Raw genomic sequence first — 230,686 nt, forward strand, 5'->3', positions numbered from 1 at the left:
GTTTACATTTTTAAAATTCGGCATCAGCCGCCTGTGCCGTGTTTTGTCGATCAGCCTCACGGTGCACAGCGTAAGCGCGGGCAGGAAGACCATCGTCGTCACAAAGCTCAAGACGATCCCTTTGGCAAGATTCCAGCCAAGGTCCGCCCCGATCTGGAAGTCCATAAACGTCAACGCCAGAAAGCCGAATAAAGTAGTCGCTGCACTGGCTGCAATGGTCGACGCCGACTCCTTTACGGCGTGGCGCATCGCCTCGTTCACATCACCGTATTTTTTCCGGTTGTCGGCAAAGCTGTGCAGCAGAAAAATAGCATAATCCAGCGAAACCGCAAGCTGCAGGATCGGGCTTACGGAGTTGGTCATGAAGGAGACTTCTCCGAAAAAAATATTGGTTCCCATATTGATTAGAATGGAAATGCCAATGGTCAGGATAAAGAGCAGCGGCTCGATCCATGAAGAAGAAGATAAAATCAGGATAGCAATGATGATGGGCAACAGGATCGCCATTGCGTTCCCAACCTCCGCGCCTGTCGCCTGCTGCATGGTTGCAAGGTCGGGCGATTCGCCGGCAAGCGCGCCGTCCTCCCCGATCAGCTCCCGGATCGCATCCGAGGCCTCCTGCTCCATCCCGTCCGCGATCGTGACGGTATAAAGGGCGTTTCCGTTCTTGTAATAGCCCTGAACCGTATCTGCGTCCGCTGTCTCGAGCGGTTGTTTGAGGTCTGCCACATCGTCGAGCCACAGTACGCTGTCGACCCCGGAAACCTCCGCAAGCTTCTGTTTATACGCAAGCGCTTCCTCGATGGAAACGTCTTTTACCATAACGCTGGCGTTCGGCATATCGGCGTCGAATTCTTCCTGCATAATCTCCAGCGCTTTTGTCGACTGTGCTTCCGGCGGCAGATAGTCCACCATATTGTAATTTACAGCCACAAACGACTGCAATACCGCGCATATCGCCGCTGCTGCAATAAACAGCGCAAGAATCGCCTTTTTGTGCTTCACTACCAAGTTTGCCAATCCGCTCATGATGTCCTCCACAACGCCCTGTTGCAATATCGTATGTTCTGTATTATAATCAACACAATGTTGGATTACAACCGACAATCCGCGGGGAAATGTCGATTGCGCAACACAAAATATAAAAACGTTGGATTTTTACAATAAATTCAAAATCAGGGTAGGCAATGGAAACTAAAAAAGTAGACAGAAGGGTAAAATATACGATTGAAATGCTCAAGGGCGCTTTGGTGGAGGCAATGCAAAAAGAGCATATCTCCAAAATATCTGTAAAATCATTGTGCGAGCTTGCCGATATCAACCGCAGCACTTTTTACGCGCATTTCCGCGACCAGTACGACCTGCTTCACCATATTGAACAGGAAGTGCTCGACAATATTACAAGGCAGCTTGAACGGCAAGATTTTGATGGGAAGGGGCCCATTTCTTTCCAGGTCCTGAATCTTATCCTCAAATATGTGCGCCAGAACGCTTCCCTGTTCAAGGCCCTTCTGAGCGACAACTGTGAGCCGGACATCCAGCGGGAGATTATGAAGCTTCCCGATATCATTTCCGTCCAGATTTACGAAGGCCTTGACGAGCGCGCCAAGGACTACCTTTCCGTTTTCGGCATCACCGGCTGCGTAAGCGTCCTGCAAAAATGGCTGCAGGACGGCATGCCGGAGTCTACCGGGCAGATATCCGAACTTATTTTACAGGTCTTATACCACGGCATCGCAGATTTTTCATGGACGGCCCGGCGGTAAACGGGTCCCTTCCGGGTGGAAATCCCCGAAATATTTACACTTCGCAATAAATCCGTTATAATGATCGGTAGAATGAATATATTACCCCCTATGTATTATTAAGATCGGAAAAGGGCATCTATGCGAAAGCCGAAAAAAATATTTGTCGTTTCACTTATCATTATCGTCGTTATCGCCATTGTAGCGGTCTCTTTGATGTTCTTTTACGCCAGTACCGTGCGCCGGATTCTGGATGAGGAAAACACCTCTTATTTACAGGAGGTTACCCAGCAGGAAGCGGCGATCATCGATACGCAGGTACAGGGCGACATTTCTACCCTTGAGGCGGTCGCCACCATATTTGGAAACGATTATACGCCCAGCCTGTCTTCCGGCCGGTCGATGGATATCCTGCAGGACCTTCAGGTTCAGAACGGTTTCAAGAGGATGGGGATCATCTATCCCGACGGAACGGCGTTGACCACGGACGGCGGAACGTATAACTTTTCCGACCGTGGATACTTCAAGAAAGCGCTGGCGGAAATTTCAAATATCTCCGATACGTTCGCCGATATTGTAGACGGAGAGAATATCAACGTATATGCGGTTCCCGTTTACAGCGGCAACGGGGCGCAGGTGGAATGCGTGCTGTTTGCCACTATTTCGACTGCTGTATTTGAAGATAAAATTTCCGTCTCGACGTTCGGCGGACGCGGTTATTCTTATGTTGTCGACCAAGCAGGCAACAAGATTGCCGCTTCCCACCACGAGGACAGCATTACATTCGATAATATTTTTAATCTTCACGGCAGCACCGTGGAAGACCCGAACGGCGAGTTCCCCGCTATGCAGAAAAACATGGCCAAAGGCAAAAGCGGAGTTGTAAGCTACCTCAAACACGGCGAACCCTATTATATCAGTTATGCTCCGATCGGCGTAAATTCCTGGTATGTCGTTTCCGCCGTGCCGGCGTCCGTCGCCACGGCAAAAAGCTCTTACCTAATTACCCTCACAGGCTGGATGACCGGCGCCATCGTATGCACGGTTATCATTTTTCTGGTATATATTGTTTTATCACAGAACAAATCCCGGCGAAATCTCGAGCGGATCGCCTATGAGGATGAGCTGACAGGCTCTTTGAGCTGGATGAAATTCCGTGAAGAAGTAAAAAATATCCTGCGCGAGTATCCCGGCCGTTCCTTCGCAATGATTAATTTCGACATCAATAAATTCAAGATATTCAACCAGCTGTACGATTACCAGAACGGCAATATGCTGCTCCAGCATATCGCCGCGGTGCTGAAAAAGGATATGCGGGAGAACGAGCTTTTTACGCACACAGGCGCGGACGACTTCGATGTTTTGATCGAATATTCTTCCGACGAGGACATCATCGGCCGCATCCTGAAGTGGAACCAGAGAATCCGGGATTACGGCTTCGCCCGAAAACGGAAATATAACCTGCTCCTTTCCTACGGAATTTACAAAATCCAGAAGGACGATACCTATGTAACGCGGATGAACGACCGCAGCAAGATTGCCAAAAACAGCGTGAAGAGCAACGCCCATACCTTTTACGCATTCTACGATAATGTGATGAACCACGAAATGCTGCGCGAAAAAGAACTCGAAAACACGATGGACGCCGCGCTTGCAAATCATGAATTTGAAGTTTATTATCAGCCTAAATTTGATCTTAAAACGCAAAAACCAATTGCAGCGGAGGCGCTTGTGCGCTGGAAATCTCCGCAAAAAGGCTTTATGAGTCCGGGCTCGTTCATACCCGTATTTGAACGCAACGGGTTTATCACCAAGCTCGACCTGTATGTATTTGAGGAAGCCTGCGCGGCCCTCCACCGCTGGATCGAACGCGGATATCCGGCGATCCCGGTTTCGGTCAATTTCTCGCGCCTCAATATGTACGATGATAATTTTATCCAAAACCTGAAGGGCATCGTCCGGAAATACGGCATCTCCACCGATTTATTGGAGATCGAGCTCACCGAGAGCGCTCTCGTGTACAACGACGAACTGGTCGTCCGGCGAATGAACGAACTGCGGGAAGCCGGCTTCTGTATCTCGATCGACGATTTCGGCACCGGATATTCCTCGCTCAATCTCTTGCGCACCCTGCCGGTCAATGTAATCAAGCTCGATAAGCGTTTCTTCACGCTGAAATTTGATTCCGAACGCGAGCGCGTCATCATCACGAGCATCGTCAGTATGGCGCAGCAGCTTGGAATCACCGTTGTTGCGGAGGGCGTCGAAACAAAGGCACAGGCCGATTTTCTCAAAGACGTTGGAAGGAGTATTATTGTACAGGGTTTCCTGTACGCGCGGCCCATGCCGGAGGAGGACCTCCTGCGGCTGCTTACCGGCGGCAAATAATTTTCCAGCGGAACAAAGGGCAGCTCCGTTTTCCGGAGCTGCCCTTTGTTGACTGTTCGTCTTTTTCTACTGCAAATCCTCATAAAAAACGGTCTCGCCGAGCGGCTTGCGTACTTTCCCATGCCGTTCCGGGCTCTGCGGCTCGCCGTCCGCATAACCAACCGCAAGCAGGTTCACAATCTCAAGATGCCCGGGAATATCAAATTCCGCACGCAGTACGCCGGGATCAAACCAGCAGATCCAGAGCGTCCCCAGACCGAGCTCCGTTGCCTGCATCATCATATGGTCTGTCACAATACTCGCGTCGATATCGGTCAGTTTCTTTCCGTCATACGGGCGTTTCCAGGTTTCCCCCGTATCGCTGCATACGATGATGACACACGGCGCGCCATAAAAACGTGCGGCTTTGCCCACCTTTTCAAGCCCCTCTTTGCTCTGCACTACGATCAGGCGCTGGGGCTGTTTATTGGCCCCCGTGGGCGCAACCCGCCCCACCCCGAGTATTTGATCTAGCTTTTCACGTTCTACCGGCGCTTCCTTGTAGCTGCGCACCGAATATCTCTTTTTGGCAAGTTCCAGAAAACTCATAATATGATATGCCTCCTCACCGCCTGCTGTTTTCCCGGCGGCCTTATCTTACCACGACGCTTTTCCTTCCTTTCAGGACCGTATTATCCGCGCCTGGTTTCTTCCAACACCTCGTTCGCAAACACTGCGGCATGCCGTGCCGCTTCCCCGCTTTTCGCCTGCCCGCCCGTACAGTGGAATTCATGCTCCAGCACGCGCAACCCCTGCTTATCCAGCGCTTTTTTGATCTTCGCATACGCGCCGTTCGGATTTGCCGTGGTGCTGAATACCGCCACGCATCCGACATGCTCCGGGGAAAGCGTTTTAATAAACTTTTTCAGCTTGCCTGCAATGCCTCCCGCATACAGCGCACCGCCGAGAAACAGAATGTCCGCGCGCACCGCATCCGCGCCTTCCACGCTTCCGGCCTTTACGCCGGCTTCGGCGGCAATTACATCTGCAACCGCCTTTGTGTTTCCCGATTTTGAAAAGTACCGTACCTCTACCATATCCGCCACCTCCTGTTTCTTCTATTATACCATGCTTCGCGCTGTTCCAAGCTGAATTATATGTGAATTTTACTGCGTTTTCCGGCAGACGGCAAAAAGGCCGGCCGGAGAATCCTCCGGTCCGGCCCTATCATAGCTTTCCCTGCCGCGTCAGCAGGTGTTAATAAGATTTCGCGAAATACATCATTTTCTTTGCGGGTTTTCCGCAATGCACGCATACATTGCCAAGGTCTTTCTGCTCAAACGGCGCGCAGCGCGTCGTTACGCCGGTTTTCTCCTTGATCGCTTCCTCGCACTCCGTCTCGCCGCACCACATTGCGCGCACGAAGCCGCGTCCTTCCTCGATGCCCTGCATAAATTCTTCCCAATTATGCGCGTCGAAGGTACGCTCTTCCCGGTGCCTAAACGCGCTCTCGAACATGTTGTCGTGAATTTTACCGAGCAGCTGCCGCACGGTTTCTTCAATGTTTTCGAGCGGATAAGATTCCTTTTCACAGGTGTCCCTGCGCGCGAGCATGCACGCGCCCTTCTCGATATCGCGCGGACCGATCTCCAGCCGCACCGGAACGCCTTTCAGTTCCCATTCGTTAAACTTCCAGCCCGGACTCTGGTCGCGGTCGTCAAGCTCTGTGCGGATTCCCGCGCCTTTGAGCGCGTCGAAAAGCTCCTGCGCTTTTTCAAGGACGCCCTCTTTGTGCGCCGCTACGGGAACGATCACGCACTGAATGGGCGCAACACGCGGCGGCAGCTTCAGGCCGCGCTCGTCTCCGTGCACCATAATAATCCCGCCGATCATGCGGGTGGAAACGCCCCACGACGTCTGCCACGCATATTTCAGCTGCCCGTCCCGGTCGAGGAACTGGATATCAAACCCCTTTGCAAAATTCTGCCCGAGGTTATGGGACGTACCCATCTGGAGCGCTTTGCCGTCAAGCATCATCGCTTCCACGGTATAGGTGTGATCCGCGCCCGCAAACTTCTCCTTTTCACTCTTCTGTCCGGCAATCACCGGGATCGCAAGCACATTTTCCATAAACTCCCTGTATACGCCGAGCATCCGCACAGTCTCTTCCTCCGCCTCTTCCCGGGTTGCATGTACGGTATGTCCTTCCTGCCACAGGAATTCCGACGTGCGCAGGAAAGGACGCGTGCTCTTTTCCCACCGCAGAACATTGCACCACTGGTTCAGCAGCACAGGCAAATCCCGGTAGCTCTGCACCCATTTGGAATACATGGAACAAATGATCGTCTCGGACGTGGGACGGATGCACAGCGGCTCCGCCAGCTTTTCCGTTCCGCCCTGCGTGACCCATGCCACCTCGGGGGCAAATCCTTCCACATGCTCCGCTTCTTTTTCCAGCAGGTGCTTGGGAATCAGCAGCGGAAAATAGGCATTTTTATGCCCCGTTTCCTTGAAACGCGCATCGAGCTGGTTCTGGATCAGCTCCCATATCCCATAGCCGTACTGCTTGATGACCATACAGCCCTTGACCTCGGAATAATCGATCATATCCGCCATTTTGATGACGTCCGTATACCACCGCGAAAAATCTTCGTTCTGCGGCGTAATGTGTTCCACAAATCCGCCTGTTTGCTTTGCCATAATAGTCTCCTTCAAATATGTACTGAAACTCTATTAGTTTATCATCATGGCGCGTCTTTTTCAAGCGTACGCGCGCCTGCAGGCGACCTGTGCCGCTTTTATTTTCCAGCCCTGCGCCGCAGCAGCAGGATCACCGCCGCGGCGGCGGCCGCGCCCGCGATGACGGCAATGACGATCCACGGCGTCATATCCTTCGTATCCCCGGTCTGCGGCCCGTCTTCCTGCTTCGCTCCGTCATCCGCAGGAACGCTGCTTTCGGCCTGCTTCCTGTTCGCAAGCACATATTCGGAGCAATGTCTGAGGGTAAACGCCGCGTATCCGGCGCTGTCCACGTTTTGCGTACTGATATCGTCATAGCCCGTTCCGTTGAAATAATACAGGTACGTCTCTTCGCCCGCTCCAAACGGCGGCACGGCAAGCACGGATACCGTCGCTTTGCCGGGAAGCGCCCCGCTGTGCCCGAAGTTCAAAAACAACAGCTTCGTCCCCTGCGGAAATACCGCCGCGTTCTTCGCCGCCTCGCCGGGCGTATTGGAAAACGCAAGGCTCATATCCATTGCAGCCGCAATATCCGTACCGTGGAATACGAACCGTGCGACCACCTTCCCCGCATCATCCAGAACCGCAAAAATAATCGTCTTATCCTGTCCCTTGATCTGTTCAAAGATTTCTTGGGGAACGGCCGTTCCTTCCCCCACCGGGATCAGCAGCGCCTGCTGCGGACTGAGGGCGGACAAGGCTTCCTTTATTTTCCCGAGGTCGAGACCCCCCTCCCTCTTCGGCAATGAAACGATTTCCTTGCCCTCCGCGCCCGGTATCTGCGCTTCCTGCACGATGGTGACCGTTTTGCTCACCGACCTGGTATCGTCCGCTGTACTTGTCGCCGTGACCACAACCGTTCCCGTAGCTTTTGCGGTGAACAGCACCGCCGTTTCCCCGCTGCGTCCGGCCTCCGTCCGGATATCGATGCTGTCGAGATCGCCCGCATAGCTCCACCGGATCCCGGAAAATTCTTCTTCGTTTGGGGTGACCGCCGCCGCCGCGGAGAAATCCGCCGTCTGCCCGACCTCCAGGCAGACCGTATCCACACTGTCGATGCTGACGCTTTCCACGCCCATTTGTTCGGCAATATTATTCTGCCGCAGCAGGATGCTTTCCGCACTGCTCATTGTCGCAAACGTCCAGCAGGAAGGAATCCATCCCTGGTTTTTCACCGGGGTAACCGCGCCAATATCCCGCAGGTCGAATTTTTCCGGCAACTTTGTAACCGGATCGGCCGTCCTGCCCTGCGGCAGGATGCTGGTCTTGTTCTGGCCGCTATTGGATGCGCTGTCCGCCGCTGCCGCCGGAGCGGAAAGCTCTCCCGCACTCTCGAGCTGCGCCGCGCTGAATGCCCGGCCCGCTCCCCCCTGCGAGGAATCGTCCGTTCCGCCGCCTGCGCCGTCTGTAAACGCCTTGATACAGTTGTTTGCGGAATATTTCGCGGAAATATCGGTCCAGTCCCGTCCGTCGGTGCTAGTAAAACTCTGTCCGGCCTGCGCCCGCGCCCTGTCGGAACGGCCGGTGATCGGCATCTCAACCGCCGCGACGACGTCGCTTCCGTCCCGGTTTTGCAGCCGCACGGTCACGCTGAACTCTTCTCCTGCGCCGACGGGGAGCCCTTCGCCAAGCTCCACCGTATAATATCCCTTATATTTATGGGTTCCGCTCGCCACATGGCGCGTCTCCCCGTTCACCTCGAGATAAACGTCATAATCCTGATCCTCGTGCATGGAGTAAAACGACACAGCCTTCACGTCCTGCCTGTCCGCTGCCGTAAACACGTTTTTCGTATAAAGCACCTTGCCCCGCGAATATTGGCTGGGCTCGTAGAGGTTCGTATAGCCAAGCGGGTCGTACTGGTAAATATTATCGTAATCGTTCGCCGGATCGTCCACAAATACGGCGGCAGCGGGATTGGCGGACAAGTCCGCGCTATAATAGGAAATATAGAAAAAACCGTTCTGCCCCTTTTCCGTTCCATAATTATTTTTGGCGATGAACGCGCCGTCGCCCGCGGGCGTATACGGTTTTCCGTCCACGGTCACCGTGAATTGCTCCGCCGGGACTGTGTCGTCCCATCCGACCAGCGAGATCGCGTGTCCGCCCCCGGCCATATCCGCTTCCGGCTTGAAATAATACGAACCGGTCGCGTCGTAATACCCGCCTTCACCCTCTTGGTGGCGGATTCCGCAATAGATCGCCCCATAAGTATAGATCGCGTTTTTATAATGGAGCGTATCTTCCGCCGTCTTTTCCCGGTCTGGCAGCAGGATCGCCTGCCGCAGGTGGTAGCGCGCAGGAAGCTGATGGTAGGTAAACTCGCTCACATCGCCGCCAAATTCGTCCAGCATATACGGGTCGTCCTCTTCCAGCACCGGGCCGCTCCACCGCGCAAGATAGGCGAGCGCCATATAAATATCTCCGCCGGAAAGCACCCCGCCGCGTCCTTCGGCCGGCGTATAGCAATCCTCGGAGGAATCCGCGTTGAGCATTGCGTTTAGCATATTGTATTCGGAAAAGTCAAGGCCCTCTGCCGCCTGTTTGGAAACCGCCAGCGTATATTCTTTCGCGGAAAAATGCCCGCCCGGGCTTTTTACCACGGCATAATAATCCCCTTCGGCAAGCTCCGCCGTGATACGCTGGTCCCCCGCAAGCGCGCTTGCGGCGACCTCCGCGCCGCCGCTGCCGAGAAGCGTAAGCGAATAGGCCGCGCCTTCTTCGTCCGGCTGGAACAGCAAAAGTTCTATGGGCGTCGCATAGCTGTAATGGAATTTGTAATAATCCACATCCTCAGCGCTGTGGATCGTGGCCCGGATTTTGGAAGGGAAGGAAACGCTCGCCGCCGTCTCCTGCGTGTCGTTGGGCTCGTACGCGTCGCCCGCGCCTCCTGCCGTATAGGAAAAGCGCTGCACATCGCCCGGGGCAGTGCCGTCTTTATAGGTGCGGGCGTTGATGACCGTATCCCTGTCGATCATAACCGCTGCCGTAGCGCTCCCGGAATCCACCGTGCCCGCCGCGCCCTGCGCTGGAACGGTTCCATCCGTGGTATACAAAATCTTCTCGTCCTCCGCCGAGGCACGCAGGGTCACCTGCGTTCCCGCCGCGACCGTGCCCGGCGCGGGATCCGCCGTTACCGTTCCGCTCTTCTGCACGGTATAGGCCGCCGAAGCAGGCTCACTGCTTTTGAGGCCCGCCTTCCGCGCGCTTGCCAAAATCCTGCTGTCCTCCGCCAGCGTCAGTTTGTCCGCCGGATTATACAGCGAAGCGCCGGGGAGCTTCGGCGACGTTCCGTCCAGCGTATAGTAGATCTCCGCGTCCGCCGTTTCGCTCGAAAGCCCAAGCCGCGTGCCCGCCGGATATTCCCCGGCCGCGGGGCCGAAGGCAACCGGCTTGCATGCTGCCGGCATAAACCGCGCGTTACCGGACGCAACCGGATCATATTCTTCACCCGCCGTCACGTCGATAAACGCGACGCCCACGCCGTCGAACTCCTCCTGCGTAAGCACTCCGTCCGCCACCGCCTGCGCAATCGCTTCCCGAAGCGACACCGTTCCCGTATACGGGATGCGTTCCGTCATCCTTGCTTCCTTGTTTTTCAGGGTGAACATCAGCATATAATAAATCGTTTCCCCGCCCGCAGGCGCAGTATCGGCTATCCGGACCGTAGTATCCTCTTCTGCCGCGTAAAGGTCCCCCTCTTCCGGCGGATCACAATTTTCAAAAACCAGGGAAAGCTTCGCAGGACCCTCCTCCGCAAATGCGAACGACGCGCAGGAAAATACCGCGCTCACCGCTAAAACCACTGTCAATAACAGACATACCGTTCTTTTCATTTTATCTGCTCCGCCTCCATAGCCGTGCCTGTAGTGCACACCGTCAATTTTTATCCGGTATTATTATATCATGCCTGCAGTAAGCCCGCATTACCGGATGGGTAAAATTTAAAATATTTCACGGAATCCCATCCACGCATTTTTGTGTCGCAGCGCGCCGCCGTTATGAACCGGCAAATCCTGCGGACGCCTTTCGCCGTATTTTTTCAAGCGGCCCTCAAACGCTCTTGCTTTCGGCCCGGCGGCATCAGTTCTTCACTTGGCCGGACAGGGCGGCGGCGACTTCCCGCGTTGAAATTCCACTTCCGGTCCGGTATAATATTAACGATAAAAGATGAAGGGAGAAATGTGGATGTACCGGGCCGCGATCTGTGAAGACGATCCAACTGTATCAAAGGACCTGCATGGCCTTTGCCGCCAAATTTTATCAGAGAGTGGTATCTCTTTCGATATTACGGTTTTTTCCGGCCCTGAGGCCCTGCTCCGCATGCTGGAGAAAGACCCGGCGGCCTTCCATGTCCTGCTCCTTGATATCAAAATGGAGCCCATGAGCGGCCTCGAACTCGCACGCCGCCTGCGGGAGGCAGGCAACCGCGTCAGTATTATTTTTGCAACAGGATATGAGGAATACCTGCGGGAAGGCTATGACGTCCAGCCCGTGCATTTCCTTTTAAAACCAGTCACAAAGGCGGCGCTGCAAAAGGCGTTCGACACCGATCTCAAGCTTAACCATATCTCCAAAACGGTTTCGCTGGAATATGGAAGCAGACGTTTCTCTTTTGACGCAGACCATATTTTATATTTGGAGAGTCAGGACCACAATCTGCATGTCTGGCTGGAAAACGATATGCGTTCTTTTCGCATTCCGCTGCACCGAATGCAGGAGGCGCTCCCCGCAGGCCGGTTTTGCCGCTGCCATAACAGCTTTATTGTAAATCTATCATATATCCGGGAAATCACGCGCACGGAGGTTCGCCTTAATAACGGCAAAACGCTTCCGATCGGCCGCAATTATTCCCGCAGCCTGCAAAGCGCGTTCACCCGTTTTTTAAACCTCGGATAACTTTTCTTTTTCTGTCAGCCGCAGGGCGGTCTGCAGGCGAAACACGCCTCCGGAGCTGCTGATATCCAGAACTCCACCGTATTTTTTCGCGGTCTCTTCCATCAGGCGCATCCCATATCCGTGGGCGGCCGCATCCGCTTTGTCCGTCAGCGGCTTGCCCCTTCTGTCGCTTTTGACCTCTCCCGCGTATGGATTTTCGCAACGTATTGCAAGATAGTTTCCCTTTTTACTGATATTCAGGCAGATATACCGCTTCGCTGGATCGATAACCGTTTCGCATCCCCGCACCGCATTATCGAGCATATTCATCAGCAGACTGCTTAGATCGCTGTCGGCGATCCCGAGTTTTTGGGGCACGGCAGCGACCGCTTCAAACCGAATGCTTCCTTCCGCCGCCCGTGCCGCATAGCTTTGCAAAATGGCGTTGAGTAAAAAATTCCCCGTAAACCGCGTACGCATCATACCCGCTTCCTGTCCGTTCAAATCTTTCAGGTAGTTTCCAAGCCCTTCCACGTCCCCTTCCCGGTACAGAAAGTTCATTGCCGCCAGATGATTTTTTATCTCGTGCCGCATCGCGGCGTTCTCCCGCGCACTGCGCTCGATAGCGCGGTAGCTTCTGGAAATCAATTCGTTTTTCATGGCAAGCGCCTGCCGTCCGGCTTGCTCCCGGGCCGCCGCGCGCACCGCGCAAAAGACGGAAACGGCAATGCTTACGACCAGCAGGTAGGCCGTGAGCCAATAGATCAGTCCGCTATAATACCCGGCCGCCAGGTCCTCAAATTTCATATTGATATAAAAGGCAAAATAACTCCCGCAGGCAAGCGAAATGACGAAGGCGGCTGCGAGTACGGCTGCCGCACATAAGCTGAGTCTGCCAAAATACCGCCACATTCCGTATTTTCGGTTGAGCCATAGATAAACGACAATTAATATTGCCGGAAGAAATTCAAAAAAAGGATGATGGAAAACAGAGACCATTCCCTCTGGCAGGAAAATGATTCCCATCCCTTCCGTCATGCGGCAAAACAGCATGGCCAGCGCGGCAGCCGCGAGCAGGAGGAGGCTGAAATCCTTTTTTCGCATAAACAGGCTAAACAGAAACAAGCCGCACGCGGCCACAAAAACGCATCCGTAAATGCCCGCGCGTATCCCATAGTAGTTGGCATATGCATACGCCTGGCCGTCCTCGATCCATACGGAGGTTATAAAGGGGACCGGCGTCATATATTCTTCGTCCGTTCCCAAAAAGCGGTACCGCATAGCGAGCGGCTTACCTGCATAATCTTCGGGCAGATCGATCTCTACGGAAGCCGCCGGGCTTCCCGGCGCAATCCGCTCGGAATAAAGTTCCCGCCCGTCCAGTTCAAATGCAACTTCGCCCGCTGAAGACAGAAAAACCAGCTTTCCGTCCGCGGGCCCCTGCGGAAGCCGTGCGGAAAGCACGTAGGTATCTCCGCTGTCCAGGCCTTCGACGCTTCCGTAGGCATCGACGGGGCACGGCGTTTTTACGCCGTCTTCGCCAATCCGGTACGCTTCGTTCCACACGATATAGGACTGTGTTTGCCGGAAGTAGGTAAATGTAAATAAAAAGCCTGCTATCCCGGCACAAATCAAAACGAAGGCGAGTATCCCCATCCACAATGAGATATTTTTCCGTTTCATCGCTTTTTCCCTTTGTCCGTTCCATACATTGGCAAACATTCTGCCGCCGCCCGTTTCAAGCATCTCACATTTTATTCTTTCCGTCAAATCTTTTGCCGCTCCGTGCCGTTTACGGCCTGGAACCGGTTGTTTACGGCTTCGCTGTTGAATGCGCCGGAGCTTTCACAGTAAAATACAGGTAAGAGAAATTTTTCATTTTAAACGGAATAACACATATATCCATTGGGAAAGGCAATACCCGCGCAGTGCTGAGAAACAGCGGCACCGCGGATTTTGCAAGCCGCAAATGCAAAAGCCGCGGAAACTCCCGGCCGGATGAATGAAAGTCCGGCCGGTCTCTGAAACACAAAAAAACAGCAGGAGGAAAAAACATGAAAAAAAAGATCGTATGCGTTTTGTTATCGTTTGTGCTGGTATTGGCGCTTATACCGACAGCATTTGCGGTCGCGGATGTTTGTACGATTACCGTGACGGTAAAGGACGCAGATGAGACGGAGACCTTGATTGCGGGAGCCGAGGTAAACCTGGGCAATTTCAGCGAAACGACCGCTCCTACCGGATCATGCACGCTCGTCGTCCCACAGGGAACAAGCGGGAACCTAACCGTATATAAAGACGGATGGGTGATTTTTTCCACGGAAATCACGGCGCAGGACACAGCGGGCGAAATCCTCTCCCGCGAGGTTTTCCTTACCAAGAACATCTGGACGCTTACCGGCACCGTAACGAACGAAGACGGCGTCCCTGTTCCCGACGCAGAGGTGAGCTGGGGCAGATATGAAACAACGTCCGGCCCTGACGGTAAATATGCCCTGGACGACCTTCCGGCGGGGACGGCTAACTTCACGGTATATGCGGAAGGCTATGTCGTCTATTCCGAGGCAAATATGGAAGTGCGGCACGGCATGCCGGAGAAAAACGTCGCGCTGAACTTCCACACGCTTTCCGGGGAAATCACGGATGAAGACGGCAACCCCGTTTCCGGAGCGGAGGTAAATTGGGGCAACTATGCCGCGTTCACGGATGATAACGGCTATTACAGCATGAAAGTCCTTGCGGGAACCGCAAACCTTATCGCATATAAGGAAGGCTACGTTATCTATTCTTATCCTGCCTTCACCGTAAGCGGCGCTGCGGCGGAAGAGGATATTGTCCTTTCGCTCCCGCCCCACACGCTGGAAGGAACCATAACAGACGCAGCCGGCAACCCTGTTCCCGGCGCTGAGGTGAATTGGGGCAACTATGCCGCGTTTACGGACGATAACGGCCATTACAGCATGCAGGTTCCGGCGGGGACGAACAGTCTTACCGTATATGCGGACGGATTCCTGATTTTTGCGGAACCCGGCTTCGCCGTAGCGAACGGCACAATTGAGAAAAACATCGTCCTGGAAGCCAACCTTTGTACGCTTGCGGGGACGGTAACGGACGCAAACGGCAAACCTGTTTCCGGAGCGGAAGTGAACTGGGGCAACTATGCCGCGTTCACGGACGATAACGGCTATTACAGCATGGAGGTCACAGGCGGGATCGCAAACCTGACGGTATGCATAGACGGCTCCGCCGTATACAGCGAGAAAGATTTTGCCGTAGGAAACGGCATTCTGAACGAAAAGAATATCGTCCTCAACACGGCGGCAAACCCTGCCGCGCCCAAGACCGGAGACGGCACGACAGCGCTTCCCTATGTTTTCCTCGCGGGAGCAAGCCTTGCTGTCCTGTACCTTACGCTGAGAAAACGTCATGCCTATAAATAATTCGCTTGCCTCCGGCAAGGATTGCAACGCGAATGCAGCGTTAGGCTAAACAAAAAGGAGCGAAACAATTCGCTCCTTTTTGTTCCGGCGAAAAAAGCGGGCAAAGGCTGCCCGGCTGCACTTCCCGCAGCCCGACCGGTTCCGGAAAAAAGACCGCGCCGCTCGGCACAGCCATTTTAATTTATTTCTTCGTTACGGCATCTCCGGCAAAATGTAGGCGGAGCCATCTTCCGCCCGCAACATACAAATCTTCGTACCGTATACCTCCTCAAGGATATCTTTTTTCAGGATATCCCCCGTAGGGCCATATTCGATCACGCGCCCCTTTTTCATCAGTACGACCTGGTCGCAGTAATGACTCGCAAGGTTTAAATCGTGCAGCACGCATACGCACAGCATCCCCCTGCTGCGTACAAGCGAGCGCACCAGCGAAAGGATGCCCACCTGGTGCTTGATATCAAGGCTTGCGACCGGCTCGTCCAGAAGCAGGATGCTTGACTCCTGGCACAGCGCGCGCGCAATAATCATGCGCTGCCATTCCCCGCCTGAAAGCCCTGTGACAGACCTGTTCTCAAGGTGGCCGATGCCCGTTTTCCGGATACATTCGCGCGCCAATTCCACATCTTCCGGCGTGTCGCTTTCAAAGGTTTTCTTGTGCGGGTTGCGCCCCATCAGTACAGTCTCAAGCACGGTAAAATCATATTCCAGAGCGTAATTCTGCGGTACGAGCGCCATTTTTTTGGCAAGCGCTTTCGCGCCCAGCGCGCCTACGTCCCCGCCATCCAGCCTGACAGTGCCCTGCCGGGGCCTCAAATAGCCTGAGATCACGCGCAGCAGGGTCGTCTTGCCTGCGCCGTTCGGCCCCAGCACGCCCACCATACCGCCGCTAAGCGTCAGGGAAATATTATGCAGGATGGGCGTATCGTCTATTGTAAGGCATACGTCTTTGATTTCGATACTCATAGCCTATACCCCCTTCCGTCCGCGCCGCAGTAAAAAAATAAAGAACGGCACGCCCAGTATTGACGTCACGATGCCCACCGGCATCTCCTGTCCGGAAAGTATGACGCGCGCAATGATATCGCACACGAGTAAATAAGCGCCTCCGCCCACAAAGCATAAGGGCATCAGCTTTTTGTTATCCGGCCCTGCGGCCATGCGCAAAAGGTGCGGCACCATCAACCCCACGAATCCGATAATTCCGCTGACCGAAACCGCCACAGCGGACAGCAGCGAGGTCAGTATAAGCATATTCCTGCGCGTCTTATGCGTATCGACGCCCAAGCTGCGCGACACCTCGTCCCCGTTGAGCATGATATTTAAGGGCTTTGCATAGAGCATCAGCAATGCCGAGCAAACGAGGACCGCCGGCAGCGCAATAGCTACCTTTTCCCACGACATACTTGCGAGGCTGCCCATATTCCACATGACAACATTTTCCATCTTATCGCGGTTTAAAAGCATAATCAGGTAGATAATGGCCGAGAACATAGCGCTCATGGAAAAGCCGGACAGCAGCAGCGAAAAGGTCGATACCTTGCCGCGTATGCGCGAAATGTTGTACACCACAAGCACGGCAATCAGCGCGCCCAAAAAGCTGAATACAGCGACCGTTCCCGCGCCGAACACCGTGGCCGTCGTAAAAAACGTCATGGCAACCGTCGCTCCCAGCGCCGCGCCCGAGGAAACGCCCAGCACAAATGAATCCGCCATCGGGTTTTTGAACACCCCCTGCAGACAGCAGCCTGAAACAGCAAGTGCCGCTCCCACCAAAAAGGCGCCGATTGCACGGGGGAGGCGGATATTCAAAAAGATATTATACATTGCCTGCGAAGCCGTGCCGTCGAGCACACGCGCAAATTCCGCAAACGAAAAACCCGAACTCCCCACAAAAAAGGCGCACACAAAGGCGGCAATGCCCCCTAAAATGAGCGCCAGTAAGATCATCTGGAATTTTGCAGGTTTTTTGGCCATCGGTATCCCCGTTACTTGTTCAGTATCTCGCTGATCTCGAGGACAGCCTCGCCGATACGCGGACCGGGACGCGTAAACACATCCGCGTCAATCGCGTATACATTGCCGTTCCTGACAGCGGTCAGGTCCTTATAGCCCGCTACCTCCGCAAGGGCCTCCGTGCTGCCCATGCTGCTGTCCAAAAGGATGATATCCGGGTCCGCCGCTGCAAGATCCTCCAGTGAATATTCGATCCACGGCGCGGCTTGGTCGGCTGTGATACACTTGCCGCCGGCAAGCTCGATCATGGTATTGATAAAGCTGCCGGGGCCGCTCGTCCAGTTACCCATGTCGCCATAGCTCATCGCATAATAAACCGTCTTTTCTTCGGACGGCTGATTGTCCTGTGCGCTTTTCACAGCCGCGTCGATATCCGCCGTAACCTGCTCAGCCACGTCCTCCATACCCACGATCTTGCCCACCAGTTCGATGGATTTAGGGATATCGTCAAAGGCCGTCGCCTCCACGACCACCACTGTGATGCCCATTTCACCTAATTTGTCGACCGCATCCTGCTGCAAACCCGTGCCCGCCAGCACGACATCCGGTTCCAATGCCGTTACTTTCTCCACATCCGGGCCGTTGAAGTCCCCGACGATCTCGATGCTCTGCGTAATCTCCGGGTAATTGGAATACGCATCGATGCCCACCAACTGCTTGGCCGCGCCCAGCGCGCACACGATCTCCGTGCCTGCTGGCGTCAGGGAAACGATCCTGTCTGCTTTTTCAACGGTTACCTCGTCTCCCGCCATATCCGTTACGCTGACGCCCGCCGCGGGCGCGGACCCGGAAGGCTGTGCCGCCAGCTCGGACGGGGAAACTGATGCTTCCTGTGCCGCCTCCGCGCTCACGGAAGCGGCCGGTTCACTCTGCGCACATCCCGCGAACACGGAAATACAGAGTATGACACAGGCAAATAATGCAATCCATTTTCTATTCATTTGAAAACTTCCTTTCATAGGCCGCCCCTGTAAACGGGGCGCCAATATTTTATTGAAAATAAAAAACACCCCTTCGGCATTCGCAAAAAAGGCGTTACGCACTTTTTTCTTCCCGCCGAAGAAAAAACGTTTCCAAACCGGCAGGTTTTCCGACTTGACCTCATCACGTCCTGCGCGCCTTCCCGGTTTTCACCAGTGGCATTTACGTGGTTTTCCACAAATTCCGGACAAATTTCCCGTCCGGCGCAGGCGCTCCGTCACACGGCAGCGGTGGGCTGTAGCGGCATACGCTTTCCCTATTATCCGGTTCCCCGGCACCAATTTGGTTCAATTACGGATATAAATATACCACAAGACGCCCCGTAACTCAATGAGCTTTTACCGCATCCGTCATTATTTCCAACTTTTTGCAGCCGCAGCCGCAGAATCTGTGCGTTTTCGCGCAAACAACTATTGCATAATTATTCATTTCAATGTATAATTATTAATGTCAATTGAAAATCCGGGGCGTTTTGCCGCGCTCCGTACAAAAAGGAGCTGTTTGGAACATGATTAATGTCAGTGTAATTGGCGCAACGGGCTATGTCGGGGCCGAGCTGCTGCGGCTGCTCAGCGCCCACCCCGGCGTACAGATCAATAAGGCCGTATCAAAGAGCTTTGCAGGAAAGAAGCTGCATGATATTTATGCAAACTTCCTGCCGGAAAGGGAGCTGGAGCTGCAGGAAAGCGGCGGTAAATTCGGCGCGGACGATTTTGTATTCCTATGCCTGCCCCACGGCCAATCCCTTGTGGCGGCGCCTCCTCTCTTGAAAAAGGGGCATAAGGTGATCGACCTTTCGGGTGATTTCCGTTATGACAACACGGATATTTATGAGAAATGGTACGGAATTTCACATTCCGCAAAAAAAGAAAACCGCGAAGCTGTTTACGGTCTCCCCGAATTTTTCGGAGCGGAGGTAAAGAAAGCGAATTTCACTTCTAATCCGGGGTGCTATACCACAACGAGTATCCTTGCGCTGGCGCCGCTCCTCAAGGAAGGACTGATCTGCGAAAAAGGGATCGTGATCGACGCGAAATCAGGTGTTACGGGGGCTGGCCGGAAGGAGAAGCTTGCTTTTTCCTATTGCGAGACTGCCGGCAATTTCAAAGCTTATTCCGTGCCCCTGCACAGGCATACTTCCGAAATCGAGGAACAGCTGTCGAAGCTTTCCAGGAAGGATGTCTGCCTGCTCTTCACGCCGCACCTGCTGCCCGTAAAACGGGGCATCCTGGCAACGGTTTATGCCGATCTTATGGAGGGCGTTACCCCGGAAACGGTCACCGCGGCATACGAAAAATATTATGCGGACGCCCCGTTCACGCATGTGCTGCCCCACGGCAAGCTCCCCGAGCTGAAATATGTAGTGGGTTCCAATAATTGTATGATCGGTTTTGAAGTTTCGCCGCGCACCGGCAAAATCATCGTTGTCTCCTGCACCGACAACCTTATCAAGGGTGCGGCCGGCCAGGCGGTGCAGAATTTCAACCTGATGAACGGCTTCGACGAAACGTTGGGCCTTCCCCGCACCGCATGGTACCTGTGATGGAAGCAAATTAAATTTCAAATAAATAAAGGTGAAAATTATGGAAGATCAAAAAATGGAACAATATCTGGAACGCGCACACATGCTGGTAGAGGCTCTTCCTTACATCCAGCGGCTGTTCGGCAAAACCATCGTTATCAAATACGGCGGGGCCGCCATGATGCATGACGACCTCACGCAGAAGATCATGGAGGATATCACGCTGCTGAAATTCGTCGGGATGAACCCGATCCTCGTGCACGGCGGTGGACCGGACATCAATCATATGCTCGATTCCCTCGATATCAAGCCGAATTTTGTGGACGGCCTGCGCGTGACCGACGACGCCACCATGGAAGTGGTGCAGATGGTGCTGACGGGTAAGATCAATAAAGAGATCGTCGCCAAGCTGAACGGCATGGGCGCGTCGGCAATCGGCCTGTGTGGGATCGACGGAAATATCATCAAGGCAGTAAAAGCGCCGCCCAAAAACGGCGTGGACCTTGGCAACGTCGGGCAGATCACATCCATTAACACCACGCTTCTGAATACCCTCGCGCACGACCAGTATATCCCGGTCATTGCGCCTGTCGGCACGGGCGACCATGGAGAAAGCTATAATATCAACGCGGATACGGTCGCGGGGGCGATTGCGACGGCGCTCAAGGCGGAAAAACTGATCTTCCTCACCGATACGGACGGCATCCGTACGAAGGAAGATGATCCCGAATCCCTCTTGTATGTAGCTTCCAAAACGGATATACTAAATATGATTGAAGAGGGTAAAATTACAGGAGGGATGCTCCCCAAGGTGCAAAGCTGCCTTTCCGCCATTGAAAAAGGCGTAGGGCGCACCCATATCCTGAACGGCACGATCCCGCACCCGATCATCCTCGAAATTTTTACGGATTCCGGTATCGGGACGATGGTAACGGGCTGAGGTTCCCGGCAGCCGGTTATTTTGGAGAAAAATATGACATACGATGAACTGAAGAAACTGGATTCTGAATACTATATGAAAACCTTCGGCACCCGCCTGCCCGCCGTGTTTACAGGCGGCAGCGGCGCAGTCCTCACGGACGCGGAGGGCAAGGAATACATTGATTTCCTTGCGGGAATTGCGGTCAATTGCCTCGGCTATTCAGACGAAGGCTTCCAGGCGGTACTCAAAGGCCAGGTCGATTCCGGCGTGATCCACACCTGCAACTATTTTTATAATGAGCCGCAAGCACGCCTCGCGCAGCTTTTATGCGAAAAGACAGGCATGGACCGTGTGTTTTTCGGCAACAGCGGCGCGGAGGCAAACGAATGCGCCCTCAAACTGGCAAAGAAATATGCTTATAGCAAAGGGAAGGATTCGGACCGGTTCGTCGCGCTTAAGAAAAGCTTCCACGGCCGTACGCTTTTCACGCTCTCCGCAACCGGGCAGGAAAAGTTCCACGAACCTTTCCGCCCGACGGCCTATGATTTTACTTATATCGACGCAAACGATATGGAAGCCGCAAAATCCGCAGTCACAGCGGATAAATGTGGTGTAATAGTTGAAGTAATACAGGGTGAAAGCGGCGTGCTTCCCCTGCGCGAAGAATTCGTTTCACTCATCCGCGCGTTGTGTACGGAAGCCGATGTTCCCCTTATCATCGACGAAGTACAGACAGGTATGGGCCGCACGGGCCGCCTGCTTGCGCAGGAGCATTACGGCGTAAAAGCAGATATTACGACGCTTGCCAAAGCGCTTGGAAACGGCGTTCCGATCGGCGCTTGCCTGGCATCCGGACCTGTCGTCGATGCTTTTGGCCCGGGCGACCACGGCTCTACCTTCGGCGGGAACCCGCTCGCGTGTGCGGCAGGACTCTACGTAACGGAAAGGATCGACGACAGGATGCTCTCCCATATTGAGAATATGGGAGCTTATTTCAGGGAACAATTGGAGTTCCTGATGGCAAAATATCCTGAGTTCATTGTCGGCGTGCGCGGAAAGGGATTGCTCCTCGGCGCCGAATTATCCGGCAAAGCCGATGCGCATGCAGTGCAGGACGAGCTTCTCAAGAAGGGTTTTGTGATTGGAACGGCCGGAGGGAATACGCTCCGGTTCGCGCCGCCGTATATCATTATGCAAAAACAGATCGGCCTTTTGATCGAGACGCTCGACCGGCTATTCCAATGATGTTCAAAGCAGGCGCAAGCGTCTGCTTTTTTAAAAAGATTAGAGTTTGCAAGAGAAAGGGAATGCAAGATGCCAAAACTTACAGATATTGAAAAAATACTCGTGATCGGCTCCGGCCCTATTATTATTGGCCAGGCTGCGGAATTCGATTACAGCGGCACGCAGGCGTGTAAGGCCCTGAAGGAAGAGGGCTATGAGGTCGTGCTCATCAATTCCAATCCCGCCACGATCATGACAGACCTCAATATGGCGGATAAGGTATATATCGAGCCGATCACCCTCGATACGGTCATTCGTATCCTCAAAAAGGAAAAGCCCCAGGGGATTATTGCCACGCTGGGCGGGCAGACCGGCCTCAACATGGCCATTGAGCTTGATGACTGCGGCATCCTGCCCAAACTTGGCATCCGGCTTCTCGGTACGCAGCTCGATTCCATCCGGCTGGCGGAAGACCGCGAGCTGTTTAAAGACCTGATGGTAAAGACCGGTCAGAAGACCACCCATTCTACCATTGTCACCTCGCTTGAGGAAGCGGAAGCATTTTCACACGAATGCCCCTTCCCGCTGATCGTACGTCCCGCCTATACGCTGGGCGGTACGGGCGGCGGCGTTGCCCACGATATGGACGAGCTTAGGGATATCACCGCCCGCGGCCTTAAGATGAGCCTGATCCACCAGGTTTTGCTCGAACAAAGCGTTGCCGGCTGGAAGGAAATCGAATATGAAGTGATCCGCGACAATGCCGACAACTGTATCATCGTGTGTAATATGGAAAACATTGACCCCGTCGGCGTCCACACGGGCGACAGCATTGTTGTCGCGCCCTCGCAGACGCTTACGGACCGGGAATACCAGATGCTGCGCACCTCCGCGCTCAAGATCATCCGTGCGCTCGACATTAAGGGCGGCTGCAATATCCAGTATGCGCTCGACCCGAATTCCTACGACTATGTGGTCATCGAGGTGAATCCGCGCGTATCGCGTTCCTCCGCGCTCGCATCTAAGGCGACAGGTTATCCGATCGCCCGCGTTGCGGCGAAGATCGCGGTCGGCTATAACCTCGACGAGATTAAGAATTCCGTTACCGGGAAAACCTACGCCTGCTTTGAGCCTACGCTCGATTATGTGGTGACTAAGGTCCCCCGCTGGCCGTTCGACAAATTTACGGGAGCGGACCGGATCCTCGGCACGCAGATGAAAGCGACGGGCGAGGTCATGGCCATTGGCCGCAGCATTGAGGAATCGCTTTTAAAAGCGATCGACTGCCTCGACGTAAAGCTGAATTACAACCTCGGCATGAAAAATATCGACGACTGGACCCTGAACGAGCTTGACGAGTCGCTCCGCAATCCTGACGACGAACGTATCTTCGTGCTTTCAAAGGCGCTCGAACGCGGCTATACGGTCGAAAAGCTGCATGAGATCACCCAGATCGATGAATTCTTCATCAATAAGCTGAAAAACATCGTCGACCTTTCGAGCCGCCTTCGCAGCTATACCATCGAGGACCTGCCCGAGTGGGTGCTCCGCAAGTGCAAAAAAGCGGGGTTTGGCGACGGCTATATCGCGGACTGTATCGGTGCGCATGAATCGCAGATCACTTATATGCGCGGCGCTATGGGCATTCATCCGTCCTTTAAGAAAGTCGATACCTGTGCGGGCGAGTTCAAGGCCGTTACGCCCTACTATTACTCCACCTACGATAACGAAGACGAGGTGGAGCGGACCGACCGGAAAAAGGTCATTGTTCTCGGCTCCGGCCCGATCCGCATAGGCCAGGGCATTGAATTTGATTATTGCTCCGTTCATTCCGTAAACACCCTGAAAGAAATGGGCTATGAGTCCATTATCATCAATTCCAATCCTGAAACGGTATCCACGGACTTCGATACGTCGGATAAACTGTACTTCGAGCCGCTCACCAAGGAATGCGTGCTCGATATCATCGACAAGGAAAAACCGGAGGGCGTTATCGTCCAGTTCGGCGGGCAGACGGCGATTAACCTTGCCAAACCCATCGTGGATACCGGCAAAACCGTGCTCGGCACCACAGTCGAAGATATCGACCGTGCCGAGGACCGGGATAAATTCCTCCATGTGTTGCAGGAGCTCAGCATTCCCCTGCCGAAAGGCGACACCACCTTCTCCCTCGAGCATGCGCTCGAGGCGGCGGCGGAGATCGGCTATCCGGTTCTGGTACGCCCTTCCTACGTCCTCGGAGGACGCGCGATGGAGATCGTTTACAACGACGCCGAGCTGACGGAATACATGACCATGGCAGCCGAGGTCTCGCCGGATAAGCCGGTGCTGATCGACAAATATGTGGTTGGTAAGGAGATCGAACTTGATGCCGTATGCGACGGCGAGGATGTGCTCGTCGTAGGCATCATGGAACATTTGGAACGCGCGGGCGTGCACTCGGGCGACAGCTTTGCGGTCTATCCCACGCAGACGATCTCCAAGGAAGCGAAGAAAAAGGTGGCGGAATACGGCATCGCCCTCGGGCGGGCGCTTAACGTAAAGGGGCTTTTCAATATCCAGTTCGTTATGGACGAAAAGGAAAATGTGTATGTCATCGAGGTGAATCCGCGCGCAAGCCGTACGGTACCTATCCTTTCCAAGGTTACAGGGGTGCCGATGGTCGGTCTTGCGACGCGCATCATGCTTGGCGAAACGCTCAGGGGCATGGGCTACGCGACTGGCGTACATAAGGAGTCGCGGCTCGTAACCGTCAAAGCGCCTGTATTCTCCTTCTCCAAGCTTGCCACGGTAGACACCTTCCTCGGGCCTGAGATGAAGTCTACGGGCGAGGTCATGGGAACGGACCGCACTTTCATTAAAGCACTGAAGAAGGCGTTCCTCGCTTCTGGAAGCAGCATCCCCGACAAGGAAGGAACGATCCTTGTCAGTGTTGCCAACCGCGATAAGGAGGAGGCCCTCGGCATCGCGAAGCAAATGAAGGAATGTGGTTTCGCTCTCGCGGCTACGCCGGGCACGCATCAGTATTTCAGCGAGCATGGGTTTGAGACGGAGCTGGTGCCCAACGAGAAGGTGCTCGATCGCATCAAGGCCGGTGATTTTTCCCTCATCGTCAATACCCCTACGCGCGGCAAACAGAAGACGCGCAGCGGGTTCCGCCTGCGCCGCACGGCCGTTGGATTCAATGTTCCGTGCATCACGTCGATGGATACGGTAAATTCCATGCTCAAGGTCCTCCAGTCGGATGATAAGCTGAGCATCATTCCCCTCGGCGACTACAAATAAGGGGGACGGCGCCATGATGGATCAGATTTTACTGGTAAAAGCCACAGATGCCGACGCGCAGGAGGTCCTCGAGATCACCAAACGCGCTTTCGACCTCTATGCTAAAGAAATCCGCAAGCGTGAGAGCGTGGCGGCCCTGTATGAGACGCTGGACGATGTGCTCTCGGATATTCATCATAAGAACGTTTACCTTGCCAGGATCGACGGTGAGATCGTAGGCAGCGTCCGCTTTGAGCTTCTAACGGACGGCATCGCCTACCTGAGCCGCTTCTCCATCGATCCCGAGGCGCAGAACCTTGGCATCGGCGGCCTGCTCCTGGAAAAGGTGCGTATCGAATGTCTTTCCATGGGGGTGCGCGCGATCGCGCTGCATACCGCATCCAAGATGCGTTCCACAGTGGCTTTTTATTTGAAAAACGGTTATTATATCCATTCCATTTCCAAGGACAGCGATTATATCCGTGCCCTTATGGTGAATGAGATCTGCGAAATGGATGAAATGTTTGATTACGAAACGGTATGCGCCAAGGCGAAGCATTAGGTAATTTCCGCCGCAATATCGCGCCTTTGGGCAAACTTGATCCTTTGGGCGGTTCTGTTTTCCAGAAATCGCCATAAATGACGTTTGCTTTGCAGGATATTCGTTTATTTCAAATAAATAATATATTGGAGGAAGCTTATCATGGTATCATTGATTTTAGGCCTTTTGGCTCTTCTGTGCGATATCCTCGCATGGATCCCTACGCTGAACCTCGGTTATCTTTCGTTTATCGGCTTTGTACTCGCTATTGTCGCCGTTGCAACGGGCAGCAAGATCATTAAAGTGGATCCAAAGGACAAAAACGCGCGCGCAGGCAAGGCGATCGGCACGGTTTGTATCGTACTCGCGCTTCTGGCGGTTATTTTCTGGGTTATCCTGCTTCCGCTCGGCTGCATTGCGGCAATCTTCTAAACAGGGCTTTCAAACAAGGGATATACACAATATATCCCTTTTCTTCGATTTAAATTTATTGTTTTTCGATAAATTTTTATTGACATGTAATAAATCGCGCGCTATACTGATGCATGAAAGTGAATGGCTGGAGGTTTTTATGAAAAATTCCGGAAAAAAAACTGCGGGGGCGCTGAGCATCATACTGCTGATATGCATGGGCATCATCATTGCCCTGTTTGCTGCCACGCCGTTTTTGGCAAAATACATGTTCAGTTTGTATGTGGTGCAAAATCTTTTGTTCTGCTATACGGCGGGCGCGCTCTCTCTTTGGTTTTTGTATGAACTGCGCAAGTTAATTCTAAGCGTGCGTGACGGCAATCCATTCGTCCGCCGGAACGTAACGAGCCTGAAGCGGCTTTCACTGGCCCTGGCGCTGCTGATGGCGGATTTTATCTTCATCTTTTGTTTCGTGCCTTCTATTTCCAAGCTGCTGTGCATCGCGCTGCTGCTGCTCGGTACGTTGTGCGCCCGGGTGCTCGCCTTTCTGATTGAGCGGGCCGCGGAATACCGTGAAGAGATCGACCTGACTGTGTGAGGTGATACCGTGGCAATCCTTGTAAATCTTGACGTTATGATGGCAAAACGAAAAATCAGCTTAAACGAATTGTCTGCCATGGTAGATATATCGCTTGCAAATCTTTCTATCCTCAAAAACAACAAATGCCGGGCAATACGCTTTTCCACACTAAACGCGCTGTGCAGGGCGCTCGGCTGCCAGCCCTCCGATCTTCTGGAATACGTCCCGGACGAAGATATCTGATATAAGCCGCTCCATAATCCAGAAAAGATATTTCTGCCGCGCCACATCTCCCTGCGTACGCTGCGGTTGGTTCGTTTTACCCTGAAACAGATTTATCTCTCGGCCGATACGCTCGGGCACGTTTACTTTCCCAGCCAAAAGGAGGTTCTATGAATACCGAAACTATCCAAACGGCGCATTCTCCCGTTCCGAATAGCTGCACTGCCTGCGGCCCTGCGGTGCATGCACTAAAAAGGCAAACAAAAAACGGCGGAACATCTGTTCTGCCGTTTTATTTTGCTTGAGCCGTTTAGATAAACCGTACCGGGTTGCATTTCACACCCGGGCCCATCGTTGCGGAAAGGACCACGCTCTTCAAATACGTACCCTTTGCTGCCGACGGCTTTGCCTTCACGATCGCATCCATAATGGCTTTGAGGTTCTCGCGAAGCTGGTCCTCGCTGAAACTCTTCTTCCCGATCGGTACGTGGATGATCGCCGTTTTATCTACCCTGTATTCCACTTTACCGGCTTTGATATCATTGATCGCTTTCTCGATCTCCATCGTGACCGTACCGGATTTCGGGTTTGGCATGAGGCCCTTCGGCCCAAGGATTTTACCGATACGGCCGATCTGGCCCATCATATCGGGCGTCGCCACGATCACATCGAAATCGAACCAGTTTTCCTTTTGGATCTTCTCGATCATCTCTTCCGCGCCGACAAAATCCGCTCCTGCATCCTGCGCTTCCTTCGCTTTGTCGCCCTTCGTGATAACGAGCACACGTACTTTTTTACCGGTACCGTGCGGGAGGACAACAGCGCCTCTTACCTGCTGGTCTGCATGGCGGGGATCAACGCCCAGCTTCACGGAAAGCTCGATGGTTTCATCGAAATTCGCTTTCGCCGTTTCCTTGCAAACCTTCACCGCTTCTTCCGGGTCAAACAGGTTCATTTTGTCAAAGGACTTAACACTGTCCTGATACTTTTTTCCTCTTTTCATCGTTTAGCCCTCCACTTCTACGCCCATGCTTCTCGCCGTGCCGGCAATCATACTGACCGCCGCCTCGAGGCTTGCCGCATTCAGGTCGGGCATTTTTAAAGTTGCAATTTCTTCCAGCTGTGCGCGCGTAATCTTCGCAACCTTTTGCTTGTTCGGGACACCGGAAGCCTTCTCGATCTTGCATGCCTTTTTAATCAGCACTGCCGCCGGAGGCGTCTTGGTGATAAAGCTGAACGAACGGTCAGCATACACTGTAATCACAACAGGGATGATGAGGCCCGCCTGCTGCGCCGTCTTTTCATTAAACGCCTTAGTGAAGTCCATGATGTTGACGCCGTGCTGTCCAAGTGCCGGGCCTACCGGCGGTGCGGGCGTCGCTTTTCCTGCGGGTATCTGCAATTTGATATACCCTGCAATTTTCTTTGCCATTTTCTTTTCTCCTTCTTTTATATGATGTGGTGTGCGGCGTGAGGATTACGCCTCCCACTTTTAAACGTTTGCTTCGCTCACTTTCCTGAAAGGAACACATTGTTTCCTTTGGCGGTCTCCCATTCAAGTTATTTTGCCGCGCGCATTTTGGCGCTTGCAAGACAGAGCTATTTCTGACGACCACCAGCGGATAGGGCTTTTTTATTGCTAAATCCGTTTAACCTGCACGAAGTCGAGCTCCACAGAGGTGTCTCGGCCAAACATAGATACGAGCACGCGTACCTTCTGGCGCTCCGTATTCACTTCCTCAACCACCCCGACAAAGCTTTCAAGCGGCCCGGAGGTCACGATCACATTGTTGCCGACCTCCACGTCAAGGCTGATCCGTACATTCTCGATCCCCATCGAACGCACTTCCGCATCCGAAAGCGGAATCGGTTTGGAGGACGGCCCGACAAACCCGGTCACTCCACGCGTATTGCGCACAACATACCACGATTCATCCGTCAGAAACATTTTGACCATCACATAGCCGGGAAACATCTTCCTCGACACGTGACGCTTCTTTCCGTTTTTAACCTCAACGGACTCCTCCATCGGCACCTTAACGTCCATAATCGTGTCATGCAGGTTGTGATTTTCTACCGTCTTTAAAAGGTTGTCCATCACCTTGTTTTCATAACCCGAATAAGTATATACGACATACCAATAAGGTTTATCCGTTTTTTCCTGCTTTAAGAATTTTGGCTTTTCCTCTTTTTCTTCCGCAGGCTTTTCGATGTTCGTGTTTTCCTCAGGAATCTGAACATCTTCCGGTCCATTTTTATCCATACTCATATGAGAATAACTCCTAAGACAGCAGGAACGTCTGGAACAGTGAGCCAAAGCCCCAATCCATCAGTCCAACGATTACCGCGAAAATAATAATGAACACGATGACTGCAAAGGTCGTCTTGAACAGATCCTTACGCGTCGGCCATGTCACCTTTTTCACTTCGCCCCAAACGTCTTTAAAGAAACGGGCAGGGCTCCTTCTTTGCTTCTTGTTCTTCTTCTTGGCGAGCTTCTTTTGCTCCTTCAGGTGCTTTTCCCGTTCCTCGCCGAGTAGTTTGGTCTTAGCCATCGTAACGCCACCTCAAAAATTATTTGGTTTCCTTATGTACGGTATGCTTTTTGCAAAATTTGCAGTACTTAGACATTTCGATCCTGTCCGGGTCGTTCTTCTTATTTTTCATCGTATCATAGTTCCTCTGTTTGCATTCCGTGCAAGCAAGCGTAATCTTCGTGCGCATTTTCTTCCCTCCGGTCCATTGTTTTTGAGCAATCTAAAAAAAGGCACTCTCTGCCTTTTATCAAAGATGCTTTTATATGTTACCATTAAACCCCGTTGTTGTCAATGTTTTTGCGCGTTTTTTTCGCATTTTCCCAGTAAAAAAAGCGGCCTTTACGGCCGCACTGTTTATTTATCCCGAAGCACGGTCTCAATGATGTATTTCGGCCGCTTTTTCGTCTCCATATATGCCTTGCCCACATATTCGCCGATGACGCCAATCGCCATCAGCTGAAGGCCGCCCAAAAGCCAGATGGACATCATCATGCTGGTCCATCCCGCCTGCGTATGCCCCATTGCGTTGACCGCCAGCGAATAGATCAGCATGATAAGGCTGACCAGGAAAATCACCAGGCCTACCGTCGTAATCATGCGGATCGGCTTCACGGAAAACGAAGTGATCCCGTCAAAAGCAAAGCTGACCATCTTCTTCAGCGGATACTTGGATTCCCCCGCAAAGCGTTCGCCGCGCGAATATTCAACGGTAGCTGTCTTATAGCCAATTTGCGGCACGATCCCGCGCAGGAACAGATTCACTTCCCCGAATTTCGCAAGCCCCTCGAGCGCACGTTTTGACATCAGCCGGTAATCCGCATGGTTGTATACCGCATCCACTCCGAAAAACTTCAGCAGCTTATAAAAAGCCTGCGCGGTATTACGCTTAAAACCCGTGTCCGTATCACGGTTGTTCCGCACGCCGTATACGATATCGTAGCCTTCCCGGTACTTGCCGATAAACGCATCCAGCACTTCGATATCATCCTGCAGATCCGCATCCATCGAGACCGTTACGTCGCACATGTCCTTTGCCGTCATCAACCCCGCAAGGAGCGCGTTCTGGTGGCCCCGGTTTCGTGACAGCTTTACCCCCAGAACGCGCGGTTCCTGCCCGTGCAGTTCCTCGATGATCCGCCACGTTTTATCTTTCGAACCGTCGTCCACATATAGAATACGGCTGTCCGGCGAAATAAGCCCATCCGCTGTCATCCGGTTTAATTTATCAATCAACCGCTTGGTCGTTTCGTGCAGCACCTCTTCTTCGTTATAACACGGCACTACGATATATAAGGAATCCATTCTTTATTACCCGCTCCACCTTTAGTCCTTTCGGCTCTTTTCATGGTACTATATTTGCATAACCCAGTCAATCGGGGAAAGGATTCTCCTGCCAGAGTTCATACTTTTTTCAGGATTCGCTAAAAAAGAGGGCGCTTCCGCCCTCTTTTCAGCATCTGCTTTTTTATTTGCCTGCCCGGCGGCGTTTCCCCAGGGAGGCCGCGCCTCCCGTAACCGCCGCGCCCATGGCCGTGGCAAGCCACAGGTAAAGAAGGTCGTCGCTTTCATCGCCTGTTTTTGCTGCGGCTGTTTTTACATTGCCGGGTTCCGGGTTCCGCTTATGGTCCGCATCGTTCGTTCCGGCTCCGGTGTCCTCCGGAGTGCCTTGCTCCATTGCCCTCATTTTCCGGTCGGATACCGCATACGGCGAAGCATGTGATATCGTATAGATGATATAGCCGTTCTCGTCCACCACCAATTCCTGCTCTTCACTAAGGCCGCCCGAGGGACCGATCCAATAGAGGTATACCGTACTTCCCGGCCGGAAATTCCCGCCCACATAATCTACTCTGGTCACCGGGCATGGGAACGCGCCGGTATGCGCCAGGTGGATAAACATTATATTTGCGTCCTCCGGCACCGCCGCCTTTGCCAGCCGCGCTATTTCATCGCTCACCTCGTTGGTAAAGCCAAAGTTCACATCCAGTAATTTCTTCGGATCGACTTTGGCCAGGTCAAGCGCTGCGGATGCAAGTACAGTCCCATTCCCGTCTGTCACCGCCAGTACCAGCATCTTCGCTCCGCCGTCCGCTGCCGACCGTGCTGCCTCTTCGAGGACGCCCGCGCTGATCCTTGCGTCCGCAGAGTTCCTCACATCTACCTTTACCACTACCGCTTCTTCCGGTTTTGCATTTGAAACGGCTTCCTTGATCGTGTCGGGATCGAGCACGTTGTTTTTCACTTCCGGTTCCACAACAACCGCTTCCTTGTCATTTGTGCCGGGGACGGCAGGTTTCACCTTGGACGGCGCTACTACCGTAACCGTGCAGGACGCTGTTTTCCCGTTTGCCGATCTGGCGGTAACTGTTGCCGTTCCGGGCGCAACTGGCAGCAATCCGCCCGTTTGGTCGACCGTCAGGATATTTGTGTCGGAAGAACTCCACACAAGACTCTTGTCCGTCGCGTCTTCCGGCTGCGGGAACGCGACCAAAAGTCCTCTTGTCCCCATATCAAGCGAAATTGCCGAATTACTCATCCGGATGCTCGACAGGGGAACGCTCACCGTAACCCTGCAAGCCGCCGTCTTTCCGTTTGCAGCCGTTGCCGTAACGGTCGCGCTGCCGCCGCCCGCTGCCGTTATCTTGCCGCCGTTTACAGCTGCAACCGCTCCGTTCGATGTGCTCCATGTAACCGTCTTGTCCGTCGCGTCTTCCGGCGTTACCGTTGCAGCGAGCTGCACCTGTGCCCCTTTCTCGAGCATGAATTCCGTCTTGTCGAGGCTGATTCCGGAGACAGGTACTGTAACCGTCACGCTGCATGCCGCCGTTTTACCATCGGCTGCCGACGCGCTGACCGTCGCCGTGCCTCCGCCAACCGCAGTCAGCTTCCCGTTCTCGACCTTCACCACGGCTGCATCCGACGTGCTCCATGTAACTGTCTTGTCCGTCGCGTTTTCCGGCGTTACCGTTGCAGTGAGCTGCGCCTGTGCCCCTTTCTCGAGCATGAGTTCCGTCTTGTCGAGGCTGATTCCGGAAACAGCTACCTCCGCAATGATTTGATAGCGGTACGCATCACTGACGCTTGCGCCATAATAGCCGTTCGTATTTCCCTCGTAAATTGCCCGCACCCAATAAGTGCCTGCGCCCGCCGGCGCGTTTTCAAGACGCGCGCCCGGTACGCCGCTGTTGTCCGCATAATAAGCAAGGCTTGTCCCTGCGGCTGTTATAGGAACGCCGGCCGCCGTTCTGACGGCAAGCTCTTTCATCACGATCGCCGGGGGAGCGTCCGTGCCGATAAAGCTGTCGTGTTCAAGACCGGCCGCACTTACTTCCGTAGCAATCCCCGTCATCAGTTTATTCCCGATCCGCACGATCGACACGCCGGAAGCAAGCGCTTTGTCCGGAACGAATACGTCCGGATTAAGCCATGCCGGGTCCGCCGCCGTAACGATCGCCGATCCCTTCGAGGTGCTTGCCGGCGTAACGCCGATCCGTGCCCCAATGAGATCGTCTGTAATATTGACTGCCACAGAGCTGGAAACGATCAGGTTGCTTGCCGTGCCGCTCCTGTTTGTGTTTCCGGTAATCTGGGTATTCCCCGAAATGTTTACCACTGTGCCGGTGCCCGACATACGCACTCCGCCGTAGTTTGTTCCGACATTGTCTTTGATAACTGCATTATCCAGGTTTAAGGTACAGTTCGTACCGCTTACATAGATGCCTGCGCATCCGGCCTTCTCATTGCCGGAAATTTCCCCGCCGTTCATCGTAAAAGTGCTGCCCGTACCGCTCACATAAACGCCGCTGCAGTTTCCATTCCCGGTAAACTGGTTTCCTGTGATTAATCCGTCTTCCATGGTAAAGGTGCCGCCGCTTACGTAAACGCCGCCGCCATTTCCGCAGTAATTGCCGGAAATGGTACCGTGGTTCATTTGAAAGGTACCGCCCTTTACATAGACGCCATTTCCGCCCGCCGTCTTGTTCGAGAATCCGTTGCCTGAAATAATACCGCCGTTCATGACAAAGGTTCCTTCTTTTCCTACCGTCACTCCGCCGAACGGAAAATCCACAACGGAGGAACCCGCATTCATTACAAGCGTGCCGGGGCCGTCGCCCGGATAGCTGTCGTCCCCCGCGCGCACGCCGCCTATGGTCGAGCTATAATTGACGCGGGTCAATGTCGCCCCGCTGTTCAGCGTCAGGGTCGCCCCGTTGCGTATGCTGATGCCCCGTCCGGCGCCGCTTTCGCCGTCCACCGTGACATTTTCAAGGGTTAAGCTGGCCAGAATATGCATATAGCCTGTCATACGGATTGTGTAAGGGCCGCCCTCGCTGCGGATCGTAAGCGCCCTTTGCACTTTACCATAAAGTCCGTACCCAATCCCGTCCGGATCATAGCCTGTCTGTTCGGTCGTACCAAATGTACAGTCAGTTCCGAGGAGAAGCGTATCGCCATCCTCCGCCTTGCTCACGGCAGTTTGAAGGGCCGCATATTCCTCTCCGGTGCGCTCATTTTTTACTGCAAACTCTACCAGTTTCGTGCGCGCTTCATCCGAATAGTATGGCTTTGCATCAAAATATCCGGCTGTATTGAGGCATGCTCCAAAATCGGGAGCCGCTGAATTCCAGTAATTTTTAACCGCGTCGATCTTATTTGCGGCAGAGGTTACTTTGATAATTTCCGCGCCGTCTTCGCCCGCCGCAAGCGTCCGTACCATACTGTTTTCGTTGATGCTGACCTGTGCGTTCATATTTCCGAGGCGCATCGCTCTGCCGCCGCCGGCAACATCCGCATCCCAGTTTTTCAAATAATTATTCCGGATGCTTACGCTCCCCGCCGCATTGCTTGGCAGTTGGATGCAGTTGAGGCTCACGCCGTCAATGGTATTCCCTTCAATTACCGTCGTACCGGCAATATCCGAAAGGGTAATTCCCGATGCATTTGCGCCTGTTACATTTGTGATCGTATTATTTTGAATCACCAAATCACTGACGGGTTTTGCCGGATCCAGATTGAAATGGATCGCGGAATAGGCGCCGCAATTTGGGATCGTATAGGCGATCCCGTCAAACGTATTGTTTTCAATGGTTATATTGCTAAGGTTCGGCTGGCTTCCCCACGAATTCGCATAGATGCCGTTGGTATTAAATACGAGCCTTCTGATGGTCGTCCGCGAACCATCCGTAAACGGTCCGTCCAGAGAAACGCCCCCCGTCAGCACCGCTTCCCCCTCTTCCGGACCCGTAAGGGTAACGGCCCGGGTAAGCGCAACATTTTCCGTGTAAGTTCCCGCCTGCAGCGCAATGGTATCTCCGTCTGCCGCTGCGTCGACCGCTTCCTGTATCGTAAAATACGGGGTCTGCGTCCCGCCGCTGATAAGCATGACCTTGGCTGTCTCTTTGGCATACACGGTTCCCGCGGGGATCAGCCCGGTGTACATCCCCGCCGTTTCTCCCGCGGCCTTCCGGTATGCATAATCGTCTTTGCTGGTAAGCGTTCCGTCCGTGCCTGCCGTAAAATAGGCATTCACGCCATATCCCAGCTGCAAGGTAACAATCAGGCTTCCGTCGCTGCCCAGCGAAGAAAACGCCGCCACGCTGCTTTCCGCCTGCGCCCCATCCGCGCTTAATTCCCCGACGATCCTGCCGCCTACCGCATTCCCGCTTTGGTAAATTTCTATTGCCGGAGCATTCGGATTGCCGCTCTTGTAAAGCCCGATATAGTCTGTCAGTTCAACCGTCCTTCCCGGCTCCTCGGATGGCTGGAACACATCCTTCAAATATCCTTTATAGGTATAGGCTCCCTCCATCCGCTCCCAAATAAAAGCGTTGTCGACAAACCGTTCTACCCAGACTTCCGCATAAGGGACGGTAAACTGAAGCAAATCATAATCGCCATACGCCATGCTCCTGAAAAAGGCTGCGTCAAGCGCAAAAACTTCACCCAGTTTTATAACTGCGTCATAGCTGTCATTCCCTATTTGAAAGCTCACCTCTGCGCTGCCTTTGATATTCTCCGCGTACCCGTCTTTCGCCATGATCTTCAGGTAGACCTTATCCTGCCCGAGCGCCATAGGCTCATCCATTTTGAATCCATAAAAAATGTTCGCGCCTGTATTGCTGCTGAAAGAAGAAGCAGCCTGTACCAGGCGATCCGGATCCGTCCCGATCCAAACGGTCAGGATATCCGGATTCGTATGATCTTCCGCTATCGCGTTGATTTGTCCCGCTTCCCTGGACTCATCTTCCGCTTGCGCCTGCACCGGCTGCGGTTCCCGCTCCAGCGGCAATACATCGGAAGGGCCGGCAGCCTCTGAAACTTCCGGCTGCGGTTCAGTATTTGCGGCCGCGTCCGGTTGAAGCGTTGCACCGGCAACATTCTCCGCCGGCGAATTGCTTTCTTCCGGCATGCCGGATCCCGTCGGGCTGGCCGTTTGTACGGCTTCTTCTCCGGCGCTTGCCGCCGGTTGGTCCGGCTGGGCGCTCGATATTCCAAACAGACCGAATATCATTCCCACGGCCAACAGGGCCGCGATCCACCGTTTTTTTCCATTCCCCTGTTTTCTCGCTTGTTTTCTCATGATTGCTTCCTACCTGCTATCGGTTAATTTTACGTGCAGACACGGCTCTTCAACGGCAAATAAAAAATACCCTACTTTTCGGGTATTTGATTAGAGGGAAGATATCCAATCTGCAACCCGGCCATCCTGCTTACGTTTAGATCCGTTGGCTTTGCGTCCCTACCTTTCGGCAGGTTTGCCTTTATAGATGATTCTATTCCCATTGTACTCCTTTTTTCCCAAAGGTCAATAAAGAAAATCGTTAAAAAGCCTTTATAAAAAGGATCCCGGGCATTTCTGCAGCTATCTCCTTTTGCGCTTCGTGCCTTCCGTCAAAAACATCCATAGCAGTAAGCCGCAACAAAAAAAGGAATGGCAGGCGCCATTCCTTTTATCTGCGGTGCCGCTTATTCGATCACACCGGATACAACCCCAGAGCCTACCGTTCGGCCTCCCTCGCGGATTGCGAACCGAAGTCCTTCTTCAATCGCAATCGGCGTAATCAGCTTGATCTCCATCTCGATATTGTCCCCAGGCATTACCATTTCCGTTCCACCCGGAAGCTCGATCACTCCCGTTACGTCCGTCGTCCTGAAATAGAACTGCGGACGGTATCCGTTGAAGAACGGCGTGTGGCGGCCTCCTTCTTCCTTCTTCAGCACGTACACGCTGCTGTTGAAGTGCGTATGCGGATGGATCGATCCCGGCTTCGACAATACCTGCCCTCTTTCGATCTCGTCCCTCTGCACTCCCCTCAGAAGTACTCCGATGTTGTCTCCCGTGATCGCTTCGTCAAGCAGCTTCCGGAACATTTCTACGCCCGTTACCACTACGCTCCGCTTCTCGTCCGTCAGTCCGACGATCTCTACCGTGTCCTGTACCTTTACCGTCCCTCTCTCCACGCGCCCCGTTGCTACCGTCCCGCGCCCCGTGATCGAGAATACGTCCTCTACCGGCATCAGGAACGGCTTGTCGATGTCTCTTTCCGGTTCCGGGATATACGTGTCTACCGCTTCCATCAGCTCGAAGATGCTCTGGCAGTCCGGATTGTCCGCTATGTCGTCCGACGCCTGCGCTGCTTCCAGCGCCTTCAGCGCGCTTCCCTTTATGATCGGGGTGTCGTCTCCCGGAAAGTCGTACTCCGAAAGCAGCTCCCTGATCTCCATCTCTACCAGCTCCAAAAGCTCCGGATCGTCTACCTGGTCCGTCTTGTTCATGTAGACGATGATGTACGGTACCCCTACCTGCCTCGCAAGCAGGATGTGCTCCCGCGTCTGCGGCATCGGGCCGTCCGCCGCCGATACCACCAGGATCGCTCCGTCCATCTGCGCCGCTCCCGTTATCATGTTCTTTACATAGTCCGCGTGTCCCGGGCAGTCTACGTGCGCATAGTGCCTCGTTGCCGTTTCATATTCCACATGGGCCGTATTGATCGTGATCCCACGCTCTTTTTCTTCCGGCGCCTTATCGATTTCATCATATTTCGTCGCTTCCGCCTGGCCGTTCTTTGCCAGCACCATCGTGATCGCCGCTGTCAGCGTCGTTTTCCCGTGGTCCACGTGCCCGATCGTTCCGATGTTTACATGCGGCTTCGTTCTTTCAAACTTACCCTTTGCCATTGCTTTTTTCTCCTTATTTCTTTTCTTTCGTTATTATAAATTACTTCTTTTCCCCGGTAATCTTCTCTACCATGCTCTTCGGAACCGGTTCGTAGTGGTCAAACTGCATTGTGAACTGTCCGCGTCCCTGCGTTCTCGAGCGCAGGTCCGTCGCATAGCCGAACATCTCGGAAAGCGGTACCATTGCACGGATAATCTGTCCGCTGCCGCGCGCTTCCGTTCCTTCGATCCTTCCGCGGCGGGAATTTACATTTCCCATTACGTCGCCAAGGTATTCTTCCGGAACGACCACCTCGACCTTCATCATCGGCTCCAAAAGAATGCTGCCGCCCTTCGCGAACGCTTCCTTGATTGCCATGGAACCCGCGATCTTGAACGCCATTTCCGAGGAGTCAACTTCGTGGTAAGAACCGTCGACCAGCGTAACCTTGAAGTCTACCACTTCGTAGCCGCCGACAATACCGCTCTTGGCCGCTTCCTGAATCCCTGCGTCGATCGACGGGATATATTCCTTCGGAATCGCGCCGCCAACAATTTTATTCTCGAACTCATAGCCGCTGCCGGGCTCCAGAGGTTCAACGTGAATTTTACAATGACCATACTGGCCTTTACCACCAGACTGGCGGACATATTTGCCTTCCACATCGACCGGCTTGGTCATCGCTTCCCTGTAAGCGACCTGCGGCTTACCTACCGCCGCTTCCACCTTGAATTCGCGGAGCATGCGGTCTACGATGATTTCCAAATGCAGCTCGCCCATACCGGCGATGATCGTCTGCCCCGTCTCTTCATCCGTATAGGCACGGAATGTCGGGTCTTCTTCTGCCAGCTTCTGCAGCGCGACCGACATCTTTTCCTGACCTGCCTTTGTCTTCGGCTCAATCGCCACCTGGATAACCGGATCTGGAAATATCATGTTTTCAAGGATGATCTGCTGTTTGTCGTCGCACAGCGTATCGCCCGTTCCAACATCTTTGAAACCAACGGCCGCCGCGATATCGCCAGCCTCGACCTCGTCCACTTCTTCCCGGTGGTTTGCGTGCATCCTCAGGATACGCCCGATCCTCTCGCGCTTACCCTTCGTGGAGTTGAGCACATAAGAACCGCTCCTGAGTTTGCCGGAATAAACACGGAAGAATGCCAGCTTCCCAACGAACGGATCGGCCATAATCTTAAAGGCCAGAGCCGCAAAGGGGCCGTTCGGGTCTGCCGGGCGCTCGATTTCCTCGTCTGTGCCCGGCTTGATGCCTTTGACCGGAGGAATATCCAGCGGAGACGGCATCAGCTCCACGATTTTGTCGAGCAGGGGCTGCACGCCCTTATTGCGGTATGCGCTGCCGCAGCACACCGGAATAATCGTACCGGCAATCGTTCCTTTGCGCAGGACCTTGATGATCTCGTCTTTCGTGATCTCTTCGCCGGCGAAATATTTTTCCATAATGGACTCGTCGTGATCCGCCACAGATTCGATCAGCTTCTCACGGTAGTCGTCCGCAATTTCCTTCATGTCATCCGGAATTTCGACGACCTCGAACTTTGTACCCGTAGGATCATCGTCCGGATAAACGATCGCCTTCATTTCCACAAGGTCAACGACGCCGGAGAACGTGTCTTCAACGCCGATCGGCAGCTGAAGCGGCACCGGATTCGCGCCGAGGCGCTCCTTAATCATATCAACTACATTATAGAAATCGGCTCCCATGATGTCCATTTTATTAACGAACGCCATACGCGGAACGCCGTAGCCTTCTGCCTGCCGCCATACCGTTTCAGACTGGGGCTCTACGCCGCCTTTTGCACAGAACACAGCCACAGCTCCGTCCAGTACGCGCAGGGAACGTTCTACTTCCACTGTGAAGTCAACGTGTCCGGGCGTATCGATAATGTTGATCTGATGCCCTTCCCACTGCGTCGTCGTTGCAGCGGATGTAATCGTGATGCCTCTTTCCTGCTCCTGCTCCATCCAGTCCATGACCGCGTTGCCGTCGTGGGTGTCACCGATTTTATAGGTCCTGCCCGTATAGAACAGGATACGCTCCGTAGCGGTGGTCTTGCCCGCATCGATATGCGCCATGATACCGATATTCCTTACTTTTTCAAGAGGAAATTTTCCAGACATTGTATCTCCTTTCCAATTCGATCAAAATTTATATTAAAAAATTTTTAACTCAACAGACAACAGTATACCCGTCCCACGCAGCGGCTTCCAGTGTTTTCACATAAAATTTACGGCATATTTACGATAAGTTTACTTATCTGAATCCGCCGCAAACCCGCGCAGCATTCGACACATGCAGCCGTGTGTTCGCTTAACGCCATAAAATCCGCCCGCCTAGCTTCTTTCCCGTATAGCCTCGTTCTGCCAACCGCCGCGGCTTGCATATTCCGCCTGCCGGCACAACGCGCTGAGCCTGAAGCGTCGGGTAGCCTGGAAAACCCCGGCCATTTGCTTTGAATTTCGCGGGTATCTCTGTAAAGCATCGGCGGTTTTACAGGGAAACCCCCGCAAAACCGCTTCCGCAATTCCTGTTGTCATTCAGTTGATATGCCCGGTACTTACCACCTGTAATGCGCGAATGCCTTGTTCGCTTCCGCCATCTTATGCATATCTTCTTTCTTCTTTACGCTTGCGCCTGTGTTATTGGCCGCGTCCATAATCTCCGACGCAAGGCGTTCACGCATCGTACGCTCGCCGCGCTTGCCTGAGAACAGGGCCAGCCAGCGGATCGCCAGCGTCTGCCGCCGCTCGGGGCGCACTTCCATCGGAACCTGATAGGTCGCACCGCCGACGCGCCGCGCCTTCACTTCCAGTACAGGCATTACGTTTTCCATACAGGAATTGAATACGTCAATCGCATCCTGTCCTGTTTTTTCTTTGATTATTTCAAAAGCGTCGTAGCAAATCCGCTGAGCCGTTCCACGCTTTCCGTCAACCATGATCTGGTTGATGAGCTTAGTTACGACCGTGCTGTTATACATAGGATCCGCTATTACCTCACGCTTCGGAACTCCACCACGTCTAGGCATTTGAAAGCCCTCCTTATTATCAATCTAAAATTCATATTGCAAAATGGGGAGCAGGGAACGTTGTTCCACGCAGTCCCGCATCCTGCGTGACAAAAGCGCCCATAAATCCGGTGGCTCCGGTCCTGAACATACGGAAAACAATCCATGCCGTCCGCAGGAACGGGAAACCAGTCCGCCAGAAAATACGCAGCTTATTTTTTAGGCATTTTCGCGCCGTAACGGCTGCGCGCCTGTTTCCGATCCGCAACACCGGCCGTATCGAGGGCGCCGCGAATGATATGATATCTTACACCAGGGAGGTCTTTTACCCTGCCGCCTCTGATGAGGACAACGCTATGTTCCTGCAGGTTATGGCCGATTCCCGGAATGTAAGCCGTACCTTCCATGCCGTTTACAAGGCGAACCCTTGCAATTTTACGAAGAGCAGAATTCGGCTTTTTAGGAGTCATCGTCCTTACTGCAAGACATACACCCCTCTTCTGGGGAGATTGCTTCAGTATAGGCGAATTCGATTTTGAAACCTGAGATTTTCTGCCGTGTTTTACCAATTGGTTTATGGTAGGCATACACGCACCTTCCTTTCTTAATCATCAATTCTTACAGAATATAGTTTAAATTCTCCGCAACCCTGAAGAGAATTAGTTTTTTAGGATCGCAGCGCATGCGGCAGCGACATCGATACCGCACCGTATCCCCAGTTCGCGCATGGATTCCACGTTTACCACATGGATTTCCTTTTCGCCAATGGCCGATAGAATCTGCTCCTTCACGTGCCCGTCCGCATCGTCGGCGATGTACACCATAACGACTTCGTCCGCGGCAAGCCCGCGCAGCAGTTGCTTCAGTCCGACCACTTTGTTTTCGGCGTTTTCCAGTTCCTCAAACATCTTGTTCCCTCAAAAAACGCAAAAAAGCGCGCCTAAATATAATACCACTCAAATGTTGATATTGTCAAGCATATCGTCCTCTTCCCCGTCGCCGCATTCACGCTGCGGCTTCAGGCAGTTATAGGTCTTCGTTTTGTGGAAGAAAACCTTTGGCATGCCGTCGCTGCCCGTCTGGAAAAAGAACCATCCCCTGTTCAGCATTTGCTTTATCTGCGGTATCTCGGCAAGGTCTACCTTCACATGCTGCTTGATCTTTTTGAGATGCGCCGCCGCAAGGTTTTTCCCGAGAAAATATCCCGCCAGCAGCATCAGCGCAATAAAGATATAGGGCATAAGCGCCATCCAGTTCGCCATCGCCTGCCCAATCTGCGGGATCATCAGCAGCACAAAGGCCGCCACGAGAAAACCGAGAAAGGTCCCAAGCTGCAAAACGTCCGACATCTTGAACGCTTTTTTGCATTCCTTTCCGATGGACGCCTGAATTGAAAGCAGCGACCCGATCGGGGTGCGCACCTTTTTTCCCAGCCCGAGGATCATGCCTTTTTCCGCGTATGGCTCTGGATGAGCCATCTCAAAGGTGGCGTAATATTCGGCTTTTTCCGGTTTTTCGTCCTTACAGAACTGGCACTCATCCGAAAGATGGAGGTCGTCAATATTATCCGGCAAATAGGAAAGCGTTACCTTCCAATGCTCGAGTGCCTCTTCCTTTTTGTTGTCCGATTTCAAAGAACTGATATAGCACTGGTAGCACCCGTTTTTTCCCAGCCATTCACATAATTCGCTGTCAGCAATCGGGCACCTTTTTTTCATTTCTTCGTTCTGACGCGGATCATAATTCGTATTGCTCATTCAATCCTCCTACAGAGCCCCCGCCCTTGCGGGCCTTGTAAAAAGCGGAGGCGTTGCCGCCTCCGCCCACTGCCATTCCTATTTATTTCAGAGTTCGGTATCCGACAAGTCGTCGTCGATCTGGGCCGCAATGTCTTCGTTGACAACATTGCTGATGACGTCGATGTTCTTGTAACGCTTCATGCCTGTGCCGGCCGGGATCAATTTACCGATGATGATGTTCTCCTTGAGGCCAAGGAGCGGATCCACCTTCCCTTTGATCGCCGCCTCGGTCAGCACCCTTGTCGTCTCCTGGAAGGAAGCCGCCGAAAGGAAGCTGTTCGTGGAAAGCGAAGCCTTGGTGATACCAAGGAGCACGCGCGACGCAGTCGCCGGTTCCTTGCCGCCCTCAATCATCTGCTCGTTCTCTTTATCAAACTGGAAGATGTCCACGAGTTCGCCCGGAAGCATGGACGTATCGCCCGCATCCTCGATCTTGCACTTTTTAAGCATCTGGCGCACAATGATCTCAAGGTGCTTATCGGAAATCTCGACGCCCTGCATCCGGTACACCATCTGGACTTCTTTCAGAAGGTATTCCTGAACGCCCTTAACGCCCTTGATCTTCAAAATATCATTCGGGTTGATCGAACCTTCCGTGAGCTCGTCGCCCGCTTCGATCACCTGTCCGTCCGCAACCGTTACGCGCGAACCATACGGAATGAGGTACGTCTTTGCCTCGCCCGAATCGTTCGCCACTGTGATTTCGCGTTTTTTGCGCGTATCGTTGATGGCAACCGTTCCCGCAATTTCGGAGATGACGGCAAGGCCGCGCGGCTTTCTCGCTTCAAACAATTCCTCTACACGAGGGAGGCCCTGCGTGATATCGCCGCCGGCAACGCCGCCCGTATGGAACGTCCGCATCGTCAGCTGCGTACCCGGCTCGCCGATGGACTGCGCCGCGATGACGCCCACTGCTTCGCCGATGTCGACCGGTCCGCCCGTCGCCATGTTCGCGCCATAGCACTTCGCGCACACGCCATGCTCGCTCTTGCAGGTAAACACCGTACGGATATAGACCTCCTCGATGCCCGCCCTCTCGATCCTGTCGGCAATTTCATTCGTAATCATCTCGTTGGCCTTGACGATTACACTGCCGTCTTTATCGATCACGTCCTGAGACGTATAACGTCCACGGATCCTGTCGCACAGCGGCTCGATAACTTCCTTGCCGCTCGTGTTCGTAAGCTTCCTGATCGGCACGCCCTGTACCTGCTCGCCGAGATTCTCGAAGCAGTCCACTTCGCGCACGATGACGTTATGGGAAACGTCAACGAGGCGGCGTGTCAGGTAGCCGGAGTCTGCCGTTCTAAGCGCCGTATCGGCAAGGCCCTTCCGCGCGCCGTGCGAGGAAATGAAGTATTCCAGAACGGTAAGGCCCTCGCGGAAGTTCGCGCGGATCGGAATTTCAATGATTTCACCGTTCGGGTCCGCCATCAGTCCGCGCATACCGGCCAACTGCCTGATCTGGTTTGTTGAACCACGGGCGCCGGAGTTGGCCATCATGTAAATGGGATTGAACTCGTCGAGGCTCTTCATCAATGCGTCCGTCACCTTGCCCGTAGTCTCTTCCCAAACCTTGACCGCATTGTCTTTCTTTTCCTTATCCGTCAGCAGTCCGCGCTTATACTGCTTTTCGATCGTCAACACGCGGTCCTCCGCTTCGGCAATCAGTTTCTTTTTCGCTGGCGGAATCTTGATATCCGAAACGGAGACCGTAATCGCGCCGATTGTCGAATAGTGGAAACCCTGCTTTTTGATATTATCCAATACATGGGAGGTTTTCGTGGGCCCGAGCTTTGCATAGCAGAGGTCAACCAGCTTCCCGAGCTGCTTTTTATCGATCAGCTGGTCCACTTCAAATCTCAATTCATTTCCGGGGATGGACCGGTCCATATATCCGAGGTCCTGCGGGATCGCCTGGTTAAAAATCACGCGGCCCGTCGTCGTCTCGATGATACCCGTTTTCATCCCGCCGTCCACTTCTTTTGTCACGCGGATCTTCACCATCGCCTGCAGGTCGATGTTGCCCGTGTTGTATGCGAGGATCGCTTCATCCGGGGAAGCAAAGATGCTGCCCTCTCCCTTCGCGCCCTTCCGATGGATGGTCAGGTAATAGGACCCGATGACCATATCCTGCGTAGGCGATACGACGGGTTTTCCGTCCTGCGGCTTTAAGATGTTGTTCGCTGCGAGCATGAGAAACCGCGCTTCGGACTGTGCTTCCACGGAAAGCGGAACGTGCACAGCCATCTGGTCGCCGTCGAAGTCGGCATTGTATGCCGTACATGCGAGCGGATGCAGCTTAATCGCGCGTCCCTCCACCAGGATCGGCTCAAACGCCTGAATACCCAGCCTGTGCAGCGTAGGCGCGCGGTTCAAAAGCACCGGATGTCCCTTGATCACTTCTTCAAGAACGTCCCAGACCTCGGGCCGCACTTTTTCCACCATCCGTTTCGCAGACTTGATGTTATGGGCAAAGCCTTCCTCCACAAGCTTTTTCATGACGAACGGCTTAAAGAGCTCGAGCGCCATTTCCTTCGGAAGACCGCATTGGTACATTTTCAGTTCCGGTCCAACCACAATGACGCTGCGGCCGGAATAGTCGACGCGCTTTCCGAGCAGGTTCTGGCGGAAACGCCCCTGCTTGCCGCGCAGCATGTCGGACAGGGACTTTAACGGCCGGTTGCCGGGGCCCGTCACCGGACGTCCGCGCCTGCCGTTATCGATCAAAGCATCTACCGCTTCCTGCAGCATACGCTTTTCGTTCCTGACGATAATATCGGGAGCCCGCAACTGTAAAAGCCTGTTGAGGCGGTTGTTACGGTTAATTACGCGGCGGTACAGGTCGTTGAGGTCGGACGTCGCGAAACGTCCGCCGTCGAGCTGCACCATCGGGCGCAGTTCGGGCGGGATCACCGGAACCACATCCATAATAATCCATTCCGGTTTGTTTCCGGACTGGCGGAATGCTTCCACAACCTCGAGACGCTTGATCGCGCGGATGCGCTTTTGGCCGGTGGAGGTCTTCAGTTCCTCGCGCAGGGCCTTTGCTTCTTCCTCAAGGTCGACCTTTTTCAGCAGCACCTTGACCGCCTCCGCGCCCATGCCCGCCGAGAACGAGTCCTCGCCGAACTTGGCCTGCGCTTCGCGGTATTCCTTATCTGTCAGCAGTTGTTTGTATTCAAGAGGAGTTTCCCCCGGTTCCGTCACGACGAAGGCCGCAAAATACAGCACCTTTTCGAGCGAACGCGGGGACATATCGAGGAGCAGGCCCATACGGGACGGGATCCCCTTGAAGTACCAGATGTGGGAGACCGGTGCGGCGAGCTCGATGTGGCCCATGCGTTCGCGCCGCACCTTGGCGCGCGTCACTTCCACTCCGCACTTTTCGCACACAATTCCCTTATAGCGGATTCTTTTATATCTTCCGCAGTGGCATTCCCAGTCCTTCGTGGGGCCGAAAATGCGTTCACAGAACAGTCCGTCCTTCTCCGGTTTCAACGTGCGGTAATTGATCGTTTCGGGCTTTTTAACCTCGCCGTGCGACCATTCGCGTATTTTCTCCGGAGATGCCAAACCAATCTGTATCGAATCAAATGTATTGAGTTCAAACAAAGGTAACTCCACTCCTCTCTGCTATCTCAAAAAATTATAAACTATTCTCATCCGCCCGCGCAGACTGCGCAAAGCGTTACATATCGTCAGGATCGTCCATGCCTTCCGTATCGATATTGAGATCCTCGCTGATATCGATGTCTTCTTCCAAATCGCCGATCACATCGTCGTCAAAATCATCGAAATCGATGTCTTCATCCTCAAGCAGGCCGATATCCGGGAGGTCGAGCTCATCCATCGAGATATCGTCGAGGTCTTCGATCACCATATCGCCCGCGTCAAATTCCTCATCGTCCGCCGGGAGGTCTTCCGCCCCCGCGATATTGATGTCGATCGCCATGCCGTCATCGTCGTCCGTTTCCTTGATGGCAATTTCGCCCCTGTCTTCGGATAGCACCTTGATATCGAGGCCAAGGCTCTGCATCTCCTTGATTAATACTTTAAAGGATTCCGGAACGCCCGGCTCCGGGATATTCTCGCCTTTGACGATCGCTTCGTACGTTTTGACACGTCCGACCACGTCGTCCGATTTCACGGTCAATATCTCCTGCAGGGTGTTCGCCGCGCCGTAAGCCTCGAGCGCCCACACTTCCATCTCGCCGAAACGCTGGCCGCCGAACTGCGCTTTCCCGCCGAGGGGCTGCTGGGTCACGAGCGAGTAGGGGCCGGTGGAACGCGCATGAATCTTATCGTCTACCAGGTGGTGCAGCTTTAAGATATACATATAGCCGACCGTCACGCGGTTTTCAAACGGCTCGCCGCTGCGGCCGTCGTAAAGCACCGTTTTACCGTCCGGCGAAAGTCCGCTCTGCGCAAGCAGCTGTTCGATATCTTCCTCGGAAGCTCCGTCGAATACCGGCGTCGCCACGTTAAAACCGAGAGCGCGTGCCGCCATACCGAGATGAACCTCCAGCACCTGCCCGATGTTCATACGGGAAGGAACGCCCAAGGGGTTTAGGACAATATCCAGCGGACGCCCATCCGGCAGGAACGGCATGTCCTCCATTGGAAGGATGCGCGAGATAACGCCCTTGTTGCCATGTCGTCCGGCCATTTTGTCGCCCACGGAAATTTTCCGTTTCTGCGCAATGTAAACACGTACGAGCTTATTAACGCCCGCCGTAAGTTCATCCTTGTTTTCGCGTGTAAATATCTTCACGTCGACGACCACGCCGCCTTCGCCGTGCGGAACCCGCAGGGAAGTATCGCGCACCTCGCGCGCCTTTTCACCAAAGATCGCGCGCAGGAGCCGCTCTTCCGCTGTAAGCTCTGTCTCGCCCTTCGGCGTGACCTTGCCAACCAGGATATCGCCGCTTCTGACCTCCGCCCCAATGCGGATAATGCCGCGCGAATCGAGGTCTTTCAAAGCATCCTCGCCGACGTTCGGGATATCCCGTGTGATCTCTTCCGGCCCGAGTTTCGTATCCCGCGCTTCCGCTTCATACTCTGCAACGTGCATAGAGGTGAAAACGTCGTCTTTTACGAGACGTTCGGAAAGCAGCATAGCATCCTCGTAGTTATAACCTTCCCACGTCATGAAGCCGATCAGGACGTTTTTGCCGAGGCCAAGCTCACCGTTGGCTGTGGAAGGTCCGTCGGCGACGACCTGTCCCGCTTCGACCCGCTGGCCTTCGTATACGATAGGCAGCTGGTTGATGCATGTCCCCTGATTGGAGCGCGCAAACTTAATCAGATGGAACTCGGATTCCGTACCGTCGTCATTTGCAATTACCACATTCTTTGCATCGACGCTCTTCACAATGCCGCTCTTCTTGGAAATAGAGAGCACGCCCGAGTCATACGCCGCTTTGTACTCCATGCCCGTTCCGACCACCGGAGCCTCCGGAATCAGGAGCGGCACCGCCTGCCTCTGCATGTTGGAACCCATGAGGGCGCGGTTTGCGTCGTCGTTTTCAAGGAAGGGAATCAACGAGGTCGCCACCGAAACAAGCTGCTTCGGCGAAACGTCCATCAAATCCACTTCGTTCCTCGTCACCTCGACAATCTGGTCGCGTACGCGGCACATAACGCGCTCGCGTACGAACTGCCCGTTTTCGTCGATCGGTTCGTTTGCCTGCGCGACGATGAGGTCTTCCTCTTCGTCCGCCGTCATATATTTCACCTTGTCCGTCACAAGCCCGTTCTTCTTGTCGATGATGCGGAACGGCGTTTCGATAAAGCCATATTCATTGATCCGCGCATACGTGGAAAGAGAACCGATCAGGCCGATGTTCGGCCCTTCAGGCGTCTCGATCGGACACATGCGTCCATAATGCGAATGGTGAACGTCCCGCACGTCGAAGCTTGCACGGTCACGGTTCAGGCCGCCCGGCCCCAGTGCCGACAGCCTTCTCTTATGTGTCAGCTCCGCAAGCGGGTTTGTCTGGTCCATGAACTGCGAAAGCTGGGACGAGCCGAAAAATTCTTTAATCGACGCCGTTACCGGACGGATATTAATCAGGTTGGAGGGTGTCGCCACATCCATGTCCTGGATCGACATCCTCTCACGAACCACACGTTCGAGCCTGGTGAGGCCGACGCGGATCTGGTTCTGCAAAAGCTCACCCACCGAGCGCAGGCGCCTATTGCCGAGGTGGTCGATATCGTCCGTTACGCCAAGCCCATGCTTAAGACCGAGGAAATAGCTCACGGAGGCGAACATATCGTCGATGATGATATGCCTCGGAATCAGCACGTGCAGGTTTTCCCGAATCGTTTCCTTAAGCTTTTTCTTGTCCGTTCCGCACTCGCCGATGATTTCTTTCAGAGCCGGATAATATACTTTTTCATTGATTCCCGCATCCGCCGGTTTGAAATCGAGGTAACCCTTTGCGTCCACAAAACGGTTGCCGTGTACGCGCACCACCTCTTCCCCGATGGAGATGTCTACCGAAGGAATGCCGGAATTTTCAATCGCCAGCGCAATCTTGGGCGTGATTACGTCTCCCGCGGCAACAAGAAGTTCGCCGGTATCCTCGTCTACCACGTTTTCCGCGGCGACCTGATTTTCGATACGGCTTGAAATCGCCAGCTTCTTATTGAATTTATACCGTCCGACGCGCGCGAGGTCATACCGCTTATTATCAAAAAACAGGGAGCCAATCAAAATGTTGGCGCTTTCCACCGTCGGCGGCTCACCCGGGCGCAGACGCTTGTATATCTCAAGCAGGCCCTCTTCCTTGACAGAGGTGTTGTCCTTTTTGATGGTCGCCTCAATATTGACGTCGTCGCCAAAAAACGCGCGCAAATCCGTATCCGTGGAAAGACCCATCGCACGCAGGAACACCGTTACCGGAAGCTTCCTCGTTCGGTCTACACGAATATACATGCAATCGTTGGAATCCGTCTCATATTCCAGCCACGCACCCCTGTTTGGAATCACCGTAGAACTGAAGAGGTCTTTACCGGTCTTATCCTTCGCGACTCCAAAATAAACGCCAGGGCTTCTTACAAGCTGCGATACGATAACACGCTCGGCACCATTGATAATGAAGGTCCCCTTTTCGGTCATCAGCGGGAAATCGCCCATGAACACTTCCTGTTCCTTGACTTCGCCCGTTTCCTTGTTGAAAAGGCGAACCTGAACCTTTAGGGGCGCGGCATAATTCACGTCGCGTTCCTTACATTCCTCTACATCATATTTCGGCGCATCGGAGATGTGGTAGTCGACAAATTCAAGTACCAGATTTTCAGAATAGTCCGTAATGGGGGAGATGTCTTTTAGTACTTCCCCAAGGCCCTCCTCTAAAAAGCGTTTGTAAGAGTTCTTCTGGATTTCGATTAAGTCCGGCATATCAAGAACTTCTTTGATCTTGGAAAAGGTCATTCTCTTATTCGTTCCAAACTTAACTTCATGCATACTAAACAACAACTCCTATATTTAAATTGATTATTCACGGTCAAAAAGCATATGCACGTCCATCACACCGCTTTTCCAAATACTCCGGAATTGGCTTTCCAAAAGCATTTAGGGTCGGACCGGTAGAGCCAATCCTCCACAGTACAACTATGCTAATGCAGTTTACTATATTATCACAGGAAAAACAAGATGTCAATAAGATTTTTTCGCTCCGGCGCAATTTTTTTGCGGGGTTCACGGCTGCCGCGCCGGAAAAACCGGAAGCGCGGACAAAACATCCGCGCTTCCGCATATTATTTCATTTTGGCAAATATCATCCGCCCGGCCGCCGTCTGCAGCACGCTTGTCACGACCACAACCATCGTTTCGCCTTCCCGGCCCTTCGCGCCTTCCACCACGATCATCGTTCCGTCGTCCAGGTACGCAACGCCCTGGCTGGCCTCCTTACCGTCCTTCACAATGGTGACCGTCATCTCTTCCCCGGCCATCAGGATCGGCTTGACCGCATTGGCGAGTTCGTTGATGTTGAACACCGGAACATCCTGCACCGCAGCCACCTTATTGAGGTTGTAATCATTGGTGACGACCTTGCCATTAAGGTCTTTCGCCAGCTTCAGAAGCTTGATGTCCACCTCGGGCACGTCTTCATAATCCGCATCCGTGATCTTGACGGAATTTTTCAGCTCCTTCTGCATACTGCTAAGGATATCCAGCCCGCGCCTGCCGCGCGTACGTTTCATGGAATCGCTCGAATCCGCGATCCGCTGCAATTCCTTCAGCACAAACTCCGGCACCACGATATCTCCCTCGAACATCCCCGTCTTGCAGATATCGAGGATCCGTCCGTCGATAATAACGCTGGTATCGAGTATTTTTGGCGAAATGAAAGTCCCCGTTTCTTTTTTAGCGGGCTCCATTCCCTTGCCGGATTTACGCGCATGCAGGAACGCCGTAAAGTCGAACCGGCGCCGGACGCCCATGGAAAGGCCGATTGACCCAAACACAAGGTAGACAAGGATCGTCAGCGGAATCGATAGCCATGCGATCGGGATCAGCCCGATGATGATGGATATCAGGGCCGCCACCACCAGCCCCAGTATGAGACCAATCGTCCCGGAGAGAAGCGTCGCCGACGGCGTTGCCGCAAGCTTTGCCTCCACCTTCTTCGTGTTCTTTTCAAATACGCCTGCCAGTCGTTTGGATAAAATAAAAAATATGATTCCAGAGATAATTCCACTTGCAATATAGGCAACGAATGGCACCCATGTCTGAAGCGTGCTGAAAAGGTCCGCCGATGCGAAGTAGTTGTACAGCGTCACCCCGACCAGTACCAGTCCCGGGCCGATGAAGCATCCGACGACTACGATAAAAAGCCGCATCAGTTTATAAAACATCCTATCACTCCTTCCTATTCAGTTTTATATTTTAACTATAACCTTCGTTATAGGGAACTGTTATCCAGTATAAAACAAATTTATGTCTTTTCTATGAACAACACCTTACGAATCTCAAAAAACTTTGGCAAGCACATCCGACAGCGTGCTCACGCCTTCCACCCTTATCTTGTAGTCCGCGCCGCGCTCGATGCTGTTTTTGGGCACAAATACCCGGCCGATCCCCATCTTGGCACATTCCAGAACCCGCCTTTCAAGCTGGGCCACATGGCGAATCTCTCCCGAAAGCCCGACCTCGCCGATAAAGGCCGTATCCCTCGGCACGCCGAGGTTGCGCAAAGACGACACAATCGAAACCGCCATCGCAAGGTCTGCCGCGTGCTCGCGCACCTTGATGCCGCCCGCAACGTTCACAAAAATATCCTGCTGATACAGTTTTAAACCGATTTTCTTTTCCAAAACTGCGCATACCATATAAAGACGGTTCTGGTCGATACCCGAACAGAGCCGCCGCGGGATATTAAGCTGGGTATGCGCGCACAAAGCCTGTATTTCAAGCAGCATGGGCCGCGTCCCCTGGGTGGCGGCAAAAATAGATACGCCGCTCATATCCTGCCCGAAATCCCCTTCAAAAAGCATAGTTGGATTTTTCACTTCCATCATTCCGGCGTCGCGCATCTCGAATACGCCGATCTCGTCCGTGGAGCCGAAGCGGTTCTTTACCGCCCGCAGGATGCGAAGGTTTGATGTGCGTTCTCCTTCAAAATAAAGGACCGTATCCACAATATGCTCTAAAACGCGCGGCCCCGCGATTGCGCCTTCCTTTGTCACATGCCCCACGATAAAGGCAGCCATCCCCATATGCTTGGCGGCCTGCGTGATGCGCGAGGCACAGCCGCGCACCTGCCCCACGCTGCCCGGCGCCGACGAGAGGTCCGCGTCGTAAAGCGTCTGGATGGAATCCACGATGAGAAATTTCGGCGAAAGCTGTTCCACGCCCGCGAGGATACTGCCTACTTCCGTCTCCGCCATGAGATAAATGTTTTCCTCCACACCAAGGCGTTTCGCGCGCATTTTGATCTGCGACGGCGATTCTTCCCCCGACACATAAAGCACATTTCCGTAGGCCGTCAGTTTCTTTGCCACCTGCAGGAACAGGGTGGATTTTCCGATCCCCGGTTCGCCGCCCGCCAAGGTAACCCCTCCCGGGACGACGCCGCCGCCAAGGACGCGGTCGAATTCCTCGATTTCCGTCCGGAACCGTTTCCCGAGCTCCAGCGGAATCTTGTCAAAAGTCACGATACGCCCGGGAGCGGACGCGCTTTTCCCCATCCCCACGGGGGCGGCGGCCACAAGCTCTTCCGCCATGGTATTCCAGCTCCCGCAGGACGGGCACTGGCCCGACCATTTTCCGCTCGCATATCCGCATTCGCTGCATATAAATTGCGTTTTGCTTTTCGCCACTTAGCTTCCTCCGTCAGGTTGCGGGCACATACGCGTACTGAACCACCTCGTCGAGCACCGCGTTTTCCGTCGATTTATCCGTTTCGTCATAATAGCAGATGCCGTCTCCGTTCGCCGAGGCGAGGCGGTTGCGCGTCACCTCGTTGGTCAGCTGCACCGTATCCGTCGCGTTGGTATAGGCCACATAAATCTGCCCGCCTTTGGAATAGGCAACGAAGTTGTCTCCAATATCGTAATCGAACACACCTTCCGCCAGCTTCGTCGGCTCGCCGCCCTCCGTGGACATCATAAGCGTGCAGGAGGCGGTATCCTTTTCCGTCCGGAAGACGATTTCTTTTCCGTTCGTCTTGGGTCCGTATACGGCGTTCCCAAAATTATAATCATCAAACGCTGCGTCATCTTCATTGAACGCAATCCGTTTCAGAACGCTATTGCCCTTGCCGTCCTCTACAGCCCATACCATATCGGACCGGGAAATATCCACGGCACTGTTGCCCGTCGTTTGTTCATACAGCTTAACGGTCGCCGGTTCGCGCGTCGCTACATTATACACATAGAGGCGCTGCGTCTCTTCTCCCGCCCACTGCATAAACGCGAGGCGTTCGCCGCTGATCGAAAGGCGGGGCGGCGCATAAGCATATTCCTTGATTACAAACTGTTCGTCTTTTTCAAGGTCGTAGCCGAGAATCCTCCCTCCGCCGTTCGTCATGCTGTCGAGGAAAACGGCAACGTTTCCCGAAAGCACCGGAGAGATAAAGTTATCATATTTCTTTTCCGTGTTGGCAAGCAGCCGTTCTTCTCCGCTCTGCGTATCATATACCACCACGCCGTCAAGCTGCTGCACGCTTCCCTTCTGCACCTGGGTGGTGAAAATAATATTGTCTCCGTCGATGTACGGCTCGTTCTTGAGCTGGTACTTTTTATCGAAATACATTTCCTCCGATTTGATCGCCTTCGGCGCATCCTCGTCCTCGAGGGAAAAGCTCGCTTCTACCTTCGGCTGGTAGCGCAGCGAAGGGTCTACCCCTTTAATCAGGTCTTCCACCAGCGGAAACCCGAAAAAAATAATCGCAAGCACGCCCGCGGCAATCCCGGCGATGAGCAGGATGATCCGGAAGCGTATCCAGAAATTGCTGCGTTTGATGCGGCTGAGCATCATCGGCTGCCGTACGGCTGTTATACTTCTGTGTCTGTGTCTGCGCATACCTTCGCTTCCTTCGTGCTATTGCCTCTTTTTCTGCAGGATGCACACCGCCTGCGCGGCGGCGCCTTCTCCCCGGCCTACCGCGCCGAGGTATTCCGTGGTGGTCGCCTTTACATTCACATAGGAACGCGGCATGCCGAGCGCGCCCGCAATGTTTTCGACCATCGTATCGCGGTAGGGCATTACCTTGGGTTTCTGCATAATCAGGGTACTGTCGATATTAATGACACAATACCCGTATTTGGTCAGCAGCGTTCCCACTTCCTTCAAAAGGTCAATGGAATAGATATCTTTGTATTGAGGATCCGTATCCGGAAACAGCCCTCCGATGTCGCCCATGCGCGCGGCCCCGAGAAGCGCATCCATAATAGCATGCACCAGCACATCCGCGTCGGAATGCCCGTCGAGCCCAAAATCACACGGGATTTCGACCCCGCCGAGGATGAGCTTGCGGTCCTTGGCGAAAGCATGCATGTCAAAGCCATTGCCGATCCGGATATCCGACATCTGCTGCTTGCGCGCGATATCGTTCCCGTGTTCCACGTCCGCACGGGTCGTAAGCTTGATATTGTCCGGCGAGCCTGGCACTATGTGTACTTCGTCGCAAATACGTTCCACGAGGGACGCGTCATCCGTCCCGAGGAACCCGTCTTCCTCTGCCTGCGCATAAGCGCGCATGAGGAGCTCGCGCGAAAACGCCTGCGGGGTCTGCACACACACCAGCTCCTCGCGCGGGAGCGTTTCCTCTACCACATTGCGCCTGGTGCGCTTGATCGTATCCGTTGCCGGAATAGCGGTAACGCCGCTTCCGCAGCGGATGGCGCTCGCCGCGCAGTCGCGGATGATGCGCTCCGTCACAAAGCACCTCGCCGCATCGTGGACCATTACGATATCCGTATCGTCGGGCACGAGCGGAAGGGCGTTCGCCACAGAATGCTGGCGTTCCTTGCCGCCTTCGCAGAAAATGCACCGGAGACCCTTCACATACTTGTTCATTTTGCGTTCCATGGTCTCGCGTTCTTCCGGTTTGCATACAACGATGATATCCGAAAAGAGCCCCGTCGCTTCAAAGGTCTTCAGGCAGCGCACCACGGCGCTTTGCTCGTCAAACTTGATGAAAACCTTATTGGTATCCATCTTCATGCGGCGGCCGCTGCCGGCCGCAAGGATAATCGCACAAATTTTCATCGCTTATTCCAACACCTCATACATTCCTTCGGCTTCCTGCTTTTTCGTGGTTTCCACAAGTGCAAGCACGCGTATGCGCAGCGGCTTCGAGCCGAATTCAATGGTAATTTCGTCTCCGACCTTTACGGCATAGCCCGGCTTGCGTTCCTTCCCGTTTACAAGAACGCGGCTGCCCTCGCATGCGGACTGCGCCACTGTGCGGCGCTTAATCAGCCGGGATACTTTCAGGTATTTGTCCAGTCTCAATCTCAATTCCTCGCTTACAGCAAAATTAATAAAATGCGGCGCATGGCGCGCATATACGGAGCATACCGCGTCACGGTCTTAAAAAACGGCCGCCCGGTCATACAACAATGCACAGACAGATATATTATATCTCTTTTTGCGGCAAGATTCAATCAACGCGGTCCGCGCCGGTCCAAATTTACAAATTGTTAAAACCATATTCCGCCGCAGATAAAACGGCCCGGGAATAGCAAAAAGGAAAACGCCGGCTTCCCATTGTTTTCGTGCAACAAAAAAGGCATCCAGACCGGATGCCCCGTTTGCATTCTCAGCTTATTTTACAGCATCTTTGAAAGCTTTGCCGGCTTTGAAAGCAGGAACTGTGGAAGCAGCGATCTTGATCTGCTCCTTCGTCTGCGGGTTGATGCCCGTTCTTGCAGCGCGCTTTCTCGCCTCGAACGTACCGAAGCCAACAATCTGTACTTTTCCGCCCTTTTTGATCTCTGCGATGATGCTGTCCGCAAATGCGCTCAGAGCAGCGTCTGCATCCTTCTTGGAAATTCCGGCCTTTGCCGCGATAGCAGCTACGAGTTCAGTCTTATTCAAAACTTTACCCTCCTTGAGATTTTTTAGTAAATTTCCGGGCGGAGGCCACTCCGCGCGGTTTGACACTGTGATGATTATAATACAATCAGAGGCATAAATCAACCCATTTTTTCAGCATTTTTGCCTATTTTATCCGCTTTTTCATGCTTTGCCCGTTCCCATAAACAGTCAAGCTCGGGCAGGGTGAGTTCGCTGAGTTCCTTTTCCGCGTGTTCTTCCATAAACGCCAGCCGTTCAATAAACTTTTCGCACGTTTTGTTAAGGCAAAGCTCCGGATTGGTCTTCATCAGGCGCAGAACGTTGATGATGGCAAACAGCAGGTCCCCCGCCTCGTCCTCCATTGCGTCTTTCGTTCCGCCGTGCAGCTCCACCTTCCACTCGGCGAGCTCTTCCTCCACCTTGGGAAGCGCCTCTTTGGCACCGCTCCAGTCGAATCCAACCGCCGCCGCCTTTTTCTGCAGCTTATAGGCCCGCATCATCGCCCCCATGGAGCGCGGTACGTCCCGCAGTACGGAAACGAACGTCTCGTTGTTCTTTTCCCTGCGTTTGATCGCTTCCCAGTTGGTTACCACTTCTTTTGCCGTATCCGCTTTTCCGTCTCCGAAAATATGCGGATGACGGTGGATCATCTTTTTGCACACCGCCGTCGCTACGTCGTCGATATCAAATTCGCCGCATTGCCGCGCTACTTCCGCGTGAAAAACGACCTGTAGGAACACGTCGCCGAGTTCGTCGTACAGCGCGCAGATATCGTCCGCGTCAATTGCGTCCACCGCTTCATACGCCTCTTCCAGAATATACTGGCGCAGGCTTTCATGCGTCTGCTCGCGGTCCCACGGGCAGCCGTTTTCCCCGCGCAGCACTTTCATCACACGCACAAGGTCGTAAAGGCCGTACCGCTCTTTTTCATAGAAAGGTACGGGGGGCAGCACAAATATTCCGCCCGTGCCCAGCTCCACATTCCGGTCAAGGTCGTAAAGTTTTACCGGTGCGGAGCTGCCGCCCGCATAAAGCAGTCCCTCAGTATCTTCCGCATAGTATTCCGCCAGAGCGCATTTTACTCCCTCCGCGGAATAAGCGTTATCCACGCCTGTAATAACAAGCGCTCCCGTGGTATCAAAAATTGCTCCCTCCAGGTCCCGCGCGCTGAAAACGCTATATTCATCAAACGAAAAAATCCCGTGCGCCGCGGTAAGCGCTGCTGCGGCCGCACTCCCGCAGGAGATATAGTCCGGTTCTATCCCCAGCCGCAAAAGCTCTTGAATAAAGCCGTTCGTTCCCGCGTCTCCCAGCAGGCAGAAGACGGCCTTCCCGCCTGCCGCCTGCGCGATGCGCTGGGCGCCCGCAGTATACAGCGCGTCAAAATCTTCCGCCGTCTCAAACAGGTCGTCCAGCGTGACGATACTTTGGTTCCATTCCCGAATTTGCCCCGCGCATTCCGCGCGTTCGCTCTGCAGGATAACAGTATCCGCTTCCCGGATCGCCCTGGCCGCGCGCAGGGGCAGCATGTCCGCCTCGGGCACAAGCTCCACAATCTGTAAATCCATCACCGTTCCACTCTTTCCATTCATTGACATCTCAAAATTATATCCGCTTTCCGCCTGCTTTGCAACCGGGACGGCGGGACTGGTTCCGCTTGCACCTTTAAATCTGATAGACGGGCCGAGCTGCAAAAGCCGGTCCGCACCGCAGGCCGCGGTCCTAACAAAGCGCCGGACGATATTTCCTACAAAAAAGGACCGTACAAACCGTACGGTCCTTTGATTTTATCCGCTTAATTACGCAAAGGTGGAAAGCCGGTCAGGATAGGTCTTGATGTTCTCCTCGTCCTGCCATTTCTTGATCGTTTCTTCCTGATAGGCCGTCTGCGCCTCGTTCAGCTTGGTGCTGATGATGCTGTCTTTCACGTCGTCAAACGGCACCTCGCCGCCGCCTTCGCTCGTATACTGGAGGATATGGTATCCATAATCCGTAGCGACGAGGTCTGAAAGCGAGCCTACGGACGGGAGCGCCATTGCCGCCGTCTCGAACTCTTCCACCATACCCGAGCCTGGGAATACGAGGTATCCCTTGGTCTTGGCCGGTTCCACGGTCATACCGGAATCCGAACCCAATTCCTCAATCAGCGCGTCAAAGTCTTCACCGGCCTGCGCGCGCGTAAGCGCCGCATCCGCGTCGGCTTTGATCTTGGCCAGCTCTTCTTCAAGCTTTGCATCCGCCCCTTCGTCGTCCCCATCCTGACGCAGCGTTTTGATCTCGCTTTGTACGTCGTCGGGAAGGCCGATCAACAGGTTTTTAATATACCGCGCACCCTGCGGCTCATAGACTACCGTACCGGAATTTTTATACGTCGTATAAGCCGTTGCGTCCTCGTCGATCGCGGGTTTCTGCGTTTCCATCAGTTCGTCGTAATATGTTTTCGCTTCCTCTTCGGAATAGCTCACTTCATTATTCAGTTTCTCCACTTCCGCGTTGATCGCGTCCGTCTTGATCGAATCTTCTACCGCTTTATCGATATCGCCATATCCGTACAGCTCGGAATATTTTGCATACTGTTCTTCGATATAAGCTTCCTTATCCGTAATCGTATCGTCGGCATTTGCCGTCTCTTCAATGCCCGAACGGAGGCTTGCCAGCGTATCTTCGATGCCCTGCCGTTTTTCCGCCCGTACGTCTTCCGAATCCTCAACGAGGCCGTCCGCCTGCGCGTGCTGGTACAAAAGCTCGCTCTTCACGAACTGGTTCAGCATATCTTCCTTCATGGCCGTGAACTGGTCCGAGCCGTATTGTTCCGCAAACTGCTCACGCGTCATACCGTAGACGGCGAGATTCATATCGACCTGATCGAGCACCTCTCCCTTGGTGATCTGCGTTCCGTTCACCTCCGCCACGACCTGTGCGCGGTCCTTATCTTCGTTGACCGATACCATGGAGCACGATGCGAGCGCAACACATAAAACCGCGCACACTGCCGTAACCATGATTTTTTTCATTCGATTCATATTTGCTATTGTTCCTTTCCCAATAAATACACAATTTTAGAACGCACCCCCGCAGCGCTTTGAAGCGCGAACCGTATCCTCTTCCCGGCGTTCTGCTGTCAAAGGCTGTTTCCGCGGGATGCTTTGCACTGCCGCGCACACGACGCGCGCCTGCAAAGCGGACAGATTCCCGGCAATCCCCGCCGGACAAAAGCCGCTGTCCTTTATGCTAACTTTTACATTATACAAGAACGCCTGTGGATTTGCAATGCAAATCCGCTGTGCGGGCATCAGCTTTTCCGGCGGCGCAGCTTAATCCCACCCAGAAATTCCAGAAAAGCGTTCGTGTCGAATCCCCGCTCCGTCCTGTAGACAAGCACCGGCGGAGTCGACGGTCTCAGTATAACATCATTTGCGCGTCCGCTCACCATTTTTAACAGTTTCTTTACATTCGGGTTTACCGTTTCCGAATACTTGAGCTCGATCCCGTCCGCTTTCTTAATCACGCTGGCGATTCCCGCGGCGGCCGCATAGCTTTTCACCGCCGCCGTAACGATCAGGTTATTGACCTCTTTCGGAATTTTTCCATAGCGGTCGGCGATCTCCTTTGCCGCAGATTTCGCATCCGCCACCGTTTTGATCTTGGAGATCAGCTTGTAAATATCCATTTTGTCCGTCTGGTTGCTGATATAGCTGTCCGGGATATAGGCCGGCACGCCGAGTTCCACCGCGGTTTCAAAATCCGCTTCCACATGCCTGCCTTTTGCCGTCATAACCGCTTCGCGCATCAGTTTGCAATACATCGCATATCCTACGGTAGCCATATGCCCGCTCTGCTCCGGCCCGAGCAGGTTTCCTGCGCCGCGGATCTGCAGGTCTCTCATGGCGATCTTAAAACCGCTGCCAAGCTGCGTAAACTCGCGGATCGCCGCCATACGCTTTGCCGCGTTTTCCTTCATACTGCCGTCGCCGAGGTAGGTAAAATACGCATAGGCGTTTTTATCCGAACGGCCCACCCTCCCTTTCAACTGGTAAAGCTGGGAAAGGCCGAATTTATCAGCTTCATATACGATGATCGTATTCACGCTCGGGATGTCGATGCCGCTCTCAATGATCGTCGTGCATACGAGCACGTCATATTCCCCGTCAATAAACCCGCCGACCACGCGTTCCAGCTCGGCTTCGCTCATCTGGCCATGCGCCGCCGCGACCCGGGCTTCGGGTACGTTTCGTTTCACGTCGGCCACAAGTTGATCCATTTCGTTGATCCTGCGGCACACGAAGTAGGCCTGCCCGCCCCGGTCGATCTCGCGCATGACTGCGTCGCGCAGCAGACCGTCCGAATAGCGCATCACGTAGGAATACGGCTGCTTGCGCATGGAAGGAGGCGTATCGAGCGTGCTCATATCGCGGATACCGACCAAAGACATTTCGAGCGTACGCGGGATCGGCGTTGCCGAAAGGGTCAACACGTCTACGCTTTGCTTTAAAAGCTTAATCTTCTCTTTGTGCGTTACGCCAAAGCGCTGCTCTTCATCCACGATCAGAAGTCCCAGATCATTGAATTTCACATCATTGGAAAGCAGCCGGTGGGTGCCGATAATAATATCGATCTTCCCCCGCCTCAGGTCTTCGAGCACCTGCTTGTGCCGTCCTTTGGAAAAACGGGTCAGGCCCGCGATGGTCACGGGGAAATCGCGGAACCGTTCGCGAAAGGTCTTCAGGTGCTGCCGGGCAAGCAGCGTCGTCGGCACAAGTACCGCCACCTGTTTGCCGTCCGTTACAGCCTTCATAGCCGCGCGCATGGCGACCTCCGTTTTGCCGTATCCCACGTCGCCGAGGAGCAGCCGGTCCATAACGCGCGGGGATTCCATATCTTTTTTGATCTCCTCGATACTCTGGAGCTGTCCTTCCGTCTCCTCATATTCAAAGGAATCCTCGAACTGATTTTGCCAAACCGTGTCCTCCGGGAAGGCGTGTCCCTTGCTTTCAAACCGCTGTGCATACAGGTCCACAAGATCGAAGGCAAGCTTCAGGGCCGATTCGCGCGCCTTTGTTTTGGCGGCCTCCCACTCGCGTCCGCCGAGCTTGGAAAGCTGGGGCGGCGCGTCCTCGCTGCCGATATATTTCTGTACGCGGTCGATCTGCGCGGTCGGGATATAAAGCTTGTCTCCCCCGCGGTATTCAATCTCCATATATTCCGCGACCGTCCCGCCCGCCTCTAGCGTTTTAAGTCCAAGGTATTTACCCTTGCCGTGCACGTCATGCACCACAAAGTCTCCCGGGGAAAGGTCGCTGAAAATATCCTCCTCCGCGTGCTGGCGCTGCTTTTTGACGGGCGCTTTTTTCACGCGGCCATAGATATCATTCGCACCCAGCACAAGAAGTTTTCCCGAAGGAATCTCGAACCCATAGGAAACATAATCCCCGCTGACAGAAAGCGGCGCAGACATCGCTTTTTCCACAGGCGCGATCACATCCAGCTCCGCGAGGGCGGAAGAAAGCGCCTGCGCCTTGCCTCCCGCGAACATGCGCACGGAATATCCGTGTTCCCTCCGGTCCAGGAGGTCTCTCACAAGTTGGTCTATACGGCCGCGGTATTCCACCGCCCCGTGCATATCCATATCGACCTCGCTCACCGTCTTAAGCCGCGCATTTTTGGTCCCCGCCATATCAATGACATCCGCTGTTTTATTCTGAATGAGCGCCCGCAGTTCGCCCATGCTTTCGCCCTGTATGGGAAAGGCCTCGCCCTCCGCCACAAGGTGGGCCGCTATGTCTGCAAACTCCGTCAGGATGCGTTTGGCCTCGCCGTATATCCGTTCAAAGTCGTCGAACATCAGGATCGCATCCGGAAAATAATCCGCGATATACGCGGGGGTAAACATCACCGGCAGGAAGGTATCGGCATTCTCAAAGCTGCCGTATTCCTCCACATCCGCCATGATGCTGTCCGCAAGCCTTTTGTTTTCCTGTTTTCCGAGATAGGCAGACAGTTTTTCCTTTTCCTCTTCGCCGAGGACAACCTCGCGCGCCGGGGGCAGTCGGTATTCCTCCATCGGTTTTCCCGCCGACCGCTGTGTTTCACTGTCAAAGGTACGGATGCTCTCCACCTCATCATCAAAAAACGTAACGCGCAGGGGCATTTTTGAATCCGGCGGATAAATGTCGAGTATTTCCCCGCGCCGCGCAAATTCGCCGCGCGAATATACGGTGCCCACGCGTTCATATCCGTTTCTCGCGAGCTCCTGCATCAGGAACTCGCCGTCATAGCTCTTGCCCGCCTCAATCAGCAGGCAGGTCCCGTCAAATTTTTCTTTGGGAACAAGTTTCCCGAGGAAGGCGCGAATCGAAAGGAACACTGGCTTTTTTATTATTCCGGCATTTTTCATGACCTTTACGCGCACAAGCTCTTCTTCGCGCCCCTTGGCCTGTGCCGCGCGGATAGAATAATCGTTTTCCGGGAAGAGCACGCCCGCCGCCGCCGCGTATTCACGCGCCGCCTGCTCCGTATTTGTGACGCACAATACCTGCCGCCCCGAGCCCCTTGCGGCGGCTTCCGCAAAATAAGGCTTCGCATGCGGGGTGACGCCAAAAACCGAGCAGGGCAATTGCCCTCCCCGGATACATTTCAGTACATCCTGGAACGCGCCGCTTTTTGCGATCAGCGGACTTACCGCGTCATTCAATTCATACTCCCTTCGCCTTTAAATTATGGTCCGTTAAACCTTGCCTGCGCTTTTGAAACGCCTTCCAACACGATGCATTCGCAGGCGTCGGCTGCACGGCCGAACATTTCCTGCGCCTGCCCGTGCTTTTCCTTTTCAAATTTCCCAAGCACGTGCTGGATCAGATTCCCTTCCGGTTTCCCAATCCCGATCCGGATGCGCGGGAAATCGCCCGATCCGGTGTAGCCTAGAATCGAACGCATGCCATTGTGCGTGCCCGCACTGCCTTTTTCGCGAATCCGCAGCGTACCAAAGGGAAGGTCGATATCGTCATACAGCACGATCAGTTGGGAAAGATCGGCGTTATAATAATTGAGGATGCCGTCCACCGCATAGCCGCTGTTGTTCATAAACGTTGTCGGCCGGATCAGCATCACTTTCTCATTGCCGATCATCCCCTGGCCGGCGTGAGCGTCAAATTTGGTCGCTTTCAATTTAACGCCGTGGCGCTTGGCAAGAATATCCAATACCTGAAAGCCGGCATTATGCCGCGTATTTTTATATTTCAGCCCTGGATTTCCGAGCCCTGCGATAAAATACATAAATCCCTCCGAACCTGCGGGACGCGTCGCAGCCCGCCCTCTTTGCTTGCTTTCGGCGGCGGCTCCTTTTCCCCGCACGACCCGTTCCCACTGGGCTCGTACGGGGCTTCCTGCCGCCTTTGCTCCGCGCGCCGTTCCTCTCAATAATTTCGCTTATTTCCGCTTATCTTTCCAGTCTGTCTTTATAGTCTGGCGGCTTCGCGCGATCGCAAAGGCGTTATTCGGAATATCTTCCGTGATTGTGGAACCCGCCGCGATATACACGCCTTCTCCCACGCTGACCGGAGAGATCAGGTTGGTGTTGCAGCCGATAAACGCATCATCGCCCACCGACGTACGGAATTTGTTTTTCCCGTCATAATTTACGACCACAACGCCGCAGCCCACATTGATCCCTTTGCCAAAATCGGAATCCCCGATATAGGTAAGATGCGATACCTTGGTTCCGTCTCCGATCGTCGAATTTTTGATCTCTACAAAATCCCCGATCCGGCAATGGCTGCCAATATGCGAACCCGGACGCACATACGCATTGGGTCCAACGGTAGAATGCTCACCGATCTCCGCTTCCAGAACAACCGAATTTTGCACCTGCGTGCCGTTTCCAACAACGCTGTCCCTGATGCGCGAACCGGGATAAAGAATCACGTCTTCGCCGATCCGCGTATTCCCCTCGAGGGTTACGTTCGGATAGATAACCGTATCCTGCCCGATCTCGCAGTCTGCGTCAATATAGGTGTTTTTCGGATCGATCAGCGTTATGCCGTTACGCATATGCCGCGCGAGGATCCGTTCGCGAAGAATTTCAGATATCTGCGCAAGCTGCGCCCGGTCGTTCACGCCCATACATTCACGCGCATCCTCCGCAATATACGCGCCCACTTTTTCGCCTTTCGCATTCAGCAGGCCAACGATATCCGTAAGATAGTATTCCCCCTGCGCGTTTGCCGGTTTGATTTCCTTTAAGCATTCCAGTAAAAACGGCGTACCTACACAGTAGCACGAGGCATTGACCTCGGTAATTTCGCGTTGTTCCTGCGTCGCGTCCTTTTCCTCTACGATGGCCGTTACGTCTCCCAGCTCATTGCGCAGGATCCTGCCGTATCCATGCGGATTCTCCAGTTGTGCAGTGAGCATCGTGCAGGCATAATTGCCCTTCTGCGCCGCATCCACAAGCGCACGCACCGTTTCCGCACGCAAAAGCGGCATGTCTCCCGCAATAATAAGCGTATATCCATCAAAATTTTCCAACTCCCGCGCCGCGCACATCACCGCGTGCCCGCTGCCCCTCCGCTCTTCCTGTTCCACATAAGCGGCCGCGCCGCCAAGGCGCGCTTTTATTTCGTCCATTCCCCGGCCGCATACAACGGTACACTTTTTGATATCCACTCCGCGCACCGCATTTACGACCCACTCAAGCATACTGCGTCCTGCCGCCTCATGCAGAACCTTCGGCATCTTCGATTTCATGCGCGTACCCTCGCCCGCAGCGAGGACCACCGCCATACATTCTTTCATAATTGCTTCTCCATCCCAAATAACTTTTTGGCCTAACCTTATTTATTATACACAAAAGCGCTTTCCTGTGCAAAACAAAAAAGGCCCCTCCCCAAGGGAAGGGCCTGTTTCTGGGGCTCAAAAATCTTCGCGTGCGGCGGCCATTTCTTCTTCCGGCATGTTTTCGTATTCTTTAAGTATAATCTGCTGGATCATCTCGCGCGTATCCGAATTGATCGGGTGCGCAATGTCTTTATACTCGCCGCTCGGCGTTTTCCTGCTGGGCATCGCAATAAACAGGCCGCTGGCACCTTCGATGATCTTCATGTCATGGATCACAAACATATCGTCAAACGTCACCGAGACGATCGCCTTCATTTTGCCCGTGCCATCAATTTTTCTGATGCGAATATCTGTAATTTCCATTCTTCAATCCTCCACCTTGTTGTTAGACCATGCCGCTCTAAGAAGCGGCGCTAAGCAAATCCACCCCATTGATTTTACTCAATTTTAATCTAGCACATTTCGCGTAAAATTGCAACTATAACGCATCAGCAAGCCGAAATCTCTATTTTAGTCTCGCTCAGTTCTTCCAGTTCAAAGATCGCCTTATATCCGTTGATTCGTTTTTTTTGCGGATAGCGGTTCACGATGGCGGCGCCCACGCCCACCACCTCGATACTAAATTCGGCGAGCATGTCGCAGATCGCTTTTACGGTGCCGCCGCCTGCGATAAAGTCGTCGATCACAAGGGCGCGCGTTTCTTCCTTTATCATTCGTTTGGAAAGCGACATTGTTTGCAGCCGCCGGGACGAACCCGAAAGATAGTTGATCGAAAAAACCGAGCCGTCCGTCAACTTGCTCTCTCTCCGCGCAATGGCAAGCGGCAGGTTCAAAATGCGCGCGACGCTCATCGCGAGCGGGATGCCTTTGGTCTCGACCGTCACAATGAAGTCCGCCTTCGCACCCACGAACCATTCCGCCATGATCTGCGCCATTCCATCCACATAATACGGCGTGCAGAACAAATCCGCGATATACATATACCCTCCCGGTAAAATACGCGAGGTGTCCCGCATCTTCTCCGTCAGCTCCTTCACGAGCAGCATGCGCACATTCGCGGGCATCTGCGGCACGTAACGGATTCCACCGTGCGCGCCCGCAACCGTCTCCACCCGGCCGATTCCCATATCCGAAAACACCCGTTTAATCACCGCCGCGTCCTCGGAAAGGCTGGATTTCGCGGCGCCAAACATTTCCTGAAAAAATTTAAGCGAATAGAGTTTATTTGGATTTTTTGCGAGGATAGCGCACATGGCCGCGATCCTTTGCTTTTTGTTTTGCATTTTCCCACTCCCTATACGGACAATTCCATGACGTGATCGTCCATCACAAAGCCGCCGCCGATCTCTTTGCAAATATCCTCCGTATTTCTAAAACCAAGATGCTCATAGGCCGCAATAGAGGAAACATTATTTTTGGCAACAGTGAGCCAGATAGCCCGAAGCCGAAGGCTCCGCGCCATTTCACGCACCTCGTTTACCACATCGCGCGCATATCCTTTTCCACGGTATTCTTCCAGAAGGTAGATTTTGCTGAGGAACATCTTGCCCTGCGGATTGTTGGGCTCTACCGCAGCATAACCCATATTAACGCCAAATGCGCGGATCAGGTAATATTCGCAGCCCCGGGCGTCCGCCTCCTTGATGGCGGGCACCGACTGGAAATGCTCCAGCATATATTCGATCTGTTCGCCCGATATTACTCCCGCATAATGCTCCCGCCAAATAGTATGCGCAAGGTCTGCCACCGCGAGAAATTCACGTTCACGGCTCACGCGTTTCAGCTTTGCTTTTGCCTTCATCGCGCATTCCAATCGCGAAGGAACGCTTGTACGCTGCGGTCTCCCGTCGCTTCCGCATCCTCCGAAAAATAACAGGCAGGCAGTTGGCCAAGCTCCCTGTGGTATTTTACGCACTCGCAGCACATACCCATTTTCGAGCAATGGAACGAACAATTGCACATAGTCTTGTTTTGTTCCTTCTTACATTCCATTTGAAACACCTCATTTACGCTTTTTTTTGAAATACGAACTGAGCAGCTGCGCACATTCCTCTTCAAGCACGCCGCCCGTAACTTCCGGCTTATGGTTCAGTTTCCCTTCGGCGAGGTCATACAAGGTCCCAAAGGCCCCTGCCTTTTTATCGTACGCGCCGAAAACGATGCGTGGAATCCGTGCATTGATCGCCGCTCCAGCGCACATCGGGCAGGGTTCGAGCGTCACATATAGGGTGCATCCGGGGAGCCGCCATCCACGAAGCGCTTGCGCCGCCTCTGCAATCGCGCTGACCTCCGCATGGCAAAGTGGATTTTTGTCCGTCTCCCGGGTGTTATGCGCAGCCGCAATCAGCGCCCCGTCCCGCACGATCACCGCCCCGATGGGAACCTCGTCCATTTCCTCTGCGAGCAACGCCTGTTCGATCGCGGCGCGCATCCATTTTTCGTCATCCACCAGTGCGCCCTCCTCCGCTTGTTTCCAGCGAGGAAAATGCCTGGAAGCCTTTTTCGAAAGAATCCCGTGCTTCTTCATAAAAAACGGATGCGGAAGCCTCATCCTCTTCCGCGGCGTCCATGCCCTCCCGCAGGGAATGCGCCGTACGGATAAAATTTTCATTGATCTTCCGTATTTCCCCGTCTTCCGTATTGAACACCGAGAGCTCACGCGCCAACGTTTTCATATCCGCCTTTACATAAAGAGTCAGCCCGCCATCTTTCATTTGCTGCAAACCCGTCTGCAGGCGGGTGATCGCATCCAGATCATTGATAAAATTATCATATTTATCGGCAGGCGTAAGCGAGCAGGCGCTAAACGCCAGCAATAACGCAATCACAATGCCGAGAAGGGACTTTTTCAAGCCGCTGTATTCCTCCGCTCTTTTTTCTTTATTATACGAATTTCATTATGATATTGCAATTGGCGGCGCTTTTTGGTAAAATAAATTCCGTCGCACGGAGGAGTATCGAAGTGGTCATAACGGGCGCGACTCGAAATAATGTCCACTATGCACAATAATTGAATAATACTGTATGGAGCGGTAGCGAAGTCTGGCCGTAACGCGCGTGACTCGAAATCACGTTATCCGCAAGGGTACGTGGGTTCAAATCCCACCCGCTCCGCCAAAATCCCGCATAGGCAAAGGGTTTATGCGGGATTTCTTTTTTTCTTCCGATAAATAATCAGTTACAATACACACATCTAAACTTGCCAATTTTACGTTTTTAGAGCATCTGCTAATATACATCTCATACATAATTTTTGCATTTTTGTTGCCCGATTGTTGCCCAAATCTCACGGTAACATATGAAATTCTATACAAGGATATATAAACTTATTCTTTAAAGCTCCATATCTCTACTCGCTTTTGCAATAGGCTTTTCTTTCTTTTGTTCGCTCTTTTCCATATGCAGCGCATTATGATAAGTTTCAAGCACCGTCTGTTTTCTTTCAAGTCGTACATCAACATATTGTGCTGTTACAGCTTCTAAGTTTGAAGAAATTCCCAATGTCATTCCTACACCCTTTAGAGTATGTCCCAATATTTCACCGACCGAATAAAAATCCCCCGTAAGCTGATACATATTGGTTGCCGCCGTATGTCTAAGATCATGAAAGCGGATATGTGGCATATCAAATTTTACTAACACCTTTCCAAAATTGGACGATAACCTACTCGCATTTAATGGCGCGCCGTCCGGTCTACTTACCACTAAATCATTATCGTAATATTCTTGTCCTGCACTTTTCAACAATTTTTTTTGCTTCTGTTGATTCTCAAATTGACGTAAAAAATATTGCATTGTTGTATCTGTGATAGGTAATATACGCCCGTGCGATTTTGGCGGGGCAAATTCTTTGATGATATTCGTTTTTGGTGGCACTTTGAAAGGGAGTTGTTCGATTACGCTAAACGTCTTGTTTTCAAAGTCAACATTGCGCCACCTTAGCCCTAGGATTTCACTTCGCCTTAGACCATACATACCCCCAAGCATGACAGACATTTCCCATTCTGTACCATATGTATTTGCCATAAAAAGTTGCATCTGCTCAACTGTGTATGGGTCGGGTGTTTTTCCATGTTTCCCGAATTTGGTAATGATATCGCGGGCAGGATTATATTCAATATAACGATACTTTCTCGCGTGTTCCATTGCAACGCTCAAAATTCGTTGTGTGTAACGAACCGAACTATGCGAAAGCCCTTTTGCATATAACTTACTGAAAAGGTCATCCAGCATAGCACCTGTTACTTGATTGATCGGAACACTACCAATATACGGCACAATATGATTTTTAATATACCCTCTATATCCGTATAACGTGCTGGGCCGCAAGTTAGCCTTTCCATGCTTTTCGACCCAATCCTCCATATACTCTTTGACTGTCTGTTTACCGTTCATTACCAATAGCGGTGTATAGGACGGCTTTTCAAGTTTCACTTTCATTTCGGCTTCGTGTTTTTCAGCTTGTGCCTTTGTTGGGAATCCGCGCTTACCATATGTTTTACGTTCTCCGTTTGTCATATATTTAATGTAAACGTCGTATACAGTCCCCGGTTTTCCCGTTAAAACACCCTCGGCATTTCTCCTGTTCTTTACTTTTCTTGATGATATAGCCATTATGAATTATCACCCCCTTTCGTTTTTGAATGAGCGTAAATCTTTGCTCTTTCGTAATAATCCCATATTGCTCTATCCGTCAATAGCCGATGACTTCCATTCGGTAAATATTCTAACTCACCTTTATCCATGAGTTGACGCAATTTGTTTGCTCCCAAACCGCAAACGGTACTCATTTGCTCGACCGTTTTAAAAAATGGTAAAGGTTGTATATCCTGCTTTTTATCCTTTTTCACCAAAAGGCACAACACCCCCCGATTATATTTTTTAGCAAACAGACGGCTGCGGGTCGGGCAGCTCCACGGGGTTATGTTGCCCCCTTGCATGGTTCTCATGCAACCGCCCCCATTGCGTGATAAGCTGTGGCTGGGCGGGAGTATCATTATTACGGCTTTCTGATCGTCGCACAAGCAGACTGCGCTTGCTTCCGTCAAGGTGTTAATCGCTCATGTCACGGCGCACCTTTCGGCTGGCTCCCAGCATACCGAATGTATCTGATTGCTTGTATGAAATTGTCAATGTGCTGCTGTATGTCAATCTAAAAGACCGCGCTATATAAGTGCGCTCTTGTAGAGTGGCAAACAAAAGCCCGCGACCGGGCAAGCGTGGAAAGGGGAACACGCACCCAGTCGCGAGCATAGAGTTAAGCGGCTTTAAATTTGAGAATTTGGGTTATCAGTTTTGTTTCAAGCCTGCGCTTGACTTCTTCATTTACGCAAAAATAAGGCAGACCGTTTTCATCAAAAAGTTGCTGAAAAGCTAAAGAGGAAACGTACCCCTTATAGTGCGCTAACACGGCGTTGATAGCGTCAATATCACCCGCCGTTGCAGCCAAAATGACAGAATATGGAATCAGGCTACAATCAACTTTTCCCACTATAATTTCACTTCCTCTCTATAATCTTTTTGAGTTTTTCTAGTGTGCTTGCCCTGCGCTTCGTGACCGTGCGACGCATAAGGCTTAACAGTTTCCCAATTTCTCGGTCGGTCATATCGAGGAAATAGAACAACAAAATAATGTTGCGCTTATCCTCTGGCAAGGCGTTCAGTGCGGCGGCTATTACTTCATCGGTTATCTTGATTTCATTTCCCAAAACGGAAAACACATATTCATCAAGCGCATACTCATCATAAGCCGTTAAAGCCGCAATCTGTTCAAGCTCCTGTTCGGATAGCATTTCTAAAGATATTTCGCGGTCACGCTTTCTTTTCAAGATAATAGTTGCGTGCTTCATTGCGAATTACTTTTTTGCAGTAGCTATCAAACTGTCCTTGAATCCGCGCCCTGTCGCTGGATTGAGGGTTCAGAAGATCACCCCCTTTCTACTACAATAATTTATGGATAGGATATGGCAGCCAGCCATACGCCTTTCCATCCCATAGTCTAAGCTACAATAAGGGGAGTAATTGGTCTGACGACTCCTTTCTTGGGTCTACACGCCCGTACGTGAGACAGTCAGCCATCCTCTTGTTGCAGCGTTCGTTTTGCAGGTAGAGCCACCACTCGTGCGTTCGTGTCACTCAGTAGATTGAATAGGCAATGGGTAAGAGATGGGCACCGATTACAATACATCAATCAGGAGGAATACTTATGAACGCTGTCGGTATCGACATTTCCAAAGGCAAGTGCATGGTTGCTATCCTGCGTCCCTTCGGTGAGGTGGTTGCTTCACCTTTTGAAATTCAGCACACCGCTCATGAACTCAGACGTTTGGTTGAACGTCTGAAAAGTTTGGACGGTGAAACCCGCATTGTTATGGAGCATACTGGCAATTACTATCTGCCTGTCGCCAGGCATCTGCACGAAGCCGGCCTCTATGTGTCCGTTGTCAATGCTATTCTTGTACATGACTACGGTCAAAATTCCCTTAGACGGGTCAAAACGGACAAGATAGATGCTGTTAAAATCGCCAGCTATGCTCTAAGCCATTGGCTTGATCTTCCGCAATATGCGCCGGAAGAAGACGTTCGCCACATGCTTAAAACCTGCGCCCGCCAGTGCAACCAGTACGTTAAGCAGAGTGTTATGCTTAAAAATAGCCTCATCGCTTTGCTTGACCAAACCTTTCCGAGTGTCAACATGCTGTTCTCCAGCCCGCCCCGCAAGGGGGACGGTCACGAAAAATGGATTGACTTCGTGGGTAAATTTTGGCATTTTGAATGCGTCAACAGCCTTTCCAAAAACGTTTTTACCCAGCGCTATCAAAAATGGTGCAAAAGAACAGGTTACAACTTTCTTTCCACTAAGGCCGCTGCCATCTACGATTTCGCCTGCATACAAGTCAGTACACTGCCTCGAAGCACCTTTGCCAAACAGCTTATTACTCAAGCTGTGTCGCAGCTTAACTCCCTATCGGAAACGCTGGCTCTGATTCGGCAGCAGATGCTTTCCCTTGCCTCCGGCTTGCCGGAATTTCCTGTTGTCATGGCTATGCAAGGGGTCGGCAATGTGTTAGGACCTCAACTCATGGCTGAAATTGGCGATGTGCGACGTTTCAACCGTAAGCAGTCGCTGGTTGCTTTTGCCGGTATCGACGCACCGCCTTTCCAGTCCGGCGCCTTTGAAGCACAGAGTACCGGCATTTCCAAACGAGGTTCTTCCTCACTCAGAAAGACGCTTTTTCAGGTCATGGACTGCCTGCTCAAACACGCGCCCTCTCATGATGCTGTATTCCAATATCTTGACAAAAAACGCGGCGAGGGTAAGCATTATTACGTCTACATGATGGCAGGAGCCAACAAGTTCCTGCGTATCTACTACGCACGGGTTAAGGAGCATCTAGGCAGTTTGGCGGTTCAGTAGCCCACATATTCTTTTTGCTTGGCTTACCAGCTTATTTCAGGGTGGTTTTATTTGATGTTCCATTTTTTACCTTTCATTTTTTATTCATTTCCGGCTTGACTTTTCTTTGCAGGTCTCGCGTCCGCAAGGGCGGTGAAATATCCCCTTTCACTTACTAGCACAATTTGAAAATGGAAAAAGGAACCATTTTTCAAAAAAAGTTGAAAAATTTTTTGAGAACCATAAAAAAAGACGATTGTATTAAATACAACCGCTGCTTTCGTTGTTGTGATTACAAAGGTGTTATGAATTTGCCCGATGCAGTTTGCTACCCCGTCACGCGATAGCAAACGATGCTAAAATTATACGGATTTCTCATAAGCCGCACCCACACCGACCACTTAAAACAGCTATGCAACTGTTCATTAAATCATTTAATAGATTTCCAATTATCTCGTTAGATGTTCTTATATGCCGGTATAGCCCTTAACTTCGGGCTTTTCCGGCATTTTTCCTATCGGAAGAACCTCACAAACATTCTTATTACCCCTCATGTTTTCGTTCTCAAACGTAGTACAAACAGTAGTACATTCTGCGTATCTTATGCGGCCTTGGATTCCTGGGCGCTCTCTGACGCAGGCTGCGCGTTGACTGCGGCGGCGGTCTGTGACTTGGCTTGCAGCCGTTCCATTTCCTCCTGTGCGGAATGGAACGTGGCGTGGGCGTAATAGTTCAGCGTCATAACGATATTGGAATGCCCCATAATGTACTGCAATGCCTTGGGGTTCATGCCCGCATTTGCCATTCTGGTACAGAATGTATGCCGCATGGTGTGTGGCGTCATGACCTCCGGCAGCGGTTCCGCATGGAACTTGTTGAACTTCTTGGCAAGGCCCTGAAACATGGAATCATAGTTGACAGCCGCTTTCGGCAGTCCGTCCCGATTTAAGAACAGGAATCCCTTATACCCGTCCACCACAACGCCTTTGCCGTCCTTTCGCCTGTGCAACACACGCTGAAATGCTTTGTAGGCCGCTGCGCTCATAGGCACCTGGCGATAACCGCTGTCTGTCTTTGGCGCTTCGATGTAGTAGCCGTCCTCGGTGCTTCTCAAAAGCTGGTGGTCTACATTCACAAACCGCTTGTCAAAATTCAGGTCGGCAGGCGTCAGGCCGCAGAGTTCGGAAACGCGAAGTCCGGTTTCCAGCAGAATCAATACCTCGTCATAATACTTGGCATAAACGGGGTCACTCTGCATGAAGCCCAAAAGCTCCTTTTCCTGTGCAGGGGTAAGCGGCACCTTTGGTACGGTATCGTCGTTGATAACCTCATTGATCTGGAAGTCAAAGGGATTCTTGCGGAGGCAATCGTCCTGTACGGCCATGTGAAAAATGGCTTTCAGGGAACGCTTGCCGTTGCAGATGGTATGATAGGCCACGCCCTTTTCCTGCATACGCAAGGCCCATTCTTTGGCGTCAGACAGCTTCACGCTGTCGATGCTGGCCCCTCCGATTTTATCCTCGGACAGAAGTTTCATTAACTGCTGGCGGCTCTTATGGGTTCCCCGTTTCACATTGCCCCGCTGCCGGATATACTTTTCATATAGCTGGCACACGGTCATTTTCTTACCGATGGTGTCAATCCCATCGTCAAGGTCTTTTTGTATCTGCTTGATTTTCTCACGCAGAGAAATATCCGGGCGTTTTCCGGCAGGGATTTTGTCCGTAGGGACTAACTTCCATGAGTACACAAACTTCGGTTCTCCAAAGGTATCCGTATATTTGTAGGCGTATCTTCCGTCTGTTCGCTGGCTCTCTCCAGATTTCAAAAGGCGGCCTTTGCTGTCCCGCCTTTTTTCATCTCGTTCTTTTTTTGACATTTCGTCATGCTCCTTTCCATGACGGAAAGAGCCTTGACACGCTTTAAGAGTATTATAGCATAGTCAAGGCTCTTTTTCACTAGATTGTGTCAAGAGAATCAATGATTTTTTCAAATTTTTGCCGTTTGATCTGGATGCGGTTGCCGTTCAAAATCACCCAGCCAGCGGATGGGTTTTCCTCGGCAAGCCGACGCAGTTTGTTTTCTCCAATGCGAAAATATTTCGACGCTTCCTCAATGGTAAGCGTATACTTTTCCCAAATAGGCACATCGTTATTACTCATAATATGGCCTCCTTCTGTTCAAAGCAAAGGTTCCTTGTAAATGTGGGCAAAACACGGACGGCTGGCGGCCCAGCTCCACGGGCTTTTCACCCCCGTGTGGTTCTCACACGGCCCTACCCATTGCCTGTGACGCTTTTAACGCTCGGACTGTGGCTGTAAGGGAGTATCATTGTCCTGCCTGCACGTCATCGCCCATAAGCAGCTACGCTTATTTTGCGGCTGGGTGGTTGTCGCTCCGCTGTTTTCGTAGAAACCAGCATCATGGCGCACCCGCCGTCCGGCTCGGTGTAGACAGAATGTGTCCGTATGCCCTATGACGCGCCGCCATTGTCCTGCGGGCGTATTTGTCAAGGTACATACATCAGCCACCGAGCCGGCGGAAATGCGGAAAGAGAGTAATAAGACATTTCCGTTACCGTGGCCGGGTCGTTACTTCAAGGCAACGATGATGGAATGAATGAGCTTGATTTCCAAACGGTGCTTCATATACTCGTCCACGCACACATAGGGGATGCCGTTGCTGTCATACAAGGTGCGGATGCAGAGCTTGTTTATGTAGTCCTCATAGTACCGCAGCACTTGCTCCATAGTCATTGCATCCCCAGCGTGGGCAGCTTCCATCACCGAAAGGGGAAGAAGCTCTCTGCCGTTGAATGTAGGTTCCTTCATCCGCGTTTACCTCCCTCTGGCATGAACGCCATCAATTTCATACGCAACTGTTTCAGGGTCCTTGTCCTGTGACGCTGTACGGCGCTGCGGGACATTCCCATGAGGCTGCCGATTTCTCCGTCTGCCAAATCCAGAACACAGTGCAAAATCAAAATGCTTTGTTCCTGTTCCGGCAGGCTGGCGAACGCCTCGGCTACAAGCTCGTTGTCGATCAGCAGGTCATACCCATACGACGAAAAAACGTAGCTGTCGCTGGGGTAATCATCCACGACTGAGAGCTTGTCCATTTCCTCTTGTGTCAGAGCATCCAGCGACTTTTCACGTTCGCGGCGATGCGCCATCTCCGACCAGTAGCTTTTAGCCTCATTGCGGAGTACCGCTTTGCAGAAAGCATCATAGCGGTGCCGCAGGATAAAATCATTGCGGGGGATCGTTTCCATCTTTTCACCCCCTTTCTGTGGGGGATTTCGGTGGTTTTCTCCCTTTCCGCCAAAGTTACTGTTGAAAGGCCTCCAGCTACCCGCCAAACACCACTTTTTTAAAAAAATTTTGAAAAAGTGTTTGACCGATAGAGCGGGCCGAAGGAAATAACAAAATTCGCCCGGAAGGGCATAAACCCTCCGGGCGAACAAAAAAATAGTATGATATTTTATTGCATACGCAAATTCATGGTTCCGGCCACATTTCCCACGGGCCGGGGGATGTTTTTTTTAACGGTGTTACTCCCATTTCCGTTGGTCGATATCCCGTTCTACACATGACGGCTCCCTCCTGAAACCGCCAATGGGATCAGCGTTAGGGGGAATTGCTCCCATCCAATACCTTACGAACCGCGGTGTGGTTGCTCGGGGCGATCCGGCTGATGTAATGACGGCCTGATTGCGCAACGTTCCTTTGGTTTGATGTTCCATCTTTCACTTTCTCCATTTTTTTAGAAAATAACTTCGATACAAAATCCAAGGACAACAAACAGTAAAATGCTGATAATCGTTCCAACTCTCGTCATGATCTGATACTTTGTAAACTTCTTATTTCGCACAAATGTAATCCCTCGCATTCTCAATAAATGTATCTAATATCAATTCGCAATCTGTAAACTTGTATTGTCTTGCACTTTCTATATCTTGATTTAAGAAAATAAAACCGATGCATTTATCGTAGGTTCCAAGATAATCAAAAACAGATTGTATGTATTCATTGCGAACTTCATCACTGGTGCTATGCTCCGCGATCTCTCCAAAAATAATTGGCTTATTATATGCTTCCAAATAGTCTCTTTGACCTTCATTTTCATAGAATTGCTGAAAACTCTCACGGGAATCCAATGTGTTATTCAATGTCAATCCGACATAATCAACATACTCATCACCTGGATAATATTTCGTTGTGTATTCGTCTGCCCTGTTGGGAGACCATACCCACTTAACATTGGGAGCATATTCCCTACCCAAGTTCACAATGTGAACCCAAGCGTTTACATATGCGTGAGCATCATCTGTTTGCCAACTGTACCAACCAGATTTGTAAGAGGGCCTCATTTCCATTTCATGCGCTAATCGAACAAAAAGTTCTGTATTGGCTCTGTTATCCGAAGAGAGTTTCTTAAAATATTCAATAATTAAATCATCATAATACCCGTCAGAAACCAATTTTAAGTCCCAGTCGGTAGGCTGCAAAGTGATAAACGCTATATATTTATTGTCGTCTAAACATAAAGAAATCTTGTAATCACTTGTCTGATCAAAACGATCAAACCAAGCTAAAGTATTGATGCTGTCAGCTAAAACATCAGTCTCTTCGGGGCCTTGAACATAAACGCCCAAATATCTTTGTCCCTCTGTAATAGGATAATATTCAGACTCGACAACTGAGGATTCTGTTACAATAGATTCCGTAGTTGGTTCTTCCAGTGTAGCTTGACTATTACTCGGAGCCTCAATAGACGCAATGCTGTCAGAGCCATCGGCCTTCTCGGTATCGACAGGCTGTTCGTTGCAACCAACCCATAATATAAATATAGCAGCCGCGAATATACAAATGCAATTAAGGAACTTCCGCTTTATCATTGTCCTCCTCCAATTTCCGGGTGCCCCATTCCATATCGTCAGAGCAGAGCATAAGGCCTAGCAATCGGATAGGAACCATGACAACAGTTAAAACAAGGATGAATACTGGAAGCAGTAATGTATAATACCACTTCACACTTCTCATAACCTTAATATTTCGTGAACCAAAACTAATGATACAACCAAGAAGAATAAAGAGAATGATCTGCCACCATGGAGCGGTATATGCCAATGTTGGAATCGCGCAGCCAAGTATATTTAACACCTTGCAAATTATAGTATTGGCATAAACGCTAACCAGCATCATCGGACTAATCATATCTGACCAGTAAATAAAGCACATCAGCTTGGCGTTTTTTAACATCCAAGGAGTCATTCTCAGATTGTTATACTGTGAACCTTCCGACCATCTTAACTGCTGCCTGATAAATTTTTTCCATTCGGTGGGCGCATCTGTATAAATTACTGAGGTGTCTTGCATAACTGTTTTGTACCCCTTTCGGAGCGTCAGGTTTGTGAGGCTTCTGTCATCGGATACTTCTTTGTGAAATCCCATGAATGTCTCATTCATAAAGTCATACATCACATCTATCAAAATCTGAGTACGGAAAGCAATTGTCCTGCCGGGAAGGCAGCCCACTTTGCCTGTAACGCTCATTGCTTTCATCGTTCCTTCAGCTCTGATCTCTTCAAGCAAATTTGCAAACATGGTTACGAGTTTGCGGTCAGGATCAAGTATTTTCTGTCTGGTTGTAACACCGCCAATTTTTTGATCACAAGCAAAAGGCTTCAGCAACTCGGACAAAGTATCCTCTGTCCATACCGTATCACTATCCACAAGCACTGTTATATCGGAATTCGGATTAATGTGCTCCATTGCCACACGGATCCCATTTCTCTTACCGGCAACAGGTGTATAATAATGCTGAACAGGAGTAAAGCCAATTGGTAAATTCCTGTTGAAATCTACACACAGGTTTTCAAGCCCCTCGTTTTTTGGCCCATTAATGACAACTATAATCTCAGACGGATTCTGGCGTGCTATTTTCATCAGAACACTATAAAATAGATCTAATGGTTCGTCAACGACTGGGAGCAGCACCGATGTAAAATAATTTATTTCTTTATCTTCATAATCATATGGCTTATATCGAATAGCATGGAAAAATACTATTCCCCATCGAATGAAAATGAATGCGAAGAAAAACATAAAGAGGTGAAGGTTATGAGTTTTGATATAATCCTCGACCATCAAGAAAAATGTGTACATTACAATCACCGCCTCGCCGGGTCAATCTCTTCCAAAGATATCTCTTGTATAAACCTTATACATAACTTCCGAGAGTTCACTGGAAACTCTATTAGCAACAATAACATCACATGAACGCTTAAACTCCGCAAAAGAATGTACAACCTTATAACCCATAAACTCTGCGGCATCGCCTAATAAGGGTTCATATATTACAATTTCTTGTTTTTCTTTGGAAAGCCCCTCCATAACACCCCAAACAGCACTTGAACGGAAATTGTCAGAATTAGACTTTGCCGTTAAGCGGTAAATACCAACTGTGCCAGGATGTTTATTCAGAATTTCCTTTATGACATGGCCTTTTTTGGTGTGGTTTGCCTGACACACAGCGGTAATCAAATTTTCAGGAATATCATGAAAACTTGATTTCAACTGCTTTGTATCTTTCGGGAGGCAATATCCGCCATAGCCAAAAGATGGATTGTTATAATGCTTACCAATTCGAGGATCATGACAAATTGCATCTATGATGTTCTTTGTACTTAACCCATTCATTTCTGCAAAGGTATCCAATTCGTTAAAGAACGCAACACGCATGGCTAAATAAGTATTAGCGAAAAGTTTAGCGGCTTCTGCTTCATCAAGCCCTATAATCAAGACGGGAATATCTTCTTTATTTGCGCACTCTTGCAAGATGGTTGAAAAAACCTGTGCATGGATAACCATAGCAGGGTCTGCAATATCTGTACCAACAACAATTCTGGAAGGGTACAAATTGTCGTATAGGGCTTTCGTTTCTCTTAAAAATTCAGGGGAAAATAGAATGTGGCTGGTGTTATATTTTTTTCGCACACTCCTTGTATACCCAACAGGAACCGTACTTTTGATGATCATAATGCAATGATCATTATTTGCCATACAAATTTCTATGGTGGAATCAACCGCATGAGTATCAAAGCTATTGGTTTCATCCTCATAATTAGTAGGTGTTGTAATAATTACATACTCGGCGTCTTTATATGCTATTGCCGTATCTACAGTGGCTGTCAAATTTAGTTTTCTTTCGGCAAAAAACTTTTCGAGATATACGTCCTGAACGGGAGAAATACGGGAATTAACTTTCGCAACCTTTTCTTCATCAATATCAAGCACTATTACTTCATGCTTTTGGCCTAACAGAGTGGCAAGAGATAACCCCACATAACCTGCGCCTACAACAGTAATTTGCATAGCATTCTAACCACCTTTCTATTCAAATTCATTCTCGGCTCGGATGACGTTGCAAACCGCTGCAGTGTTCCGATAGATGCTTCATCAACGTTTCTTTCGCGGCGGATGCATCCGCTTGCTGGGAAAGACCCGTCAGATAAGCCAAGGCGTCATTCCACGTTTTTAGCGAAAAGGCTTCCGAAGGAATATGTAAAAGCTCCCTGGACAGATGGAATTGCTCCCATGGGCTGAGATACCGCAAATCCGACAGATACCCACATCCGGCCTTCTGGGCCAAGCACTCCAACAATTCTACCGACCATCTTTCTTCCACTTTATTCACCTCCTGTCATTTCAAAGGGAATATCCTAACCACAAACTTTCCTTTTCTGAACGATTCAATTACCGCAGAATAATGATTCTGGGGTAATCGTTACTGCTTCTAGGAAGAAAATTATTATTTTAATCAACTAAGGGCGTTCTGACAGGCATAAAAAGCAGACCTGCGCACATATTTCGCGGTGCAGGTCTATTTTTCGTATTTATTTTGCTGTTCTATATGTAATAAATGGTTGAAAATCTGCTCTGATACACTTATAATAGAGCTAATCAGTTCTACTTGTAACTGAGCAAGGGGGCCATGGAACCACAGAATCATTATTCCGTGGTGCTATGAGATCAGATGCATCCGCTGTAAGGTTCGCTCATGTTCCCGTGTGCCCATAGCTACATAGATACGCGTGGTGTCCACGGAGGCGTGTCCTAAAATATCCGCAAGATATGCCAGATTCTTTTTGATGGCATAATAGCATTTTGCAAACAAGTGCCGCAAATTGTGGGGAAAGACCTTTTCAGGATTTACCCGCGCCGCCCGGCACAGCTTTTTCATATCATGACAGATATTGCTTCGATCTAAGGGCTTTCCGGTACGGGTGCAGAACAGATACCCCGTTCGGATGCCTTTTTCTTTGGCATAGGCGTTCAATTTCCGGCACAGCTCTTTTGTCAAGAGAATGGTGCGGATTTTGCCTTTCATGCGGATTTCCGCTTTTCCTTTGTGCAATGCCTCCACAGTCAGAAAGGAAAGCTCACTGACCCGGATTCCGGTGGTGCAAATGGCAAGCATCACATGATACAGGCGGCTGTCCTTTTTCCTTTTGGCAGCGTCTAACAAGCGGTGGTATTCCGCTTCGGTCAAATCTCGGCTGTCATCCACAAATACCGTATGCTGGATTTTCAAAAACCTCACCTTGCAGGCCGCCAGCCCCAGGTAGTCCAGATAGGAATGAATGGCGGACAGCTTGGCATTTACGGTGCGGGCATGGTGGCTCTGTTGCAGTTGCTCTCGATATTCCAGCACCTTTGCTTTTGTAGGTTCTTCCCCCTGTAAAAATGAAAGAAACCAAACCAACTCACGAACATACTTTTGTATGGTTGCGTGAGATTTTTCATGTTCGGTCAAGTAGATGCGGTACTCCCGCAAGATTTCATTGTAATTTTGTTTCATCGTGTTTTACCTCTTCTAAATTGATAGTATGAAAGTAGTATGACAGAATCTTTTATACCGTATTCTCTGCAAAGGTAAAACAAAAGAACGGGTAAGTTTAACGATGTGCTGTAGACACGGACCGTCAAGCGAACGCGTCAAACGGATTCGGCATTTGTTTATCATTTGTTGTATGGAGGCCAAGGGCCTCTTATTTTTTTGCAAATTTTTCTTTCCAAAGCGCTATTTTGCGGGTAGTTTGATGGCTTCTCAGAGTATTAGGAGTGGAGGAAAAGAAAAACAGCAAGCATAGGAAGTGTATTAACACTTCCGAATTTTGCCCCAGCCCGCAAAGCTGGCTTGGTTGCAAAATGCTTGTTGAGGGGACACCCCCAAACCCCCAAAAGAAAGGAGCGGAAACGTGGCAGAACGCAAAAGAAAAATCCCGCTGATCGTCTATGTAACAGAGGATGAACGGGAAACAATACAACGAAAAATGGAGCTTGCCGGGAGCGCAAATAATTTTAGCAGATATGCCCGCAAGATGCTGATTGACGGTTATGTCATACAAGTCGATCACACACCTTTGAAAGAGCTTGCGCGAGAAATTGGCGGTATAGGTCGTAATATCAACCAAATTGCAGCCCGCGCGAACACCACGGGCAATTTGTACGCCGAAGATATACAAGAGATAAAGGAGCGGATGAACGAGGTTTGGCATATTGTGAGATACACCCTATTAAGTCAACGCTAAGAAAAGCACTTGACTATGTCACCAAGCCAGAAAAGACGGACGGCGGGCGGCTGGTGTCCTCCTATGGTTGTACCCCGGAAACGGCAGATGTAGAATTTTTCTACACGATTTCACAAGGCATGAACAAAGGGGACAATCTCGCACACCATATGATACAGAGCTTTGCCCCCGGTGAAGTCACCCCGGAAGAAGCGCACAAGCTGGGGCAGGAATGGGCTGAAAAGGTGTTAAAAGGCAAATATGAATATGTGATTGCAACACATACCGATAGCCGTTGTGTCAATAATCACATTATGTTTTGCGCGACCAATTTTGTCGATCATCACAAGTATATTTCAAATGAGCGCACCCTTGCACAAATACGCCGACTAAGCGACGATCTTTGCCGGACGCATGGTCTGTCTGTGATTGAAACGACGGAACGCAGCGCAAAGAGCAAGAGCGGCAAAGAATATCACGCCGCCCGCGAGGGTCGGGGCTGGAAATCTAAGCTATATCGTCTGATTGATGATACAATTCCCCATGTAAAAACTTTCGATGAATTATTGCAAAGGATATCGGCGGCGGGTTATGAAGTATCGCGGACAAAAAAGGTTTTAAAATTCCGTGCGCCGGGACAAGATAAATTCACACGGGGGCATGACGATTATACTGAAATGCGTATACGGGAACGGATAGCGGGCGGCGCATCACGCAAGCCCCAGCGCGACGACAAGGGTGTAAACCTTGTCATTGATATACAGAATAGCATAAAGGCCCAGCAAAATGAGGGCTATAAACGTTGGGCGAAAGTCTTTAACCTCAAAGAGACCTCAAAAGCTGTTAATTATTTAACGGAGCATAACATTACCGACCGGGAACAGCTTGCCCGCATCGTCAAAGACGCTGCCACAAAATTTGACAAGACCGCCGCCGATCTGCGCGGGATTGAAAAACGCTTGTCTGATGTATTGCTAACCATGAAGCATACAGAGAATTACCGCCGTATGAAGCCGACTTATGACAAGTACCTTGCGGCAAAAAAACAAAGACCGCTATTATTCCGAACATGAAAGCAGCTTAATATTATTTCACGCTGCCAAAAAGGGGCTTGCCGATCTCGGCATTAAGGGTCGCGCCTCGATTCCCGCCGATCTGCATAAGGAGTATGGGAAGTTACAGAATAAAAAAGATAGTCTATACCGATCTTACAGGACGCAAAAAAAGGAAGTTCGGGAGCTTGAAATCATAAAGGCAAACGTGGATAGTCTCTTAGAGCCGCCCCGCCTGGAACGTGAGAGCAAGGAAAAACAGAGATAAAAAAGCGCGGATTTTCCGCGCTTTGCTCAAATTTTCTTATTTTCATCTTCTTTTTTAGATTCAAAGTAAAGGCGATAACTTGAAAGCAAGGTAATTATGCTATCCTTATCAACATGACTTAGAATATCATATAGTAAAGATAATTCCTCCGGTTTGTACTGATCAACTAACAACTTCATAACCGATGCTACCGTTTTATCCTTGCTATAATCAACACGGAAGAAATCTTCAAGTGTGATACCAAAAAATTCGCATATATCGTAAATACTGACTACATACGGACTGCGTTTTTTACATAACAAATCGGATATAAAATGCTCATTATATCCAACCAAATGACTAAGTGCTTTTCTGTTCGTTATTTCATTTTCGGTAAGCAATTCATTAACCCTTTGGGCTACAAATTTCTTTATATATTCTAAACTATCTTCATTCATGTAATCAGTATAATTCAATCATTAGTCTTGCCTTTAACGTAAGTCTCTTTGTTTAAGCTGTTATCGCGTAAAAGTATTGTCCTTTTATGATAATAGGCGTATAATAACAGCAAACCAATCCCAAAGGCGCAAAAGGTGTAGGCTATGTGTACCCACACACCAAAACACTACATATAAACCCACACCCTTTATATACATTTCTAGTCTACACCTGATTGCGCTATCGTTGGGTTAAATCAAGCGGTTTGCAACAAATTTTAATGCGTATTTGTTGCTAATATTTGGCGCGAATATGGGGAATGGAATGACGATTAGGAATCCCCACACCTTTTATTATCATCCATTACCCCTTACGCGCCATGCACATTGAAAAAATAAAATATTGATATGTCGGCGGGGCGCGTCAGTCAGTTCCAAACAAAGAGAGCATAGAATTTCTTGATTTTGAATAAAGACCAAGACCCCTATGTTGTGAAATAAGCATTTTTGCTGAAACTTGGTGTCCCGCGAGACGTATCATAATGTTTAAATACAAAAAGCGGGTATTGAAATACCCGCAAAGAAGCAAACGACTTTGCTATTTTTTATTTAGTTCTTTGGCTATCCCCAGCATATAACGCAACGCTTGTTCATTCAATGATTTTGTTTCTTCGTGAAGTTCGCTAACAAGCGCGGGTTCTTCAATGCTGGTGTCAAAGAAATCTGTAAGACTAACACCTAAATAGTCGCAAATATAGAATAGCAAAGGTATTGAGGGTAAGGCATTTTTATTTTCAATCCTGTTAATATAGCCCACACTTTGCCCGATTGAAAGGCTCATGTCCCTTTGGGAAACGCCTTTCCTTGATCTCAATTTTGATATACGATCACCTATAAAATCAATGTCCATATGATACCTGCCTTATTACTCATTATAGGGGATGAAGTACGCAAAAATATCCACTTAAATTATACGTTTTGCTCAATGTGTGTTATTACAGTATTCGTTGCGGCGTTTTTATATAATTTGAGTATATATCGCCGAATCGTCTCGCATTAAAAAGACTACGTGAGACCTGCAAAGAAAAGTCAAGCCGGAAATGAATAAAAAATGAAAGGTAAAAAATGGAACATCAAATAAAACCACCCTGAAATAAGCTGGTAAGCCAAGCAAAAAGAATATGTGGGCTACTGAACCGCCAAACTGCCTAGATGCTCCTTAACCCGTGCGTAGTAGATACGCAGGAACTTGTTGGCTCCTGCCATCATGTAGACGTAATAATGCTTACCCTCGCCGCGTTTTTTGTCAAGATATTGGAATACAGCATCATGAGAGGGCGCGTGTTTGAGCAGGCAGTCCATGACCTGAAAAAGCGTCTTTCTGAGTGAGGAAGAACCTCGTTTGGAAATGCCGGTACTCTGTGCTTCAAAGGCGCCGGACTGGAAAGGCGGTGCGTCGATACCGGCAAAAGCAACCAGCGACTGCTTACGGTTGAAACGTCGCACATCGCCAATTTCAGCCATGAGTTGAGGTCCTAACACATTGCCGACCCCTTGCATAGCCATGACAACAGGAAATTCCGGCAAGCCGGAGGCAAGGGAAAGCATCTGCTGCCGAATCAGAGCCAGCGTTTCCGATAGGGAGTTAAGCTGCGACACAGCTTGAGTAATAAGCTGTTTGGCAAAGGTGCTTCGAGGCAGTGTACTGACTTGTATGCAGGCGAAATCGTAGATGGCAGCGGCCTTAGTGGAAAGAAAGTTGTAACCTGTTCTTTTGCACCATTTTTGATAGCGCTGGGTAAAAACGTTTTTGGAAAGGCTGTTGACGCATTCAAAATGCCAAAATTTACCCACGAAGTCAATCCATTTTTCGTGACCGTCCCCCTTGCGGGGCGGGCTGGAGAACAGCATGTTGACACTCGGAAAGGTTTGGTCAAGCAAAGCGATGAGGCTGTTTTTAAGCATAACACTCTGCTTAACGTACTGGTTGCACTGGCGGGCGCAGGTTTTAAGCATGTGGCGAACGTCTTCTTCCGGCGCATATTGCGGAAGATCAAGCCAATGGCTTAGAGCATAGCTGGCGATTTTAACAGCATCTATCTTGTCCGTTTTGACCCGTCTAAGGGAATTTTGACCGTAGTCATGTACAAGAATAGCATTGACAACGGACACATAGAGGCCGGCTTCGTGCAGATGCCTGGCGACAGGCAGATAGTAATTGCCAGTATGCTCCATAACAATGCGGGTTTCACCGTCCAAACTTTTCAGACGTTCAACCAAACGTCTGAGTTCATGAGCGGTGTGCTGAATTTCAAAAGGTGAAGCAACCACCTCACCGAAGGGACGCAGGATAGCAACCATGCACTTGCCCTTGGAAATGTCGATACCGACAGCGTTCATAAGTATTCCTCCTGATTGATGTATTGTAATCGGTGCCCATCTCTTACCCATTGCCTATTCAATCTACTGAGTGACACGAACGCACGAGTGGTGGCTCTACCTGCAAAACGAACGCTGCAACAAGAGGATGGCTGACTGTCTCACGTACGGGCGTGTAGACCCAAGAAAGGAGTCGTCAGACCAATTACTCCCCTTATTGTAGCTTAGACTATGGGATGGAAAGGCGTATGGCTGGCTGCCATATCCTATCCATAAATTATTGTAGTATGAAAGGAGCGCAAAAAATGATAGAAAATACTGGTTGCAGCTTTATTGATAATTTATCCAACAACGATTATGAACACAATTCCTCATTTTTTTATAAAATAGCCGATGCTTTACGCCACACATTTATGTACCTATATTCTATTGGTATAGAGAGATACACACTTATGGATAACTCTGAAACCAATTTGTATTTTGTACAAATTTTAGAAAACGCCTTATTTGATGCAGAATTGGAAAAGCCAAAGTTATATCTGTTCTCCCCATGCAAAGATTATGTATGGGAAAAGTCTCATGAATCAAAAGCTGTTAAGCTCATTGTCGATGAAGTTGTGTATATCAGGAAAAGAGCGACAAATGACCCCGCTGTCTTTGATATGACGTATCAAGCAGTTATCAATGAATCTGGAATTTTATTCCTCATGGACAAAAACAGGGATTCTGAATATTACAAATATGCCGTAAAGAAAGGAAAAACAATATATCTTTTAAATCCCGTTGATAAGGAATTTACGATTGAAAATGTGCGAGAATCTCGCGGGTGTCGCAACTTGCAAAAAGCGATATTTGCGAATAGCGATATTGAGCGCGAACACGTTGAATATGAAAGGCAATTAGAGCGCGAGGTCGAAAAAGCATTCTTAGTTGAAATGCGAGGGATTTTGCAGCCGAAAATAAGTCATGAGCAGAACAAATTACTTTCAAAACAGCATTACCCCAAAATCGCCAGCATAGATGAAAAATGCAATCTGCTAGATAGCATCATCCAGCTAAACGATGAAACAATCAATCAGCATTATTGGAATTGGAAAAATGAGGATGACATTTTGAATGACCTCTTAGCCGAAGCAACAGACGGGAAACAAGGTAAGATTGAGACAGTCAAGAGCAGAGCGGATAACTATTGGAAGATATTAAAACAGGCAATTTTTGCAAAACAAAGAATAATTGAAAGGAATAAAAGAAAATGAAAGTTATAAACGGGATACCATTTTACAGATTCCGGCATCAGTTGTGCGGGATTTGGTACGACAGCGATATTTCCGATCAGCTAACAACTAATCAAATAGCAGTATTAAGGGACAAAATAGTCACGGCAATCAAAAAGAAAATTGATTTAAATGTTAAAGCCTTCGCCATTCCTTTTTTTAACAAGGCAAATCTCATACCTTTAGAGATTGTCAAAGCAATGCGAAAAGAATATTATCTAAGCATCACGGGAATTTTCCCTTACAATTCATCTATTGACGATGAGCCTATCGAAGATAGGCAGCTTTGGAATGATGCTTACAAATCCTTAGATTTATGCTTTAGTGTTGAGCAAAACCCTAGTAATGGCGGGAACGAAATATATTTAAAGGGCTGCTTGAAACCTGTGGATATCTTATTGTTGTATATGGAGAAATACCAAGTCAACAGACATTTGATCTCATTTATAAAGCAAGTAATGATTATTACTGCAACATGAAAATTGTAACGTTGTAGGTATATAAATCATTCTTTACAGAACAGGTATCATGTATTATTTTAGTCATATAAAGGGGTGATTTTATGAAACAAGATTATGTAACCGATTGTGCGGAGTGCGGCGCACCTTGCCCCGCTGTTTTCAAAATCCCGCTTTGCCACGATTGCGCCGTCAAAAAGACGCGCAAGGATTTTCTAAAATTTGTCGTGTTGCCTGTTGTGCTGGCTCTTTTCCTTTACTGGTTTGCAACCATGATCTTTCAGACCAGCGAACACCGGGTAGCCTATACTTTACTATTTATGGGCGTACCGTATGGCATACGGCGTATGTTCCTTTGGGTTATCCCGGTCGGTTACGGATTAGCCGGAACAATCGGGATATTAGCCCTTAATATCATCGTCGGCGCTGTGATCGGCGTGGTGGTGCTGGTCTACCAGCTTATAAAAGCGGTCGTTTATATTGTCAAAACGATCATTGCCGCCGTCAAGATTGCAGGATATAAAAAGATTGAAATTTTGCAAGCATGATGTACCCCCAATCAAAAGAGCGTGACAGCCGCGAAACCTCGCAAGCTGCCACGCTCTTTACTAATATAATAAAAACACATTGACAAATATCTATGTGTGTTATATATTATATATAGACAGTTATCAATGTGAGGTTTGATATGAAAACAAACTATACGGATTATGCAAATACATTTAAAGCGATTGCCGAACCTACTAGATTGCAAATTATAGATATGCTTTCGTGTGGAGAACTTTGTGCGTGCGTAATTCATGAAAAGTTTGATATTACACAGCCGACCCTTTCCCACCATATGAAAATATTATGTGATAGCGGGATTGTTATTCCACGAAAAGATGGAAAATGGACACACTATTCTTTAAACGAGCAACGTCTAAATGAAATTCGTGATTTTATGAATATGTTGACGGTTACAGAGAAAGCTTGTATTTGCAACGAATAATTTTTTTTGAATAATATATAGACAATCGTCTATATATTAAAGGAGTATGCTTATGGAAGCAAAAACAAATCAAAGCATCGGATTTTTTGAAAAGTATTTGACGGTATGGGTTGTAATCTGTATGGTTGCGGGGATTCTTATTAGTCAATTTCTACCACAGATTCCAACTTTTCTGAATCAATTTGAGTATGCTAATGTATCTATCCCTATTGCACTACTGATTTGGATTATGATTTATCCCATGATGATGAAAGTAGATTTTAAGAGTATAAAAGATGTGGGGAAAAATCCGAAAGGGCTTTTTGTAACATGGGTTACTAATTGGCTGATAAAGCCGTTTACCATGTTTGGTATTGCTGTACTGTTTTTCTATGTGGTGTTCAAAAATTTGATTCCTCCCGAACTTGCAAAGGATTACCTTGCCGGAGCCGTACTTCTCGGAGCCGCGCCCTGTACTGCAATGGTTTTCGTTTGGAGTACACTGACAAAGGGAAATCCTGCATATACCGTGGTACAGGTTGCAACAAACGATCTGATTATTCTTTTTGCTTTCGTACCGATTGTAAAATTCTTGCTAGGCGTAGGCAATGTCGAAGTTCCGTGGGACACGTTATTCTTATCCATTCTACTGTTTGTAGTGATACCGCTCACGGCAGGAATCCTCACAAGGGTATTTATGGTAAAGAAAAAAGGAGTAGATTATTTCAATCAAAAATTTGTGCCAAAATTCAATAATGTTACAGTAATTGGTCTGCTCCTTACGCTTATCATTCTATTTTCGTTTCAAGGACAGACGATACTTGCAAATCCAGTGCATATCCTGTTAATTGCAGTGCCGCTTGTTATTCAGACGTTTTTGATTTTCTTTATCGCGTATTTTGCTTGTAAGCTGTTAAAGCTATCGTTTGACATAGCGGCTCCTGCTGGTATGATTGGCGCATCAAATTTTTTTGAATTGGCAGTAGCGGTAGCAATCGCGCTATTTGGAGCAAATTCTCCAGTCGCACTTGCGACGACGGTAGGTGTATTAGTAGAAGTCCCTGTTATGCTGACGCTTGTAAAAATTGCAAATAAAACTCAACGGTGGTTTCCTGCCGTGAATAGACTATAAAAAATCAAAGGAGTAAAGACATGAGTAATAATAAGAATATGAAAGACGAGATTAAAAAATACTATGGTGGTATTGCAAGCGAGGTAACTACGGGTACAGGGGAAGCTCCCTGCTGTTGCTGTAAGCCCCAAAAAAGCCAAGTATTGTACGACGATGAATATTTAGAGGGATTACCCGAAGAAGCATTGAAAGCATCAATCGGCTGTGCAAATCCAATCTTCTTGGCAAATATCCAGCAAGGCGAAACTGTACTTGATCTTGGTAGCGGGGGTGGAATTGACGTATTGATTTCTGCAAAATATGCAGGTGAAACGGGCAAGGTTTACGGGCTTGATATGACTGACGAAATGCTTCATTTGGCAAATGAAAATAAAGCACGAAGCGGAAAGAAAAATGTTGAATTTATTAAAGGCTACATTGAAGATATTCCGCTTGATGATAATACCGTTGACGTTGTTACCTCTAATTGCGTAATCAATTTAAGTGAAGATAAAAGCGCGGTACTTTGTGAAACATATCGAGTTTTGAAACCGGGCGGTCGTATTGCGATTGCCGATGTTGTGGAGTTAAAGCCTGTAAGGGCAGAGTTGCGAAAAAATGCTCAACTTTGGGTTGGTTGCATTTCTGGTGCTCTTTCGATTGAGACATATACCCAAAAACTGGAAGCGGCAGGATTCAAAAATATTGAAATCACGATAGTGGATTCTTACACAAAAGAGTTTTTGCGTGACTTTGCAACAAATAAGGGCTTGGAATTTGGTCTTTCTGATGAGGACGCAAACGAACTCGACAACGCATTTGCGAGTGCCTATGTAAAGGCTTATAAATAAGACAACAAAAAATAGCGTGACGGCCGCGAAACCTCGCAAGCTGCCACGCTCTTTTTTTGCTGTTATGTTACGCTTTAGACCCCGTTTTTCGGGTGTTTAGGTACAAACACCTTACCTTATGCAAATACGGCTTAAAAAGCCCCTGCTATTAAGAGGTTTTTTCGGCTCTAATGCGTAACATATTATTGCCTTTTTCGCCGCATACGCTCCCGCGCTTGATCGCGCTTAATCTGATTGACACATAAATTACAATACTTAGCTCTGTTGCTGCTCGACTGGAACAATGCGCCGCACTTCGCACAAGGCTTTTGCTTGTCCGGGGTTGAAAGCTCCGCGCAAAGGGTTTTATCAATCGGTAAAACCGCATTTTTGAACCACAAGCACAACATGGACTGTGACGCAATTTGCGGACAGGGTACAGGCTCCCCAGCGTCCAGCGCATCACAATTCCCTTGAACGTAATTGCAACACTCGGCACGGATAAGGACGTTTGCCCGCTTCGTCTGAAAGGGCGTAAACTGTTTCATGCGTCTACTTCCAAATCATCGGCTGGGACAAGACCGGGGGCAAGTTCCAAATATTCGCCGTCCGTCAATCCCTCCAGCTTATGAATTACAGCTTTGAAAACCTCCAGTAATTCCGGGTCGTAAACGTCCTCAGTAGCTGCGTACAAATCGCGTAACAGCCCCGCCCGTGTCCGAATGTCGTAAATGCAAATCAAATTTGTTTCTTCTACTGTGAAATACTCCATATCGTTATACCTCGCGTTCCTTGTTATTTTGTTTTGGTTGCTGTGCTGGACGTTCGCCCCGTGCGACGGATTGTTTATCCTTTTTGAGTTGCGCCCGGATTGACGGTCTTTTCTCGTCTTTGCTGGCAGCGCGGGCTTTGTCTGCCTTATTTGCTTTGATGATTTCCGTAATGGATATCGTTTCCCCAGCTTTAGCCCGCTTTTCCAGTTCGTCAACCGTGGGCGTGTTGTTGATCTGCCCGTCGATCATGTTATAATTTTGTTCCGTGGATTTCTCGGCGGTTTCTAATGGATTGATCGGGGTTTGCCGCTGCTCCTGTAACAATGTCATAAAGTCCGGCACTTCGGTAAAACCGAATCTATCCACATAATAAGCCTTTTCCATACCGTCGCGCTGGGTAACGATCACGTCCGAAACAGATAGCGAATGCCCTATGAAGTTTTCAGGGCGATAAAGGTTGAACCGAACATAAATATCTTCAAGGGTTTTGTCTTTGGGAAACTCGCCGTTATATAGATAGCGGTAATTTGCAGGGTCAACCGCCACGCCGTCGGCTCGTAGGCTGTTTAGCGAGATAAAGCCGTATTTTTCTGTTGCCTTGTCTGTAAGCTGGTAAATAGAAAAAGTGTCCTTGTTCTCGATTAGCCCCGGGGCTTTTTCGCTCTCTTGCGTTTGCTCCATGTTGAGCGTCGCAATCTGCGCGTCAACGTCCGTTATAATCTCTGCCGCCGTTTTACGAATAACGTTAAGGGACGCTTTCAATTCGGCGGTTTCCTTTCCGCTGCTCCACCCTGCAACATAGCCAAATGAATAACTTGATGTGTCCAGCCCGTAATGTTGACAAACACAATATGCCACACTTTCGGCTTGTACTTCCCTGGTTTGCTTGTCATATGGTAGCTTTTGCTTATCTTCCGTTGTCTTTAAATCTAGGTCGTGCAGCTTGGCGTGTGAAATTTCATGTATAGTGGTCTTAATCGTCTGTGCTTCGCTCATATCTTTTTTAATCGCAATTCGTTTATCCGCAAAGCTGTAATAACCGTTTGCGCTGCCCTCAATCGTTTCAAAATCAATAGGAACAGGCGATACTTTTTCCAGCGCATCAAAAAACCGCTTATAGTTTGGGACTTTACCGCTAAGCATACTCATGGGAATTTCGGGTAATTCTTTGCCGTAGGTTTGCGAAACGTCGAAAACCGTAACGGTATGATAGCCGATCATTTCCTTTTCGACCGTTTCCTTTACGGGTTTTCCGTCGCTGCCGATCACTGGCTTACCTGTCTTGGGGGCGGTTTTGTTTTCTTTTTCTAATACCTTAAACTTTGTAGGGGCAATGATTTTAAGACCCTTTTGTCCTTTTATAACGTGCCGATCAAATTTCTTTTCCCATGCGCGGAAACCCGCTACATGAGAAGCATCTGGCTTTTGCAGGAATATGAGCATACTATTGTTTATGGAATAATCATAAAACTTTGACATCGTGCTAAGATATTCTTTAAATTGGTCTGATTCAAAGATTTCCTTTACGCCCTGTTCCAGCTTGTCGGTAATCTCCTGCATCTGCTCTTTTCGGGTATGTGTTTCAAAAACAATAGGCGCGGGTGAATGCCCTGCGCCTATCACTTCATTATTTTGTGCTTCGCTCAAAATTATACTCCTTTCGTGTTTTTGGGGGGTTTGGGGGCTTGCCCCTCAACAAGCACTTTGCCCCGCCCAGCTTCGCGGGCCGGGGCAAAGTTGGAAGTGTGTTAATACACTTCCTATGCTTGTTAAGATACCAATTCCCGGATATTAACTTTTGAAAACCTTGCCTTTATGCTCAAATTCCAGCCTAAAATTGACGTACTTGCCGCCCGTGTCCGCAAGGATAATCTGCGCGTCATATGTTTTTCCAGTCTTTGGGCTATAAAGGTTCTTTGCCTTAACTCGCCCGGACTTCAAAAGCTCCGTTGCCATTCGAGGAGTAAGGCTTGTTTTTTTGTCCCGGAAAAATTTATCATTCTTCCACATGACAAAGCCACAATCCTTATTTGCACAATAAAAGTTTGTGCGGCTCTCGTGGACGTTGCCACCGCAACGGGGACAAATGCCGATGACGGGTTTATCAAACTGAAAACGGCTCCGCTGGTCGTTTGTCACTTCGGGGACTGTTTCGACCAGTTCCCGGACATATCCCGCGATACTGTCCATAAACTCGGCAGCTCCGCTTTTGCCCCGTGCGATCTCTGTTAAGGTGTTTTCCCATTCTGCCGTAAGTTTTGGGGACGTGAGTTTTTCGGGCAATACGGATATAAGGGCTGTGCCGCGCTCGGTCGGGATAATCTGTTTTCCTTTGCGACTGGCAAATCCTTTTTGCACCAGCTTTTCGATCACGCCCGCACGGGTCGCCGGGGTTCCCAGCCCGCGCCGTTCGGCTTCGGGGTCTGTGTCCTCGTTCCCGGCTCGTTCCATTGCGGCAAGTAATGTGTCCTCTGTGTAGGGCTTCGGTGGGGCTGTCCAGCTTTCGGACGTGGACGCTTGCACTTCTAAAAACGTCTGCCCCTCGACAAGCTGGGGCAACGGCGGCATTTCGGTTTCCTCGTCATCGGATTTCTCTTTTATGCTGTTTTTAAAAGCCTTTTCAACCGCTTTCCAGCCCTCGGCGGTCACGGCTCTGCCTTTCGCGGCGAACGCATGACCCGCGCAATCAAATTCAGCGGTAACAGCTTCAAACATATGCGGGTCGCTAACCGCGCACGCTAGGCGGGCAGATATCAGATATAAAATGTTTCTTTCCCCGTCTGGCAGGGGGGTAAGGTCTGCGATTCCCACTTGCAGGGTTGGGATGATTGCGTGGTGGTCTGAAACTTTTTTGTCGTTGACGGTCTGTGTAACGTTGGGCTTCAGTTCGTCCCGAATTGCTTCAGCAAATGGCAGCTTCAAAACCACCTTGACGATCTCGGCGGCTGTGTCTGTCATATCAAGCGTCAAATACTGGCTATCCGTGCGCGGGTAGGTTGTCAACTTTTTTTCGTACAGGTTTTGAATATAATCAAGCGTCTGCTGTGCCGTATATCCAAATATACGGTTTGCGTCCCGCTGCAAGCTGGTAAGGTCGTACAGCTTCGGCGGGCGGGCCGTCTTGCTCTCGGAAATGAGGGAACGTAAAACGGCTTGCTGTTTGTCGCAAGCCGCCGTTATCCTTTCCGCTTCTGCCGGGTCGAATGTTTTTGCGCCCGTTGCGTCGATCTCGCCGCACTGGATATGCGGAACGTAATATTTTTCCTTTACAAAGTCCCTGATCTGCTCGGCCCGCTGCGTTATCATGGCAAGGGTTGGGGATTGAACGCGCCCCACATTCAGCGAACCGTTATATAGGGCAGAATATAACCGGGTTGCATTGATACCTACCAACCAATCAGCTTTAGAGCGGCACAGCGCGGAAGCGTAAAGATCGTCGTATTCCGTGCCGTCTTTGAGCGCGTCAAATCCCTGCTTGATTGCGCTATCTTCCATTGACGAAATCCACAAGCGGGAGAACGGTTTTTTACAGCCTGTTTGCTTGTAGACCAAACGGAAAATAAGCTCACCCTCGCGCCCGGCGTCTGTCGCGCAAATAAGGCTTTCGACATCTGCCCGCCGCATAAGTTCTTTTAATATAGCAAACTGTTTTTGCTTGGCTTTTGAAATCACGTAATGCCATACGTCCGGGATGATCGGTAAATCCTCCTTTGTCCACTTGGAATATTTCGGGTCATACACTCCGGCGTGGGCTGGCTCCACCAAATGACCAACGCACCACGAGACCAGATAACCGTTTCCCTCGCAATATCCGTCTTTTACTTCTTTCGCACCGATCACGTTTGCAATCGACCGCGCGACACTTGGTTTTTCCGCAATTACTAATTTCACTCGCTATCCTCCTGATCGTTTTTGGTTTCGTCCTCGAAGTCGTCCGGGTCGTTTTCATCCTCAAAATCGTCTGCGTAGTCCTCGATATCGTCCATACTGCCCAACGCTTGTTTTGCCTTGCGCTTCTTAACCGCAAATGCGATCACGCCCACCAAAGCAATCACAACAACCACACCGATCATCATAATAGTATTATTACTGGCGGGTTGTTGTTCCGGCTCGGCTGTGGGTGCCGGATTTTCAGCTTGTGCGCTTGCCGATGCTTCGGATGACGGCTCTGTGGTAGGGGTCGGCTGCGTCGTTGCCCCGCCAAAAATATTTTTTTCCTGCTCGTCCTCGGTAAAGTTCAAAAGGTCGTTTTCCGTTACTTCGGTAAGCAGGAAAACATTATCAGACGTTTTCTTATTGTCCACGATCAAATAGAACACTTTGCCGCTCTTGGTTTCAATCGTGAAAAATTCTTTTTCCGGGGCTTCGTCTTTGTCCGTAGAGCTACCGCCGCCGTCCTGCTCCGCGCTGGTCGTGCTTGCCGTCGCCGTGCTGGGTGGGGTTGCGCTGTGGGCTGTTGTCTCTGCCGTCGCCGTTGGTATCGGCTCCGCGGTTGGCGTTCCTGCCGCGGGGTCGTCCGCTTGGGCGGCTGCCACTGTCGGCATTGCAAGCATGGCAATGATAACGATAATAAGCACCAGCAAAATATTGATTGTGATTCTATGTTTTCTTTTCATCCTCATACGTTAGTTTCCTCGCTTTCATCATGTGCCGGGGTTTCCGGCTGGTCGTCTTTCATTTTTGGGGTTTTCTGTTTTTGCAAAAAACGCCGTAATTCGTCCGGGGTCATTTTGATTGCCCGCACTGCCTGTATAATTTGCAAATTTTCTTCCTGCGTTTTTTGCTGCTCCAAATTCTTTAGCTTCTTTTGTGCGCTCACGATCTGCGCCTTTGTCTTGTCGATTTCTTTAATAATTTTGTCGATCTTGTCCATTGTGTTCCTTTCCTTATCCTGTTAGCCGACCGAACGAATAAAAGTGCTTTGTCCAGTATGGCGTTTCAAATGACGAATAGCCGATAGGCTTTCCAGCTTCAAGCATCATTCCATTCCCGACGTAAAATGCAACGTGCGTTACAGGATGACCCGCGCTATGCGTTCCTGTAAAAAATATAAGGTCGCCGGGGTGGGCTTCTTCACGCGAAATAGGGGTACACATATTGTAAAGCCCCTGCGCGTTCGTGCGCCCGACGTTTGCCACACCCGACGCATTGAGACACCAACATACATACCCGCTGCAATCAAAGGACGTTGCCGGGGTGCTGCCGCCCCAAACGTAGGGCATACCGATGTATTTTGTCGCTTCGGCTAAAAGTCGCTGGTAGGTTTCGTCATCGTAGGGTTCGCCGGGATAACCGCCTATGCCGCCACCGCCCGGTACACCATTCAAACCGCCGCTGCCGCACTCTACAAAATAATACGGGTTGAGCGTTTCGCCATTTTGCGAATATTCAAGGTATAGCGTGCCGCCGCTCGTGCCGATCTCGTCCCCGGTCTTGACTTCCCGACCGTCCGACACGCTCACGCTTACAAGCCCGTCATAAATGTAACGCAGACCGTCCGCACAATCGACTATAAGGCGGCTCCCTGCTTGCGTGACTGTTCCGGGCTGTCCTGCAAGCAAGGTTGTGCCGTAGGGAATGGAAAGCGTTACGCCGTCCGAATAGGAAATGCCGCCATTGTACGAATAGCCGTAGGGGGTTGTAATATAAAGTGTCCAATCACAATCAATCGGTTTGCCGAAATGCTGGCGGCTCCCTCGGCTCTGCACATACCCGTCATACATTTTTCGTTGCTCGTCATCCATACGACCCGCCGCAATCACGGAAAACATATTGACTGTCACATTGATATTGAAAATTCTTACTTCGTATTCTTCGGTTTTCGTGATAACCTCGCCCGTGGCTGGGTCTGTCGTTTCAACCGCGCGGGTGCGGGTTTCGGTCGTTGCTTCCGTCCATAACTGGAATTGCTCGTCAAACAGTTCATCCAAAACGGGGCTTATATCCTCGAAAATAAAATCTTTATGTGCGGCGGTTAAAAATGCCATTAGCTCGTAAGGGTTATGCTCCACTTCGCCAATGTTATAACGGTACTCGTCGTAGCCGGGGTTTTGCCCCTCCAGGCTATACGCTTCTTGTAATAACTCGGCTTCCTTTTGCGTGTAATAGTCCTGCGCTTCGTTTATGTCCCGATCTGCCGCTAGGTAGGCTGTGCCGATCATTGCCGTGCTGCTCTGCGCGATCATAGCCCCCACGGTTGCCACAAGAGAAGCAACAAAAATAACGATCACGATTACAGCAATAGCGATCACAAGAGCGACGGGGTGGCGCATCAAAACGCCCGCTGTCCGCGCGGTTTTTCTTGCGGTTCTCCCGCCTGTTTTTGCCGCCGACTTTGCCGCCTTACGCGCACCTTTCGCATACTGCTTTTTAATTGCCCGTTTTTGTATGGCTCGTTTAATTGCGGGGGCGTTTTTGCTTTTTGCGCTGCTCTCTGCCGTCCAGCGATAAATACGGTTTGTTTGCGTCCTTACCGTGCGGCGGTCAAGACCCAGCGCACGGCGGGCTTTTAACGTGTTGCTCCGCTTTCGTACCCGCCGCCCAACCGCAAGGGTCGTGTTTACCGTGCGTTGCTCCGTTCGCTGTCCTGCCTTGACCGCCAAATTTTCGTCCTCGACGTGTTGATGTAGCTTGCTGCGTAAATACATTGCGCCGGCTCCCGCCGACTTTGCAATCGGCGTGATTCTTGCAGTCTTTGCTTGATCGTCAAAGATTAGTTTTGTTTTGTATATCTTTTTTTGTATGCTTTGCGCCTTTGACTGTATCGCATTATTTCCCGCCTTTTTACCGCCTGTTTCTGATCGGTCAAAAGGCGGAATTGAATTAACCGCCTTATTAGTAGGCTTTTCCTGTAATGCTTGTGACCGTTTCCGTGGAGCGGGGCGGCGTTTCGGCTGCCCCCGTGGTTTTTGTTTCGGGGTCGGTTGCGTTCCTTTTCCCGTTTGCTCATGGATTGGATCTCCGGGTCGTGCTTTTTTTGTCGTTCCGTCCGCAAGGTTTTCATCAACCAGCCCGTCACGGGTCATCTTTTGGACAACCTTATCTTTCGCCTTTAGCTCAAATTCCTTGCGCTCCAAGTGGCTCATTGCTTGTTTACCTCGTCGGGTTTGGTCGTCATGATCTTATATAGCTGTGTGTCTTTCGGGAAGTGATCAACAAAAGGAATGATCGTATTCCCAAAATACAAAAGCCCCTCGCCCTCATTGCTGTTTGTGACGTATGATAATTGTTGCGGCGAAATAGATAACTGTTTTGCAATTCGTTGACGGTCGCCGGGAGCTTGGTTGAGCATATACACAAAATCCGAATTGTCAAAGATGTTTTCGATCTCCGGGGATAATAGCAGCGTTTTGACATTTTGCGTTATCCCTGTCGGAATGCCGTTCCACTTCCTAAACCGCTGCCAAATTTCCACACTGTACGCCGCTGTTTGTTGGTCTTTGAAAAGCAAGTGAAATTCGTCGATATAAAACCGGGTTGCCTTGTGTCCCTCAAAACGGTTTACCGTAACCATGTTCCACGCTTGATCTTCCAGTATAAGCATACCCAGCTTTTTTAAAGCCTTTCCCAGCCGCCGAATATCAAACGTAATCATGCGCTTATCGGTAAGCCCTATAATGTTTGTACGGTTATTGAACACATTAAGCGTACCCGTAACGTACATTTCAAGTGCTGTTGCGACGCGCTGCGCTTCTGGCTCTGGTTGCTGCCTTAATGCCCGGTAAAGGTCGCCCAATACAGGGACGTTTTCGGGTTTCGGGTTTGCGATATATTCCCTGTAAATAAGGGAAACACAACGATCAATTACCGTGCGTTCGATTGGTTCAAGCCCATTTCTGCCGCCACAAATGAGTTCGCAGAACGAAAGCACAAAATCACTTTTGAGAGTTAGCGGGTTATCATCCTCCGAATAGTTAAGGTTGATATCCAGCGGGTTTATACATTGCTTGCTGTTCGGGGATAGTTCGATCACTTGACCGCCCAGCTTCAAAGTCAATGCGCCGTATTCACTTTCCGGGTCGCATACCAATATTTGATCTCGCGTAAGCAGGAACACGTTTACGATCTCACGCTTTGCCGAAAAACTTTTCCCGGCTCCCGGTGTTCCCAAGATAAGACCGTTCGGAGTTTTTAGCTGTTTGCGATCTGCCATTATCATATTATTAGATAAGGCATTAAGCCCGTAGTACAGGGATTGCGGACTATGTGAAAAAAGCTCTTGCGTTGTAAACGGTACAAATATTGCCGCGCTGGACGTGGTAAGTCCGCGCTGTATGGGAACAAGGTTTCGACCCAGTGGTAAGCTGCTTGCAAGTGCGTTTTCCTGTTGGAAATCAAGCGGCTTTAACGTGCAATTATATTTCTGTGCAATCCCTGCCGCCGCAAATGTTGCATTATCCAGCTTCTTTTTATCGTCTGCCGTATTCATGACAAGGAACGTAACTAAGAACATTCTTTCATTGCGGCTCTGCAAGTCTTTTAATAAGTTTTTTGCTTCGTCGCCATATGTCGCAAGGTCTGACGGTATAATGTCCATGTCGTACCCGCTGCGAACCGCCTTTTTCTGTTCCTCAATCTTCATTTTGTCAAGGTCTGTAATCTTTCGCTTTATGAGCTTGACGGCGGCGTTTTGGTCGATTGACTGAATATGCAGATTGACGATCAAATCAGTGTCCATGTCGAGATAATCGGCAAGCATACGGTCGGAAAGCTCCGGGGCAAGTATTTGCAGATACGAAACCGCGCCGATTTTGCGTCCCATTGTAAACGTCCGATCATCTCGAAAGCTAAACGATGTTGGCGCAATAAAATCTTTTGTGGACAATCCCGATTGATACGTCAAATCCCAATTAAACATAAAGGGTTCTTTGCTGTCCGCATGGAATATGTCGTGCAACACTTTTAAACGGTCGTACCCGTTTAGCAATGATGCCCGAACGCCCAGCACCTTAAAGTTGTTCATTACGTCCATTTCAATGCGTTCAAGCCGCTGTTTCGCGCTTGCGAAGTCGTCCGCTTCAATACCGAATGTAAGGAATTTGCGCTTTTGTAGTCCGTTATTGCCTTTGGCAAGCTGGTCTTTTAACATACTCGCATATTCCTTGCGTATGTCGTCAAAGCTATCTCCCTGCGGTGGTATATCAATGATCTTCGCAAAGTTTTTCATATTGACGGATTGATTGATAAACGTAAGTTGTACCGTGATTGAGCTATCAAAGTAGTTGAGAAAATCACAATAATTTTCAAAAATCGTCGTCTTGTCCTCATTGTTTGCAAGCTGGTATGTGATATCTTGAAATTCAAGCATTTTTGTGTATAGCCTGTCCGTAACCCTGCATATCCCGTCACGATACATACGCAAATAGGGGATTGTATCTTGCGCCGTCCGTGGGTTTGCCGCCTTGCGCTTTTTCATTGCGGCAACGACGCGCTGTTTCTCCTGTGGTGGTAATTTCCTGTTGGGTGAACCGTGCAGTAATTTCATTCCTGTGTTATTTCCTGCGGGTGGTGTTTTTCTTGCCCGCTGCTTCTTTTTTGCTTTTTGCAATATTCATTTCCTCCTTTTTCCGTTCGTCAATTTCCTTTTGTAATTCCGCATAAAAATTGCGCGTCTGATAAGGTCGTTTGCGCTTACGGATGAAATGCGAACCGATATAATTTTTTAGAATCCGTTCAAGTGGCTGTCCGTCTTTTTCGTACATAGCACAAAAGAAAAACGGCATCATAATTACGATCATAATAAAAGCCGCTAAAGACGTTCCGATGTGTGATTTTGTCAAAAGGTAAAAGGGAATACCCACGCCCCCGGCGATCGCAAAGCAAATAAGCTGGCGTTTGGTGAGGTTAAAGGCAACCTTGCTTTTTACCTTGTTCAAATCCTTTGGTACTGGCACATATGGCATAAAAATCAACTCCATTCCTTTTAGTGAGCGTTAAAGATGCTCTTTGAGAATGTCCCTGTTTTGAATAGGGCAAAACAAAGAAGCACGGTATAACCCGCAATCATCCAAATGCTCGCGTGTATGTTCTCCGTGACGGTTAGCGTATTGATAAGAACGGCGTAAATCCCAACACACACCATAATCAAAAGCCCTTGAAATGCAAGAGCTACTAAGCCCCGCAAGTAGTTTGTCCCCATGCTGCCCCATTCTTTATTGGTGAACGTGGCAAAGGGGATAGGTGCTAAACTGCAATACAAATAAATTTCGATCATGCGACCTGCGATTACTAAGGTTATGAGCAATGAGAAAATGAGCATTGCAAACTTGATAATGTATGTTTCCAGCACCAGCCCCAGCAGTTCACCGATTCCCATTGCGTTTAGTCCTGCTTGCATCTGCTCCAGCACGGCGGCAATGTCAATCGCCGTATTTTCTCCAATCGCGCCCGCGCTGGCATTGATAGCATATTGTGCTATGTCGAATACTCCCATAACGATTGTCATTGTGTTTGCAACGATGAACACCGCAATCCCTGCTTTCAAAAAGTATTTAAAAAAGCTGAATGTGTCAAAATCGTGCATATTGTTTCGGTCGGTTATCATCGTGACAAGCTCGTACACCAGCACAAACGTTATTATCATGCCTGCAATGGGAACAATTACCGTATCGGATATGTTCTTTATCATGGCGAATATTTCACCGTTCCAACCGACCGGGGTTTGTCCAACGTCCCCGGCAATCGTACCGACTTTGGTATTTACATCATTGAACATATCCGTTAGGTTGCCCTCAACAACGCCTTTCAAAAATTCCTTAATCGCATTTCCTATCTGTTCAAATATCCAACCCATAGGCGATTACCCGAATAGCCCTGCAAGTGTCGGCACAAGGGTAAGCCCAATGACGATCACACCACCGCCCGCCATAAGCTGCTTAATCCCTTGTGATTTTACTGATGTGCGATAAAGAAGTAATAGAAGTGTAAAAAATTTTGCCGTTCCTATCCGGCACTCGCGCGTTGTGTCGGATAGGTCGGGCGTTAGGCTTCGGGCAAGTCAATCTTGCCGACAAAGCTGTAATAAATCTCAATGTCCTGCCTGCGGGTGCCGTTCTCGTCATAGCTGCACTCATGCACGACGATTTTCTCAATCATCTCCCGCAAGAGGGTGGGGGTCAATTCCTCAAAGGCAAGGTGCTTTCGGACGATACCCATAAACTTTTCCGCATTGACGGTGGCGGCCTGCGACTTGGAAAGTTCCTCCTGCAAAGCGGCGGCGCGGTCTTTCAGTTCCCGCTGTTCCTGCTCATAGTCTGCCGACAGTTCCATGAAACGCTCGTCGCTGATTTTGCCGTTCACATTGTCCTCATACAGCCGCTTGATTATGCGGCTCACTTCAGAAATGCGCTCCTGTGCCTGTTCAAGCTGCTTCGTGGCTGCGGCGGTCTTTCTCTTGCCGCCGATCTCGTTCTGCTGGATAAGCAGCTTCACAAAGCGGCTCTCATGCTTGGCGGCATACTCGGTCACTTGCCGGAGATTGGAGAGGACACCGGCGGTCAACAGGTCGGTGCGGATAAAGTGCGCCGTACAGTCGCGGGTGCGCTTCTTGTAGCTGCCGCAGATGTAACAGTCCTGCTTGCGGTTCTTGTTCTGATACCGCTGCTGGTACATCACATGGCCGCAGTCGGCGCAGAACAGCATACCGGAGAACAGCCCCACTTCATCATAGCGGTTCGGGCGTTTGCGCTGCTTGCGTAACTCCTGCACGCGCTCCCATGTTTCCGTGTCGATAATCGGCTCATGGTGGTTCGGGAAAATGGCCTGCTTCTCGATGGGGTTCTCTACGCTGTGCTTGGTCTTGTAAGAGGGCTTCTCCGTCTTGAAGTTTACCAGACAGCCGGTGTACTCCCGGTTTTCCAACAGGTGGACAACGGTATTTGTCGCCCATTTGCACTCATAGCCGGGGTGATAGCGGCGTGTGCTGCCAGTCCGCTGATATTCCAGCGTCCCCGGCGTGGGGATTTGCTGCTCCGTAAGCATACGGGCAATCTTGGTCGGGCCGTTCCCGGCAAGGCAAAGCTGGTATATCTGCTTGACTACCGGCGCGGTTTCCTCGTCAACGATATAGTTCTCGTCCTCGTCCATGAGGTAGCCATACACCGGCTTGCTGGTAACGGGCTTGCCGCTCATGCCTTTTGCTCGTTTTACTGCCTTGATTTTCTTGCTCGTATCTCTCACCAGCCATTCGTTGAACAGATTTCGCAGAGGGGTAAAATCGTTGTCCATGCCGCCGTTTGCGCTGTCCACATTGTCGTTGACAGCGATAAAACGCACTCCCTTTTGAGGGAACAGCATTTCCGTGTAAAATCCCACCTGCAAGTAGTTACGCCCTAACCGGCTCATGTCCTTGACGATGACCGTACCCACTTTCCCGGCTTCAATGTCTGCAAGCATGGCTTGAAAACCGGGCCTTTGAAAGTTCGCGCCGGAATAGCCGTCGTCGGTGTACCAGCGCAGGTTGGTAAAGCCATTCTGTTTTGCAAAGGTTTCGAGTATCCGTTTTTGGTTCGATATGGAATTACTCTCGCCTTGCAATTCGTCCTCATGGGACAATCTCGGATAAAGGGCGGTAATGAGGTTTTGGGTGGCTTGTCTTAACATAAAATCCTCCGTTTCCGACAGCCAGCCCCACTATTCCGTGGTTTCATTGTACCACGGAACAGGGCTGGTTGTATAGCGGCAAAAGTGTCAAATCTGCTTCTTTACAGCTTGTCAAATCGCCGGTTTTTGTGTAGCAGCGGCTTCCGCTTCCAGTACCCGCGCCATTTTGTCGGCGGCGGTGGTGGTAGTGTCTTTCTTGAAATAGCCGGACACGACAAGGACGGAATTGCCCATGCGGATTTCCGTCACACAGTCGGGGCGGCGGGCGGTGCGGGTGTCGGGCTGCTTGTTATCTGCCATAGGCAATACTCCTTTCACTCGTTCATCAGTTCTTTCAAAAGCCCCAGCTTGTCCTGTGCGGCCTTTTTGCGGAAATTGCCGCCGGTACAGCACACCGGGGGACACATTTCCAGCACCCGGTCATAAATCCGGGAATGGGCGGTGTCTTTTGGGTGCTGCAACTCTGAAAGCGTGAGGTTGGTCGTGACGATCAGCGGCTTGCGGCTGCGGTAACGGCTGTCAATCACATGGAAAACCTGTTCCAGCCCGTATTCTGTCCCGCGCTCCATACCGAAGTCGTCAAGGATTAGCAGCGGATAGCGGCAAAGACGGGAAATATATTCATTCCTGCCCTCAAAGCTGGCGGCAAGGTCATTGAGGATAAGGGCAAAATTCGTCATATAGACGGGGATTTCTTTCTCCATGAGGGCGTTTGCGATACAGCCCGCAAGGTAACTCTTGCCGGTGCCGACGCTCCCCCAGAACAGGCAGCCCACATTCCCGGCGTAAGCCCGTTCCCAGTTCTTCACATAGTTGCGCGCCCGGATTGCCTGCGGGTTCTGGCCGTTGTCGTTCTCAAAAGTCCAGTCCCGCATGGCGGGGTCGGTAAAGCCCCGGCGTTTCAAGTCCTCTACGGTGTCAAGGTGCTTTTGCCGTTTCTCGGCGGCTTCCCGTTCCTCGCGGGCGGCTCTCTGGCAGTCGCACTCTGCCGGGTGGCGGTCACGGCCAAAGATAGCGGCCTTGTCCGGCGCAAAATAGGCTTCTTTCGGCTTATGGCACTTGCCGCAGTACAGTAAACCGTCCTCGCCGGTGTAGTCCTCCTGCTCCGGGGTGGTGGCGGTCAATCTGTCAATCATTTCTGAAAATGTGGTGTTCATAGGCTCTCTCCCTCCTTGAATGAGTAATCGGGGACGCCCTGTTTTGCGGCTCCCTTTCTGTCCCGGTCTGCCCACATACGGACAGCGGCGGCATAGTTGCGGTAATCTTTCCCGGTGGCGGCGATATACTGGCTCAATTCCTCGATGAACCGTTCCAGCCTGTCGGGGTACTCTGCCTGCAACTCGTCGTATTCGGTCTGTGACAGAAAAATATTCTGGTATCTGCCAAAAGCTGCGGGCGGCTCCCCACTCGCTCCCATTGTTTGGTTCTCTGTAAGGTTGTTTATAGTAGTTTGGTTAGGGGACGGTTTTCCGACCATCATAAGGTCGGTTTTCTGACCATCAGTAGGTCGGTTTTCCGGCTCTGTGAGGGTCGGATTTCCGGCCATCAGTTGGTCGGAAAACTGTACCTGTGGCACACGCGGCACTTTCACATATAGCCGGTTCGGTGCGGAGAAGCCGCCCCGTTCCCGTTCCAAAAGCCCCGCCATGTCCAGTTCGTTAAGCGCCCCCTTTATGGTGGTGCTGCCTTTATCCAGTATTTCGGCTATCTCCGCGATGGGATAGATAATATAAATCCTGCCCTCGTCGTCCTGCCACTTGTTCTTCTGGGAGAGGGTGGAGCGGTCTAACAGCAGCGCATAGAGCAGCTTGGCGGTCTGGGAAATCTCCATTTTGAACAGGAAACGGGGATAGGGCAGATAGGCGGGCAGCTTCGTGTCTGCCGTGATATAATCAGCGATAGTATCACCTCCCTGTGTTCGGGTTGATTTTGGCGGTTTGTACGCATTTAGAACGCCGTTTCCGGAGGAAAAGGATAAATGTATCGCACACCCTTTGACACCCACGAAAAAAGCCTTGATTTATGCGGGTTTGAAAGGCTCTAAAGCGTGACATTTATGCCTTTGTTTCCGTTTTCGCTCGGCGGCTTTGATTTTCTTCATGCGTCCGGCGCAGTCGGGGCAGTATTTTCCCCGGTTGGATTTGGGGACAAAGGCCGCGCCGCAGACGGCGCACCGTTTCCGGCTCCCCCGGTACAAGAGGGCTGCGGCCAGTTCCCCGTCAAGGGGCAGGACAGCCACACGGAACCACCGGCACATGAGGGAAAGGGAAATGCTCTGGACGCACACGCAAGGCTCCCCGTCATCTAACAGCAGACAGTTCCCTCCATCGTAGTTACAGCACTCATGCACCAGCCGCCGCGCCCGCCGGTGCTGTCGGTAGTCCATGCGGGGCAGCTTATCGTTCATGGCTCTGCTCCTTTCTGCGGCGGGGTTCCTCCCGGCGCAAAATCTGGTCGATGTTCCGCTTGACGGTCTGCAACTCCGCATACCGCTGTTTCTGTTCGTGGTAGGTGTTATACAGGCCGGATTTCTTGGAAACAAGCTGCTCGATCTCGTCCCGCAACGCTTTCCGGGCGGGCAGCTTGGTAATACCATGCGCCTTGAAATACCGGGCGGCTGCGTCGGCTATGATAAAGTCGCTCTCATGCGCCTGCCGGTATGCGGCGCGGGCTTTCTCGGATTTCTGCGCTTTCAGCCCGTCGCGGGCGGGCTTGGTCTTGGCGTAGGCAAGCACCTGCCGCTGCAACTCCTTTTTCCCTTGTAGCTTCGTTTCCAGTGCTTTCAGTTCGCCGCTGGTCTGGCGCATTTCCTGATAGGCAGTATCAACGGCGGCTTCTAACTGCTCCGGGGAAGTAAAGCCGTATTCCTGATACACATTCAGCGTCGCGGCCATCTGTTTGAGGTTGTGCATGGTCGCCCAGCGTTCATAGCCCCGGCCTTTGCCCTCGGCTTTCTTCTGCTCAATGTCCACAAGCCGCTGCACATTCGGGGCGGTTCGGGCGGCTCTGTCTGCCCGCAGTTGGTCTTTGATAGAGGGCGGCGTACTGGATATAGCTGCGGCCTTTTCTGCGGTTCTGGCGGCGTTCTGTTCCAAAACGGCAAGGACAGCGGCGCGTTCAAAATCGTCGCCCAGCTTGCGGGCGGTAATGGGCTTTGTCCTGTCTGGCGTGAGGTAACTAAGCCGCCCCCGGCTCTCCTTGACGGCCACGCCCTCCCGCAGCAGCAGAGAGGAAAAGTCCTCGAATGAGGCCGCCGCAGACAGCGCGGCGCGTATGGTCTGCCGCAGCTTCTCCTTGTTCGTTTCAAACTTGGTCTGCCGGGGCGTGATACCGCCTGCAATCATGGGGGCGTTCTGCTTATCCAGCGCGGCCTGTCCCTTTTTCTGCGCCCAATACTCTCGGTCTGTGACGCGGTTCTTGCTGCCGTTCAAGAGGTCGATTTGATAAAGCCCCTCCCGGTGGCACATCTCCATGACTTCGGACTTGAAGTAGCGCAAGGCCGCGTCGGTACAGCGGTGCTTGCACCCGGCTTTCGTGTCGGCTGGCCTGTCCATGTAGGGCAGGAACGGCACTTCCTCAATCCGCAGGCTGTTAATGACGATATGCACATGGATATTGCCGCTGTGGTTATGCCCGTCCGGGTGAGTGCATACAAGGGCTTGGTGGCCGGGGAAATGTTCGGCGCAAAACTTCTCGCCCAATGCCTGCGCCCGGTCTACGGTCAAGCCGTTGTCCGGCCCGTCCCGTGGGTCAAAGCTGATGATATAGTGGTGGCTTTTCACATCTTCCCGCCGCTGGTTTTTCTCATAGCGGAGATTTGCCCGCATACACGCAACGGCAAAATCCTCCCCGCCGCAGTTCAGCGTGGACAGCCGGTAGTCCTCGCGGGGGATAAGCCTGCCGGTTTCATCAAGGACGGGCTTCATGGTAAACTCGTCATGCTCAAACAGCAGATACTGTTCGGCGGCTCCGTAGTCGGCGTTTTTAGAGTTGATATGCTTGAGTGTTGCCAACCGCGTCACCTACTTTCTGTAAGACTTCATACTTGAGGGCGGCAAGGTCGGCTATGGCGGCGCGTACCTCGCCGGACAGCGCGTTGTAGGGTGCGCCGTACTCGTTCAGACACCGGGCTATCTGGTTAAGGTTGCCGCCGATTTTGCCGTACTCGGCTGTGAGTTTCCCGACAGCGGAAAGCAGCTCGTCATTGACCGCTGATACATGGATAACGGGGCGTATGGCGGTGCGCCGTATCGCCTGCCGGAGAAATTCGGACTGGCTGATACCATAGGGCGCAAGCCGCGCTGTGAAGTCGGCGTATTCATCTTCGGACAGCCGGGTTTTCACAACGCGGCTGCGGTGGGGTGTGTTGTATCGCTTCGGCATAGGCTGAAAACCTCCTCTCACTATTCCTATTGCTGAATTTTTTCGGATTTTGGGCGGAGAATTTTTCCCCTCACTCCTCCTATTGGGCAACTTTTTTCTACTTTGGGCGGAGAAATCTCTCTACCCCTTTCATTGCTGAACTTTTCGGGAAATAACAAAAATTTTTTTGCGTTTGGGGTAAAAAACTCTCTACTTCTCCCATTGGGCAACTTTTTGGAAAATAACAAAAACTGTTTTCAGTTTTTTCGCCCGCAAGGGCGCAAAGCAGGGTTTGGGGAAGGCACTCCCCAACAAGTTTCCCGCGAGGGGCAAAACCGCAGAATTGCGGATTTTGGCACCGTGGTAGAAACTTGCTCTCCGTGACTGCAAACTTTCTCTCACTTCCGTCCGCCACTTTTTTGGAAAACTGCAACCACAAAAGTTTGTTTCTCTTTTTCTGCTACTACTAATCCTGTAAAGGGCATTCCTGCCCGCTTTCGCTAAAATGACACCGGACGCAGTGGTTTCTACCCGGTGTTGGAGAAATCCTTTCTCTTTGCCCTCTACTACGGGTAAATGCTCCAAATGCCAAACACCAGGGCAGAAAAATTCCCTCCTCGCTTACTACTACAACCGGCAGGGGGCAAAATGGCCGGGAGCGGAGCCGGACAACAAAAAAAGCAGTAAATCTTTTTCAAGACTTACTGCTTTCGCTGGCCGCGTCGGTGGCGGCTGGTATTCAGTTTTTATGACTTGTCCGGTGGTTCGTCAAGCCGGAACTTGAATTGACAGTCAATTAACCGCTGCTTTACATAGTCCTCCACCTCGGCGTTGACCTGCCCGTTCACTTTTGAGAAATAGCGGATATATCCGGCGTAGTGGAGCAGGACAGCGTTCACGGCTTCTGGGTCGCCCTCACGGGCTTTGAGGATTGTTTCATAGGGGAGAAGTCTACTCATACCGGCTCACCCCCATTTCTTCGCGTAGCCGCTGCAAGGCAAGCTGGATATGCCGCCCCGCTGTGCTGCGTGACCGGCCAATACACGCGCCGATCACGCGCTGCGGCTGGCGCAGAAAGTAATAGCGCAGGATTTCTTCCCGCGTCTGCTCCGGCAAAACAGAGATCGCGTCGGCAAGGGCGGCGTTGCAGAGCAGGACGGTCTGACCGCAGACGGTAAATGGGTATTCCTCGTCCGGCTCCGACGCGGCAAACTGGACAAACTTCTCGTTCATCAGATAGTCAAGGGAAACTTGCCGTTCCCATTGCCGTTTAAGCTTCAAAATCTTGTCCAAGGCGGCACAGCGGATAACAGTCTTGCAAAAGGCGTTGTACCTGCGCTGGATATATTCTTGATAGGCTATCTGGTCGGTCATGGAAATTCCCCTTTCTGAATAATAGTGCGGGGCGGTGGCACTTCTTGCTGTCGCCCCTTGATTGCCTACCAGCAAAGGCGGGCGGGGCTGTCAACGGCTGCGCATATGCGCCGTTCATCTTGACCGTTGACTGGCTCGGCTGGGTTTGCTATTTACCCGACAAACTTGAATTTATTTTAAGCTATCACGTTTTACCTTCTTAAGCCTTACTATCATTACCATAGGAATTTCTTTGTTGGTTTTAAAACATTCTTCATAAAATCCATCAATGACAAATCCAGCTCTAAAACAAAGGTTAAAAATATCTTGTATGGAACGATGATAATAAATCTGCTCTTTCGGTTGCCCTTCAATCGCTATATCATAGTAACTGTGCGGTGTCATATATTTTTCAGTCAACGTGACAAAACAAGGGTGTTGCGTTGCAAAGACAAAAATTCCGCTTTCCTGCAACAGTTCATAAACAGCCATAAGAAGTGGTTCAATATCCGTAATATCCATAATTGCCATATTAGAAACTGCTTTCGTAAAGGCTCGATTTCTTTTTAATTCTAATATACTTTTTCTATCGGTCGCATCCGCCACACAAAATTCAATTTGTTTTGCATATTGTGATTGCCGTCTTTTAGCCAATTCTATCATTTTTTTGCTGTAATCAAAAGCGACAACCGAAGCGCCTCTTTGTGCAAGATACGAAGAATAATTTCCATTGCCACACGCAATATCCAAAATGTAATCCGCAGGATTAGGAGATAGAAGTTCCGTTACTTTGGGACGCACTACCTCTCTGTGAAATTCATTAGATTCGTCACCCATTGCATTATCCCAAAATTGTGCGTTCTCCTCCCAGATTTTTTTACTTTCCTCTGTTCCCATGTTCTCTCCCACTCCCCAAATTTGCTTTTTTGCTTCCATTAAATCTTCCTTACTATATTCCATTGTTACCCTCCATAACTTCTGATTGTTGCCGTCTTGACGATTATGTATCTTTACATTACCTTCTGAAACATATGGCGCACCTTGTCCAGGCGGCTGTTTGGACGGCGGGGCTGGATGACCGGCTGACCGACAGCGGCCTGATATCCTTTCAGCTCTGTAAGGCATACGCTCCGCCCGTTGGTGTAAAAGGCCAGATCAGTACGGTATGCCTGTATACAGCGGGCGGGAATCTCGCCAGTAAAGACAACTTCATCCTTTTTTACCTGGGCCGTTTCGATGGTGGCACAGTATTTCGGTGCATCATGATAAGCCCTGGAAAGGTATTCCTGGGGCGCATAGAGGATGAAGGAGAGATAAGGTTCCAGCAGCTGCGTCCCCGATTCCTTCAATGCCTGTTCCAATACAATCGGGGCCAATGAGCGGAAGTCCGCCGGCGTGCTGACCGGACTGTAATAAAGCCCGTATTCAAAGCAAATCTTACAGTCCGTTACGTTCCAGCCGAACAAGCCCTGCTCCAGCCCGTAACGGATACCATCCCTGACAGCGTTTTGAAAACTCTGGTTCAAGTATCCCAGCGAAACCCGGCTCTCGTATTGTACACCGGAGCCAAGCGAGAGTGGTGTAACAGACAGTCCTATGGATGCCCAAAACGGGTTGGGCGGCACCTCGATATGGATGGTGTGGCTGGCTGCTTTGAGCGGCCGCTCCATATAAATGACGGAGGGTTCCTTTACCACTGTTTCAAGCTTGTATTTTTCCGACAGCAAAGCGGAAACAACCTCCAACTGCACCCGGCCCAAAAAAGAAAGAATGATCTCATGGGTGATGGAATCCACTTCGCAACGCAAAAGCGGGTCAGTATCCGCAAGTTGCGTAAGAGCGTCCAGCAGCCGTTCTCTTTGCGCTGCCGTTTTCGGCGCAATCGTCGTCCGCAGCATGGGGAGGGGGTCCTCGCGCCACCTTTTACGAGGGAGCCGGGTTTGGTCCCCTAATACATCGTTTAACCTCACGCTGTCGCTGGGAAGGATAACAATTTCACCCTGATAAGCGGTGTCTGTCCGAACAATTTCCCCTTTGGATGGAATACGCATCTCTGTGATTTTCAGCTTTTCTCTCCCGGCCAGGGCCACCGTATCCCGCAGGCGCAGCGTTCCGCTGTATAACCGTAGATAGACACGCCGCTGGCCGCAATCGGTGTACTCAACCTTGAAAACGCTGCCGCATAGGGCGGCGCCCCCCTGTTCCCCAATCGGTTGGAACAGCCCTGTCACCGCATCCATCAACGGTTGAATGCCAAGGCCATTTTTGGCGCTGCCATGATAGACTGGGAACAGGGAGGCGTCTTGAACCCGCTGCTGTTCCTCCCGCGCAAGTTTTTCCCGGCTGATTGGTTCTCCTGCGATATACTTTTCCAATAATTCATCGTTATTTTCGATGACCGCATCCCATGCTTCTATGTCGGTATTTTCCTCCAGGACTATTTCCGGGGACAGCGACACCGTCTGCTTGATGATAATATCGGCGGAGAGCTTATCCCGAACAGACTGAACCACGCTCTGCAAATCAACGCCAGCCTGGTCGATCTTGTTGATAAAGATAACGGTGGGAATGTTCATTTTCCGCAGGGCATGGAACAGAATACGGGTCTGGGCCTGCACGCCATCTTTAGCGGAGATCACCAAGATGGCCCCATCTAAAACAGCCAAAGAGCGGTACACCTCCGCCAAAAAATCCATGTGGCCGGGCGTATCCACAATGTTAACTTTACATCTGTGCCACTGGAAGGAAGTGACTGCCGCTTGAATGGTAATCCCACGCTGCCGCTCCAAAAACATGGTGTCCGTCCTCGTTGTCCCTTTTTCGACGCTCCCCGGTTCTGAAATGGCTCCGCTGGCATATAGCAGGCTCTCCGTCAAGGTCGTCTTTCCAGCGTCTACATGGGCAAGAATTCCAATATTGATTATTTTCATGTGATTGTCCTCCCTTTACAGCCCCAAAGGGCATAAAAATCCCCAGCAGTAAAATACTTTTACCACTGGGGATTATAAGTTGCGGACATACACATATACAGCATACACCTGTTTGTGATTGCTGTTTTTGGGGATATGTCAAAATTGATAAGGCAAAAGTATTCTTAAATTGGGTACAAAAAACTAAGCCCCTACAAAAGGAGCTATCATAATCCTTTGTTCCCACTATTTGATTATAGTTTTATTTAAGAATACCTTGCCGCATATTTTTTACTCCTTTTCTGGATTAAATCATTGTATCACATCAGTTTTAGGAAAGCAAGTACCTAAAAGAAATTTTTCTTCCCCTTATATGTAACAATCATACCGGCTTCCTAGCGTTCAGAATGTTTTCTGCTGTCTGCTGTGGTGTTTGGTTGGAATTGTCCAACCAAAAGCCGATCCGTGGTGTTGTCTGCATTTTACTAAATACAAATTCAATGTATACAGAAAGATATAAGGAGTGGGAGGGATTCCGCCGTAGTTGGCATTGTAGGAAAATCCAAAAGTTTAGATTTTCCCACAATGCTTATCTTTTGGTCTTTGGTTCGGAATAGTGTAGTGCTGGCGGTCTATCTCTTGTTTTCGGTTGCTTGCTTCCTTACCGTACATGAGCATTAGCGGCGGGATTGTCGTTGCCGTAGCCCTCTAAAAGATTGACAAGACCCCAAATTGCAAGACCCGCGCCCAGCGCGATTACAAGCATTTGCAATACCTTTACTGCTTCTGTAAAAAATTCCATATGTTTCATTCATCCTTTCATGAAATAGAAAAGGGGGCGTGATCTTCACGCCCCCATGTCGTATAGGTCAAACACTGTATCTGGCTTGACCCTTAACCTTGTGCTTAAAAACTGTTCAATGTTGAATGTGTTCCGCTCGTCGTAATCGGCAAGATATTTGTAATTCGGGTGTTTTGTAATATCGTACTTATCCGAATAAAACGGACGTACACCGCGCACTTGTAAAATACATTTCCCGCCGTCCATTACTGCAAGCTGATCTTTTGTCATCAACTCCTTTCCAATTTTTTGATAATTCAGTCCGTGGCTGATCTCGCGTCCTCTGTTTTCCGTTTCATTGAACAAGTCCACCGTTTCACGCCCCAATGCTTCGGAAATGTCTTTGATCGTGGACGGTTCCCGACCCCCTAAAAATAAGGTGCTGTCCATACTCGCTATGATCGTTTCCGCATTGTCCTTGTAGGTAGCCTTGCATTGCGAATAGGCTTGATAGATAGGACAAATGCTAATTCCGCGCGATCTTACCACACTTACAAGCCTTTCAAGCTGGTTAATTTTACCGATATTTCCCGCCTCGTCGATTAGACAGCGAACATGAATAGGAAGCCGCCCGCCGTATACGTCATCGGCTTTTTCGCACAACAAATTAAATAGCTGGGAAAAGATAAGAGCCGCCAAAAATGAAAATGTTCCGTCTGTATCGGACAGGATAATAAACAGGGCGGTCTTTTCGTCGCCCAGCGTGTCAAGCTCCAATTCATCATAAGCCATAACTTCGCGTAGCTCCGCAATGTCAAAGGGAGAAAGCCGCGCACCACATGAAACCAAAATACTTTTTGCGGTTTTTCCTGCCGCAAGTTTATATTTCTTGTATTGCCTGACCGCGAAATGCTCTGGGGCTTTTTCTTCCAGCCGATCAAACATTAAATCAACTGCATTTTTAAAATTCTCGTCATCCTCGCGCACTTCGGAAGCGTCTATCATTTCCAGCAGGGTAATCATATTTTGTTCTTCTGCCGGGGCTTCGTAATGGATATATCCGATTAAAGCCGTGTAATATAGCCGCTCTGCCTTAACCCAAAAATCCTCACCCGCTTTTTCTCCCTCGCCTTTGGTATTCTCAATGATCGTATTAACCAGTTTCAAAATGTCTTTTTCACTGTGAATGTAGGCAAACGGGTTATAGTGCATTGACTTTGAAAAATTGATCGTATTAAAAATCTTGATACGATACCCGGTCTGTTCAAGCATTTTTCCGCATTCAAGAATTACCGTTCCTTTGCTATCCGTCACAACATATGAACTGTGACATTGCATAAGGTTTGGTTTCAAAAAAAAGCGCGTTTTTCCGCTCCCGCTTCCACCATACACTACAACGTTTTTATTCCGCGCGTACTTCGGATTTTTAGGGCGGTCGTTAAGCGTTAAGCCCTCGGTCTGCGTCAATATGACATTCTTTCGGGGGGCAGCGTCCATGAACGGCTTAATATCTGCCGGGGTTCCCCAGCGGGCATTCCCGTATTCCTCGCCTTTGCGGTATTTCTTTGCGTTTTTTCTTTTTGCATATAGAACAAGCAGGAGAGCCGCCGAAACGATCACCGCAAATAGTAAATCCATGCCGTGTATACTGATTGGCGGGAAATCAAAAAGGTGCGGTAAATTCCGCACCGTGTTTGAGAGTTTGACCGCGCCCGTTCCGGCGGACAGGCGATAGACAAACCCTAGCTTATCCGCTATACAAAAAATAAGACTAAAAGGGAAAAGGAATAAGAGCCGCTTTTTTAGTCCGGGGGTAATCTTCATCGGTCACGCCCCCTATCCCGTTTGATCGTCTTTGTCTTGACGCGATTTTTAGCCTGTTCTTTGAATTTTTTAAGCTGCTCCCGGACAGAGGGGCGTTCCTGCTTCTTTAACTTTTTGGCTGTAAACTCGCGGAAAGCAGCTTGCAAGGAATCAGCGTCTTTTCCCTTGAAGAACACCAACCACCGGGGTGGATTAACGGATTTATCCTTTTTTATGGAATAATCAACACCATATTTCCTTGCCGGACAGTCGAATGCTCTAATATTTTTGTCCGTGATCTCTATGCTTTCAACATTCCCATTTGTCGCCGCTTTAAGATGTTTTAAGCTCTGTTTCCCTTTGTAAATCTCCTTTCCTTTGTTATTTTTTGTCTTGCCCTGCATTGATATAAAACGTCGCATTGCATCACGTATCATATCCGCTGTTATCTTTGTTCCCCGCAAAATAAAACCAACGGCTTTTTCATTTACGCTTTCTTGCAATCGTCATCACCGCCGCCCGTGTCCTCTTGTTCCTGCTGGGTCTTTCCCAGCGATTCAATACACATAATCATATAGCATCACTCCTTTACAAATACAAATCGTGGTTTACCTCGGCTCGGTAAAAGTTATCTATCGTCGCCGGGGCGTTAAACAATGCCGTCAAAAGATATCCTTTGATATTTCTGATCTTGGTTGTGTTGTTCCTCATGCAGCTTAAAACATATTCAACGTGCATGAATTTAAGTTGTAAAAACCTAGCTTTCACCAACTCGGCGGGCTTATCGTCCCCGGAAATCCGTATGCGGGCTTTTCCGCAGCACAACGTTTCAGTCATAAGCTCCACGATCTCGTTTACCTGTTCCGTGCCGTACCGTTCGCATAATGTCTCATATTCAATATTGGTGCATAGCTGCGCCCTGCAATTTTCAATCGCTTCGATCGCGCCAGTAGGGTTGATAGATTGATCTTTCTTTGATACCTCCGTTCTTAATTCTTGTATAATTGATTTCTTAGTATTTAATTGTGCGGGATTTTCCAGTATTGGTTTTCCCAATGCTGGGTTTTCCTGTACTGGATTACCCAAGACTGGATTTTCCAGTTTAGGCTGGGGCTGCTCTAATATCGTGTATTCTGTTTCCGCAAGCTGCCCTTGCGCGTTCCTTATCCTCTTGCGGATAACGTACCCGTTACGCTCCAATTCCCGCACTGTTGCCCTAATTGCGTCCACACCGTCACGGCATATGGCAGCAAGCCCCCTTGTGGTATAATCCCAATTATCTGGGAGAGATAGCATTAAGGACAAAAGCCCCTTTGCTTTGAGCGATAAGGCGGTGTTGCGTAAGTGGTGGTTTGCCATGACGGTATAGTCCTTTGTACGCTCCACCCGGTATACTGCCAATAAATCAGCTCCTTTCCGTTTCTTTTTCTATCCGGTCTCGCGCCAAGTTGCAAAAATTTGGATTTAATTCAATTCCAATATATTGTCGCTCGGTACGAATCGCGGCAATGCCCGTTGTTCCGACCCCCAAAAAAGGGTCTAACACAATGCCGCCTTTCGGACATCCCGCAAGAATACAGGGGATTATGAGGTCTACAGGATAAGTCGCAAAATGCGCCCCTTTGTACGGTTTGGTCGGTATTGTCCACACGTCCCTGCAATTCCGCATAAGAGGCATCTTCAAACTGTCCCGCCGTGTTCGGAACAATCCTTGCATCGTTTGCCCTGGAATACCGTCCGAATATTTATTTTCACCTACTGCGCGTCTGTACCGCGCTACGGTGCTGGCTTTTACAGGCTGCTTTATAGCTTCGTGGTTAAAATAATACCGTGGAGATTTTGACAATAAGAAGATGTGTTCGTAAGAGCGGGCGGGGCGGTCTTTAACGCTCTCCGGCATTGCATTAGGTTTTTGCCACACAATATCAGAACGTAAAAACCAGCCTTTTTGTCGTAATGCAAACGCTAATTGCCACGGAATACCTATCATATCTTTCTGTTTAATTCCATTCCATAGTTTCGGCATTTTTACGGCTTTATTGTCTTTAGAATATTTGTAAGACTGTTTGCTTTTCTTTTTTGCTCCTGCTCCTTTCCCGCTACCAGCGTAACTATCTGCAATAATAATCCAAAGTGTGCCATTATCTCGCAATACCCGCCATACCTCCTGAAATACTTCCATTAGTTTTTGAATATATGAATCGGGGGATTGCTCTAACCCTATTTGTCCATTTACACCATAATCCCGCAAGCCGTAATACGGGGGGCTAGTGACACACATATCCGCACACCCTTTAGGTAGGGTTTTTAGCATTTTTATTGCGTCACCACATAAGATTTTATTCAAAACTGTTTTTATACTCCTTTCACGAAAAGGGGAGCGTAAACGCCCCCTTTAAAACATCTTTTTCTTTTTGCCTATAATCCAAATAGCAAGCATACCGCCGCCGATCACCGAAAGCAGGATATATAACAAAATATTTGTGTTGTCGCCCGTCTTTGGCGGACTTCCAGCTTGTCGGGGTAATTCCTCCGGGTTCTCTGGCTCCACGGGTACGGTCGGTATCTTCTCATTTACAATCGTGATTTCCACCGTTTCGCCGTCATGGATAGGTGAAAACTTATATTGTACTTCGTTGGGCTGGTAGCTTTCATCGGGGGGCTGTAATTCCTTGATGTAATAAAGAGCGTAGGGTAAGCCCGTGATTGTGTATTCGCCGTTTTCCGTGATCGTAAATTCTTGAAGCAACTCATCACCGTTTTTCGGGATTTCTGCGCTTGTTGTGGCGGTCGGCTCCGATGTTTCGGTCGCGGTGGGCGGGACTTCGGGCTGTCCGGCTATGTCTTTGATCTTGAAAAGACCAAACACCGCGCCGTTAAGCCTGTTACCCGCTTCGTCGGTTTTTACGATTTTAACACTCCCATGTAATAAGATATTTTCAAATTTTGCCGTTGCCGTCCCGCCGTGCGTCACTTCGACCGTTTGGCTCCCCGGTTCAATATATCCCACTGTGCGATCATTACGTACCTCGGTTATTTTGTAGCGACCCGCAAGAATCATCGGGACTTGTATTCCTCCTTTGCTATCCGTTTCAAAAATGCCCTCATATGGTACGCCCGTAAGTGATACGCCCGTGATCTTGAATGGTATACCCTCAACCTTTCCGTCCTCTGCGGTCTTAGTGATTTTGATACTGCCGTGCATCAACTCGTTCGGAATAGGTGCGCCGTCATTTACCGCTATTTCCACGGTCGGCGTTTCCATACCTGCATAATCAAAAACAAAATCATATTCCAAATCATTTAGCACGTACCCGTTACCCGCTTGCAGTTCCTTAATGTACCAACTGTAACCACAAGGCAAGTCCGTTTTGATTGTCGCGGCTCCGTTTTCGTCCAACTTGATTACTTCAAGAAGCGCGTCACTTTCCAGCAAAACCGCATCATCCGCGCCAATATCGTTTCGACTGAATAGACCCAGCACGATATCCGGGTAAGGGTTATACGTTTGATTTAGCGTGGTTTCGCAATCTTTTTTTAAGGTAACAACCGCTTTTTGCCGCGCGTTTGTGGTTTCTGCTTTGGTTGCTACAATCTGCGTTTCCTGATCTTCATATGTGATTTCAAACGGTATCGGGGTAGGGTCAAGCACCAGCGGGAACGGAACGGATTTTTCGATAAGCTGGTAGCTGCCAATATACAATAACTCGTTTGACGTTGCCCGTCCGTCCTCGCCTGTTGTGATCGTGTCCAAAATGTCCCCAGCGTTCGCCCTTGTCGTCCCGTCCGGGGTTATAATATCTTCTGCCGCCACAACGTCATACACCGTGTCAGAAATCCCAATAAGGGAATAAACAGGGCTGTAAATCGTGCCGTATTCCTCGTCCTCGGTTTGCGTAAATCCCGCTAGGCTTTCACCTTGTTTTAAAACTGTGATCGTGCCTTTCACGGGTTCGTTGTGACTTTCTACCTCCAATATTGCGGCGTGGTTTTCTGCCGTGATCGTAAATGGTATGGGGTCGGTGCTAATCGTGTACCCGTTGGGAGCTTCAACTTCGTATAGTTCAAAATCACCGGGTCGCAATGGTTCTGGAAGTACAAGAGAACCGTCAAGGGCTGTTGTGAATATGTCAATCTGGGTCGGCGTAGGGTAGTTGATGTTTTGGACAACCCAATTATCCGTACTATCCATAATTTTAAACTTCGTTTCAGCTTGTACGGGCTGCCCGGTTTCTGCGTCTCGTTTGATAATCTTTACTTCGCTGTTGTAGGCTTCATTTTCCAAAATATAGCGATAAATTTTGCCTTGTGTCGTGATCTCGATTTCAAACGGCTCTATCAGCTTATACCCTGCGTTTGCGTCGCTGGGGATTTCCTCGCACAAGTACCGCCCATATTTAAGCATGGGAGTAATGCAATAACCGTTTTCGTCGGTCTTAACCTTGCAAATCTCTTTTCCCGTGGAAACAAGGGACAGCTTAAATTCCACATTCGGCAAAGGCTGTTTTATCCCACCGTCGTCGCTGTCCCCGGTAAGCGGTACGTCCGCAAATTTTACAAATGCCGCCTGTCCCTTGATAACTGTATCGGTCACGCCCACATCAGCCCGTCCGATTTCTACGGTCTGCCCCGCAAAATCAGGCGTAACTGTGTAAGGATTTGAATTAAGATTATATCCTGTCGGCGGCTTCTTCTCGATTACTTTTACCGTCTGTAATGGAATGAGTTTACTGGTCGCCGTGCGTCCGCTTGCGACGATGTAATCTATAAGCCGTCCCGCGCTATCGTATAGGGCATATTCCGCGCCGTCAAGCGTCGCGTCCGTGTCCTTTGGCGTTCCCGTTTCTGCGTCTGATTTTGTCACAACAATGTTAAATTTCTTTAAGACGTTGGAAAATGTGACGTTGCTTGTTTGTCCTGGCAATACTCGGACGGTTTGCGCGGCGGGCTGCACATATCGGTTTGCTGTCCCAATCTCTGTAACCATATAGTCCAAATTTGCCAAAAGCCCCTCGGTCGTTATCTCTCCACCGCTCCCGGTCGTAACAGTTCGATCAACACCGTTGCCCGTTATGCGGAATTGCATTCCCGCAACCGCGCCGTCCTCGGAACGCTTCACAACTCGGATATTACCGATCTTTTCCGTTTTCAACTTAAAGGATGAAGTGACGGACATTGTTTCGCCGCCCTCTGATACAGGGGAAAGCGAAACAAGGTTTTGATATTTGCTATGAATCCAGTATTCCGGGGAACCGTTAATTATTGAGGGTAATTCGTCGGTCGGCAACTCTTTTGTTGCCGTTGCTTGCACATCATCAAACATATTTGCCGTGGAAATATGCAGCGTGTTTCCGCTGCGTGTGAAGTTCACGCCACTTGCAGAAAAATCATAATACCGCAACACGCCGTTAGCGTCGTTGATCGTCGTTTCAAAACGTTTGTTTACTGGATTATATTTTAATTCAATCTCGTTGCTGTCAAAACTAGGTTTCGTCGTGTAATTACTCACCATGTCGCGCAACTCATGGTAAATGTCTATTGCGGTTGGATTAGCTTCAAACATTTGATTGATAATATAATCCTCGTCGCTTTGGTCGTACTGCCCGGACGCAATAATCCAAATAAGACCCTGCGTCGCCATTGCGTTATCCAGCCAATCGCCGCCGTAAAGTGCGCCCGTATGATCGTTATACCCTAAGACCAGCGTTCGTTGAATTAGTTCCTTTTGCCAATCCGCAAGGTCGCTGTAATCGTCGGAACAATCATATTTACTGCCTTGCGCGACCGTCACGCCGTATTGTAGGCAATACGCAATTTTTGTGTCGCCCGCATCGGTCGTCATATGGAATGTAGACCATTCTTTATAATATCCGTCCGTCACGTTAAACGGGGGCGGGAAACTCGAACCGAACGTGTATTTATATTGACTATGATGTGTGTAATGGAATGTTGCCCCGCTATCCAGCGCGAACGCCGAAAGCGGAAAAGCCACAAGCACCGTTACAAGTAGTACAATAAAGGCAATTAGCCTTTGTCCTTTTTTCATGATTGGTTTTTGCTCCTTTCGTTTTGGGGTAAAAAAATACGCCTGTCAGAGACAGACGTTTAAAGTAAATGGGCTATGCTATTTCTTCGTCGCGTAGTTCTTGGATAACCTCGCCAAAATCCGCAAGGAATGAAAAAACGAAATATTCCAATGCTTGTGGGTGTGATGCTATCGGAACGGCTTCATCTGAAAACTGTAAGCCCATAAGACCATAAATAACGCGAATGAGGTTGAATAGCTGTTCTCTGTCTTGTTCTGTGTTCATATCTAAAAAGATATGAGTTAAGCGGTTGATCGTGTCCATGTCCCCGCCTGTGAACGTCCAAATTGTTTCAGCAAATGGTGGCGTGATAGCCCCCGAAACAAGATTGATCTTGTCTTTGCAAATCTCGCCGTCTTGCTGTATAATACCTTTAGCGATTAAAGGGTTTTCTTGCATCTTATTTTGCTCCTTTCTTCATACGAAGTTAGCTATTTAGCAGTTTTAAATTTGTTGCCGTGTTGCCCTTTTGTTGCCCGACCGTGTAAAGTAATGATTTAAGGCTTTATAACGTCTTATGTGAAGTTATTTAAGAATCCTTTAGATTAAAGGTTTTTCGGTAGTAAGATATGGTAGGTTTTGGAAAGATATAAGGGCTTATTTTGAAAAAATACCCCTCGAAATCGTGTAGCCTTAACGGGCACGTGGGTTCGAATCCCACCTCCTCCGCCAAACGTGAAAAATCACGCCGCAAGGTGTGGTTTTTTATTTTAGGGGACAGTTATGAGCCCTGCGCAGATTCATGCAAGTGCAGAGCAAAGCCGCTGCACGCGCTATTCCACCTTCTCATCCAGCTCAATATTCGATTTATTCAGCCGTTTGGACTTGCTATTCAGCTCATCTTCATAGGGAAAAAGCTTCTGAACCTCGGCCTTTGTATTGTCAAGCTTTGAGCGTTTCTTTCCCTGCAGCTGATAGACAGGCTTTGTTTCTGCCTCTGCATATTTCTTGGCGGTTTGTGGGTCGATATGATATTTCTTCTTATTTCTGCATAGCTCATTCCTTTTTGGCGGTCACTCCTAACGTCCATCCGCTTTTCTCCCTCCATTCTCACACTCCCTCCGCTCTTTTTAACCGTCATCAACACCCATAGGGAGGAAGGCCTGTCTCCCGCTCTGGATTTAGATAGCAGGGGTATTGTTATCCCAAATGCCCATATCTAAATAACGGTAAAAAAATCCCGGTTTTCTAAAGAAAACCGGGATTCCTGGTCTATTGTCTACCGAACCTGTTTAAACGGAATATTCAGGGTCTTTGCGAGTTTCTTCAATACGGAGGCATTGTGTCCAAGGCTCAGGGAGAAGTGATGGTTGATACCCGAGCAAGACCAATCCTCTACAAACGCGCCAATATCTCCTTCACCAAAGTATCCGCGCGTCATAGTGTTGCCGTTTGCCGGTTTCGGCCCTTTCTGGCTTTCGCCTTCGGCAACTGAGAAAGAGTAATTCCCGTCAATATCGCTTGAAAGCCCAAGCATTGTTATGGGGCCTTCTTTCAGGCTGAAATCGACCGAAAGGCCTTCGCCTTTTTTGCCGTGAAAAGTTGTAAGCGCGCGCATCTGCGGTTTGCCGTCGCTGATGCGGATATCGTGCGGGCCATCATGGCCGACCATCTGTATTTTTTCTTCAAATATAGTGGGGCAAAATTCCGCAAATGAACCGCCGCAGCCAAGGCAGCTTGTAATATACATTGCAACACATGTTTTCATATCAGATTCGCCCGCAAAAGGAATTCCTGCGGAAACAAGGAGCGAATTGCCTATTATCATACTGCAGGCAACTTTTTCGTATTCGTTGTTAAGGCCTTCGTAATAGTAAGCAACTCCGGAAAGGTTGTTGTTGGATACCAGCTTATCCATGCCGACAGAAACGCGCGCCGTCCAGTCAAGGTCTTCATCCATGATCTTTCTTGTCGTGGGATCATAGCTTGGATCCAGAAATTCAAATGTATCCCTTATCATTTTTATTTTATCTTTTATTTCTTTATCCGTCGCCGAATGTACATAATCCACAAACTCGCACATTTCTACCATTTTGACATGGATGCCGAACGTGCGTTCTATCGTTGTGGGATCAAAATTCATGTCAAGCATTCCTTCGTATGTGTGGCCAAGGTGTCCGAAGATTGATCCTTTCATACATCTGAGAGCTGTTGCAACGCGGCACCATTCAGAAATGTTTTTTGTAAAACGCGTGTCAAAACCAGGAATAAGATAATGCCCGTATTCAAGGCCGGCCGGCTCGATCCCGCTGCGTGTCAGGGCGTTGTAGGCTTCCGGAAGCGGGCATGCGCCGCCGCCTGCATGTGTCCAATATGTAGTCGCCTTGGAAACGTCAAGGGACATTTGATAGCCAACAATAACAACCGGACATCCTGCCGCTTTTATGCCCTGTACGTATCTGCCGGAAGCAACGTACGCGCAGTTAAACTGGAAGAGGAGATCGATGTCTTCCGCCTTAAACATGAGACCCGCTTTATAGCCATCTTCCGTAGTGTCTACAATAAAATCTCCTGCTGCATTTGTATAGGTAATAACCTCTACGCCTTGGGATTCAAGCAGTTTTTTAAAATCCGTAGCATTTTTTATGAACTGTTCTTTCATGCCCGGGAACTGGGGCCAATATTCTTTGTGCCCACATACCATAAGCCCAACTTTGCCTTTTTTCTTTACTTCTTTGATATCCATTTTTTCTCCTCCTTCATTTTTGGGGTATCAGAAATATTACACTTTATTGCTATTTCTAAAGTGTTACTTTTTTAACTGAATATACTAGTTTATTTGTGAAAAGCATCTTGAATGAAGCAATATTTTGTTTTATACTGTTATTATAGCAAGTATAAGCCTCTTATCAATTATTTAAGTTGTGTACTTATTGCAATATCTTGTGGTGATAAAATGCCTACACTAACAAAAACTTATACAAAGGATTGGTCTGAGGATTCTATCTGGATCATCAATACGCCCAGTGAGCTGGCACGAGAAGCGTTTTTCTATGTGCAGGAGATTGGAATGTTCCAATGTTTCTCTAATTATTATACAGAGCATGAGGACATTGCATCTTTTCTTGTGATGCTTACGTTAGCCGGTGAGAGCGACTATCGGTACCAGAATAAGACCTACCGCCTGAAACCGGGAGATTTATTTTTCGCGGACTGCATGGAGTACCATGCCCTGAGGCCCCACGGTTCGGCACGTTGGGATATGATGTGGATTCAGTTTAACGGTGTAGCCGCGCAAAGTTATTATCAGCAGTTTCTGAGGCAAAAAACGCCCGTGATTCGCGTTGGTACGATGGGGCCGGTCTACAATTACCTGACGGAGCTGATCGAGGTGAATCAGAAAAAAAGCATGTATTCGGAACTGGTCAGTTCCAAACTCATCACCGGGCTGCTGACCGAGATTCTGATTTTGTCCGGTGCGGCTTATTCCACAAAAACCAATATCCCCGAATATATCCAGGAAGCAATCAAGGATATTGACGCGCATTTTAAAGATAACCTGAGCCTGGATTATTTTGCCAGAACTCTCATGGTCAGCAAATACCATCTGCTGAAGGAATTTAAAAAATACACTGGTTTTACGCCCAACGACTATCTTCGCATGACGCGGATCAACCATGCAAAAAAGTTACTTAGGTTTACCGATATGAACATCTATGAAGTCGCGGAAAATGCCGGCTTCCAGAATACCGGTTATTTCATTAATACCTTCAAAAAAATCGTTGGAATGACCCCCCTTCAGTTCAGACGGCAGGATTCCTTTTAGCCCAGTTTCTGAAATTGTCAAAAAATTCAAAAAAATTGCGGATTGTTTGTGCCTGTATGGAGATTTACCCTGCCTTATTTTATAATAAAAGAAAACGGAGGAAAAACATGAAAAAATATGCGTGGATTTGGTATATAAAAGAGGAGTGCGTGGACGAGTATGTACGGATGCACCGCAATCCCTGGCCCGAGATCATGGAGGCCCACCGCAAAGCCGGGATCAGGAACTATTCCATCTTCCGAAACGGCTTGCAGTTCTTTTATGTGTTTGAATGCGACGATGTCCAAAGGGCAATGCAATATATGGATAACGATGAAGACTGCAAGCGTTGGAACGAGATTACATCCAGGATGGTAGAAGGCAGTTTCGATCTCGGATCGGAAGAGCCCGTTGAATATTTGGATGAAATTTTTTATCTGGAATAACGCTGCGCAGGTATCAAGCCAATATTCGAAAGGCCAGGCTTATTCAAAGCCTGGCCTTTTGTAACTCTCCGCCTGATACTCTCCGGATTTTCACACTTTTTCGTCTTGTTTTTTTAGAAATTTCAGTTTAACCAGCATCAGGTTGGCAAACTGCGATTTCCCTTCAAGGAACGTAATCTCCCCGAACATAAATAACCCCAGTGAATTTTTTCCGGTTATAAACGTGTAATCGTCCAGCATGGATTTTACGCCTGCGCAGCCAAATATAATGGAATCTTCCGATGCATAAAAATCCTTCATGATTTTACAAACATTCCGCTTGTCCGTATAGCGTACGAGAAGTTTCCTTTCCTCCGGCAGGTTCGCACCACAAATGAAATTTTCGCCGTCCGGTATCAGGTGGATATTTCTGTTTTGGACGTCACTGATGGCAATACGCTCATGAATCCCTTCCCCAACGCCTCGCTTTTTTGCTTCAGAATGGATGTAGTCGTAAAACCTCACCTGCGTTCCTTCCGACTCGGCCGTCTCGATATAGCGCGGATCTGTGCCGCAGGCTTTTACAGTGGCAATAACCTCCTGGTGCACATTACAGCACTCAACCGCCAAATCATACCGCTCATCCATAATCAGCAAAATAGCGGCTTCTCCATTTTCAGGCAGCATGCGTCCTTTGCGCCCGTCCTGCCCGATTGCAGGGCTTCCTCCCACAAACGGGATTCCCGGATAGATATCACTAAGCTGTTCAAGGAATATCTCTTCCCTTCCGCAATTTCCAAAAAACAGAATCCCTCCTTTTACAGTTTCGCATTCGTTGGCATATGCTTTAATATCCTGTATTGTCTGTTCCAGTCCTCCATGGAAAACAACCCCTTTTACCGCAAAAGGCAATTCCACCGCCTCAATCTCCTGTGGCGGCACCCAGCCCCACTCGCTGGTAAAGCCAAGCGTTGCGCATCCGAAGTCCGCTCCACTTTCCGCTTCGTTATATCCGGTATTATAAAATTCTATTCTGTTTTCTTTTATTTTCATAGTCCAGCAATCCTCTCGAGCGTTACAGTCCGCATACCGCTTTGAACTGTTCATAGGCACGCGCCCACTCCCCGGCCGTCTCGTTCTCCGGTTCAAATACTTCCATTTCGTTGGAAGCCCGAACAACCTCGCGTATCTCCTGCAAGGAGTTCACCTCGTTACAGCCATACGCCTGCAAAAGCAAATTGCCGGTAGCCGTCGCTTCCGCCGGTCCCGCTTTCACTTGGAATCCAAGCGCATTTGCAGAGAATTGGTTCAGTAAAGCATTTTTAGTGCCGCCTCCGATAATGTGCAGCACTTCCACCTGCTGTCCGGTTGCAGCCTTGAGCCTGTCGACTACATAACGGTATTTGAACGCCAGCGCTTCATACACGATGCGCGCTACCGTCCCAATATCTTCAGTATCTACATCCGTTTGCCCGGTCTTGTCCAGGTATTCCCGGATCGCTGCAATGTTGTCCTGCGGCGCAAAAAATAAATCGTCGTCCGGATCGATAAAACCTGCGAACGGCTTTGCCCGTACCGCTTTTTCCACAATCTCAGGGTATCCAAGCCCGGGGTCTTTTTTATTCCATGCCTTTTTGCACTGCTGAATGATCCAAAGCCCCATAACGTTTTTCAGGAATAAATTCTTTCCAAGCGAGCCGCCGGAATTGGAAATATTCATTTCATAGCTGGCGTCGTTAATTACCGGTCCATTGGTTTCAACGCCGACCATGCACCATGTTCCCGAGCTAATATAAGCCCAATTTTCCCCTTCTGCGGGAATCGCAGTTGCCGCACTGGCCGTATCATGCACTGCCGGAGCAACGATCTTTACCGTACCGTTCAAGCCGACCTCTTTTGCCAGTTTCGGATCAATCGTTCCGATAACGTCGCCGGCAAAAACAATTTTGCTTTTCAGCTGGTCCGGAATTCCAAACTGTTCAAATAATTCATGGGACCATTCCTTTTTAAATGCGTCAAGCATCTGCGACGTCGACGCCACTGTAAATTCCGCGGCTTTCTCTCCGCTCAGAAAATAGTGCAGCAGATCCCCAATAAACAGCATATCGTGCGCTTCTTCAAGCCGCTCCGGCGTGTCGCGTTTTACCGCTGCCATCTGGTTGAGGGTATTAATCGTCATAAACTGGATACCTGTGATGTCGTATACTTCACGGTTTCCCGCGGCCTTGTCGATAATTTCCGCCGTGCCGTTTGTGCGGTCATCCCGGTATTGGTAGGGAATTTCCAAAAGGCTTCCGTCTTTTTTCAGAAAGCCGTAGTCTACCCCCCACGTATCTACGCCTATGCTTTCGAGGGCACTTCCGTATTTCGCGGTATATTTGCGCAATCCTGTAACGATCTCCTCATAAAACCTGTATATATTCCACCGCAGGGACCCATATATGAACATACTCTGGGTCGGAAAACGGTGAATTTCTTCCATTTCCAATTTCCCATCTTTAAGCTCCCCGACAATAGCGCGGCCGCTTTCCGCACCGAAATCGAACGCCAGATGTCTTTTTGTCTCCATGCTTCTACCCCTTCTGCTCCGTTATATTGACAGACAGAATGGCGCAGCCACTGGTCAGGCCGCGCCATCTTCCAGTGATTAGATTCTGCCGGCCAGTACATCTTTTTCGTACTGCTTCACTTCATCAAGCCACGCGCTTCCGGCCGGGACATTATTCTTTTCACAGAAGTAATTCCAAACCGAATTAATCGGCATATTTTTATGTTCTTCAAGAAGAGCAAGCCGTGATGTCGTATCGCCAGCTTTTTCCAATTCCTTCAGCTTTTCCGTCGGTTCAAGTAACGCTGACAGCAAAGCCCTCTGGGTTGCGCGCGTACCGATCACCCAGGCAGCGATGCGGTTAATGCTCGCATCGAAGAAATCCAGTGCAATACACACGCGAGAAAGCGCCTCCGCGCGCACTACTTCTTCCATCAGCAATGCAAGGTCATCATTTTGCAGAACGACATGATCGCTATCCCAGCGAACCCCGCGGCTCGTATGCAGCAGTATTTTATCCATATACACAAGCGTTGATGAAATCTTATCTGCCACACTTTCTGTCGGATGGAAATGCCCAAGGTCGAAGGTCACCATAATATCGCGTGTCAGGGCATAACCAAGGCACATTTCATTAGATCCGGCCGTAAAGCTCTCTAAACCAATACCAAACAATTTGCTTTCAATGCTGTCCAGCAAGTAATCCTTGGAAATCTTCTCTGCGAGAATTTCATCCATACTTTTCGCAAACAACTGCCGGCGGGCAAATCTGTCAACGGGTGCATCCTTGCTCCCGTCCACCATCCAGTGGTTGATTACACAAGGGTTTCCCTGCCGCTTACCCATTTCAGCTCCAACTGCGCGCGACCGTTTCCCATGCTCGATCCAAAAATCGCGGATTCCTTTATCATAGCTCGCTAATGTATATCCATCCGCCTTTGGGTGTGAAAACATAGATGGATTAAAATCGAGGGAGATTCCCAGCTCCTGTGCCCATTGCATCCAATTTTCAAAATACTTCGCCTCTATTTCATCCCTTTCGACACGCTTTCCATTTGTTTCCAGATAGAAGGCGTGCAGATTTGCCCGCTGTTTTCCCGGAATCAGAGAAAATGCCTTTTCATAGTCTGTCCGAAGTTCGTCGGCGGTACGGGCACGCCCCATATAATTTCCGGTCGTCATGATACCGCCGGACAATCCCTGATCGCTTTCCTCAAAGCCAATTACATCGTCTCCCTGCCAACAATGCATCGATATCTCAACTCGCTGCAGCGCGTCAATCGCTTTATCCGTATCCACACCTGTTGCGGCAAATTGTTCTTTAGCCTGCTCATACTGCGCCAATATATTTTTCTTGTCCATGTTTTCCCTCTTTTCTGTGTATAAAAAGCAGCTTGCAGGATACCATCCCGCAAGCTGCCCTGTTACTTATCCTGCTTTGCTTGCAGCATTTTTACAAATTCGTTTAATTAGTATACGTCTTTCCATTCTGCGATGTTTGCTGCGTCAAACTTGAAAGGAGGTCCAAGTATGATCTCCGTGCCGCCGTCGCTCGCATCCACAACCGTATATTCGCCAAGTGTTCCTGCTTCAAATTTGTCTCCGGTTGCTCCCGTAATCGCGCCATCGGTCAGTGCCATCGCCGTATATCCTGCCAAATACCCGAGATCCAACGGATTCCACAGGAACATATATTCGCAAACGCCATTGTCGATATACTCCGCCATTTCGGATGGTAGTCCAAGACCTGTCAACGCAACTTTCCCTGCCAGCCCTTTATCCGTCAGGACCTTTCCTGCTGCAGCGATTCCTACCGTTGTGGGCGCTACGATACATTTCAGGTCTGGATAAGACTGTAAAAGCGCTTCCGTCTCAGATACGGATTTGTCACGCAGGTCGTCGCCGTAAGCAACCTTTACTAGTTCCATATCTTTATATTTCTCATCGCCTTCCATGATTTTCTGAAGCGCCTCAATCCATGCATTCTGATTCGTTGCTTGGCTTGTCGCTGAAAGGATCGCAAATTCGCCGGAGCCGCCGCACATATCGTACGCCGCATCCATCAAAGCCTGGCCGATGAGTTCTGAACCGGCCTGGTTTACAAACAGCTCTCTCGACTGCGCGTTTACGCCGGAGTCGACTGCAATCACTTTAATTCCCGCCTGCATCGCTTTTGTCAAAGCCGGCTGTAGTGCATCCGGATCATTCGCAACTACGGTAATAGAATCAACCCCCTGCGCGATCAGTTCTTCGATGATCTGAATCTGGCCTTCCGCCGTCGGCTGGTCCGGCGCCCTTAAAATCGCTTCCTGGCCGGCTTCCTTAACCGCATTTTCAAAGCCTTCCATTTCCTTTTCGCCATACGGGTTCCCCGTATTTTTGAACACTATCGCATGTTTACCGCTGCCCGTCGTTTCCGTGCCTGCGGAAGCCTCCGTACTGCTCTCAACGCTTGCTTCTCCAGGCTCCGTGCTGCTTTCCGGCGCCTGCGAAGCTGTTTCCGCCGCCGGAGCGCAAGCCGCAAAGACAAACGCCGCGACGATCAGCAAACATACTACCGTCATCCATTTTTTCATTTTTTTCCTCCTCGTTAATCATATTATTCTCATTTTTCCATTTGTATGGAAACATTATTTTATTTTTTCGGTAGGGCTTTCGGTTTGTTAAGTAAAAAGTTGGAGGCCAATACTGATCCAATCAGCAAAAGGCCGATGATAATCATCATAACCTGTGCCGAAATATTGATAAGCCCAAGGCCATATCTCAGATATCCTACGATAAATACCGCAAGAATCGCTCCAAGCATATTTCCTTTCCCCCCTGCTGTCGATACGCCGCCCAGCACAACCATGGCAATAACGTCCAGTTCATAGCCCTGCGCTACATTTGGCCTCGTGGATGCCATGCGGGATGTAAGAAACAGCGCACATGCGCCCGCCATGAGACCCATAAGCGTAAAAATGATAACTTTATTGCGATTTACCTTGATTCCGGAATATCTGCTTGTTGTCTCATTGTTTCCCATTGCATAGACCTGCCGCCCAAATGCGCTTTTATGCAGCAGCATCCCAAAAACTACGGCAAGGATAATAAACATTAGCAGTGAAAATGGAATCGGCCCAACATATCCCCAGCTTAGATACTGGAACCATTCCGGAAAGCCTCCGGAGGCTTGATCTTCCAATATGATATAAGCGATTCCACGATAAATCGTCATCGTTGCCAATGTAATAATCATGGATGGAACCTCTTTGCATTTTGCAACCAGAATCCCGTTTACATAACCGCACCCAAGGCCTACTGCAAGACAGAGTACCATTGAAAGCTCCATCGGCATTCCTGCATTATAAGCTATCGCCATAATGACGGAACACAAAGCTGCGGTTGATCCAACCGAGATATCTATCTCTCCCAGCAGGATGACAAAAACCATTGCCAGAACCATGAAGCCTTTGTCCATAAAATTCATCGTAGCGTCCAATATTTGTGTTCCGCGGAAATAATCCGATATCGAACCATTGACGATTAGTATGACGACCAATATGATAACGAGCAGCCATTCCCACTGCAGGAAGAATTTTTTCGGGTCCAGCTTATGTTCCAAAACCGAACGATCCAATTCTACGTTTGTGCGTTTGTTTAAAGAAGCCATCTTGCTCATATCTCCCTTCTCTTTAAAGCATTCTTATCCGCCCTGCGTTTTACCGAGATATTCAGCAGGATTGCCACCAATATGATAATTCCCTGTATAAAGTCCTCCCAGAAAGTGGATACATTAATCAATGGCAGCGCATTTTGCAGCACTCCGAGCAGCAACACTCCCAGAAGCAAGCCGCCTACCTTTCCGGTTCCGCCGGATACGCTGACGCCGCCAAGCACGCAGGCGGCAATCACATTCATCTCATAGCCAGTCGCCGTATCGCCCTGTGCAGAGGCGAATTTGGCAACCCACAACACTCCTGCCATTCCGGTAAGCAGCCCCAGCAGCGTATAGGACATGATTAAAATCCGGTCTTTTTTAATGCCGGTGATAACTGCGCTTTCCGGATTGGAACCCACGGCATAAATATACCGGCCTGTCCGGTTGTAATTCAGAAAATAGTAGAAAATCAATACCACGACAACCGCAATGATGATAAGAGTATTGATCGGGCCGATGCCACTTGTTGCGATAGACTTAAACCCATCCGACATCTGATGCGCCGAGACCCATTTACTACCGCTGATTAAATAGGTTAGGCCGCGGAATACATTCATCATGCCCAATGTAGCTATAATCGGTATGATCCTTCCTTTTGCCACCAATACACCGTTTACTGCCCCGCACCCGATTCCTACTCCCATGCCGATCAGTATTGCAACGGCCGCAGGTAGCTGTGGGACATACTGCACCGTGAGCGCGGATACCATTCCTGCCAGTGCTACGATCGCACCAACCGATAGATCGATTCCGCCTGTAATCATTACCATCATCATCCCAACAGCAAGAATTGCCAGGATTGACGTGTTTCTAAGCATATCGGCGAGATTTTCCCAGGTAAAAAATGTCGGATTAATCGCTTGAAAAACTACGCACAATACGATCAGGAAAATCAACAGTCCTAATTCGCGGAATGTCTTTTTTGTTTTATTTTTTTCTAAAATATTTACAGATGATTTCACTTTCCCATTCCCCTTGCTTTTTATTCTCCCAGCATAGCCGCTTCCAATATTTTTTCCTGATTTGCCTCTTCGCTTTTGAATTCGGCTGTAATTCTTCCTGATTTCATTACGATGATACGGTCAGCCATACCCAAAACCTCCGGCATTTCCGAAGAGATCAGGAGGATTCCATATCCCTGTTCAGCAAGTTCTCCCATGATCTCATAAATAGCCGCCTTTGCACCGACGTCAACGCCTTTTGTCGGTTCGTCCATAATAATCAGTTTCAAATTCGAGGTAAGCGCTTTTGCTACCACGACCTTTTGTTGATTCCCGCCAGACAACGAGGATGCCTTATCATAAATGGAAGACGCCTTGACCGCCATTTTCTCCGCAAGTTCCTGCGCCGCCTCGCTCTCTTTTGTTTTGTTATACCATGGTCCGTCCCGAAACCGGTCCATATTTCCAAGCCCAATATTTTTAGAAATTTCCCAATCGAGTATCAACGCCTGTTTTTGCCGGTCCTCCGGCAATAATCCCAGCCCTGCGCACGTCGCGTCAGTCGGGCTTTTGATCTTCACTTCTTTTCCATCTACATAAACCGTTCCTTCACTCGGTTGCGCTATGCCGAAAACCGTTTCGGCAACCTCGCTTCGTCCTGCGCCGACAAGGCCGGTTAATGCAACGATTTCCCCTTTCTTCACATCAAAAGAAATATCTTTGAAATATCCGGTACGGCCAAGTTTTTCCACTCTTAGGATTTCCTCGCCAATTTCAATTTTGCGTTTGGGAAACAATTGTTTGATTTCCCTTCCCACCATTGCAATAATCATATCTTCATTCGATATCGCATCGACATCCCACGTGCCTATATATTGTGCATCGCGCAATACAGTTACACGGTCCGCAAGTCTGTACATGTCCTCGAACCGATGTGAAATGAAAATAATCGATGCGCCGCCCTCGCGTAATTTTTCCGTATATTCGTATAATTCTTCGCTCTCCCGTTTCGTCAGGGCCGCGGTAGGTTCGTCCATAATAATAATCCGCGCCTGGCTTGAAAGCGCTTTGGCAATTTCCACAAGCTGCTGCTGTGCAACCGAAAGCGTACCCATGCTGGCCCGCGGATCGATGTTGGCCCCGAGCCTATCCAAGAGCTCCTGCGCCTTTGCGTGCATCTCTTTCCACTGCAGCGCCTTCATTTTTCCTTTGGTAATTTCATGCCCCAAAAAAATATTCTCCGTTACACTCAAGTCCGGATAAGCTGTGGAATGCTGGTAAATACAGACGATTCCCGCTTCCTGTGAATCGCGTGTGGATTTAAACTGCACCGGCTGTCCATCCAGTTTCATAGTGCCTTCTTCAGGTTGGTGCACTCCGGTAATCACTTTGATAAATGTCGATTTCCCGGCGCCATTTTCCCCCATAAGGGCATGTATTTCTCCGCGTTTTAATTGAAAGTTCACATCCTGCAATGCTTTTACGCCGGGAAATATCTTTGTGATATGGTCCAACTCCAAGATATATTCATCCATTTTATTTTCTCCTTCAGCCAGATTTGATGCGTTCCAACGCGATGCCTTTGTATATCTACATCAATATCAATAATTGAATGTACTAAAAAATACACGCGAACTTTTGGGTTTGCAACTTTTCCTATATAAATCCCTTTAATTGTATTTTTTTAGAGAAAGATTGTTACAGCGAACTATCTTAAATCATGAATGTCGTCTTTCTATAAGAAATCTTACACGTAAGGAACTTCCAAATCAATAAATAATCTTAACCAAAAATTACACTATGTTGCTCTTCCCTTAAAAATGCTGGCTTTTAAGTGCAATGATTAGAGCATATGTTCTTAACCCGCAATAAAACGCTATTTCTTTCTAACGCCAGTGGTTGACGAAAAAAGAGTTGCCGATCAAAACTCATACTATATTTAAATAAACAACAGGAATCTTTCCGCTCGCAGAATTCGCTCGCGGCGTGGCCCCTGCGGGCAGATTTTTCTTTCATAAATAAACGATAGGAGCAATCTTATGAATTGTCTGCCGCCGATATTCAGGCTGCGGCAGCTATATCCAAGGAAAAAATTATTTCCCAAAAAGTTTCATTCAGCTGAGTCCAAGTTTTCCGACCGAAGTACGCCATCTATAGTATTTGAGGCCGGGGAAAATCTTATTACAAATCCGGTGCTTCCCCGCCCTTCCGGCGTCCATACGCCGCGCCGCTTTCCCTGAGATACTCATCGTAGGCGAGCAATTCCCGCTCCATATCGAATACCTCGGCGCGCGCGGCAGTATAATCGAGCACATAGCACCGGGTAAAATTCTTCCGTGCCACCACTTCTTGCAATTCCCCGCTGGCCAGGGAGAGGAACCATGGGAACTGCGCCTTTTTCCTGTCGTATTCCGCTGTCGCGAGCAAAAGGTTCGCCGTTTTATAATCGTGGCATTTGAAGTAGTCCTTTTCGTTTTTCTCCCACATCTTAGTGATAAGCAGTTCCTTCAGCTTGTCCATATTTTCCTCGAAACTGGTGATAAGGTGTATCCGTTCCTCCCGGGGCCGGCCATGCTGGAACAACTTTTCAAAATAGGCTTCTATCACCCGGTACGCTTCCCGGTTCCCAAAAATCGTCACGATCTCAAACATATGCGTTCCGGTTTCGTCGCGCACAATAAAATCCCCCGGGTCATGAGGCTCTATTTTGCGGTATGTCCTGTGAAGCTGCCCGAAACATACCAACAGATGAAACAGCTCCACTCTTTTTTTAAACCGTTCCGCCGCTGACGGCACGTTATATTTCGTAATTAATTTTTTGCATTGTTCGGCTATTTTTTTCTCGTTTGGGATATTCATGCTTCCAGTTACCATATCTTCGCAGTTTCGGCCGGCAGGCCGGGCGACCGGTCTCTTCTATAGTTTACCATTTTTCACATCTGCCGGGATTAAATTTTCTAAAAATATATACCGTGACCCACTGCATATTTCGGCCGCGGAGCTTTTACTTTACTGAAAAAAGAGCCGAAAACATCTTCCCCGCACCCTTTTCTTCCGCAAAATACTATTCCTTTTTTTCTTTTTCCTGCTGCCTGCAAAGCTTTTTCTTCTGTTCTTTTCTGACCTTTGCCCGCTCTTTCAGCCTTAAAATAAGCTCTAGCAATCCCTGGTTTGCAATCATCCCCATTAGCCGCACCTCAAAAAGTTTGTTCAATAAACCATCTTAACGGTATCATACCACGCTTCCCATTTAAATTCCATATATTCCCTCTTGACAGGCTAGCAATCACTAGCTATACTAAGGCTAGTAATCACTAGCCAAAGGAGGCATGGATGGAAAAACGGGATACCAGGCAAAAAATATTAGAGGCCGCGCTCGGCCTTTTCTCGGTGCACGGTTATGACGGCGTATCCGTCAGGGATATTGCCGGGGCCGTAGGGATCAAAGACAGCTCTCTCTATAAACACTACAAAAGCAAGCAGGAAATTTTCGCAACCCTCCTTGATGAAATGAACAGGCGTTTTGAGGAGACCGCCGCCTTCTACAGGCTTCCTCAGGGTGAAATCGGCCACGTCACGAAGCAATATGGGGAAAATGACCTCGGCTGGCTGAAAAAAGCGGTGGACGCAATCTTCCTGTTTTTCGTAAGCGATCCGTATGCCACTAAATTCATGCACCTGCTGATGATCGAGCAGTTCAAAAACAACGACGCGGCGAAGCTCTTCAGCGAGTGGTTTATTGAAGGGGCGCTTTCTTTCCAAACCGCGTTGTTTGATGAAATGATGAAAGAAGGATATTTTCGCGGGGCAGACCCCCGCGCCGCAGCGACGCAGTTTTACGGGCCGGTCCTGCTGCTCGTCCTGATGTATGATTCCAAGCCTGAAAAGCAGGAAGAGGCGCTTCGTCTGCTGCATGCCCACATTGAAGAATTTGCGGGGAATTATCATATTTCACACGGAGAACACAAATGAATTTAAATGAATATATGAACCGGGGAATCTCCCTGCTGTTAAAAACTGCCGGGAGATATTATTTCAACAATCCAAGGGGGATCGCCTTTCTTGCAAAGACCGTTCCTGAAATTAAAAAAAACGCCAAGCGCAGGCAGCGGCACGAAGAAGCAGGCCTTCATGTGCCGCCTTTCCTGATCGCCAGCATCACATCGAGCTGCAACCTCCATTGCGCGGGCTGTTATGCGCGTGCGGCGGGCGCGTGTACGGACGGCGGCGCGCAGGATATGACTGCCGCGGAATGGCAAACAATATTCGCGGAAGCGTCGGCGCTCGGCATATCGTTCATCCTGCTGGCAGGCGGCGAACCTATGGTGCGCAGGGATGTCCTTGAGGCGTCGGCTTCTTTCCCGAATATGGTCTTTCCAGTTTTTACCAACGGAACCATGATGGACGAAGCATATCTTAAATTATTTGAAAGGCACCGCAACCTGATCCCTGTTTTCAGCATCGAGGGAGGCAGGCGCGCGACCGATGCGCGCCGGGGCGAGGGCGCTTACCGGGCCGCCGTGGATGCGATGGCCCATTTCCGCAAACGAAAAATACTCTTCGGCGCTTCTATCACCGTAACCAAAGCAAACAGCAAAGACGTGACACAGGCTTGTTTTGTCGAAGACTTGCGCCAGAAAGGCTGTGGTTTGGTTTTCTTTGTGGAATACGTCCCCGTGGAGCCCGGCACGGAGCGCCTGAGTTTAGGGGACACGGACAGAAAAGATTTGCAAAAGACGGTGGACGCCCTTCGGGACCGCTTCCCCGATACGATCCTCGTTTCCTTCCCCGGCGACGAGGAGGCGGCGGGAGGATGCCTTGCTTCGGGCCGCGGTTTCTTCCATATCAGCGCGAACGGCGGGGCGGAGCCTTGCCCGTTTTCTCCCCATTCACAGTTGAACCTGCGTGAAAGCACCATTGAAGACGCACTGCGTTCCGGCTTTTTTCTGCGGCTGCGTGAAATTGCCGTAAATGCCGGGCATCACGGGGGCTGCACGCTCTTTGAGCATAAAGAGGAAGTCGAGGCCCTGACAGGCGGTACGGCCCCGTGACCGTTCTATTCCATAAGCGTTAACACAGCCCTGTATTTGCCGCTCTCATCTTTTTTAAGGCAATACAGGATATCGTCAAAAGCTTTGATTCCCTCGTTGATATAGCGGTTAATACGTGCGGCTACCGCGGCAGCGGAAAAGCTGGCGCTCCTGCCGCATTCGTTTCCGCGGATCAGGAAATTGCAGTTGACCGTCACCTTCGCGGCGGACGGACCCAGCCGGTCAAAAACATATTCGCCCGGCCGCATGAGACCATAGCGGTCACACTGGACGCCAATGATATTTTTGCAGGCCCGCAGGCCGCCCATACGGGGCATAGGCGCCATGATAACGCAGCCGCTTTCGCTCAGCTTCCTGACCGCATCGCCTAGGATGGGCTGTCCGCCGAACAAACTGTCGCCAAAGCTAACCTCCGCAATATCCGCGCCCAGCTCTCCGCACAGCCGGAACGCTTTTTGCAGGCAATCGCCCTCTTCCATTTCCCTTGAAACCGCAACGCTGATGATTTCATAGTCGTCCGTCATTTTTTCAAGGAGCAGCGCACAGGTAGACGCATGCGTAAAGCGCTGCGGCTGCGCCGCCATGTTTGCCTTCCGGGCGCCTTTACGGTCAATTATCATACTGTTCGCAACACGCTCCGGATACTTCAGATAGGAAAGATTAATCATGTCGTCGATAATTGCGATTTTAGCCATTACGATACCCCTGTTTTCTTCATTCGGATTTCTCCCATTTATTAGAGGCGGCTGCAGCCGGTTTGTTACTGTTTCGGAGATATTTTCCAAAATAGCATTCGCAACAGCGGCGCTTCGTTGTATAATGGATCGGGGAGTGTATGTGAATGAAACCAAACAACAGGACAAGTCAAAATTTTTCACACAGCTGTGCGAGCCTGTAATCGGCAGTTTATATGCTTATATCCGCAAAAATTCAAATCCATCGTTTTTATGCAACGATATTTACCAGACCACGCTGATGCTTGCATACGAAAACATCAATTCCCTGAGGGATGAGAAAAAATTCAAAAGCTGGATTTTCACCATCGGACGCCGGGAGATCGTCCGCTTCAATAAAAGGTATAAAAAGGAATTTTTTATTGACGACGTATTTCCCGAACGTTCGGAAAACCTGATACCGCGCGATGCGGACATCCGTTCCCTCGAGGAGCAGATTTTGTTGGAGGAAGAGAAGGAAAAGGTCGCAAGGTGGCTGTCCCGCCTCAGCGCGGCGGACAAGCAGTTCCTGAAATATTATTATTACGACGAGAGGACTTATGCCGAGATTTCCGATATTATGCACATAAAACAGGGAACTCTGCGCGTCATGCACCACCGGATTTTGAAAAGGCTTGAAAAGATTGCAAAAGGTGACGAATATGGAAAATGATTTCCGTAAAAAAATGAAGAAAATCATCGATGAAAACCTCGATGAATTTGAGTCCGGCGGGAACGGGAAGGAGGACGCGGAAACGGCGCGGAAATTGTTTGAACAATTTCGCGGGAACCTTCCCGCGGAAGAAAATGCAAAGCCCCGCCCAAAGAAAAAATTCCCGCTGTTTATTCCCGTTGCCGCGGCGGTTTTGGTCGGCATCTTTATTGGTTCGTTCCTCTTTTCGGACGTTCCGGCCGCACGCGCGTTTAAAACGAATGTGGAGCAGTTCTTTACTTCTATTTTCAGCCCGGACACGAAGATCGAAGAGGACGGGCAGCAGATCGACGAATACCAAAGCGTGGAAGACCTGCAAAAAGACCTCGATTTTACTTTACCCCAATTTACGTGGATTCCGGAAGGGTATGAGCTTTCAAGTGTGCAAAAGGGTGAATCACCTGATGAATCAAAGATTATATCGGAAGAATATCTCAATCCAACCATGAATCCTTTAGGCTACATTAGTATTAGCATCGTATATATGGACAATTCTTCTGAAACACAGATTTCCGGACTTTGGAGTACGCGTGAATATATATCAGAGGAAATAAATAATATTCCCGTTACAATCTCTAGTGACAAACCTTATTCTTCTATTTTTTTCTACCGTGATATGTACCAGATTTCCATTACAACTAATGATAATATCGACACTTTAAAAAATATAATTGCAAATATACAATAAAATAAGAAATCTGCTATCTAGCAGATTTTTTATTTTATGTAACGAAATCCCACTTTTTTTCTCTAATAAAGCAACTATTTTATTGGAGGTGCAGCAATGCGCAAATTATCATTCATCTTATGTATGGTTCTCGTTCTTTCTGTCTGTTCGGTTGGTTTTGCCGCCGAACCTGCTTATTCCGACGCAAACCCGCCGGCTCCGGTTTTCTCGCCGGACGCGGTTTATGCGGAAAGCCCCGATTTTTCGATGAATATTGCTCCTTATGCTATAACGACCGTGCTTGATTGGAGTAATAGTATTACTAAGGTCAGTTCTACAAGCGTAAGATGCAATTCCTACACCGTTGCCTCTGGAATCGCCGACAAAATTGGCGTTGAATATGTACTCTACCAGTATAACGGCGGATGGCAAAGATATAAAAGTATAACTCATTCAAAAAGTAGAAGCGCCTCTTTTTCAGATGCCGCGTCTTTCAGCGTCGCATCCGGCTATTCCTACTATGTAACCACGTACCACCGTACTTATTCCGGTTCTACCGTTGTGAGCACAAAAACGGCGACTTCCGGCAGCATTTACGTATCCTAGATTTTTTCTCTCCTCACAAAGGAAGGGCGGCCCAGGCCGTCCTTCCTTTATTTTTCCCTTGCCCGTGCGGGCTCAGCCTTCCTCTTTTGGTTCGTACTTTCTGGCTTCCGCCCCGCCCCGTTCCTTTTCCCTATACTTTTCCACCGCTTCCCTGAGCTGTTCCCGTTCCCGGCTCTGTTCCGCTTCGTGCGTATCATGCAGCTGGCGCATCTGGTTGCCGCGCCTGGCCGACCTGTGCCCGTGCATTGTCATAATTGTATCCTCCTGTTTATGTTTATTTGCTATGATACACTCTTTTTCCGGCGCATAAACCTCCCGTTTCTGATATAATGTACGCAGCAGAAAGGACCGGCTATGAAAATCATCATTTCTCCTGCCAAACAAATGAATCACGACGCGGAAGAGCCCGGGTATGCGCACCTGCCCGTTTTTCTGCGCGAAGCACAGCAGCTTTTGGAATACCTGCGCGGGCTTTCTTACGAAGCGCTGAAAAAGCTGCTGTGCACGAATGACCGGATTGCCGCGCTAAATTTTGAACGCTGCCGCGTTATGGACCTCCGGCAGGGCCTCTCGCCCGCGCTTCTGGCCTATGACGGCATCCAGTATAAGTATATGGCTCCGCAGGTGTTTGAGCGCCCTTATTTCGATTATGTGGAAGACCACCTGCGCATTTTATCCGGTTTTTACGGAATCCTGCGGCCGCTTGACGGAGTCGTCCCCTACCGCCTTGAAATGCAGGCGAAGCTGAAAACGGATTTTTGCAGCAGCCTCTACGATTTCTGGGGCAGTAAGCCGTATTCCGAGCTTACAAAGGAAGACGGGGTAATCTTAAACCTTGCATCCGGCGAATACAGCCGGGTGATCGAGAAACACCTTGATCCCCGGGTGGCTTATATCACCTGCACATTCGGGCAATGGGAAGACGGAAAAGTGAAGGAAAAAGGCGTTTATGTAAAGATGGCGCGCGGTGAAATGGTGCGTTTCATGGCGGAAAACGCAATCGAAGAGCCTGAGGAGGTGAAGCGCTTTGACCGCCTCGGGTATTCCTACAGGGACGACCTTTCCTCCCCGAAAAATTATGTGTTTTTAAAATAAACAAAAGGCGCCGCGCGGCGCCTTTCTTTTTTATAAGAACACTATCCCAAGGACAAGCAGCCCCGTCGTAAGGAATGGGAACGCATAATCCACCGGGCGCATACGGACCGGATGATAAATGGTCCGCCCCGCCTTTTCGTCGAAGCCCTTCGACTCCATTGCCGCGGCAAGCGCCTCGGACCAGCGCACCGCCTTCACCATGAGAGGCACGAGCAGCTTGGGCGAGACCGGTATGGGATATATGCCCCGCGCCCAGAAAGCCGCTTTTGTTTTGCGGTATTCCTGCTGCATATTCGGCAGTATCTGGAAAGCGGCAAGCAGGCCGTATACAAACTTGGCCGGAAAATGAAGCTGCTGCTCCATAGACCGCACAAGCGCCATCATATCCGTCGTCATAACAAACAGCAGGCCAAAGCCCGCGAACGCAAGTACGCGGCTTCCAAGCTGCAGCCCGTTTTCAAGCGCTGCGTCCGAAAGCAGCGCGTTTCCCGCGCCAATACCGATATTTGCCCCCGCATGGAATTTCGCCCCCGTCATATACATTCCCACCGCAAGCACCGCAACGGGAATCATGATCTTCGCGGCGGCGCTCCAGCGAACCTTTGAAAACGCAAGGATCGCAAGGCTAGCCCCAAAAATTACGAGGTTCAGCGTAATGCTGTAAAAAAATGCAAGGATCACGATCGGAACAAGGATGCCGATCAGCTTCCATGAGGGATTGATGCTTTTCATACGCCTTCCCTCCGTTCAAGCTTTCCATCCGCAAGCGTATAGAATATATCCGCGTAATCCCGCGCGAGCTGTTTATCGTGCGTGGAAAAAATAAGCGTCAGCCCTTTTTCTCGGACGCGGTCCATCATCAGCTTCATCACCGATTTCAGGGATCGCACATCCTGTGCATAGGTCGGTTCGTCGCACACGAGCACCTTGCAGTCATAGGCAAGCAGGGCCGCGACTGCAAGCCGCCGCTGCTGTCCCTGGCTGAGCATGAACGGAGACATCCTGCGGTACCTCCACAGGCCGGTTTCCTGCAAATATTCCTTGACCTTTGCTTCCAGCTTTTCGCCTTCATAGGTCTGCCTGAGGCTGACCTCCATCTCTTCGTATACGCTTTGCGCAACGAACTGGTCCTGCGGGTTCTGAAACACAAAACCAAGCCGGTGCGCCATCGCCTTTTTGCGAATCCGCTTCAATTCCTCCCCTTCCAGCAGGATGCTTCCCTCATAGGGCACAATACGGCACAAGATGGAAAAAAAGGTGCTCTTCCCGCTGCCCGAGGCCCCGGTGACCGCATGCACCTTCCCCTTATAAAAATCCGCGTCGAGCCCGTCCAATATTTTTTCCCCGTCGTAGCCCGCACACAGGCCGCGCACCGTAAGCACCGCTTCCCCGGGTGCGTTGTTCTCTCTGCGGCTGCAATATTCCCGTCCCGGGAACGCAATGCCCATTTCTTCAAACGTTTCCCCGTATTCCGGTAAATTCCCGGGAGTGACGCCCCGCTGCCGCACGCGCGCTCCCTCGCCGAGAAGCACCGCCTCATCCATAATCGGCAGCCACGGTGCAAGCTGGTGGTCCACAGCCACGATTCCCATGCCCCGTTCCCGGTGCAGCTGGCCGAGCTTTTCCACGAGCACCTGCGCCGAGGCCGGATCGATATTGGCGAACGGCTCGTCGAGCAGCAGCCACCTGGGACGAATCAGCACCGTACACGCGAGCATGACCTTCTGCTTTTCGCCGCCTGAAAGCGTATGGAACGCCCGGTCCCGCAGATGTCCGATCCCGCAAAAAGAAAGCGCTTCCTGTATCTTTCCGTCCATCTCCGCGGGGTCTTCGCCCATATTTTCGAGGCAAAAGGCAAGCTCTCCGTTCACCGTATCCATACAAAATTGCAAATCCGGGTTCTGGAACATCATCCCCGCGATGCGTGCGCGTTCATGCGGATACAGGCCGCCCATCTCCTCCCCGTTCACCGTGACCCTGCCTTCGTCCACGATTCCGGCGTTTTGCGGATAAATGCCCGCCATAAGATACAAAAGCGTGCTTTTCCCACAGCCGGAGGGACCGGTCAGTATCGTGACCTTACCCTCCGGGATCGCCATATCCACATGGTCGACCACCTTATATTTACTTGTCTCCATATAGCGGAAGGTGAGAGCCTCGCACCGTATGCCGCCGGGATCAGCCGTGGAATTCATTTGTATAACCGCCGTTTGCCCCTGAAATATCTTTCCTTGTCATACCCTTTTCTTTCATAAACGCACTGAATCTATCCCAACGCGCGGGCGTAATAGTTCCCCAGTGCCCCGCTTCATTCAGATACAGCCCCGACACATAGGCCTGGCTTTCGACAAGCAGGCCGAGGTCAAAGTGCGGCGTATATCCGTGCAGTATTTTCGCCGCTTCCTCCGGATCTTTCGCTGCATCGATAAAGCCCTGGTCACTCGCTTTTACAAAAGCCCGGATCACATCGGCCTCATTTTTAACGAGCCTCGTTTTCGCCGCAACCGCGGGAGCGCAAAAATCGAGCACCGGATAAAAATCCGCGAGCGCAAAATAATTGCAGTCATATCCCGCGTGCTTCATTACAAACCATTCCCAGTTTTTATAGATCCATACCGCATCCCCATCGTTTCCCAGCGTCTCCGTGATGTCGCCCACATCCTTGGTTACCAGCTTCACCTTGGAGTAATCGCCGCCGTCTTCATCCACCGCAAAGCCGATCACCGCGTGGAACCATTCGGGCGTCCAGTGGGTAAGGCGCTTGCCGGCAAGCTCCCTTGGACGGGTGATTCCTTCTTCCTTCAGGGAAATAATCCCCGAATCGTTCACCTGTGTCAGGACCGCAACGGCCTGCACCTGTTCTTCGCCGGGCGTTTCGTCCATATACACGAGCATCGCCGGTTCGGGCGCCACCACGATATCCGGTTCCCCCGCAAACTGGTGGCCGCAGCCCCCGAATTCCCCATTGATCTTCACGTCGATGCCAAGATCGTGGTAATATCCTTTTTTGAGGGCTACATAAAAGCCCGTATGGTTTGTGTTCGCAAACCAGTCCAACTCCATATGCAATGTTTTCATACTGCCGCTTCCTCATCGTCGTCTATAATATCCTGATGCGCATATTTCGCGCCCACCGGGTATCCCTTCAGAACGCCCGTCCGCGCAAGCCCCTTGCCAAGCAGGTTGCTGAGTACGCCCGCAAACAGCAGCGAAGTGCCGAGGCGGACGGCAAACATGGCGACGAGCATCCCTATCTCAAGCGTTGCGTATCCGTTGGTGAAATAGGTCCAGATAAAGCTCAGGATGCACGCAAACGTCGCGGATACACACATGCTCGCCATATCATAGCGCCGGTAGCGGAACACCGCAAAGCCAAGCTCGAGGCCGACTCCCTGCACAAGCCCGGTGGTGATAACAAGCGGAAAGTTGCCCATCAGCAGCTCAAGGAACGCCGCAAGCACTTCGGTCACGAATGCAACGCCCGGCTTTTGCATGATGAACGCGGCAACCGTCGCCGCCATGAACCATACGCCGTACACGATTTCAAAATTGAAGGGTGCAAGGCCAAACGGCGTGAGCGCCGCCTGCAACCCCATACTGAGATAGAACGCACCCAGGTAAATGAGCGCGAACAGCACCCCCAGAATCCCGATCATAATGATGTCTTTCAGCTGCCAGGCATACTTCTTTGTTGTGGTTTTCATTGCTTCTTTCTCCTTCTGTATGTTTAGATTTGCGAGCAGAAAACCCTGTCCCCTGTGCCGTCAAACGAAATTCGTCTGGCTCCGCAAAAAAAAATTCTTTCCGCGGCCAAACGAAAAGAACTTTTCAATCGATGTGAAAAAAGCGCTCCCTCCGCCAGTATTAACCGGATCAGGTTCAAGGGTCTAAGCTCATGCTTACTCTCAGCCACCCCGCGGCGACTCCCCTGCTTAAGTATACCGTTCCCAAACGGTGCGGCTCCGGGAAACCCGCTCCGGGCGCGCAAATCTGGGTGTGGCATACTTCACTATGCAGTTTTGCTCTTTTTAATATAGCAGATGGGTTCCCGGCTGTCAATCGGTTACGCCTCAAATGTATCCACGTCCGCCAGCCGGGTCTGGATGCGGATGGACCGTTTCTGCACGGACTCTAAGTGGTTCTGGGCAGCGGCAAGCGAATTTTGTGTTTTTTGCAGCATATCGCCAAACGTTTCAAATTCGGCCCTGACCGCTGCGAGCATTTCTTCGATCGCCGCGGAATGTTCCCGGATGGCGAGGGTACGGAAGCCCGTTTGCAGGCTTGTCAGGAAGGCGCCCAGCGTGGATGGCCCCGTGACCATCACACGGTATTTGCTTTGCAGCCGGTCCACAAGCCCAAGACGGATCACCTCCGCATACAGCCCTTCGGACGGCAGGAACATGATGGCAAAATCCGTCGTCTGCGGCGGCCTTACATATTTTTCGCTGATCTTTTTGGCCTCCGTGAGCACTGCCTGTACAAATTCCTTCTGCGCGGCTGTAAGCGCCTGCGCATCACCGCTTCCCCCCAGCGCGAGCACGCGCGCATAACGGTCCATAGGGAATTTGGAATCGATGGGCAAAAGCACATCGCCGCCCTCCTCACGCGGCATTTTGACGGCAAATTCAACTGTACTATCCCGTGTAATACGCACATTTTCAATGAACTGTCCGGGGGAGAGAAAATCCGAAAGCAGCTTATAGAGCTGAACCTCCCCCCAAATGCCCCGCGTCTTCACCCCGGAAAGGATGTTTTTCAAATCGCCCACGCCGCTCGTAAGGGCGCGCACCTCTCCCATACTTTTATATACCTGTTCAAGCTGTTCGCTGACGCGCGCAAAGGAAGTGGAAAGCCCGCTCTTCAGCGTGGTGTCTAGTTTCTGGTCCACGGAGAAACGAATCTCATTCAATTTCTCCTCCACCGTACGGCGCAGCACTTCCGCGCTTTGTCCGTTGACAGCCGAGGCCCTGTTGACCGTATCGAGCACCATCCCGGAAAGAATCTGAAACTGGCTTGAAAGCTCTGTCCGCAGGGCGGCGGCATCGTCCGTTTTCCTTCCCAGCCGCACAAGTATGGCCACGCACAGTATTCCGAGCGCCACAAGCCCGGCCGCAATGAAAATTATTTCCATAGAAAACCCTCCGCTTTGATTTTGATCCGATTTTATCATACCACAGACAGGTTACAAACACATGCCGTTCCAGTAAAAAAGCCCCGCGCGGAATTTTCCGCACGGGGCTTTTGCCCATCTATACTAATTTAGCAAGATAATCGCAAAATTGAGATAACCGGCAAACGTCAGCCACACAAGGTATGGAATCTGCAAATTTCCTGCCGCAGGCTTTACAAGGCGCATCGAACGAATCATAAAAAACACCATAAGCCACAGGACTGCAAGCCAAATAAAAGCAAACACATAGTTGCGCGCGTTAAAGAAAATAATCATCCAGAAAAAATTGAAAATAAGCTGTGCAATATACAGCGTAAGCGCCCTTCTCCTATAGGGTGATATCGTCATATATACCATATAAGCCGATATCCCCATCAGAACAAACAGCACGCTCCAGACGATTGGAAATACCGCGCCCGGGGGGGAAAGCGGCGGTTTTACCACATCATTGATATAAATCTCCATGCTGCTATTGGTCAGCAGGCCGGAGACCTGTCCGGAGCCCACGCTAATCAGAAGGCTTAAAAGCAGTACCTTCCAATTGATTTTATGGGGCGTATCATATGTACCCGCGTATGTTGTATTCATTCCCGCTTCTCCTTTCAGTTTGTTTGGTTTCTCATATTTAAACCTCCCGGTTCCTTTCAATCCATTTTTTGTTCTCTGCGAAATAATTTAATTTAATGACTTTTTATATAAGAAAAGATACGGCCCGGCGGCCGCATCTTTTCAAAGAGCGTTTATAAAAACAGAGGAAAGTATATTGTATTCCCGGGCATTCTTACTTATACAGCGGCCCGTAGTTTCTGCACGCCCTGTAATCCGCGCTTTCCCGGTCCTGCGTGCCGAACGCGTTCCATGCCGCGGGACGGAACAATTTTTCTTCGCTTACGTTGTGCATGTTCACCGGAATCCGCAGCATGCTTGCAAGCGTAATCAAATCCGCGCCCACATGTCCGTATACCGACGCGCCGTGGTTTGCCCCCCAATTCGCCATTACGCTGTATACGTCCGTAAACGCCCCTTCTCCCGTCAGCACAGGCGCAAACCATGTGCACGGCCAGCCTGGATCCGTCCGGTCCCAGAGAATCTTGTTCATATCGTCCGGCAGTTCGACCGTATAGCCCTCGGCGATCTGCAGTACCGGTCCAAGCCCTTTTACCAGGTTCATCCGGCACATCGTGACCGGCATTCCGCCCCGCGTCTTAAACGTCGAAGAAAATCCGCCGCCGCGGAAGTATCCGAGGTTCCCGGGGGTCCACTTCGTCGCATCGAGGCACTTTTGCGCCTCCCCTTCCGTGATCTCCCAGAAAGGCTTCATCGCCGGTTTCCCGTCTTTTTCCTGCTCGCCTGAAGCGTCGAGGGCCGCCGCCCCCCAATTAATCAGGTGGATGATCCCGTTTTGCGCGTATCCCGTAAGCTCCTTGCCCGTTACACGTTTTACCGCCTCGGGGCTCCAATAGGTGCGTACATCGCTGAAAACCGCCGCCGTATTTGTCACAAGGTGCCCAAGAAGCATCGCCACGCCGTTCAGGCAATCATTCTCCGTCGCTACGACAAGCGGTTTCCTGATCCCATTCCAGTCAAACGACGAGCACAGCATCGATTCCATGAAATCTCCGTTCGGCATAAAGTCCGTCCACTGCCTCTGCCCCTGGAACCCGGCTGCGATTGCATTGTTTCCGTTGCCCTCTTCGTTCCAGCCGATTTCCTTCAACTTTTCATTTCCCTGCATCATATCGCGTACGATCATTGCCATCTTTACGCAGTATTCCCACTCAGCGTCCTTTTTCTCCCGGCTGTGGCCATTTTCGCCGTTATACAGATCGTCGTTCTCTTTGCAGTTTTCCCGCGTCCACACAAGCGCGCGTTCAAATTCTTCCTTGTCGTAAATCTCATTTTCTACCCGCCGGATAATTTCGCTCATATCCTTATACTCGCACCGCATGCCAAGGTATTCTTCAAAAAAATCCGGATTTACCATGCTGCCCGCGATGCCCATCGCCACGTTGCCAACTGACAGGTAGGATTTCCCTTTCATCTCGCCTACAGCTACTGCCGCGCGTGCAAACCTCAAAATTTTCTCCGCCACATCGTCCGTGATGGCGTCGTCGTCCGCATCCTGTACGTCGTGCCCGTAGATCGAGAACGCCGGAATCCCCTTCTGCGCGTGGGCCGCCAGCACCGCCGCAAGATACACCGCGCCCGGCCGTTCCGTCGCATTGAGGCCCCAGATCGCCTTCGGCGTTTTCGGGTCCATATCCATTGTCTCGCTGCCATAGCACCAGCATGGGGTCACTGTCAGAGTCGCGCATACGCCCTCCCGGTCGAACTTCTCCTGGCACTTTGCCGCTTCCGCGAACCCGCCGATTGTGGTGTCCGCGATCACGCAGCCTACCGGGTTGCCTTCTTCGTCATATACATTTTCACTAATCAGCTTCGCCGCAGACTTTGCCATGCGCATCGTCTGTTCTTCGAGGCTTTCCCGGATTCCCTTTTCACGTCCGTCGATCGTTGGCCTGATTCCTATCTTTACCATTTTGCTTTCTCCTTTTCCTATGTAGATTGATCCACCGGCAGGGGATTATTCTCCGCTTTAGCCCGTCCTCCGCACGGAAGGAAGGGCTAAAACCATCCGGTCATCCCACTTATCCCTTTGTATCTTTATTCATAAGAATACCGGATATAAAGTAGCATTTTTTCGGAGGCGGCGTTCGCCGCCTCCGAACCTGTTGTTCCTTAGTCGTAAACGAGTTTCGCGATGTCTTCGTCGCCGATGTTGGCCGCATTGTACCATTTTGCACCCGTATCAACGTCGGAAACCGTTTCACCCTTGGCAGCCTTTACCGCAAGGTCTACCGCCTGGTAGCCAATCTGGTAGGGGTCTTGGGTTACGGAACCCAGGAACCAGCCGTTGCTGACTGCCGTCTTCTGCGTTTTGCCTGCGTCAAAGCCCGCAACCGTCAGGTCTTTGTACGTGCCGTTTTCCTTATCGAGGTCAGCGCCGTCGTTGGTCGCATTCAGGAAGCCCGTGACCGAGCCTTCGTTCGAGCAGAACACGCCGATCAGGTTATCTTCCTGCAAAGCGGCGGAACCGATGTTTTTCAGGTCCGCGGCGTCTGTCGTCGGAGCGATATGTACGGAGATGATAACCGCCGGATCCTGCGCGGAAGCAACCGCATACAGGTCATGGCCTTCCACCGCTACCTGATCCGGGAAGATTTCTTCCGCAGCTGCTTTGAAGGTGTCGATGAAGCCCTGCGTACGCTGTGTAACGGAGGTGGACGTCGCGTCCTGCGAAAGGACCGCAACCCTTACCGGCTTTTCAGGCGTAGCCGCTTTAACTTTCTCTACGAACGCGCTGTCTTTCATCATTTCTTCCGCAGCGAGTCCGGCTGCGGCAGCGTTGTCTGTTGCGGCAGTCGCGAGAACCTGTCCTTCAGGAGCGTCCGGAACGCCGGAGTCGAAGCCGATGACCGGAATGCCAGCCGCCTGGGCGTCCGCGAGCTGCGACGTGACGGAGCCGGTATCAAGGGCTGCGAGGCAAATCGCCGAAGGATTCTTGGAAAGAGCGCTGTTCAGCATATCGACCTGGGCCTGGATATCGCTTTCAGACGGAGGTCCCTGGAAATTGATGGAAACGCCGAGGTCTTTACCGGCCGCCTCTGCGCCTTCCTTAACGACCTGCCAGAACTGATGCTGGAAGCCTTTTGCAACGAGCTCTACCGTGATATCGCCGTCTGCGGCAGGTGCGGACGCTTCGGCCGAAGCTTCCGTCGATGCCTCAGGAGCTGTGGATGCTTCCGTGGACGCCGACTCCGAGGGAGTCTCGGCCGCCGGTGCGCATGCGGCGAATACGAATGCGCAGGCCAGAGCTACCATGAGAATACTGATTAATCTTTTTTTCATTTTGGTTCCTCCTTAAGAAATAGCTTTCTTTATTGCAATCAGGTTCATTTTCCTGAAACGCACTTTATTATGCCGCCTTTACCTTATTGGCGGATTTCTGGCGGTAAATGTCCATCAGCACCGCGAGAATAACGACCACGCCGACGAAGAATGTCTGCCACTGCGGCTGGAGGCCGATGGAGGTGAGGCCCATTTTCAGCACCGACATGATGAATACGCCAATCAGGGTGCCCGACATGGACCCGACGCCGCCTGCCAGTGACGTGCCGCCGATCACGACTGCCGCGATGCCCTGGAGTTCAAGGCCATTACCTGTCTGCGGCAGCACCGTTGTATAGGTCGCGCCATACATGAGCGCCGCGAAGCCGCAGAAGAGCCCGTTTACCACATAGACAAGCGTGAGCCATTTTGCCGTATTCACGCCGGAGAGGCGCGCGGCTTCTTCATTAGAGCCGATCGCAAACGTATATTTGCCGAATTTTGTTTTGTTGAGCAGGAACATCGCCAGCAGGAAAAATGCCACCAACCAGATCACGCCCGTCGGGAAACCTTCCGGCGTTTTCATAAAGACCGCCTTGAACCAGCCGTCCGCGTCCGCCGCCGTGGGCCAGCGCTGCGTCTGCACCGACGTGACGATGGAGCCGAGGCCCTGGGAGATCATCATCGTGCCCAGCGTTGCGATAAACGCAGGCAGCTTCAGCCGGGCGATCAAAAAGCCGTTCAGAAGGCCAAAGCCCGTGGGAATCAGCACCGTCAGGATGATCGCCGCAATCAGCGGCCATCCCTGGGAGTTGTACATATATCCGCCGATCAGCGCGCCGCACATCATAATCGTCCCGATGGAGAGGTCGATCCCTCCGGTGATGATTGCAAAGGTTACGCCGAGCGCCAGGAATCCTACGAAGTAGGAAGATTCCAGAACATTCGTGATAAATGTGAGTCCGTTTACGTTGTTTCCGAATACCGCGGCGATAAAGAAGAATACAAACAGTATGACCAGTGCGCCGAGTGCCAGTAGTTTTTGCAGGTCGATCTTTTTTCCGCCCTGCTGTTTCAATGCTTTTGCTTCGTTACTCATTTTCCCCTACCTCGCTTAACTTCTTTGTGTGGCATACTTCATGATGCCTTCCTGTGTCGCTTCGCTGATGTCGATTTCGCCCGTCATTTTTCCTTCGCACATTACGAGCACGCGGTCGCTCATCCGCAGCAGCTCCGGCATTTCGGAAGAAATCATGATGATTGATTTTCCTTCTGCCGCCAGCTGGTTCATCAGTTTATAAATCTCGCTTTTTGCGCCCACATCGATGCCGCGTGTCGGCTCGTCGAAGATCAGGATATCGCAATTGCGCACCAGCCATTTCGCAATGACCACCTTCTGCTGGTTGCCGCCCGAAAGGTTGCGCACCAGCTGCTTGATCGACGGTGTTTTGAGGTCGAGTTTCTGCACATATTCCCGGGTAACCTTGGCGATCTTGCTTTCGTTCACCACTCCGCCCTGAACAAATTCATCCATCGTGGCCATAACGGTATTGTCCGCCACCGAAAGTCCCACTGCCAGCCCAAAGGCCTTGCGGTCTTCCGAAAGGTAGCCGATGCCGCTTTCCACCGCATCCTGCGGGCTTTCGATCGAGACCTCTTTGCCGCTCACGAAAATCCTGCCCTCCGTCCTTGGGTCCGCCCCAAAGATCAGCCGCGCGGTTTCCGTGCGCCCTGCGCCCATCAGTCCCGCAAAACCAAGAATCTCGCCTTTTTTCAGTTCAAAGGATACATCGTGCACCACCGGAGAAGAAAGATGTTCCACCCGCAGCACCGTGGGCGCGCCTGCCGGGACCGCACTGTGGGTCTTCGGTTCCTCATAGATCGTGCGGCCCACCATCATGCTGATGATTTCATCCATCTCCGTGTCTTCCGTTCTCACAGTGCCCACGTATTGACCGTCCCGCATGACCGTGATATCGTCCGTAATGACCTTGAGTTCCTCCATCCGGTGCGAAATATACACGATGCCCACGTCCTTGGCTTTCAAATCCCGTACAAACCGGAACAGATCGTCGATCTCGGTATTGGTAAGCGCCGCGGTCGGTTCGTCCATAATCAGGATGTCCGCATTCAGCGAGATTGCCTTGGCGATCTCGATCATCTGCTGCTTTGCAACGGTAAGCCGTCCGACCGTGGTATCCGGTTCGATATCCAGGTTCAGGGACTGTAAAAGCTCTCTCGTCATCTGGTTTGTCTTCTTTTTGTCCAGCGTAAGTCCCTTTTTCGGCTCACGGCCGATAAAGATATTGTCCGCCACCGTAAGGTGCGGCATCAGGTTCAGCTCCTGGTGGATCATGCTGATCCCGTCCCCCAGCGCGTCGGCCGGCGTCCTGTAATGAACCTCCCGCCCTTTCACCATAACTGTCCCGCTGTCCTTTTCATAGATACCGGTGAGCACCTTCATCAGGGTCGATTTCCCCGCGCCGTTTTCGCCGACGAGTCCGTGGACCTCGCCCTTTTTAAGCTCGATCTGCGCGTCGTCAAGCGCGTGTACGCCGGGGAACCGTTTTTGGATATCCTTCATGCTTACCACAACTTCAGCCATGTACTGTTCACCCCTTTATTGAATTCCATTCATTTGAAACGGTCTTGATTTGCTTTCTTACAATTACAACTATACGGCCTGAGGAGAAAAAAGATAATAAACAAAACCACACAAAACATTAAAGATTCAACACTCTTTTTTTGCTTTGTGTGGTTTTTTGTATGGTGCGAAAAAGCCGTGCGCGGCGCTTTTTTTACTTTATTGCACGCCGGAACGGCGGTGCGGCGGCTTTTGCCCTTATACGAATGGATAGATCAGTCTCTGTATCTCTTCCTCGCGCATGTTTTCCTTGGTGGCGAACGCAAAGCCCGTATCTATGCTTGTCACGCGGAGCGTACCGTCAGCGGCCTCTACGGCGGCCTGCACCGCCATGTAGCCCATATTGAACGGCATCTGCACGGCAAATCCGTCTACGATCCCAGTTTCGAGCGCCTCGTTCTGCACGGTGGAGCTGTCGAAGGCATAGAAGCGGATATCTTCCCTGCCGGATTCCCTGATTGCCCGCGATACGCCTTCCGCCGAAATCTGGTTGGTCGCGAACAGGCCGCTGATGTCCGGGTTTTCGCTGAGAATACGGGTCGTAGTTTCATAGCTCCGCTCCGTACTGTCTCCGATGTCGTACGTCCCGACGATTTCCATATCCGGATAATTTCTTATCCCGCGCGCAAAGCCTTCCGCGCGCTGACCCGCGGTTGTTGTCTGTGTGGAATGGGAAATCACCGCAACCTTGCCCGTGCCTCCCATTTCCCCGCCCATCACATCCCCGACGTATTTGGCAGCCGCATAATTATCCGTGCCCACAAAACAGCTTCCCACAGGCTCGCTCAGCCCGGAATCGACCAGGATCAGCTTGATCCCCTTCTCCCTGATCTCCTTCGCATAGGGAAGCAGGGCGTCGCTGTCGGCGGCGGCAAGAATAATCATATCCGGCTGATCCGCAATGGCCCGGCGCACCGCCTCGATCTGCCCCTCCGTATCTTCTTCGGACATCGCCCCGTCCACCGTAAGGTTTACGCCAAATTCCTTCGCGCCTTCCCTGGCGCCCTTTTCCAGCAGCTCCCAGAATTCAAAACCAGGCTGCTGGGATTTTACGATCAGCGTTGCGTCAAGCGTGCGGCTGGTCGCGTTTTTTTGCCCGAGAAAAATCCCGAAAGTAATAAATATCCCCGCCAGAATCAGCGATATGATGATGTAAAACGTCTTTTTAGCCATCCTGGTCCGTCCTTTTCCGCGCGGGAAGCGTGACTGTAACGCGGGTCCCCTGCCGGTATTCGCTTTCCACCGCAATTCCGTATTCCGTGCCGTAATAAAGCTCGATCCGCTCGCGGATATTGCGCATGGCCACGCCGCCGTGGCGGATGGTGCTCTTCCGCACCGGCTCGAACACGCGCCGCAGCTCATGCGGCCGCATCCCCCGCCCGTTGTCGTCGATCACAAAAACAAGCTTTTCCCCGTCCACAAACCCGCGCACCCAGATGGTCCCGCCATCCGGATTGTTCTTGACGCCGTGATAGATTGCGTTTTCCACAATAGGCTGCAGGATCAGCTTGGGCATTGTAAGAGCAAGCGCGTCTCCCGAGACCTCGATTTTGTAATCAAGCGTTTCATAGCGCATCTTCTGGATCACAAGATAACTGCGCACATGCTCTATTTCATCGCGCACGCTGATAATATCCTTGCCCGAAGAAAGGACGATGCGGAAATAGTTTGCCAGAGCGACCGTAATCTCCTTGATCTTTTCGCTCCCCGTCTCCTCCGCGATCCATACGATGGAATCCAGCGTATTATATAGGAAATGCGGATTGATCTGCGACTGGAGCGCCTTGAGCTCGCTTGTGCGGATCATTTCCTGGTCTGCCATAATCTGCTCCATCAACTGCTTTACATTGCTTATCATGGAAGAAAGGGAGGCGGCGAATTTTTCCGTCTCAAGGGTCCCGCGGATCGCAAAATTCGCGTCAAGGTTGCCCTGCTCCACCTCGTTCACCGCAAGCTCCAGGCGGGAAAGCGGCTTAGTGACATACCTTGCCATTTGCACGGAGCCGATAAAGGCGGCGAGCGCCATCAGCAGCGTAAGGATGATATACAGGGTAATCATCTCGCGGGAAGAAGCGACGATCTCATCGAGAAAGGTCACTCCCACCATCTTGAAATCCGTTTCCGGAATATCGCTGATGTTATACAGTTTATTTTCTTCCTTCAGCTCGAGCGTCGCTTCCTGCGCCGTCAGCACCTCTGCGATCCGTTCCGTTTTCAGCCCCGAATAGATAAGCTGGAGCTGCGGATGGTAGACCATTTTTCCGTCCGCATCAACGATAAAGATGTAGCCCTTGGAACCAAGGTTGATATCGTTTAAAATGTCATCGATGGCGCTGTAATTCAGCTCCACAAGCTGCGTCCCGATAATTTCACCCGTAGTCGCGTTCAGGATTCGGCGGGAAAGCGAGATAACCCACGGATTATCTCCCTGCGTCATGGTCCTGACCTGCGTGCCGGTCAGGGTCGGTATATCCGTCACGTAGTCTTTTACATTACGGTACCACTCATCCTGCGTGATATCATAGTTTTCCTTCATGCGCAAAGTGGCGGGTACATAAACCGGGTTGTTGTCCCGGTCGAAAATAAAAATAGAAACGATATTTTTATCGATCTGCGGCAGGTAATTGAGGAAGTTCCTGAAATTCGCGCGCGTGACTCCCGCATCCTCCGCCTCCGGGTCCTCGAGGTAGCGCATTACATCCTTGTTGGTGTTGATGATGCCGGAGATACTTTCGATATTGCTGATATAGCGGCCAATATTTTTACCGACCTGCGAAAGGATGACCTCCGTATCCGAAATGGTCCTCTCACGCATGCTTTCATAGGAATAGTAATAGGAAACGATGCTCATAAGGATGAGGATCGCCACCATGAAAATAGAAAAGCACAATATGATGATCGTTGATATCCTTTTCGGAACACGCGCTTTTTTCATTTTTTACTTCTGTTCCTTGAATTGCTTTGGAGAGAGGCCGATCAGCTTCTTAAACACAGAGCTGAAATAGGTCTGATGGGTAAAGCCCACCTTCATTGCAACCTCGTACACCTTGCTTTCGGGTTCTTCAAGCAGCTCCGCCGCCCGCTCGATACGGAATTCATTTAAGTAGTCCACAAACGTCTTGCCGGATTCCTTTTTCAGGATCATGCTGATATATCCGGACGACAGGAAGAGGTCCTCGCTGCATTTTTTCAAGTTGAGGTCGCTGTCGCCATAATTCTTCTCGATATATTGTGTGATCTTCAAGAACAGCTGGCCGCTGCGCGATTTCATTGAGGATACGTAGGCAAGCGTTTCGCCGTAAAGCTTCTTTACCCATTCCTCGGCCTGCTCCAGCGTCTCAAATTGCTCCAGCACCTTCACCGGGTCAAAGGGAGTCCCCGGGCGCTCTCCTTCCGTGTGCAGGCGGGAGCTCATGGATTCCATCGTGTTGGATATGCTCAGGAGCAGGCGGAGCAGCATGCTTTTGCACCGCGTCACGTCCGGCGTAACCTGCCGCAGCTGCGCAAAAAACTCCTCGATCAGCGCACTGCTCTTTTCCGCTTCGTTGGAATACATGACGGTCAGGAGTTCGCGCTCTGTTTGCTCCGGATAACGGAAATCCGTATTGCTATGCGCTTTCAGGTCTCCATAATGGATAATATTCTGCTTTGAGAGCACAAAGGTGCATTCCAGCGCTTCCCGCGCCTGCCCGGCAAGCTTCGGCAGTTCCGCGAGCGTCCCTTCTTCGGAGACCGCAAAATCGACGGGTATCTCGATAAAATCCAGAATATTGTGGTAAATATCGGTCAGAAGCTCCTCCAGCCTGTGGCGGGAGGGGCACGAAACCACCATGCCCAACTCGTTGCGGTAGGTCTCGAAGGCGAAGCCCGTATGCGTGTCGCGCAGGAGTTCTCCCGCAATGTTCAGGACCGCGAAGCCCGCAAGGTGGTCGTCCGCCGCATCCGCCCATATCTCGCACCGGGAAAGGTAGTCTTTCATAATAATAAAATAAATATTCTTGTCTTCGATCTGCGCATAGTCTAAAAATGCGGAAAGCTCCTGCTGCGCACGCGTGTCCCTGCGCAGCACGGCGTTCAGAACCGATGCGGCCGCTTTGCCCTCGTCCGGCTTTGCGGGCACGCTTTTTTCCCGCGCTTCGGTAAGCTTTTCGATTTGTTTCTTTACGACAACTTCTACCATCTCCCGCGTGATCGGTTTGAGGATATAATCATCAACGCCCGCCCGCAGGGCGCTGCGCGCATATTCAAAATCGTCAAAACCCGTAATAATGACGATCCTGATCTGGGGATACTTTTGCTTGATAATACTGGCAAACTCAAGGCCGTCCATTTTAGGCATGCAAATATCGAGCAGAATGATGTCCGGTACGTTTTCAAGTACCTGCTCCAAGGCTTCCACACCATTTTCCGCTTCGGCCACCATTTCAATATCCAGCTCGTTCCAGTTAATGCTCTTCTTGATTCCCCGGCGCACCAAGGCTTCGTCGTCGACAATTAAAATCCTGTACATGAAATTCCTTTCTCTTTGGAACCATTCGGGTTGTTCACATTTTATTCCCTTTCTGCCGCGCGGTCAAGTGCCTGCCGTTTAACGGCGGAAAAGCAGACAAAGGCGGCAGGATATTTTAGTAACAGTATCCTGCCGCCCGTCATCGCCTGCCGTTGTTTTCGATATTACTTCTCCCGCACCGTTTTTTTCCAGGAAAGAAGAAGGATGCAAAGGGAGCCTGCCGCCGCAATAATGAGGAGATGCAGTGGTATGGTGCCATCCCCTGTCCCGGGCGCGCCCTCCGGACTTCCCGGGTCCTCCGGCGGAGCCTGCTGTCCCTGTCTGCCTGAATCGCCAGACGGGGAATTGCTTTCCCGGTTGATCCATCTGGCATACAGCGTCATATCCCCGTGTACGGTATCCACATCAAAACGCCACGCGCGGCCTGCCTCCGGTTCCGTATACCAGCCGCCAAAGATAAATCCATCCTTTACCGGCGGCTCCGGTTCCCCGATAAGGCTTCCCCGCAGCACGCCCTCAAGCGGCGCGACTATACTCCCTCCCTGCGTTTCAAACCTCACAGTATCATAAACCGCTTCTTCGGTATAAGCGACCGCATATGCGGAAAACAGGTTGCTTTCCACCGTTAATGTGGCATCTTTGTCGTCAAGGTCCGGCAGCACGTCAATTTGCCCTCCATGCTCCCGCAGCATCATAAAAGTCCGGTTCGGCCCCAAGAGCCTTGCTGGAATTTTCACCTCAATGCGAACATGATGCTTTGTCGCAGGAATTTTCTCCTCCTTATGGTCATCTACTTGTTTCACAACCGAAATATCCAGATGCATCCCTTCATAATAACCCATCCGCTCAACATCGATCCTGCTTTTTTCATCTTCCAAATGATTAACGAGCAGTTTGAGTTTAATTTGATTAATCGACCCTTCCCGAAGCTGTCTTGCCTCATTAAGCGTTATTGATCCGGCAAGATTATAAAGATTTGACGAATAAAGCTCTGTTTCGATCTCGCCGTCTATCTCGATCTGTACCTGAATCGTCTTCAATGACGCCAACTGCCCATGCAGATGCTCCACGCTCTCCCCGGGGACTTTATTCTTTTCTTCGTCCGTCAGTTGCTCGTAAAGAATCTTCGCCTCCAGCACATCATCGGCATATTTTATGTGGTCCGCCTCTGGCGGGGTAATATTTCCTATCGCCTGTTCTACATCCTGGGCAACCAACCGCGTAAAGAAAACCTCAAGCGTATGGCCTGCGCCGACATCGCTCAGCGTGTAGGCGTCCGCCGCGCCGGCATTCACGCCATCGAGCATAATCCGGTCAACCTTGTATCCGTCGTCGGGAACAAAGCGGAACGTCTGTTCACCGCCCTTGAGAATAAAGGTTTCTCCTGCGGGCAAGACCTTTCCGTGCCCACCCGGAACAGAGGCTGTCACGCAATACGCGTCCACAAGCTTCCACTCGGCTTTTCCTGCGTTTTCCTGCCTCTGCAGCCCAAGGCCATTCCCTGAATAGGAAACGGAACCCGTTCCACCGGATGCTTCTATGTAAACCTGTCCCGCGGCAGGCGTTCCGCCGATCTCCATCACCGTATCGCCGCTGACCGTTCCGCCGACCGTCAGCTTTCTGCCTGCCTGCATCCGTAACATCCCGCCGCCGATGAAATTCCCGGCAATGGATTCGTCGAAGGAGGAAAGCACAAGTTCACCGCCCGCATCCACCACAAGGTCTTTCGCATTCCACAACAGTTGATCCGTGCTTCCATCCTTATGCCTGAGTGTTGCGCCATCATATACGTGCACCTCGTTTACTGCTGCTTCATAAATAAAGCCGATATCCGCATTGGTCTTCCTGCTCCCGCCGCCAACGTATACGTCCAAGCCGCCGCTGGTTGCGCTGGAATTGTTTTTATGAATGCTTTGGACCGCCGTATCTCCGGCGATATAAATTTCTGCCTTTTCCGCCCGGGCATTGTTATGCCCTCCCGGATACACACTGCCCGTAATATTCGCGTTATCGAGATGGATCGTTATATCACGGGCATACTGATACCCGGTATCCGCGCTGTAATAGCCCGCGCCGAAAAGATACTGGACCGTGGAGTCCGCTATGTCGACCGCTGTTTTTCCGGCCGTTTCCACATGTCCCTTTCCGTTTCCCCATCCTCCGCCGAGTATATAAGCGCCCGGAAGGCTGCAATCCCTGACCTCGACGGAAACGGATCCCAATACGCGGGCGCTTGCCGTTGCATCGTCTTTTGCTTTTCCGCCGCCGAATATCCAGCCCTTCATATTTTGGTCGCCCGAAAGCTTCACCGCCGCCGCGCCGACGTCCGAAGCTGCGCCTGACGCATCCGCGAAACCGCCTCCATAGATAAATTTGCTGAATTCGCTTGCCAGATTACGCATTTCAAGTGTCGCCGTTCCCGTAACCGCCACATTAGCCGCAGCGTTGGCATAACCTCCCGCATACAAATCCTGACTGGGGATTACGCCGTCAAACACAAGCGCCGTATCTCCGTAAACCACTGCGTTGGCATCGGCCGCATAAGCCCGGCCTGCGCCCACCGCAAAGCCGGTGAAGGAAGCGGTATCGTTTCCGTTCCCGCAAAAAGATGTTGAAACAGACACCAAGTGATCCGCAGAGCCTACGGCTACATTGGCCTTCTTCGTGGCCCGCCCCGCAGGCGTGAAATACGAACATGCGAACCCGCTGCCAAAGACGTTGGCGACGCCGCCCCCAATAGATGCGTCGCTGTCCGTTCCCTCCGCCTCTCCGCCGCCGACGTATTGTCCCAAGATCGAGCAGCTGTCTCCAAATTCTGTTGAGACGCTTCCTTTTACCGCAGCATCGGCTTTTTCCGCCGTAGTAAGACCCGCCCCAAAAAACCAGCCCTTGCAGGCAAAGCGGTCCCCGACCGCGGTTTCAATCGTTCCGCCGACGGACGCGTCCCCGTTGATTCCGCCCGCCGTTCCGCCGCCGATAAACCGGCTTACCATGCAGTCGTTTCCCAGCGTTGTCGAGATGTTTCCGTCAACCGCAGCAGAGGTGTTCTGTTTCATATTGAGGCCGCCGCTGTAAAACCATCCCGCGCAGGAAAATCTGTCGCCGATAATTGTTTTTATATCTCCTTTCACACACGTATGACTCCCGTCCGGTGAATAGCCCGTATAACTGGAATAGGGCTTCCCGCCGGCAATAAACTGCCCGTCGGACACGCCGACTTTGCTGCACGAAACATCATTTCCAATTTCGATGTTCACGCCGCCCACGTCGGCGCTCGCCGCGCGCCTGATGTTGGCGTTGATCGTGCCGCCGCCCACAAGACCGCCGATCTCAGCGTTATCCCCGATTTTGACCGTGACGTTGCCCTTCACATCGCAGCTGCCGCCGCCTACGCTGGAACCGCCCCCGACAATCGCGTTGTTAAGCTTCACCCCGTCCGCAATTTTAATGGCAACGCCGCCTTTTACATCCGCCCGGCAGATATCCATCCCTTCGGCTGCCGACGGATTTTCATTCTGCCGTCCGTCGGTGTCCCCGCCGCCCACAATGCAGCGGTCTGTATTGGTGTTTTCCGTATTATTGGAAACATTTCCGTTGATCTCAATCTCAACTCCGCCCACATTGGCAATCGCTGACGATTCCGCAACCGCCTCAGTGCCGTTTGCCCCGATCGTCGCATATCCGCCGCCCACGATAAAATCTCCGTCATAAAAGCCGGGGTCCTGGGCTACATCCGTCCCGATATCGATATGGCAGGTGCCTGCCACGTTTGCCCAGGAGGTCGTGCCGCTGTAGCCGTCCCCGGCGTGGAAATTGTAGGCATATCCGCCGCCGTACATTTTTTTCTGGATCGAAGCCCCGCCGTGCAGGCGGATATGCGTATCGCCTCCTACGTTGGCAGTTCCTCCATTATAGGCCGCGCCGCCTCCATACAAGGTGGTAAACGCCCCGTAAACATCGATATTGACGCTGCCGCTGGCATTCGCCGTGTGACCTTCGCCCCTGGCTGATCCACCGCCATGGACCGCAAAAATTGTGCCGTTGTTGTACGCGCCATGCGTATCGCGTATCGTTATGTTCGTGTCGCCATCCACGTCGCCATTCTCTCCGCCGCCATAAATGGCTGTCCTGTTGTACGCTCCCATCGCCCCGTCATAATAGATGCTGGTGCTTCCTGTGGTTTCGTCCTTTGCCCCGCCGTAAATTGTCCCGCCGACGCTGATCGCGCCTTCGACGGAAAACGGTATCCCATTGGCATAAATATTCGCTTCCGAACCCAGCTCTACAAACAGGATAACCGGGGTATCTTTTGTGGCTCCTTCTTTGGATGTGGTAACAGTAAACGAAGTAATTCCCTTATCGACCGGCAGATTGATATATGTAAGCGGGTTTAAAGAGTTGTTGATAATCACTTTTAAATTTTCAGGATTGACAACCAACTTCACGTTGCCTGCCGGATGATCCGCACTGCAACTCGCCAGTGCCGCGTCAATCGCTGCCTGTATTCCGGTTTTGCTGACATCGCTTCCTTCTACGGTAATGACAGTGTTGCCTTCATCGTCTTTCAGGAAGGCGGCTGCGGGCTGTGCAACATGCACCTCGATATAGGGAATATCCGTTTCACTGAAGGACGCATCCAGCTTGTAGGTATCCGTGTCCCATACAGGGGTAAATGTATAGGAATCATATTCCGTTGCCGCATAATCGTCCGCGCATACCCAACTGACGGGAATCTCCCGTTCCTCGTCCTTGCCGTCCAGATATACGCCCAAGCTTGCCGGGAGGCCAAGCTCTGCCTGCGGCACTTTGTGTTCAAGCTCGATCTTGGCGAACGGATCTCCGCTTTCTTTATTATACTTGATAAATCCGGTAATGTTATTTGGCAAAACAAATTCTTCACGCTTGGCGGCAGGACAACCCGGTTCATGGTTTGAAGCCGTGCATTCTTCCGAAACCTGACAAACGTCCTCCGCCTCCGGGTGTTCTTCCCCTGCCGCCAGAGCGGTTGGCGAACCTCCCAGCAGGGAAAACGCCATGATAGCCCCGACAATAAGCGACAATATCCGCTGTCTTTTTCCCTCTTTCATAACTGTCCCCTTTGCAAAACCAAGAATGATATTAAAAGCTATGCCAAGCCTTTTTCGGCTCCCATACAATTTCTATTATATACATGGACAGCGTTTAAATCAACCATATAGAAATATTCGGATAAAATTAATTTCCAGATAAAATGGAAATAAAAAAATCCCTCCGCCGCAAAGATGCGGCGGAAAGATTTTCCTGTATGGCTGTCGTCCTGAAAACGGCCCGATGGCCTCTTATACGCCCTTCTTGTCGTTCTCGATCTGCTGGAGGATCGTCTGGTTTGTCGTGCAGGTGTGGCCCGGCAGGGGCATAATGCGCTCATGCACAGCGTCGACGATCCATTCCGGCTGCGGGAAGAAATATTCTTCCAGCTCGTGCGCCGGGGTGATCCAGTTCTTCGCGCCCACGACCACCGGCGGTGCATCGAGGTAATCGAACGCCATCTCGCTGATCGACTGTGCGAAGTCTTTCAGGTGGGAACCACGTTCGCAGGCATCGCCCGTGATAATGATCTTGCCCGTCTTCTTGACGGATTCGATAACCGGCTCGTAGTTGAACGGTACGAGGGAGCGCGCGTCGATGATCTCCGTGGAAATACCGTATTTTTCTTGGAGGATATCCGCCGCCTTGGTGACCCTGTACAGCGTCGCGCCGACGGTAAGGATCGTCAGGTCTTTTCCTTCACGCTTGATATCCGGCTCGCCGATCTTCACTTCGTAATAGCCCGCCGGGACTTCCTTCTGGAACATTTCGCCGAGGTCATACGTCCTCTGGCTTTCAAGGAAAATCACCGGGTCCGTTCCGTTGAGGGCCGCATTGAGGAGGCCCTTCGTGTCGTAAGGCGTTGCCGGGAACACAACCTTGAGGCCCGGGATATGCGTGCACAGCGCCGACCAATCCTGAGAGTGCTGCGCGCCGTACTTGGAGCCAACGGAGCAGCGGAGCACAAAGGGCATCTTCAGAACGTCGCCGCTCATCGCCTGCCACTTGGACATCTGGTTGAATACCTCATCGCCCGCGCGGCCGATAAAGTCAAGATACATCAGTTCGGACATCACGCGTCCGCCTGCCATTGCATAGCCAACGGACGTACCTACGATCGCCGCCTCGGAGATCGGGGAATTGAAAAACCTGTGGTACGGAATGGATTCCGTGAGGTTCGTATAAGCGCCGAACGCACCGCCCCAGTCACGGTTGTCTTCGCCATAGGCGATAAACGTCGGATCCTGGTAGAATTTATCGATGGCCGCTTCAAAGATCGCATCACGGTTCTGGAACGTCCTGTTCTTGGAGACAGGCTTGCCGTCCGCGTCGTATGCGCTCCGTACTTTCTTCGCCAGCTTCTGCACGCGCGGATTTTCATCCTTGGGCATCAGCACATCGGGCTTTCTCGTCGTATCCATGCTCGGGATTTCAAGGTTGGTGAACATCATATCCGCGATCGCGTTCGGGTTTTTGTCAAGATCGATACGCGGGGAGATGGTCTCGTCCTTGCCAAGCTTCACCGCCCATGTCATATCCTTGCGGATACCAAGCTCGATTTCCTTGAGCTCTTCCGCCGTCGCAACGCCCGCTTCGACCAGCTGCTCGCCGAATACCTTGATGGAATCGATCGCTTCCCATGCGGCGATTTCTTCCTTCGTGCGGTAGGAAGACGAGTCGGACGGGCTGTGTCCGGAAACCCTGTATGTTACAACGTCGAGGAGAACCGGTCCCTGGCGGTCTTCTATCACTTTCCGTTTGCGGCGGTAAGCGTCGATTACGGCGAGTGGATTCATACCGTCAATACGCTCTGCATGCATTTCCGCAGGGTTGAGGCCCGCACCAAGGCGTGCGACCTCTTCATAACCCATGGTCTCGCCGCAGGTCTGTCCGCCCATTCCATAGCTGTTGTTCCAGATGTTGTAAATGATCGGCAGGCCGCCCTTGTGGTCTTCGTCCCACAGGGTATTGTACTGGTCCATCGTCGCAAAATTCATGGACTCATAAACAGGGCCGCAGCCAATGGAGCCGTCGCCGATGTTACAGATGACCATACCAGGCTTCTGGTTGACACGCTTGAAGAGCGCCGCGCCCGTAGAGATTGGCGCACTGCCGCCTACGATCGCGTTGTTCGGGAAAATACCAAACGGGATAAAGAATGCGTGCATCGACCCGCCGAGCCCGCGGTTGAAGCCTGTCTGGCGGCCCCACGTCTCCGCGATCATGCCATACAGCAGGAATTCACGTGCCATATCTTTGACTTCTTTATACTGCGTGTGTTCCTTGACTACCGCGAACGTTTCGCCGTCAAAGAAGTTTTCCATAATCTCCATAAGCTGCTCGTCCGAGAGCTTCTCTATGCAGGACATCCCCTTTGCGAGGATCTCGCCGTGGCTTCTGTGGGAACCAAAAGAAAAGTCGTCCATACCAAGCTCAAACGCCTGGCCGACATAAGCCGCTTCCTGGCCGATGCCAAGATGGGCCGGGCCCGGATGGTTATATTCAATGCCTTCATATTGTCCAGTCGTTTTGATGGAATTGAGCATTGTCTCAAATTCACGGACAACCCACATATCCCGGTAAATATGCATGAACTCTTCTTTTGTAAAGTTTTTTACCTCATCCTTTACCGTTTTCTGGTAGGTGTTCATCGGGATATCTTTGAATGTGATCTTGCCCGGTGCCCTCATTTTCTTCGGATCAATCGTCAAACACTTTGTCATTGTTTTTCTCCTTTGTATATAGACAATAATTATTTAACATTTTCGTTCATAAAACAGCAACTGAGCGGGAACAGGCCACGCCTCTCAAAGCTGCCATATGGCTTCACGGATAATTTCGGAGACCGTCGGATGCGGGAACACGATCTTTTTGATCGACTCGATGTTCATCTCTTTATCGACCAGCGCGTCCGCGCCCCAGATGATCTCGGAGGAATAATTCGTAATCATATGCACGCCGAGTAGCTTATTCCACTTGTTATCCACAATGATCTTGATAAAACCGTTTCCGCCTTCATTTTCCGCCACGTAACGGCCCGCAAACTGCATCGGGACCTTCTTGATCGTCACGTCAAGCCCCTTCTCTTTCGCGCTCTGCTCCGTTTCGCCTACGCCCGCAACCTCCGGGTTGGTATAGATCACGCCCGGGATCGCATTATATTTCATCTTGTCTTTCCTGCCAAGCATATTATTTATGGCAACCTCGGCTTCACGGTATGCCGTATGCGCGAGCATGGATTTTCCGTTCACGTCTCCCGCCGCATACACCTCAGGAAGGTTCGTCTTCATGCGCTCATCCGTTACCACTGCGCCGCGCTCGGTAAGAACGCCAATACTTTCGAGGCCGATGCCCTGTGTGTTTGCCTTGCGGCCGATGCACACGAGCGTCTTATCACATTCCGCTTTCTGCTGCTTGCCCGCTTCCTCGTAAACGACCGCGCCGTTTTCGATCCTTGTGACCCTGCAGCCCATCTTGAAGGTAATACCCTTGTCTTCATAATTTTTCTTGAGCAGCTTGGCGATATCCGCGTCGATCGGCCCGCCGATCTGCTCAAGCATTTCGATCACCGTTACTTCGCTGCCCGCCGAATTGAAATAACTCGCCATTTCGAGGCCGATGACCCCGCCGCCGATGACAACCAGCTTCTTCGGTACCGCTTCAATATCCAGTATCTCACGGTTTGTGAGGGCAAATCCCTTTTCATACTGCTCGCGGAGTCCGTCGATCGGCGGCATTGCCGCTTCACTTCCCGTCGCGATCAGCAGGCGCTTGCCCGCGTAGACCTTTCCGTCCGCTTCCACCTCATAGCCGTCCGGGCCTTTCCCTTTGATGACGCCCGCCGCCTTCACCCACTCGACCTTAAGGCCTTTGAGCATCGAGGCGATGCCGCCCGTCAGCGTTTTGACGACCTTGTTTTTACGTGCGACGACCGCCGGATGGTCGATCTCGATTCCCCGGCACTTCACACCGTACTTATCGCCATGCTCTGCACCGTCTTTTAATTTTGCCGAATAAAGAAACGTCTTTGAGGGAATACATCCTTCGTTGAGGCATACGCCGCCTACGTTTCTCTTTTCAATCAGAACTACCTTCAAGCCTTCGTGCGCAGCGCGCTCGCAGGCCAGATAACCCGCCGGGCCGCCGCCCAAAACTACCAAATCATAACTCATATCAAATACCCCTTATTTAGCAAGCAATGCCATGAAGTTTTCCAGCGTCCTGCACAGCTCCTGTGCGAAACGCGACGCCGGCGCCCCGTCGAGCGCCCTGTGGTCGTATGTCAGCGAAATTCCCATCGCCTGGTACGGCACCGCTTCCCCGTCCACCATCTTCAGCTTCGTCTGGATGTTGTTCACTCCCAGGATGCCCGTCTGCGGCGGGTTGATGACCGGCGTGAAATGTTCCACTCCGTACGTCCCCAGGTTCGATACCGTGAACGACGCCCCCACAAGAAGGTCCGGGGAGATTGTTCCCTCCTGCGCCTGCTTCGCCAGGTCCTTCGCCGCCCCCGCAATCTCGTTCAGCGACATTTTGTTCGCACCGAAAATCGTCGGCACCAGTAATCCCCGGGGCGTATCCACCGCCATACCGAGGTTCACGTCCGTAAAATAGCGCATCTTGTCCCCGAGGAAATGCGCGTTGAGGTCCCGGTGGTTCAGGAGCACGCGCGATACCGCGAAAAGGATGATATCGTTGAAGGTAATATTCGCGAGGCCAAATTTTTCCGCATTTTCCTTGACGATCTTGCGGTACGCCATGACCTGCGTTGCGTCGAAGGAAAAGGAGTGCGTCAGCTGGGCCATTTCGGAAAGGGACGCGTGCATCGACCTTGCGATCACCTTCCGGATATTCGGAAGAGCTACATCCTCGTATTCTGCTTCCGGTACTGCCGCCCCCGCAGATGCGCAGACCGCAGTTGCCGCGGAAGCCATTGCCTCCGCTCCAAGCTTGGAGAGTTCTAAAATATCGCGTTCGATGATACGGCCGTTCGGGCCTGTGGGAACCGCCTTTTTGATATCGAGGTTCTGGTTCTCCGCAATGCCTTTTGCACGCGGCGAAATCTTGATCCGACCGCCCGCCTGCACGCTGCCCGTTGCAGCAGCTGCCACAGGCGCTGCTTCCGCCTGCGCAGGGGCTTCCTGTGCCGCAGGGGCCGTCTCTCCGCCGTCAACCGTTGCCGCAGCCGAGAACTCGGAAACGTCCTCGCCCGGTTCGCCGATCACACATACGTTCTCGAGGCACGGAACATCGTCGCCCTCTTCCGCCAAAATCGCGAGCAGCGTGCCCGCAACCTTCGCTTCCTCCTCGAAGGACGCTTTGTCCGTCTCATACGAGAAAAGAACGTCGCCCTCCGTTACGCTGTCACCCACCTGTTTATTCCACTTCGTGATGATACAGCTTTCTACAGACTGTCCCTGCCTTGGCATAATTACCGCTGTTGCCATCGAATTTACCTCCGTTATGGTCAATTTGTTAAAACGCGCCGAAAATGTCAACTTCACATGTTAAAAAAGCTCAAATCAGCAAATTCGGACACATTCTTGTTAAAATTTAACATTTTTATGTTCTTATTGTAACAAACGAATATTCTCTTTGTCAATGCATTTTGCCACCTTTTATCAGGTTTTCCTACCACTTTTTTCCGCCTTCTGCTATAATGACGTTATGAAAAAAAATGATTTGATCGAACTTACAATTGACGACCTCGGAACGGACGGTCAGGGAATCGGCCACGCGGAGGGGTTAGCTGTTTTTGTGGGCGGCGCCCTGCCCGGCGAAACGGTGCGCGCAAAGGTGATCGCACTCAAAAAAAATTACGCCGTGGGCAAGCTTGACGAAGTCCTCGCCCCCTCCCCCATGCGCGCCTGTCCGCCCTGCCGTGTGTTCGGCAAATGCGGCGGCTGTACTTTGCAGCACCTTTCCTACGCGGCGCAGCTCCAATTTAAGCAAAGCCATGTGCAGGGTTGTATACAGCGCATCGGCAAGCTCGAAATCCCGGTAAACTTCCCCCTGCCCGCGCGGCACGAATACCGTTACCGTAACAAGGCGGCCTTTCCGGTCCGGCAAAACGGCGGTCAGGTGGATATCGGGTTCTACGCAGCGCACTCACACCGCATCGTCGATGTGGACGATTGCAAGATCGAGCCTTCCGGCCTGAAGATCGTCATGTCCCAGCTACGGGTGTGGATCGTCAAAAACGGCGTCCCTGTCTATGACGAAGCTACGCACACCGGCCTTTTGCGGCACATTGTATTGCGGGAAAACAAAGCTGGGGAAATCATGCTCGTCCTGTGCATCAACGGCGAAGATATCCCCAACCGTTCCCACCTTATCATGCTGTTTGAATTTGTGCTTCCGCAGGTGAAATCCATCATATTAAATTGCAATACCCGGCAGACGAACGCCATCCTGGGCGGCCGTTCCATCTGCATTTATGGAAAAGACCATCTGTTTGAAACGCTCGGCGGACTGGAATTCAAGATCGGCCCCCAAACATTCCTGCAAGTAAATTCCTCGCAGACAGAGGCTCTTTACAATACCCTGTTCCGTATGCTCGCTCTTACTCCAGCGGACACTGTGCTCGATCTTTATTGCGGGGCGGGTACGATTTCTCTGGCTGCGGCGCGGCGTGCAAAAAGGGTAGTGGGTATTGAAATTGTGGAGGAAGCGGTAGAAGACGCCCGGTTCAACGCGAAACTCAACGGCATTGAGACCGCCGAATTTTTTGCGGGCGATACGGCCGCGCTTCTTCCCGCCGTCCTCGGGCGGGAAGCCGTCACCGCCGTGATTGCCGATCCCCCGCGCAAAGGGCTTGATGAATCCGTCGTACGCACGCTTGCTTCTTCCGGCGTGCCGAAGATCGGCTATGTGTCCTGCAACCCCTCCACGCTGGCGCGCGACCTCGCATTATTTACAGAGCTTGGCTATCGCGCGGATGTGGTCCAGCCGGTGGATATGTTCCCGCAAACCACACATGTAGAGTGCGTGACGGTGCTGTCCAGAACATGCGCCTGAAAATTACCGTATTCCCCTGTAAAATTTCCACTTACCGCTCTATTACGGAGAATAATATGGATACCAAACAGTTCCTGTGCGGCACGACAAAAAAATTCTGGGAATACTATCTTCTGGCTCCAAGCGAAGAGCATTTTGAGAAAATTCTTGCTTCCTGTTCGGAGCAGCTCGTCATAATCGGCACGGGCAAGCATGAGTTTTATGTCTCTTTTGACCGGATCATGCGGGACCTCCCCGCCAATCTCGACGAAGCGGAAACCATAAGTTTCGAGATTCTGGACGAGTGGTATGAATGCCTGGAAGTCGGCGCAAATGTTTACCTTGTTTACGGCGGCCTGTGGGCCCGCCAGCTGCCGGCGGCTGGGGAGAAGGCGCTTGTGGACATGGATACCCGCTTCAGCGTTTTGTACCGCAGGGAAGAGGATGGCTGGAAAATCATCCACCTTCATCATTCCATTCCGTATTTCGACCAACAAAACGGCGAATACTACCCGCACTCCCTCTCCCAAAAGGCGCGCGAAGCCCTTGAATTGGCCGAGGAATTCCAAAGGAAGTCCGAGCTTGACCTGATGACCGGCGTCTATAACCAGGAATCCTTCCGCAGGTACACCCGGGAGGCCCTGCTGTCCGGTCAGGCGGGGACGCTTTACGTCTTTGATCTTGACCATTTCAAAGAGGTGAACGACACCTACGGGCATATTACGGGCGATGCGCTGCTGAAGCTTTTCTCCGGGCTGCTGAAAAAATATTTTGCCGGGGATATTATCGGGCGGATCGGCGGCGACGAATTTGCCGTATACCAGGATGCGCCGAAAACCCGACCTGCGGACAGCGTTGATAAAATCCTTCGGATGGAAACGGAATACCATAAAGAGGCTGAAAAAATTTTAGGCGGCGGAAGCATCTGGAGCTGGTCCGCCGGCATCGGGACCTTGCGGAACGAAGAGCGCACCTTCACCGAACTGTTTGACCGTGTGGATAAAGCGCTTTACCGCGCCAAGCATTCAAACAAGGTCTACTGCTGGAGTGATAAAACATAAGCTCTCCCTGACGATGCTCCGGGGTGCGTCCGGACGGCTGATTGTTTTCGCGTCGGTTCAGTCCATAAGCTGCTTGCGCCCCGCAAAGAATGTTAACACAAGCCCGGCGGCGGAAATCCCGGCAATCACAAGGAACCCCGCCGTATAGGAAAAAGCATCCGCAAAAATCCCAAGCAGCACCGGCCCGAGCGCCGATCCCACGCTGTACAGCGCCTGGTAAAGGCCCATGCCCGCCGCCTTTTGGTCGGGGCCGAGGTGCCTGACCGCGTTCGCCATAAAAATGGCCGTCAGCGAGGCATAGCCAAGCCCCCCAATGAATTGCACAGCCATCAGCAGCGGAATGCTGTGCACAAACGGAACCGCCGCCGCATATCCGCCGAGGATCAGGAAGCCAATTACCGTCATACGCGTATTTCCAAGCCTTACCCCCGCTTTCGTCGTAATAAAAAGCGAGCCAAGCACGGACGCCGCAATAAACAGAGCGTTGATTACGCCCGTTTCAATGCCGCCCGCCCCGATATCCTGTGCGATCTTTGGAGTGAAGGAAAACGCCGTCGCAAATACGATGGCTTTTACAAGAATGCACAATACGGACGAAACGAGCAGCTCCCTGTTCTTTATGATAACCAGGAGATCGCTTTTTTTGATCGTTACCGTTTTTGCCGGCTCTTCTTTCACAAACAGGGAAACGATCACACCCACAGCGCCGATAAGAAAGCTTGCCAGAAATAAAATCCGTATCCCCGATTTTTGGTACAGGAACCCTCCGGCCAGGAATGCGGCAAAGATTCCCGCTTCTACTACGGCGCCGATCGTACCCATAGCGCGGCTCGTTTCATTTTTCCCGTAATATTTTGCGTACAATACGGTAAACGCCACATACATGGTGCTTGAGAATCCGGAAACCACATTGCCGACAAACAGCATCGCCGGGCTGGGGAAGAAATACATAATGACCGCGGCCGCCGCGGCAAAGAGCAGCCCCATGACGATAAACGGCTTCTGTTTTCCAAGCGCGTCCGATTTGATTCCAACCGGGAAGCGAAGTACGAGCTGCGTAAAAGAATGCATTCCAAATATGATTCCCGTAATCGTCGCCGATACACCCAGCGAAATCAGGTATGGCGTAAGGAACGGAATATACAGGTATAAAGAAAACCAAAAAATACAGGTTACAATAAGCAGAAGTGTTTTTTTCAAGCGCCCGGCCTCCTATGAAGTATAAAATACCCCGCTTCCCGCCCGCTTTAACGCGGGCCGTCTTTTTTTAATGAAACGCGCTTGTGTTTTTTATAGGCCTTATATTCACAAAATCCGTCCTTCCTGCTATAATAATTTAATATGCTAAAAGAGTAAGTGGAGGAAGACGTTTTGAAGCCCTATCCTTATTATGAAACGCGCCCGGTGACCACTTTAAAGGACGTTATTACCTGGCCGGCGCGGCGCACGCCTGAAAAGGATGCATTCCGCGTCCGTATTGACCGCAAACACTACAGGGGAATTTCCTGGCGGCAGTTTGAAGACGACGTGAACGCCCTCGGTACGGCGCTCCTTTCCCGCGGACTCGGAAACGCGCATATCGGCGTGATCGGCGAGAACTCTTACGAATGGGTTCTCGTATATATGGCGGTATTGTGCGGCGTGGGGGTAATCGTTCCCCTTGACCGGGATCTTCCAGCCGAAAAGCTCGCGGAGCAAATGCAATTCGCGGACGCAAAGGCGGTATTCTTTTCCAAAACATATGAATCAATGATGCGGGAATTTTCCGCGTCTCTTTCCGGGATGGAACTTTTTTCAAATATGAACGGTGCAGAGACCTTTGGCGTAACGCTCGGCGCTTTACTCGAGGAGGGCCGGGCCCTGCTCGCAAAAGGAGACCGCGCATATCTGGACGCGCAGCCAAACACCGAAAAGATGGCGGCGATCCTCTTTACCTCCGGGACTTCCGGGACCAGCAAGGCCGTCATGCTTTCACAGAAAAACCTGATTACAAGCTTTGACTGCGCCTGTAAGCATATCAGCTATACGGAAGACGACGTTATGCTTTCCGTGTTGCCCCTGCACCATGCCTATGAAAGCAACTGCGGCATCCTGGCAATGCTCCATACGAGTACAGTCGTTTGCTTCAACGAAAACCTGAAATATTTTTTCGACAACCTGAAATTGTTCCGGCCCACCGGCATGTCGCTTGTCCCCATGTTTTCCGAGACGATGTATAAACAGGTTGTCGAGGGGGCAAAACGGGCCGGAAAATATAAAAAACTGACGTTCGGGCGCAGGCTCAGCCGCTTCATGCAGAGACTCGGCCTCGGCGTTCCCCGCAAACTGTTCCGCGACGTATACGAGCCGTTCGGCGGACGGTTCAAAAAGGCCTTCGTGGGCGGTGCAGCCCTCGACCCGCAGATCACGGCCTTTTTCCGCGACCTCGGAATCGTGATGCTGCAGGGATATGGGATCACGGAATGCTCCCCCCTTGTTGCGGTAAACCGCGAAAAGTATTATAATGATTCTTCGGTAGGGCCTATCCTTCCTTGCTGCGAAGTGAAGATCGACGGCGGGGAGATCCTGGTCAGGGGCGATAATGTGATGCTCGGCTATTATAAGAACGAGGAGGCGACGCGGGAAGTGTTTTCGGACGGCTGGTTCCGTACCGGCGACCTTGGGCGTCTGGATGAAAAAGGATTCCTGCACATCACCGGGCGCAAAAAGAACCTCATTATCTTAAGCAACGGAGAAAATATCAGCCCCGAAGAGCTCGAGACACACCTCATGCGCATCCCGTATGTAAAGGAAGCCGTGGTTTACGAAAGCAAGGGCGTTATCACAGCAGAGATATTTCCCGATATGGACGCCGCACAGGGCCAAGGCATAACGGATGTGCAGGCTTTCCTGCGCGGGAAGGCCGACGAGTTGAACACGCGCCTGCCCCAGTATAAGCAGATACAGGCGGTCAAATTCCGTGATACGGAATTTGAAAAAACAACGACGAAAAAAATTAAACGTTTTGTGTTGAATAAGTGAGGAATTCTATGTTTGAAAAAATCGTTTCCATCCTACAGGAATATTCGGGAGAGGATAAAAGCCTTATCGTACCCGAGGCGCGGCTTACGGCCGACCTTGGGCTGAACTCCCTTGACGTCATCAGCATCGTCGTGGCGTTTGAGGATGAATTTGGCGTAGAGATATCCAACGAAGACCTGCGTACCTTCCAGCGCGTTTCAGATATTGAGGCCTACCTTGAGCAGCATGCTGCAAGGCGCTGAACAAACGGGCGTTCTGTCCGCGATCACCGGGCCTTTGCTCCGGTGGTACGGTAAAAACGCACGTATCCTCCCGTGGAGGGATACCCCCACCCCATACCGCGTATGGATTTCTGAAATTATGCTCCAGCAAACGCGCGTTACTGCGGTCATGCCGTATTACGAGCGCTTTTTGTGTGCGCTTCCTTCCCCCGACGCGCTTGCGTCGGTACCGGACGGCGAGCTTTTAAAGCTCTGGGAAGGCCTTGGATACTATAACCGTGCGCGCAACCTGAAAAAAGCCGCACAAATCATTGTAAAAGAGTTCGGCGGAGACCTTCCCGCCTCTTTTGGGGACCTGCTTTCTCTGCCCGGTATCGGTAGCTACACCGCAGGCGCAATCGCTTCCATCGCTTTTGGCGTTCCCGTCCCCGCAGTGGACGGCAATGTGCTGCGCGTCATTTCCCGCGTACTTGCCAGCCGTTCCGATATCGCGGATGCAAGGACAAAGAAAAGCATGGAAGCAGCTCTTGCCGCAATTATGCCGCGCGACTGCGCGGGCGACTTCAACCAGGCGTTGATGGAGCTCGGCGCAACGGTGTGCCTGCCAAATGGGGAACCGCTGTGTAAAAACTGCCCGCTTTTACCGTTATGCAGGGCAAACGCGGAAAACCTGACCGGCGAAATTCCCGTCAAGGCGGCAAAAAAGAAACGGCGGATCGAAGCGCGCACCATATTTATCCTTTTAAGCGGGGAACGCGTCGCCCTCAGAAAGCGGGATAAAACCGGATTGCTCGCGGACTTGTGGGAGTTCCCTAATGTAGGCGGCGCGCTTTCTCCCGTTGAGGCAGAGGAATATCTTCGGCAAAACGGCCTTAGAACATGGAAAATAACGCCGGTCGCGCCCGCCAAACATATCTTCACGCATATCGAATGGCATATGACGGGTTATCTGGCGGAAGCCGCCTCCCCCGCCGCGGGCTTCATATGGTGTACCGGAGAGGACCTGGCACAGTCGCACGCCCTCCCCTCGGCCTTTCGCGTCTATACTAAAATCGCAATGCACGAACTTGCGCACGGTTTTGCTCCCCGGGCCGGACGCTGAATCTCGTCCGCGCAGCTTCTAGGCGCCCGGCGGAACCGAACCCTCCGCGTTTTATTTCACAGGAAGTTTTCAGCAGAGCCGGTCATAAAATATTTCTCCTCTTTGTGAAAAATTCGCGCAAAGACCCTCCGGAAATAATTTCCGGAGGGTCTTTGGAATCGCAGTCATAATATCTTTATCTTACGCTTGATCCCATGTTTGCCGTACAAAAGCAAGCGAACGCCGCGCTTCTTCGTCAAAATCCGTACCCGGCATAACATCACGCCAAATGGAACAGGCATTGCCAATCTCTCCACCACGCTGCACAAGTGGTTCAAGCGTTAGTTTTCCCTGATAACCGATCTTTTTCAGCGCTCCAAAGATTTCTTTCCACGGCAGGAATCCCCGTCCCGGCGGACGGCGGTTGTTTTCTCCGAGATGCATGTATCCAATCCGTCCGCCTGCGTTAAGAATCGCCTGTACAAAGCTATCTTCTTCTATATTCATATGGAAAGTGTCAAACTGCATTTTAACATTTCGGCTGCCGACAGCATCCAGGTATACCGCCGCTTCCGCTCCCGTATTAAGCATAAAGTGCTCATAACGGTTCACGATCTCAAGACATATTTCCACACCAAGATTTTCTGCATACGGCGCCAGAATTCTCATGCTCTCGATAGAGCGTGCGGTATGTTCTTCCTTGCTGTCGATAATTTTTGAGTTCCATATGCCATTGACAATTCCACACGCTGTTTTTACTCTAAGTTCAGCGGCAATATCAAAATATTTTTTAAGATACTCTATTGCCGCTGTCCGTGTTGCTGCATCCGGCGAAGATATATCGTATTCCGCAGGCGGATCGGATGCAAGTACAAACTCGATTCCCCGTTCTTCCCCTACTTTTCTCAAGGTTTCACGTTCCTGCGGAGTCATTTTCCGCACAGATTCCGTAACAAGCTCTATTGCTTCAAAGCCAAGCTCCGCAACTTTTTTTGTAAGCGCCACATAATCCACATCAAAATCGCGAGCCCAAAACCCATAAAAAATTCCTGTTTTATTTTTCATCGTTCCGCTCTCCTGCTCCTTTATAGGAAAGCATCATCAGATTATCGTCAATATGCACATTTTCAATAAAAACATCTCTTTCAAATTCAAAAAAGACCGGATTGAAATTCAGAAACATCGTTACCCCATATTCACTGATCTTCCGCGCAATCTCGCTCGTTCCTTCTGTGGGCAGAGCTAAAATTGCCGCGACGATATTTTCCGCTTCGATATATTCTCCAATCTTATCCATATCAAAAACTTTGATCCCATTGATTACTGCGCCAGTCAACTTAGGATTGATATCAAAAAAAGCTTTAATTTCAAACCCGCAGTTTTTAAGCTCATCATAATTACTGAGCGACTGCCCTAAATTTCCTGCACCAATAATAATCGTGTTCTTCTTTGTTTTCAAGTCGAGCAATTCTGTAATCTGTTCCAGAATTGCTGACACATTATACCCCACGCCATGATATCCATTATATAAAAAGCGGTTGAAGTCCTGCCGCACCTGCGAGGGCGATATCCCCATCAATAAGGCCAATTCATTCGATGAAATATATTCTCTGCCAAGCTGCTTTTGCTCATTTAAATAACGATAATATCTCGGGAGTTTCCTGATTAGATGCTTCGGATAATCCCTATATTGCCCCGACATATAAAACAGCTCCCTTTCTTTCCATTTTAACTTAAGTATCTCTTAAATCAGTTTATCTGTCAATATAATGTCGTTACCGCCTCTTTTCCGATCCTTAAAAACACGATTTGAAGACCTAATTTTTTGAAAATGTGCAATTCTACGTTATTCCATTGATGTTTTCATGAATATTAACAGGCGGCCATGCGGCCGCCCGCTTCCTTTACTGCCTTTTTATGCGTTTTTCACGCGTCAGCAACGATTGCAGTACTACCGCAATTACAAGCACAATTCCCTGCACCATCATTTGATAGAAAGAATCTACATTAAGTTGTACAAGTCCGTTATTCAAAATTCCTACAAAGATACAGCCCACGACTACGCCCGGCAGGCGCCCAATGCCTCCCGAAAGCGCCGTCCCTCCAAGTACGCAGGCAGTAAATACGTCAAACAGGTAAGTGCCGCCCACTTGTGCAGATCCCGCATTTGTACGCGCAGCAACGATCAGGCCTCCCAAGGAAGAAAATAATCCTCCCAGTATATATACAAGAACCTGGATCCTATTGACGCGTATCCCGGAAAGACGTGCCGACTCTTTGTTGCCGCCAAGAGCATAACAGTAAGTACCAAATTTTGAATACTTCATAAACAGTGACATGAAAATGTAAAGGCCGGCTAAAATTATTACAGGAATTGGAATTTGTCCCCAATATCCTCTGCCAAGTTCTACAAAGCTTTCCGGAAAATTAGAGATTGGTGTTGCCTGCGTAATCACATAACCGGCTCCTTGGCAGATCTGCATTGTACCGAGCGTCACGATGAACGACGGAAGGTTCAGATAGGTCGAAAGAGTTCCGTTTAAAAGCCCCGCTAATAGTCCAACACACATCCCGGCCGTGATAGAGAGCGGCATCGGTACGTCCATGTCAATGGTTAGCTTCGCTACCACGATTCCGGTAAGCGCTGCAACATATCCGACAGAGATATCCATTCCCCCGGTCAGTATGACCATAAAACCGCCAATGGCAATAATTCCTACAATAGATACTTGGCGTATGATATTGAGTATATTTTCCGCATTAAGAAACGCTGGAGATGCGATCGAAAGAAATACGATCAACACCACCAAGGCAATATACAATCCTGCCTCTTGCTTAGACGTTGCGTACCAATTTTTAATTGAGTTTAATGTTTTGGATTGACTCCCCTTACTCATAGCTGCTTCCCCCCATCGCATATTGCATAATGACCTCTTGTCCCGCCTCTTCCTTGGTAAGTTCTGCAACAATTCGCCCATCGCGCACGACAAGTACACGGTCGCTCAATTTCAGAACTTCCAGTAATTCTGAAGAAACTACAATGATGCTTTTTCCTTCTTTTACCATTTCATCCAAGATTGCATGGATTTCTTCTTTTGCTCCTACGTCCACACCCCGCGTCGGCTCGTCGACCAATAATATCTTAGGATCAGCGTTCACACATTTGCTCACAACGATTTTCTGTTGATTGCCGCCGCTAAACAATTTTGCCTTTCGCATGACATCCGGCGGACTGATCTCAAATTTTTTGACCGCTTCATGTGCTCTTTTTTTTACTCTTTTGTAGGAAATCATACCAGCTTTATTTGTCATTTTAGATAAGCTCGCGCACGCATTGTTATATTCCATCGTCATTTCCATCATCAATCCTTCGGACTTTCGTTCCTCCGGCACAAGTGCGATGCCTGCCTGATAGGCGTCATAAGGCGAATTGATTTCTACCTGTCTCCCTTCGATCCATACTTCTCCGGAGTCTTTTCGATCTGCTCCAAATACAGCTCGTATGATTTCGCTCCTTCCTGCCCCTGCCAAGCCTGCAAAACCTAAAATTTCACCACGTTTCAGATTAAAATTGATGTCATGCAGCTTTCCCTCCACATTTAAATTCCTGACTTCTAAAATCACTTCATCCGTTGCGATTGATTTTCTTGGTATGCTTTTCACTTCACGGCCAACCACCATTTTAATCAGCATTTTTTCATCGAGGTTTTCCCGTTCCTCCGTACCAATATATTGTCCATCGCGCAAAACCGATACCCGGTCTGCCAAACTGAATACCTCCTCGAAGATATGTGTAATATAAATGATTCCCACTCCCCGTTCCTTCAGCGTATTTACAACCTGATACAGGTTTATCCGCTCCTGCTGCGCAAGTGCTGCCGTTGGTTCATCCAAGATTACGACCTTAGGATTCGTACTTATGACCTTCGCAATTTCTACCATTTGTTGTTCCGCGAAGGACAGCATCTGCATTTTTTTTGTAACATCAATATCGAATCCAAGACGCTCAAGGCTCTCCTTCGCTTTTTGCACGGAATATTTTTTATCAATTACATTTAAAAAATTTTTTGTCCGCTCTTGTCCTAGCATAAAATTTGTCGCGACATCCAGCCACGGTACGATATTCAACTCCTGATGTACGACGCTGATCCCCGCTTCTACCGCATCGGCCGGGCTTTTAATATCAACTTTTTGATCCTCCATGAATATTTCGCCTTCATCCGCACGGAATACACCTGAAACAATCTTTATAAATGTCGATTTGCCCGCACCGTTCTCTCCTAAAAGAGCATGTATCTCCCCGCGTTTTACATCTAGGGATACATCGTCAAGAGCTTTTACGCCGGGAAATGATTTGCTGATATTTTTAACGCTCAATATCGTTCCCATATGTTTATCTCCTTGTAGTTACGGGAGGCCTACCGGCCTCCCATAATATTCAGAAAACTATTCTTCCATCAAGCTTCCTACCGTCGTTTTATCACACAGTTCAAAAGGCACTTTAATTTCATATTCAAATTCTTCTCCTTTAACCGCTTTGAGCGCCATATCAACCGCTGTATCCGCCATAATACGCGGCGGCAGATGCATGGTGACCTTGAACATTGATTCATCTGCTTGAATCAGATTCATAACGTCCGGATTCGTATAGAACGCGCAGGCCACCGCATCCTCCTGCGTCATTCCACGTGATTCCATCGCGGCTACTCCCCCAAGGGTGCACTCGACGTTCGCGCCCCAAAGCATATTAATGTCGTCATTTGCGGATAGGATATTTTCTGTTACAGTCATACCTTTTTCAGTTTCTGCCTGGCCATTCATGATGACTGCTTTCACGTTTTCTTCCCCAAGCTCCGCTTTCAATCCTTCGAGAAAGCCATTTTCTGCATCAAGGCAAGGTTGTTCTGCTGGGTAAGAGAGCACAGCGACGTTTGCTTTTCCGTCAAAATGTTCTTTTGCATAATCAGCCGCCCATTTCCCTTCCAATTTACCCGTTTCGTAGGTCTCAATTCCTACAAGCCCGGACGCGACATGATTTCCATCACCATCAACGACATCAAGGTCGCTCAGGATTACACGCACGCCCGCAGCTTCCGCTTCTTTAATGACAACGCCTACTCCACCCGGATCTACCGGACAAAGGATAATCGCGTCGCATCCTTGGGCGATCATATCTTCCATAAGGTTCACTTGTTTTGCGGCATCGAATTTACTATCCGCAGAAATTACCTCAAAGCCTTTTTCCCCGGCTAATTTCTCAATCTCGTCAACCCAGGATACCCAATATGTGTGTCCAAGATTGAAAACCGGAACGCCAATTTTGATTATTCCGTCTCCATTCGTATCCTCTGCTTCTACGGCAACACTTCCTTGTGCAGCGTCCTCAGGTGTATTGCCGTCCTGCGGGGCTTCTGCAGGCGCGCACGCAAACAGAATACTCGCCAGCATAACCATAACTACAACAAACGCCAACCTCTTCATCTTCTTCATCAAATTTTCCTCCTTGTTATTTGATTGTAGAATTGTAATCAGGTCTTTTCCTATATGAAGTTTTAAAATTCAATAATTTCTGTCGAATTATGCAGCAGGCTTGCCGCTTCCGATCTGTTTAAAAGTTCTTTTTGCCGAATCAACTGTGTACAAATATTACCTATGGCCGTTGCTTCCACGGGTCCTGCGTATACCTTGAGCCTCGTTTGTTTCTTGATCTCGTTACAAAGATAGGTGCTTCGCGCGCCTCCGCCCAGTACATAGATACACTCGAACTTCCTGCTAAGGATATGGGTAATATTTCTTACTGTCTTCGCAGTACTTAAGGCGATCCCGTTCAGCACCGCTGCATAAATTTCAGCTTTTCCATTTGGTTTTGGTTGCCCCGCGTGTTCAAGGTAGTCGAAAATCTTGTGACACATCCTTCCCGGTTTGGTAAACTCAGGGCTATCAGGGTCAATATATCCTCCATATTCGGATTCCTTTGCCCCATTTTCCAAGAAACCGTAATCCATTTTCCATCCTTCTGTTTCCCACTCGCGCGCACACTCCTGCACAATAAACAATCCATTGCAATACTTGAGAAAATTAATCTCGCCATCAAAACCATTCTCATTGCTGATGCCCGCCTCAAAGACCTCTCTGGTAATGACAGGCTCCCGCAAAAAGCATCCTGTCATCACCCAGCTCCCCGTGCTTACGTAGAGGATTCCTTCCGTATGATGCGCGGGTACCGCCATAAGGGCAGAAGATGTATCGTGCCCGCAAATCCGCATTACCGGAATTTTTTTCCCGCCCTCAGGAATCCCGGTCATGCCTAAAATGTCGTTTCGTTCCGTTGTCTGCGGCAATACATCAGGGAGTGCAAGCCGTCTCATGATCTCCATGTTCCAGTCGTCGCGCACAATACTATACATTCCGGATGGGCTGGCTAAAGTATTATCAAAGGTTACTTCCCCCGTGAGCAAATAACAGATAAGGTTTGCCATGAATTGAATCATTCTCGTCTTCTCAAACCAATCTTTCGCATATTTTTTCCAATAACACAGGTGAACAAGCGGACAAATATCTTCTATTATTGTTCCGTTACTTTCAAAGAGTTCATATCCCGAGACAACCGAAAAGACCTCTTCTGCAAATTCCTGAACCTGTGGATCACGGTAGGTTCGAGGTAAAAACAAAAGTTTTCCCTCTTCGTCCAGCATTCCAAAATCCGCTCCCCAGGTATCAATCCCTACCGAATCCACAGTTTCCGCACATCCAATTGCTTCCACCGAGAACCGGTGCATCTTTCCGATATCCCAATAGAGATTGTCCTTTACCCGCACCAGCTCATTCCTGCAGCGCAGTAATTCCCGACATTCAATCCGCTCTCCATTAAAAGCTCCTTCGATACTCCGCATACTACTGGCACCATAATCAAGCGCCAGCACCCTTTTTATTGCCATCATCGCACTCACAAAAGCTTCTGAAACAGGCCAACCATTGCATTGACTTCCGCATTGTCAAGGAGTGTAAATGCTTCATCGAGGTCTTTAGCCGCAATTACAATACCATGATTTGGGATAAGTGCTCCTACCGCCCGTTCTGGAATTTCATTCCGCCGATTATAAAAATAGGAAATCACTTCTTTTGCGAGTTCAGGCGATGTGCCTGCAACTTCTTTGACACATTCCATCGGTCCGCCTGCAAAATATTCAAAATTTTCCGTATAAACATCCAGCCTTTTCTTCGCAGCTGCATAAACGAGGCAATATCTTGGATGGGCATGAAGCACCGCGCCAACCCCGGGGATCGCCTCATAAATACCAAGATGCATCATGCTCTCACGCGTCATCATAGTCGGATCGTTTTCTACGACCTCCAGAGTATTTTCGTCAAGCGCGATCAGGTCGTCCGGTTGAAGCTGCCACCGTAATTTCTCTCCCGCCATCATCGGTGTGACGTAAATAAGCCCGTTATGCCTCACACTGATGTTTCCGCCGCCTGCATCTGTAAGCTGCCTATCAAACATCAACCGTCCTGTATTAATCATTTTACATCTCATATAATCATTACCAAAGTTGCACATAACCTTCCCTCCAAAATATCAAGTCTCAAATAATGTTTTACATGTCTGTTCATGCGGATTCGTTACAACCGTACTCGCCACAAGCCTATTCCTCTTCCGGCACAGCAAGGATGCTTTCTCAGTTGCAGCTATAATCTCCGCAATCCCGCCGCAAAGAATCACTACTCCTTTGCCGCCGATCCCATTTGCCAAGCGTAATTCCCGTACCCATACGCCGGATGTTTTTACCGCTTCGTCTGCAGCATAGACTGCACTTGCTGCATCGCGTGTCTCTATGATTCCAAGCGCATCGGTACTTTCTCCTATCGATGGGGACTCCAGTATGCCGCTGCTCAGATTCCCTATCATTAATGAATTTTGTAATCCCGGAAAATATTTTGCGCGCAACATACGGACCGCGCTATATACATCCGCATATCTTCCGCCAAAAACCAGCAGGTATCCGCCTGGACATATCATACCAGCCCGCAGTAAATGAATATCACTATTCTTAACCGCATAGTCGAGGCTTTTGATTCCTTCAGCGATCCCTAGAAATTCTACAATTCCTACAGCGGTCCCAGAATTTTTCATGGTGCATCTCCCAATACGGATTCCGGCTCATCAATAATACCCACGATTGCCGCGTCTATTGGGGCATTTTCCCGCCCTGTTCCGATACGCGCAGCACTTCCGAACACGACAAGGACGACCTCGCCCTCCCCTGCGCCTACACTGTCGGTCGCCACCGCATAACGCTGGACAAGCTGTCCATTTTCAATCATCTGTACGACCAGCAGTTTGCAGCCCGTTAGCTTTTCATTTTTCTTTGTTGCTACAACATATTGAACGATTTTGCCAAGCTGCATAACGGCACTTCCCTTCTTATTTTATTGTAGGGAGTATCTTTTCCACATCGCCATGAGGACGCGGGATTACATGCACAGCAATAAGCTCGCCAAGCGTTCCAATCGCTTCCGCTCCGGCTTCCGTAGCTGCTTTTACGGCTCCCACGTCACCGCGCACCATCACAGATACATAGCCTGATCCTATCTTATCCACACCAATAAGTTCTACATTTGCTGCTTTTACCATCGCGTCCGCTGCCTCGACCAGGGCTGTAAGACCTCTGGTTTCAATAATTCCCAGTGCTTCTTTAATCATGATTTTCCCTCCATTTATCCAATTTCTTCCACTTTTATTTCTGCTTTTTGTGTTCCAGGCAATATTTTCTCCACATCCGCATGTGGACTGGGGATAATATGTGCGGCAACAAGTTCACCCAGTCCGTTTACGGCTTCCGAACCCGCTTCTACCGCTGCTTTCACTGCACCTACATCTCCCGTTACCATTACAGTTACATAGCCCGATCCTATTTTTTCCATTCCCGCAAGTTTTACATTCGCCGCTTTCGCCATTGCATCTGCAACCTCAACAAGCGCCGTAAGCCCCCGCGTCTCCACCATTCCTAACGCTTCTCTTGCCATTTCTTCTCTTTCCTTTCTCATCTAGAAATTATTTCTATAATCTCAAATATTGTGTCATCCGGCCTGGTCATCACATGCGCTGCATAGAGTTCACCCAGCCTTTGGGCCGTTTCACTTCCGGCTTTTACCGCCTCTCTTACAGCATCCACCTCGCCTATAACAGCTGTGTAAATCAGGGCGTTGCCAATCTTTTGGCTGCCAATCACTTCAACATTCGCCGTTTTAACCATGCTGTCAGCTGCTTCAATCGCTGCCGTAATTCCACGGCATTCTACAATCCCAAGCGCGTCTTTTTTCTGTACTCTTGGCATTTTTTTCTGTCCAGCTGCTGATGTTCTCGCTTTTCCGGTGCCGATGGTTTCCTTTTTCTTCGCCATTTTTTTAGTCACTTTTCAGGTTTGTATATCGAACTATTTGATAGATCCCTTCCGAAGGAAGTGCATTGACATTAGAAGAAATTATATCTCCGACCTCGCGCGCAGCCGCAAGTCCGGCAGCCACCGCGCTTTTAACTGCATCTGGAGGTCCCGCTAATTTCAGGGCAACAATCAAACCGATCCCTTCTTCTCCTTTCGTCCTCTCCATACCTACCAACCGTACGGCCGCTGCTTTCACAGCAGCATCCGCAGCCGTCATCGCACATACGAAACCATAAACTTCGATAATGCCACAGGCTTCCTTTTCAAAAGCAACCTGTTTCTCAAGATAGGAATTATCAAGATACATACGTGTCTGAGGATCAGGATTTGCCATAATTCGATATGCAATTACTTTATCCATTTGTCCTGCTATGGAGATGCCCGCCTGCACAGCCGCAGCGGCGGCGCTTACGCTTCCTCCCACAACAACCGTTATAAGGCCGCCGCCCATATCCTTCTTCACATCGATCAAAAGCGTATCTGCCGCTTTCATCATTGCATCCGTCACCGCAATACTTGACGCAAGCCCGCGTACCTCAAGCAGTCCAAGAGCTTCACCCATTTCCGCAGCTCTCCTTAAAATTTAACATCATCCTCAAAATTCCGGCTGATTCCCATTGCCGTATAACAGGCGCCCCACAATGAATTTTTTGCAATACGTCAATATTTTTTAACTATTTGATTTACATAGCTGGAGAAAATTTCTTTAAATATTTAAAAATCCAATCGCCCATCCACACAGTGCCAAAAATCAAACGGTTGAAATTTTAGCCGAATATCCTTTTCAATATATGGTTTGCAATAATGCAAAATTCCTTTCCCGTTAAAACAGGTAATTGCGAGATTGAGATATGTTTACCAGAATCTACTATTATATCCTCAGGTTCAATGCATACCATGCACTGCAGCTTGCCACACCGCCTCAATTACGATATGCTGGTGCAGTTCTGATTTTTCCAACCCCTTTGTAGAATATCGAATCAAACTTCTTCAATAGAAAACGTAACATGGTTATCCGGATCCGGGCAGCCAAGTCTAATTTTTCCTTTAACCGGTTCCCACCAAAAATCCGCATTACAAATCATTGCATTAATATAGGGCAGCAACCCCGAAAATGCCGGAATACAGATCCCTTCAGGAGTTTTATCCCCTTCTACATAAAAGGTCTCGCCTTCTGCATGCCGTGCAACGCAGGTTCCTTCTACACGTTCTACCGTAATTTTAAATCTCTTGAGCGGCGGCGGGGTTACTTTCCCAATCAGAGACTTGGCATCCCCTATCGAAGAATCATCCGCAAATTTAGGTGTACCTCCATTGTATACTGTTGTTTGGCCAATTGCGCTTTTTACTAATTGATCAAGTTCTGATTTGTTTACTTTCATATCAATGACCTCCTTGCTTTCTTTGATATTTGTATCTTAGCACTAAGTTATATTTATGTCAATATTATTTTTTGAAAATATTGAACTAAGCATTAAAAGTTATCGAAATACCCGCTTTTTCTCAATTTTAATGAATATATTCGTTTAAATTTATTTGTTTTGAATTTTATATAACGTTATTTATATAACTTATTATCAGGCGATTTTATTATAAAAAAACCCGCCCTTAAGGAGCGGGTTTTGCACACGGCGATTCTTTACAGCTGAAACGCCGCCTCGATCTCTTTTACCTCTTCCGGGGTAATGGTGTCCGGTTCGCCAAGCTGCTTGGCCGCAAGTACGGATTTTGCGGAATATTCCAGTACCTCCAACCGGTCGAACACATTGAGAAGTCCCGATCCCGCGATCACCACGCAGTCGTTGTCAATGATCTCTACCGGATTTTTCATAGAGATCGTATCGACCACCTGGTTGTGCTCGAGAAGGTTGGAGCCGTACGGCAGCCGCTGCACCTGCTTGAGCATAATATAACTTTCGGGGATCAGCCGCGCGTCAAACTCCGCCCCCGTGACTGCAAACGCCATAATATTCGGCGGATGCGCGATCGCTACCGCATTGATGTCCGGATGTTTTTCGTAAATCGCTTGATGCATCTTTACGGCCCGGGAAGGATTCTTGCCCTGTTCCTTGCGTCCGTTGCGGATATTTACGATATCCTCGGGTTCAAGGTACATCCTGTCTTTATTGTATGGCGTAATGATAAACGATCCGTCGGGCAGCCTGCGCGAAAAGGTGCCCTGTGTGGAAGTAAACAACTGCTGGTTATACGCCCGTCGGATAAATTTACACATCACCGAACGGTAGTAGCGCTCGGCCGAACCGTATTCTCCCGGATAATAATCCCCGAGCTGCGGGAAAGACCGCATATAATACAGGTTAAGCTCTTCCGGTGTAAGTATCCGCGGCTTTCCGAGCGGAGCGGCGTTGATCTCGATGCGCGCGCAATAATCCAGCGTCTCGAATTTCATAAATGCGTCGAACAGATTTTGCGCGCCCACAACAACCCCGTGGCTGGCCATCATCACGATATCCGACCCATCCTCAAATTTCTGCGCAATCAGGTTGCCCAGCTTCTTAGAGCCCGGCAACGCATAGCCCGCCGTCTGCACGTTGTTACAGATATAATTTACGCTTGCGATCATCTCTGTCTGCGGCCTCTTGTCGAGTGCGGAATATGCCACCAATGCCGGTGGGTGCGCGTGCAGCACCGCCTTCAGGTCCGGCCGTTTTTCGTACACCATCTTATGAAAAGGCAGCTCCACCGACGGCTTATGCGGACCGATCACCGTACCGTCCGGCTTCACCTGCATAATATCCTCGCGCGTCAGCGTTCCCTTGTCAATTGAACCAGGTGTGATCCAGATATCCCCGTCCGAGTCTTTGATCGAAAGATTCCCACCCGAGGTCGTCGTCATGCCAAACGCATAAATGCGCTCCATCATCATACAGATCTGGTCTGCGGGATGCAGCAAATGAAAATTCATCAGGATTCTCCTTTTTCAATCCCGCCGGGGCATCCCCCGCGGGAAGCATTCGCCCTTCTTACGCTTCCGTTTTCCTTTCACCCCTTAAGCGCCCAGCGGTACACGCCGAGGATGCTCTCTTCCGTCATATCCTTAGGGTTCCCGCCTGTACATACATCGCAGAAGGCCGACTTCGCCAGTTCCTCGAGGTCCTCCTCCTTCACGCCGATCTCGGCAAGCGTCTGCGGTATCTCCACCGAACGGGATAAAGCGCGTACCGCTTCAATTGCCGCCCTCCGGTATTCCTCCTGACTCATGTTATCCACATTCGCAACGCCCATCGCCCGGGCGATTTCGCGGTATTTTTCGCCCGTCGCATCCTGGTTATGCTCCATCACATAGGGCAGCAGGACCGCGTTGGCAACGCCATGCGGCGTATCGTAAAACGCCCCCAGCGGATGCGCCATCCCGTGCACCACGCCAAGACCCACGTTGGAAAAGCCCATACCTGCGATATATTGTGCGTTTGCCATCTCTTCCCTGGCTTTCATATCGCCGTTCACCGCATCCTTAAGGTTTTTCGCGATCATTTTGATCGCCTGCAGGTGAAACATATCCGTCATTTCCCATGCGCCTTTTGTAACATAGCCCTCAATGGCATGCGTCAGCGCGTCCATTCCCGTGGAGGCCGCAAGCCCGCGCGGCATGGAGGCCATCATTTCCGGATCGACAATGGCGATCTGCGGAATATCATGCACATCCACGCACACAAATTTCCGTTTTTTCTCTTCGTCCGTAATCACATAATTGATCGTCACCTCCGCCGCCGTGCCGGCTGTCGTGGGAATGGCGATCGTCGGCGCCGCTTTTCTAAGCGTATTTGCCGTACCCTCGAGGCTCACAACATCGGAAAACTCCGGGTTGCCGGCGATGATTCCCACTGCCTTTGCCGTGTCGATCGAGGATCCCCCGCCGACTGCGATCAGGTAGTCCGCGCCGCTTACACGAAATGCGTTTACCCCCCGTTTAACGATCTCCACCGTAGGATTCGCCTTCGCCTGGGAAAAAATATTATATGGCATACCGTTGGCATCCAGAAGCTCCGTTACCTTGGCGGCAACACCAAACTTCACCAGGTCGGCATCCGTTATGATGAGCGCCTTGCGGAACCCCCGCCGGCTGATCTCTGCCGGCAGGTTCGCAAGCGCTCCCTGTCCAAAATACGACGTTTCATTCAAAATTACTCTTTGCGGCATAATAGTAAACCTCCTTACGGTTGTACCGAGTCCAATCTTCCTTCTTTAACTTTATTGTAACCCCTTTGCAGATACCCTACAATAAAATATTAAAGAGAAAACATCAAATATTCCCGCATAAATCGGCCGGCCGCGTCCGCCGCACAATCGTACTATAAAAAACACCTCTGTTTCAAATAGAGGTGTTTAAGGTTCCGGAAAGCTACTTTTTGTATCTGATCCCAATTTCCTTGAAATGCGCCACACGGTCTTTGAGCTGCGGATATTCCCGCTTCATCTTATCCGAATAGATGCTTTCACTGGGATCGAGCGTCGCGGCGTTTTCATGTCCCACAAGCGCCCACGTATTATCCGAAAGGTGTTTGAACGCGTCATCCCGCTGCTTCATGCAAATAAAGCTCTGGCGCGGCTGATTGATATCTTCTCCGGAAATCTCAAAGAAATCAAGCTCCCTGCATTTATCCATCACGCGCGCAAGCTGCTCCATCGTATTACGCGAAGGCATGTAGGAGAGCGCTTCAAAACCAAGTTCCTTTACATAAAGAAAGAGATCGTCCAGATATTCGTCTTCAAATTTCTGCGCTTTTTTGTCGCCCGTCGGGGACTCGGCGACATCTCCAAGGTAACAGTAGGTTGGGATCACTCCGAGCGCGCGGGCATAATCCACAACCTTTTTCACCGGGAAGCTGTCCTCGCCCTGCGCGATGAAGAACCTCGGCACAAGCTCTGATTTAAGCACGTTCAGCACATCGTATTCATAGGCAAAAAATTCTGTGTCTTCAAGCATCTTCTTCACATTCGGCTTGAGGGCGATGCCCATATCATTTTCCAGGAAACGGATCAGCTTTTCTCCCCGGCCATACTTTTCGATCAGTTTTTTCGTGAGGCCGAATAATATGTGCCGCTCCGTGATGCTTCCCCCATCGCGCGCCATGGAAAGGGGTTCCACATCGGTTTCAAAATCAAGCGCGAGGCCATAGGGTTTCATAATCTCATTAAGCTTTTCTACCTGTTTTTTGTTCCGCTCATTACGCTTTGCGCGTATCTGGGAAAGCAACCCGTCCATCTCGCCGATCTTATTGTGCGGAAGGCCGTGAAGGGCAATATAGGCCACCGCCGGTTCGTCCGGGTTATTGAGAGTCCTCCCTTTGAACGGAGTGTCTGCAAAGCTCACGCGCACCTCGCAGCCAATGGTGGTGGTAATCCCCATGATCTCTCCCGCTTCGATAAACTCCCGTGCGCCGCTGATAGAATCGTGGTCAACGATACCCACCGTGCATAATCCGCTCATATAGGCATAATAAACTGCCGCTGCCGGCGAATAGGGTGAAAAGGAATACGTCGTATGGACGTGGTTATTGGTATCCGCAGTACGCCCGGGCTCTTCGATCTCCCCCGCATCGAGCATTGCTCGCAGCCCGCGCAGCGCCTCAAGGCGTATTTCTTTTTCCGGAGCGTTCAGTTCCTGCAATAATGTTTCCTTATTCATTGTTTTTCCTCCCTGTTTTGCTGCCCTCAACATTTTGTTATTTTTTCACATTATTTTTTGTTGAAAAGCACATATAAATCACATATAATCAAGAAGTAGTGTACAATTTGTTCAAATTTATTTTTACTATACCATGTTTACTGCGATTTTCAAAGAAAAATCGAAAACAAATTTCAGGAAAAGAGGTAGCGAAATTGGATCTTACGGAACTGGTAAAATTGTCAAACGATTACGGCAGCAACGAGGACTATGTCCTGGCGGGCGGCGGCAACACTTCCCTAAAGGATGACAGTGAAATGTACATCAAGGGTTCGGGCACAACGCTTGCGACCATAACCGCCGACGGCTTTGTGGGAATGGACCGCGCCAAACTCGACGCCATGATGACCGCCGACTATCCGCAGGGCGATAAGGAACGCGAGGCGGCTTCGCTTGCAGACATGATGGCAGCACGGTTGCCCGGTTTTGAAGAAAAACGCCCCAGTGTGGAGACCACGCTGCACAATCTCTTTCCCTTCCGGCTTATCCTGCACGTCCATCCCGCGCTTGTAAACGGGCTTACCTGTGGGCAGGACGGCGAAAAGATCGCGGCCGAGCTGCTGCCCGGCGAGTATGTGTGGATTCCGCTCTCCCGCCCCGGTTATGTGCTTTCACTGCTCTGCCGTGAAAAGCTGGCGGACTATAAGGCAAAATATGGCCGGGATGCACAGATCCTGTTGCTCCAGAATCACGGTATTTTTATTGCCGCCGATACGCGTAAAGAGATCGACACGCTGATGGACCATGTAATGGAACGCCTGCGCGGTAAGCTTAAGCGCATGCCGGATTTCTCGGGGGCGTCCTGCGATGCGGAAAGGGCGGGAGCCTTAAAACGCGAACTTGCCGCGCTTTATTCCCCGGAGGGAAAAGCAGACCTGCTGTGCAATAAGGAAATTCTATCCTTCGTTTCTTCACGGCATGCGTTCGCGCCTCTTTCCGCCGCGTTCACGCCCGACCACATCGTATACTGCAAGGCGGAATTCCTGTACACGGAATCCCCGGAGCTGATGGATGTAAAATTCCAGGAATTCATGGATAAAAAGGGATATGCGCCCAAGATAGTCTGCGTAAAAGGGTTCGGCGCTTTTGTTCTCGGGGATACGGAGAAGGAGATCGCCACCTCGAAGCTGTTATTCCTCGATGCGGTCAAGATTGCGGTCTATTCGGAAAGCTTCGGCGGGCCGCTTCATATGACCCCGGAGCTGATTGATTTCATTACCAACTGGGAAATGGAAGCATACCGCCAAAAGGTAAATAAGGCGTAGCGCCAGGAAGGGCCGGCCTCCCGCAGGGGACCGGCCTTTTTGATTTCACGGGTAAAAAGCAGTATAATATACGGGTATTTCAGCAGGGGAGGACAAAGTGATGGAAAATCTACGGCAGCTTGTATTAAAATTACGCTCGCTCGTTTTATTCCGCGGGCTTCTGGAAGACCCGGCCATACAAAAATTCATGGCGCTTGCGGACGAAGCGGAACAGGGCGATCCCGAAAAATGTGTGGCAGCGTATTCGGATTTTTGCGCGCGGCTTTTCGCGTGCAGGGTCAATTTCAGCGATTACATCCTGAATACGTTGCTGGAGAGCGAAAACCTTTACGCCCTGAAAAAAGGACGCGGGGAAAATGTGGAGCCGCAGCTTGAAAAATGCCTGAAAAACGAGCTTGCCATTTTGCAGGAGCTTGCGGGCATCCCAGCCGCGCAAATAAAACGGCTGCTTCCTTATGACGGCTTCCTGCCCGAGTGGGAAATTTCAGATCATAATTTTACACAGGTCTACAGGGACCGCATAGCGCACATTGGCACCCACGGCTTTGGGCCGTTCGTAAAGTATTATTTCTTTACGGTTGCGGAAGGCGGACTTGTCCCGGTAAAATATCCGGATGAAACACGGCTGTCCGAACTCTCCGGCTATGAATACGAACGCGGTTGCGTGGTCAAAAATACGCTCGCCCTGCTGAAGGGTAAACCCGCCGCCAACGTACTTTTGTATGGAGACAGCGGCACCGGGAAATCTTCCACCGTAAAGGCGGTGGTAAACGAATTTGCACAGCAGGGGCTCCGGCTGATTGAAATCAAAAAAAGCCAGCTGCGGATGATTCCAGCACTGATCGACAGCCTTGGAAAAAATCCGCTGAAATTCATACTATTTATCGACGACCTTTCCTTTACCCGAGACGACGACGATTTTGGCGCGCTCAAGGCAATTCTCGAGGGTTCCGTTTCTGCGCGCACCAAAAACCTTGCGGTCTACGCGACGAGCAACCGCCGCCACCTGGTACGCGAGACTTTTTCCGACCGCGAGGGCGACGAGGTGCACGCGAACGACACGGTCCAGCAGTTGACTTCCCTTTCCGACCGCTTCGGGCTGACGATCACTTTTTCCCGCCCGAACCGGGAGCAGTATTTTGGGATCGTCGACCACCTCGCGAAGCTTTACGGTGTTGTAATGGACACAGGCGAGCTGCACCGCCAGGCGGAAATTTACGCGCTCGAGCGGGGCGGACGTTCGCCGCGTGTGGCGAAGCAATTTTTGGAACAGGTACAGTCGTTGGGGGTCTAAAGCACACTTTTTTGATACGAAGAACAGTGTATTATTCTATATAATACAGTTGTAAAACATCTCTGTTGAGCGGTTTTTGGTCGTAATGGATAAAAAGGGCCGGGACCGGCTGAATCCCTGCCAAGAGACAAAGGATGGACTGTACCGGGTGGACGGAGTGAGTTGGAACGGCCGGGGAGAAATAAAACGGACGGAGCAGAGAGCAGGAGCGGCAAACAAAAAACATGTGGATTCGTACTAACCGAAGACCTGGCTGCTTTTGAGAACGCCGGTGAGGTCAAAGGGAGGGATGAAGCTTTCGCCTGCCGCCTCCCCTTCCTGGAGGAATCCATTTTCTATGCCGAGGCCGACCGCAAAATCGACCAGCGCATCATATTCCTCCGTCCGGACGTGCCTGCGCAATTCTTCCGGAAGCCGTTCTTTACATACGGGGGTATACTGGCTCATCAGGCTCAGCCAGATTTTGTTGCCATAGGTTTCATACAGATAGCGGACGACCGCCCGTGAATCTTCGAGGCAGCCAGGCAAAAGCAGATGCCGCACGATAACGCCCCGCCGCATCAAGCCCTTTTCATCAAATTCCGCCTCTCCCGCCTGGCGCACCATCTCGCGCAGGGCGCGTTTTGCCGCGAGCGGATAATCTGCCGCGCGGGAATACCGCCGGGCAAGGGATACGTCCATATATTTAAAATCCGTCAGGTAGATATCCACCAGTCCGTCCAAGCGGCGAAGCGCCTCCACACTTTCGTAGCCCGAACAATTATATACGATGGGAAGGGCGAGGCCGCGTTCCGCGGCGCGCGCAAGCGCCTCCATGATATGCGGGATATAGTGGGTCGGCGTAACGAGGTTGATATTTGCCGCGCCCTGCCCCTGCAATTCCAAAAAGATATCCGCAAGCCTGCCCGTGGAGACCTCAGCCCCGGCCTGCCCGCCGCTGATCTCGGCGTTTTGGCAATAAACACAGTGAAGCGGGCAATAGGAAAAAAAGACCGTACCCGAACCGACCGTGCCCGAAATGCACGGTTCTTCCCAAAAATGGAGCGCCGCACGCGCCACTTTGAGCCGCGCGTCCGCCCCGCATATTCCCGTTTCACCCGCCGTCCTGTCTGCTCCGCAAGCGTGCGGGCACAAGCGGCAGCGTTTCAGCAATGGTTCCATGAAACTATTATAGCATTTTTCGCATCTAAAACCGAATGCGTAATACAATTTCCTCGGCACACGATCTCCTGCTGAAATCCGTTGTTTTGAGGGGGGCAGATTATCCTGCGTGCAATGCCGCACAGGATGGGCTTCTATTCATTTTCCCACTGGATATACCGGGCGCAGTGCCCGCAAAATTTTTCCATAGCAGCCTCTTCTCTTCCGGCTGATTACTTTATTTTTTATTCCGGGACCAATAGTCCTATGCGTCAATAGTACATTATGTCCTGCCCTATAATAAAAGGAAAGTCTCCGAAAACAAGCATCTGTTCCTTTATTACACAGAACATATTCTTGCTTTGGGCGGGAGAAACCCTATGCGTAAATACATGGGGACAAATAAGGTATTGCCCACCCAAAGGCCGAATACTCTTTATTCATGTGTTGGAGAAAAAGCGTCTTCTATGATATAATAATGCTATTATTCATTTGAATTCATGATTGATTTATAGGAGAAGGATTTATGAAACGTGAAACGTGGGGATCACGCTCCAACTTTATTTTTGCGGCGATCGGGTCCGCGGTGGGTCTTGGAAACGCGTGGCGGTTTGCCGGGCAGGTATACCAGAACGGCGGCGGCGCATTTTTACTGCCGTACATCATTGCAATTTTTGCAATCGGCATTCCCGTCCTGATGATGGAGCTTGCCATCGGTAAAAAATACCGTTTAGGCGCACCCTCCGCATTTGCGGCCATGAACAAAAAATTTGAATGGATCGGCTGGGCCGGCGTCATTATCGCTTTTATCGTCGCCGCATATTACTCGACGCTGGTGGCTTGGGTCGTAAACTATATTTTCGCCTCTTTTACGATGGCATGGGGCGCCGACCCCGCTGGGTATTTCAACAACACCGTCCTCCAGCTGTCCGGAAGTCCAGGCCAGCTGGGCGGTTTTTCCCTGCCCGTGCTGATTGGCCTGCTGATTACATGGCTGGTGGTCATCTTCGCCATGCGCAAGGGCGTGGAAAAAATGGCGAAGCTTGTCAAATGGATCGTTATCATTCCCGTTATTATCCTTATCATTATGTGCATCCAGGCGGTGAGCATGCCCGGCGCGGCGGACGGCATCCGCTATTATATCACCCCGGACTGGTCGGCGCTCGGCAACTTCGACGTATGGCGGGCGGCGTTCGGACAGGTCGCCTACAGCATGAGCATCCTGTTTGCCCTCATGATAACTTATGGCAGCTTCCTTGAGAAGGGAAGCGACATTCCCAAAGACAGCATCGTGATCGGCCTTTCAGATATGGGAATCAGCCTGCTTGCGGGATTTGTGGTATTTTCCACGCTCGGCTACCTCTCGTTCCAAAGCGGCGTACCGATCGATGAAATGAACTACCAGGGCGTGATGCTTGCGTTCGTCACCTATCCGCAGGCGCTTTCGGTATTCCCGGGAGGACAGATCGTGGGCGTGATCTTTTCCCTGTTGTTCTTCATCATGCTGTTTGCGCTTGCAATCGACTCCCTGTTCTCCATCGTACAGGCCGTTTCAACCGCATTCTCGGATAAATTCAGGCTTCCCCCGCGCAAGGCGCTGTACATCACATGCGCTGCGTGCGCCGCACTTTCCCTGTTGTTTGCAACCAACGCGGGGCTTTACTGGCTCGATATCGTCGACCACTTCGTGAACGACGGCAACCTGCTCTTTATGGGTATCTTTGAAACGATTGCCATAGCATGGCTGTTTGGTATCAACAAGCTGCGCGAATTTATCAATTCCACAACCACAATCAAGATTGGCAGGTGGTGGAACGTACTGCTGAAATATGTTTGTCCTGTGGCGTTCCTTGTACTCGCCGCAAGCTTTCTGTATTCCAATATCAGGACTCCGTATGCCGGATACGAACAGCAATACCTGTTCATCGGCGGCTGGGTCCTGGTAATCGTGACCTTTGTGCTCGCGCTTATCATTCCCAAGCTGACAGGCCGGAAAAAAGAAACAGGTGAAGCGCTTTCATGATGACCATACTGCAAGTCATCCTTGCCGCCGTGCTGGTCGCGGTGGCGGTCAATTTTGTCTTCTATACGGGAAAGAACGAGCGCGTGCTGGCTATCGATGCACACCAGGATTTCATCGTACGTTACCCGCGCGTATTCCTTTGGCTTGCAGTCGTGTTTTTCTGTTTCCTCTCCTGCGTTCTTTTGTTCCTGCTGGTCTGGCACAGGCTCGGCTGGATCAGCATCATCCTCCTGTCGGTGCTCACGGCATGCGGCGTTTATGTTCTGCTGCTGGCGCTCGTGTGGCGCATCAAGGTATTTGCGGAATATATTGTCACATACAGCGTGTTTGGTGTAAAAAAACAGGTTTATTATAAAGACATCAAGCGCGTCGCCGTGACGAAAAAGCTTTTCTTTCTGGAGACGGCGCTCAAAAAATACAGGTTCAGCGCAAACGTGGTCTATCGTGAGGAGCTATTGATCCGCCTGCGCGAAAACCATGTGAACATCGAGCGGTATCTTTAGCCCACAGCGCCCCTTTCTTCATCCCGGTGACCGGAGGCCGCAAGGCGGGTTCGCCGCTGGTGTACGGAAGGGGTCTTTTTATGGAATTCAATGACAAAAAAATCGTAATCACCGGCGCTTCATCAGGCATCGGACTCGAGCTTTTAAAGGAGCTTGCAGCCGTACCCGGCACGCAGATCGCCGGCGTGGCGCGTCATACGGACGCAATCGCGGAGCTTGGGCTTCCGGGCGTGACAGCTCTTTCCTACGATATGTCCGGCCCCGGACATATCGACGCAATGCTCGGCGAAGCCCTCCGGCTATTGGGACGGATCGACGTATTTTTTGCCAACGCGGGCTTTGCCTATTACGGGGAAGCCAATACGGCCGACTGGACCCGTACGCAGGATATTTTTGCGGTAAACACTTATGCGCCCATCTACACCCTGCAAAAGCTTGCCGCCCTGCAAAAAGGCATGTCCTTTTCTTATGTAGTGACCGATTCCGCGCTTGCTAAGGCGGCGATCCCGGGGTTTGCTTATTATTCCGCAACAAAGTACGCGCTCGACGGTTTTTTTGAAGCGTACCGCTATGAGCAGCCGCACGATATCACGCTTTCCGTGGTCTATCCGGTGGCGACCAAAACAAATTTCTTCAAACGCGCCGCGGACGCCGCGCCCCTGCCCTTCCCCACGCAAACGCCCGTAGAGGTCGCGCGGGCAGTGATCCGTGGCGTCCGCAGGAAAAGAAAGAAAATCTATCCGTTCGCAAGTTTCGGCTTTTTCAACTGGCTGTGGAATTTTTTGCCTTTCCTGAAGAGCGGCTACCTTGCACTGGAAAACAATAAATTCCAGAAATGGAGAAAACGGCAACAAAATAAGCGGCGGGACCGTGAGTGATTCCACCTGTAAGGCGGACCGGGCAAGCGGACGGGTTCATGGTTGGTACCTGCTTCATTAACATTGACACCACAATTGAAAAAACATACAATGAAAGCATTGGAAAGAGACGTAAAACATGGACAGGAAAAAACTTGTCAATGAAAGTATTGACTATATTATGCAACATTTAGATGGGGAGTTATCATTTGATACCGTAGCAGCACACTTTTATATATCGAAATACCATTTTAGCCGAATTTTCAAGGAAGAAACCGGTGAAAGCGTTTATTCATTTATTAAACGTTGCAAGGTTGACCAAAGTGCAATCGATATGAAATTAAATCCAATGAAAGCAATCACAGACATTGGTTTAGATTACGGATATAGTGCATCCAATTATAGTTCAATATTTCGTAAACACCACAATACTTCTCCCAGTGTGTTCCGGCAATCAATACCAACGCAAAGTATGTCTGTTCCATTTACTCCGGAGAGAGTTGTTCACTTTAAAACTGCGGAAGAATATGACACTCATATAGAAGTTCAAGAACTAAACGACTTGTTTGTGCTATATGAACGGTTTATTGGGAACTATGTAGAGATAGAAAAACATTGGTATCAGTTATGATATATGTCAAGAGTTCGGACGCTTCCTGTATGGAAGCCGCTGTTTACGGGCTGCGCCAACGATGAATTTCAGGGCATAAAAAAGACCGCGCCGGAGAGTGTCTCCGCGCGGCTTTTTCCTTGCGGCTTTAAACTGTGAAACGCTTGATCGATTTTTTGGTCGTCTTTTCAAATTCCGTGTCGCGCACGTTGATTCTCTTAATTCGCTTGAAGACCGGCAGGGACCGGTTTACCGCGGCAAAATCCTGTTCGAGGCTCTCCTCGGCGCGCGTCCGCTCCGGTCCGTCGCCAAGGTAAACCTCGGCAACAAGACTCCTTTCATTCATCCCCTCTTCAAGCGGCGCATAGACCACGATTTCCAGGATATATGGAATATTCAGGCGGATAAAGTCTTCGATTTCCTCCGGGTAAATATTTTTTCCGTTGCTCAGGACGATCAGGTTCTTTTTTCTCCCCGTAATAAATAAATATCCCTCGCTGTCGATATGCCCGAGATCGCCGGTGCAAAACCATCCGTCCCGCATGACTTTCCCCGTCTCCGCTTCATTCTTGTAATACCCGAGCATCACATTATCTCCCCGCACAAGGATCTCGCCTTCCCCGTTTTCATCCTCGTCCACAATTTTAACCTCACAGCAAGGAATCGGCTTTCCGACCGAACCGTCCTTATAGGCATGGTTTCCGTTGACGGAAACAAGCGGGGAACATTCCGTGATCCCGTAGCCTGTGACCAGTAATATTCCAATATCGCGGAAAAATTTCATCAAACGTTCTGGCAGCGGCGCACCGCCGCATAAAAGAAGACTCAGCCTGCCCCCGAAAAGCTCCTTTATAGCCGCAAAATATTCCCCGCGGCGGTCTTCGCCGCGCGCGAACTCTTCCCGGCTCTTTTGAAGCAGGGCCGTAAACGCCTCTTCCCCGCCGTTTTTTTGCTGCACCTCTTTGCGTATCATATACTCCAGGCGTTCAATAAAAAGCGGCACGAGAAATACCGCATCCGGCCGGAACAGCTTCAGGTTGTCGGCAAAGTACCGCAGGCTGTTGTTGATGCAGATGGTCGTCCCGTTTTCGATCATCATCACGATTCCGTGCGTACATTCAAACGAATGGTGTACCGGCAGGACGGAAAGGCATACTTCGCCGATCTCAAGGTAGGCGAGGCCGCCCTCGGCCGCCGCGAGGATACTTTTATGGGTGAGCATGACTCCCTTGCTTTTTCCGGTCGTCCCCGATGTGAACAGGAGCGCGCACATTTCCGTTTCGTCTATTTCGCGCTCTTCATAGCCGTTCCGCATTTTTTGGCCTGCAAGCTCGTAAAAACTCCGGGCGAACGATCCGGGCCTGCCCTTCATATCAATAAAACACCTTATCCCCGGCACGGAAGGTTTGATGTTTTTCATCGTATCGAAATACTCGTCCGCAAAGATGACGCATTCCGCTTCACTTTCCCGGAGGATCACCGCGATTTCGTCATCCTGCAATTCCTTATCGATCGGCACGGCTATGCCGACGCCGCATACCACTGAAAAATAAGAAACCAACCATTCATAACTGGTCGGTCCGATCACGGCTACTTTTTTGCCGGCTAACCCCAGCCCCAGCAAGGCGTCGCCAAACGCATTCATATCGCGCATAAACGCCTCGTGTTTGATTCCCTTTACCTGCCTGTCCTCCGTACGGACGCGCAGCATATCGCGGTCCCCATAAGAGTTCCGCGCATGGAGAAGCATTTCCCGCAGATTTTTTTCTTTTTTCAGCGGCGCAGCTTTTTGATGCATATCCACTTTAATTCCCCCGACTTTAAATGATTCATAATTTTCTCCTATCTGTTTGTTACTTTTATTGTAACACTAATCGCCCGTAAATAATCCATTCCTGCAAAATAAATATTTTGCGGTTTTATTTGACATTCTTACGGCATTATGGTATAGTAAGCAAATATTAATGTATTTGATTGACCTCGTATTTGTGTAAATCGTCGTTCGTCATGGTTTACAGAAATATGAGGTTTTTCTTTTTGCATTGGATATAATTTTATTTTGGGAGGTACCACAATGAATAATGGTACAGTAAAATGGTTTAACGCAGAAAAAGGATATGGCTTCATCACAAACGACAGCACCGGCGAGGACGTATTCGTACACTTTTCCTCAATCCAGACGGAAGGCTACAAGTCCTTGAATGACGGACAGCAGGTCACGTTTGATACGGAGATCGACGCGAGAAGCAACAAAGTAAGAGCCTGCAACGTCTGTGCACTCTAAACCAAAACAAAGCAGCCGGAAAATCCGGCTGTTTTTTTATGTCCGGACATCACAAAAGGCCATGGGCTTTTCCCATGGCCTTTTTCCGAACGGGAGGAGCCTCCTTTCGTCCGGATGCTATTTATTCTGTGGATTTTGCGGCCCCTTTGCAGCCCGGGCCGCATCCGCTGCCGCGTCCGCCCCTTTCGGCGCAGCACCCGCAGCGGCAGCTGCGGTTTTCGCCGTACCCGCAGCAGCCTGCGCCGCCTGCGTTCCGGCTTCCGCTTCACTGTCCTGTACCGGAGGCATTTTCATGCCCGGAGGAAGCGGATTTTTCTTCCTCATGAAGTGGTATATGATAAACGGTATGAATACCACTACGACAAAGCTTATAATAAGGATCGTCAGATACTCCGTGGATGCGTTCGCGCCCGTAAGCTGGGACGGGGGCACAAACGAGATCACCAGTGCAAAGACCGACATGATAAGCCCTACGACAGCCATCAGCAGTTTGACGGGCTTTTTCTTTGAAATTTCAAAAGCCCTCGGCAGATCACTGTGTTTTCTTGCCAGCTTGATATACGCCAGAAAGAAAATAATGTAGCCCACGATGTAGATGATGACCGTCAGCGAGATCGCCGTGAAGAACGAAACGTTGCTTCCGCCGCCGCCGAACGTCAGGACCGCCGCCCAGATCGTTACGATCACGCCCTGCAGAAGCAGGAACTTGGTGGGAACGCCGTGCTTGTTCGTTTCAGACAGCTTCTTCGGGAGAAGTCCGTTTTTACCGGCTTCGAGCATACCCCAGGAAGGACCGACCACCCACGCGGATACTTCCGCGATGACGCCGACCGCGATCAAGACCGCGATGACGCTTACAATCCAGTCCATACCCGTTCCAAAGTGGTGCACAAGGCCTTCAAAGCCCTGAATAACGCCCGTGGAGAGGCCAAGCTGGCTTTCCGGTACGACTGCCGCAATAGATGTTCCGCCTATCGTATTGAGGATAATCGCAAGAATGACCAGTATGATGATCGCAAGGGGATAATCCTTCTTTACATTTTTCATTTCGTTGGCGTGCGTTGCCGATGCTTCAATACCGGCGTAGGCCAGGATGAAGGATACGAACACAACCAGCGTGTTGAGCTTAGTGAAATCCGGGATCAGCGCCTTTGCGTCAATCGGCACAAGACTCTTCCCTCCTGTCGTAAAGAAGCCTATCGCCAGGGCGAACAGCACGATGGCCGGGATCATAATACCGAATATAAAACCGATTTTTGAGATCTTGGCGGTTAGTTTCGTCCCTTTGAACTGCGAGAACGTCAGCGCCCAGAAGATCACCAGTACACCGATGAATTTGATTGCGGGATTATTGTTGAGCGCATCCCAGTGGAGCACATAGGAAAGGGCGCCGAGGATGAAATAGATCATCGTGACGAATCCTACCGTGATTTGGAACCACTGGAAGAATATATTTGCAAAGCCCCATTTTTCACCGAGCATGTTCCCCGACCAGGTGTAGACGCCGCCGGTGTCCCAGCCCTTGACTGTCGCCATTTCAGCGGACGACATTGCCACGGGCAGGAACCAGAGTATCCCTGCCAGAATCAGGAAAAATACCAGTGAGAAACCGGAGGATGCAAACGTCGGATATTCGTAGACGGTCATGACCATAGAAGCCGTGATCGCAAAAAAACCGAATAGTGTCAAATGCTTCTTGCCGTTTGCGGCTGGTGCAGCACTTTTCATATCGTTACCTCCTTGGGAAAAGAAATCCTTTTCCGTATTCTTTCTCTTGATATGGAATCCTGCTCCGCGGCATTCCTGCCGCGGAGCAAAATCCTCAAAACTCGTTTTATGCTGGGAACAGACGCTTCTTTGCCATGAAACAAAAAGCGCCTGCTCCTTTTACCCTGCGAAGCCATACCCCGCAGGAATTCCCTGCTTAATGGGTGAAGCCCTGCGCGCCTGTCTTCTGCTTGCCGGGCGCTTCTTCCCGGGTGTTCTTTTCCAGATATTCGATCGCCATCTTCATATCCTGAATGAGCGAATCCGCCATATTATAGGAGAGGTCGGCACGGACAACATACCGCTGGATCAGAACGTTGGTCATGTTCTCGGGCAGCGTGTATGCCGGCACCTGCCAGCCCTTCATTGCGAGCCTGTCGGCCAATTCATACAGAGTCCATTTATGCTTGCTCGGGTCTTTCAGTTTATAGCAGATGACCGGGATGTTGCTGCCGTCGTTGTATATCTCAAAGATACCGAAATCCTTGATGGCTTGCGTCAAATGCAGACCGACGTCCCTCGTATGGCCCTGAACGAGCCTGAGACCTTCGAGGCCATAACGCATAAAGATGTAATATTGGCCGATGATCTGGCTTCCCGAACGGGAGAAGTTGATCGCCATTGTCGGTTGTTCGCCGCCTAAATAGTTAACATAGAAAATCAGGCGTTCCGGCAGGTATTCTTTGCTCTTCCACAGAACCCAGCCGATACCGGGATATACGAGGCCGTATTTATGACCGGACGTATTGATGGAGTGAACGTTCTTAAGACGGAAATCCCATTCGAGGGCTGGGTGGACAAACGGTACGAAGAGGCCGCCCGAAGCGCCGTCTACATGGATGCCGATCGGCACCTTTGCCGTTTTATTATGCTCTTCCACAAGCTGGTCGAGCTTTTTGATATCGTCGAATTTGCCGGTATAGGTGATGCCAAGAATCCCAACGATACCGATGGTATAATCGTCAACATAATCCATAACCGTATCCATATTCATGCTCATATGCTGTTCATCGAGAGGCACGAGGCGCATTTCGATATCCCAGTATACGCAGAATTTTTCCCAGCAGACCTGATAGCCGGAGGAAATGACCAGGTTCGGTTTCTTTGCATTGATGTCGATCCCTGCTTTTTCAGCGAGGTCACGCCAGCGGAATTTCATTGCCATCCCGCCGAGCATACACGCTTCGGAGGAACCTACCGTCGAAGTGCCCATCGCCTGGCCTTCGGGAGCGTTCCAGATATCCGCAATAATGTTTACGCAGCGGTTTTCCACTTCCGTCATCTGCGGATATTCGGATTTATCAATGGCGTTTACGGCAAGCGTTTCCGCCATCAGCTTCGTTGCTTCGGGTTCCATATACGTCTGGCAGAACGTTGCGAGGTTCTGTCTTGCATTTCCTTCGTCGATCAGCTCGTCCTTGATTAGGCGGTACGCCACTTCGGCCGGTACCGATTTTTCATTCAGCGCGTTTTTGGGCATCGCTTCATCTGCCTCATATACCGCGAGATTGGGGGATACGATCTTATCTTCTTTCAAAGGCTTGTTGATGTGTAACATTTTTTCATCACTCCTAAATTAGTAATAGATTTTGGACTGGCGTTCACATTGTGAACTGTTCATGAACAACTATGCTATATTTAACGCGCCCCCCGAAATTTAAACTGGCTTTGCAAAATTTTAATTTATGACCGAAAAGGTTAGCCGTCACGATAATGCCTTGTTTTTCTTTCTTGCGCGAAAGGCTTCATTTTCAATTCATAATAGTGCTATACTATTATAGGGACGGTAGGCGGCCGGGCAGTACGGCAATAAAAATTTTACGATGCGGAGTGTTCTTATGTTTCACATACTCGTTGCGGAAGACGACAAAAATTTAAGGCGGCTGATGGCCGCTTATCTGGAACAGAGCGGTTACGAGGTGTATCACGCCGAGGACGGCGAGGCCGCGCTTTCCATTCTCGATTCCACACATATCGACCTTATCATCAGTGACATCATGATGCCGAATATGGACGGTTATGAACTCATCGAGGAGCTTCGCAACGCGGGGTTCACCCTGCCCGTGCTTATGGTGACGGCAAAAGAAACGTTTGAGGACAAGAAAAAAGGATTTTTGGTGGGCACGGACGATTACATGGTCAAGCCCATCGATATGGACGAAATGCTGCTGCGGGTGGCGGCGCTGCTGCGGCGGGCAAATATTGCCAACGAGCACAAGCTGCAACTTGGCGACGGCGTCCTGCTCGATTACGACAGCCTCACCGTACGCGCGCACGGCAAGCTTTTCGAGCTGCCCAAAAAGGAATTTTACCTGCTCTTCAAGCTGCTTTCCTACCCCAAAAAGATCTTTACGCGCCAGCAATTGATGGATGAAATTTGGGGAATGGACGCTGAGGCGGACGAGCGCACAGTGGATGTGCACATCAAGCGCCTGCGCGAAAAATTCGAGAACCTCCCCGAATTCAAGATTATTACGATCCGGGGACTCGGTTATAAGGCGGAACGGTACGTATGAGGCATTTTCGCTCAATTCAGATGAAATTTATGTTCGTCTTTATCGGCATCCTGCTGATCGCGTGTATTGCCGCGATGCTGCTTGCGTCCGGTTTTGTGCAAAAATCTATTTTGAGCGAAATGAAAAGCCAGATCATGACGACCGCAAACAATATCGTAAGGCTGGCGGACACCGACCTCGATATGAATGAGATCATTGAAACCGTATCCAATTCATTCTATTCCATCAGCGTTTACGATGCCAGTGAGACTACGCTTCCCAAGGGCGTGACTCCCGAAACGCTTTCCACGCTGGAAGAGGATACGGTTTATTTTGCGCCGCAGGAGAAGAACATTTTTCCCTATGCGCTTCTTCGCGTACGCGATTCCTATGTAATCATGACGCCGCACTCGGACAACAATGAACTGGTGAATTTCCGCAGCAGCGCGATCACGGCCCTGCTCTTTTGCGCGATGATAGGCGCGATGCTGATGTTGGTGGCAGTCATGCAGGTCACCAAGCCGGTAAAGCGGCTTACCCGGGCGACCAAGGAGGTTGCCAAGGGAAATTTTGACGTGACGGTCGACTATGAATCGTGCGACGAGGTGGGGCAGCTTGCGCATCATTTCAACCTGATGACGCGCGAGCTTAAGAACATGGAATATCTGCGCAAGGACTTCGTGAGCAACGTATCGCACGAATTTAAAACGCCGATCGCTTCTATACAGGGTTTTGCGCGGCTGCTTAAATCCAAGGACCTCACGAAGGAAGAGTTTGACGAATATACGGATGTAATTATCAGCGAGAGCGGGCGGCTCGCAAAATTATCTTCAAACCTGCTGCGGCTGTCACGCCTGGAAAACCAGGCCATTCCCGAACAGGAAACGGAATTTTCACTCGACGAGCAAATCCGCAAGACGATCCTGCTGCTGGAAAACGATTGGAGCAAAAAGAACCTCGACCTTGACATCGATATGCAGGACGTAATGTATCTGGGCAATGAGGAAATGCTCCAACAGGTATGGATTAACCTGATTTCCAACGCGATCAAATTTTCGCACGACGGCGGACTGCTGCGTGTGTGCCTCGAAAAGGACGGTGGCTTTGCGAACGTTGAAATTACAGACAACGGCGCGGGTATTTCCGAGGAAGCCCTGCCCCGTATTTTCGAGAAATTTTACCAGGGAGATCCTTCCCATTCCAAGCAGGGAAACGGTCTTGGCCTTGCGATCGTAAAGCAGATCCTGCAAAGCTGCGGCGGCGAGATTTCCGTGGAAAGCGAAGTGGGAAAAGGCACGCGTTTCACCGTGCGTCTGCCCCTGCCGGAAAACCCAAAGAAAAAGGCATGAGCCTTTTTTCACAAATTCACCTTGCAATAGAGCCGTTTTTTTTGTATAATGAAACACGCTAATTGGTATCATGTGCAGTTCAAGACACATGATTTCCGAGTCGTGAAACATCGTTTCCGGTATACGTACCACTCGAGAAGTACCGATATTTGCTGTTTGCAACAAATATTAAACTTTTTGGGAGGTATTTTTTTATGCAAAACAATTCAAACGCAACGGCAACCATCAAAAAATATGCAAAGCGCTGGTTCATCGACGGAATGGGCGCGATGGCGCTCGGCCTGTTTTCAAGCCTGATTATAGGCCTGATTATCTCACAGCTGGCCACAATCCCCGGGCTTTCCGTGCTCAGCCAGTTCACCGAGGTGCTCGGCGCCCAGTCGCCCGTGGTAGGCGCCGCGATCGGCGTTGCAATCGCTTACGGCCTCAAAAACAAACCGCTCGTCATTTTCTCGTCCGCTGCGACAGGCGCGTTCGGATACGCGATGGGCGGCCCGGTCGGCGCGTATGTCGCCGCGCTTGTAGGGGCGGAGATCGGCCGGCTTGTTGCGGGCAAAACGCCTGTCGATATCATTATTTCGCCCATCGTGACGATCCTCGCGGGCGGTTTTATCGGCCTGCTGGTCGGCCCGCCGCTGAACATGTTTATGACATGGCTCGGCGAGGTCATCAATTCCGCGACCGTCCTTGCGCCCCTTCCGATGGGCATTATTGTTTCTGTGCTTGTGGGTATGGCGCTCACTCTGCCCATCAGCAGCGCCGCGCTGTGCATCATGATGGGTCTGAGCGGACTCGCGGCAGGCGCCGCGGTGGCCGGATGCTGTGCCAATATGATCGGTTTTGCGGTGATGAGCTTTAAGGAAAACGGCTGGGGCGGCCTCCTGGCGCAGGGTCTCGGCACGTCTATGCTGCAGGTTCCGAATATCCTGCGGCGGCCGCAGATATGGCTGCCGCCGATCATCGCGTCCGCCATTGTCGGTCCGATCTCAACCATAGTATTCCAGATGACGAATACGCCGACCGGCGCGGGCATGGGCACTTCCGGCCTTGTCGGGCAGTTCGGCGCGTGGGCGGCCATGAGCTCCACAACGCCCGCGCCCATGCTGATTTTTGAGATCATCCTGGTGCATTTTGTGCTTCCGGCTGTCATCACGCTGATTTTCGCTGCCATTTTACGCCGAGCCGGGTGGATTCGTCCACAGGACTTAAAACTTGAAATGATGAAGTGAACAAAGCCGGAAACAGGAACCCTTTTTAAGGCGGCGGCATAAGCAGGGAGCGCAGTTTTGCGCTCCCTTTTCACACCAAATTTTTCCATGTTAAGAAATATTTCAGAAAAAGCCCCGCAGATTTGTAAGAACCGGGTTTTATAATAACGAGAAAGCAGGGAGGTTTTTATGAAAAAGCAGGTAACGCTCTTAGCGGCGGTTTTATTATGTATCGTGACCATAGCGGGGTGCGGCGCATCCCCGGAAAATGAAATACGGATCTCTTTTTCCGGCGCTCCCGAAGTACACCAACAGAGGTTTGAAAGCGGCGGTGAAACGGTAAGCTTCCGCGGCACGCTTTCCGTGATCGGCAGCGCAGGAATAAAAGTCCTCTCCGCAGACGGCGGTGAGCTTTACATCGAGGTCTTCCAGGATGTACGCGGCCGCGGCCTCTCCATGGAGATCGCCGGGCTTACGCCGGGCGGTGAATACACGCTGATCCTCGACGGAACGGACGCAATCTCATGCACGCTCACCCTTTCAACGGACCAGAAGCTTGTGGGGGACATTCACACGCCTCTGGGATAACCGTGCGGCGCTCTTTCCTTTTGCTCATCTATCCTGATTCTCCTGCTTCATATCGCTGATTCGGCGATATTCGCTTGTTGTAACGCCTACATTTTTTTAAAAGCGGCAGCAAAATAATGCGGGTCGTTATACCCGACCTTCTCTGCAATTTCATAGGATTTCATCTCTGTATTCTTCAACATTTCCTTTGCCTTACCGATTTTGGAAGTATCGATGGAATACGGCAAAGCACGGGAAACCGTTATGGGTACGGTGGATTCTCTGCGGCATTATGACGCGGTTATAACGTCCTGCGGCATTCTGGGATTTGTCAGCGCTTCTTCGCTTTCTGGCAATGCGGACAGAACACGCTGCTCCGGCCTGCGATCACGACGCGCCGGAGGGGCGTGCCGCAATGCGGGCAGGGAGCGCCTTCGTGGCCGTACACCTGTAAAAAAGGCGTATTGCGGTATTCCGTTCCATTTCCCGCAAGATATTCCGCGGGGGCGACGGCATTTTTTTCGATGAAATAGCTCAAACGTTCGGGAATCGTTTCCGCGAGCCGTTTCCACTCGGCTGCGGTAAGGGAATTTGCCGCCCTGTCCGGACGGATTTTTGATGTAAACAGGATTTCGTCCGCATAAATATTGCCGATCCCGGCAAGCACGCCCTGGTCGAGCAGGCACTCCTTGACGGCCCGCTTCCGTCCGCCGCACGAAGACTGCAAATAAGCCCCGTCGAGCGCGGGATCAAAGGGTTCCGGCCCCAGTTTGTGCACGCCGCTCTTCGTATCCTCTTCCCCGTTTCCAATCAACCAAAAACGCCCGAAACGGCGGGGATCGATAAAGCGCAATTCGGTTTTACCATTCAGGCTGAATACGATATGCGTATGCTTTTCCTCCGGAAATCCGGAAGGAACGAGAAGCAGCCTGCCCGTCATGCGCAGATGAAGGACAATTCGCTTTCCGCCAAGGCAGATCAAGAGGAATTTGCCCCGCCGGTCCATACCGCTGATACGGGCGCCGGTGACGCCGCTTTGAAACAGCTCCGCGGACGGGTAACCGATGATCTCCGGCCGGTTCAGGAACACTTCCCTGATCGTCCGGTCGAAGAGCTGCGGCTCTAAAACCCGTTTTATTGTTTCAACTTCCGGCAATTCCGGCATAATTTAACCGTCCTTTTCCCGCGCTCAGCCGATGCTGATGCGTTCCGCGCTTTCCACAGCGGCGCCAACCAATGCGTCGATATCAAGTATGCTCTCCGCTTCCACGATGCGGTCGAGATGCGGACGCGTGAGCGGATGTTTGGGCACGAATACCGTGCAGCAATCCTCATACGGCAGGATCGAGGTCTCATAGGTACCGATCTTTTCCGCGATATTGATGATATCGATCTTATCCATACCGATCAGCGGACGGAACACGGGCATGCTCGTCACACTGTTCGTGACGTAGATGCTCTCCATCGTCTGGCTCGCGACCTGGCCGATGCTCTCGCCCGTGACGATCGCCTGCGCGCCGCATTTCTCAGCGAGCTTCTGCGCAATGCGCATCATGAACCGGCGCATGATAATAACCAGCATTTCATGCGGGCACTTCTCGTAAATCTGCATCTGGATGTCCGTGAAGCTTACGACGTTCAGGTGAATCTTCCCGGCATATTCCGAAACGGTCTTTGCAAGGTCAATCACTTTTTGCTTGGCGGCTTCGCTGGTATACGGAAAGCTGTGATAATGCACGGCATTGATCTCCACGCCGCGCTTAGCGACCATATAGCCCGCAACCGGGCTGTCTATACCGCCCGACAGCAGGAGCATGGCGCGCCCGTTTGAATGCTGGGGCATGCCGCCCGCTCCGGGGATAACATCCACATAACCATAGCACTGCTCGCGCACCTCGACATATACGTTAAAATCCGGGGTGTGCACGTCTACGGCAAGGCCGGGAACCGCTTCAAGGATTCGCCCGCCGAGTTCGGCCGCAAGCTGCATGGATGAAAGCGGGAAGCGTTTGTCCGCGCGCTTCGCCTGCACCTTGAATGTCGCCTTTTGGAGACCTTTTTTAGCCATATAATCCCGTACAAGGCGAATCACCTCCTCACCCATAGCGCCGATATCCTTTTCCATCTCCACAGCGGGCGAGACGGAATGCAGACCGAACACCTTGACGACCGCTTCAACCGCGCGCGGCATTTCTTCTTCCGTAAGGCCCGTCACATAAAAGCGGCCATAGCCCTTTTGCGTGACCGCGTTTGGGAACGCCTTCAGCGCACGCTTGATGGCTTTTAATTGCAGCGATTCAAAATGCGGCCTGTTCTGGCCTTTCAGGTGTATTTCTCCATATCGAACCAATAATATCATACTCTTTCTCCAGCCTGACATCAGTCACTTATTTTCTCATAAATTTCCGCAAAACAGCGGTATTTTTTGCGATTTCCCGTGCGGCAACGCATACTTCCTCCTTCGTATTGAAGGGCGAAAAGCTGATGCGCACAGCACCCGCCGCTTCCTCCTGCGAAAGCCCGAGCGCCGCGGCAATACGGCTCTTTCCTTTTTTGGAAGAGCACGCCGAGCCGGTCGATATATAGATCCCCGCCGCCTCCAGCGTGTGGAGAAGGGTCTCCCCGTTTACGCCCAGTACGGAAATATTCACAATATGTGCGCACGCATCCTCCTCATTTTCCGGCGACAGCACCGCCACGTCCGGAATATTTGAACATTCGTTCAAAAAAGCATCCCTCAGAATACGCATATATCCCGGGTCGACCCTTTTTTCAAAATATTCCGCCGCCGCCGCAAAAGACAGTATCCCAAGCGTATTCTGCGTTCCCGACCGCAAGCCGTTTTCCTGTCCGCCGCCGAGGATATAGGGCTTTATGGGCGTATGATCCTTATAAAAAACAGCGCCCGTTCCCTTATGCGCGTGCAGCTTATGCGCGCTGACCGTATAATAGTCGATATTCGACGTGTTTTGCAGGTGTTCCTTGCAAAAAGCCTGCACCCCGTCCGCATGGAACAGCGCCTGCGGATTTCTGGCTTTTACAAGCGCCGCAATCCGTTCTACGTCGTTTTTCGCCCCGGTCTCATTGTTTACGTGCATAACGCTGACAAGCGCGGTATTTTCGTTCACCGCCCCCGCGACCGCTTCCGGCGATACCACGCCGTTCTTGTTCGTTTGAACGAATGTGACGCCGCAGCCTACGCTTTGCAAAAATTTAAAGCTTTCCTCTACGCATGGATGCTCCGCCCCGGCGCACACATAATGCATATTTTTTTTCTGCTTTGCGCCGCGCAGGATGACCGTATTCGCGCTCTCCGATCCGCAGCTTGTAAAAAAACATTTATGGCCCTGTCCGCCGAAGGCATGCAGCAAGGTCTCTTTGGCCCCGTCGATTTGTTTCTGCACGCGCGTTGCGCACGCATACAGCGCGGAAGGATTCTGCCACGCCTCTTCGGCATAGGCCGCATAAACTTCCTTTAGTTCCGCGAGCGGCCTCGTAGTCGCCGCGTTATCCAGATAAATTTCCCGCATATCAAATAGCCTGCTATATCCATTCAAATTTTCGGGCCCTCCGGCCCATTACAAAATATTATAGCACACTTGCGCCCCAAATTCTTCACTGTTTCAGCTGAAAAATCCATGGACTGCAAGGCCCCTTTGCATGAAAAAACAAAAGGCACGGTTTCCCGCGCCTTGCTGTGTTTTACATTTTTAAAGCCGGCCGCCGTGCGTCAGCCAAGGTTGTTCATATCCGCAAGCGTAAACTCTACCGAATATTCCCGGCCCTCCCGCCATACCTTCGCAGCGATCTTTTCCCCGACCTCTTTCTGCGACAATACGGGCATGTCCGCACCTGTCGTCAAGTCTACGCCGTCGATCTCCATAATTACGTCATTCTGCTGCAAGCCCGCCTGGTCCGCAGGGCCGCCCGTCGTAACATCTGCTACAAGCGCGCCGCGCGGCGTATCCCACAGCTTCGCATCCACATCGGAAATCAGGCTGTAGGTGATGCCGATTCCCGCGCGCGGGATACTGCCGTTTTCGATCAGCTGTTGGGCCGTATCGACCGCCTTATTGATCGGTATCGCATATCCAACGCCCTCAGAGGTAAGCAGGTTTCCGTTCGCGTCGATTCCGGAATAATATTTTTTAGCCGTATTGACGCCGATCACCTCACCGTTTTCGCCGACAAGCGGTCCGCCGGAATTGCCCGCATTGATTGCAGCGTCCGTCTGGATCATCTGCATTTTGTTTCCGTCGAGCGAAATCTCCTGCTGCGCAATGCTCACATGCCCGACCGTAACAGAATTATTGAAGGTCTCGCCGCGGATGTTACCGATCGCTACCGCAAGCTCACCCGCCTTCACGGAATCGCTGTCGCCGATCGGCACCGCCTTGATCCCAAGGTTTTCCACCTTGATAACCGCGATATCCGTCGTAGCGTCGCCGCCGACCTTTTCCGCGATATGCTCTTCCCCGTCCGGCGTCGTCACCTTAATGAGGTTGCCATTCGCAACGACGTGGTTGTTGGTAAGGATATAGCCCTCCGCTTCGGAAATAACGAAGCCCGTTCCTGCGTCAAGCGCCTGCTCCACAGGCTCCTGCCCGGAGACAAGCTGTTTATTGTAGGCCGTGATCCCTACCACGCTGCCCGAAATATTTTCCGCGATTTCTACCGCCGGGTTCTGTACGTTTTGGATCGACTGCGCTTCGCCTCCAAGAGACGGCGTTTCACCGGTTCCCTGCTCCTGCGTTTGTTCTTCCCGGGTGGGGAGCTGCTGCGCGGGGAGGGCGGCCTGTCCGCCGGCCGCCGGCATGATAACAAATGCCGTTAAAAGGCCGCCTGCAACCACACCGGCAACCGCCGACACGAATGCCTTGGGAAATTTCCGTTTCTTTTTCGGCGGCTTCGGCGCTTCGCCTTGTTGTCCGTCCATATTCGGCTGCTGCATATCCGGCTGCGGGGCCGGCTGGTAGCCGTATGGCGGCGTTTGCTGCGTACCCGGCTGGTTCGGCTGGTTATTTTGCCCGCTGAAATGATTCGGCCGGCCTTCCTGCCCGCCAAAATTGTTGAATCCATTTTCGTTCATGAGCGTTCTATCCTCCCTGTGAAATTACCATTAGAAATAATACCGAATGATTTGTTCGATCTTTATTCATTATGGTACGCGAATTATGTGAAAAATATATGAACAAATTTTGAAAAAACATCAAAACCTCGCTTTTCGCACCAAATACCATCATATCATAATTTTTACGGTTTTTATACAGACAAAAGCCCTCGTTATGAGGGCTTTTGTCTGGAAAGCTATTTTCCGTGTTATGATGAGAGAGTGTTATGAGCCGTGTTGTCTTTCGTAGGAGGAAAGCGCCGCCCGCTCATTCCACAAACTGTTTTTTTACAAACCGCAGCGCTTCCCGGATGTCCTCGTCCATCTGCTCCACGCTCGCCCCTTCCGACAGGTCCCGCCATACCTTGATATCGCTTCCTACCGTCCCGCCCATCTTCACGAACGGCTCCATCACCACCGCCCCATCGTACCCGGCCTCCCGCAGCGCCGCGCCCATTTCCGCCCACGGCATGTGCCCTTTCCCCGGCACCTTACGGTTCCCTTCCCCAATGTGGAAATGCCCCAGGCTGTTCCCCGTCCTGCGGATCGCCTCCCCGAGCCCGTCTTCCTCGATGTTCATATGGAAGCTGTCCAGCATTACCTTTGCATTCTCTTTCCCGATCTCTTTTACGAACTCCACCGCCTCTTCCGCGCTGTTGATGATGTATTGCTCGAAGCGGTTCACCGTTTCCATCGCCAGCACGATGTCAAGGCTCTCCGCCGTATCCGCAGCCTCCCGCATGCTCCTCACCGCAGCCTCCCGCGCGCGCTCCTTATCCACCGGCTGATTGTAATCGCACGGCCAGTAGGCATAGATGATCCCTCCTAAGATATGCGAATCCACCTTGTACATCGCGTCCATGATGCGCTTCAAATACTCTACCCCCGCCCGGCGGACTCCCTCGTCCGCCGACGCGGTGTTATACTGCGGCGGAAGGCCGATACAGGCGGTGATTTCGACCCCGTTTTCCTGCGCCGCACGTTTGATATCGAAAAGCTCTGCGTCCGTTCTCTGCGCAAGGCCCCCCGCCGCCACCTCGAGGACGTCGAACCCCAGCCCCGCCGCCTTTTCGCAGTAGGATGCGTAATCTGCGTCCCACTCCCGTTCCCAATATGCGAAATATGTACCGAATTTCATTCCTCTTCTCCTTACTGCGCCGTTACGTTCAGGATTACCTTCTGTACGTCGTCCTTATGTTCTTCGATGTATTGATACGCCTCCGCTGTTTGCTCCAGAGGGAACTCTTTGCTGATAAGGGCCTTCAGGTCCACCTTCCCGCCGCGTACAAGCCCAATCGCCTCAAGGTAGTCTTCCTCTGTATACATCAGCGTTCCGACCAGGGAATATTCCCGATCCTGCACGTTCGCCAGATTGACTGCCGCACGGTTCCCATACACACCCACGATGACGATATTGATCCCTTTTCTCACAATATCCAGGGCTTGGTTAAGCGCCTTTTCGTTCGCGCTGCATTCGTAGACCACATCCGCCCCGTCTTCGCCAAATTTCTCGCGCATCACCTGCGCGGCATCTTCATTTTTAATGTTCACAGGATAGTCGAGCCCGCACTTCTTAGCCATTTCAAGCTTATAATCCGATACATCCGTAACCATGACGGCGGCGGCTCCAAGGCCTTTTGCACTCTGCGCGACCACATTTCCGATGGTCCCTGCCCCTATGACCCAGACCTTTTTTCCTTTCACGCCGCTGACCCCGCGTTTTACCGCATGTACGCCCACCGCGAGCGGCTCTATGATGGTACCTTCGCCATATCCGGTATGGTCCGGTATTTTATAGACCAGCTCTTTTTCTACCGCATAATACTCCGAGCTTGCCCCGGTATCCTGACAGCCCCATACTTCCAGCTTCTTGCACACATTGTACCTTCCTTCCCGGCACAGGCTGCATTCGCCGCAAATTTTTTGCGGGCGGTAGATCACACGGTCGCCCGGCTGGATATTCTCAACTTTTTTGCCTGTTTTTACGACTTCGCCCGTCGCCTCATGTCCCAACACGACCGGGCACGTGATGAATGGGTGCTCGCCATAGTATGCGTGGATATCCGATCCGCAGATTCCGACCGCGCGCACCCGGATCAGCACCTGTGTTTCCGTGATTTCAGGCACGGGCACTTCCCGCACTTCAAACTGTTTCGGCGCAGTCAATACTACTTGTCTCATTTTCTGTATCCCCTCTCATTTTTATCCGAAGGCTCCCCGCTGTTCGGGAAGCCTTCGGACCGACGACAATCCGTCTTGGTTTTATTGATTCTCCGCTTTCAGCTCCGGGATGGACTGTGGAAACTGGAATTCCTGCGTCTTATAAAATCCGATGCTTTCGTCATACATTTCGTCTACATTTTCCTTACTGATAACGCCGGGGGTAAACAGGGATTCAAGCGGAAGGTCGGAACAGTCTTTGCCTTCCTCGAAAATCGCGTGGATAAAATCGATCGCCCATTCGCCCTGCTCGATGCCGGAATTGAGGCCTGTGCACAGAAGGTCGCCGCTTTTGATAAGGTCGAGGCCCTCGCGCGTGCCGTCCGCAACCGAACCGATCTTTACCTGGTCTTTCATATTTGCGGAAGTAAGCGCTTTAAGGGCGCCTGCCGCCATAAAGTCGTTTTCAGAGATCATCAGGTTCATACCCGCGTTTGCCGTGCAAAGGTCTTCTGCCGCCGCGAGGCCGCCTTCGATCGTCCAGTCGCCGGTTCCGTAGCCCGTTACCTGGAAGCCGGCTTCGTCGCTGCCGCCTTTGCCGTTCGATTTGATTTCTTCAAACAGGTTATAGCCGGCCAGCCACGCATCTTCATCTGAAGCGTAGGGCGTTCCCTTTGCTTCCATCCTTTGCTTTAAAATACCGGATACCGCGCCGCACAGGCGGCTTTCCGTACAGGAGCTTCCCATAACGCCGACGATCATCGTTGCGCTGATCTCTTCGTCCGCCGCGAACTGTTCCGCCATATACTGCCCCGTCAGGTAGCCGTTCATGAACGTATTGGAGCAAAGCGTGGTGAGAGCCGCGCAGTTTTCCGGAACCGCGCCGACACAGAGCACCGGGATGCCAGCCTCCACCGCGCGGTTGATATCCGCTACCGGAGCGCTGGAGTTGACCGGATCGACAACGATGATATCAACGCCCTGCGTAATAAACGTATCGATGTGCTGGCTCTGCGTCTGCGGATCGTCTTCCGCGATCAGGAATTCGAGCTCATAGCCATATTCCTTTGCTTTTTCTTCCGCACTGTTCTTGACTGCGATAAACCAATCGCTGGACTGGTTAATTTCGGTCCAGCCAATTTTGAGCGTTCCTTCCGCCGCGGGCTCTTTGGGCCATGCCTTATCGAGATCCGCACGGTCTTCCACATACGGGTTGACGATGCCCGCGAGGGAAAGCTTAGGCATAAGCTGGTAGATTTCATGCACCTCGCCCGCCGCAGCCTCGGTTGAAGCGGATGCGGGGGCCGATTCCTCGCCGCTTGCTTCCGTGCTTGCTTGCGCTTCAGTGGATGCGGAAGCCGATTCCGTCGCCGTTGTTTCAGCCGGCGTGCACGCCGTGAACAGGAGCAGCGCTATCACCACAACCGCCAGAAGAGAATACCATTTTTTCTTTTTCATTTCTTTTCCTCCATTTATTTTTATTCTTCGTAAAGAAATGTTTAATCCTGATTTTTAGTGCTGACACTCTGCACGAATACAGAGGCAAGGATGATGATCCCTTTCACGATCTGCTGCGGATAGGCCGGAACGCTTAAGAGGTTCATGATGTTCGTGATGAGCGCGAGAATCAGCACACCGATGATCGTTCCGCCCACGGAGCCGCGTCCGCCCGAGAGGCTCGCGCCGCCGATCACGCAGGCCGCGATCGCGTCAAGCTCATAGCCCTCTCCGGAGATTGGGGTGCCCGTCCCGGAGCGGCATGTCATGACAATGCCCGCGAGCGCGCACATGAGTCCGCTGATTGCATAGACCGCAAATTTATATTTTTTGGCGTTGATGCCCGCAAGGGTGACCGCATCCTGATTGGAGCCCGTTGCGATCACGAGCCGTCCAAACACCGTATATTTGGAAAGCAGCCAGAACACGGCCAGCACCGCGGCGCCGAGAATGACCGGCCACGGAACGACGCCCACGCCTTTGCTTCCGAAGTCCAGCAGCGCCTGCGCGCCCGTTCCCTCCGGCCAGCGGATCGGCTGCCCGTTGGTAACCAGATAGGCGATGCCGCGGCCGATCGTCATCATCGCCAGCGTTACGATAAAGGCCGGCATCCGCAAAAAAGCGATGAATGCGCCGTTGACCGCCCCAAGCGCGAGGCCGATGACAAGCGTCAGGGCAATTCCCATAAAGATTCCAAAGCCTGTCGTCCAGTTCCAGGATACGATACTGACGGAAATCATCATGCCTGCAACGGCCGCAATAGAGCCGACCGACAAGTCGATCCCGCCTGTGAGGACCACGAGGAGCATTCCCATCGCAATCAGCATGATCGGCGTATTTTGCCGGAGAAGGTTAAAGATGTTCTGTGTGCTCAGGAATACCGGAGACAGGATCGCCGAGATGATGATAAGCGCCGCCAAAATCAATATGGCGTTATACTTAATCAGGAATTCCTTCACAGTCAGTTTCTTCTTGATTTGCATCATTTCCGTATTGCCCGTTGTGTTCATATATTTTCTACCCCCATTGACAGTTTAATCAGATTTTCTTCGCTGATCTCATTTTTATTGAGCTCTCCCATGACCTTTCCTTCCCTCATCACGAGGACCCGGTCGCTCATCCCGATAATTTCGGGCATTTCCGACGAGATCATGATGATGCTCGCGCCTTCCTCGGCCAGCTGGTTGATGATCCGGTAGATTTCGACCTTGGCGCCTACGTCCACGCCCCGGGTGGGTTCGTCAAAAATCAATATCTTACAGTTGCTTCCGAGCCACTTGGCGAGCGCCACCTTTTGCTGGTTGCCCCCCGAAAGGCTGGAAGCATCGTTCTCAATACTTCCGATCTTGATCCTGAGCTTATCGACGAGATCGTCGATCACCTCGTCTTCTTTTTTCTTGTTGATCCATCCGAATGCCCCGGACAGCTCTTTCAGGCTCGCAAGCGTCATATTTACGCGGATCGGCTGATTGATGAGCACTCCGTGCTTTTTCCTATCCTCGGGCAGCATCCCGATCCCGAGCGATACCGCTTTTTTTGACGAAGTGATCTGGACGGGCGTTCCGCCGAGGATGACGCTCCCGGAGTCTTTCTTATCCGCTCCGAACACCGCACGCAGCGTTTCTGTCCGCCCTGCGCCGACGAGGCCGTTGATTCCGAGGACTTCCCCTTCCCTTACTTCAAAGGAAACGTCCTGCACTTTTTTCCCGCAGCAAAGATGTTCCACCTTCATCGTAACGCCGCCGATCCTGGCGTTCCTTGGCGGGAACATCTCGGTGAGGTCGCGGCCGACCATCATTTTTACCAGCTGTTCCTCCGTAATATCCTTGGTGGTCACAGTGTCCACGTTTTTCCCGTCCTTCAGGACGGTGATCTTGTCGCACACCGCAAAAATCTCGCTGAGGCGGTGGGAAATATAAATGATACAGACGCCCTGTTCTTTTAAAGTCTCGATGATCTTGAAGAGCTGTTTTTCTTCGCTCGACGCAAGCACCGCCGTCGGTTCGTCGAACACCAGCACGCTGGAATTGCGTGAGAGCGCTTTGCTGATCTCCACCACCTGCTGGTAAGCAACGGAAAGGTTCTCGACCTTTTCACGTACGTCGATATGCCCAAAGCCAAGCCAGTCCAGTATCTTCCGGGCCTGCCGGTTCAGCTGGTTCCAGTCGATTACCGGTTTCCCTTCGCCCAGGTTGTCGATCAGTATATTCTCCGCGACAGTTAGATGCGGCGCCAGTGCGAATTCCTGATAGATAACGGAAATCCCGGCATCGCGCCCGTCCTTTGTGCTGCTGATCTCCTTTTTTTCCCCGCCTATCCTGATTTCCCCGTGGTCACGCGAATATGCGCCCGCGAGTATTTTCATCAGGGTCGATTTTCCCGCCCCGTTTTCTCCCATCAGCGCATGCACCTCTCCGCGGTCCGCACAGAAATCCACATGCTCCAGGGCGGCGATCCCGCCAAAACTTTTGCATATATCAGTCATTTCAACTTCATGCGTATATGCCATATTTACACCTCTTTATTCATTTTGTTTTCGGCAATTTTAATTTGTGGAATTTGATTAAGTGCATTATACTAAGTATCCGCACACGGACAAAGGAGCGCCGGGTCAGAAAAAGGGGGGATATCTCCCGTACTTTTCCGCGGGGCCACGGAGCTTCGGTCCATAAATGAGATGGATTTTTTCTCCCTTTCGGGCTTCCATCTGGAATCAGACCCCCCGAATCCATAATTAGACCCCTACTTTTCCCCGGGGGATATCAGTTATAATGGGACGAAGAAAACATTACTTTTCGCGTCTTTTTGAAAGCCATATGTATTTCCGGTTTGTCTAATAGAATGCCCGCTTGCCGCAGAATTTTTGAAGGAGGTCTTCCGCTTGAAAACTGAATTGCTTCGCGTTGAGTTTTTATGCAAATTTTTTCACCAGGATATGATCCTCGACCATGTTACATTCAATGTGTTTGAAGGCGAAACGCTCGCAATCCTCGGCGCGAACGGCGCGGGAAAGACGCCGCTCGTGAGAATCCTCGGCGGGATCCTTCAAAAGGATACGGGCGAGCTTTTTTTCCGTGAAGAGCCTCTTTTCGACTATTCGCTCGAAAAAGCGCAGGCCCTCGGCATTCATATCGTGCAGCATTGCGGACGGATCGCCGATTCCCTTACGGTCGCCGAAAATATATGTATCCCCGCACGGCCCCGGGGCTGGATCAACCACCGTAAAATTGCCGCCCGGGCAAAAGCGCTGATGGGGCTTGTCGGCCTTGCGCGAAGCCCCTATGCACTGACCGGGGACCTGTGCGCTTCTGAAAAATCGCTCGTTGAGCTGGCGGCGGTTTTGAATCTTGGGCCGCGCCTGTTGATTTTTGACGAACCGCCCCTGCCTTATTCCGGTTCTCTGGGCCAAAAAATCCTTAATGTGATCGCCCACCTGAAGGCAAAGGGCTCTTCCGTCATCTATGTTACGGATAACATCCGAGACGCTCTGCAGGTCGCCGACAGGATCCTTGTGCTGCGCGACGGGATCGCCGCGGGGATTTTTGACAGGCAGAGCCCTTATTTTAATCCCCGGGACCTTTTGACCGTAATGGCAGGCAAAGGCGGAGGAACGCAGGCATACGAACCCGCGCGCCGGGACGACGTGATTATGGAGGTCAGGGACCTTTCCTGCCGCGTCCTCCATGATATCAATTTTCATATTTACCGCGGCGAGATCCTTGGCATCGTGGGGCCAATGGATTCCAACAAAAGCATGCTGCTCCAACTGCTTTACGGATTTGTCCGCAGGACCAGGGGAACCATCCTGATCGACGGTGAGGCCGTCCATATCCGTTCTCCCAAAGACGCCGTACGGCTGGGCATTTCTTACTTTACTTCGATGAAGGAAAAATCACACCTGTTGCCCGGTCTGACCGTAATGGAAAACATTACCCTTGCCGCGGCAAGGCGCGTCAGCAGCCTGGGGTGGATCAAACCGCACATCGAAAAGCATTATGCCGCAAGCCTGCTGGAGGCGTTCTCCATCCCCCCTTCCCTGCTTTCCGTCGTGACCGGCAGGCTGAGCAGCGGACTGCGCCAGAAGATACAGTTTATCCAGTGCCTGGCCGCAAAGCCGCGCATCATGCTTCTCTATGAGCCGACCAACGGGATCGATTTGGAAACGAAAAAGGAAATCCGCGAAGGGATCAAGCGGATGGCAGCCGAGGGCTGTACATTCGTCGTCGTATCCTCCAACATGCAGGAAAGCCTCGGAATATGCGACCGCTTCCTGGTACTGAGCGGAGGAGCGATCAAGGGTGAGCTTTCAAAGCCCGAAGCGGAACAGAGCAAGATCATCGAATTGATGCAAAAATAAGCAAAGGAGCACATAAATGATAAAAACAATCATTGTGGACGACGAGGTTTGGGTATGCAAACTGATTTGCAATATTGTGGATTGGGGGAGTTACGGCTATGAAGTTGTAAGACAGGTATACAGCGGAACGGAGGCTCTCGAGGTGATCGCCGCGGAAAAGCCGGACCTCGTGTTTACCGACATCCGTATGCCCGGTATCGACGGCCTGAGCCTGATACGCGAGGCCGGGAAGATCAATCCAGGCACCAAATTCGTAATCATCAGCGGATACAGTGATTTTGAATACGCCAAAACCGCAATCGACCTCAATGTGCTCGGTTACCTTTTAAAACCGGTGGAACCGGAGGACCTTTCTTCCCTGCTTATGCGCCTGGAAGACGGTGTTTTCGGCAGCGCGGCGGAGAATTCCAATTCCCTTCACGAGGAGCTGAAAAAAAGCAAGCGGCAGTTCCGTGAGCAATTCATGTACAATTTCCTGATGGTCAACCCCCAGCCCGCTTATTTTTCTCTCGAACAGTTCAACAGGGAATCGGGGCTTGCCTGCCGCGAGGGGTGTTTCCAGGTATTCCAGATGATGCTGGACGAAAAAAACGGGGCCGCGCCCACTGCAAGTTCCGCCATTTTCCAGGCAATCACGGAATATTGCTACCGTCTTTTAAAACCATGCTGCTTTGACGTATGCGTGATCCGGGTCAATCTTTCCGCCGTATGCGCCGTCAATTTCTCTCCGGCGGACGAAAGCAGGATCCGCGTCACGATGGAAGAGGTCTTCCATCAATGCCGCAACTATATCCCGGATATTTCGCGCTACAGCGTAACGCTTGGCGTGGGCGGCGCAGCGCGCTGCTTTTCCGGGCTTTCCGAATCCTTCCACTCCGCGCAGGACGCGGTGCGGGCGCGGATGATCCTCGGAACGGACCGCATCATCAGCCTCGGCGGGCAGGCGGCATCCCCGGAAATCAAGGAATTGTTCCCGCCGAGCTATAAAAACCTGATCCTGCGTTACCTCAACCATACCTGCGAATACAGCGCGCCGCAGGCGACGGCGCTCATCTTTGAAAAGTTCGACAAAAACAAACTGACGGACAACCCGGGCATGCTCTTCCGCTTCGCCCTCGAATTTATCGACTCCCTCTATGCCGCCCTTGCGGGCTGCGGTGTGTCTCTTGCCGGGATGCAGCCGCAGGAAGCGGCAAAGCAAAAAATAGAGTCCCTGAACTCGATCGGGCAATTGAAACAATACCTGACGGAATTGCTTGAAGCGGGCCGCCAGCTGTGCGATTCGCAAAAAAACAAAACAGTATCCACCATCGAGATCCTCAAAAATTATATCGGGGAACATTTTAACGAAGACATCAGCCTAAGCGATCTTTCCTCACAGGTATACCTCAACCCCAAATATATCAGCGAATTGTTCAAAAAGGAAACGGGCGTCAATTTCAGCGACTACCTCTCCGCCGTACGTATCGAAAAGGCTAAGGGTTACCTGATCGATCCGCGCTGCCGTATCAGCGAGATCGCTTCTCGGGTCGGTTACAGCGACATCAAATATTTCAGCAAGCTGTTCAAGAAGATCGTTGGGGTGACTCCTTCCGAATTCAGGAAGCTGCATTGCTAATTAAGGAGCGCACATGCCGAAATTATTTACTTCATTTAAAAAGCGCATAGACAAAATTGTTTTAAGAATGAACAATCACAAAATCGGGACGGGACTTACCATCCTGCTGACCGCCTGCGCCGCAATTTTCGTCGCCCTGCCCGTCGCATATACGCTTTATTCCTCTGAACTCCTGCACAACCAGCGGCTGGCCCTCGGCCGGGCCGAGGCCAACCTTGCCTTTCAGGAGCTTGACTTTGTGTGGGGAGGCCTTCCGCCGGAGGACGGATTCAACGACTATTCCGGGCACCTGGTCCTCGTGGACCAGGCGGGGGACGTTATTTTTTCCACTGTGCCGGGTCCGGAAAAACAGGCCGTGCGGCCGGACGCGAAAGAAGACAGCATCGTCTTCACCCATTCCCTTGCAAGCGGTATGACCGCTTATTACTTGTATCCTTCCTACCGCATGGATACGGTAGCGGCGGTGTGGATCAGTATTGCCTATGTCGCTGTTTTTATCTGTATCCTTTTCATTATCAAGCGCAAAATGTACGACCCGATCACAAAGGTGGAGCGCATCCTTCACGGCGTGATCGAAGGGGAAACCGATTTTACATTTGACGCCGCCAAAAGAAGCGACCTGTTCTCCCCGATCTTTTCCGACCTGCACGCCTTGTTTGAAAACATGAAGGCCCTGACCCTGCGCGAATCGAACGCCCAGCTAATGAAAAAGCAGGCGGAGCTCGACGCCCTCCAAAGCCAGATTAACCCGCATTTCCTATATAATACCCTGGAGGCGATCCGCGGGCAGGCAATCGAGTATGGGCTGCAGGATATCGAGATGATGACCCGTTCGCTTTCCAAGCTCTTCCGTTACAGTATCAGCAACCATAACACGCTGGTGACGCTGAGAGAGGAGCTTGACAATGTGGATAATTATTTATATATCCAGCATCTTCGCTTCAACAACAAATTTACAAAAATCAGCCGTATCGACGAAGACGCCCTCGATTATATGGTCCCCAAGCTGATTATCCAGCCGATCGTGGAAAACGCGATCTATCACGGGCTCGAGATGAAGATCGGCCAGGGACAGATTATCATCAGCGCATACATCACTGAGACAAGACTGATTATCGATATCCAAGACGACGGACTTGGGATCAGCGAAGAAAGCCTGCGGAGGCTGAACGCTACCCTTTCGGAAGGAAACACACAGATCAAGCCGCATACGAAAGGCTCGTCCATCGGCCTGCGGAACGTGAACGCGCGCATCCGCCTGACCTTCGGCAAGGGTTACGGAATCAGCGTATACAGCACCGAAGGCGCAGGTACGGACGTCCAGCTGAAGCTTCCCCTGACTAAATAAACGAAGGCAGAAAAGCCCGGAAGAAAATTTTTCTTCCGGGCTTTTACGTATCGGCAAAATCAATCCGCTTTTTTGAGCGTAAACGTGAAGGTCGTTCCGTCCTGCGCGTTCGACGTTACCCATATCTTCTGGCCGTGTGCCTTGAGGATATTTTTGACGATAGAAAGGCCGATGCCCGTCCCCTCCTTTTCCCGCGTATGGGATTTGTCGATCTTGTAGAAGCGGTCAAAAATATAGGGGATGTCCTCTTCCGGGATCGCGTCGCCGGAATTGTTGATGCTCACCCACACGGAATCGCCGTGCATCTCGTTCGACACGCGCAGCCGTCCGCCCTCCGGCGCAAACTTGATAGCGTTTTCCATAATGTTATGCAGCACTTGGGTAAGGCGGTTCATATCCGCGAGGACATAGACCTTGCCGTCCTTAAGGTCTGCCTCCACTCCGAGGCCTTTCGCGTTTATTTTGCTTTCAAAGGAGACCAGCACGCGGCGTATGAGTTCGCCGATGTCTACATGCTCCACTTGCATGGGGAATTGCCCCGACTCGATCTTGGCGAGGTCGAGCATATCGGTAATCAGCAGGTTCAGGCGTTTGGATTCACCCAGCACGACTTCGAGGTAATGGCCGATCTCATCCTTGGGGATCGTACCGTCGAGCGCGGCCTGCACCAGTCCCTGTATAGATGTGAGCGGGCTTCTAAGCTCGTGGGACACGTTCGCAATCAGGCTTTCGCGCGACGCCTCATATTTTTTGAGATCCCGCGCCACGCTGTTGAACGTATCGGCCAGCTGTCCGATCTCATCCTTTGAACTGACCCGCAAATGAATGTCGAAATCCCCTTTTGCGAGCTGGCGTGCGCCGAGGGTAACGACGGAAAGCGGCCGCAGCATGCTTTTGGAGAAAATATAGGTCAGCACGATACCGAGCGCCGCAGATATCCCCGCCGCAAGCACGATCTGGCGGTACATGGCCATGAGAGACTGCTCCATCTCATAGATTTGTTTATGTACAAACACATAACCGACGATCTGACCGTCGCTCACGACGGGCGTGGCAACGGTGAGCACGGGTGTGTTGAACACATTATTCGCTTCAGTGATTTTGCGTACGGTATTTCCTTTATTCAATTCGGCGATCATATCGTCGTAATAGGTTTGGATTTCTTTCTGCGTGACGCTGGTGCGTCCGCTGGGGTCTTTCATCAGCCACCCTGCGAGGTCGCTGTTGATGATCCAGATGGCGTTGTTGTTCGCTTTTGCCTTGGCGGCGATCTGGTCGTTGAGCTGGTAATAGGACAAGGCCCCGTTGGCGTAGAGGTTGACCAGGTTTTCCACGTCGTCCGCGGTGGCGGTCATCTGCTGCTTACTGTCGTCGAGGTAGGCGTTACGGACCACCTGGCTCATCATGAGACCGGACAAAAGCAGGGCGATCATAATGATCGCCATGAAAAGCAGCATTATTTTACCAAAAATGGTTTTAATCATCCGTTTTCCCCGTCTCTTTGCTTCTTATGGGATTATTATACTCATTTTTTATGACAAAAGTGTAAATAAATATTAAATAAATCCCACGTATAGCGCCATACGGGGAGCCAACGCGGTAAATTCCGCTTCCCCGCTTCCGCGGGGCATACCCGGGGCAGGCACCTTTTGCCGGGAACGCAGGATCAAAATACAGGAAAGCCTCATCTGGCCGCCCGTGCATTATACCTCGAATTTATATCCCACGCCCCATACCGTTTTGATCTGCCACGGTTCGTCGTCTTTGAATTTCTCGCGCAGGCGTTTGATGTGTACGTCCACCGTGCGGGAATCGCCGAAGTATTCAAAGCCCCATACCTGCTCTAAAAGCTGGTCGCGCGTGAATACTTTATTGGGCCGGGACGCGAGGAAATACAGCAGCTCGATTTCCTTGGGAGGCATTTGTACCTCCCTGCCTTCGTAAATCACTTGGTAATTCTGCATATCAATCTTGAGGTTTGGATATTCGAGGATATCTGATTTATCTTCCTGTGTACTGCGCCGGATGACTGCCTTAACGCGCGCGACAAGCTCCTTCGGATCGAAGGGTTTTACGATGTAGTCGTCCGCGCCGAGCTCGAGCGCAAGCACCTTATCGAACGTTTCCCCTTTGGCCGTAAGCATGATAACCGGGACATTCGATTTTGCCCTGATCTGCTTGATCGTCTCGATTCCGTCCTGCACGGGCATCATGATGTCGAGGATCACAAGATCGTACTGTTTACCGAAAAACAGGTCGACGCCGATCGCGCCGTCCGCCGCTTCCGTGACCTCGTAGCCCTCCTTGCGCAAATACAGTTTGACAACCTCGCGGATGTTTTTATCGTCATCTATGACCAGAATGTTCTGCTTCATCAGTTTTTCTCCTTTTTATCCGAAACGGTTCCCCGTTTCATGAATGAATCTCCACTACTTTTATACCACTTTTGAGGAGCAATGCGCAAGTCACGCCGCAGCCTTCGCGCAGGACCCCCTCGAACGTTCCGTCGTAAATTCTCCCTGCCCCGCACGACGGACTCTTAGACTTGAGCCACACCTCATCTGCGCCGTTTTTCCGGACATATGCAAGAAATTTACGCGCGCCGTTCAGGAATTCCTGTGTAACGCATTTTCCCTCTTTATTATAAACACCGGCTCTGCCGCATAAAACGTCAAAACCGTCGCCCCCGCGTATTTCCGCCGGAGGGCGCGGTATTTTGAGGCCGCCCATCGCCTCCGGACAGGCGCATACGGCTTTTCCCTCGCGCACAAGCCGCATGACTTCACCGTTCGTCTTTGCGCTCCCGTCGTACCTGCATTTTTTCCCCGCAAGACACGCGCTCACTACGATCATTTCACATCTCCTTTTACAGGCAATACCGCCTCTGTTCCCGGCGCATGAGGATCACCTCAGCGTTACCACCGTGACGCCGATTCCGCCCTCGCCGTATTCTCCCAGCCGCTGCTTTGCAACATGAGGATGCGTGCGCAAATACTGCTGGACGCCGTTTCGTAGCGTACCCGTTCCCCGTCCGTGCACGATGCGCACCTCGGCATATCCCGCAAGGAACGCGTCGTCGAGATATTTATCCAGCACGATCAACGCGTCGTCCACTGCCTGTCCGTGCAGGTCAAGCTCCATCGGTACTGCCTTGCCGCGGTTCAAGGTAATATGCGGCACGTTCTCCCGGGCGCGCTTTGCTTCCGGTTCCTTTCCTGCCGCAAGCTCCGTATAATGCAGTTCCACCGTCATGATGCCTGCCTTGAGGCGCACCATTCCTTTCCCGTTCGGCGGCTCCTGGACTGTCGCGGGCGCGTCCATGGAAACGATCGTCACCGTATCGCCCGCATGGATATCTTCGGGCCGTAATGTTTTAACCTTCTTTTGCAGCTTCTTATGTTTTTCAATAGATTGCTTTTTATGGTCGAGCTTTTCGCGTACCTTCTGGACTGTTTTCGTCCGCTGCGACTCGTCTTGTTTTTTCAGCTTCCGCGTCTCCTTGATGACCTCTTCCGCCGTGTCTTTCGCACCGCTTATGATCTCGAGCGCTTTTTCATTTGCCTGTTCCAGCATTTTTTTACGCTTTTCGTTCAGACGCTGTGCTTCTTCCTCGGCACGGCGGCGCTGCTTTTTCGCTTCCTCGAGCGCCTGGTAGGCCTGATTCATCATCCGGTCTGCGCGTGACTGCGCCTTCTCTGCATTTTCGATCAGGCGGCTGTATTCCACATGCTCTTCGTCCATATACTGCCGCGCGCTTTGCAGGACATGCTTTGGAAGCCCCAGCTTCTGTGAAATAGACAATGCGTTGGAACGCCCGGCCACACCCATCAGCAGACGATAGGTCGGCGTAAGGGTGGCCGCGTCAAATTCCATACTGGCGTTTTCAAAACCCTCGCGCTCCCCGGCGAACACCTTCAGTTCGCCGATATGCGTCGTCGCGATTACAGTGCATCCCTTGCTGTCGAGTTCCGCAAGGATGGCCTGTGCAAGCGCGCTTCCCTCCTGCGGATCCGTGCCCGCGCCAAGCTCGTCCAGAAGCACAAGGGAATCCCCGTGCGCATGCTTCAAGGCAAAAATGATACTTTTCATATGCGCGGAGAAGGTCGAGAGCGATTGTTCAATGCTTTGCTCGTCCCCAATATCCGCAAAAATCCCATCGAAGACCGGCATCCGCACCGGCGGCTTTGCCGGCAGGAAGAAGCCGGACTGCGCCATTGCCGCAAACAGGCCGACAAGCTTCAGCGTAACCGTTTTCCCCCCCGTATTTGGACCGGTGACCACCAGTGCATGCACCCCGTTTTTCATATGCAGGGAAACAGGGACCACTTTTTTCGGATCAATCAGCGGGTGCCGTCCTTCGCTTAACTCAAGCGTTCCCTTTTCCGTAAATGTGACGGGGACCGCTTTCATTTCAAGCCCAAGCGCCGCTTTGGCAAAGAGCACGTCAAGCTCCGTCAGTATTTCAATATCCTCCCGCAGCTCCTTTTGGTATGGATACAGCATAGATGTGAGTTCCGCAAGGATACGCGAGACCTCGCGGGCTTCTTCGCCCTCCAGTTCGCGGATACGGTTGTTCGATTCGACGACGCATGCCGGCTCCACAAAGAGCGTTGCGCCTGACGCGCTTTTCTCATGGACAATGCCGGGGACGCTGCCCTTATATTCCGCTTTTACGGGCACCACAAACCGCCCGTTCCTTTGCGTGACGATCGTATCCTGCAAATATTTGGACTCGCTCTGCGAGCGGATCATCGATTGCAGCTTTTCACGGATCGATTCGTTCTCCTTGCGCATCGCCCGGCGGATGCGGGCAAGCTCCGGCGAAGCGTCGTCCGCGACTTCATCCTCCGACAAGATACAGTCCGATATCCGCTTTAAGGCCACGCCGTCATAGGTAAGGGCGCGCGCCATTTCGGGAATCAGCTTTGCATTTTCATCCTTGGCGGGCTTCGCAAGGGGACCGGCTGTTTTAGCGGCGCGGAACACCCCCGCCACGCGCAGCAGCTCGCCGCACGAAAGGGACGCCCCCGTTTTCAGCCGTTTGAGCTCCGCCTCGATATTCGAGAAGGCGCGAACGGGATAGCCCGGGCGCTTGTTGAGCAGCGTTTCCGCTTCCATGGTCTTTTCCATGGAGAGCCTGGCCGCCTCCCGCGTGCATTCCGGCAAAACCTTTTTTGCCGCTTCCGTTCCCGGCGCGGATACCGTCTTTTCCGCAAGGCGTTCCAGTATCCGATCAAATTCCAACGATTTCGGTAAGTTCATTTCATTTGCCATAACAGAGATATTATATCACACTTTTCCTTTTGAAAGCACAAAAAAGCGGGAACACTCCGCTCCCGCTTAAAGTCCGTTTACCGTTTGTTGAATGGAGTAGTACGGTTTGTTGTCCCCGCGCCCTTTTCAAGCCTCTCGACCTCTTTTTGCGTCCGCTCGAGCTCCTTTTTCGCCGCCGCGAGTTCGTCGCTTGTTTTCATATACTCGTCCGCGATATTAAGGGAGGTAAGCATTGCAAGCTGAATATTATTGAGGTCGGGGTTGGCCTTTTTGAGCTCAGTCAGCTTCTTATTGACATGAAGCGCAACCCGGTGGATATATTCCGCACTGTCCGTCCCGCAAATGGTGTATTCTTTGCCACCAATACTGACGACTGTTTTTGTTTTTTCCATGCCCTGCCCCCTTAACGTAATGCGCCCTGCGGCGCTTCGGGATTATCACAATAGCGCCCCGCCTTCGGCAAAATGCGCTTCCGGCGGAAAAACCGCTGATCCACCGTGGCCTGCCCAATCTCACCGGGTCTCCCATTACCTTCCCGGCAATCTTCTCTCCGGAGAGATATATTATAATTATACAACATGCCCTGTTTTTGCACAAGCCGCATTATTGGCGAAGCTGCGCGCCAAAATCCTTCTCCAGCACTTTCAGTATCTTTTTCATGACCGCATCCACTTCCTCGTCGCGCATCGTTCCCTCCGGGCTGCGCATCGTAATGGCATAGGCTACGCTCTTTTTGCCCGCACCGGTCTGCGCTCCGCTGAACACATCGAACAGCTCTACCTTTTCCACACGCTTGCCGCCCGCTTCCTTCATCGCCGCCATAAGGTCGCCCGCGCCGATATCCGTATCCACGATGACGGCAAGGTCGCGCGTTGCCGCCGGGAATTTGGGCAGCGCTTTGAATTTCGTTTCCGGCTTTGCCAGCGCATACAGTTTTTCCAGATCGACCTGCGCAATCACCGCGCGTTCCGGCATGCCGAACACCTTCATGGTATCCGGATGCACGCTGCCCATCACGCCGATTTTTTCTGCCCCCACAAAAATATCGGCCGAGATGCCCGGGTGCAGCCATGGTTCGTCCGCCCGCCCACAGCGGATCTCCGCACCCGCCGTTAATCTTACGATATTTTCGAGGATGCCCTTCATGTCAAAGAAATCCTTGCTTCCCGTCTGTGCCAGCACGATCATCGGCACTTCGTGCGGAAGCGGCTCCCCTTCCTGCGGGAAATAACCGCGCGATACCTCGAAGAGCTGCACGTTTTCGTTCTTCCGGTTCTGGTTCAGTGCTACGGCCGAGAGCATGTGCGGCACAAGCGTGGTGCGCATAAGCGAGGAATCGTCCCCCAGCGGATTGATAATCTTTACGCTTTCCGGCACATCTGCGCCGATCTTTGCATAATCCTGCGGGCCGGTGAACGAATAGGTCACACATTCAAGGAAGCCCATGTCCTTCAGGTAGTCCTTCAGGACATCTGTCTTTGCCTCGAACTCCGATACTCTCCCGCGGCGCAGGCTGGTCAGCGCATCTGTCTCCGGGATATTGTCGTAGCCGTAAATGCGCGCCACCTCTTCGGCAATATCGGCCGTACCATAGATATCGCTGCGGAACGCGGGAATGGTGCATACCAGCTCGTCGCCAATGATGCCCGTCTGGATAAACACGCGGTTCAAGTACTGCTGCATTTCCTTTGCCGGAATATCCGTTCCAAGCTTTGCATTGATACGCGCCGCGTTGACCTTGATTACCTTCTGCTTGAGGTCCTCATTCAGCACGTCGATCATGCCGTTTGCCACTTTGCCCGCCCCAAGCTCACTTACAAGCGTGAGCGCACG

General features: G+C 50.9%; 199 protein-coding genes, 1 tRNA gene, 2 pseudogenes and 3 riboswitches (2 of these 205 only partly in view). Of the genes and pseudogenes, 49 read left to right on the forward strand and 153 right to left on the reverse strand.

All coding sequences use genetic code 11. The annotated features are described in order from the left end of the window. Positions 1 to 1,029, reverse strand: the beginning of a protein-coding gene (locus B1H56_RS06600; RefSeq protein ID WP_066523376.1) for an efflux RND transporter permease subunit. It extends 1,041 nt beyond the left edge of the window; 1,029 of the gene's 2,070 nt are visible here — the first part of the coding sequence; the start codon lies at positions 1,027 to 1,029; its stop codon lies beyond the left edge, outside the window. Positions 1,030 to 1,187: 158 nt separating this feature from the next. On the opposite strand from B1H56_RS06600, the gene B1H56_RS06605 reads away from it, so the two are divergent. Together B1H56_RS06605 and B1H56_RS06610 are read left to right on the forward strand one after the other, a co-directional pair. Then, the gene (locus B1H56_RS06605; RefSeq protein WP_066523377.1) at positions 1,188 to 1,766 is read left to right on the forward strand and encodes a TetR/AcrR family transcriptional regulator; all 579 of its coding nucleotides are present in this window, start codon (positions 1,188 to 1,190) and stop codon (positions 1,764 to 1,766) included. Between the two features lie 120 nt (positions 1,767 to 1,886). After that, positions 1,887 to 4,133: a bifunctional diguanylate cyclase/phosphodiesterase gene (locus tag B1H56_RS06610; RefSeq protein WP_066523378.1), complete on the forward strand. Its 2,247-nt coding sequence runs from the start codon at positions 1,887 to 1,889 to the stop codon at positions 4,131 to 4,133. A 66-nt stretch (positions 4,134 to 4,199) separates the two neighbouring features. Here the strand turns inward: B1H56_RS06610 and B1H56_RS06615 are convergent, their stop codons facing one another. From B1H56_RS06615 to B1H56_RS06630, 4 genes are all read right to left on the reverse strand, one after another. Then, positions 4,200 to 4,721 carry a nitroreductase family protein gene (locus tag B1H56_RS06615; RefSeq protein ID WP_066523379.1) on the reverse strand — a complete coding sequence of 174 codons (522 nt, stop codon included), beginning with the start codon at positions 4,719 to 4,721 and terminating at the stop codon, positions 4,200 to 4,202. Between the two features lie 83 nt (positions 4,722 to 4,804). Next, positions 4,805 to 5,209 (reverse strand): flavodoxin family protein, encoded by a 405-nt coding sequence (locus tag B1H56_RS06620; protein ID WP_066523380.1) that lies wholly within the window; start codon positions 5,207 to 5,209, stop codon positions 4,805 to 4,807. Between the two features lie 160 nt (positions 5,210 to 5,369). Then, positions 5,370 to 6,812 (reverse strand): proline--tRNA ligase, encoded by a 1,443-nt coding sequence (gene proS / locus B1H56_RS06625; protein WP_066523381.1) that lies wholly within the window; start codon positions 6,810 to 6,812, stop codon positions 5,370 to 5,372. Positions 6,813 to 6,910: 98 nt separating this feature from the next. Beyond that, positions 6,911 to 10,687 (reverse strand): lectin like domain-containing protein, encoded by a 3,777-nt coding sequence (locus tag B1H56_RS06630; RefSeq protein WP_066523382.1) that lies wholly within the window; start codon positions 10,685 to 10,687, stop codon positions 6,911 to 6,913. Between the two features lie 334 nt (positions 10,688 to 11,021). Here B1H56_RS06630 and B1H56_RS06635 point away from each other — a divergent pair, with 334 nt between their 5' ends. Further along, positions 11,022 to 11,750, forward strand: a complete 729-nt coding sequence (locus tag B1H56_RS06635) for a LytR/AlgR family response regulator transcription factor (RefSeq protein WP_082770999.1) — start codon at positions 11,022 to 11,024, stop codon at positions 11,748 to 11,750. Here the strand turns inward: B1H56_RS06635 and B1H56_RS06640 are convergent. Continuing rightward, positions 11,736 to 13,499, reverse strand: a complete 1,764-nt coding sequence (locus B1H56_RS06640; protein ID WP_066523384.1) for a sensor histidine kinase — start codon at positions 13,497 to 13,499, stop codon at positions 11,736 to 11,738. The genes B1H56_RS06635 and B1H56_RS06640 overlap by 15 nt on opposite strands. Before the next feature lie 284 nt (positions 13,500 to 13,783). Here B1H56_RS06640 and B1H56_RS06650 point away from each other — a divergent pair, with 284 nt between their 5' ends. Further along, on the forward strand, positions 13,784 to 15,169 hold the full coding sequence (locus B1H56_RS06650; protein WP_066523386.1) for a carboxypeptidase-like regulatory domain-containing protein: 1,386 nt from the start codon (positions 13,784 to 13,786) through the stop codon (positions 15,167 to 15,169). Positions 15,170 to 15,361: 192 nt separating this feature from the next. Here B1H56_RS06650 and B1H56_RS06655 read toward each other — a convergent pair. From B1H56_RS06655 to B1H56_RS06665, 3 genes and pseudogenes are all read right to left on the reverse strand, one after another. Continuing rightward, positions 15,362 to 16,069, reverse strand: a pseudogene (locus B1H56_RS06655) (ABC transporter ATP-binding protein); the annotation flags it as partial. A 66-nt stretch (positions 16,070 to 16,135) separates the two neighbouring features. Further along, positions 16,136 to 17,143: a FecCD family ABC transporter permease gene (locus B1H56_RS06660; protein ID WP_066523388.1), complete on the reverse strand. Its 1,008-nt coding sequence runs from the start codon at positions 17,141 to 17,143 to the stop codon at positions 16,136 to 16,138. A gap of 11 nt (positions 17,144 to 17,154) precedes the next feature. Continuing rightward, positions 17,155 to 18,123: an ABC transporter substrate-binding protein gene (locus B1H56_RS06665; protein WP_162938968.1), complete on the reverse strand. Its 969-nt coding sequence runs from the start codon at positions 18,121 to 18,123 to the stop codon at positions 17,155 to 17,157. 122 nt (positions 18,124 to 18,245) lie between these two features. Next, positions 18,246 to 18,460: riboswitch (cobalamin riboswitch) on the reverse strand. 211 nt (positions 18,461 to 18,671) lie between these two features. On the opposite strand from B1H56_RS06665, the gene argC reads away from it, so the two are divergent. The 8 genes from argC to B1H56_RS06705 all read left to right on the forward strand — a co-directional run bounded on the left by argC (position 18,672) and on the right by B1H56_RS06705 (position 26,870). Further along, a complete protein-coding gene (gene argC / locus B1H56_RS06670) occupies positions 18,672 to 19,706 on the forward strand; it encodes an N-acetyl-gamma-glutamyl-phosphate reductase (protein ID WP_066523389.1) in 1,035 nt (344 codons plus the stop codon). A gap of 40 nt (positions 19,707 to 19,746) precedes the next feature. Continuing rightward, positions 19,747 to 20,625, forward strand: coding sequence for an acetylglutamate kinase (argB, locus tag B1H56_RS06675; protein WP_066523390.1), 879 nt, complete (start codon positions 19,747 to 19,749; stop codon positions 20,623 to 20,625). A gap of 33 nt (positions 20,626 to 20,658) precedes the next feature. Further along, complete coding sequence (locus B1H56_RS06680) at positions 20,659 to 21,852, forward strand: aspartate aminotransferase family protein (RefSeq protein ID WP_066523391.1); 1,194 nt, start codon at positions 20,659 to 20,661, stop codon at positions 21,850 to 21,852. A gap of 69 nt (positions 21,853 to 21,921) precedes the next feature. Next, complete coding sequence (gene carB / locus B1H56_RS06685; protein WP_066523392.1) at positions 21,922 to 25,116, forward strand: carbamoyl-phosphate synthase large subunit; 3,195 nt, start codon at positions 21,922 to 21,924, stop codon at positions 25,114 to 25,116. Between the two features lie 13 nt (positions 25,117 to 25,129). Next, positions 25,130 to 25,657, forward strand: coding sequence for a GNAT family N-acetyltransferase (locus B1H56_RS06690; RefSeq protein WP_066739612.1), 528 nt, complete (start codon positions 25,130 to 25,132; stop codon positions 25,655 to 25,657). A gap of 141 nt (positions 25,658 to 25,798) precedes the next feature. Continuing rightward, the gene (locus B1H56_RS06695; RefSeq protein WP_066523393.1) at positions 25,799 to 26,068 is read left to right on the forward strand and encodes a hypothetical protein; all 270 of its coding nucleotides are present in this window, start codon (positions 25,799 to 25,801) and stop codon (positions 26,066 to 26,068) included. A gap of 139 nt (positions 26,069 to 26,207) precedes the next feature. Then, positions 26,208 to 26,645 (forward strand): DUF2975 domain-containing protein, encoded by a 438-nt coding sequence (locus B1H56_RS06700; protein ID WP_066523394.1) that lies wholly within the window; start codon positions 26,208 to 26,210, stop codon positions 26,643 to 26,645. A 9-nt stretch (positions 26,646 to 26,654) separates the two neighbouring features. Further along, on the forward strand, positions 26,655 to 26,870 hold the full coding sequence (locus B1H56_RS06705; protein ID WP_066523395.1) for a helix-turn-helix domain-containing protein: 216 nt from the start codon (positions 26,655 to 26,657) through the stop codon (positions 26,868 to 26,870). A gap of 289 nt (positions 26,871 to 27,159) precedes the next feature. Here B1H56_RS06705 and rplA read toward each other — a convergent pair whose 3' ends face one another. From rplA to B1H56_RS06870, 33 genes are all read right to left on the reverse strand, one after another. Beyond that, the gene (gene rplA / locus B1H56_RS06710; RefSeq protein WP_066523396.1) at positions 27,160 to 27,852 is read right to left on the reverse strand and encodes a 50S ribosomal protein L1; all 693 of its coding nucleotides are present in this window, start codon (positions 27,850 to 27,852) and stop codon (positions 27,160 to 27,162) included. 3 nt (positions 27,853 to 27,855) lie between these two features. Continuing rightward, positions 27,856 to 28,281 carry a 50S ribosomal protein L11 gene (gene rplK, locus B1H56_RS06715; protein ID WP_066523397.1) on the reverse strand — a complete coding sequence of 142 codons (426 nt, stop codon included), beginning with the start codon at positions 28,279 to 28,281 and terminating at the stop codon, positions 27,856 to 27,858. 207 nt (positions 28,282 to 28,488) lie between these two features. Further along, positions 28,489 to 29,118, reverse strand: a complete 630-nt coding sequence (gene nusG, locus B1H56_RS06720) for a transcription termination/antitermination protein NusG (RefSeq protein ID WP_258107159.1) — start codon at positions 29,116 to 29,118, stop codon at positions 28,489 to 28,491. Positions 29,119 to 29,131: 13 nt separating this feature from the next. Then, complete coding sequence (gene secE, locus B1H56_RS06725) at positions 29,132 to 29,404, reverse strand: preprotein translocase subunit SecE (RefSeq protein WP_066523398.1); 273 nt, start codon at positions 29,402 to 29,404, stop codon at positions 29,132 to 29,134. Between the two features lie 19 nt (positions 29,405 to 29,423). After that, positions 29,424 to 29,573, reverse strand: coding sequence for a 50S ribosomal protein L33 (rpmG, locus tag B1H56_RS06730; protein ID WP_046442442.1), 150 nt, complete (start codon positions 29,571 to 29,573; stop codon positions 29,424 to 29,426). Positions 29,574 to 29,740: 167 nt separating this feature from the next. After that, positions 29,741 to 30,688 (reverse strand): glycosyltransferase family 2 protein, encoded by a 948-nt coding sequence (locus B1H56_RS06735; RefSeq protein WP_066523399.1) that lies wholly within the window; start codon positions 30,686 to 30,688, stop codon positions 29,741 to 29,743. Between the two features lie 163 nt (positions 30,689 to 30,851). After that, a complete protein-coding gene (locus B1H56_RS06740) occupies positions 30,852 to 35,966 on the reverse strand; it encodes an Ig-like domain-containing protein (protein WP_066523400.1) in 5,115 nt (1,704 codons plus the stop codon). Positions 35,967 to 36,074: 108 nt separating this feature from the next. Beyond that, positions 36,075 to 36,156: riboswitch (cyclic di-GMP riboswitch) on the reverse strand. A 196-nt stretch (positions 36,157 to 36,352) separates the two neighbouring features. Then, on the reverse strand, positions 36,353 to 37,564 hold the full coding sequence (gene tuf / locus B1H56_RS06745; protein WP_066523778.1) for an elongation factor Tu: 1,212 nt from the start codon (positions 37,562 to 37,564) through the stop codon (positions 36,353 to 36,355). A 40-nt stretch (positions 37,565 to 37,604) separates the two neighbouring features. Then, positions 37,605 to 39,683: an elongation factor G gene (gene fusA / locus B1H56_RS06750; protein WP_066523481.1), complete on the reverse strand. Its 2,079-nt coding sequence runs from the start codon at positions 39,681 to 39,683 to the stop codon at positions 37,605 to 37,607. A 437-nt stretch (positions 39,684 to 40,120) separates the two neighbouring features. Then, a complete protein-coding gene (gene rpsG / locus B1H56_RS06755; RefSeq protein ID WP_066523482.1) occupies positions 40,121 to 40,591 on the reverse strand; it encodes a 30S ribosomal protein S7 in 471 nt (156 codons plus the stop codon). Between the two features lie 191 nt (positions 40,592 to 40,782). Beyond that, positions 40,783 to 41,157, reverse strand: coding sequence for a 30S ribosomal protein S12 (rpsL, locus tag B1H56_RS06760; protein ID WP_066523483.1), 375 nt, complete (start codon positions 41,155 to 41,157; stop codon positions 40,783 to 40,785). Between the two features lie 72 nt (positions 41,158 to 41,229). Further along, positions 41,230 to 41,478: a ribosomal L7Ae/L30e/S12e/Gadd45 family protein gene (locus B1H56_RS06765; RefSeq protein WP_066523484.1), complete on the reverse strand. Its 249-nt coding sequence runs from the start codon at positions 41,476 to 41,478 to the stop codon at positions 41,230 to 41,232. A 48-nt stretch (positions 41,479 to 41,526) separates the two neighbouring features. Then, positions 41,527 to 42,327: a hypothetical protein gene (locus B1H56_RS06770; RefSeq protein ID WP_066523485.1), complete on the reverse strand. Its 801-nt coding sequence runs from the start codon at positions 42,325 to 42,327 to the stop codon at positions 41,527 to 41,529. Between the two features lie 87 nt (positions 42,328 to 42,414). Further along, the gene (gene rpoC / locus B1H56_RS06775; protein ID WP_066523486.1) at positions 42,415 to 45,984 is read right to left on the reverse strand and encodes a DNA-directed RNA polymerase subunit beta'; all 3,570 of its coding nucleotides are present in this window, start codon (positions 45,982 to 45,984) and stop codon (positions 42,415 to 42,417) included. Between the two features lie 76 nt (positions 45,985 to 46,060). Further along, positions 46,061 to 49,843, reverse strand: coding sequence for a DNA-directed RNA polymerase subunit beta (gene rpoB / locus B1H56_RS06780; protein WP_066523487.1), 3,783 nt, complete (start codon positions 49,841 to 49,843; stop codon positions 46,061 to 46,063). A gap of 293 nt (positions 49,844 to 50,136) precedes the next feature. Further along, entirely contained in the window at positions 50,137 to 51,237 is a 1,101-nt protein-coding gene (locus B1H56_RS06785) for a PIN/TRAM domain-containing protein (protein ID WP_066523488.1), read from the reverse strand. 114 nt (positions 51,238 to 51,351) lie between these two features. Beyond that, on the reverse strand, positions 51,352 to 52,701 hold the full coding sequence (gene radA, locus B1H56_RS06790) for a DNA repair protein RadA (protein ID WP_066523489.1): 1,350 nt from the start codon (positions 52,699 to 52,701) through the stop codon (positions 51,352 to 51,354). Positions 52,702 to 52,714: 13 nt separating this feature from the next. Next, entirely contained in the window at positions 52,715 to 53,905 is a 1,191-nt protein-coding gene (locus B1H56_RS06795; protein WP_147554744.1) for a TolB-like translocation protein, read from the reverse strand. Between the two features lie 18 nt (positions 53,906 to 53,923). Then, positions 53,924 to 55,093: a 2-C-methyl-D-erythritol 4-phosphate cytidylyltransferase gene (ispD, locus tag B1H56_RS06800; protein WP_066523491.1), complete on the reverse strand. Its 1,170-nt coding sequence runs from the start codon at positions 55,091 to 55,093 to the stop codon at positions 53,924 to 53,926. A gap of 3 nt (positions 55,094 to 55,096) precedes the next feature. Next, positions 55,097 to 55,339, reverse strand: coding sequence for an RNA-binding S4 domain-containing protein (locus B1H56_RS06805; protein ID WP_066523492.1), 243 nt, complete (start codon positions 55,337 to 55,339; stop codon positions 55,097 to 55,099). 312 nt (positions 55,340 to 55,651) lie between these two features. Continuing rightward, positions 55,652 to 55,990 carry an HU family DNA-binding protein gene (locus B1H56_RS06810; protein WP_258107099.1) on the reverse strand — a complete coding sequence of 113 codons (339 nt, stop codon included), beginning with the start codon at positions 55,988 to 55,990 and terminating at the stop codon, positions 55,652 to 55,654. A 32-nt stretch (positions 55,991 to 56,022) separates the two neighbouring features. Beyond that, the gene (mazG, locus tag B1H56_RS06815; RefSeq protein ID WP_169797777.1) at positions 56,023 to 57,495 is read right to left on the reverse strand and encodes a nucleoside triphosphate pyrophosphohydrolase; all 1,473 of its coding nucleotides are present in this window, start codon (positions 57,493 to 57,495) and stop codon (positions 56,023 to 56,025) included. A gap of 207 nt (positions 57,496 to 57,702) precedes the next feature. Continuing rightward, positions 57,703 to 58,917, reverse strand: coding sequence for a peptidylprolyl isomerase (locus B1H56_RS06820; protein ID WP_066523495.1), 1,215 nt, complete (start codon positions 58,915 to 58,917; stop codon positions 57,703 to 57,705). A 45-nt stretch (positions 58,918 to 58,962) separates the two neighbouring features. Beyond that, on the reverse strand, positions 58,963 to 59,196 hold the full coding sequence (locus tag B1H56_RS06825; RefSeq protein WP_066523496.1) for a hypothetical protein: 234 nt from the start codon (positions 59,194 to 59,196) through the stop codon (positions 58,963 to 58,965). After that, entirely contained in the window at positions 59,196 to 62,594 is a 3,399-nt protein-coding gene (mfd, locus tag B1H56_RS06830; protein ID WP_066523497.1) for a transcription-repair coupling factor, read from the reverse strand. The genes B1H56_RS06825 and mfd overlap by 1 nt, the downstream gene beginning before the upstream one ends. A gap of 23 nt (positions 62,595 to 62,617) precedes the next feature. Beyond that, positions 62,618 to 63,175 carry an aminoacyl-tRNA hydrolase gene (gene pth / locus B1H56_RS06835; RefSeq protein WP_066523498.1) on the reverse strand — a complete coding sequence of 186 codons (558 nt, stop codon included), beginning with the start codon at positions 63,173 to 63,175 and terminating at the stop codon, positions 62,618 to 62,620. A 153-nt stretch (positions 63,176 to 63,328) separates the two neighbouring features. After that, positions 63,329 to 64,693, reverse strand: coding sequence for a bifunctional UDP-N-acetylglucosamine diphosphorylase/glucosamine-1-phosphate N-acetyltransferase GlmU (gene glmU, locus B1H56_RS06840; protein WP_066523499.1), 1,365 nt, complete (start codon positions 64,691 to 64,693; stop codon positions 63,329 to 63,331). Positions 64,694 to 64,810: 117 nt separating this feature from the next. Then, complete coding sequence (gene spoVG, locus B1H56_RS06845; protein ID WP_066523500.1) at positions 64,811 to 65,098, reverse strand: septation regulator SpoVG; 288 nt, start codon at positions 65,096 to 65,098, stop codon at positions 64,811 to 64,813. Between the two features lie 125 nt (positions 65,099 to 65,223). After that, positions 65,224 to 66,018 carry a pur operon repressor gene (purR, locus tag B1H56_RS06850; protein WP_066523501.1) on the reverse strand — a complete coding sequence of 265 codons (795 nt, stop codon included), beginning with the start codon at positions 66,016 to 66,018 and terminating at the stop codon, positions 65,224 to 65,226. An 11-nt stretch (positions 66,019 to 66,029) separates the two neighbouring features. Continuing rightward, positions 66,030 to 66,536, reverse strand: a complete 507-nt coding sequence (locus B1H56_RS06855; protein ID WP_066523502.1) for a GNAT family N-acetyltransferase — start codon at positions 66,534 to 66,536, stop codon at positions 66,030 to 66,032. Then, entirely contained in the window at positions 66,533 to 66,727 is a 195-nt protein-coding gene (locus B1H56_RS06860) for a DUF6485 family protein (RefSeq protein WP_066523503.1), read from the reverse strand. The genes B1H56_RS06855 and B1H56_RS06860 overlap by 4 nt, the downstream gene beginning before the upstream one ends. A 10-nt stretch (positions 66,728 to 66,737) precedes the next feature. Continuing rightward, entirely contained in the window at positions 66,738 to 67,184 is a 447-nt protein-coding gene (tadA, locus tag B1H56_RS06865; protein ID WP_258107093.1) for a tRNA adenosine(34) deaminase TadA, read from the reverse strand. Beyond that, a complete protein-coding gene (locus B1H56_RS06870; protein WP_066523504.1) occupies positions 67,177 to 67,587 on the reverse strand; it encodes a hypothetical protein in 411 nt (136 codons plus the stop codon). The genes tadA and B1H56_RS06870 overlap by 8 nt, the downstream gene beginning before the upstream one ends. Before the next feature lie 174 nt (positions 67,588 to 67,761). Here B1H56_RS06870 and B1H56_RS06875 point away from each other — a divergent pair. Beyond that, positions 67,762 to 67,852: transfer RNA gene (locus B1H56_RS06875), tRNA-Ser, on the forward strand. Positions 67,853 to 68,068: 216 nt separating this feature from the next. Here B1H56_RS06875 and B1H56_RS06880 read toward each other — a convergent pair. The 4 genes from B1H56_RS06880 to B1H56_RS06895 all read right to left on the reverse strand — a co-directional run bounded on the left by B1H56_RS06880 (position 68,069) and on the right by B1H56_RS06895 (position 70,584). Then, positions 68,069 to 69,349 (reverse strand): site-specific integrase, encoded by a 1,281-nt coding sequence (locus B1H56_RS06880; RefSeq protein ID WP_066523505.1) that lies wholly within the window; start codon positions 69,347 to 69,349, stop codon positions 68,069 to 68,071. Continuing rightward, complete coding sequence (locus B1H56_RS06885; RefSeq protein WP_242861814.1) at positions 69,349 to 69,684, reverse strand: DNA-binding protein; 336 nt, start codon at positions 69,682 to 69,684, stop codon at positions 69,349 to 69,351. The genes B1H56_RS06880 and B1H56_RS06885 overlap by 1 nt, the downstream gene beginning before the upstream one ends. A 308-nt stretch (positions 69,685 to 69,992) precedes the next feature. Beyond that, the gene (locus tag B1H56_RS06890; protein WP_242861813.1) at positions 69,993 to 70,226 is read right to left on the reverse strand and encodes a helix-turn-helix domain-containing protein; all 234 of its coding nucleotides are present in this window, start codon (positions 70,224 to 70,226) and stop codon (positions 69,993 to 69,995) included. A 7-nt stretch (positions 70,227 to 70,233) separates the two neighbouring features. After that, entirely contained in the window at positions 70,234 to 70,584 is a 351-nt protein-coding gene (locus B1H56_RS06895; RefSeq protein ID WP_082770994.1) for an RNA polymerase sigma factor, read from the reverse strand. Positions 70,585 to 70,940: 356 nt separating this feature from the next. Between B1H56_RS06895 and B1H56_RS06900 the strand changes: the two genes are divergently transcribed. Beyond that, a complete protein-coding gene (locus B1H56_RS06900; protein WP_066523776.1) occupies positions 70,941 to 72,152 on the forward strand; it encodes an IS110 family RNA-guided transposase in 1,212 nt (403 codons plus the stop codon). Between the two features lie 580 nt (positions 72,153 to 72,732). Here B1H56_RS06900 and B1H56_RS06905 read toward each other — a convergent pair. From B1H56_RS06905 to B1H56_RS06955, 9 genes are all read right to left on the reverse strand, one after another. After that, positions 72,733 to 74,010 (reverse strand): site-specific integrase, encoded by a 1,278-nt coding sequence (locus B1H56_RS06905; protein WP_002566647.1) that lies wholly within the window; start codon positions 74,008 to 74,010, stop codon positions 72,733 to 72,735. A gap of 79 nt (positions 74,011 to 74,089) precedes the next feature. Beyond that, entirely contained in the window at positions 74,090 to 74,293 is a 204-nt protein-coding gene (locus B1H56_RS06910) for an excisionase (protein ID WP_002566648.1), read from the reverse strand. Between the two features lie 429 nt (positions 74,294 to 74,722). Further along, positions 74,723 to 74,962 (reverse strand): helix-turn-helix domain-containing protein, encoded by a 240-nt coding sequence (locus tag B1H56_RS06920; protein ID WP_066523738.1) that lies wholly within the window; start codon positions 74,960 to 74,962, stop codon positions 74,723 to 74,725. Continuing rightward, a complete protein-coding gene (locus tag B1H56_RS06925) occupies positions 74,959 to 75,402 on the reverse strand; it encodes an RNA polymerase sigma factor (protein WP_002566650.1) in 444 nt (147 codons plus the stop codon). The genes B1H56_RS06920 and B1H56_RS06925 overlap by 4 nt, the downstream gene beginning before the upstream one ends. A gap of 588 nt (positions 75,403 to 75,990) precedes the next feature. Next, a complete protein-coding gene (locus tag B1H56_RS06935) occupies positions 75,991 to 77,028 on the reverse strand; it encodes a glycoside hydrolase family 26 protein (protein ID WP_066523734.1) in 1,038 nt (345 codons plus the stop codon). After that, positions 77,006 to 78,298 (reverse strand): glycosyltransferase family 2 protein, encoded by a 1,293-nt coding sequence (locus tag B1H56_RS06940; protein WP_066523732.1) that lies wholly within the window; start codon positions 78,296 to 78,298, stop codon positions 77,006 to 77,008. Before B1H56_RS06940 ends, B1H56_RS06935 begins: the two co-directional genes overlap by 23 nt. Positions 78,299 to 78,319: 21 nt before the next feature. Beyond that, positions 78,320 to 79,507 carry a nucleotide sugar dehydrogenase gene (locus B1H56_RS06945; protein WP_066523731.1) on the reverse strand — a complete coding sequence of 396 codons (1,188 nt, stop codon included), beginning with the start codon at positions 79,505 to 79,507 and terminating at the stop codon, positions 78,320 to 78,322. 28 nt (positions 79,508 to 79,535) lie between these two features. Next, positions 79,536 to 79,820, reverse strand: coding sequence for a hypothetical protein (locus B1H56_RS06950; RefSeq protein ID WP_066523730.1), 285 nt, complete (start codon positions 79,818 to 79,820; stop codon positions 79,536 to 79,538). A 336-nt stretch (positions 79,821 to 80,156) separates the two neighbouring features. Next, positions 80,157 to 80,993 carry a tyrosine-type recombinase/integrase gene (locus tag B1H56_RS06955; protein WP_002573990.1) on the reverse strand — a complete coding sequence of 279 codons (837 nt, stop codon included), beginning with the start codon at positions 80,991 to 80,993 and terminating at the stop codon, positions 80,157 to 80,159. A gap of 400 nt (positions 80,994 to 81,393) precedes the next feature. Between B1H56_RS06955 and B1H56_RS06960 the strand changes: the two genes are divergently transcribed. Together B1H56_RS06960 and B1H56_RS06965 are read left to right on the forward strand one after the other, a co-directional pair. Further along, the gene (locus tag B1H56_RS06960) at positions 81,394 to 81,726 is read left to right on the forward strand and encodes a plasmid mobilization protein (protein ID WP_066523729.1); all 333 of its coding nucleotides are present in this window, start codon (positions 81,394 to 81,396) and stop codon (positions 81,724 to 81,726) included. Further along, positions 81,687 to 82,778 carry a relaxase/mobilization nuclease domain-containing protein gene (locus B1H56_RS06965; RefSeq protein ID WP_330383178.1) on the forward strand — a complete coding sequence of 364 codons (1,092 nt, stop codon included), beginning with the start codon at positions 81,687 to 81,689 and terminating at the stop codon, positions 82,776 to 82,778. Before B1H56_RS06960 ends, B1H56_RS06965 begins: the two co-directional genes overlap by 40 nt. 273 nt (positions 82,779 to 83,051) lie before the next feature. On the opposite strand, the gene B1H56_RS06970 is transcribed toward B1H56_RS06965, so the two are convergent. The 3 genes from B1H56_RS06970 to B1H56_RS06980 all read right to left on the reverse strand — a co-directional run bounded on the left by B1H56_RS06970 (position 83,052) and on the right by B1H56_RS06980 (position 85,841). Continuing rightward, on the reverse strand, positions 83,052 to 83,480 hold the full coding sequence (locus tag B1H56_RS06970; RefSeq protein WP_066523727.1) for a helix-turn-helix domain-containing protein: 429 nt from the start codon (positions 83,478 to 83,480) through the stop codon (positions 83,052 to 83,054). A gap of 559 nt (positions 83,481 to 84,039) precedes the next feature. Beyond that, positions 84,040 to 84,351: a helix-turn-helix domain-containing protein gene (locus B1H56_RS06975; RefSeq protein WP_066523725.1), complete on the reverse strand. Its 312-nt coding sequence runs from the start codon at positions 84,349 to 84,351 to the stop codon at positions 84,040 to 84,042. A gap of 278 nt (positions 84,352 to 84,629) precedes the next feature. After that, a complete protein-coding gene (locus B1H56_RS06980) occupies positions 84,630 to 85,841 on the reverse strand; it encodes an IS110 family RNA-guided transposase (RefSeq protein WP_066523776.1) in 1,212 nt (403 codons plus the stop codon). Positions 85,842 to 86,125: 284 nt separating this feature from the next. On the opposite strand from B1H56_RS06980, the gene B1H56_RS06985 reads away from it, so the two are divergent. From B1H56_RS06985 to arsM, 6 genes are all read left to right on the forward strand, one after another. Continuing rightward, positions 86,126 to 87,076, forward strand: a complete 951-nt coding sequence (locus B1H56_RS06985; RefSeq protein WP_066522989.1) for a hypothetical protein — start codon at positions 86,126 to 86,128, stop codon at positions 87,074 to 87,076. Continuing rightward, positions 87,073 to 87,573, forward strand: coding sequence for a hypothetical protein (locus tag B1H56_RS06990; protein ID WP_066522988.1), 501 nt, complete (start codon positions 87,073 to 87,075; stop codon positions 87,571 to 87,573). Before B1H56_RS06985 ends, B1H56_RS06990 begins: the two co-directional genes overlap by 4 nt. A gap of 83 nt (positions 87,574 to 87,656) precedes the next feature. After that, complete coding sequence (locus tag B1H56_RS06995) at positions 87,657 to 88,100, forward strand: DUF6050 family protein (RefSeq protein ID WP_242861811.1); 444 nt, start codon at positions 87,657 to 87,659, stop codon at positions 88,098 to 88,100. A gap of 140 nt (positions 88,101 to 88,240) precedes the next feature. After that, positions 88,241 to 88,543 carry an ArsR/SmtB family transcription factor gene (locus tag B1H56_RS07000; protein ID WP_074025738.1) on the forward strand — a complete coding sequence of 101 codons (303 nt, stop codon included), beginning with the start codon at positions 88,241 to 88,243 and terminating at the stop codon, positions 88,541 to 88,543. A 52-nt stretch (positions 88,544 to 88,595) separates the two neighbouring features. Further along, positions 88,596 to 89,654 carry an ACR3 family arsenite efflux transporter gene (gene arsB, locus B1H56_RS07005; RefSeq protein WP_066522985.1) on the forward strand — a complete coding sequence of 353 codons (1,059 nt, stop codon included), beginning with the start codon at positions 88,596 to 88,598 and terminating at the stop codon, positions 89,652 to 89,654. 20 nt (positions 89,655 to 89,674) lie between these two features. After that, positions 89,675 to 90,484: an arsenite methyltransferase gene (gene arsM / locus B1H56_RS07010; protein ID WP_066522983.1), complete on the forward strand. Its 810-nt coding sequence runs from the start codon at positions 89,675 to 89,677 to the stop codon at positions 90,482 to 90,484. Between the two features lie 182 nt (positions 90,485 to 90,666). Here the strand turns inward: arsM and B1H56_RS07015 are convergent, their stop codons facing one another. From B1H56_RS07015 to B1H56_RS07185, 30 genes and pseudogenes are all read right to left on the reverse strand, one after another. After that, positions 90,667 to 91,011 carry a cysteine-rich VLP protein gene (locus tag B1H56_RS07015; RefSeq protein ID WP_066522981.1) on the reverse strand — a complete coding sequence of 115 codons (345 nt, stop codon included), beginning with the start codon at positions 91,009 to 91,011 and terminating at the stop codon, positions 90,667 to 90,669. Beyond that, positions 91,008 to 91,235, reverse strand: coding sequence for a transposon-transfer assisting family protein (locus tag B1H56_RS07020; protein ID WP_066522979.1), 228 nt, complete (start codon positions 91,233 to 91,235; stop codon positions 91,008 to 91,010). The genes B1H56_RS07015 and B1H56_RS07020 overlap by 4 nt, the downstream gene beginning before the upstream one ends. Before the next feature lie 4 nt (positions 91,236 to 91,239). After that, positions 91,240 to 92,796 (reverse strand): YodL domain-containing protein, encoded by a 1,557-nt coding sequence (locus B1H56_RS07025; protein WP_082771023.1) that lies wholly within the window; start codon positions 92,794 to 92,796, stop codon positions 91,240 to 91,242. A gap of 231 nt (positions 92,797 to 93,027) precedes the next feature. Continuing rightward, positions 93,028 to 95,127, reverse strand: coding sequence for a DNA topoisomerase 3 (locus tag B1H56_RS07030; protein ID WP_066522977.1), 2,100 nt, complete (start codon positions 95,125 to 95,127; stop codon positions 93,028 to 93,030). Continuing rightward, positions 95,124 to 95,858 (reverse strand): CD1107 family mobile element protein, encoded by a 735-nt coding sequence (locus tag B1H56_RS07035; protein WP_066522976.1) that lies wholly within the window; start codon positions 95,856 to 95,858, stop codon positions 95,124 to 95,126. Before B1H56_RS07035 ends, B1H56_RS07030 begins: the two co-directional genes overlap by 4 nt. Beyond that, a complete protein-coding gene (locus tag B1H56_RS07040) occupies positions 95,855 to 96,109 on the reverse strand; it encodes a DUF4315 family protein (protein ID WP_066522974.1) in 255 nt (84 codons plus the stop codon). Before B1H56_RS07040 ends, B1H56_RS07035 begins: the two co-directional genes overlap by 4 nt. 13 nt (positions 96,110 to 96,122) lie before the next feature. Further along, a complete protein-coding gene (locus B1H56_RS07045; RefSeq protein WP_066522973.1) occupies positions 96,123 to 98,321 on the reverse strand; it encodes a C40 family peptidase in 2,199 nt (732 codons plus the stop codon). Further along, on the reverse strand, positions 98,318 to 100,720 hold the full coding sequence (locus B1H56_RS07050; protein WP_066522972.1) for a VirB4-like conjugal transfer ATPase, CD1110 family: 2,403 nt from the start codon (positions 100,718 to 100,720) through the stop codon (positions 98,318 to 98,320). Before B1H56_RS07050 ends, B1H56_RS07045 begins: the two co-directional genes overlap by 4 nt. A gap of 7 nt (positions 100,721 to 100,727) precedes the next feature. Then, positions 100,728 to 101,138, reverse strand: coding sequence for a PrgI family protein (locus B1H56_RS07055; protein WP_066522971.1), 411 nt, complete (start codon positions 101,136 to 101,138; stop codon positions 100,728 to 100,730). Positions 101,139 to 101,158: 20 nt separating this feature from the next. After that, the gene (locus B1H56_RS07060) at positions 101,159 to 102,028 is read right to left on the reverse strand and encodes a VirB6/TrbL-like conjugal transfer protein, CD1112 family (protein WP_066522970.1); all 870 of its coding nucleotides are present in this window, start codon (positions 102,026 to 102,028) and stop codon (positions 101,159 to 101,161) included. A gap of 6 nt (positions 102,029 to 102,034) precedes the next feature. After that, on the reverse strand, positions 102,035 to 102,181 hold the full coding sequence (locus tag B1H56_RS15155; RefSeq protein ID WP_082771022.1) for a Maff2 family mobile element protein: 147 nt from the start codon (positions 102,179 to 102,181) through the stop codon (positions 102,035 to 102,037). Positions 102,182 to 102,216: 35 nt separating this feature from the next. Beyond that, entirely contained in the window at positions 102,217 to 103,836 is a 1,620-nt protein-coding gene (locus tag B1H56_RS07070) for a recombinase family protein (protein ID WP_066522968.1), read from the reverse strand. Positions 103,837 to 103,947: 111 nt separating this feature from the next. Next, the gene (locus B1H56_RS07075; RefSeq protein WP_066522963.1) at positions 103,948 to 104,136 is read right to left on the reverse strand and encodes a transposon-encoded TnpW family protein; all 189 of its coding nucleotides are present in this window, start codon (positions 104,134 to 104,136) and stop codon (positions 103,948 to 103,950) included. A 14-nt stretch (positions 104,137 to 104,150) separates the two neighbouring features. Next, complete coding sequence (locus tag B1H56_RS07080; protein WP_066522962.1) at positions 104,151 to 104,993, reverse strand: ATP-binding protein; 843 nt, start codon at positions 104,991 to 104,993, stop codon at positions 104,151 to 104,153. Continuing rightward, entirely contained in the window at positions 104,990 to 105,841 is an 852-nt protein-coding gene (locus B1H56_RS07085; RefSeq protein WP_232818859.1) for a replication initiator protein A, read from the reverse strand. Before B1H56_RS07085 ends, B1H56_RS07080 begins: the two co-directional genes overlap by 4 nt. 15 nt (positions 105,842 to 105,856) lie before the next feature. Further along, positions 105,857 to 106,243 carry a cysteine-rich VLP domain-containing protein gene (locus B1H56_RS07090; RefSeq protein ID WP_079699043.1) on the reverse strand — a complete coding sequence of 129 codons (387 nt, stop codon included), beginning with the start codon at positions 106,241 to 106,243 and terminating at the stop codon, positions 105,857 to 105,859. Then, a complete protein-coding gene (locus B1H56_RS07095) occupies positions 106,233 to 107,849 on the reverse strand; it encodes a relaxase/mobilization nuclease domain-containing protein (RefSeq protein ID WP_066522957.1) in 1,617 nt (538 codons plus the stop codon). The genes B1H56_RS07090 and B1H56_RS07095 overlap by 11 nt, the downstream gene beginning before the upstream one ends. After that, the gene (locus B1H56_RS07100) at positions 107,821 to 108,219 is read right to left on the reverse strand and encodes a plasmid mobilization protein (RefSeq protein WP_066522956.1); all 399 of its coding nucleotides are present in this window, start codon (positions 108,217 to 108,219) and stop codon (positions 107,821 to 107,823) included. Before B1H56_RS07100 ends, B1H56_RS07095 begins: the two co-directional genes overlap by 29 nt. 725 nt (positions 108,220 to 108,944) lie before the next feature. Next, a complete protein-coding gene (locus tag B1H56_RS07115) occupies positions 108,945 to 109,157 on the reverse strand; it encodes a helix-turn-helix domain-containing protein (RefSeq protein WP_002586615.1) in 213 nt (70 codons plus the stop codon). Beyond that, positions 109,150 to 109,572: a sigma-70 RNA polymerase sigma factor region 4 domain-containing protein gene (locus tag B1H56_RS07120; RefSeq protein WP_002586616.1), complete on the reverse strand. Its 423-nt coding sequence runs from the start codon at positions 109,570 to 109,572 to the stop codon at positions 109,150 to 109,152. The genes B1H56_RS07115 and B1H56_RS07120 overlap by 8 nt, the downstream gene beginning before the upstream one ends. 171 nt (positions 109,573 to 109,743) lie before the next feature. Next, a complete protein-coding gene (locus B1H56_RS07130; RefSeq protein ID WP_002586626.1) occupies positions 109,744 to 110,511 on the reverse strand; it encodes a class I SAM-dependent methyltransferase in 768 nt (255 codons plus the stop codon). A 50-nt stretch (positions 110,512 to 110,561) separates the two neighbouring features. After that, positions 110,562 to 112,481 carry a tetracycline resistance ribosomal protection protein Tet(W) gene (gene tet(W) / locus B1H56_RS07135; RefSeq protein ID WP_002586627.1) on the reverse strand — a complete coding sequence of 640 codons (1,920 nt, stop codon included), beginning with the start codon at positions 112,479 to 112,481 and terminating at the stop codon, positions 110,562 to 110,564. 652 nt (positions 112,482 to 113,133) lie between these two features. Continuing rightward, a pseudogene (locus tag B1H56_RS07145) lies at positions 113,134 to 113,262 on the reverse strand (Maff2 family mobile element protein); the annotation flags it as partial. A gap of 45 nt (positions 113,263 to 113,307) precedes the next feature. Next, on the reverse strand, positions 113,308 to 115,059 hold the full coding sequence (locus B1H56_RS07150; protein ID WP_407920133.1) for a VirD4-like conjugal transfer protein, CD1115 family: 1,752 nt from the start codon (positions 115,057 to 115,059) through the stop codon (positions 113,308 to 113,310). 2 nt (positions 115,060 to 115,061) lie between these two features. Further along, entirely contained in the window at positions 115,062 to 115,547 is a 486-nt protein-coding gene (locus B1H56_RS07155; protein WP_066522951.1) for a PcfB family protein, read from the reverse strand. Between the two features lie 85 nt (positions 115,548 to 115,632). Further along, positions 115,633 to 116,445 carry a DUF6017 domain-containing protein gene (locus B1H56_RS07160; RefSeq protein WP_066522950.1) on the reverse strand — a complete coding sequence of 271 codons (813 nt, stop codon included), beginning with the start codon at positions 116,443 to 116,445 and terminating at the stop codon, positions 115,633 to 115,635. 4 nt (positions 116,446 to 116,449) lie between these two features. Further along, positions 116,450 to 117,358 (reverse strand): DNA-methyltransferase, encoded by a 909-nt coding sequence (locus B1H56_RS07165; protein ID WP_066522991.1) that lies wholly within the window; start codon positions 117,356 to 117,358, stop codon positions 116,450 to 116,452. A gap of 81 nt (positions 117,359 to 117,439) precedes the next feature. Next, a complete protein-coding gene (locus tag B1H56_RS07170) occupies positions 117,440 to 121,090 on the reverse strand; it encodes a SpaA isopeptide-forming pilin-related protein (RefSeq protein ID WP_066522949.1) in 3,651 nt (1,216 codons plus the stop codon). A gap of 73 nt (positions 121,091 to 121,163) precedes the next feature. After that, on the reverse strand, positions 121,164 to 121,529 hold the full coding sequence (locus B1H56_RS07175; RefSeq protein WP_066522947.1) for a hypothetical protein: 366 nt from the start codon (positions 121,527 to 121,529) through the stop codon (positions 121,164 to 121,166). 820 nt (positions 121,530 to 122,349) lie between these two features. Continuing rightward, on the reverse strand, positions 122,350 to 123,816 hold the full coding sequence (locus B1H56_RS07185; protein WP_066522945.1) for an L-fucose/L-arabinose isomerase family protein: 1,467 nt from the start codon (positions 123,814 to 123,816) through the stop codon (positions 122,350 to 122,352). Positions 123,817 to 124,026: 210 nt separating this feature from the next. Between B1H56_RS07185 and B1H56_RS07190 the strand changes: the two genes are divergently transcribed. Both B1H56_RS07190 and B1H56_RS07195 read left to right on the forward strand, forming a co-directional pair. Continuing rightward, a complete protein-coding gene (locus tag B1H56_RS07190; RefSeq protein ID WP_162938969.1) occupies positions 124,027 to 124,896 on the forward strand; it encodes an AraC family transcriptional regulator in 870 nt (289 codons plus the stop codon). Between the two features lie 107 nt (positions 124,897 to 125,003). Beyond that, positions 125,004 to 125,321: an L-rhamnose mutarotase gene (locus tag B1H56_RS07195; RefSeq protein ID WP_066522943.1), complete on the forward strand. Its 318-nt coding sequence runs from the start codon at positions 125,004 to 125,006 to the stop codon at positions 125,319 to 125,321. A 90-nt stretch (positions 125,322 to 125,411) separates the two neighbouring features. Here the strand turns inward: B1H56_RS07195 and B1H56_RS07200 are convergent, their stop codons facing one another. The 9 genes from B1H56_RS07200 to B1H56_RS14955 all read right to left on the reverse strand — a co-directional run bounded on the left by B1H56_RS07200 (position 125,412) and on the right by B1H56_RS14955 (position 135,676). Further along, positions 125,412 to 126,353, reverse strand: coding sequence for a hypothetical protein (locus tag B1H56_RS07200; RefSeq protein ID WP_066522942.1), 942 nt, complete (start codon positions 126,351 to 126,353; stop codon positions 125,412 to 125,414). Between the two features lie 22 nt (positions 126,354 to 126,375). Then, complete coding sequence (locus B1H56_RS07205) at positions 126,376 to 127,869, reverse strand: rhamnulokinase (protein WP_066522940.1); 1,494 nt, start codon at positions 127,867 to 127,869, stop codon at positions 126,376 to 126,378. 78 nt (positions 127,870 to 127,947) lie between these two features. Continuing rightward, positions 127,948 to 129,210 (reverse strand): L-rhamnose isomerase, encoded by a 1,263-nt coding sequence (locus tag B1H56_RS07210; RefSeq protein ID WP_066522938.1) that lies wholly within the window; start codon positions 129,208 to 129,210, stop codon positions 127,948 to 127,950. Positions 129,211 to 129,317: 107 nt separating this feature from the next. Then, complete coding sequence (gene rhaS / locus B1H56_RS07215) at positions 129,318 to 130,424, reverse strand: rhamnose ABC transporter substrate-binding protein (protein ID WP_066522936.1); 1,107 nt, start codon at positions 130,422 to 130,424, stop codon at positions 129,318 to 129,320. 59 nt (positions 130,425 to 130,483) lie between these two features. Then, a complete protein-coding gene (locus B1H56_RS07220; RefSeq protein ID WP_066522990.1) occupies positions 130,484 to 131,500 on the reverse strand; it encodes an ABC transporter permease in 1,017 nt (338 codons plus the stop codon). Positions 131,501 to 131,505: 5 nt separating this feature from the next. Further along, positions 131,506 to 132,366 carry an ABC transporter permease gene (locus B1H56_RS07225; RefSeq protein WP_242861987.1) on the reverse strand — a complete coding sequence of 287 codons (861 nt, stop codon included), beginning with the start codon at positions 132,364 to 132,366 and terminating at the stop codon, positions 131,506 to 131,508. A 164-nt stretch (positions 132,367 to 132,530) separates the two neighbouring features. Beyond that, positions 132,531 to 134,024: a sugar ABC transporter ATP-binding protein gene (locus B1H56_RS07230; protein WP_066522934.1), complete on the reverse strand. Its 1,494-nt coding sequence runs from the start codon at positions 134,022 to 134,024 to the stop codon at positions 132,531 to 132,533. A 646-nt stretch (positions 134,025 to 134,670) separates the two neighbouring features. After that, the gene (locus tag B1H56_RS07235) at positions 134,671 to 135,363 is read right to left on the reverse strand and encodes a hypothetical protein (protein ID WP_156515153.1); all 693 of its coding nucleotides are present in this window, start codon (positions 135,361 to 135,363) and stop codon (positions 134,671 to 134,673) included. A 190-nt stretch (positions 135,364 to 135,553) separates the two neighbouring features. Further along, the gene (locus tag B1H56_RS14955; protein WP_279221294.1) at positions 135,554 to 135,676 is read right to left on the reverse strand and encodes a hypothetical protein; all 123 of its coding nucleotides are present in this window, start codon (positions 135,674 to 135,676) and stop codon (positions 135,554 to 135,556) included. Between the two features lie 146 nt (positions 135,677 to 135,822). Here B1H56_RS14955 and B1H56_RS07240 point away from each other — a divergent pair, with 146 nt between their 5' ends. After that, positions 135,823 to 136,461 carry a TetR/AcrR family transcriptional regulator gene (locus B1H56_RS07240; RefSeq protein ID WP_066522931.1) on the forward strand — a complete coding sequence of 213 codons (639 nt, stop codon included), beginning with the start codon at positions 135,823 to 135,825 and terminating at the stop codon, positions 136,459 to 136,461. Next, positions 136,458 to 137,540, forward strand: coding sequence for a radical SAM/SPASM domain-containing protein (locus tag B1H56_RS07245; protein WP_066522930.1), 1,083 nt, complete (start codon positions 136,458 to 136,460; stop codon positions 137,538 to 137,540). Before B1H56_RS07240 ends, B1H56_RS07245 begins: the two co-directional genes overlap by 4 nt. Positions 137,541 to 137,545: 5 nt before the next feature. On the opposite strand, the gene B1H56_RS07250 is transcribed toward B1H56_RS07245, so the two are convergent. Beyond that, positions 137,546 to 138,235 (reverse strand): hypothetical protein, encoded by a 690-nt coding sequence (locus B1H56_RS07250; RefSeq protein ID WP_066522929.1) that lies wholly within the window; start codon positions 138,233 to 138,235, stop codon positions 137,546 to 137,548. Positions 138,236 to 138,359: 124 nt separating this feature from the next. On the opposite strand from B1H56_RS07250, the gene B1H56_RS07255 reads away from it, so the two are divergent. The 3 genes from B1H56_RS07255 (at position 138,360) to B1H56_RS07265 (ending at position 140,238) form a co-directional block, all read left to right on the forward strand. Beyond that, the gene (locus B1H56_RS07255; RefSeq protein WP_066522927.1) at positions 138,360 to 138,926 is read left to right on the forward strand and encodes an RNA polymerase sigma factor; all 567 of its coding nucleotides are present in this window, start codon (positions 138,360 to 138,362) and stop codon (positions 138,924 to 138,926) included. Further along, positions 138,916 to 139,653, forward strand: a complete 738-nt coding sequence (locus B1H56_RS07260) for a DUF4367 domain-containing protein (protein ID WP_066522925.1) — start codon at positions 138,916 to 138,918, stop codon at positions 139,651 to 139,653. The genes B1H56_RS07255 and B1H56_RS07260 overlap by 11 nt, the downstream gene beginning before the upstream one ends. Before the next feature lie 96 nt (positions 139,654 to 139,749). Then, the gene (locus B1H56_RS07265; protein WP_066522923.1) at positions 139,750 to 140,238 is read left to right on the forward strand and encodes a hypothetical protein; all 489 of its coding nucleotides are present in this window, start codon (positions 139,750 to 139,752) and stop codon (positions 140,236 to 140,238) included. Between the two features lie 72 nt (positions 140,239 to 140,310). Here B1H56_RS07265 and B1H56_RS07270 read toward each other — a convergent pair whose 3' ends face one another. After that, positions 140,311 to 140,490 carry a hypothetical protein gene (locus B1H56_RS07270; protein WP_066522922.1) on the reverse strand — a complete coding sequence of 60 codons (180 nt, stop codon included), beginning with the start codon at positions 140,488 to 140,490 and terminating at the stop codon, positions 140,311 to 140,313. Between the two features lie 102 nt (positions 140,491 to 140,592). Between B1H56_RS07270 and yaaA the strand changes: the two genes are divergently transcribed. Then, positions 140,593 to 141,333 (forward strand): peroxide stress protein YaaA, encoded by a 741-nt coding sequence (gene yaaA, locus B1H56_RS07275; RefSeq protein WP_066522920.1) that lies wholly within the window; start codon positions 140,593 to 140,595, stop codon positions 141,331 to 141,333. Positions 141,334 to 141,363: 30 nt separating this feature from the next. On the opposite strand, the gene B1H56_RS07280 is transcribed toward yaaA, so the two are convergent. The 17 genes from B1H56_RS07280 to B1H56_RS07360 form a co-directional block, all read right to left on the reverse strand. Then, positions 141,364 to 142,065, reverse strand: coding sequence for an energy-coupling factor transporter transmembrane component T family protein (locus tag B1H56_RS07280; protein ID WP_066522919.1), 702 nt, complete (start codon positions 142,063 to 142,065; stop codon positions 141,364 to 141,366). Continuing rightward, positions 142,062 to 143,471 carry an ABC transporter ATP-binding protein gene (locus B1H56_RS07285; RefSeq protein ID WP_242866612.1) on the reverse strand — a complete coding sequence of 470 codons (1,410 nt, stop codon included), beginning with the start codon at positions 143,469 to 143,471 and terminating at the stop codon, positions 142,062 to 142,064. The genes B1H56_RS07280 and B1H56_RS07285 overlap by 4 nt, the downstream gene beginning before the upstream one ends. Positions 143,472 to 143,511: 40 nt before the next feature. Then, complete coding sequence (locus tag B1H56_RS07290) at positions 143,512 to 144,411, reverse strand: ABC transporter substrate-binding protein (protein ID WP_066522915.1); 900 nt, start codon at positions 144,409 to 144,411, stop codon at positions 143,512 to 143,514. Next, positions 144,408 to 145,037, reverse strand: a complete 630-nt coding sequence (locus B1H56_RS07295; protein ID WP_066522913.1) for an ECF transporter S component — start codon at positions 145,035 to 145,037, stop codon at positions 144,408 to 144,410. Before B1H56_RS07295 ends, B1H56_RS07290 begins: the two co-directional genes overlap by 4 nt. A gap of 127 nt (positions 145,038 to 145,164) precedes the next feature. After that, positions 145,165 to 145,273: riboswitch (TPP riboswitch) on the reverse strand. Between the two features lie 123 nt (positions 145,274 to 145,396). Then, positions 145,397 to 146,464 carry a DNA recombination protein RmuC gene (locus B1H56_RS07300; protein WP_162938970.1) on the reverse strand — a complete coding sequence of 356 codons (1,068 nt, stop codon included), beginning with the start codon at positions 146,462 to 146,464 and terminating at the stop codon, positions 145,397 to 145,399. Between the two features lie 123 nt (positions 146,465 to 146,587). Then, on the reverse strand, positions 146,588 to 147,091 hold the full coding sequence (locus B1H56_RS07305) for a TspO/MBR family protein (RefSeq protein ID WP_066522909.1): 504 nt from the start codon (positions 147,089 to 147,091) through the stop codon (positions 146,588 to 146,590). A gap of 193 nt (positions 147,092 to 147,284) precedes the next feature. Next, on the reverse strand, positions 147,285 to 149,042 hold the full coding sequence (locus B1H56_RS07310; RefSeq protein WP_121418982.1) for an L-fucose isomerase: 1,758 nt from the start codon (positions 149,040 to 149,042) through the stop codon (positions 147,285 to 147,287). A gap of 200 nt (positions 149,043 to 149,242) precedes the next feature. Next, positions 149,243 to 150,412, reverse strand: a complete 1,170-nt coding sequence (locus tag B1H56_RS07315) for a substrate-binding domain-containing protein (protein ID WP_066522906.1) — start codon at positions 150,410 to 150,412, stop codon at positions 149,243 to 149,245. 67 nt (positions 150,413 to 150,479) lie between these two features. Continuing rightward, positions 150,480 to 151,490: an ABC transporter permease gene (locus B1H56_RS07320; RefSeq protein WP_066522905.1), complete on the reverse strand. Its 1,011-nt coding sequence runs from the start codon at positions 151,488 to 151,490 to the stop codon at positions 150,480 to 150,482. Positions 151,491 to 151,505: 15 nt separating this feature from the next. Further along, the gene (locus B1H56_RS07325) at positions 151,506 to 152,996 is read right to left on the reverse strand and encodes a sugar ABC transporter ATP-binding protein (protein WP_066522903.1); all 1,491 of its coding nucleotides are present in this window, start codon (positions 152,994 to 152,996) and stop codon (positions 151,506 to 151,508) included. A 237-nt stretch (positions 152,997 to 153,233) separates the two neighbouring features. Further along, the gene (locus B1H56_RS07330) at positions 153,234 to 154,208 is read right to left on the reverse strand and encodes a substrate-binding domain-containing protein (protein WP_066522902.1); all 975 of its coding nucleotides are present in this window, start codon (positions 154,206 to 154,208) and stop codon (positions 153,234 to 153,236) included. After that, positions 154,201 to 155,970, reverse strand: coding sequence for a cache domain-containing sensor histidine kinase (locus B1H56_RS07335; protein WP_066522901.1), 1,770 nt, complete (start codon positions 155,968 to 155,970; stop codon positions 154,201 to 154,203). The genes B1H56_RS07330 and B1H56_RS07335 overlap by 8 nt, the downstream gene beginning before the upstream one ends. 3 nt (positions 155,971 to 155,973) lie before the next feature. Continuing rightward, on the reverse strand, positions 155,974 to 157,545 hold the full coding sequence (locus B1H56_RS07340; protein ID WP_066522900.1) for a response regulator transcription factor: 1,572 nt from the start codon (positions 157,543 to 157,545) through the stop codon (positions 155,974 to 155,976). 164 nt (positions 157,546 to 157,709) lie between these two features. Then, entirely contained in the window at positions 157,710 to 162,632 is a 4,923-nt protein-coding gene (locus B1H56_RS07345) for an InlB B-repeat-containing protein (RefSeq protein WP_066522899.1), read from the reverse strand. A gap of 231 nt (positions 162,633 to 162,863) precedes the next feature. Continuing rightward, positions 162,864 to 165,335 carry an alpha-ketoacid dehydrogenase subunit alpha/beta gene (locus B1H56_RS07350; protein ID WP_066522897.1) on the reverse strand — a complete coding sequence of 824 codons (2,472 nt, stop codon included), beginning with the start codon at positions 165,333 to 165,335 and terminating at the stop codon, positions 162,864 to 162,866. Between the two features lie 84 nt (positions 165,336 to 165,419). Beyond that, entirely contained in the window at positions 165,420 to 166,784 is a 1,365-nt protein-coding gene (gene lpdA / locus B1H56_RS07355) for a dihydrolipoyl dehydrogenase (RefSeq protein WP_066522895.1), read from the reverse strand. A gap of 12 nt (positions 166,785 to 166,796) precedes the next feature. Continuing rightward, entirely contained in the window at positions 166,797 to 168,059 is a 1,263-nt protein-coding gene (locus tag B1H56_RS07360) for a dihydrolipoamide acetyltransferase family protein (protein WP_121418983.1), read from the reverse strand. 220 nt (positions 168,060 to 168,279) lie between these two features. Between B1H56_RS07360 and rlmD the strand changes: the two genes are divergently transcribed. Both rlmD and B1H56_RS07370 read left to right on the forward strand, forming a co-directional pair. Continuing rightward, complete coding sequence (rlmD, locus tag B1H56_RS07365) at positions 168,280 to 169,629, forward strand: 23S rRNA (uracil(1939)-C(5))-methyltransferase RlmD (RefSeq protein ID WP_066523437.1); 1,350 nt, start codon at positions 168,280 to 168,282, stop codon at positions 169,627 to 169,629. A gap of 56 nt (positions 169,630 to 169,685) precedes the next feature. Continuing rightward, positions 169,686 to 170,669, forward strand: a complete 984-nt coding sequence (locus B1H56_RS07370) for a diguanylate cyclase domain-containing protein (RefSeq protein WP_066523438.1) — start codon at positions 169,686 to 169,688, stop codon at positions 170,667 to 170,669. A gap of 57 nt (positions 170,670 to 170,726) precedes the next feature. On the opposite strand, the gene B1H56_RS07375 is transcribed toward B1H56_RS07370, so the two are convergent. After that, complete coding sequence (locus B1H56_RS07375; RefSeq protein WP_066523403.1) at positions 170,727 to 171,869, reverse strand: MFS transporter; 1,143 nt, start codon at positions 171,867 to 171,869, stop codon at positions 170,727 to 170,729. Positions 171,870 to 172,025: 156 nt separating this feature from the next. Between B1H56_RS07375 and B1H56_RS07380 the strand changes: the two genes are divergently transcribed. From B1H56_RS07380 to mutY, 3 genes are read left to right on the forward strand one after another with little or no spacing between them, the layout of a single operon-like run. Then, the gene (locus tag B1H56_RS07380; protein WP_082771013.1) at positions 172,026 to 173,690 is read left to right on the forward strand and encodes an AMP-dependent synthetase/ligase; all 1,665 of its coding nucleotides are present in this window, start codon (positions 172,026 to 172,028) and stop codon (positions 173,688 to 173,690) included. Between the two features lie 8 nt (positions 173,691 to 173,698). Further along, complete coding sequence (locus B1H56_RS07385) at positions 173,699 to 173,932, forward strand: acyl carrier protein (protein WP_066523405.1); 234 nt, start codon at positions 173,699 to 173,701, stop codon at positions 173,930 to 173,932. Further along, entirely contained in the window at positions 173,916 to 175,013 is a 1,098-nt protein-coding gene (gene mutY / locus B1H56_RS07390) for an A/G-specific adenine glycosylase (RefSeq protein ID WP_066523406.1), read from the forward strand. Before B1H56_RS07385 ends, mutY begins: the two co-directional genes overlap by 17 nt. A 180-nt stretch (positions 175,014 to 175,193) precedes the next feature. Here the strand turns inward: mutY and B1H56_RS07395 are convergent, their stop codons facing one another. From B1H56_RS07395 to B1H56_RS07475, 17 genes are all read right to left on the reverse strand, one after another. Further along, on the reverse strand, positions 175,194 to 176,057 hold the full coding sequence (locus B1H56_RS07395; protein ID WP_066523407.1) for a sugar phosphate isomerase/epimerase family protein: 864 nt from the start codon (positions 176,055 to 176,057) through the stop codon (positions 175,194 to 175,196). Continuing rightward, positions 176,047 to 176,694, reverse strand: coding sequence for a redox-sensing transcriptional repressor Rex (locus B1H56_RS07400; RefSeq protein WP_066523408.1), 648 nt, complete (start codon positions 176,692 to 176,694; stop codon positions 176,047 to 176,049). Before B1H56_RS07400 ends, B1H56_RS07395 begins: the two co-directional genes overlap by 11 nt. Positions 176,695 to 176,896: 202 nt before the next feature. Further along, positions 176,897 to 177,889, reverse strand: coding sequence for an ABC transporter permease (locus B1H56_RS07405; protein ID WP_162938971.1), 993 nt, complete (start codon positions 177,887 to 177,889; stop codon positions 176,897 to 176,899). Beyond that, the gene (locus B1H56_RS07410) at positions 177,882 to 179,381 is read right to left on the reverse strand and encodes a sugar ABC transporter ATP-binding protein (protein WP_066523409.1); all 1,500 of its coding nucleotides are present in this window, start codon (positions 179,379 to 179,381) and stop codon (positions 177,882 to 177,884) included. The genes B1H56_RS07405 and B1H56_RS07410 overlap by 8 nt, the downstream gene beginning before the upstream one ends. Before the next feature lie 57 nt (positions 179,382 to 179,438). Continuing rightward, positions 179,439 to 180,482, reverse strand: coding sequence for a sugar ABC transporter substrate-binding protein (locus B1H56_RS07415; RefSeq protein WP_066523410.1), 1,044 nt, complete (start codon positions 180,480 to 180,482; stop codon positions 179,439 to 179,441). A gap of 62 nt (positions 180,483 to 180,544) precedes the next feature. Then, positions 180,545 to 181,933: a rhamnulokinase gene (locus B1H56_RS07420; RefSeq protein WP_147554740.1), complete on the reverse strand. Its 1,389-nt coding sequence runs from the start codon at positions 181,931 to 181,933 to the stop codon at positions 180,545 to 180,547. A gap of 5 nt (positions 181,934 to 181,938) precedes the next feature. Next, a complete protein-coding gene (locus B1H56_RS07425) occupies positions 181,939 to 182,517 on the reverse strand; it encodes a class II aldolase/adducin family protein (protein WP_162938972.1) in 579 nt (192 codons plus the stop codon). A gap of 54 nt (positions 182,518 to 182,571) precedes the next feature. After that, positions 182,572 to 183,126, reverse strand: a complete 555-nt coding sequence (locus tag B1H56_RS07430) for a BMC domain-containing protein (RefSeq protein WP_066523413.1) — start codon at positions 183,124 to 183,126, stop codon at positions 182,572 to 182,574. After that, the gene (locus B1H56_RS07435) at positions 183,123 to 183,401 is read right to left on the reverse strand and encodes a EutN/CcmL family microcompartment protein (RefSeq protein WP_066523414.1); all 279 of its coding nucleotides are present in this window, start codon (positions 183,399 to 183,401) and stop codon (positions 183,123 to 183,125) included. The genes B1H56_RS07430 and B1H56_RS07435 overlap by 4 nt, the downstream gene beginning before the upstream one ends. A 16-nt stretch (positions 183,402 to 183,417) precedes the next feature. After that, the gene (locus B1H56_RS07440; protein WP_066523415.1) at positions 183,418 to 183,696 is read right to left on the reverse strand and encodes a BMC domain-containing protein; all 279 of its coding nucleotides are present in this window, start codon (positions 183,694 to 183,696) and stop codon (positions 183,418 to 183,420) included. A gap of 14 nt (positions 183,697 to 183,710) precedes the next feature. After that, positions 183,711 to 184,040 carry a BMC domain-containing protein gene (locus B1H56_RS07445; RefSeq protein WP_082771015.1) on the reverse strand — a complete coding sequence of 110 codons (330 nt, stop codon included), beginning with the start codon at positions 184,038 to 184,040 and terminating at the stop codon, positions 183,711 to 183,713. Then, a complete protein-coding gene (locus tag B1H56_RS07450; RefSeq protein ID WP_278287601.1) occupies positions 184,037 to 184,396 on the reverse strand; it encodes a BMC domain-containing protein in 360 nt (119 codons plus the stop codon). The genes B1H56_RS07445 and B1H56_RS07450 overlap by 4 nt, the downstream gene beginning before the upstream one ends. Positions 184,397 to 184,400: 4 nt before the next feature. Next, positions 184,401 to 185,000: a BMC domain-containing protein gene (locus tag B1H56_RS07455; RefSeq protein WP_066523417.1), complete on the reverse strand. Its 600-nt coding sequence runs from the start codon at positions 184,998 to 185,000 to the stop codon at positions 184,401 to 184,403. Positions 185,001 to 185,418: 418 nt separating this feature from the next. Next, positions 185,419 to 185,820 (reverse strand): TIGR04076 family protein, encoded by a 402-nt coding sequence (locus B1H56_RS07460; RefSeq protein WP_066523418.1) that lies wholly within the window; start codon positions 185,818 to 185,820, stop codon positions 185,419 to 185,421. 257 nt (positions 185,821 to 186,077) lie between these two features. Further along, the gene (locus tag B1H56_RS07465; protein WP_066523419.1) at positions 186,078 to 187,364 is read right to left on the reverse strand and encodes a class II aldolase/adducin family protein; all 1,287 of its coding nucleotides are present in this window, start codon (positions 187,362 to 187,364) and stop codon (positions 186,078 to 186,080) included. Between the two features lie 77 nt (positions 187,365 to 187,441). Continuing rightward, a complete protein-coding gene (fucO, locus tag B1H56_RS07470; protein WP_066523420.1) occupies positions 187,442 to 188,599 on the reverse strand; it encodes a lactaldehyde reductase in 1,158 nt (385 codons plus the stop codon). A gap of 202 nt (positions 188,600 to 188,801) precedes the next feature. Next, the gene (locus B1H56_RS07475; protein ID WP_066523421.1) at positions 188,802 to 190,088 is read right to left on the reverse strand and encodes a PHP domain-containing protein; all 1,287 of its coding nucleotides are present in this window, start codon (positions 190,086 to 190,088) and stop codon (positions 188,802 to 188,804) included. A 194-nt stretch (positions 190,089 to 190,282) separates the two neighbouring features. Between B1H56_RS07475 and B1H56_RS07480 the strand changes: the two genes are divergently transcribed. Together B1H56_RS07480 and B1H56_RS07485 are read left to right on the forward strand one after the other, a co-directional pair. Next, positions 190,283 to 191,392 (forward strand): class II aldolase/adducin family protein, encoded by a 1,110-nt coding sequence (locus B1H56_RS07480; RefSeq protein ID WP_066523422.1) that lies wholly within the window; start codon positions 190,283 to 190,285, stop codon positions 191,390 to 191,392. Positions 191,393 to 191,492: 100 nt separating this feature from the next. After that, complete coding sequence (locus B1H56_RS07485) at positions 191,493 to 192,686, forward strand: ATP-binding protein (RefSeq protein ID WP_066523423.1); 1,194 nt, start codon at positions 191,493 to 191,495, stop codon at positions 192,684 to 192,686. 237 nt (positions 192,687 to 192,923) lie between these two features. On the opposite strand, the gene B1H56_RS07490 is transcribed toward B1H56_RS07485, so the two are convergent. Further along, positions 192,924 to 193,847, reverse strand: a complete 924-nt coding sequence (locus B1H56_RS07490) for a radical SAM protein (RefSeq protein ID WP_066523441.1) — start codon at positions 193,845 to 193,847, stop codon at positions 192,924 to 192,926. 505 nt (positions 193,848 to 194,352) lie between these two features. Between B1H56_RS07490 and B1H56_RS07495 the strand changes: the two genes are divergently transcribed. The 4 genes from B1H56_RS07495 (at position 194,353) to B1H56_RS07510 (ending at position 197,840) form a co-directional block, all read left to right on the forward strand. Then, complete coding sequence (locus B1H56_RS07495; RefSeq protein ID WP_066523424.1) at positions 194,353 to 195,849, forward strand: sodium-dependent transporter; 1,497 nt, start codon at positions 194,353 to 194,355, stop codon at positions 195,847 to 195,849. Continuing rightward, complete coding sequence (locus B1H56_RS07500; protein WP_066523425.1) at positions 195,846 to 196,352, forward strand: hypothetical protein; 507 nt, start codon at positions 195,846 to 195,848, stop codon at positions 196,350 to 196,352. The genes B1H56_RS07495 and B1H56_RS07500 overlap by 4 nt, the downstream gene beginning before the upstream one ends. Before the next feature lie 80 nt (positions 196,353 to 196,432). Beyond that, positions 196,433 to 197,230 (forward strand): SDR family NAD(P)-dependent oxidoreductase, encoded by a 798-nt coding sequence (locus tag B1H56_RS07505; protein ID WP_066523426.1) that lies wholly within the window; start codon positions 196,433 to 196,435, stop codon positions 197,228 to 197,230. 118 nt (positions 197,231 to 197,348) lie between these two features. After that, positions 197,349 to 197,840, forward strand: a complete 492-nt coding sequence (locus B1H56_RS07510; protein ID WP_242861986.1) for a helix-turn-helix transcriptional regulator — start codon at positions 197,349 to 197,351, stop codon at positions 197,838 to 197,840. Positions 197,841 to 197,967: 127 nt separating this feature from the next. Here the strand turns inward: B1H56_RS07510 and B1H56_RS07515 are convergent, their stop codons facing one another. Then, complete coding sequence (locus tag B1H56_RS07515) at positions 197,968 to 199,617, reverse strand: AMP-dependent synthetase/ligase (protein ID WP_066523442.1); 1,650 nt, start codon at positions 199,615 to 199,617, stop codon at positions 197,968 to 197,970. A 276-nt stretch (positions 199,618 to 199,893) separates the two neighbouring features. Between B1H56_RS07515 and B1H56_RS07520 the strand changes: the two genes are divergently transcribed. Beyond that, the gene (locus tag B1H56_RS07520; protein ID WP_066523427.1) at positions 199,894 to 200,103 is read left to right on the forward strand and encodes a cold-shock protein; all 210 of its coding nucleotides are present in this window, start codon (positions 199,894 to 199,896) and stop codon (positions 200,101 to 200,103) included. A 117-nt stretch (positions 200,104 to 200,220) separates the two neighbouring features. Here B1H56_RS07520 and B1H56_RS07525 read toward each other — a convergent pair whose 3' ends face one another. Next, positions 200,221 to 201,831 (reverse strand): amino acid permease, encoded by a 1,611-nt coding sequence (locus B1H56_RS07525; RefSeq protein ID WP_082771016.1) that lies wholly within the window; start codon positions 201,829 to 201,831, stop codon positions 200,221 to 200,223. A 196-nt stretch (positions 201,832 to 202,027) separates the two neighbouring features. Next, on the reverse strand, positions 202,028 to 203,428 hold the full coding sequence (locus B1H56_RS07530; RefSeq protein WP_066523428.1) for a glutamate decarboxylase: 1,401 nt from the start codon (positions 203,426 to 203,428) through the stop codon (positions 202,028 to 202,030). Positions 203,429 to 203,708: 280 nt separating this feature from the next. Between B1H56_RS07530 and B1H56_RS07535 the strand changes: the two genes are divergently transcribed. From B1H56_RS07535 to B1H56_RS07550, 4 genes are all read left to right on the forward strand, one after another. Continuing rightward, positions 203,709 to 204,386 (forward strand): response regulator transcription factor, encoded by a 678-nt coding sequence (locus B1H56_RS07535; RefSeq protein ID WP_066523429.1) that lies wholly within the window; start codon positions 203,709 to 203,711, stop codon positions 204,384 to 204,386. Then, positions 204,383 to 205,714 (forward strand): HAMP domain-containing sensor histidine kinase, encoded by a 1,332-nt coding sequence (locus B1H56_RS07540; protein ID WP_066523430.1) that lies wholly within the window; start codon positions 204,383 to 204,385, stop codon positions 205,712 to 205,714. The genes B1H56_RS07535 and B1H56_RS07540 overlap by 4 nt, the downstream gene beginning before the upstream one ends. A 194-nt stretch (positions 205,715 to 205,908) precedes the next feature. Further along, complete coding sequence (locus B1H56_RS07545; protein WP_066523431.1) at positions 205,909 to 206,943, forward strand: PTS sugar transporter subunit IIC; 1,035 nt, start codon at positions 205,909 to 205,911, stop codon at positions 206,941 to 206,943. A gap of 168 nt (positions 206,944 to 207,111) precedes the next feature. Next, positions 207,112 to 207,510, forward strand: coding sequence for a hypothetical protein (locus tag B1H56_RS07550; protein WP_066523432.1), 399 nt, complete (start codon positions 207,112 to 207,114; stop codon positions 207,508 to 207,510). A gap of 310 nt (positions 207,511 to 207,820) precedes the next feature. Here the strand turns inward: B1H56_RS07550 and mutM are convergent, their stop codons facing one another. The 9 genes from mutM to B1H56_RS07595 all read right to left on the reverse strand — a co-directional run bounded on the left by mutM (position 207,821) and on the right by B1H56_RS07595 (position 218,765). After that, on the reverse strand, positions 207,821 to 208,654 hold the full coding sequence (mutM, locus tag B1H56_RS07555; protein WP_066523433.1) for a bifunctional DNA-formamidopyrimidine glycosylase/DNA-(apurinic or apyrimidinic site) lyase: 834 nt from the start codon (positions 208,652 to 208,654) through the stop codon (positions 207,821 to 207,823). Between the two features lie 24 nt (positions 208,655 to 208,678). Continuing rightward, entirely contained in the window at positions 208,679 to 209,848 is a 1,170-nt protein-coding gene (gene thiI, locus B1H56_RS07560; protein WP_187161465.1) for a tRNA uracil 4-sulfurtransferase ThiI, read from the reverse strand. 28 nt (positions 209,849 to 209,876) lie between these two features. After that, positions 209,877 to 211,019, reverse strand: coding sequence for a cysteine desulfurase family protein (locus B1H56_RS07565; protein WP_066523435.1), 1,143 nt, complete (start codon positions 211,017 to 211,019; stop codon positions 209,877 to 209,879). Between the two features lie 200 nt (positions 211,020 to 211,219). Further along, the gene (locus B1H56_RS07570; protein WP_066523436.1) at positions 211,220 to 212,578 is read right to left on the reverse strand and encodes a S1C family serine protease; all 1,359 of its coding nucleotides are present in this window, start codon (positions 212,576 to 212,578) and stop codon (positions 211,220 to 211,222) included. A gap of 289 nt (positions 212,579 to 212,867) precedes the next feature. Beyond that, on the reverse strand, positions 212,868 to 213,737 hold the full coding sequence (locus B1H56_RS07575) for a D-psicose 3-epimerase (RefSeq protein WP_066523786.1): 870 nt from the start codon (positions 213,735 to 213,737) through the stop codon (positions 212,868 to 212,870). A gap of 11 nt (positions 213,738 to 213,748) precedes the next feature. Continuing rightward, a complete protein-coding gene (locus B1H56_RS07580) occupies positions 213,749 to 214,780 on the reverse strand; it encodes a zinc-dependent alcohol dehydrogenase (RefSeq protein WP_066521921.1) in 1,032 nt (343 codons plus the stop codon). An 81-nt stretch (positions 214,781 to 214,861) separates the two neighbouring features. Next, a complete protein-coding gene (locus tag B1H56_RS07585) occupies positions 214,862 to 216,217 on the reverse strand; it encodes a sugar ABC transporter substrate-binding protein (protein ID WP_066740038.1) in 1,356 nt (451 codons plus the stop codon). Between the two features lie 41 nt (positions 216,218 to 216,258). Further along, the gene (locus B1H56_RS07590; protein WP_197502984.1) at positions 216,259 to 217,266 is read right to left on the reverse strand and encodes an ABC transporter permease; all 1,008 of its coding nucleotides are present in this window, start codon (positions 217,264 to 217,266) and stop codon (positions 216,259 to 216,261) included. Then, positions 217,263 to 218,765, reverse strand: coding sequence for a sugar ABC transporter ATP-binding protein (locus B1H56_RS07595; protein ID WP_066521918.1), 1,503 nt, complete (start codon positions 218,763 to 218,765; stop codon positions 217,263 to 217,265). Before B1H56_RS07595 ends, B1H56_RS07590 begins: the two co-directional genes overlap by 4 nt. A 372-nt stretch (positions 218,766 to 219,137) precedes the next feature. On the opposite strand from B1H56_RS07595, the gene B1H56_RS07600 reads away from it, so the two are divergent. The 3 genes from B1H56_RS07600 to B1H56_RS07610 all read left to right on the forward strand — a co-directional run bounded on the left by B1H56_RS07600 (position 219,138) and on the right by B1H56_RS07610 (position 223,579). Further along, the gene (locus B1H56_RS07600; RefSeq protein WP_066521916.1) at positions 219,138 to 220,613 is read left to right on the forward strand and encodes an ATP-binding cassette domain-containing protein; all 1,476 of its coding nucleotides are present in this window, start codon (positions 219,138 to 219,140) and stop codon (positions 220,611 to 220,613) included. A 16-nt stretch (positions 220,614 to 220,629) separates the two neighbouring features. After that, positions 220,630 to 222,231 carry a response regulator transcription factor gene (locus B1H56_RS07605; protein WP_066521914.1) on the forward strand — a complete coding sequence of 534 codons (1,602 nt, stop codon included), beginning with the start codon at positions 220,630 to 220,632 and terminating at the stop codon, positions 222,229 to 222,231. A gap of 67 nt (positions 222,232 to 222,298) precedes the next feature. Beyond that, a complete protein-coding gene (locus B1H56_RS07610) occupies positions 222,299 to 223,579 on the forward strand; it encodes a sensor histidine kinase (RefSeq protein ID WP_162938974.1) in 1,281 nt (426 codons plus the stop codon). Between the two features lie 59 nt (positions 223,580 to 223,638). Here B1H56_RS07610 and B1H56_RS07615 read toward each other — a convergent pair whose 3' ends face one another. The 6 genes from B1H56_RS07615 to pheT all read right to left on the reverse strand — a co-directional run. Further along, entirely contained in the window at positions 223,639 to 225,063 is a 1,425-nt protein-coding gene (locus B1H56_RS07615; protein WP_066521912.1) for a sensor histidine kinase, read from the reverse strand. A 219-nt stretch (positions 225,064 to 225,282) separates the two neighbouring features. Further along, on the reverse strand, positions 225,283 to 225,954 hold the full coding sequence (locus tag B1H56_RS07625) for a response regulator (protein ID WP_066521910.1): 672 nt from the start codon (positions 225,952 to 225,954) through the stop codon (positions 225,283 to 225,285). A gap of 37 nt (positions 225,955 to 225,991) precedes the next feature. Continuing rightward, positions 225,992 to 226,432, reverse strand: coding sequence for a 2-thiouracil desulfurase family protein (locus B1H56_RS07630; protein WP_066521908.1), 441 nt, complete (start codon positions 226,430 to 226,432; stop codon positions 225,992 to 225,994). A gap of 51 nt (positions 226,433 to 226,483) precedes the next feature. Beyond that, positions 226,484 to 228,853 (reverse strand): endonuclease MutS2, encoded by a 2,370-nt coding sequence (locus B1H56_RS07635; protein ID WP_066521907.1) that lies wholly within the window; start codon positions 228,851 to 228,853, stop codon positions 226,484 to 226,486. A 77-nt stretch (positions 228,854 to 228,930) separates the two neighbouring features. Beyond that, entirely contained in the window at positions 228,931 to 229,245 is a 315-nt protein-coding gene (locus tag B1H56_RS07640; protein ID WP_066521904.1) for a cell division protein ZapA, read from the reverse strand. A 211-nt stretch (positions 229,246 to 229,456) separates the two neighbouring features. Further along, on the reverse strand, positions 229,457 to 230,686 hold the 3' portion of the coding sequence (gene pheT / locus B1H56_RS07650) for a phenylalanine--tRNA ligase subunit beta (protein ID WP_066521900.1). The gene runs 1,143 nt beyond the window's last position; only the last 1,230 of its 2,373 coding nucleotides appear in the window; the start codon falls outside the window, past its right edge; the stop codon is at positions 229,457 to 229,459.

The organism is Christensenella minuta, from assembly GCF_003628755.1.
Taxonomy (GTDB): domain Bacteria; phylum Bacillota; class Clostridia; order Christensenellales; family Christensenellaceae; genus Christensenella; species Christensenella minuta.

Excerpts from the sequence above, each read along its gene's own strand:
- B1H56_RS06605 (WP_066523377.1), top strand. The coding sequence starts at position 1,188 with ATGGAAACTAAAAAAGTAGACAGAAGGGTAAAATATACGATTGAAATG.
- B1H56_RS06610 (WP_066523378.1), top strand. The coding sequence starts at position 1,887 with ATGCGAAAGCCGAAAAAAATATTTGTCGTTTCACTTATCATTATCGTC.
- B1H56_RS06615 (WP_066523379.1), bottom strand. The coding sequence starts at position 4,721 with ATGAGTTTTCTGGAACTTGCCAAAAAGAGATATTCGGTGCGCAGCTAC.
- B1H56_RS06620 (WP_066523380.1), bottom strand. The coding sequence starts at position 5,209 with ATGGTAGAGGTACGGTACTTTTCAAAATCGGGAAACACAAAGGCGGTT.
- proS (WP_066523381.1), bottom strand. The coding sequence starts at position 6,812 with ATGGCAAAGCAAACAGGCGGATTTGTGGAACACATTACGCCGCAGAAC.
- B1H56_RS06630 (WP_066523382.1), bottom strand. The coding sequence starts at position 10,687 with ATGAAAAGAACGGTATGTCTGTTATTGACAGTGGTTTTAGCGGTGAGC.
- B1H56_RS06635 (WP_082770999.1), top strand. The coding sequence starts at position 11,022 with ATGAAGGGAGAAATGTGGATGTACCGGGCCGCGATCTGTGAAGACGAT.
- B1H56_RS06650 (WP_066523386.1), top strand. The coding sequence starts at position 13,784 with ATGAAAAAAAAGATCGTATGCGTTTTGTTATCGTTTGTGCTGGTATTG.
- B1H56_RS06660 (WP_066523388.1), bottom strand. The coding sequence starts at position 17,143 with ATGGCCAAAAAACCTGCAAAATTCCAGATGATCTTACTGGCGCTCATT.
- B1H56_RS06665 (WP_162938968.1), bottom strand. The coding sequence starts at position 18,123 with ATGAATAGAAAATGGATTGCATTATTTGCCTGTGTCATACTCTGTATT.
- argC (WP_066523389.1), top strand. The coding sequence starts at position 18,672 with ATGATTAATGTCAGTGTAATTGGCGCAACGGGCTATGTCGGGGCCGAG.
- argB (WP_066523390.1), top strand. The coding sequence starts at position 19,747 with ATGGAAGATCAAAAAATGGAACAATATCTGGAACGCGCACACATGCTG.
- B1H56_RS06680 (WP_066523391.1), top strand. The coding sequence starts at position 20,659 with ATGACATACGATGAACTGAAGAAACTGGATTCTGAATACTATATGAAA.
- carB (WP_066523392.1), top strand. The coding sequence starts at position 21,922 with ATGCCAAAACTTACAGATATTGAAAAAATACTCGTGATCGGCTCCGGC.
- B1H56_RS06690 (WP_066739612.1), top strand. The coding sequence starts at position 25,130 with ATGATGGATCAGATTTTACTGGTAAAAGCCACAGATGCCGACGCGCAG.
- B1H56_RS06695 (WP_066523393.1), top strand. The coding sequence starts at position 25,799 with ATGGTATCATTGATTTTAGGCCTTTTGGCTCTTCTGTGCGATATCCTC.
- B1H56_RS06700 (WP_066523394.1), top strand. The coding sequence starts at position 26,208 with ATGAAAAATTCCGGAAAAAAAACTGCGGGGGCGCTGAGCATCATACTG.
- rplA (WP_066523396.1), bottom strand. The coding sequence starts at position 27,852 with ATGAAAAGAGGAAAAAAGTATCAGGACAGTGTTAAGTCCTTTGACAAA.
- rplK (WP_066523397.1), bottom strand. The coding sequence starts at position 28,281 with ATGGCAAAGAAAATTGCAGGGTATATCAAATTGCAGATACCCGCAGGA.
- nusG (WP_258107159.1), bottom strand. The coding sequence starts at position 29,118 with ATGAGTATGGATAAAAATGGACCGGAAGATGTTCAGATTCCTGAGGAA.
- secE (WP_066523398.1), bottom strand. The coding sequence starts at position 29,404 with ATGGCTAAGACCAAACTACTCGGCGAGGAACGGGAAAAGCACCTGAAG.
- rpmG (WP_046442442.1), bottom strand. The coding sequence starts at position 29,573 with ATGCGCACGAAGATTACGCTTGCTTGCACGGAATGCAAACAGAGGAAC.
- B1H56_RS06735 (WP_066523399.1), bottom strand. The coding sequence starts at position 30,688 with ATGGATTCCTTATATATCGTAGTGCCGTGTTATAACGAAGAAGAGGTG.
- B1H56_RS06740 (WP_066523400.1), bottom strand. The coding sequence starts at position 35,966 with ATGAGAAAACAAGCGAGAAAACAGGGGAATGGAAAAAAACGGTGGATC.
- tuf (WP_066523778.1), bottom strand. The coding sequence starts at position 37,564 with ATGGCAAAGGGTAAGTTTGAAAGAACGAAGCCGCATGTAAACATCGGA.
- fusA (WP_066523481.1), bottom strand. The coding sequence starts at position 39,683 with ATGTCTGGAAAATTTCCTCTTGAAAAAGTAAGGAATATCGGTATCATG.
- rpsG (WP_066523482.1), bottom strand. The coding sequence starts at position 40,591 with ATGCCTAGACGTGGTGGAGTTCCGAAGCGTGAGGTAATAGCGGATCCT.
- rpsL (WP_066523483.1), bottom strand. The coding sequence starts at position 41,157 with ATGCCTACCATAAACCAATTGGTAAAACACGGCAGAAAATCTCAGGTT.
- B1H56_RS06765 (WP_066523484.1), bottom strand. The coding sequence starts at position 41,478 with ATGTTTGAGGAACTGGAAAACGCCGAAAACAAAGTGGTCGGACTGAAG.
- B1H56_RS06770 (WP_066523485.1), bottom strand. The coding sequence starts at position 42,327 with ATGAGCAATACGAATTATGATCCGCGTCAGAACGAAGAAATGAAAAAA.
- rpoB (WP_066523487.1), bottom strand. The coding sequence starts at position 49,843 with ATGCATGAAGTTAAGTTTGGAACGAATAAGAGAATGACCTTTTCCAAG.
- B1H56_RS06785 (WP_066523488.1), bottom strand. The coding sequence starts at position 51,237 with ATGTTTTATAAACTGATGCGGCTTTTTATCGTAGTCGTCGGATGCTTC.
- B1H56_RS06795 (WP_147554744.1), bottom strand. The coding sequence starts at position 53,905 with ATGCGCAGACACAGACACAGAAGTATAACAGCCGTACGGCAGCCGATG.
- ispD (WP_066523491.1), bottom strand. The coding sequence starts at position 55,093 with ATGAAAATTTGTGCGATTATCCTTGCGGCCGGCAGCGGCCGCCGCATG.
- mazG (WP_169797777.1), bottom strand. The coding sequence starts at position 57,495 with ATGAATGGAAAGAGTGGAACGGTGATGGATTTACAGATTGTGGAGCTT.
- B1H56_RS06820 (WP_066523495.1), bottom strand. The coding sequence starts at position 58,917 with ATGAAAAAAATCATGGTTACGGCAGTGTGCGCGGTTTTATGTGTTGCG.
- B1H56_RS06825 (WP_066523496.1), bottom strand. The coding sequence starts at position 59,196 with ATGCCCGCACAGCGGATTTGCATTGCAAATCCACAGGCGTTCTTGTAT.
- pth (WP_066523498.1), bottom strand. The coding sequence starts at position 63,175 with ATGTATTTTATCGCAGGGCTCGGAAATCCAGGGCTGAAATATAAAAAT.
- glmU (WP_066523499.1), bottom strand. The coding sequence starts at position 64,693 with ATGAAAGAATGTATGGCGGTGGTCCTCGCTGCGGGCGAGGGTACGCGC.
- spoVG (WP_066523500.1), bottom strand. The coding sequence starts at position 65,098 with ATGGAAATTACAGATATTCGCATCAGAAAAATTGATGGCACGGGCAAA.
- purR (WP_066523501.1), bottom strand. The coding sequence starts at position 66,018 with ATGCAAAACAAAAAGCAAAGGATCGCGGCCATGTGCGCTATCCTCGCA.
- B1H56_RS06855 (WP_066523502.1), bottom strand. The coding sequence starts at position 66,536 with ATGAAGGCAAAAGCAAAGCTGAAACGCGTGAGCCGTGAACGTGAATTT.
- B1H56_RS06860 (WP_066523503.1), bottom strand. The coding sequence starts at position 66,727 with ATGGAATGTAAGAAGGAACAAAACAAGACTATGTGCAATTGTTCGTTC.
- B1H56_RS06880 (WP_066523505.1), bottom strand. The coding sequence starts at position 69,349 with ATGGCTATATCATCAAGAAAAGTAAAGAACAGGAGAAATGCCGAGGGT.
- B1H56_RS06885 (WP_242861814.1), bottom strand. The coding sequence starts at position 69,684 with ATGAGAACCATGCAAGGGGGCAACATAACCCCGTGGAGCTGCCCGACC.
- B1H56_RS06895 (WP_082770994.1), bottom strand. The coding sequence starts at position 70,584 with ATGAAGCACGCAACTATTATCTTGAAAAGAAAGCGTGACCGCGAAATA.
- B1H56_RS06900 (WP_066523776.1), top strand. The coding sequence starts at position 70,941 with ATGAACGCTGTCGGTATCGACATTTCCAAAGGCAAGTGCATGGTTGCT.
- B1H56_RS06905 (WP_002566647.1), bottom strand. The coding sequence starts at position 74,010 with ATGTCAAAAAAAGAACGAGATGAAAAAAGGCGGGACAGCAAAGGCCGC.
- B1H56_RS06910 (WP_002566648.1), bottom strand. The coding sequence starts at position 74,293 with ATGAGTAATAACGATGTGCCTATTTGGGAAAAGTATACGCTTACCATT.
- B1H56_RS06920 (WP_066523738.1), bottom strand. The coding sequence starts at position 74,962 with ATGAAGGAACCTACATTCAACGGCAGAGAGCTTCTTCCCCTTTCGGTG.
- B1H56_RS06925 (WP_002566650.1), bottom strand. The coding sequence starts at position 75,402 with ATGGAAACGATCCCCCGCAATGATTTTATCCTGCGGCACCGCTATGAT.
- B1H56_RS06935 (WP_066523734.1), bottom strand. The coding sequence starts at position 77,028 with ATGATAAAGCGGAAGTTCCTTAATTGCATTTGTATATTCGCGGCTGCT.
- B1H56_RS06940 (WP_066523732.1), bottom strand. The coding sequence starts at position 78,298 with ATGTACACATTTTTCTTGATGGTCGAGGATTATATCAAAACTCATAAC.
- B1H56_RS06945 (WP_066523731.1), bottom strand. The coding sequence starts at position 79,507 with ATGCAAATTACTGTTGTAGGCGCAGGTTATGTGGGGTTATCTCTTGCC.
- B1H56_RS06955 (WP_002573990.1), bottom strand. The coding sequence starts at position 80,993 with ATGAAACAAAATTACAATGAAATCTTGCGGGAGTACCGCATCTACTTG.
- B1H56_RS06975 (WP_066523725.1), bottom strand. The coding sequence starts at position 84,351 with ATGGACATTGATTTTATAGGTGATCGTATATCAAAATTGAGATCAAGG.
- B1H56_RS06980 (WP_066523776.1), bottom strand. The coding sequence starts at position 85,841 with ATGAACGCTGTCGGTATCGACATTTCCAAGGGCAAGTGCATGGTTGCT.
- B1H56_RS06985 (WP_066522989.1), top strand. The coding sequence starts at position 86,126 with ATGATAGAAAATACTGGTTGCAGCTTTATTGATAATTTATCCAACAAC.
- B1H56_RS06990 (WP_066522988.1), top strand. The coding sequence starts at position 87,073 with ATGAAAGTTATAAACGGGATACCATTTTACAGATTCCGGCATCAGTTG.
- B1H56_RS06995 (WP_242861811.1), top strand. The coding sequence starts at position 87,657 with ATGAAACAAGATTATGTAACCGATTGTGCGGAGTGCGGCGCACCTTGC.
- B1H56_RS07000 (WP_074025738.1), top strand. The coding sequence starts at position 88,241 with ATGAAAACAAACTATACGGATTATGCAAATACATTTAAAGCGATTGCC.
- arsB (WP_066522985.1), top strand. The coding sequence starts at position 88,596 with ATGGAAGCAAAAACAAATCAAAGCATCGGATTTTTTGAAAAGTATTTG.
- arsM (WP_066522983.1), top strand. The coding sequence starts at position 89,675 with ATGAGTAATAATAAGAATATGAAAGACGAGATTAAAAAATACTATGGT.
- B1H56_RS07015 (WP_066522981.1), bottom strand. The coding sequence starts at position 91,011 with ATGAAACAGTTTACGCCCTTTCAGACGAAGCGGGCAAACGTCCTTATC.
- B1H56_RS07020 (WP_066522979.1), bottom strand. The coding sequence starts at position 91,235 with ATGGAGTATTTCACAGTAGAAGAAACAAATTTGATTTGCATTTACGAC.
- B1H56_RS07025 (WP_082771023.1), bottom strand. The coding sequence starts at position 92,796 with ATGCAGGAGATTACCGACAAGCTGGAACAGGGCGTAAAGGAAATCTTT.
- B1H56_RS07035 (WP_066522976.1), bottom strand. The coding sequence starts at position 95,858 with ATGAGGATGAAAAGAAAACATAGAATCACAATCAATATTTTGCTGGTG.
- B1H56_RS07040 (WP_066522974.1), bottom strand. The coding sequence starts at position 96,109 with ATGGACAAGATCGACAAAATTATTAAAGAAATCGACAAGACAAAGGCG.
- B1H56_RS07045 (WP_066522973.1), bottom strand. The coding sequence starts at position 98,321 with ATGAGCCACTTGGAGCGCAAGGAATTTGAGCTAAAGGCGAAAGATAAG.
- B1H56_RS07050 (WP_066522972.1), bottom strand. The coding sequence starts at position 100,720 with ATGAAATTACTGCACGGTTCACCCAACAGGAAATTACCACCACAGGAG.
- B1H56_RS07055 (WP_066522971.1), bottom strand. The coding sequence starts at position 101,138 with ATGCCATATGTGCCAGTACCAAAGGATTTGAACAAGGTAAAAAGCAAG.
- B1H56_RS07060 (WP_066522970.1), bottom strand. The coding sequence starts at position 102,028 with ATGGGTTGGATATTTGAACAGATAGGAAATGCGATTAAGGAATTTTTG.
- B1H56_RS07070 (WP_066522968.1), bottom strand. The coding sequence starts at position 103,836 with ATGTTAAGACAAGCCACCCAAAACCTCATTACCGCCCTTTATCCGAGA.
- B1H56_RS07075 (WP_066522963.1), bottom strand. The coding sequence starts at position 104,136 with ATGGCAGATAACAAGCAGCCCGACACCCGCACCGCCCGCCGCCCCGAC.
- B1H56_RS07080 (WP_066522962.1), bottom strand. The coding sequence starts at position 104,993 with ATGAACACCACATTTTCAGAAATGATTGACAGATTGACCGCCACCACC.
- B1H56_RS07090 (WP_079699043.1), bottom strand. The coding sequence starts at position 106,243 with ATGAACGATAAGCTGCCCCGCATGGACTACCGACAGCACCGGCGGGCG.
- B1H56_RS07100 (WP_066522956.1), bottom strand. The coding sequence starts at position 108,219 with ATGCCGAAGCGATACAACACACCCCACCGCAGCCGCGTTGTGAAAACC.
- B1H56_RS07115 (WP_002586615.1), bottom strand. The coding sequence starts at position 109,157 with ATGAGTAGACTTCTCCCCTATGAAACAATCCTCAAAGCCCGTGAGGGC.
- B1H56_RS07120 (WP_002586616.1), bottom strand. The coding sequence starts at position 109,572 with ATGACCGACCAGATAGCCTATCAAGAATATATCCAGCGCAGGTACAAC.
- B1H56_RS07130 (WP_002586626.1), bottom strand. The coding sequence starts at position 110,511 with ATGGAATATAGTAAGGAAGATTTAATGGAAGCAAAAAAGCAAATTTGG.
- B1H56_RS07165 (WP_066522991.1), bottom strand. The coding sequence starts at position 117,358 with ATGCTAAAAACCCTACCTAAAGGGTGTGCGGATATGTGTGTCACTAGC.
- B1H56_RS07170 (WP_066522949.1), bottom strand. The coding sequence starts at position 121,090 with ATGAAAAAAGGACAAAGGCTAATTGCCTTTATTGTACTACTTGTAACG.
- B1H56_RS07175 (WP_066522947.1), bottom strand. The coding sequence starts at position 121,529 with ATGCAAGAAAACCCTTTAATCGCTAAAGGTATTATACAGCAAGACGGC.
- B1H56_RS07185 (WP_066522945.1), bottom strand. The coding sequence starts at position 123,816 with ATGGATATCAAAGAAGTAAAGAAAAAAGGCAAAGTTGGGCTTATGGTA.
- B1H56_RS07190 (WP_162938969.1), top strand. The coding sequence starts at position 124,027 with ATGCCTACACTAACAAAAACTTATACAAAGGATTGGTCTGAGGATTCT.
- B1H56_RS07195 (WP_066522943.1), top strand. The coding sequence starts at position 125,004 with ATGAAAAAATATGCGTGGATTTGGTATATAAAAGAGGAGTGCGTGGAC.
- B1H56_RS07200 (WP_066522942.1), bottom strand. The coding sequence starts at position 126,353 with ATGAAAATAAAAGAAAACAGAATAGAATTTTATAATACCGGATATAAC.
- B1H56_RS07205 (WP_066522940.1), bottom strand. The coding sequence starts at position 127,869 with ATGGAGACAAAAAGACATCTGGCGTTCGATTTCGGTGCGGAAAGCGGC.
- B1H56_RS07210 (WP_066522938.1), bottom strand. The coding sequence starts at position 129,210 with ATGGACAAGAAAAATATATTGGCGCAGTATGAGCAGGCTAAAGAACAA.
- rhaS (WP_066522936.1), bottom strand. The coding sequence starts at position 130,424 with ATGAAAAAATGGATGACGGTAGTATGTTTGCTGATCGTCGCGGCGTTT.
- B1H56_RS07220 (WP_066522990.1), bottom strand. The coding sequence starts at position 131,500 with ATGGCTTCTTTAAACAAACGCACAAACGTAGAATTGGATCGTTCGGTT.
- B1H56_RS07225 (WP_242861987.1), bottom strand. The coding sequence starts at position 132,366 with ATGCTTAGAAACACGTCAATCCTGGCAATTCTTGCTGTTGGGATGATG.
- B1H56_RS07230 (WP_066522934.1), bottom strand. The coding sequence starts at position 134,024 with ATGGATGAATATATCTTGGAGTTGGACCATATCACAAAGATATTTCCC.
- B1H56_RS07235 (WP_156515153.1), bottom strand. The coding sequence starts at position 135,363 with ATGGTAACTGGAAGCATGAATATCCCAAACGAGAAAAAAATAGCCGAA.
- B1H56_RS14955 (WP_279221294.1), bottom strand. The coding sequence starts at position 135,676 with ATGGGGATGATTGCAAACCAGGGATTGCTAGAGCTTATTTTAAGGCTG.
- B1H56_RS07240 (WP_066522931.1), top strand. The coding sequence starts at position 135,823 with ATGGAAAAACGGGATACCAGGCAAAAAATATTAGAGGCCGCGCTCGGC.
- B1H56_RS07245 (WP_066522930.1), top strand. The coding sequence starts at position 136,458 with ATGAATTTAAATGAATATATGAACCGGGGAATCTCCCTGCTGTTAAAA.
- B1H56_RS07250 (WP_066522929.1), bottom strand. The coding sequence starts at position 138,235 with ATGGCTAAAATCGCAATTATCGACGACATGATTAATCTTTCCTATCTG.
- B1H56_RS07255 (WP_066522927.1), top strand. The coding sequence starts at position 138,360 with ATGGATCGGGGAGTGTATGTGAATGAAACCAAACAACAGGACAAGTCA.
- B1H56_RS07260 (WP_066522925.1), top strand. The coding sequence starts at position 138,916 with ATGGAAAATGATTTCCGTAAAAAAATGAAGAAAATCATCGATGAAAAC.
- B1H56_RS07265 (WP_066522923.1), top strand. The coding sequence starts at position 139,750 with ATGCGCAAATTATCATTCATCTTATGTATGGTTCTCGTTCTTTCTGTC.
- B1H56_RS07270 (WP_066522922.1), bottom strand. The coding sequence starts at position 140,490 with ATGACAATGCACGGGCACAGGTCGGCCAGGCGCGGCAACCAGATGCGC.
- yaaA (WP_066522920.1), top strand. The coding sequence starts at position 140,593 with ATGAAAATCATCATTTCTCCTGCCAAACAAATGAATCACGACGCGGAA.
- B1H56_RS07280 (WP_066522919.1), bottom strand. The coding sequence starts at position 142,065 with ATGAAAAGCATCAATCCCTCATGGAAGCTGATCGGCATCCTTGTTCCG.
- B1H56_RS07285 (WP_242866612.1), bottom strand. The coding sequence starts at position 143,471 with ATGGAGACAAGTAAATATAAGGTGGTCGACCATGTGGATATGGCGATC.
- B1H56_RS07290 (WP_066522915.1), bottom strand. The coding sequence starts at position 144,411 with ATGAAAACATTGCATATGGAGTTGGACTGGTTTGCGAACACAAACCAT.
- B1H56_RS07295 (WP_066522913.1), bottom strand. The coding sequence starts at position 145,037 with ATGAAAACCACAACAAAGAAGTATGCCTGGCAGCTGAAAGACATCATT.
- B1H56_RS07300 (WP_162938970.1), bottom strand. The coding sequence starts at position 146,464 with ATGGAAATAATTTTCATTGCGGCCGGGCTTGTGGCGCTCGGAATACTG.
- B1H56_RS07305 (WP_066522909.1), bottom strand. The coding sequence starts at position 147,091 with ATGAATACAACATACGCGGGTACATATGATACGCCCCATAAAATCAAT.
- B1H56_RS07310 (WP_121418982.1), bottom strand. The coding sequence starts at position 149,042 with ATGGTAAAGATAGGAATCAGGCCAACGATCGACGGACGTGAAAAGGGA.
- B1H56_RS07315 (WP_066522906.1), bottom strand. The coding sequence starts at position 150,412 with ATGAAAAAAAGATTAATCAGTATTCTCATGGTAGCTCTGGCCTGCGCA.
- B1H56_RS07320 (WP_066522905.1), bottom strand. The coding sequence starts at position 151,490 with ATGAGTAACGAAGCAAAAGCATTGAAACAGCAGGGCGGAAAAAAGATC.
- B1H56_RS07325 (WP_066522903.1), bottom strand. The coding sequence starts at position 152,996 with ATGGCTGAAGTTGTGGTAAGCATGAAGGATATCCAAAAACGGTTCCCC.
- B1H56_RS07330 (WP_066522902.1), bottom strand. The coding sequence starts at position 154,208 with ATGGCTAAAAAGACGTTTTACATCATCATATCGCTGATTCTGGCGGGG.
- B1H56_RS07335 (WP_066522901.1), bottom strand. The coding sequence starts at position 155,970 with ATGAAAAAAGCGCGTGTTCCGAAAAGGATATCAACGATCATCATATTG.
- B1H56_RS07340 (WP_066522900.1), bottom strand. The coding sequence starts at position 157,545 with ATGTACAGGATTTTAATTGTCGACGACGAAGCCTTGGTGCGCCGGGGA.
- B1H56_RS07345 (WP_066522899.1), bottom strand. The coding sequence starts at position 162,632 with ATGAAAGAGGGAAAAAGACAGCGGATATTGTCGCTTATTGTCGGGGCT.
- B1H56_RS07350 (WP_066522897.1), bottom strand. The coding sequence starts at position 165,335 with ATGACAAAGTGTTTGACGATTGATCCGAAGAAAATGAGGGCACCGGGC.
- lpdA (WP_066522895.1), bottom strand. The coding sequence starts at position 166,784 with ATGAGTTATGATTTGGTAGTTTTGGGCGGCGGCCCGGCGGGTTATCTG.
- B1H56_RS07360 (WP_121418983.1), bottom strand. The coding sequence starts at position 168,059 with ATGGCAACAGCGGTAATTATGCCAAGGCAGGGACAGTCTGTAGAAAGC.
- rlmD (WP_066523437.1), top strand. The coding sequence starts at position 168,280 with ATGAAAAAAAATGATTTGATCGAACTTACAATTGACGACCTCGGAACG.
- B1H56_RS07370 (WP_066523438.1), top strand. The coding sequence starts at position 169,686 with ATGGATACCAAACAGTTCCTGTGCGGCACGACAAAAAAATTCTGGGAA.
- B1H56_RS07385 (WP_066523405.1), top strand. The coding sequence starts at position 173,699 with ATGTTTGAAAAAATCGTTTCCATCCTACAGGAATATTCGGGAGAGGAT.
- mutY (WP_066523406.1), top strand. The coding sequence starts at position 173,916 with ATGCTGCAAGGCGCTGAACAAACGGGCGTTCTGTCCGCGATCACCGGG.
- B1H56_RS07395 (WP_066523407.1), bottom strand. The coding sequence starts at position 176,057 with ATGAAAAATAAAACAGGAATTTTTTATGGGTTTTGGGCTCGCGATTTT.
- B1H56_RS07400 (WP_066523408.1), bottom strand. The coding sequence starts at position 176,694 with ATGTCGGGGCAATATAGGGATTATCCGAAGCATCTAATCAGGAAACTC.
- B1H56_RS07405 (WP_162938971.1), bottom strand. The coding sequence starts at position 177,889 with ATGAGTAAGGGGAGTCAATCCAAAACATTAAACTCAATTAAAAATTGG.
- B1H56_RS07410 (WP_066523409.1), bottom strand. The coding sequence starts at position 179,381 with ATGGGAACGATATTGAGCGTTAAAAATATCAGCAAATCATTTCCCGGC.
- B1H56_RS07415 (WP_066523410.1), bottom strand. The coding sequence starts at position 180,482 with ATGAAGAAGATGAAGAGGTTGGCGTTTGTTGTAGTTATGGTTATGCTG.
- B1H56_RS07420 (WP_147554740.1), bottom strand. The coding sequence starts at position 181,933 with ATGATGGCAATAAAAAGGGTGCTGGCGCTTGATTATGGTGCCAGTAGT.
- B1H56_RS07425 (WP_162938972.1), bottom strand. The coding sequence starts at position 182,517 with ATGATTAATACAGGACGGTTGATGTTTGATAGGCAGCTTACAGATGCA.
- B1H56_RS07430 (WP_066523413.1), bottom strand. The coding sequence starts at position 183,126 with ATGAAAAATTCTGGGACCGCTGTAGGAATTGTAGAATTTCTAGGGATC.
- B1H56_RS07435 (WP_066523414.1), bottom strand. The coding sequence starts at position 183,401 with ATGCAGCTTGGCAAAATCGTTCAATATGTTGTAGCAACAAAGAAAAAT.
- B1H56_RS07440 (WP_066523415.1), bottom strand. The coding sequence starts at position 183,696 with ATGATTAAAGAAGCACTGGGAATTATTGAAACCAGAGGTCTTACAGCC.
- B1H56_RS07445 (WP_082771015.1), bottom strand. The coding sequence starts at position 184,040 with ATGAGAAAGGAAAGAGAAGAAATGGCAAGAGAAGCGTTAGGAATGGTG.
- B1H56_RS07450 (WP_278287601.1), bottom strand. The coding sequence starts at position 184,396 with ATGGCGAAGAAAAAGGAAACCATCGGCACCGGAAAAGCGAGAACATCA.
- B1H56_RS07455 (WP_066523417.1), bottom strand. The coding sequence starts at position 185,000 with ATGGGTGAAGCTCTTGGACTGCTTGAGGTACGCGGGCTTGCGTCAAGT.
- B1H56_RS07460 (WP_066523418.1), bottom strand. The coding sequence starts at position 185,820 with ATGAAAGTAAACAAATCAGAACTTGATCAATTAGTAAAAAGCGCAATT.
- B1H56_RS07465 (WP_066523419.1), bottom strand. The coding sequence starts at position 187,364 with ATGAATTTTCATTTGCTGCATCCCGCAGACCAGATCTGTATGATGATG.
- fucO (WP_066523420.1), bottom strand. The coding sequence starts at position 188,599 with ATGCCGCAAAGAGTAATTTTGAATGAAACGTCGTATTTTGGACAGGGA.
- B1H56_RS07475 (WP_066523421.1), bottom strand. The coding sequence starts at position 190,088 with ATGAATAAGGAAACATTATTGCAGGAACTGAACGCTCCGGAAAAAGAA.
- B1H56_RS07485 (WP_066523423.1), top strand. The coding sequence starts at position 191,493 with ATGGAAAATCTACGGCAGCTTGTATTAAAATTACGCTCGCTCGTTTTA.
- B1H56_RS07490 (WP_066523441.1), bottom strand. The coding sequence starts at position 193,847 with ATGGAACCATTGCTGAAACGCTGCCGCTTGTGCCCGCACGCTTGCGGA.
- B1H56_RS07495 (WP_066523424.1), top strand. The coding sequence starts at position 194,353 with ATGAAACGTGAAACGTGGGGATCACGCTCCAACTTTATTTTTGCGGCG.
- B1H56_RS07500 (WP_066523425.1), top strand. The coding sequence starts at position 195,846 with ATGATGACCATACTGCAAGTCATCCTTGCCGCCGTGCTGGTCGCGGTG.
- B1H56_RS07505 (WP_066523426.1), top strand. The coding sequence starts at position 196,433 with ATGGAATTCAATGACAAAAAAATCGTAATCACCGGCGCTTCATCAGGC.
- B1H56_RS07510 (WP_242861986.1), top strand. The coding sequence starts at position 197,349 with ATGGACAGGAAAAAACTTGTCAATGAAAGTATTGACTATATTATGCAA.
- B1H56_RS07515 (WP_066523442.1), bottom strand. The coding sequence starts at position 199,617 with ATGCATCAAAAAGCTGCGCCGCTGAAAAAAGAAAAAAATCTGCGGGAA.
- B1H56_RS07520 (WP_066523427.1), top strand. The coding sequence starts at position 199,894 with ATGAATAATGGTACAGTAAAATGGTTTAACGCAGAAAAAGGATATGGC.
- B1H56_RS07525 (WP_082771016.1), bottom strand. The coding sequence starts at position 201,831 with ATGAAAAGTGCTGCACCAGCCGCAAACGGCAAGAAGCATTTGACACTA.
- B1H56_RS07530 (WP_066523428.1), bottom strand. The coding sequence starts at position 203,428 with ATGTTACACATCAACAAGCCTTTGAAAGAAGATAAGATCGTATCCCCC.
- B1H56_RS07535 (WP_066523429.1), top strand. The coding sequence starts at position 203,709 with ATGTTTCACATACTCGTTGCGGAAGACGACAAAAATTTAAGGCGGCTG.
- B1H56_RS07540 (WP_066523430.1), top strand. The coding sequence starts at position 204,383 with ATGAGGCATTTTCGCTCAATTCAGATGAAATTTATGTTCGTCTTTATC.
- B1H56_RS07545 (WP_066523431.1), top strand. The coding sequence starts at position 205,909 with ATGCAAAACAATTCAAACGCAACGGCAACCATCAAAAAATATGCAAAG.
- B1H56_RS07550 (WP_066523432.1), top strand. The coding sequence starts at position 207,112 with ATGAAAAAGCAGGTAACGCTCTTAGCGGCGGTTTTATTATGTATCGTG.
- mutM (WP_066523433.1), bottom strand. The coding sequence starts at position 208,654 with ATGCCGGAATTGCCGGAAGTTGAAACAATAAAACGGGTTTTAGAGCCG.
- thiI (WP_187161465.1), bottom strand. The coding sequence starts at position 209,848 with ATGATATTATTGGTTCGATATGGAGAAATACACCTGAAAGGCCAGAAC.
- B1H56_RS07565 (WP_066523435.1), bottom strand. The coding sequence starts at position 211,019 with ATGCGGGAAATTTATCTGGATAACGCGGCGACTACGAGGCCGCTCGCG.
- B1H56_RS07570 (WP_066523436.1), bottom strand. The coding sequence starts at position 212,578 with ATGAACGAAAATGGATTCAACAATTTTGGCGGGCAGGAAGGCCGGCCG.
- B1H56_RS07575 (WP_066523786.1), bottom strand. The coding sequence starts at position 213,737 with ATGAAATTCGGTACATATTTCGCATATTGGGAACGGGAGTGGGACGCA.
- B1H56_RS07580 (WP_066521921.1), bottom strand. The coding sequence starts at position 214,780 with ATGAGACAAGTAGTATTGACTGCGCCGAAACAGTTTGAAGTGCGGGAA.
- B1H56_RS07585 (WP_066740038.1), bottom strand. The coding sequence starts at position 216,217 with ATGAAAAAGAAAAAATGGTATTCTCTTCTGGCGGTTGTGGTGATAGCG.
- B1H56_RS07590 (WP_197502984.1), bottom strand. The coding sequence starts at position 217,266 with ATGAACACAACGGGCAATACGGAAATGATGCAAATCAAGAAGAAACTG.
- B1H56_RS07595 (WP_066521918.1), bottom strand. The coding sequence starts at position 218,765 with ATGGCATATACGCATGAAGTTGAAATGACTGATATATGCAAAAGTTTT.
- B1H56_RS07605 (WP_066521914.1), top strand. The coding sequence starts at position 220,630 with ATGATAAAAACAATCATTGTGGACGACGAGGTTTGGGTATGCAAACTG.
- B1H56_RS07610 (WP_162938974.1), top strand. The coding sequence starts at position 222,299 with ATGAACAATCACAAAATCGGGACGGGACTTACCATCCTGCTGACCGCC.
- B1H56_RS07615 (WP_066521912.1), bottom strand. The coding sequence starts at position 225,063 with ATGATTAAAACCATTTTTGGTAAAATAATGCTGCTTTTCATGGCGATC.
- B1H56_RS07625 (WP_066521910.1), bottom strand. The coding sequence starts at position 225,954 with ATGAAGCAGAACATTCTGGTCATAGATGACGATAAAAACATCCGCGAG.
- B1H56_RS07630 (WP_066521908.1), bottom strand. The coding sequence starts at position 226,432 with ATGATCGTAGTGAGCGCGTGTCTTGCGGGGAAAAAATGCAGGTACGAC.
- B1H56_RS07635 (WP_066521907.1), bottom strand. The coding sequence starts at position 228,853 with ATGGCAAATGAAATGAACTTACCGAAATCGTTGGAATTTGATCGGATA.
- B1H56_RS07640 (WP_066521904.1), bottom strand. The coding sequence starts at position 229,245 with ATGGAAAAAACAAAAACAGTCGTCAGTATTGGTGGCAAAGAATACACC.